166 protein-coding genes, 2 tRNA genes and 2 pseudogenes (1 of these 170 cut by a window edge) are annotated in these 168812 nt (G+C 63.7%); 103 read left to right on the top strand and 67 right to left on the bottom strand.

The features are described 5' to 3' along the window. Positions 1-179: 179 nt before the first annotated feature. Both HUI96_RS13795 and HUI96_RS30065 read left to right on the top strand, forming a co-directional pair. A complete protein-coding gene (locus HUI96_RS13795) occupies positions 180-959 on the top strand; it encodes a hypothetical protein (RefSeq protein ID WP_188255221.1) in 780 nt (259 codons plus the stop codon). Continuing rightward, on the top strand, positions 874-1329 hold the full coding sequence (locus HUI96_RS30065) for a DUF982 domain-containing protein (protein WP_337918322.1): 456 nt from the start codon (positions 874-876) through the stop codon (positions 1327-1329). Before HUI96_RS13795 ends, HUI96_RS30065 begins: the two co-directional genes overlap by 86 nt. Before the next feature lie 534 nt (positions 1330-1863). Here the strand turns inward: HUI96_RS30065 and HUI96_RS13785 are convergent. Together HUI96_RS13785 and HUI96_RS13780 are read right to left on the bottom strand one after the other, a co-directional pair. Further along, on the bottom strand, positions 1864-2235 hold the full coding sequence (locus HUI96_RS13785) for a DUF982 domain-containing protein (protein WP_337918320.1): 372 nt from the start codon (positions 2233-2235) through the stop codon (positions 1864-1866). 9 nt (positions 2236-2244) lie between these two features. Continuing rightward, on the bottom strand, positions 2245-2550 hold the full coding sequence (locus HUI96_RS13780; RefSeq protein ID WP_188255219.1) for a DUF982 domain-containing protein: 306 nt from the start codon (positions 2548-2550) through the stop codon (positions 2245-2247). Between the two features lie 557 nt (positions 2551-3107). Here HUI96_RS13780 and HUI96_RS13775 point away from each other — a divergent pair. The 11 genes from HUI96_RS13775 to HUI96_RS13725 all read left to right on the top strand — a co-directional run bounded on the left by HUI96_RS13775 (position 3108) and on the right by HUI96_RS13725 (position 11218). Beyond that, the gene (locus HUI96_RS13775) at positions 3108-3827 is read left to right on the top strand and encodes a hypothetical protein (RefSeq protein ID WP_188255218.1); all 720 of its coding nucleotides are present in this window, start codon (positions 3108-3110) and stop codon (positions 3825-3827) included. A 504-nt stretch (positions 3828-4331) separates the two neighbouring features. Beyond that, positions 4332-4868: a hypothetical protein gene (locus HUI96_RS13770; protein WP_188255217.1), complete on the top strand. Its 537-nt coding sequence runs from the start codon at positions 4332-4334 to the stop codon at positions 4866-4868. Next, complete coding sequence (locus HUI96_RS13765) at positions 4868-5452, top strand: hypothetical protein (protein ID WP_188255216.1); 585 nt, start codon at positions 4868-4870, stop codon at positions 5450-5452. The genes HUI96_RS13770 and HUI96_RS13765 overlap by 1 nt, the downstream gene beginning before the upstream one ends. Then, complete coding sequence (locus tag HUI96_RS13760) at positions 5445-5639, top strand: hypothetical protein (RefSeq protein ID WP_188255250.1); 195 nt, start codon at positions 5445-5447, stop codon at positions 5637-5639. The genes HUI96_RS13765 and HUI96_RS13760 overlap by 8 nt, the downstream gene beginning before the upstream one ends. After that, entirely contained in the window at positions 5623-6132 is a 510-nt protein-coding gene (locus HUI96_RS13755; protein WP_210320158.1) for an HK97 family phage prohead protease, read from the top strand. Before HUI96_RS13760 ends, HUI96_RS13755 begins: the two co-directional genes overlap by 17 nt. A gap of 234 nt (positions 6133-6366) precedes the next feature. Then, on the top strand, positions 6367-6720 hold the full coding sequence (locus HUI96_RS13750; protein WP_188255214.1) for a hypothetical protein: 354 nt from the start codon (positions 6367-6369) through the stop codon (positions 6718-6720). Beyond that, the gene (locus HUI96_RS13745; RefSeq protein WP_188255249.1) at positions 6720-6992 is read left to right on the top strand and encodes a hypothetical protein; all 273 of its coding nucleotides are present in this window, start codon (positions 6720-6722) and stop codon (positions 6990-6992) included. Before HUI96_RS13750 ends, HUI96_RS13745 begins: the two co-directional genes overlap by 1 nt. Beyond that, the gene (locus HUI96_RS13740) at positions 6970-7233 is read left to right on the top strand and encodes a hypothetical protein (protein WP_237684123.1); all 264 of its coding nucleotides are present in this window, start codon (positions 6970-6972) and stop codon (positions 7231-7233) included. The genes HUI96_RS13745 and HUI96_RS13740 overlap by 23 nt, the downstream gene beginning before the upstream one ends. Positions 7234-7287: 54 nt before the next feature. Beyond that, positions 7288-7494, top strand: coding sequence for a hypothetical protein (locus HUI96_RS13735; protein ID WP_188255213.1), 207 nt, complete (start codon positions 7288-7290; stop codon positions 7492-7494). Then, entirely contained in the window at positions 7484-10462 is a 2979-nt protein-coding gene (locus HUI96_RS13730; RefSeq protein ID WP_188255212.1) for a tape measure protein, read from the top strand. Before HUI96_RS13735 ends, HUI96_RS13730 begins: the two co-directional genes overlap by 11 nt. Positions 10463-10534: 72 nt before the next feature. Next, entirely contained in the window at positions 10535-11218 is a 684-nt protein-coding gene (locus HUI96_RS13725) for a LamG-like jellyroll fold domain-containing protein (protein ID WP_188255211.1), read from the top strand. 45 nt (positions 11219-11263) lie between these two features. Here HUI96_RS13725 and HUI96_RS13720 read toward each other — a convergent pair whose 3' ends face one another. Then, positions 11264-12205, bottom strand: coding sequence for a phosphatase PAP2 family protein (locus tag HUI96_RS13720; RefSeq protein WP_188255210.1), 942 nt, complete (start codon positions 12203-12205; stop codon positions 11264-11266). A 419-nt stretch (positions 12206-12624) separates the two neighbouring features. Here HUI96_RS13720 and HUI96_RS13715 point away from each other — a divergent pair, with 419 nt between their 5' ends. From HUI96_RS13715 to HUI96_RS30275, 4 genes are all read left to right on the top strand, one after another. Further along, positions 12625-12924: a hypothetical protein gene (locus HUI96_RS13715; RefSeq protein WP_188255209.1), complete on the top strand. Its 300-nt coding sequence runs from the start codon at positions 12625-12627 to the stop codon at positions 12922-12924. Positions 12925-13070: 146 nt separating this feature from the next. After that, the gene (locus HUI96_RS13710) at positions 13071-13265 is read left to right on the top strand and encodes a hypothetical protein (RefSeq protein WP_188255208.1); all 195 of its coding nucleotides are present in this window, start codon (positions 13071-13073) and stop codon (positions 13263-13265) included. Positions 13266-13416: 151 nt separating this feature from the next. Continuing rightward, entirely contained in the window at positions 13417-13623 is a 207-nt protein-coding gene (locus HUI96_RS13705) for a hypothetical protein (RefSeq protein WP_188255207.1), read from the top strand. Positions 13624-15092: 1469 nt separating this feature from the next. Next, positions 15093-16082, top strand: a complete 990-nt coding sequence (locus HUI96_RS30275) for a tyrosine-type recombinase/integrase (protein ID WP_188255245.1) — start codon at positions 15093-15095, stop codon at positions 16080-16082. Here the strand turns inward: HUI96_RS30275 and HUI96_RS13695 are convergent. The 3 genes from HUI96_RS13695 to phaC all read right to left on the bottom strand — a co-directional run bounded on the left by HUI96_RS13695 (position 16042) and on the right by phaC (position 19442). After that, positions 16042-16117, bottom strand: a tRNA-Glu gene (locus tag HUI96_RS13695). The two genes, HUI96_RS30275 and HUI96_RS13695, sit on opposite strands and share 41 nt — an antisense overlap. A 102-nt stretch (positions 16118-16219) precedes the next feature. After that, positions 16220-17362 carry a YcbK family protein gene (locus tag HUI96_RS13690; RefSeq protein WP_237684122.1) on the bottom strand — a complete coding sequence of 381 codons (1143 nt, stop codon included), beginning with the start codon at positions 17360-17362 and terminating at the stop codon, positions 16220-16222. 241 nt (positions 17363-17603) lie between these two features. After that, on the bottom strand, positions 17604-19442 hold the full coding sequence (gene phaC, locus HUI96_RS13685) for a class I poly(R)-hydroxyalkanoic acid synthase (RefSeq protein WP_188255206.1): 1839 nt from the start codon (positions 19440-19442) through the stop codon (positions 17604-17606). 224 nt (positions 19443-19666) lie between these two features. Here phaC and HUI96_RS13680 point away from each other — a divergent pair, with 224 nt between their 5' ends. From HUI96_RS13680 to recJ, 4 genes are all read left to right on the top strand, one after another. Then, positions 19667-19915 carry a hypothetical protein gene (locus HUI96_RS13680; RefSeq protein WP_237684121.1) on the top strand — a complete coding sequence of 83 codons (249 nt, stop codon included), beginning with the start codon at positions 19667-19669 and terminating at the stop codon, positions 19913-19915. A gap of 65 nt (positions 19916-19980) precedes the next feature. Further along, positions 19981-21198, top strand: a complete 1218-nt coding sequence (locus HUI96_RS13675) for an LL-diaminopimelate aminotransferase (RefSeq protein WP_188255205.1) — start codon at positions 19981-19983, stop codon at positions 21196-21198. Between the two features lie 43 nt (positions 21199-21241). Next, a complete protein-coding gene (locus tag HUI96_RS13670; protein ID WP_188255204.1) occupies positions 21242-22555 on the top strand; it encodes a homoserine dehydrogenase in 1314 nt (437 codons plus the stop codon). A 227-nt stretch (positions 22556-22782) separates the two neighbouring features. After that, positions 22783-24489 carry a single-stranded-DNA-specific exonuclease RecJ gene (gene recJ, locus HUI96_RS13665; protein WP_188255203.1) on the top strand — a complete coding sequence of 569 codons (1707 nt, stop codon included), beginning with the start codon at positions 22783-22785 and terminating at the stop codon, positions 24487-24489. Here the strand turns inward: recJ and HUI96_RS13660 are convergent. From HUI96_RS13660 to folE, 3 genes are all read right to left on the bottom strand, one after another. After that, positions 24471-25427, bottom strand: coding sequence for a patatin family protein (locus tag HUI96_RS13660; RefSeq protein WP_188255202.1), 957 nt, complete (start codon positions 25425-25427; stop codon positions 24471-24473). The genes recJ and HUI96_RS13660 overlap by 19 nt on opposite strands. A gap of 124 nt (positions 25428-25551) precedes the next feature. Further along, entirely contained in the window at positions 25552-25965 is a 414-nt protein-coding gene (gene hisI / locus HUI96_RS13655) for a phosphoribosyl-AMP cyclohydrolase (RefSeq protein WP_188255201.1), read from the bottom strand. A gap of 26 nt (positions 25966-25991) precedes the next feature. Further along, on the bottom strand, positions 25992-26636 hold the full coding sequence (folE, locus tag HUI96_RS13650) for a GTP cyclohydrolase I FolE (RefSeq protein ID WP_188255200.1): 645 nt from the start codon (positions 26634-26636) through the stop codon (positions 25992-25994). 383 nt (positions 26637-27019) lie between these two features. On the opposite strand from folE, the gene HUI96_RS13645 reads away from it, so the two are divergent. From HUI96_RS13645 to HUI96_RS13620, 6 genes are all read left to right on the top strand, one after another. Next, complete coding sequence (locus tag HUI96_RS13645; RefSeq protein ID WP_188255242.1) at positions 27020-27466, top strand: iron-sulfur cluster assembly scaffold protein; 447 nt, start codon at positions 27020-27022, stop codon at positions 27464-27466. Between the two features lie 13 nt (positions 27467-27479). Then, positions 27480-27770, top strand: coding sequence for a nucleotidyltransferase family protein (locus HUI96_RS13640; RefSeq protein WP_188255199.1), 291 nt, complete (start codon positions 27480-27482; stop codon positions 27768-27770). Then, positions 27754-28119: a HepT-like ribonuclease domain-containing protein gene (locus HUI96_RS13635; RefSeq protein ID WP_273033181.1), complete on the top strand. Its 366-nt coding sequence runs from the start codon at positions 27754-27756 to the stop codon at positions 28117-28119. Before HUI96_RS13640 ends, HUI96_RS13635 begins: the two co-directional genes overlap by 17 nt. Then, positions 28106-28453: a membrane protein insertion efficiency factor YidD gene (gene yidD / locus HUI96_RS13630; RefSeq protein ID WP_188255197.1), complete on the top strand. Its 348-nt coding sequence runs from the start codon at positions 28106-28108 to the stop codon at positions 28451-28453. The genes HUI96_RS13635 and yidD overlap by 14 nt, the downstream gene beginning before the upstream one ends. Before the next feature lie 165 nt (positions 28454-28618). Next, entirely contained in the window at positions 28619-30601 is a 1983-nt protein-coding gene (gene thrS, locus HUI96_RS13625) for a threonine--tRNA ligase (protein WP_188255196.1), read from the top strand. Between the two features lie 67 nt (positions 30602-30668). Continuing rightward, positions 30669-31784, top strand: a complete 1116-nt coding sequence (locus HUI96_RS13620) for a 1-acyl-sn-glycerol-3-phosphate acyltransferase (protein WP_425299218.1) — start codon at positions 30669-30671, stop codon at positions 31782-31784. Here HUI96_RS13620 and HUI96_RS13615 read toward each other — a convergent pair. Beyond that, a complete protein-coding gene (locus HUI96_RS13615; RefSeq protein ID WP_237684120.1) occupies positions 31688-32578 on the bottom strand; it encodes a hypothetical protein in 891 nt (296 codons plus the stop codon). The genes HUI96_RS13620 and HUI96_RS13615 overlap by 97 nt on opposite strands. A 209-nt stretch (positions 32579-32787) precedes the next feature. Between HUI96_RS13615 and HUI96_RS13610 the strand changes: the two genes are divergently transcribed. Beyond that, complete coding sequence (locus HUI96_RS13610) at positions 32788-33384, top strand: nitroreductase family protein (protein ID WP_188255194.1); 597 nt, start codon at positions 32788-32790, stop codon at positions 33382-33384. Positions 33385-33460: 76 nt separating this feature from the next. On the opposite strand, the gene HUI96_RS13605 is transcribed toward HUI96_RS13610, so the two are convergent. From HUI96_RS13605 to HUI96_RS13590, 4 genes are all read right to left on the bottom strand, one after another. Next, the gene (locus tag HUI96_RS13605) at positions 33461-35107 is read right to left on the bottom strand and encodes an ABC transporter ATP-binding protein (RefSeq protein WP_188255193.1); all 1647 of its coding nucleotides are present in this window, start codon (positions 35105-35107) and stop codon (positions 33461-33463) included. After that, positions 35104-35967 (bottom strand): ABC transporter permease, encoded by an 864-nt coding sequence (locus tag HUI96_RS13600; protein ID WP_188255192.1) that lies wholly within the window; start codon positions 35965-35967, stop codon positions 35104-35106. Before HUI96_RS13600 ends, HUI96_RS13605 begins: the two co-directional genes overlap by 4 nt. Beyond that, positions 35967-36911 (bottom strand): ABC transporter permease, encoded by a 945-nt coding sequence (locus HUI96_RS13595; RefSeq protein ID WP_188255191.1) that lies wholly within the window; start codon positions 36909-36911, stop codon positions 35967-35969. Before HUI96_RS13595 ends, HUI96_RS13600 begins: the two co-directional genes overlap by 1 nt. A 268-nt stretch (positions 36912-37179) precedes the next feature. After that, positions 37180-38661: an ABC transporter substrate-binding protein gene (locus HUI96_RS13590; protein WP_188255190.1), complete on the bottom strand. Its 1482-nt coding sequence runs from the start codon at positions 38659-38661 to the stop codon at positions 37180-37182. A gap of 208 nt (positions 38662-38869) precedes the next feature. On the opposite strand from HUI96_RS13590, the gene HUI96_RS13585 reads away from it, so the two are divergent. Continuing rightward, a complete protein-coding gene (locus tag HUI96_RS13585; RefSeq protein WP_188255189.1) occupies positions 38870-39379 on the top strand; it encodes an OsmC family protein in 510 nt (169 codons plus the stop codon). A 2-nt stretch (positions 39380-39381) separates the two neighbouring features. Here HUI96_RS13585 and HUI96_RS13580 read toward each other — a convergent pair whose 3' ends face one another. Continuing rightward, the gene (locus HUI96_RS13580) at positions 39382-40656 is read right to left on the bottom strand and encodes an acetylornithine deacetylase/succinyl-diaminopimelate desuccinylase family protein (RefSeq protein WP_188255188.1); all 1275 of its coding nucleotides are present in this window, start codon (positions 40654-40656) and stop codon (positions 39382-39384) included. Between the two features lie 175 nt (positions 40657-40831). Between HUI96_RS13580 and HUI96_RS13575 the strand changes: the two genes are divergently transcribed. From HUI96_RS13575 to HUI96_RS13550, 6 genes are all read left to right on the top strand, one after another. Beyond that, positions 40832-41263, top strand: a complete 432-nt coding sequence (locus HUI96_RS13575) for a L,D-transpeptidase (protein WP_188255187.1) — start codon at positions 40832-40834, stop codon at positions 41261-41263. Positions 41264-41375: 112 nt separating this feature from the next. Beyond that, the gene (locus HUI96_RS13570) at positions 41376-42134 is read left to right on the top strand and encodes a class II aldolase/adducin family protein (protein WP_337918312.1); all 759 of its coding nucleotides are present in this window, start codon (positions 41376-41378) and stop codon (positions 42132-42134) included. A 143-nt stretch (positions 42135-42277) separates the two neighbouring features. Beyond that, the gene (gene serS / locus HUI96_RS13565; protein ID WP_188255185.1) at positions 42278-43594 is read left to right on the top strand and encodes a serine--tRNA ligase; all 1317 of its coding nucleotides are present in this window, start codon (positions 42278-42280) and stop codon (positions 43592-43594) included. A 2-nt stretch (positions 43595-43596) separates the two neighbouring features. After that, positions 43597-44358: a 5'/3'-nucleotidase SurE gene (gene surE / locus HUI96_RS13560; protein WP_188255184.1), complete on the top strand. Its 762-nt coding sequence runs from the start codon at positions 43597-43599 to the stop codon at positions 44356-44358. Next, positions 44355-45008: a protein-L-isoaspartate(D-aspartate) O-methyltransferase gene (locus tag HUI96_RS13555; protein ID WP_188255183.1), complete on the top strand. Its 654-nt coding sequence runs from the start codon at positions 44355-44357 to the stop codon at positions 45006-45008. Before surE ends, HUI96_RS13555 begins: the two co-directional genes overlap by 4 nt. 106 nt (positions 45009-45114) lie before the next feature. Continuing rightward, complete coding sequence (locus tag HUI96_RS13550) at positions 45115-46617, top strand: peptidoglycan DD-metalloendopeptidase family protein (protein WP_188255182.1); 1503 nt, start codon at positions 45115-45117, stop codon at positions 46615-46617. An 82-nt stretch (positions 46618-46699) separates the two neighbouring features. Here HUI96_RS13550 and HUI96_RS13545 read toward each other — a convergent pair whose 3' ends face one another. Continuing rightward, on the bottom strand, positions 46700-47569 hold the full coding sequence (locus HUI96_RS13545; protein WP_188255181.1) for an ATP-binding protein: 870 nt from the start codon (positions 47567-47569) through the stop codon (positions 46700-46702). Between the two features lie 259 nt (positions 47570-47828). On the opposite strand from HUI96_RS13545, the gene yajC reads away from it, so the two are divergent. From yajC to HUI96_RS13525, 4 genes are read left to right on the top strand one after another with little or no spacing between them, the layout of a single operon-like run. Continuing rightward, positions 47829-48164, top strand: a complete 336-nt coding sequence (yajC, locus tag HUI96_RS13540; protein WP_188255180.1) for a preprotein translocase subunit YajC — start codon at positions 47829-47831, stop codon at positions 48162-48164. A 47-nt stretch (positions 48165-48211) separates the two neighbouring features. After that, positions 48212-50782 (top strand): protein translocase subunit SecDF, encoded by a 2571-nt coding sequence (secDF, locus tag HUI96_RS13535; protein ID WP_188255179.1) that lies wholly within the window; start codon positions 48212-48214, stop codon positions 50780-50782. Next, a complete protein-coding gene (locus HUI96_RS13530) occupies positions 50782-51171 on the top strand; it encodes an Mth938-like domain-containing protein (RefSeq protein WP_188255178.1) in 390 nt (129 codons plus the stop codon). The genes secDF and HUI96_RS13530 overlap by 1 nt, the downstream gene beginning before the upstream one ends. A gap of 1 nt (position 51172) precedes the next feature. Next, a complete protein-coding gene (locus HUI96_RS13525) occupies positions 51173-52015 on the top strand; it encodes a squalene/phytoene synthase family protein (RefSeq protein ID WP_188255177.1) in 843 nt (280 codons plus the stop codon). 10 nt (positions 52016-52025) lie between these two features. Here the strand turns inward: HUI96_RS13525 and trmFO are convergent, their stop codons facing one another. Continuing rightward, positions 52026-53429, bottom strand: coding sequence for a methylenetetrahydrofolate--tRNA-(uracil(54)-C(5))-methyltransferase (FADH(2)-oxidizing) TrmFO (gene trmFO, locus HUI96_RS13520; protein WP_188255241.1), 1404 nt, complete (start codon positions 53427-53429; stop codon positions 52026-52028). Between the two features lie 103 nt (positions 53430-53532). On the opposite strand from trmFO, the gene HUI96_RS13515 reads away from it, so the two are divergent. Further along, positions 53533-54090: a hypothetical protein gene (locus tag HUI96_RS13515; protein ID WP_188255176.1), complete on the top strand. Its 558-nt coding sequence runs from the start codon at positions 53533-53535 to the stop codon at positions 54088-54090. Positions 54091-54099: 9 nt separating this feature from the next. Here the strand turns inward: HUI96_RS13515 and HUI96_RS13510 are convergent, their stop codons facing one another. Both HUI96_RS13510 and HUI96_RS13505 read right to left on the bottom strand, forming a co-directional pair. Further along, entirely contained in the window at positions 54100-55056 is a 957-nt protein-coding gene (locus tag HUI96_RS13510) for an aldo/keto reductase (RefSeq protein ID WP_188255175.1), read from the bottom strand. A 482-nt stretch (positions 55057-55538) separates the two neighbouring features. Then, entirely contained in the window at positions 55539-55679 is a 141-nt protein-coding gene (locus tag HUI96_RS13505) for a DUF1127 domain-containing protein (protein ID WP_188255174.1), read from the bottom strand. 221 nt (positions 55680-55900) lie between these two features. Here HUI96_RS13505 and HUI96_RS13500 point away from each other — a divergent pair, with 221 nt between their 5' ends. From HUI96_RS13500 to HUI96_RS13445, 12 genes are all read left to right on the top strand, one after another. Continuing rightward, entirely contained in the window at positions 55901-56995 is a 1095-nt protein-coding gene (locus tag HUI96_RS13500; protein ID WP_188255173.1) for a DUF2157 domain-containing protein, read from the top strand. Then, the gene (locus tag HUI96_RS13495) at positions 56995-57576 is read left to right on the top strand and encodes a GDYXXLXY domain-containing protein (protein ID WP_188255172.1); all 582 of its coding nucleotides are present in this window, start codon (positions 56995-56997) and stop codon (positions 57574-57576) included. The genes HUI96_RS13500 and HUI96_RS13495 overlap by 1 nt, the downstream gene beginning before the upstream one ends. A gap of 80 nt (positions 57577-57656) precedes the next feature. Next, positions 57657-57741 (top strand) — tRNA-Leu (locus HUI96_RS13490). 295 nt (positions 57742-58036) lie between these two features. Further along, positions 58037-59521: a trigger factor gene (gene tig / locus HUI96_RS13485; protein ID WP_188255171.1), complete on the top strand. Its 1485-nt coding sequence runs from the start codon at positions 58037-58039 to the stop codon at positions 59519-59521. Positions 59522-59708: 187 nt separating this feature from the next. Beyond that, positions 59709-60173: a transcriptional regulator NrdR gene (gene nrdR / locus HUI96_RS13480; protein WP_188255170.1), complete on the top strand. Its 465-nt coding sequence runs from the start codon at positions 59709-59711 to the stop codon at positions 60171-60173. A 3-nt stretch (positions 60174-60176) separates the two neighbouring features. After that, positions 60177-61304 carry a bifunctional diaminohydroxyphosphoribosylaminopyrimidine deaminase/5-amino-6-(5-phosphoribosylamino)uracil reductase RibD gene (gene ribD / locus HUI96_RS13475; protein ID WP_188255169.1) on the top strand — a complete coding sequence of 376 codons (1128 nt, stop codon included), beginning with the start codon at positions 60177-60179 and terminating at the stop codon, positions 61302-61304. Next, on the top strand, positions 61304-61921 hold the full coding sequence (locus HUI96_RS13470) for a riboflavin synthase (RefSeq protein ID WP_188255168.1): 618 nt from the start codon (positions 61304-61306) through the stop codon (positions 61919-61921). The genes ribD and HUI96_RS13470 overlap by 1 nt, the downstream gene beginning before the upstream one ends. Before the next feature lie 98 nt (positions 61922-62019). Next, entirely contained in the window at positions 62020-62511 is a 492-nt protein-coding gene (gene ribH / locus HUI96_RS13465; protein WP_188255167.1) for a 6,7-dimethyl-8-ribityllumazine synthase, read from the top strand. A 2-nt stretch (positions 62512-62513) separates the two neighbouring features. Next, on the top strand, positions 62514-63011 hold the full coding sequence (gene nusB / locus HUI96_RS13460) for a transcription antitermination factor NusB (RefSeq protein ID WP_188255166.1): 498 nt from the start codon (positions 62514-62516) through the stop codon (positions 63009-63011). Continuing rightward, complete coding sequence (locus HUI96_RS13455) at positions 63011-64213, top strand: MFS transporter (protein WP_188255165.1); 1203 nt, start codon at positions 63011-63013, stop codon at positions 64211-64213. The genes nusB and HUI96_RS13455 overlap by 1 nt, the downstream gene beginning before the upstream one ends. A gap of 196 nt (positions 64214-64409) precedes the next feature. After that, positions 64410-66551: a sodium-translocating pyrophosphatase gene (locus tag HUI96_RS13450; RefSeq protein ID WP_188255164.1), complete on the top strand. Its 2142-nt coding sequence runs from the start codon at positions 64410-64412 to the stop codon at positions 66549-66551. Between the two features lie 208 nt (positions 66552-66759). Continuing rightward, positions 66760-67419: a peroxiredoxin gene (locus HUI96_RS13445; protein WP_188255163.1), complete on the top strand. Its 660-nt coding sequence runs from the start codon at positions 66760-66762 to the stop codon at positions 67417-67419. A gap of 169 nt (positions 67420-67588) precedes the next feature. On the opposite strand, the gene HUI96_RS13440 is transcribed toward HUI96_RS13445, so the two are convergent. The 3 genes from HUI96_RS13440 to HUI96_RS13430 all read right to left on the bottom strand — a co-directional run bounded on the left by HUI96_RS13440 (position 67589) and on the right by HUI96_RS13430 (position 69233). Continuing rightward, complete coding sequence (locus tag HUI96_RS13440; protein ID WP_188255162.1) at positions 67589-68263, bottom strand: L,D-transpeptidase; 675 nt, start codon at positions 68261-68263, stop codon at positions 67589-67591. Between the two features lie 99 nt (positions 68264-68362). Further along, positions 68363-68698 carry a hypothetical protein gene (locus tag HUI96_RS13435; RefSeq protein WP_188255161.1) on the bottom strand — a complete coding sequence of 112 codons (336 nt, stop codon included), beginning with the start codon at positions 68696-68698 and terminating at the stop codon, positions 68363-68365. Positions 68699-68750: 52 nt separating this feature from the next. Then, on the bottom strand, positions 68751-69233 hold the full coding sequence (locus HUI96_RS13430) for an outer membrane protein assembly factor BamE (protein ID WP_188255240.1): 483 nt from the start codon (positions 69231-69233) through the stop codon (positions 68751-68753). On the opposite strand from HUI96_RS13430, the gene HUI96_RS13425 reads away from it, so the two are divergent. The 7 genes from HUI96_RS13425 (at position 69154) to HUI96_RS13395 (ending at position 73821) form a co-directional block, all read left to right on the top strand. Next, a complete protein-coding gene (locus HUI96_RS13425) occupies positions 69154-69345 on the top strand; it encodes a hypothetical protein (protein WP_188255248.1) in 192 nt (63 codons plus the stop codon). The two genes, HUI96_RS13430 and HUI96_RS13425, sit on opposite strands and share 80 nt — an antisense overlap. 37 nt (positions 69346-69382) lie before the next feature. Further along, positions 69383-69955, top strand: coding sequence for a ubiquinol-cytochrome C chaperone family protein (locus tag HUI96_RS13420; RefSeq protein ID WP_188255160.1), 573 nt, complete (start codon positions 69383-69385; stop codon positions 69953-69955). After that, positions 69952-70509 carry a YceD family protein gene (locus HUI96_RS13415; protein WP_188255159.1) on the top strand — a complete coding sequence of 186 codons (558 nt, stop codon included), beginning with the start codon at positions 69952-69954 and terminating at the stop codon, positions 70507-70509. The genes HUI96_RS13420 and HUI96_RS13415 overlap by 4 nt, the downstream gene beginning before the upstream one ends. Positions 70510-70618: 109 nt before the next feature. Continuing rightward, complete coding sequence (gene plsX / locus HUI96_RS13410; protein WP_188255158.1) at positions 70619-71683, top strand: phosphate acyltransferase PlsX; 1065 nt, start codon at positions 70619-70621, stop codon at positions 71681-71683. A gap of 11 nt (positions 71684-71694) precedes the next feature. After that, entirely contained in the window at positions 71695-72666 is a 972-nt protein-coding gene (locus HUI96_RS13405; RefSeq protein ID WP_188255157.1) for a beta-ketoacyl-ACP synthase III, read from the top strand. 142 nt (positions 72667-72808) lie between these two features. Next, positions 72809-73156: an integration host factor subunit alpha gene (locus HUI96_RS13400; protein WP_188255156.1), complete on the top strand. Its 348-nt coding sequence runs from the start codon at positions 72809-72811 to the stop codon at positions 73154-73156. Positions 73157-73281: 125 nt separating this feature from the next. Then, the gene (locus HUI96_RS13395; RefSeq protein ID WP_188255155.1) at positions 73282-73821 is read left to right on the top strand and encodes a MerR family transcriptional regulator; all 540 of its coding nucleotides are present in this window, start codon (positions 73282-73284) and stop codon (positions 73819-73821) included. A gap of 49 nt (positions 73822-73870) precedes the next feature. Here the strand turns inward: HUI96_RS13395 and HUI96_RS13390 are convergent, their stop codons facing one another. The 4 genes from HUI96_RS13390 to HUI96_RS13375 all read right to left on the bottom strand — a co-directional run bounded on the left by HUI96_RS13390 (position 73871) and on the right by HUI96_RS13375 (position 75124). Then, positions 73871-74101: a DUF982 domain-containing protein gene (locus HUI96_RS13390; protein WP_188255154.1), complete on the bottom strand. Its 231-nt coding sequence runs from the start codon at positions 74099-74101 to the stop codon at positions 73871-73873. Continuing rightward, positions 74098-74349 carry a DUF2188 domain-containing protein gene (locus HUI96_RS13385; RefSeq protein ID WP_188255239.1) on the bottom strand — a complete coding sequence of 84 codons (252 nt, stop codon included), beginning with the start codon at positions 74347-74349 and terminating at the stop codon, positions 74098-74100. The genes HUI96_RS13390 and HUI96_RS13385 overlap by 4 nt, the downstream gene beginning before the upstream one ends. A gap of 138 nt (positions 74350-74487) precedes the next feature. Continuing rightward, on the bottom strand, positions 74488-74628 hold the full coding sequence (locus HUI96_RS13380) for a hypothetical protein (protein ID WP_188255153.1): 141 nt from the start codon (positions 74626-74628) through the stop codon (positions 74488-74490). A gap of 310 nt (positions 74629-74938) precedes the next feature. Further along, positions 74939-75124: a hypothetical protein gene (locus HUI96_RS13375; protein WP_188255152.1), complete on the bottom strand. Its 186-nt coding sequence runs from the start codon at positions 75122-75124 to the stop codon at positions 74939-74941. A gap of 225 nt (positions 75125-75349) precedes the next feature. On the opposite strand from HUI96_RS13375, the gene HUI96_RS13370 reads away from it, so the two are divergent. Beyond that, positions 75350-76249 (top strand): LysR substrate-binding domain-containing protein, encoded by a 900-nt coding sequence (locus tag HUI96_RS13370; protein ID WP_188255151.1) that lies wholly within the window; start codon positions 75350-75352, stop codon positions 76247-76249. Between the two features lie 30 nt (positions 76250-76279). Here HUI96_RS13370 and HUI96_RS13365 read toward each other — a convergent pair whose 3' ends face one another. The 9 genes from HUI96_RS13365 to HUI96_RS13325 form a co-directional block, all read right to left on the bottom strand. Continuing rightward, entirely contained in the window at positions 76280-76465 is a 186-nt protein-coding gene (locus HUI96_RS13365; protein WP_188255150.1) for a hypothetical protein, read from the bottom strand. Positions 76466-76672: 207 nt separating this feature from the next. Next, positions 76673-78763, bottom strand: coding sequence for an ASKHA domain-containing protein (locus tag HUI96_RS13360; RefSeq protein ID WP_188255149.1), 2091 nt, complete (start codon positions 78761-78763; stop codon positions 76673-76675). Between the two features lie 34 nt (positions 78764-78797). Then, positions 78798-79766 (bottom strand): methyltetrahydrofolate cobalamin methyltransferase, encoded by a 969-nt coding sequence (locus tag HUI96_RS13355; RefSeq protein ID WP_188255148.1) that lies wholly within the window; start codon positions 79764-79766, stop codon positions 78798-78800. A gap of 65 nt (positions 79767-79831) precedes the next feature. Beyond that, the gene (locus HUI96_RS13350; RefSeq protein ID WP_425299217.1) at positions 79832-80932 is read right to left on the bottom strand and encodes a methylenetetrahydrofolate reductase; all 1101 of its coding nucleotides are present in this window, start codon (positions 80930-80932) and stop codon (positions 79832-79834) included. Further along, positions 80929-81579, bottom strand: coding sequence for a methylenetetrahydrofolate reductase C-terminal domain-containing protein (locus HUI96_RS13345; RefSeq protein ID WP_188255147.1), 651 nt, complete (start codon positions 81577-81579; stop codon positions 80929-80931). The genes HUI96_RS13350 and HUI96_RS13345 overlap by 4 nt, the downstream gene beginning before the upstream one ends. Continuing rightward, complete coding sequence (locus tag HUI96_RS13340; protein WP_188255146.1) at positions 81572-81874, bottom strand: virulence factor; 303 nt, start codon at positions 81872-81874, stop codon at positions 81572-81574. Before HUI96_RS13340 ends, HUI96_RS13345 begins: the two co-directional genes overlap by 8 nt. 126 nt (positions 81875-82000) lie before the next feature. Continuing rightward, a complete protein-coding gene (locus HUI96_RS13335) occupies positions 82001-82828 on the bottom strand; it encodes a formyl transferase (protein ID WP_188255145.1) in 828 nt (275 codons plus the stop codon). A gap of 125 nt (positions 82829-82953) precedes the next feature. Further along, complete coding sequence (locus HUI96_RS13330; RefSeq protein ID WP_188255144.1) at positions 82954-83403, bottom strand: hypothetical protein; 450 nt, start codon at positions 83401-83403, stop codon at positions 82954-82956. Positions 83404-83507: 104 nt separating this feature from the next. Then, a complete protein-coding gene (locus HUI96_RS13325) occupies positions 83508-84149 on the bottom strand; it encodes a DUF1638 domain-containing protein (RefSeq protein WP_188255143.1) in 642 nt (213 codons plus the stop codon). Positions 84150-84205: 56 nt separating this feature from the next. Here HUI96_RS13325 and HUI96_RS13320 point away from each other — a divergent pair, with 56 nt between their 5' ends. Then, positions 84206-84343: an EncA/B family entericidin gene (locus HUI96_RS13320; RefSeq protein ID WP_188255142.1), complete on the top strand. Its 138-nt coding sequence runs from the start codon at positions 84206-84208 to the stop codon at positions 84341-84343. A 67-nt stretch (positions 84344-84410) separates the two neighbouring features. On the opposite strand, the gene HUI96_RS13315 is transcribed toward HUI96_RS13320, so the two are convergent. Together HUI96_RS13315 and HUI96_RS13310 are read right to left on the bottom strand one after the other, a co-directional pair. Continuing rightward, positions 84411-85106 (bottom strand): corrinoid protein, encoded by a 696-nt coding sequence (locus HUI96_RS13315; protein ID WP_188255141.1) that lies wholly within the window; start codon positions 85104-85106, stop codon positions 84411-84413. A 197-nt stretch (positions 85107-85303) separates the two neighbouring features. Continuing rightward, on the bottom strand, positions 85304-85726 hold the full coding sequence (locus HUI96_RS13310; RefSeq protein ID WP_188255140.1) for a YciI family protein: 423 nt from the start codon (positions 85724-85726) through the stop codon (positions 85304-85306). A gap of 254 nt (positions 85727-85980) precedes the next feature. Here HUI96_RS13310 and HUI96_RS13305 point away from each other — a divergent pair, with 254 nt between their 5' ends. Continuing rightward, positions 85981-87552 (top strand): trimethylamine methyltransferase family protein, encoded by a 1572-nt coding sequence (locus tag HUI96_RS13305; protein ID WP_188255139.1) that lies wholly within the window; start codon positions 85981-85983, stop codon positions 87550-87552. 101 nt (positions 87553-87653) lie between these two features. Beyond that, positions 87654-88340 carry a hypothetical protein gene (locus HUI96_RS13300; RefSeq protein ID WP_425299216.1) on the top strand — a complete coding sequence of 229 codons (687 nt, stop codon included), beginning with the start codon at positions 87654-87656 and terminating at the stop codon, positions 88338-88340. A 47-nt stretch (positions 88341-88387) separates the two neighbouring features. On the opposite strand, the gene HUI96_RS13295 is transcribed toward HUI96_RS13300, so the two are convergent. Next, positions 88388-89359, bottom strand: a complete 972-nt coding sequence (locus HUI96_RS13295) for an SDR family oxidoreductase (RefSeq protein ID WP_188255137.1) — start codon at positions 89357-89359, stop codon at positions 88388-88390. Positions 89360-89517: 158 nt separating this feature from the next. On the opposite strand from HUI96_RS13295, the gene HUI96_RS13290 reads away from it, so the two are divergent. Both HUI96_RS13290 and HUI96_RS13285 read left to right on the top strand, forming a co-directional pair. Further along, positions 89518-89955 (top strand): DUF1810 domain-containing protein, encoded by a 438-nt coding sequence (locus HUI96_RS13290; protein ID WP_188255136.1) that lies wholly within the window; start codon positions 89518-89520, stop codon positions 89953-89955. A gap of 76 nt (positions 89956-90031) precedes the next feature. Then, on the top strand, positions 90032-90835 hold the full coding sequence (locus HUI96_RS13285; RefSeq protein WP_188255135.1) for a class I SAM-dependent methyltransferase: 804 nt from the start codon (positions 90032-90034) through the stop codon (positions 90833-90835). A 10-nt stretch (positions 90836-90845) separates the two neighbouring features. Here the strand turns inward: HUI96_RS13285 and HUI96_RS13280 are convergent, their stop codons facing one another. Both HUI96_RS13280 and HUI96_RS13275 read right to left on the bottom strand, forming a co-directional pair. Next, positions 90846-91526 carry a DUF3291 domain-containing protein gene (locus tag HUI96_RS13280; RefSeq protein ID WP_337918308.1) on the bottom strand — a complete coding sequence of 227 codons (681 nt, stop codon included), beginning with the start codon at positions 91524-91526 and terminating at the stop codon, positions 90846-90848. 76 nt (positions 91527-91602) lie between these two features. After that, positions 91603-91981, bottom strand: a pseudogene (locus tag HUI96_RS13275) (COG4315 family predicted lipoprotein). Positions 91982-92240: 259 nt separating this feature from the next. Between HUI96_RS13275 and HUI96_RS13270 the strand changes: the two are divergent. Together HUI96_RS13270 and HUI96_RS13265 are read left to right on the top strand one after the other, a co-directional pair. Further along, complete coding sequence (locus tag HUI96_RS13270) at positions 92241-92825, top strand: PadR family transcriptional regulator (RefSeq protein WP_188255134.1); 585 nt, start codon at positions 92241-92243, stop codon at positions 92823-92825. Positions 92826-93061: 236 nt separating this feature from the next. Next, complete coding sequence (locus tag HUI96_RS13265; protein WP_188255133.1) at positions 93062-93514, top strand: hypothetical protein; 453 nt, start codon at positions 93062-93064, stop codon at positions 93512-93514. Positions 93515-93520: 6 nt separating this feature from the next. Here the strand turns inward: HUI96_RS13265 and bmt are convergent, their stop codons facing one another. Together bmt and HUI96_RS13255 are read right to left on the bottom strand one after the other, a co-directional pair. Then, positions 93521-94537, bottom strand: coding sequence for a betaine--homocysteine S-methyltransferase (gene bmt / locus HUI96_RS13260; RefSeq protein ID WP_188255132.1), 1017 nt, complete (start codon positions 94535-94537; stop codon positions 93521-93523). 82 nt (positions 94538-94619) lie between these two features. Beyond that, positions 94620-95462, bottom strand: a complete 843-nt coding sequence (locus HUI96_RS13255) for a helix-turn-helix domain-containing protein (RefSeq protein WP_188255131.1) — start codon at positions 95460-95462, stop codon at positions 94620-94622. A gap of 199 nt (positions 95463-95661) precedes the next feature. Here HUI96_RS13255 and HUI96_RS13250 point away from each other — a divergent pair, with 199 nt between their 5' ends. The 5 genes from HUI96_RS13250 to HUI96_RS13230 all read left to right on the top strand — a co-directional run bounded on the left by HUI96_RS13250 (position 95662) and on the right by HUI96_RS13230 (position 98712). Beyond that, positions 95662-96672, top strand: coding sequence for a fatty acid desaturase (locus HUI96_RS13250; protein WP_188255130.1), 1011 nt, complete (start codon positions 95662-95664; stop codon positions 96670-96672). 45 nt (positions 96673-96717) lie between these two features. Next, positions 96718-97479 (top strand): phosphate/phosphite/phosphonate ABC transporter substrate-binding protein, encoded by a 762-nt coding sequence (locus HUI96_RS13245; RefSeq protein WP_188255129.1) that lies wholly within the window; start codon positions 96718-96720, stop codon positions 97477-97479. 51 nt (positions 97480-97530) lie between these two features. After that, positions 97531-97680 (top strand): hypothetical protein, encoded by a 150-nt coding sequence (locus HUI96_RS13240; protein ID WP_188255128.1) that lies wholly within the window; start codon positions 97531-97533, stop codon positions 97678-97680. Between the two features lie 179 nt (positions 97681-97859). Continuing rightward, positions 97860-98423 carry a hypothetical protein gene (locus HUI96_RS13235; protein WP_188255127.1) on the top strand — a complete coding sequence of 188 codons (564 nt, stop codon included), beginning with the start codon at positions 97860-97862 and terminating at the stop codon, positions 98421-98423. Between the two features lie 151 nt (positions 98424-98574). Next, on the top strand, positions 98575-98712 hold the full coding sequence (locus HUI96_RS13230; RefSeq protein WP_188255126.1) for a hypothetical protein: 138 nt from the start codon (positions 98575-98577) through the stop codon (positions 98710-98712). 63 nt (positions 98713-98775) lie between these two features. On the opposite strand, the gene HUI96_RS13225 is transcribed toward HUI96_RS13230, so the two are convergent. Then, positions 98776-99225 (bottom strand): RrF2 family transcriptional regulator, encoded by a 450-nt coding sequence (locus tag HUI96_RS13225; protein WP_188255125.1) that lies wholly within the window; start codon positions 99223-99225, stop codon positions 98776-98778. 278 nt (positions 99226-99503) lie between these two features. On the opposite strand from HUI96_RS13225, the gene HUI96_RS13220 reads away from it, so the two are divergent. Beyond that, positions 99504-100370: a sulfite oxidase heme-binding subunit YedZ gene (locus HUI96_RS13220; protein WP_210320157.1), complete on the top strand. Its 867-nt coding sequence runs from the start codon at positions 99504-99506 to the stop codon at positions 100368-100370. A 43-nt stretch (positions 100371-100413) separates the two neighbouring features. Here HUI96_RS13220 and HUI96_RS13215 read toward each other — a convergent pair whose 3' ends face one another. Further along, the gene (locus tag HUI96_RS13215) at positions 100414-107931 is read right to left on the bottom strand and encodes a hypothetical protein (protein ID WP_188255124.1); all 7518 of its coding nucleotides are present in this window, start codon (positions 107929-107931) and stop codon (positions 100414-100416) included. A gap of 395 nt (positions 107932-108326) precedes the next feature. Here HUI96_RS13215 and HUI96_RS13210 point away from each other — a divergent pair, with 395 nt between their 5' ends. The 4 genes from HUI96_RS13210 (at position 108327) to HUI96_RS13195 (ending at position 111249) form a co-directional block, all read left to right on the top strand. After that, entirely contained in the window at positions 108327-108593 is a 267-nt protein-coding gene (locus HUI96_RS13210) for an Hpt domain-containing protein (protein WP_337918305.1), read from the top strand. A 104-nt stretch (positions 108594-108697) separates the two neighbouring features. Further along, complete coding sequence (locus HUI96_RS13205) at positions 108698-109018, top strand: 2Fe-2S iron-sulfur cluster-binding protein (RefSeq protein ID WP_188255122.1); 321 nt, start codon at positions 108698-108700, stop codon at positions 109016-109018. Between the two features lie 24 nt (positions 109019-109042). Next, entirely contained in the window at positions 109043-110068 is a 1026-nt protein-coding gene (locus HUI96_RS13200) for an NAD(P)/FAD-dependent oxidoreductase (protein ID WP_188255121.1), read from the top strand. Between the two features lie 176 nt (positions 110069-110244). Beyond that, positions 110245-111249 carry an ABC transporter substrate-binding protein gene (locus HUI96_RS13195; protein WP_188255120.1) on the top strand — a complete coding sequence of 335 codons (1005 nt, stop codon included), beginning with the start codon at positions 110245-110247 and terminating at the stop codon, positions 111247-111249. Positions 111250-111255: 6 nt separating this feature from the next. On the opposite strand, the gene HUI96_RS13190 is transcribed toward HUI96_RS13195, so the two are convergent. The 3 genes from HUI96_RS13190 to HUI96_RS13180 all read right to left on the bottom strand — a co-directional run bounded on the left by HUI96_RS13190 (position 111256) and on the right by HUI96_RS13180 (position 113068). Continuing rightward, positions 111256-111741 carry an ion channel gene (locus HUI96_RS13190; RefSeq protein WP_188255119.1) on the bottom strand — a complete coding sequence of 162 codons (486 nt, stop codon included), beginning with the start codon at positions 111739-111741 and terminating at the stop codon, positions 111256-111258. A gap of 133 nt (positions 111742-111874) precedes the next feature. Continuing rightward, positions 111875-112297 (bottom strand): nucleoside-diphosphate kinase, encoded by a 423-nt coding sequence (gene ndk / locus HUI96_RS13185; protein WP_188255118.1) that lies wholly within the window; start codon positions 112295-112297, stop codon positions 111875-111877. 75 nt (positions 112298-112372) lie between these two features. Next, positions 112373-113068 carry a glutathione S-transferase family protein gene (locus HUI96_RS13180; protein ID WP_188255117.1) on the bottom strand — a complete coding sequence of 232 codons (696 nt, stop codon included), beginning with the start codon at positions 113066-113068 and terminating at the stop codon, positions 112373-112375. Positions 113069-113142: 74 nt separating this feature from the next. Between HUI96_RS13180 and HUI96_RS13175 the strand changes: the two genes are divergently transcribed. The 3 genes from HUI96_RS13175 (at position 113143) to HUI96_RS13165 (ending at position 116597) form a co-directional block, all read left to right on the top strand. Beyond that, positions 113143-113655: a DinB family protein gene (locus tag HUI96_RS13175; protein WP_188255116.1), complete on the top strand. Its 513-nt coding sequence runs from the start codon at positions 113143-113145 to the stop codon at positions 113653-113655. 147 nt (positions 113656-113802) lie between these two features. Beyond that, a complete protein-coding gene (locus tag HUI96_RS13170) occupies positions 113803-114588 on the top strand; it encodes a hypothetical protein (RefSeq protein ID WP_188255115.1) in 786 nt (261 codons plus the stop codon). Between the two features lie 128 nt (positions 114589-114716). Beyond that, a complete protein-coding gene (locus HUI96_RS13165) occupies positions 114717-116597 on the top strand; it encodes an ABC-F family ATP-binding cassette domain-containing protein (RefSeq protein WP_188255114.1) in 1881 nt (626 codons plus the stop codon). Between the two features lie 12 nt (positions 116598-116609). Here HUI96_RS13165 and HUI96_RS13160 read toward each other — a convergent pair whose 3' ends face one another. The 3 genes and pseudogenes from HUI96_RS13160 to HUI96_RS13150 all read right to left on the bottom strand — a co-directional run. After that, positions 116610-117029, bottom strand: coding sequence for a GFA family protein (locus HUI96_RS13160; RefSeq protein WP_188255113.1), 420 nt, complete (start codon positions 117027-117029; stop codon positions 116610-116612). 86 nt (positions 117030-117115) lie between these two features. Next, on the bottom strand, positions 117116-117574 hold the full coding sequence (locus HUI96_RS13155; RefSeq protein ID WP_188255112.1) for an SRPBCC family protein: 459 nt from the start codon (positions 117572-117574) through the stop codon (positions 117116-117118). A 4-nt stretch (positions 117575-117578) separates the two neighbouring features. Continuing rightward, a pseudogene (locus HUI96_RS13150) lies at positions 117579-117899 on the bottom strand (ArsR/SmtB family transcription factor); the annotation flags it as partial. Between the two features lie 34 nt (positions 117900-117933). Between HUI96_RS13150 and HUI96_RS13145 the strand changes: the two are divergent. Beyond that, a complete protein-coding gene (locus HUI96_RS13145; RefSeq protein ID WP_188255111.1) occupies positions 117934-118089 on the top strand; it encodes a hypothetical protein in 156 nt (51 codons plus the stop codon). 55 nt (positions 118090-118144) lie between these two features. Here the strand turns inward: HUI96_RS13145 and HUI96_RS13140 are convergent, their stop codons facing one another. Continuing rightward, entirely contained in the window at positions 118145-121186 is a 3042-nt protein-coding gene (locus HUI96_RS13140) for an NB-ARC domain-containing protein (protein ID WP_188255110.1), read from the bottom strand. Positions 121187-122192: 1006 nt separating this feature from the next. On the opposite strand from HUI96_RS13140, the gene HUI96_RS13135 reads away from it, so the two are divergent. Continuing rightward, a complete protein-coding gene (locus HUI96_RS13135) occupies positions 122193-124316 on the top strand; it encodes a molybdopterin-containing oxidoreductase family protein (protein ID WP_188255109.1) in 2124 nt (707 codons plus the stop codon). A gap of 23 nt (positions 124317-124339) precedes the next feature. On the opposite strand, the gene HUI96_RS13130 is transcribed toward HUI96_RS13135, so the two are convergent. Further along, positions 124340-125173, bottom strand: a complete 834-nt coding sequence (locus tag HUI96_RS13130; RefSeq protein WP_188255108.1) for a flagellar biosynthetic protein FliO — start codon at positions 125171-125173, stop codon at positions 124340-124342. A 272-nt stretch (positions 125174-125445) separates the two neighbouring features. Between HUI96_RS13130 and cckA the strand changes: the two genes are divergently transcribed. From cckA to HUI96_RS13115, 3 genes are read left to right on the top strand one after another with little or no spacing between them, the layout of a single operon-like run. Then, positions 125446-128064 carry a cell cycle histidine kinase CckA gene (gene cckA, locus HUI96_RS13125; RefSeq protein ID WP_188255107.1) on the top strand — a complete coding sequence of 873 codons (2619 nt, stop codon included), beginning with the start codon at positions 125446-125448 and terminating at the stop codon, positions 128062-128064. A 50-nt stretch (positions 128065-128114) separates the two neighbouring features. Continuing rightward, positions 128115-128810, top strand: coding sequence for a purine-nucleoside phosphorylase (locus HUI96_RS13120; protein WP_188255106.1), 696 nt, complete (start codon positions 128115-128117; stop codon positions 128808-128810). Between the two features lie 56 nt (positions 128811-128866). Further along, on the top strand, positions 128867-129115 hold the full coding sequence (locus HUI96_RS13115) for a ParB N-terminal domain-containing protein (RefSeq protein WP_188255105.1): 249 nt from the start codon (positions 128867-128869) through the stop codon (positions 129113-129115). A gap of 22 nt (positions 129116-129137) precedes the next feature. Here HUI96_RS13115 and HUI96_RS13110 read toward each other — a convergent pair whose 3' ends face one another. After that, on the bottom strand, positions 129138-130019 hold the full coding sequence (locus HUI96_RS13110; protein WP_188255104.1) for an HpcH/HpaI aldolase/citrate lyase family protein: 882 nt from the start codon (positions 130017-130019) through the stop codon (positions 129138-129140). Then, a complete protein-coding gene (locus HUI96_RS13105) occupies positions 130019-130471 on the bottom strand; it encodes a MaoC family dehydratase (protein ID WP_188255103.1) in 453 nt (150 codons plus the stop codon). Before HUI96_RS13105 ends, HUI96_RS13110 begins: the two co-directional genes overlap by 1 nt. A 141-nt stretch (positions 130472-130612) precedes the next feature. Here HUI96_RS13105 and HUI96_RS13100 point away from each other — a divergent pair, with 141 nt between their 5' ends. From HUI96_RS13100 to HUI96_RS29890, 5 genes are all read left to right on the top strand, one after another. Next, the gene (locus HUI96_RS13100) at positions 130613-131731 is read left to right on the top strand and encodes a DUF2336 domain-containing protein (RefSeq protein WP_188255102.1); all 1119 of its coding nucleotides are present in this window, start codon (positions 130613-130615) and stop codon (positions 131729-131731) included. Between the two features lie 137 nt (positions 131732-131868). Further along, entirely contained in the window at positions 131869-132723 is an 855-nt protein-coding gene (gene sseA, locus HUI96_RS13095; protein ID WP_188255101.1) for a 3-mercaptopyruvate sulfurtransferase, read from the top strand. Further along, the gene (locus HUI96_RS13090) at positions 132720-133298 is read left to right on the top strand and encodes a GNAT family N-acetyltransferase (RefSeq protein ID WP_237684119.1); all 579 of its coding nucleotides are present in this window, start codon (positions 132720-132722) and stop codon (positions 133296-133298) included. The genes sseA and HUI96_RS13090 overlap by 4 nt, the downstream gene beginning before the upstream one ends. A 109-nt stretch (positions 133299-133407) precedes the next feature. Continuing rightward, positions 133408-133878, top strand: coding sequence for a DUF1203 domain-containing protein (locus HUI96_RS13085; RefSeq protein WP_188255100.1), 471 nt, complete (start codon positions 133408-133410; stop codon positions 133876-133878). Between the two features lie 896 nt (positions 133879-134774). Beyond that, positions 134775-134903 (top strand): hypothetical protein, encoded by a 129-nt coding sequence (locus tag HUI96_RS29890; protein WP_273033180.1) that lies wholly within the window; start codon positions 134775-134777, stop codon positions 134901-134903. Between the two features lie 51 nt (positions 134904-134954). Here HUI96_RS29890 and hppD read toward each other — a convergent pair whose 3' ends face one another. Next, positions 134955-136061 carry a 4-hydroxyphenylpyruvate dioxygenase gene (gene hppD / locus HUI96_RS13080; RefSeq protein WP_188255099.1) on the bottom strand — a complete coding sequence of 369 codons (1107 nt, stop codon included), beginning with the start codon at positions 136059-136061 and terminating at the stop codon, positions 134955-134957. Positions 136062-136183: 122 nt separating this feature from the next. On the opposite strand from hppD, the gene HUI96_RS13075 reads away from it, so the two are divergent. Beyond that, positions 136184-136651 (top strand): Lrp/AsnC family transcriptional regulator, encoded by a 468-nt coding sequence (locus HUI96_RS13075; RefSeq protein WP_188255098.1) that lies wholly within the window; start codon positions 136184-136186, stop codon positions 136649-136651. A gap of 24 nt (positions 136652-136675) precedes the next feature. Here the strand turns inward: HUI96_RS13075 and HUI96_RS13070 are convergent, their stop codons facing one another. The 4 genes from HUI96_RS13070 to aztA form a co-directional block, all read right to left on the bottom strand. Then, positions 136676-137014 (bottom strand): TIGR01244 family sulfur transferase, encoded by a 339-nt coding sequence (locus tag HUI96_RS13070; protein WP_188255097.1) that lies wholly within the window; start codon positions 137012-137014, stop codon positions 136676-136678. A gap of 65 nt (positions 137015-137079) precedes the next feature. After that, positions 137080-138033, bottom strand: coding sequence for a metal ABC transporter solute-binding protein, Zn/Mn family (locus tag HUI96_RS13065; RefSeq protein ID WP_188255096.1), 954 nt, complete (start codon positions 138031-138033; stop codon positions 137080-137082). Positions 138034-138048: 15 nt separating this feature from the next. Beyond that, positions 138049-138918, bottom strand: coding sequence for a zinc ABC transporter permease AztB (gene aztB / locus HUI96_RS13060; RefSeq protein WP_188255095.1), 870 nt, complete (start codon positions 138916-138918; stop codon positions 138049-138051). Positions 138919-138920: 2 nt separating this feature from the next. Beyond that, entirely contained in the window at positions 138921-139763 is an 843-nt protein-coding gene (aztA, locus tag HUI96_RS13055; RefSeq protein ID WP_188255094.1) for a zinc ABC transporter ATP-binding protein AztA, read from the bottom strand. 154 nt (positions 139764-139917) lie between these two features. On the opposite strand from aztA, the gene HUI96_RS13050 reads away from it, so the two are divergent. The 3 genes from HUI96_RS13050 to HUI96_RS13040 all read left to right on the top strand — a co-directional run bounded on the left by HUI96_RS13050 (position 139918) and on the right by HUI96_RS13040 (position 141998). Further along, positions 139918-140346 (top strand): DUF1772 domain-containing protein, encoded by a 429-nt coding sequence (locus HUI96_RS13050; RefSeq protein WP_188255234.1) that lies wholly within the window; start codon positions 139918-139920, stop codon positions 140344-140346. A gap of 158 nt (positions 140347-140504) precedes the next feature. Continuing rightward, positions 140505-141620 carry an NAD(P)/FAD-dependent oxidoreductase gene (locus tag HUI96_RS13045; RefSeq protein ID WP_188255093.1) on the top strand — a complete coding sequence of 372 codons (1116 nt, stop codon included), beginning with the start codon at positions 140505-140507 and terminating at the stop codon, positions 141618-141620. Between the two features lie 33 nt (positions 141621-141653). Then, positions 141654-141998, top strand: coding sequence for a RidA family protein (locus tag HUI96_RS13040; RefSeq protein WP_188255092.1), 345 nt, complete (start codon positions 141654-141656; stop codon positions 141996-141998). Positions 141999-142081: 83 nt separating this feature from the next. Here HUI96_RS13040 and hutC read toward each other — a convergent pair whose 3' ends face one another. Continuing rightward, positions 142082-142834: a histidine utilization repressor gene (hutC, locus tag HUI96_RS13035; RefSeq protein ID WP_188255091.1), complete on the bottom strand. Its 753-nt coding sequence runs from the start codon at positions 142832-142834 to the stop codon at positions 142082-142084. Next, complete coding sequence (locus HUI96_RS13030; protein ID WP_188255090.1) at positions 142834-144198, bottom strand: formimidoylglutamate deiminase; 1365 nt, start codon at positions 144196-144198, stop codon at positions 142834-142836. The genes hutC and HUI96_RS13030 overlap by 1 nt, the downstream gene beginning before the upstream one ends. Positions 144199-144347: 149 nt before the next feature. On the opposite strand from HUI96_RS13030, the gene hutI reads away from it, so the two are divergent. The 7 genes from hutI to HUI96_RS12995 all read left to right on the top strand — a co-directional run bounded on the left by hutI (position 144348) and on the right by HUI96_RS12995 (position 161317). Next, positions 144348-145577 carry an imidazolonepropionase gene (gene hutI / locus HUI96_RS13025; protein WP_188255089.1) on the top strand — a complete coding sequence of 410 codons (1230 nt, stop codon included), beginning with the start codon at positions 144348-144350 and terminating at the stop codon, positions 145575-145577. Continuing rightward, the gene (hutH, locus tag HUI96_RS13020) at positions 145574-147109 is read left to right on the top strand and encodes a histidine ammonia-lyase (protein ID WP_188255088.1); all 1536 of its coding nucleotides are present in this window, start codon (positions 145574-145576) and stop codon (positions 147107-147109) included. Before hutI ends, hutH begins: the two co-directional genes overlap by 4 nt. Next, complete coding sequence (gene hutG, locus HUI96_RS13015; RefSeq protein WP_188255087.1) at positions 147106-147915, top strand: N-formylglutamate deformylase; 810 nt, start codon at positions 147106-147108, stop codon at positions 147913-147915. Before hutH ends, hutG begins: the two co-directional genes overlap by 4 nt. A gap of 12 nt (positions 147916-147927) precedes the next feature. Then, the gene (gene hutU, locus HUI96_RS13010; RefSeq protein WP_188255086.1) at positions 147928-149598 is read left to right on the top strand and encodes a urocanate hydratase; all 1671 of its coding nucleotides are present in this window, start codon (positions 147928-147930) and stop codon (positions 149596-149598) included. Positions 149599-149907: 309 nt separating this feature from the next. Beyond that, positions 149908-158475 carry a GH36-type glycosyl hydrolase domain-containing protein gene (locus HUI96_RS13005; RefSeq protein ID WP_188255085.1) on the top strand — a complete coding sequence of 2856 codons (8568 nt, stop codon included), beginning with the start codon at positions 149908-149910 and terminating at the stop codon, positions 158473-158475. A 219-nt stretch (positions 158476-158694) separates the two neighbouring features. Continuing rightward, entirely contained in the window at positions 158695-160461 is a 1767-nt protein-coding gene (locus HUI96_RS13000; RefSeq protein WP_188255084.1) for a glucan ABC transporter ATP-binding protein/ permease, read from the top strand. 58 nt (positions 160462-160519) lie between these two features. Further along, positions 160520-161317, top strand: coding sequence for a heme ABC transporter permease (locus tag HUI96_RS12995; RefSeq protein ID WP_188255083.1), 798 nt, complete (start codon positions 160520-160522; stop codon positions 161315-161317). Positions 161318-161364: 47 nt separating this feature from the next. Here the strand turns inward: HUI96_RS12995 and HUI96_RS12990 are convergent, their stop codons facing one another. From HUI96_RS12990 to HUI96_RS12980, 3 genes are all read right to left on the bottom strand, one after another. Continuing rightward, the gene (locus HUI96_RS12990; RefSeq protein ID WP_188255082.1) at positions 161365-161601 is read right to left on the bottom strand and encodes an Lrp/AsnC ligand binding domain-containing protein; all 237 of its coding nucleotides are present in this window, start codon (positions 161599-161601) and stop codon (positions 161365-161367) included. Between the two features lie 123 nt (positions 161602-161724). Then, positions 161725-162546 (bottom strand): alpha/beta hydrolase, encoded by an 822-nt coding sequence (locus HUI96_RS12985; RefSeq protein ID WP_237684118.1) that lies wholly within the window; start codon positions 162544-162546, stop codon positions 161725-161727. A gap of 8 nt (positions 162547-162554) precedes the next feature. Next, complete coding sequence (locus HUI96_RS12980; protein WP_188255080.1) at positions 162555-163604, bottom strand: aldo/keto reductase; 1050 nt, start codon at positions 163602-163604, stop codon at positions 162555-162557. A 220-nt stretch (positions 163605-163824) separates the two neighbouring features. Between HUI96_RS12980 and HUI96_RS12975 the strand changes: the two genes are divergently transcribed. Both HUI96_RS12975 and HUI96_RS12970 read left to right on the top strand, forming a co-directional pair. After that, positions 163825-164388: an SIS domain-containing protein gene (locus HUI96_RS12975; RefSeq protein WP_188255079.1), complete on the top strand. Its 564-nt coding sequence runs from the start codon at positions 163825-163827 to the stop codon at positions 164386-164388. Positions 164389-164391: 3 nt separating this feature from the next. Next, the gene (locus tag HUI96_RS12970) at positions 164392-165132 is read left to right on the top strand and encodes a creatininase family protein (protein ID WP_188255078.1); all 741 of its coding nucleotides are present in this window, start codon (positions 164392-164394) and stop codon (positions 165130-165132) included. Between the two features lie 12 nt (positions 165133-165144). Here the strand turns inward: HUI96_RS12970 and HUI96_RS12965 are convergent, their stop codons facing one another. The 3 genes from HUI96_RS12965 to HUI96_RS12955 all read right to left on the bottom strand — a co-directional run. After that, positions 165145-166062 (bottom strand): carbohydrate ABC transporter permease, encoded by a 918-nt coding sequence (locus tag HUI96_RS12965; protein ID WP_188255077.1) that lies wholly within the window; start codon positions 166060-166062, stop codon positions 165145-165147. After that, positions 166059-167162, bottom strand: a complete 1104-nt coding sequence (locus HUI96_RS12960; RefSeq protein ID WP_188255076.1) for a carbohydrate ABC transporter permease — start codon at positions 167160-167162, stop codon at positions 166059-166061. The genes HUI96_RS12965 and HUI96_RS12960 overlap by 4 nt, the downstream gene beginning before the upstream one ends. A 119-nt stretch (positions 167163-167281) precedes the next feature. Beyond that, a protein-coding gene (locus HUI96_RS12955) for an extracellular solute-binding protein (protein WP_188255075.1) crosses the window boundary here: on the bottom strand, positions 167282-168812 show its 3' portion. Its footprint extends 128 nt past the window's final position; only the last 1531 of its 1659 coding nucleotides appear in the window; the start codon falls outside the window, past its right edge; the stop codon is at positions 167282-167284.

The raw sequence follows: 168812 nt of genomic DNA, 5'->3' as shown, positions 1-168812 counted from the left end.
TCGACTGAATGAGGGGGGTCAATTTTGGACGCCGATCCTCCCTGCTAAGGGGTCAAAATTGCACGCCGATTCACAGGGAATCTCCGAACACAAGCAAGGATGAAATTAGCGTTCGGGAATTTTCGAACGCTGATGTTCGGGAAACTCCGAACACTACGATCGATAGCGTTCGGGATTTTATGAACGAAGACCCATCTACCCGGACCCGGGCACAAGACCCGGGGAACGGGAAAGATGGACAAGATTGCGCCGCGCCTACGGCGCCGCTTTCGGCTCCGCTGACGCGGGCCGACGCGGGGACGGCGCAAGATAACTTCGAGGAGCTTTGGTGCGCATATTATCCCCGTCGCGGAAAGAACAAGAAAGAAGCCAGGGCAGCCTATACGACGCTGAACCCCGGTCCCGACCTTCATGGCCGGATGGTGGAGGCGGCGCGCGAGTGGCAAGCATCATGGGCTGCGCAGAACAACCCGGACGCGCCACGACGCACGCTGGCGAAGTGGATTGAGCGGGAAGAGTACGAATGCGACCCGCCGACCGCCTACAAGCCGAAAGAGCGGAAAGCGCCGAAGGTTGAGCCTGCCGTAGCCGCCAATGAAAACGACAACGTTCCTGACTTCATGGTCGGCAGCCCAAAACTTTGGCCAGCCGGGCGATATGTCGGAGAATTCATTGACGGAGATATAGACCGTAAGGGCGGCGACGAAGAGGTGACGTTAGCGTTCCTTGTTAACACGCCGGGAGAGCATGACGGCAAGGTATTCGAACATCGCTTCTACACGCAGGCGTTCATTGAATCTTATCAGCGGGAGGGCCAGGCAACGCTTGAGTCGATCTGTGCCGCTATTGGTTTGAACTCTGTGAGCGATACTGATGACATCCTGTTCAAGCCGCTTCAGGCAATCGCGAACGGAAAAACAGTGTCTTACCTCCCGATCCCTGCTGAGGAAGCCGCATGAGCCTCGCCTCCCACCTCCACGACATCGCCGACCGCCTCGAGCGTTAGGCAGTCGATGGACACTTGCAACTGAGGATAGCTGCCACATCTTCCCTGCGCGTCAATCGTTAAAATGCACAGGTTTTATGGTTAGCAGCTTTTTCGACAGGCCCGTCGTGGTCCAACTCGGCCGTATTGACCGGGATCGTGTTGTCGTTGGAGTGCGAGAGGCCGCGCAGTTTCTCTTGTACGACTGGCCGCAGGACAGTCCCGCCAGGCAAGCGGCAATGAGGGCTTGCCTGGCCGCCATCAAAGGAGAAGTTTCGACTAGCGCGGCCCGTGACGCGTTTGTGGCCGCGGCGCGGGAGGCACGGATTTACCTTGGCGAGTAAGAGCAGCCTATCCTTGACGCTGCATCTCCGAGAGTTGTCGCGCTATCTCGCCCTCCGCAACCGACAGTAGCGTGTCAATCTCGAATATAGCTTTGTTCCCTCTGATATCCGCGAGCAATCGCCGTGCATCACGAAGCTTGCACTGTACTTCAAGAGTGCGCCGCATCAGATCGCTCCGGTTCATATCACGGAACCTTTCTACCATTAACACTCCTCCCAATGGGCCACGGTATTCGAAGGTTCCACAGAAACGGAGCGCAATCGCATGCAACTTCTCGAGCCAGCGACCCGCACCACCTCCGACTCTGCAGTTAGCGAGACTGCACGCCCGTACCGTGGCCGGCGGCTATCGTGGCGGGAGTTCTACCAGTTGCGCCCCGATCGGCGCCCCGCTGCGGCGAACGACAACCAGGACCAGCGGGAGGTGGCATGACTACCCAGGCATAGCCTTCCGGGGTCGGCCACCCAGACGTTCAAGATGCTTCAGGCGAGGGCGGCAGCATGATTCCTACCGCCCTGAAAATCCGACAGCAGTCACAGATGCCTTGGGCTTACCTTGGTCGCCATGGGCGGCATAGTTTCGTCTTCGACGAGAATGTCCTTCTTGCGGGCGAACGCAACCAAAACGCCTCGGGCAGTGTCAGCATCGACCTCGCCAGCAAGGGCAGCTTTGCAGGCACGCATCGCCGCCTTCTGCTCAGGGCTGTTGCCGCACCAGTCCAGGAGGAACTGATAGGCATCAACGACGGTGTTGATCTGGCGAGGAAAGCCAAGTCCGACCCATACACAAACTGGCTTTTCGAAGTGTTTTGCGAGCACAGTGACCTCCTTGGCTCTTGGGCCGGGAATCCGGCACCCATTCAACAAAAGCAAAGAGGCAGCAGCGAGAGTGCTGCCGCCCGTCACTGGTGGCGCCTATGTCGTCACGCCGCCGCCTTGGCCCGGTTTGGGCTCGACCATCCACGGCAAAGGCATCGACACTTCTTCCAGGATGTTCACGGACTTTGCGAAGCCGCGGAACGCCTGCTTAGCAGCGGACAGTGGATAGGTGCTATCAAACGCTCTTTGGCAGGCGCGGAGCGCGGTTTCATAGATCGTTCCGCGCCGCTTCTTTGGCCATCTATAAAGGAAATCGAGGGCGTCCTCCAGGCACGCTATCTCCTCGATGAGGCTTTCCGTGGACTTCACGAAAACGGGGCTGTCGAACATCCGATCGCTCATCAGATCCTCCAAGTCGAACGAATTTTTGAGTTTCGGAACAGGCCAAAGCCGACAGCGGCAGCGGCCCACAATCGATATGTGATCGACCATTTTAGTCTTCAAGATCGGGCGCATGGGGTGATTGCATGAATGCATTTACGCGAGACATCCGCCCTGTGCTCCCTGACGCCATAGAGGCAGAACAGGCGCTGCTCGGGGCCCTGCTGGTCAACGCAAATGCCTATTGGCGCGTGCCTTGGGCTGGCCGCTCGAGGCGGTGAGACGGGAGGGGCGAGTCGATCCTTGGCCTGACAAGGGGCCGGGACCGCTGGGGTCCCCGACCGCGTTCGCAATTACAGTTTTTTCTATGAGCCCATGCCTCCCGCGCGCGCAACGCGCGCGCGCGAGGGGTCGATGCGGAAATAGCACAGTAAAAACACTATATATCTTGGCTGAGCGCCCACCTTGTGTCCGCGGAGGGGAGGGTCGCGATCCAGGGCTAATGGGATCTGGACCGGTCGCGGGGGAAAACTTTCGCATCCGCAAAATCGGAAATCTGGGAAGGAGGAGAGGGCGGCATGAACACCCGCAAGGAAATGCTTAGAGTTGCCGACGAGATCCTGAAGGCGAATCCCGAGCCGAAGCAGCCCGCCGTTCGAATCCGGTATCGCGGCCAGCGTCCGGCCATGAATTGGCTTAGGAAGCATGACCGGAAAGGCGCCGCCTGCCTGTGGTTGATTGCACGCGACCGCCTCCCGCCTGACGCCGCTAACGACAACCAGGCCGATGCGAAGGATTTGGGAGTTGACCGCCGCAAGGATGGCAGGGCGCGTGGTCCGCGCCGAGTACCAACGGACGCCGAGGAGTACTTGGAGCGACCCGCCGCGTTGCCATCACCTCTTGCTGCGGTCAGCGCGGAGCGCGTACCAGTGCGGCCGCTCACAGGCTTTCATGGCTGGTTCGAGTTGAAACCCGGAGTCCGCTCCGTTGTGCACGCCGACTGCTGCTATACGCTGGCCGATGCGGCTGTAGCCGAAGGCGCATTCTTCATTGGCGCGATCGGCGGCCTCGGCCAACCGAAGACGGGTAAAAGCCGAGGTGATATGCGCCGCGTTGCGCAACCGGAGTCCCCGCAGCCTCCCGATGAAGTCGATACGGTGATTGAGGTGATGCTGTCCGGCGGCAATGTCGCTGACGTCGGCAAGGCTCTTGGCGCACGCGGCGGTTACGCTGACCGGCGCGGCGGGGCGGCTCTACTTGCCGCGGCCAGGTGGGCGAAGGTGGCCCTCGCCGCCTAGCGCTGTCAGACGGTGAATAGGAAAAGGGCACCCCGTTACCGGGATGCCCTCCTTCATCAGAACAACCGCGCGAAAGCGATCAGGACCGAAACCAGAGCAAGGGGCGCAGAGCACCCAAGCGCCAGGCGGAACGTCGCACCGCACGGCTGGCTGGTTTCGATAGCAAGAGTAAGGGACATGCCCACACACCTTTCTATCCTGCGCGTGTCTCTTGATGAGCCGAACATCGCGCATAAGACCAGCAGCGGGGGTTTTTCGGTTTTTAATTCAGCCACCGTGGTGCCCCCACACGCTTCGGCTGACTCGAGTTGCTTGCAAGATGGTGACGCCAGCTTCAACTTTCAAGCACGCCAAGTGCCAAATCGTGGCCGCGAAAAGCCAATAGCGTAGCGCTGCGTAGATAGACACTTACCAGCCTGCCGGCGTCCCCTTTCAGCAGCCGCCCTTGAGGCGGCTCTTTTTTACCATCGCATTCGCGACCTTCAAAATTCGGAGAAACTTCCAATGACCACAACCCTCGAGGCTGTGGATGCGCTATGCGCGTTCCTCGGCTTCGCAAAGCCACGCACGCGAGCAGTCGCGCGAGCACTCACGGATGCTGGCGTCTTGCCTGCCGGCGGCCCTGGCCGCTCACCAGAAATCAAGCCGGAGCACCTCGTCAGCCTGCTCATCGGTGTCGCCGTGGACGCGCCACTGCGTGCGGTTGCTGACGCTGTGCGCAATTACCGCGAGCTTGCGCCAGGCGGTGCCAATCTCGACGGAGCGCCTGAATCCATCATTCGGACAGCCGGCGAGGCGATTGACGTACAGGCGCACCTTGCGCTCGGCGGTGATGCCGATCTGTTCCGGCGCGACAAGCTCGAGATCGTGTCAAGCTGGCAGGAAATTGCCCTGCATGATGCGAGCGCCGGGAAGATTGTCCGTTTCGTGCCGGTCGGCGCGGACGCATCCCGCTGGCAGGCCTCGGGCCACCGCCGCTCGACCATCATTAACGGCGCCGCTTTCAATGACGCGGTGCGCTCGCTGTTTGGAGGTAAGTAATGGCCTTCCTGAAAAAATCCGCACCGGCTCAGGCGTTCCGCGTGCCTACCTTGGCCGACGCATCGCCCGAGTACGCCGCGCTAATCGAGAAGCAGGCCGCCATTCAGGCCGAGCAGACAACGCTTGCTGCAGAACGGCGCGAGCTAGAAAAACAAATTGCGGCCGATACCGCTCCGGAAGTCCGCCCAGCCATCGCAGAATTGCTAGGTGACGCGCCAGGCACGAAGGCACTCAACCGTAAGCGTGTCGCTGAAATTGTGGCGCGCGAACGGGATATCGCTGCGGCCCTAGACGTGCTGCGCGGTCGAATTGGAGAAGCCCGCACAAAGGCCAGCCGGCTCGTGTGCGAACAAATAAAACCGGAGTATGCCAGACGCGTCGCGGCTATGTGCAAGGCGATGGAAGGCCTAGATGCGGCGCATCGCGATTACGACAGGCTGCGTCATGATCTCGAAGCTGAAGACGTCGCATGGCTGTCGCTCATTCCTATGGCGCCGCAGTTTCTTGGTGCTTCCCATGAGCCTGGTCGGCGGATCATGACGTACATTGATGAAGCTAGAAAGGCTGGGTACTACAATGCTTGAACGAGCCGACGAAAAACGGCCGAAGGCCAAACGGCGCATCCTGTTGCGCGGCAAACTGCTGCGCGTCGATGATACGGATCCAGCCGTGATCGCCCGATCCTTGTACAAGGACTCGCCGCACGCGAAGCGTGAGGCTCGGCTTGCTGAAGCGGAAAAAAAGGTCGCCCGAGATGACTGGCGAAAGTAAGGTCGTCGCCGGCCATGCCGTCCTTTGGAATGCTGTGACCACGATCGGGCGGGACTTTCGAGAGCGGTTCGCCCCCGGCAGCCTAACCAACTCCCTTCGTAAAGCCGACGTTCGCGCTCTACTTGACCACGATACGGGGCGAGTAGTCGGGCGCGTGTCGGCGGGGACGCTCCGCCTACGCGAGGATGCGACTGGACTGCTGGTCGAGATCGACGCTGATCTCACTACGCCTGATGGTCAGACGCTCGCGGGGACGGTTGGGCGCCGCGATGTCACGGGATTCAGTCCGAGCTTCAGGGTTCTGGAGGAGGACTGGACGACGGGCGGGCCCCTGCCACTACGGACAATTCTTGAGGCGGAACTGATCGAGGTATCGGTCGTGAGTTTTCCGGCCTATCCGCAAACCAACGCCAGCTTGCGAGACGCGATCAGCGCCCACCAGCGCCTCATCGCTAAGATGGAGCGCGACCAGCGATTGCGGGGCTTAGCTTGACGGCGCGGCTGGCCTTCGTGGCCGCGGTGGCAGTCGTGCTTGCGGCCACGCTGCTTTAGCCGTGCCACGCCGCACCGTGCAGTGCACAACGGGCCATGTTGCAGCGCACAACGCTTCATGTTGCAGCGCGGTAAGGGGGAGGGTCGATCCTCCCGTCCCTCGAAAGCCCGGAACGGTGCGGTCCAAGAGCGTGTATCAGCCTCGCCCCGATTCAAATAAAATTTGGAGGAAGCCTTGAGAACCAAGGAAACTACGGCTTTCAAGGTACCAAAACACCTTCGAAAGTCAACGCAAACATGGGTTAAATCGGTCGTTTCCGACTTTGAAATGGAAGAACATCACTTCAAGTTGCTTCTGGCTGCGGCCGAATCCTGGGACCGGGTCTGCGCGGCTCGCGAGGTGATTGACCGAGATGGAATGACTTACACGGACCGTTTCGGGCAACCGAAGGCGCGACCAGAGATCGGCATTGAGCGCGACAACAAGGTTCTGCTGGCCAGGCTGCTCAGGGAGCTAGCCCTCGATGGGGTCGACGCACCAGACGCGCCCCGACCGCCGCGTACCGCTGATTACGGGAGCCGACGCTAATGCCCGTACGCAGGCGGACGGAAAAGCGCAACCGCAGCGGCGATGCGTGGACCGAGATATTTATTCACGGTTTTGACATGCTGAACCGCGGCTACGCGGCCGGCATCGAACTGAACGAGCGGCTTGAACCAAATCTACATGAAGCCCGAGTTGCGTGGTCTCGGCATGGTGTCGAGTTCATGGCCGGCTATCGTGGCAATGACGTGCCATGGGCGCTGGAGGAGTTCGGCGAGCCGGGTGGAGGCGCTGATGCCTATACGCAAGCGCGTTGACCGCCGCCGTGCAGAGGCGTTGCCGGCGTGGCGGATGGTGTTCCAGTCAGGGCACGACTACTTCGAAGACTTGGCTGACATTGGCGTACCGGTGGACGCCTACGGTCGCCCGGATCGCGCCGAGGCGGAAGCAGCCTGGCGACAGTTTGGTGACCTGTTCTTAGCTGAATGCGAGGACGATTTTGAGCCTTGGGCTCTCAGCGAATTCGGCCCACCGAGCGGAAGGCACCGTCGCGCTTGAGTAGCGCTGCGGCTGCTTAGCGCGCCTGTCGGCGCGAAATCATAAGGATTCACAATGGACGACTTTGACCGTGCGGAAGCGCGGGCGCACGCGCTCGCCAGCCGCTTATTGCGTTCAGGTGTTGACGCTGGCGTGGTAGCCGATGCGTTCGCCGCAATAACGCTCTCTCTCTTCGCCGCGCAAACAGGCCTCGACCGCGAGGCCACCGTCCTGCTGGGCGCCTGGCATCAACTGAGGGAGGCTACCGAACATGGCCAGTGACGTCGAACGCTTGATCGTGAGTTTGGAAGCCAAAACCAAGGCGTTTGAGAACTCGCTGAACAAAGCCAACGCTACTGCCCAAAAGCGTCTGCGCGATATTGAGAGGCAGTTTGAGCGCACCAACAAGAAGGCCGTTCTACAGGCCCCTCGCGGCTCTATGATGGCCGGCCTCGGCGGCGTTCGCGGGATGGTCGGCGGCTTCGCTGCCGCCGCGGGCGTTCATACAGTTAGGCAGTACGCAGACGCTTGGACTGAGGCGGGCAACAAGATTGCTGCTGCGTCTCAAGTGTCCGGCAAGCAGGCACGCTCCTTGCGTGAACTTAATGACATTGCCACCGCGACACGTACCGGCATAACCGAGACCACGGACCTTTATGCCAAGCTTCTTCGCTCAACCAAGGATGTAGCAAAGTCCGAGGAGGAGGTGGCGCAGGCTACAGAGATCGTCAACAAGGCTTTCAAGGCGGGTGGTGCCGCGGCGAGTGAACAGGCTGCTGGCATTCTACAGCTTTCACAGGGTCTCGGGTCCGGAATCCTGCAGGGTGACGAACTGCGGTCTGTGCGCGAAAACGCACCGCTTCTTGCGCAGGCGATAGCGGATGAGTTCAAGACGACGATTGCCGGTCTTAAGGAGCTTGGTGCAAACGGCGAGCTTGAAGTCGGTCGTGTCTTCAAGGCCATTCTCAAGGCCAAGCCCAAAATTGATAAGGCGTTCGCGGCGACCACCGCCACTATCGCAGATGGGATCGACCTGCTGCGTAATTCGGCTATCGAGGCTATCGGTCGTATCAACACCGTAACGGGCGCAAGCGGTAAGGCTGGTGAACGCCTGGCGCAGTTCGCCAATATCATTGAGACGGTGGCGGGCGCCATTGAGGGTGTGGCTGGCAGCCCTACTGGGAAGTTCTTAGGCTTCCTTACCGAAATGGTCTCCAAGCTTGAGCCGATCAATCGCGCATTGGATGCCCTGCAAAACGTCGATAAGCTCGGCGAAGGTATTGCTGGTTTTGCTGGTAAGATAGCCGATGCCGAACTCAATGACATCGAGGATGCCACACGGGCTCTGACAGAATTCTTCAAGGCCAGGCGGCAAGGTGCCAAAGAGGGCTTCATCAGCCCAGAGCAACTCAGGCGCTTTGATGAACTCGAGAAGAAGATCAGTTCTGCCGGAATCAGTGCAGGCGAGGCCAAGGAGGAAGTCCGGGCCATTGTCGCGCTGGACGAGGGAACGTCTCCACAAATCGTAGAGCTATTCGACATTATGATCGATAAGCTCGACTTAATCGCCAAGCGAGCCAAGGCGGCCAAGAGTGCTACTCTAGGAATCTTCGATGATGAGCGCGGCGCCATGCTTGCTTCGCGTCGAAAGGACGAGGCATACGCCGGCTTCATTGATGAGCGCACAGCGGATGCCAAGCGTACGGAAATCGAGCGCCAGATAGACACCCGCACGGATGCGATCCTGAAGGCTGCCGAGGACGTTGGCGTGGCCATTACCGAGGCTGCAGCGCGGATCCAGGCCGAGAAGGAGCTTGGGATTGAGGGCGCGGTGAAAAGCCGCGAAGGCTCAATCTCCAAGTATGTCGATCAAGTCGTCAGCGCCGAATCCGGCGGGAATGCAAACGCGAAGAATCCAAGATCTTCGGCGACGGGACTCGGGCAGTTCATCGAGTCCACTTGGCTGACTCTGTTTCGCAAGCATTTCCCGAGGGAAGCGGAGGGCATGTCGCGCTCTGCCATCCTTGCCCTGCGCACGGATGGAGTGAAGTCAAAGGCGCTGATTGAAGCCTATGCGCGTGAGAACGCCGCAGTCCTCCAGCAGGCGGGTGTTTCGGTCAACGAAGTTGCGCTTCACCTTGCCCACTTCCTCGGGCCAGGCGGCGCGGCTGCCGTATTGAAGGCTGCGCCGGGCACTCCTGTGAGCCAGGTGCTCTCTGCGGGCGCCATCAAGGCAAACCCGGAGGTACTTGGCGGCGGCAAGACCGTAGATGACGTTATCGGCTACGGCGAGCGGCGCGCTGGAATGAAAACGACCCGCACACAGACTTTGGATTCGCGGGAATCGTTCCAAGAGAATCTGGACGCATATCGCCAGCAACTCGAGTTCCTGAAGGAAGAGACCGGCCTTCGCCAAAGCCTCAATCCGCTGGTCGACGATTATGGCCGCGGACTGACGACGTTACGCGCTGCGCAGGAACTGCTGTCAATGGCGCAGCAGGAAGGCACTGCGGCGGGCAACGAACTCTCCAGCACGCAGCAACTGCTTTATGGAGACCTTTCCAAACTGTCGCCGGAGGCACGCGCCCAAGCCGAGGCTATGCGAACCTTGGCGCTTGCTTCTGGCGAGGCGGAGGCGGCTAGCAATCAGCTATCTGTTGCGCAGGACAACCTGGCCGACCGCATGGCGGCGGCGTCTTCGTTTGGCAAGGACATTCTTGGTGGTTTCATCAGGGACTTACGCGAAGGCAAGTCGGCATCTGAGGCGCTAGCCAATGCGGTTGGGAAGATTGCCGACAGGCTGCTGGACCTGAGTCTTGATATTCTGTTTGACGGCTTCGGTGGGAAGGCGGGCAGCGGTATCCTCGGCAGCCTCTTTTCGTCCTTCTTTCCCTTCGCCGATGGCGGCATTGCCAAAAACGGCAAGCCGGTTCCGCTGAAGCGCTTTGCTCGAGGTGGCGTGTCCAAGACCGCGGCCATCTTCGGTGAGGCTGGGGCGGAAGCTGCGGTGCCGTTGCCGGACGGACGCAGGATCCCGGTGGATTTGCGGATTCCGCAATTTCCGAAGGTTCAAAGGGTAGCCGCCGCGGCGGCGCCAGCACCGAACGTCGATGCCAGGACAAAGGTCATCAACGCCTTTGATGCCGGAAGCTTTTTGTCCGAGGCGCTGAGCAGCACTGAAGGCGAGAAGGTCATCCTGAACTTCGTAAGGGCGCGACCCGCCGCATTCAAGGCAGCAATGCAGGGCTGAACAGCCCAAACAAAGGAAAGGTGATGCTCTATGCTAGCAATGAATCAGCTTATTGGGTTTGGAGCGAGGGGGATGCAACCGAGCGGCCCCAACCCGCCCTTCGCCAACGTCGTTGCCCTGTTCGGCTTTGAGGGCGCGAATGGCTCCACCGCTATCGTTGACGAAAGCAGTTACGCCCGCCCTGTCACTGTCGTCGGCGGTGCGCAGATTTCCACGGCCAAGACGTTCGTGACCGATGGAGCATCCTCGCTTTTCCTGCCGACGGCGGGATCGTCCTATATCACCATGCCGTTCCCCGCCTTCGCTGCAGGGCCATTCACAATCGAGGGACGGTTCCGGTGGCTGACAGGCAGTGGGCCTTCTCTGTTCGAGATTTACGAAGGCGCAACGCTTGTAATGCGGCTCATGAGAAGCGCAAGCGACGGCAGAGTGTTTCTTACCTTCTCTACCAACGGGACGACAGTTGCGCATACATTGGCACCAGTCGGTTCGCCGACTTATGGCCCAAACACAGATTACCACATTTGTCTTGAGCGCGACGCCAGCGACATAGTTCGCCTCTATCAGAACGGCGTCTATAACCCCAATACCAAGGCAACCATATCCGGCACACTGGTGAGAAATGCATCCACGGTCCCCCGCCTCGGCGCGAACATCAACGGTTATATGGACGAGTGGCGCTTCACAGATGGCGTGGCGCGCAACGGCGTCGACGCCAGCTTCGACCCCGGAACGACCGCATACCCGCGTTCCTGACCGGCCCGTCTCCAAATGAGTATGACAGCGGCGCGAGCGCCTACCTCACGCCCGCACCGCAAGGACCGGATGGGCAATCTTTGACCGCCAAATGCAGTGTGTTGCCACCACGACGGCGACAAGAACGGTGCCACCAATGAGGTCCACGAAATAGTGCCCTCCCAGCAAAGGAGTGGCGGCGAACATAAGAAGGGCATATAGCGCAGCCAACGGAAATGCGATGATCATGCCCCGGCAGGCGTAGGCCATGACTAGGGCCGCAGCCGTATGCAGGGACGGGAAGGTGACGAGGCCGGGAAGTGGGCCCGTCAGTACATGCCCGGTGTCGTTGCGAAGCCCTTCCAAGTACACAAGGTGATAGACGCCGCTCCCGGTCGGAAGTGCCGAAAGCAACTCCTGCTGCGGAGAGTGGAAGGATATGGCTGCCTTGGCCGGGAAACCAGCGCCAATGATGATGGTGGCAAGTGCCGTCGCGAAGAAGATTAAGATGAATTCCTGAGCCCGATTGCCTCGTCCGGCCGCGTACAACCCTAAAAACACCAGCACTGAAAGACTTGTCAGGCTGACATAGACCATCGACAGTACTTTGATGAAGCTGGGTCGAGCCGCAGCCCATTCGAGATACCCGAGCCAGCGAAATCCTAAAGCCTCATCCCAACTCGCCAGCACCTCATCCACTAGGGGGAAGGAAAGGCTCATGGTCAGGTGGTTCAGCACCCGGAGATTCAGCCAGGCGAGCAGGATAAAAGCCAATCCACTCGGGACTTCAAGGAGAGCGCGAGGGAGTTTCAGTCTCCATGCGATGTAGGACAGCAAAAGCCCTACGTACCCGAACACCAAAGGCTGTACGAGTGTCTGCGGATCAATGCTGATCGGTGACAGGATCAGCCATGTCGCATTGATCGCCGCCAATCCGAATATCGCCACCAGCCAAAGTGCACGTCCTGGGAAAATCGGATCTTCGCTAGAGGCTGCCCTTGGTTCCATTGTCCCCTCAATGGTTGAGCGCCAATCATAGCGGGTGCGCTCTGCGGTTGTGAATCTCCTCTTTCGACGTAGCGGCACGCAAGGCTCCCCCGCCCAGGGGAGGCTTCTTGACCATCGCAGGGAATTCGGTGAATGTGTCCGTGGGCTAGCAACCCGGACCAGTGATAGACCGCAGCACACCTTTGCCGAGGTGTCCTTTCCTTGCCGGGAAAGGGCGGTTGAACGTTTCCCAAGGAGGGAAACAGGACGACGGCTTGGCGGCTGTGCGTCAACCGGCATCCTATGCCGGGGCGCGGACGCCATGCAATACCCCCAAAAGGGGAAAAACGTCCGGCTCGTCTCACTGGCGAGTTGCTACGCCCCGGCGCCAGGACGCCCCTGGCATCGGCCTAGCAAGCCAAACCAGTGAGAAGCAAATCATGTTGCACATCGGCGAGGGGAATGGACTTCGTGAGCATGCGCCTGTCGCGCTCGAAGTCCCCGAATTCGAAATCGGCCAATGCGTGGAGGGTCCATTCGGGCCGGGTATTATCGAGGCCACCGGAGTTCTGGACGATGGCACGCGAGTTCACCGGGTGTGGAACGTCTACGATGACGTGGCGGACCATTCCTATCAAGAGGCGAGCCAGCTCACCGCGACCAAGTTAGGCTGTGAGACGTGCCGCGGTTGCTACTTCTGGACCGACCAAGGGTGCGAAGCGCGCGGCAAGCAGCAGTAAGCAACCCGCGCCTCTATCGCCGCACGCGGCCTGTCGCCCATCAGGGCGGCGGGCTTTTCGTTGCCCTGGGCAGGAGCATGATTGGTTCCCCATAGGAACACCATTCGTTCTGCAGTAGGTTACGGTAGCGTCAGGAATGCGTCAGCATGCGCGGCGAGACCGAAATTGAGATGGTGCGACGCCACGTTCGTGAAGGAGAACGTCACGTCGCCATCCAAAAAAGTATCCTCGACGATCTCGCTGCTGCAGGCCGCCCGACTGATTTAGCTAAGAAACTGCTGGCGGAATTCGAGGAGACGCTGGCTCAGCATCGTGCGCACTTGGCTCGGTTGGAGACTTAACTTTCGCAAGACCGTTGCCGTTATTTGCTTCGCGGGCTGGCTAAGGCAGCAGATATGCCGTATAGAGCCATTCGTCGGCAGCCGATTATACGGGCGCTGCCGGTTGAGGGCGGCGATCAAGCCCTAGCCCCGACTAGAAAAGGAGGCCGCTATGACCTCCACCAATCTTACCCCTAAGAAAATCGAACTGATCGACTGGCTGGTTCAGACTGTAAGCCTGCACGGCCCAGCCCCTGACAGTTCTAATCAGATGAAAGCAGCGCACATCGCCGCAATGCGTGTTCAAAGGGGGCCGATAAGCGAGTCAGAGCTGCGCGCGGTCATCTACGACGCGCTGTTCCACGCAGAGCACGCTTAGGTTTTAACCTGGCGCGGCTGGAACATAGGGAGGGCCACCGCGCTCCCGAGGGGAAGCCCGTCACTCGAAAGGGTGGCGGGCTTTTCTATGCGCTAGGCAGGGGCATCATTGGTTCCCGATAGGAACACTATTCGTTCCGATGTAGGTTACGGGAACTGGTGCAACATCAGGCGGAGGTCCTCAGCTATCTCGCCGGTAGGGGGCACCCTACAGCGCTTGCGTCTCAGTTGCTTCACCAACTTGAGGAGGCGCTCGCGGCTCATCGGGCGCATCTGGCGCGACTAGAAGACTCTGACTGCTTCTGATTCATAGACCGTCGCGCTGGAGAGGGCGACGGGTTCTCTTGCGCGCCCCCCCTAATGCAACATGTGCGCCTTGTGAGCAGCTAGTTCGTTGAGCAACTCTATCAGTCGTTTCTCGGTCGGACGGCCCTTTGGCATGTAGCGGTCAATATCCATGAGTGCGGTTCTCAAAGTACGTTCGACGAGAATGTCTGCCGTCTCTACATCAGCGACGAGATCTCGAGCCGCGCGTCTCAGCATGTGAATAGTCGCGACTTGGGATCGGCCGAGCCGAGTGTTTTGAATCATTTCGCTCTCCCTTTAAATAACTCTGACGGGAGCGCGATTGTCTCTCAGTCGCCGACGTCCATTGGCAGTTGCCGACGATGCATCCTAAACGCGGGCGGGCGTGGTTCAGTTGCAAACAGTAAGGAACCAACGCTCCTTTCGTGGCGCCATGCACGCCGACCTCGTCCGCCTCTTTCGATGTGAACGCTGCCGAATGGCAGGCCGGCCTCGGCAGGCGGTCTTCTTCACTTTGGTGCCTGATTATCGCGGGATAGATGCGCGCCGGGTTGGGAGAGGCTAGGGCAGCGCGGTAGCCGGCGGTTTGAATGCAGCGAGATCAAGGGATTTCGAAAAGTCAACTCCGTATGACATTGGGCTTGACTTTTCGATGGTAAAGCGTCGGTATAGGCGCTTCCTGAACTTGCGTGTTCTCAGCCGCTCGCCCAATCTGGCGCGGGCATACTTCTTTGCGCGCTCAAAGGAGATGGGGGTGAAAGCTGCGAATGATAATTGCCGCTCGGCATTCCCGGCGGGTTACCCACCGCGGGGACTAAGGCGGCGCGCCGCCGCTGCCTACCTTGGCATCTCGCCATCGCTCTTTGATCGGGAGCGGGCGGCCGGGAACATCCCAAATCCGCGCCTAATGTTTGGCGTACAGATTTGGGACCGTCTAGACCTCGACTCCTTGTTTGATGGTTCGTCGGAGACAGAGGCCGCAAACGACAATCATTCACAAGCGTGGGACCGGCATTGGCAAAGCACCGCAAGCCAAAATACGTGAACGCGTATGAGGATCGCCACGGCCGGCTCCGAATTTATCTAAGGAAGCCGGGCGGAAAGCAGGTACCTCTTCCTGGCCCGCTCTATAGTGAAGCCTTCTGGGTTGCGTACCACAAGGCAATGGACGGCGCCCCCGTCGCTCAAGCGTTGAATGTAGTTGCTGGAACAGCGTCGGCGGCCATAGCCGGTTTCTATAGATCTGCGGAGTACAAGGCGCTCGCTCGAATAACGCAGGCCACCTACCGGAATACGCTTGAACGTTTCCGAAAGGACTATGGACACCTGCCGCTGGGCGGAATGCGCACCGTCGACGTGAACCGCATTTTAGATAGCGTTTCGCCCGGTTCTGCAGTTCATCTGCGCAAGCGATTGCACCAGCTTTTCGAGTACGCCATCGGCGCGGGCCTGGTGACGGCGAACCCGGTCAAGGATGCCAAGCGCGTCGGCAAGAAGACGAAGGGTTATCGGACGTGGAGCGAATTTGACATCGCAGCGTATCGCGCCCGGTGGGGCGAGGGGACGCGGCAGCGACTCGCCATGGAAATCCTGCTGTATACCGGCTTGCGGCGCGCTGATGCGGTGCGTCTCGGATGGCGGCACATCGCTGGCGACCGCATAGAGATCACCGCGAGCAAAACTGGCGCCGAACTATCCATCCCGATCCATGAGGAGCTTTGGCGCTTCCTTAAAGAACTTCCGCGCACCGATCCCGCATTCATCGTTACCGCCTACGGGAAGCAGCGCTCTGACAAGGCGTTTACTGCGTTCATAGCCGAGGCTGCGGCAAAATCGGAAATCAAAGCGCAGGCATCGCCGCATGGCTTGCGTAAGGCCGCTTGCCGCCGACTTGCCGAGGCTGGCGCAAGCGCGCACGAAATCATGTCGATCACCGGCCATACGAAGATGGAGGAGATTCTCACATACACGCGTGCGGCGGAACAGAAGCGCTTGTCGCAGGCTGCTATGGCGAAAATGGCCGGTGCTTTCGACCTGAAATTGCCTAACCTAGAAGCCGGGTTAGGCAATACTGCCGACAAGGCATTAGAAACGTTGACTGCTGTGATGGATGTGGCACGCCCAACGGGACTCGAACCCGTGTTTCCGCCGTGAAAGGGCGGCGTCCTAGACCGCTAGACGATGGGCGCAGACGGGGCGTCTTATATTGAGCTTCCCACGGATGGGCAACCGCTAAAGCTTGGTCTCCGAGTGTTTTTTCACGGGTAGACCGGTTACGCACCGTAAGGAGGTCACGCCTTGCGGCGGCCGCAGCGCCAGTTCCAGTCGCGCTCCGGGCCGACGTCCACATGGACCGCATTGGTATGGCAGTAGGTGCCGACCCCGCCGCGCCCTGGAAGGCTGCGGACGAACTGCGCGATATCCCATTTGCTGACGCCCGGAACGTGGATGTCGGCCGCTGCGCAGTACATGTGCATCGAGTTCCTGGCGCCATTGACGCGGACGTTATGGGCGCGGCTGCGATAGCCGGAGGTGATGATTAGCTTCCGGCCGAAGCGCTGCTCGATTGCCTTGAGCATCCGCACGAGGTTCGGCTTCAGGCAGGCGGTCTCAACCGTTTCGGTCTGCTTGAGCAGGCCGTTGGGCGCAAGGCGGGCCAGCCCGGCCGAATAGGCGACCTGGATGGGGCCGTATTCGTCTTCCTCGTGAACGTCGATGTCGCTGTCGTCGTCCAAGCCGGACTTGCGCTTGATCTCGAAGAGCGAGGTCTGCCGCACGCCCGGTAGGCCGTTGTCGGAGCCGAGCGAGGCGAGAGCCGCAGGCTTGCGCGCCGGTTGGAGATCGATGATCGGCTTGGCCGCCTTTTTCGCATCCGGTTTCGGTGATGCCTCGGCATCCGAGGCTACGGGACGGTTTTCGATGAAAGTCTGTGCAGGCTTGGCCGAAGCCGCGCTGCTGCTCCTGTCCTGCCGGATGGGGGAGGGGGCGGCCGCGGCGGGACTGGTGCCGAAGAACGATGACAGGAAGTTCTTCTTTTTTGCAGGCATCGCCTCCGCCGGATCGCCGGCGGTCGCGATCACCTGTGCGGGCTTGCCGGTGGTGTCTGCGTCAGCCTGGGGATCGCCCTTGGCCTGCTTGAGAGCATCGCCGTTCTGTTCGTCCGTGCCGGCAGTCCGGGCCGGCATATCCTGTTCGGTTGTGGTCTTCTGGGCTGTCGGGGAGCCTGCGGCCGGCACGTTCACCACTTGATCGGGACGCGCGGCTCCGGCCGGCGCTTCGGACGCGCTCTGCTGGTTGGACTCGGCGGCTGCGGCCACATCGGCCGGCTGGCTTGCAAGTTCCGCCGAATTGTAGCTCGGCAGGTCCAGATCCGCGCTCGGGTCTGACGTGCAGGAGGCGAGGAGGACGGCGAGAGTCGCCCCGAAAAGACACAATAATGGCGGGTTTGCCCGACGCGGGTTCCGTGTTGGCAAAACGCTTCCTTCCCTCTCATCCGGCAGGTGGGAACTGCCGGAACGACGGTAATTAAGAGGCGATGTCACGCCCTCCAGCGTGAAGCGACACCGCGAATCCTTTTACCGTAAAGGTTGAGGAGGTATGGGGCAATTAGGGCGACAACATGGATTGGGATCAAGGAATCGCCGCGATCCGTTCAAGATTGCGCCCCAAAAAGCCTCAGGCGCGCACTTTTACGTAGGTTCCGGGGGCGTCCCCGAGTATCTCTCCACGCTCGCCCGGCCGACGCGCTGGCACTTTGGCTCCGTCCATGTACGCGATCCATGCCTGCCAATGCGGCCACCACGAGCCCGGATGCTCCTTTGCTCCTGCGACCCAGTCATCGAAGGCACCTTCAGGCGGCCCGTCGGTCCAATACTGATACTTGTTCTGGGACGGATGGTTCACCACGCCCGCGATATGCCCCGATCCCGCCATCACGAATTCGACGGGGCCGCCGAAATGCTGGCAGCCGACGAAGACCGAGCGGGCCGGCGCGATGTGGTCCTCCCGCGTCGACAGGTTGTAGACGGGCATCTTGAGGTCGCTGAGCGAGAGCAGCCTGCCCGAGATCTCCATGGCGCCCTTGGTGAGCCTGTTCTCGAGATAGCAGTTGCGCAGGTAGAAGGAGTGGTTTGCGGCCGGCATGCGGGTCGCATCCGCGTTCCAGTAGAGCAGGTCGAAGGGCAGGGGCTCCTTGCCGCGCATGTAGTTGTTGACCACATAGGGCCAGATCAGGTCGCCGGAGCGCAGCAGGTTGAAGGCGGTCGCCATGCGCGTGCCTTCGAGATAGCCCTTCTCGCCCATCGCCCGTTCGAGCGCCTGGATCTGATCCTCGTCGACGTAGACCATCAGGTCGCCGGCATGGGTGAAGTCCACCTGGGTGGCGAAGAAGGTCGCCGATGCGACGCGGTTGTCTCCTTCCTGCGCAAGCAGCGAGAGGCCGGCGGCCAGCAGCGTTCCGCCGACGCAATAGCCGATGGCGTTCACCTCCCTTTCGCCGGTGGTCGCCTCGACGACGTCGAGCGCGTGCTGAAGCCCCTCCCGGATATAGGCGTCCCAGTTCTTCATCCCGTGCCGCTCGTCCGGATTGACCCAGCTGATCACGAACACGGTGTGGCCCTGCTCGACCGCCCAGCGGATGAACGACTTCTTCGGATTGAGGTCGAGGATGTAGTACTTGTTGATCCAGGGCGGACAGATCAGCAGCGGCCGCTTCAGCACCTTGTCGGTCGCAGGCTCGTATTGAAGAATTTCGGCCACCTCGGTGCGGGACACCACCTTGCCCGGCGTGACGGCGATGTTCCTGCCGATCTCGAAGGATGTGTGGTCCGTCTGCCGCAGACGCAGCCGACCCTTGCCGGCGGCGATGTCCTCGGCGAGCAACTTCATGCCGCGGACCAGGTTCTCGCCGTTGGTCTCCACCGTCTCGCGGTAGAGCTCGGGATTGGTCAGCAGGAAGTTCGACGGCGAGATCGCGTTCGCAATCTGCTTCACGTAGAAGGAGGCCTTGTGGCGGGTATGCTCGTCCAACCCTTCCGCCTTCTCGACCAGATCGCTCGCCCAGCGCGAGGTCACCAGATAGGTCTTCTTCAGGAAATCGAAGAAGGCGTTGCGTCCCCACTCCGGGTCCTGGAAACGCTTGTCGCCTCTGTCTGGCTGAATCTCGTTGTCGACCTCCTCGCCCGCGGCGCGCCTCAGCGAATTCGTCCAGACAGTCATGTAGCCCGCGAACAGCCTGGTCTGCGCCTCGAGCGCTCGCGTCGGGTCCGAGAGCCAATATTCGGTGACCTTCGAGAAGGTCTTGACGACGTCGGCCATGGGTTCGGCGACGCTGTCGCGCAGTTCGCCCTTCTCCCGCGGTTCGGCCCAGGCGGCAGCCGCCTTGCCCGCCTGTTCGAGCATCCGCGCGAGATTGATCGCAAACCGCTCGGGGTCCTTAATGAGATAATCCTGGACCGAGGGCGTGTCGGCGGTTGTCTCGTCGACCGTCTTGTTCGAATCGGCGGCTTTATCCATGCTGCTGGCGCCCTCCCGCGCCTTGTCATTGACAGGGTAACATGAGACGTAAGAAACGGTCCAACCACACTCGTCTTCGCGTCTAACGAACTCCTTGAGATAAGATTATGACGATCCGGCGCAAATACTCGATGCGGCCTCGCGTCAGGAGCCTTAGTGTCCTTGGCGCGCTGCTGGCCGGACTGTCGGTCGCCGGTTGCGCCTCAAGTCAGACGGAGGTCGCGATGCCGGTTGCTCCTCAGCGCGGGCCGATCGACACCGGCACCTATCCCAATCTCAACGTGCCGCCCGAGGTGGCGGCGCCGGTCCTGACCGAAGAAGAAAAGGCTGGCCTCGCTGCCCGTGTCGAGTCCGCCAGGGCCCGGCAGTCAGGGTCTGGACGAGGCAGCGCGACGACCGGGAATTCTGCGCGCCTCAAGAAGTTGGCCGAGAGCCATGGTCCCGACACATTGAACGAAATAGAAGCACAATAAAACCGTCTGAGTCCCGAAGCCACCGGGACAGGACGACCATCCCCGCGAACGCGCTGGAAAGCATCATGGAAGAGTTCCACAAGGTCCGCCGCCTTCCTCCCTATGTTTTCGAACAGGTGAACCGGCTGAAGGCCAGCGCGCGAGCCAACGGCGCCGACATAATCGACCTCGGCATGGGCAATCCGGACCTTCCCACGCCGCAGGCGGTTGTCGATAAGCTGTGCGAGGTCGTCCGCGATCCGCGCACGCACCGCTATTCCTCATCGCGCGGCATCCCCGGCCTGCGCCGCGCCCAGGCGAACTATTACGCCCGCCGGTTCGGGGTGAAACTTGATCCCGAAACCGAGGTTGTGGCCACGCTTGGCTCCAAGGAAGGCTTCGCCAACATGGCCCAGGCGATCACGGCGCCCGGCGACGTGATCCTCTGCCCGAATCCGACCTATCCGATCCACGCCTTCGGCTTCATAATGTCGGGCGGCGTGATCCGCTCCATGCAGGTGGAGCCGGACGGCGGCTTCATCCCCGCCCTGGAGCGCGCGGTCCGGCACTCGATCCCGAAGCCGTTGGCGCTGATCCTCAACTATCCGTCGAACCCGACCGCGCTCGTGGCGAGCGTGGATTTCTACAAGGATGTCGTGGCCTTCGCGCGCAAGCACGAGATCATCATCCTCTCGGATCTCGCCTATGCCGAGATCTACTTCGACGGCCCGCCGCCGCCTTCGGTCTTGCAGGTGGCGGGCGCGATGGACGTGACGGTCGAGTTCACGTCGATGTCGAAGACCTTCTCGATGCCTGGCTGGCGCATGGGATTCGCGGTCGGCAACACCCGGCTGATCGCCGCGCTCACTCGCGTGAAATCCTATCTCGACTATGGCGCCTTCACGCCGATCCAGGTTGCGGCGACCGCCGCACTTAATGGTGATGGCTCGGATATCGAGGAGGTCCGCGAGGTCTACCAAAAGCGCCGCGACGTGATGGTCGATACGTTCGGCCGGGCGGGCTGGCACATTCCGGCGCCGGCGGCCTCGATGTTCGCCTGGGCGCCGATACCGGAGCCGTTTCGGCATCTCGGCTCGCTCGAGTTCTCCAAGCTGCTCATCGAGCATGCCGATGTCGCGGTAGCGCCGGGGATCGGCTTCGGCGAACACGGGGACGACTTTGTCCGCATCGCACTGGTGGAGAACGAGCATCGCATTCGCCAGGCTGCCCGTAACATCAAGCGGTTCCTGACATCGGCTGGCAATCAGCCGAACAATGTCGTACCGCTCGCCGCGCGGCGCTGACCGCATCAACCTGTCGAGCTGAATTCCGGAGGCGGAAACCGTCATGGCCGAGCCATTGCGTATTGGAATTGCGGGCCTGGGTACCGTCGGATCCGCCGTGGTGCGGGTAGTGACCGAGAAGCGCACCGAGCTTGCGCGCCAGTGCGGGCGCGAGATCGTGGTGACCGGAGTGTCTGCGCGCGACACCACGCGCAATCGCGGCCTTGACCTCTCCGATGCCGCCTGGTTCGCCGACCCGGTCGACCTGGCTGCGAACGCGGATATCGATGTCTTCGTAGAGCTGATTGGAGGCGACGAGGGCCCGGCTCGGGGGAGCGTAGAGGGCGCGCTGAAAGCGAGCCGGCATGTCGTGACGGCCAATAAGGCGCTGCTTGCCAAGCACGGTCTCGGCTTGGCCGAGTTCGCGGAAAGCCGCGGCGTGCTCCTGAACTACGAAGCGGCGGTGGCAGGCGGCATCCCGGTGATCAAGACGTTGCGCGAGGCGCTGGCCGGCAACACCGTGAACCGCGTCTTCGGTATCCTCAACGGTACCTGCAACTACATCCTCACCCGCATGGAGGCGGAGGGGCTGTCGTTCGAGGCGTGCCTCAAGGACGCGCAGCGGTTGGGCTATGCCGAAGCCGACCCCACCTTCGACATCGAGGGGCACGACACCGCCCACAAGCTCTCGCTCCTGACCAGTCTGGCTTTCGGCACCCGCATTGCGGCTGACGAGGTCTATCTGGAAGGGATCTCCAACATCACCCAGGCCGACATAAGGGCAGCGGCCGAACTGGGATACCGCATCAAGCTTCTCGGCGTCGCGCAGCGCACCGAAAGCGGCATCGAGCAGCGCGTGCACCCGACCATGGTTCCGACCGCCTCCGTCATCGCGCAGGTGCATGGCGTCACAAACGCGGTTGCCATCGAGACCGACATCCTTGGGGAACTCCTGCTTTCCGGCCCCGGTGCTGGCGGCAATGCCACCGCGTCCGCCGTGATCGGCGATATCGCCGACATCGCCAAGAGCCGCCCGGGTTTCCAGCATGGTCCGGTGTTCGGTCGGCCGGTGAAGGAACTCACGCCCTACAAGCGGGCGACCATGCGCTCTCATGAGGGCGGCTACTTCATCCGGCTGTCGGTGCACGACCGCGTCGGCGTCTTCGCTTCGGTGGCGAAGCGCATGGCCGACAACCAGATCTCGCTGGAATCGATCGTGCAGCATGCCTCCGACGGCGATGATGCGACCCGCAAGACCGTGGTGCTGGTCACGCACGAGACCACCGAGGCGGCCGTGCGCAAGGCGGTGGACGGGATCACGAGCGACGGACACCTTACCGACAAGCCGCAGGTGATCCGCATCGAGCGCGCGGGCTGATTTAGTTCGGCGCCTCTGGTGCGTCCTTCGAGGCTCGCGCAAACTCTGACGGGCGAGCCTCGAAGGACGCACCAGCTACTGAGCAAGGCGGGGGAGGGGTATTTGATCGGCAGGGAGACGATTTGAAGCCATTGCCGGGGACAGTGGGGGACAAACGTCTGTTTCTTGGCGTCCGCCGTTCCGCCGGCGGATGTGCCTGGGCGCACCGCCTCAGCGAACGCCAGGAAATGGCCGCGCTCGCCATGGCGCAGGCGCACGGCGTGCCCGAGATCGTGGCGCGCGTGCTGGCGGGACGCAGCGTGGCGGCCGAAACCGTCCAGCGATTTCTTGATCCGACAATCCGCGACCTGCTGCCCGATCCGGCGACACTGACCGACATGGACGCTGCGGCAAACCGGCTTGCGCGTGCGATCGTGAAGGGCGAGAGGGTTGCGATCTTCGGCGACTACGACGTAGACGGCGCCGCCTCTTCCGCACTGCTCAAGCGCTTCCTGGCGCATTTCCGAATCGAATCCGAGATCTACATCCCCGACCGCATCTTCGAGGGATACGGGCCCAATCCCGCCGCGATGCGCGAACTGGTGGAGCGTGGCGCCAGCCTGATCGTCACGGTCGACTGCGGGAGCAATAGCGCCGAGGCGATCGCGGCCGCGCGCAGCGCCTGGGCCGACGTCGTGGTGCTCGATCACCATCAGGTTGGCACGGCGCTCCCCGAAGGCGTGCCGGTCGTCAACCCAAACAGGCAGGACGACATGTCGGGGCAGGGGCATCTCTGCGCTGCCGGTGTCGTCTTTCTGACGCTGGTGCAGACAGCGCGCGTGCTGCGCGCCACCCGGCCGGACCTGCCCCAGCCCGATCTTCTGGAACTGCTCGATCTCGTCGCGCTGGCGACGGTCTGCGATGTGGTGCCGTTGACCGGCGTCAACCGGGCATTCGTTGTCAAGGGGCTGCTCGCCATCCGCCGCCAGCGCAATGTTGGGCTGGCTGCGCTATCGCGCGCCGCGCGCATCGGCGAGCCGTTGAACAGTTTTCATCTCGGTTTCCTGATCGGCCCCCGGATCAATGCCGGTGGGCGCATCGGGGACGCGGCGCTCGGCAGCAAGCTGCTCGCGACGGATGATCCCGTCGAGGCGGAACGCATCGCCGAGGTGCTCGACCGTTTGAACCAGGAACGCCAGGCGATGGAGCAGACGATGCTCGCCGAAGCCCGCGCCGAGGCTGATGCAGAGCTGTTGGGAGGAGCCGGCCCGGCCATCCTCGTCACCGGCAGCGACGGCTGGCATCCTGGCATCGTCGGCCTGCTCGCCTCACGGTTGAAGGATCACGCGCGCCGGCCTGTCTTCGCGATCGCATTCAATGCCAACGGCGTCGGCACCGGGTCGGGCCGCTCGATTTCCGGCTTCGACCTGGGCCGCCTGGTGCGGGGAGCCTATGAGCGCGGGCTGATCGAGAAGGGCGGCGGCCACGCCATGGCGGCCGGCATCACGGTCCAGCGCACCCGGCTGGGCGAGTTGCGCGCCTATTTCGAGGAGATGGCGTCGGACGAGGTAGCCCACCTCAGAGACGAGGAATGCCTGCATGTCGACGCGGCGCTTTCAGCCGAAGGCGCGACCCATAGCCTGCTGGATTCGCTGGAAAGGGCCGGCCCCTTCGGTGCAGGTCATCCCGCGCCGACCTTCGTGCTGCCAAGGCACCAACTGTGCGATCTTCGACCCGTCGGAAGTTCGCATTTCCGAGTGAGCCTTCGCTCCGACATGGGAGGCACGATCCAGGCGATGGCCTTCCGCGCCGCCGGTACGGATTTGGGCAATTTCCTGGAAAGCAGCCGCGGCGCGCGCATCCATGTCGCCGGACAGGTGCAGGCGAACTACTGGAATGGCTCGCGCAGCGTGCAGTTCCGCATCACCGATGCGGCTCAGGCAAGCACACTCTGAAGCCGCTGCAGTTCGGAAAGCCGCTCCATCGTCGCCTCGTAGCCGATGCGGATTGCCTCATCCGCGCGATGGAACTCTGTAAGTCGGATGTGCCCCAGCTTGGGCTGCAGCGAAAGGTCCGGCGGATCGCCGGCAAGGCGAGCCCGCGAGATGCGGTCCTGGATGATGTTGAACGCTTCGACCATCACGCCGGTGATGCCGAGCCGCGACTCGCGACGGGCCTCCGGGCCGGGGCGCCTTCTCCCATCGGCTTCGACGACCAGTTCGCCCGCACTGTGCTTGATGACGGCCGCGCGCCCGAACAGGTCGTAATGCAGGTTCACCGCCAGGACGAGAGGCTGCTCATAGGCACGGCACACCGAGACCGGGACGGGGTTGACCAGCGCGCCATCGACCAGCACGCGTCCGTTGCAGGACACGGGCTCGAACACGCCCGGCAGCGCATAGGAAGCGCGCACTCCGGTGATCAGCGAGCCGCTCGACAGCCATATCTCGTGGCCTGTGCGGATCTCGGCGGCAACGCAGACGAACGGTTTTGACAGGTCCTCGAAGCGGAGCCCGCTCATGTGTTCCTGCATCCGGGCGTCAAGTTTCATGCCGCCAAGCAGTCCGTTGCCGCCGATATGGAAGTCGAGCAGGCCGAAGATGCGTCGCGGGGTGAGGCTGCGTGCGAATTCCTCGAGTTCGTCGAGCTTGCCGGCGAGATAGCAGGCGCCGACCAGGGCACCGATCGAGGTGCCGGCGATCATCTCGATCTCTATGCCGGCTTCCTGCAATGCGCGAATGACGCCGATGTGGGCCCAGCCGCGTGCTGCGCCGCCGCCGAGAGCCAGCGCTATCCCGTTCTTGCCAATCGGCTCCGCCTCGATAGCACGGGAAGAATACCCGTTTGCCTCGCTGACAGCCGGCTTCAGCCCGAAATTTGCCCAGTCCATCATCGCGACCCTTCTCCGGTCACGCGCGTATACGACGCACTCTGTTTCCAAAGCGTGACGTCGCACGGCTAGTGCTGCCGAATAGATGTTACGACCCGGACCTGGTTCCTGACTGGTCCGATAGCAATTAGTTGCCCGCCTTCCTCAGCGTAGGTTGCCCATCTGCTACTTCAACAATCCTATAGAAACACGAACGCCTGCCAGTGTGACAAGTTGCACCGGCTCCATCTACCTCTACTTTGAGCCAAAGCGCATCCTGGTCGCAGTCGACTCTCATCTCCCGGACCATAAGGACGTTGCCCGACGCCTCGCCCTTCTTCCAGAGCGATGCTCGCGATCGCGACCAGAAATGGGCGATACCGGTTTCCAGCGTCAGCGCCAGCGCCTCGGCGTTCATGTGGGCCACCATCAGCAGCATGCCATCCCTGGCATCGGTGACGACAGTCGTGACGAGTCCTTTATCGTCGAATCGAGGCGAAAGGACGCCGCTTTCTTCCAACTGGGCTTTGTCGGAGGAGGGGGGCGGAAATTCGTGCGTCAAATGCGGACTCCCGCCCTCGAACAATACTAGGCCGCTACGCCCGCACCGGCCCGGACCATGGTGAGGAACCGGATCTGCTCTTCGGGGCTGTCCTTGAAGACACCGGTGAAGGTCGAGGTCAAGGTCGTCGATCCCTGCTTGCGGATGCCGCGCATGGCCATGCACATATGCTCCGCCTCGATCATCACGGCGACGCCGCGCGGATTGAGCACCTCCTGGATCACGCCGGCGATCTGGGCCGTCATGGCCTCCTGGGTCTGGAGGCGGTGGGCGAAGATGTCGACCACGCGCGCGATTTTGGACAGGCCGACGACGCGGCCCTCTGGCAGATAGCCCACATGGGCCTTGCCGATGATCGGCACCATGTGGTGCTCGCAATGCGAATGGAATTTTATGTCCCGCACGATGACGAGGTCGTCGTAACCAGCAACCTCCTCAAAGGTGCGCCCGAGTTCCTCGGCCGGGCACTTGTCGTACCCGTTGAACATCTCGAGGTAGGCCTTCGCGACCCGCTTGGGCGTATCCCTCAAGCCCTCGCGATCCGGGTCGTCGCCGGTCCAGCGGAGCAGGGTTAACACTGCGGCCTCGGCTTCCGCCTGGGTGGGACGGTTGGTTGCCGGCTTGTCCATATACTCGGACCGCGGCATGATTTTCTTGACGACGGCGTCCATGAAAGGAGTCTCCCGTAGTCGCTTTCGAAGAAGCGACGAGTTGAACGGACCACTGCCTTTCGCGGGCACCTGACCCTGCGGTGTCCGGGAATGTGGCGTGATATTCCCCGCAGGCAATGAAGCGCCATCGCCGGCAGGCATAGGGATTATATAAGCCCGCCTGCCCCGAATGAAAGTCTTGGACGCGGCACGAAGCGTTCACCCTTTGACATCGGTCAGTACGCCTTTGAGGTCCGTTCAGGTACAGACGCTTTCTCGCGCATACGGAAGCGGTTTCCGCTGGTGGGTCGATCGCCCCCTAAAAAGACATGCAGGTACAGGCGTGAGCCACTATATATGGAGGGCGCACGATGGCGACGCCCATCCCACTGAGGCCGGAGCGAATGATCGACGACGTCTACAACGCAAAAATTCTCGGGTTTGCCGGCAATATCGGCCGTATCGGCCGCCTGCCCAGCCCGGACGCCACCGCGCGCGCGCATTCGAAGCTGTGCGGCTCGACCGTCGTGGTCGATCTCAACATGAGCGACGGCGTCGTCACCGATTTCGCCCATGACGTGAAGGCCTGCGCGCTGGGTCAGGCATCCTCGGCCATCATGGCCGAGAACGTCGTCGGAGCCACGGTCGAGGAGTTGCGCTCCGTCCGCGAGGCTATGCTGAAGATGCTGAAGGAGAACGGACCGCCGCCGGCCGGCCGCTTCGCCGACCTCAAATATCTGGAGCCTGTCCGTGACTACAAGGCGCGGCATGCCTCGACCATGCTGACCTTCGACGCCGTGGTCGACGCGATCGGCCAGATCGAGAGGAAACGTGCCGAAGAGGCGGCTTGAAGGATTTTGAGCGATGCGCCCTTCGGAAGCCCTTGCGAAGAACATCGACACGGTGCGCGAGATCATCGCGCGCTATCCCGTGAGCAATCCCCGGGTGTTCGGGTCGGTCGCGCGGGGGGAAGATGTCGAGGGAAGCGATTTGGATATTCTTATCCATCCTGAGGGTAAGATGAGCTACTTCGATCTCGCAGGCCTGGCCTTGGAGCTTGAAGCGGTGCTCGGCTGTACCGTGGATCTCGGCGAAGACACCAGCGTGAGGGCTCACGCGGCAGAAACCATTTTTGCCGATGCCAAGCCGATCTAGCGCAAGTGAGCGCGAGTTCCGTGCATGGCTCGCGGACATAGTCGCTTGGGGAGAGCGCATCGCCCTCTACACGAACGGGATGAATCAATCGGATTTCATGGCCGACCAGAAGACGCAGGATGCGGTCGTGCGGTGCATCGAGTGTATCGGCGAAGCGTCCAAGCGCATCCTCGAAAGCGGCTCGACGCCCCCCACCGACAGGCTGGAATTCCTGCAGGCCTATTGGACGCGAAACAGGTTGGCGCATGGCTACTACGATGTGAACGCGGAACGCGTCTGGGTCTCCGCCACCGAGTCAGTCCCGAAGCTGGTGGCAAACGTCAAGGCGATGCTCCATGGCCTCGAGTAAAACGACAGGCAAGCCGCACTCGCGATCTCGCAACTTCGCCGGCCACTGGCCGCGCACACCCAGCCGCCTGCTAGGCACCGCGATTGTGCGGCTTTATCAATTGACGCTGTCGGGCTTCGTCGGCAACAACTGCCGACATTTGCCGACCTGCTCGGAGTACGCCTATGAGGCGATCGCGCGGCACGGCCTTTGGGCGGGGGGCTGGATGGGCCTGTTTCGGGTGATGCGCTGCGGCCCGGGCGGCACGCACGGCATCGACAACGTTCCGGAGCAACTGTCGGAGCGGCACCATTGGTTCACCCCCTGGCGCTATCTGTGCCTCGAGAAGCGCTGAGTTCGATGCGAAAACTGAACTAGAGCCGGGACCGTGCGAGGGCTCAGCGCCAAGGGTTCCGCTTCTTTACGCTGTCGGTTTTCATAACTAAAAGAACCGCCGGCCGGCCCCGACCGGCATTCACCACCCGCGCTCGTTTGCGGGACTGGATAACAGGAGCATAATATGTCCCAATTCGTTTCCCTGACATTCCCCGACGGTTCCGTTCGCGACTACGCCGCCGCGACGACCGGTGCCGATCTCGCCGATTCCATCTCCAAGTCGCTGGCCAAGAAGGCGGTCGCCTACGCGCTGGACGGCACCGTGCGCGACCTGAGCGATCCGATCGGCCGGTCCGGCAAGGTCGAGATCGTGACCCGCGAAGACCCGCGCGCGCTGGAACTCATCCGCCACGATGCCGCCCACGTGCTGGCCGAGGCGGTCCAGGAGTTGTGGCCGGGAACGCAGGTGACGATCGGCCCGGTCATCGAGAACGGCTTCTATTACGATTTCGCGCGCAACGAACCCTTCACGCCCGAGGATTTTCCGGTCATCGAGAAGAAGATGCGCGAGATCATCGCGCGCAACCGGCCTTTCACCAAGGAAGTCTGGGACCGCGACCGCGCCAGGCAGGTTTTTCGCGATAAGGGCGAGGCTTACAAGGTCGAACTGATCGACGCGATCCCGGAGGATCAGGATCTCAAGATCTATGCGCAGGGCGACTGGTTCGACCTCTGCCGCGGCCCGCATATGGCCTCCACCGGCCAAGTCGGCAACGCCTTCAAGCTGATGAAGGTGGCAGGCGCCTATTGGCGCGGCGACGCCAACAACCCGATGCTAACGCGCATCTACGGCACGGCCTGGCGCAGCCAGGAGGAACTCGACGCCTATCTCCACATGCTCGAGGAGGCCGAGAAGCGCGACCATCGCCGGCTCGGCCGCGAGATGGACCTGTTCCATTTCCAGGAGGAAGGACCCGGCGTGGTGTTCTGGCACGCCAAGGGCTGGAAGATGTTCCAGACCCTCGTCGCCTATATGCGCCGTCGGCTCGGCGACGACTATCAGGAGGTCAACGCCCCGCAGGTGCTCGACCATTCGCTCTGGGAGACTTCCGGTCACTGGGGCTGGTACAAGGAGAACATGTTTGCGGTGCAGTCGGCCGGCGATGAAGCCGAGGACAAGCGTATCTTCGCGCTCAAGCCGATGAACTGCCCAGGTCACGTCCAGATCTTCAAGCACGGCCTGAAGTCATATCGCGAACTGCCGATCCGCCTTGCCGAATTCGGCGCTGTCCACCGCTACGAGCCGTCCGGCGCGCTGCACGGACTGATGCGCGTGCGCGGCTTCACGCAAGACGACGCCCACATCTTCTGCACCGAGGAGCAACTCGAGGCGGAAATCCTGAAGATCAACGATCTCATGATGTCGGTCTACGAGGATTTCGGCTTCGAGCATGTCGTGGTCAAGCTCGCCACCCGGCCGGAGAAGCGCGTCGGCACGGATGCGATGTGGGACCACGCCGAGGACATCCTCAAGCGGGCGCTGGCGAAGATGGAGGCTGAATCCGGCGGCCGCATCAAGGCCGGCATCAACGAGGGCGAGGGCACCTTCTACGGCCCCAAGTTCGAGTACACGCTGCGAGATGCCATCGGTCGCGAGTGGCAGTGCGGCACGACCCAGGTAGACTTCAACCTGCCGGAGCGTTTCGGGGCCTTCTACATCGACCGCGATTCGGAGAAGAAGCAGCCGGTCATGGTCCACCGCGCCATCGTCGGCTCGCTCGAGCGCTTCCTCGGCATCCTCATCGAGAGCCATGCGGGCCACTTCCCGCTATGGTTCGCACCAGTCCAGGTCGTGGTGGCGACGATCACGTCCGAGGCCGACGACTATGCCCGCGAGGTCGTCAGGAAGCTCAAGGCGGCGGGGCTTTCGGCCGAGATCGATTTGCGCAACGAGAAGATCAACTACAAGGTCCGCGAGCACAGTCTTGCCAAGGTCCCCGCTATCCTCGTCTGCGGCAAGCGCGAGGCGGAAGAGGGCACGGTGAACCTGCGGCGCCTGGGCTCGCGCGACCAGCAGTCGCTCTCGCTCGAAAAGGCCGTGTCAATGCTGGACGAGGAGGCAGTGCCTCCGGATCTGAAGCGTCTCCGCAAGGCCGAAGCAGCCTGATCGGAGGGCGCCCTCCCCGGGGGCGCGCTTCACACGCCTGTCATGGCGCTCGACTACTCCGAGCGCCATGATGATCGGTGCGAAGATTCCGCGTGAGCGCTTTTCCGAGCTCTCCTATTCGAATGACAATCAGCCGCGCCTCAAGCGCTGGCTTATCCGGTTGGTCGAAGGGCTGTCAGGCCGCAGCCGCTATGCGGCGCTCTATGATGCCTGGCGCCAAGAGGTACTGTCGGGCAGCGGGCGCAGCTTCGCCCGTGCGCTGGAATTGATCGGCGTGGACCTTGTCCATAAAGGAACATGGCCGCCCGAGCAGCTTCCCGACACGCCGCTGGTCATGATCGCCAATCATCCCTTCGGCATAGGTGATGGTCTCGCCATCCTGTCTCTCGCCGAGCAGTTGGACCGGCCGTTCCGGGTGATGTTGGCGGCCGACCTGATGAAGGTCCCGGAGATTCTTCCCTATTCGCTGCCGGTCGATTTCACCGAAACCAAGGAGGCGTTGAAGAACAATCTGGCCGTGCGCCACGAGGCCATCCGCCTGCTCAAGGAGGGGGTCACGGTCGTGATCTTCCCCGCCGGGGGCGTGGCGACCGCGCCGAAAGTGCTGGGCAGGGCTCAGGACCTGCCTTGGAAGGTGTTCGTCGCGCGGCTCGTGCAGGATGCGAAGGCGTCGGTGATCCCGATCCACTTCGAGGGCCAGAACGGCCGGCTCTTCCACCTCGTCAGCGTACATGAACCTCGCCGACAGCGAGCACAACCTCGCCCGCTTCGTCGGAAACCTGTCGCTGACGCTGAGGCTCTCGCTGCTCGTGCGCGAGTTCGCCCGGCTCTCCGGAAAACCGGTCCATGCGCGCATCGGGCCGGTGCTGCACTGGTCGACGCTGGAGCCCCTGCGCGATCGAAAACTCCTGCTGGCGCGGCTGCAGGCGGCAGTCCGCGATCTTCGGCCGCCCGAGAAGTCGCGAAAGCGGCTTGTCATGCCCAAGTTGAGGCGACGATCGGCCAGTTCGGCAGCCAGAACCCCAGCGGTCTAGAGGTCAGGAGCGACCATTCGCGGTTTGAGGTCGAGCGGGGATATCGCCCCGCTCAGTCCGCGCCCTCTGTCGCAGTGGGTGCCGTTTCGTCCGCCAGCACCTCGACCTCCTGGCTATGGCCCGCAGCGACCGTAAAATCCTTCTGGTAGATGTGGTCGCGATTCTTGGCGACGATGGTGTAGTCGCCTTCGGCCAGCACCATCGACGCATAGGCGCCGACGCTTTCACGAACGGGATCGCCTGCCGTGGTCAGCACCGACCAGGAGGTGTCGGCGATCGCCTCGCCGCCCGCCTCGCGGACGAGCTTCAGCGTCAACTCGGCAGCGCTGTGCTGAACGGTCGCCTCGGTCAGCTTGCCCGCCTCGACCTTGATGTCGGAGCGGATCACCGCATTGACGTTCCCGTAGGTGGAGACGACGTGGTAGGTGCCGGCGTTGAGGCGCACCACCGTATTGGGACTGACGTCGGGCAGGATCAGCGCCCGCTCACCATTCGCCTTCTCCTGCGCTTCGTAGATGGAGAAGCGCAGCTTGTCGGAGGCGATCCGCTGGCCGCCGGAGTTCTCGGCATCCAGCTTCAGGCCGCCCGCGTCGAGCACGAAGGCCTCACGTTTTGCGTCACTGCCCACCGAGATGCGCTTGGTCGCTCCGGCGCGGCCATACGAGGCGTGGACGAGATATTGCCCCGGCGCCAGATCGAAGGACTGAGTGCCACCCCGCGCAGAGGCGACGAGCCGAAGCTTGCCGTTCGGACCCGGCTCGGTGTCGAACACCCTCCAGACCAGACCCTTCGGGATTTCGGCTCCATCCTTCACGAGTTGACCCGTGAGAGTGATTCGTCCGAGACCCGCGGTGGCCATCGGCGAGGTCGGGGTGGAGGGAGCATATTCGGAGAGTCCGGGCAGCTCGATTCGGGGCAGGCGGTCGCCCAGATCCTGCGACATTGCGGTCCCTGGCTTGATCGCAAGCAAGGCAAGGGCTAGAGCCCCGATCAACAGGTGCGGATTCGAAATGAGCATCAGTTGCTTTGAAGATGAAGCCGGTGGCAATTTCAAGACACCGCGTGGCCACTTGGCATGCTGGTCAACCGCGCTATGACTGCAGGCAGGATACTGCTGTCCCAAACACCCTTCCCGGATACCAGGAAATAAGAATGGCGTCGCCCATCATCGATTTCATGCTCTCGCGCAGTTCGGCGCCGATCCAGGACCTGAAGGCGCCCGGCCCCAGCGACGAGGAGATCGCGCTGATGCTAAAGGCGGCGACCAGGGTGCCCGACCACGGGCGACTGGCGCCGTGGCGCTTCATCCTTTACCGGGGCAAGGCGCGCGAAGAAATCGGCGAAGGATTGGCCGCACTTGCCGAGAAGCTCGAAGGACCCCTGCCGGAAGGCCGCAAGCAGAAGGAGCGCGAACGCTTTTCCCGCGCGCCTCTCGTGATCGGAGTGATCTCGAGCCCGAAGGAGAATCCGAAGATCCCCGAATGGGAGATGCGTCTTTCCGGCGCGGCTGTGGCGATGAACCTGCTGCACGCGGCGGGCGGGCTAGGCTACGGCGCCAACTGGATCACCAACTGGTACGCGGACGTGGAGGAGGGCAGGAGGCTCCTGGGCCTTGCCCCGCATGAGCGCGTCATCGGCTTCGTCCACATCGGCACCTACGAGGGCAAGCCGATGGAGCGGCCGCGGCCGGAGGTGGCGACGCTGGTCAGCGAGTATGCGGGGCCGTGGACGGACGAACCGTCATCCTAGGGTTTTCGCGACGCCGTTCCGCGGCTGCTTGGCCCTAGGATGACGAAGCGGCGGCGGCCAGCGCCCATCATCCCTCCTACTGCAACCGTCGCGCGATTGCCTTCCGTAGGTCCGGCGCTGCGGCGACCAACTCGCGGGCGGCTTGCGATTGCGGATTGTCGAGCACGGCGGCGGTCGGGCCCTGCTCGGCGATCCTGCCTTCATGCATCACCAAAACCTCGTCGGTGATGGCGCGGGCGACGGTGAGGTCGTGGGTGATGAAGAGGTAGGCGATCCCCAGCCGCCGGTTGAGATCGGCGAAGAGGTCGAGGATCTGCGCCCGGATCGACACGTCAAGCGAGGACACCGCCTCGTCGGCGACGACCAGCTTCGGCCGTGTGATGATGGCGCGGGCGATCGACAGGCGCTGCCGCTGCCCACCGGAGAATTCGTGCGGGTACTTGCGCATATCGTCGGGCTTCATGCCGACCTGGTGCAGAGCCTCGGCAACGAGCTCGCGCCGCTTCTCGTGCGAGGGAACAGGATCGAGCAGCGCGAGCGGCTCCGAGACCAGCCGCTCCACCCGGTGGCGTGGGTCGAAGGAGCCGTACGGGTCCTGAAACACGATCTGCATGTTCCGGCGCAGTGGACGAAGCTCGGCTTCCTTTCTGCCGGTGACGGTCTCGCCCATGAAGCGGATGGTCCCGGACGTGGGTGTGTCCAGCGCCAGCACCAGCCGCGCCAGCGTTGACTTTCCGCAGCCTGAGCGGCCCACCAGCCCGAGCGAGCGGCCAGCTTCGAGATTGAAGGACACGTCGTCCAAGGCGCGGAAGGACGACGCCTTGCTGAAGAGCGATGCGCGTTGACCGGGATAGTCGTGGGTCAGGTTCTCGACGGAGAGGAGCGCCGAGGCGACCCCCTCCGCCGCCTCTGGCGGCACCTCCCCCTCAAGGGGGGAGGATAAGCGGCGCCCTTCGGGCACGTACACCGATGCCAGCGCAAGCTGGCGCGTATAGGGATGCCGCTGCTCGGAGAGGACCCGGGCGGGCTCGCCGGTCTCCAAAACCTCGCCGGAGTGCATGACCGCGATGCGGGTCGACATCTCGGTGACCACCGCCAGGTCGTGCGAAATCAGGAGCAGGCCCATGCGGTTCTCGGCCGAAAGCTCGCGCAGCAGATCGAGGATCTGCGCCTGCAGGACGACGTCCAGCGCAGTGGTCGGCTCGTCGGCGATCAGCAGTTTTGGCTTCAGCGCGCAGGCGATCGCGATCACCACGCGCTGGCGCTGGCCGCCGGAGAGCTGGTGCGGGTAGCGGGAGAGGGGGAACCGAGCCGCCGGCAACCCCACCCGGTCGAGCATTTTCCGCGCACGGTCCTCCGCCTCGGAGCGGCCAGCGCCCGTGTGCCAGCGAACACCCTCCGCGACCTGCTCACCGATCGTCTTCACCGGGTTGAGCGCCGTCATCGGCTCCTGGAACACCATGCCGATGTCGTCGCCGCGCAGCCGGCACATCTCGGTCTCGCTGGCGGCGAGAAGCTCCTTGCCTTCGAACAGCACGCTGCCGCTTGCGCGTGCTCCATGCGGCAGGAGCCGCATGATCGACAGCGCGGTCATCGACTTGCCCGAGCCGGATTCCCCAACGAGGCCGACCACCTCTCCAGGCTCGACCGTCAGGTCGACCTTCTTGAGAATGTCGGCCGCACCGATCGATACGCGGAGCCCGTTGATCGAAAGCAGGCTCATCTGCGCCCGGCAAGTTTTGGATCGAGCGCGTCGCTGGCGCCGTCGCCGAGTAGGTTGAGGCCGAGCACGGTGATGACGATCGCCAGTCCGGGAAAGATGGCGAGCGTAGGCATGACCATCATGCGGGTCTGGGCGTCGAACAGCATGCGGCCCCAACTCGGCATCGGCGGCTGTGCGCCGAGGCCCACGTAGGAGAGCCCAGCCTCGGCAAGGATACCGAGGGCGAACTGAATCGTGCCCTGCACCAGCAGCATAGTCGCGATGTTGGGAAGGATGTGCTCGATCGTGATGCTCGCCTTGCCTTTGCCGGCCGCACGGGCAGCGAGGATGAACTCGCGCGGCCAGATCGCCAGCGCGCCGGCGCGGGCGACCCGGGCGAACACCGGGATGTTGAAGATGCCGATGGCGATGATCGCGTTGACCGCGCCGGGCCCGAACACGGCGGTTATCATGATGGCCGAAAGCAGCGCCGGGAAGGCGAAGACCACGTCGTTGAAGCGCATCACCGCTTCGTCCTGCCAGCCGCCGCGCGCCGCGGCGAGGCAGCCGAGCGGCACGCCGACGCCCATACCGATGCCGACCGCCACGAGCGCCACCGCGATCGAGTTCCGCGCTCCCACCATGATCATGGAGAGCACGTCGCGCCCGAACTGGTCGGTGCCGAGGGGATGGACCCAGGAGGGCGGCAGCATGCGATTCTGAACGACCAGCTTCGTCACGTCGTAGGGAGTCCAGAAAAAGGAGACCAACGCCATCAGCGCGATCGCTGCGGTGATGACGAGGCCGAGCACGAACGACCTGCTGGCGAAGGCGCGGGCGAGGAAGTCGGCGAAGCCGTGGGGGGTAGCGGTGTGTGTCATCACCGCGCCCTCAGCCGCGGGTCGACAACCGCATAGGAAAGGTCGACGAGTAGGTTCACGACAATCACGCTCGCCACCAGCAGCATGACGACGCTCTCCACCACGATCAGGTCGCGTTGGGTGATCGCCTGGAAGATGAGGCGCCCCAGCCCAGGCAGGTAGAATACATTCTCGATGATGATGGTGCCGGCGAGCAGGAAGGAGAACTGCAGGCCGACGATGGTCACCACAGGGATAAGCGCGTTGCGCAACGCGTGCCGCCACAGCACCCGGTCGAATGGCAGTCCCTTGGCCCGCGCAGTGCGGATGAAATCCTCCCCGAGTACCTCGACCAGTGAGGATCGGGTTACCCGGGCCAGGATCGCTGCCTGCGGCAGCGCCAGCGCGATGGCGGGAAGAATGAGCGCCTTCAGCGCCGGCCAGACGCCGGCGCTCCACCCGGGAAAGCCGCCGGCGGGAACCAGCCGCAGCCACACCGCGAAGATGTAGATGAGGATCAGCGCGAACCAGAAGTTGGGAACCGCCACCCCGATCTGGGCGGCGCCCATGCTGAGCGTATCGCCTGCGCGCCCACGACGCTGGGCGGCGAAGGCGCCGACGGGAATGGCGATCGCAACCGAGAGCACGAGCGCGATCACGGCGAGTGGCAGCGAAACTGCGACGCGTTCCTTGACCAAATCCAGGACCGGCACCGAATAGGTGTATGACTTGCCTAAGTCGAGGCTCAGCATGCCGCCGATCCAGTCGAGATAGCGCAGCGGCACCGGCTGGTTCAGCCCCATCTGCTCGCGCAGCGCCTCCACCGCGTCCGGGGTCGCGTTCATGCCGAGCATCAGCCGCGCCGGGTCGCCCGGGAGTACCTCCAGTACTGCGAATACGACCAGCGAGGCCACCAGCAGGGTAGCCAGGCCGGTGATGAGGCGGTTAAGAAGGTAGGCGGTCATGGCTGAGCCGACCTTTTCCTCCAGCTAGAGGGTAGAGCAATCGCATATGCGGTTACCCCCACCCCTGGCCCCTCCCCACAAGGGGGCGGGGAGCTCTGCGCGACGGCCGCCCGGCGCCAAGCTTCGACGATTTCGACGTTAGTCGTGGCGAACCCGTCCCGCTCCCCCTTGTGGGGAGGGGTTAGAGTTGGGGGTAGAATTTCGCCCAGGCTCCCCGACGTATCCATATGCGATAGCCATCCCCTCAAGGGGGCGGGGAGCATTGGTGCTAATCCACCCACTTCACCTTCGTCAGGTCGTTAGCCGGGATCGGTGCGTTCTCCCACAGCCCCTCGATCTTCGCATCCCACACGCCGATCTTCGGCAGTTCGAACAGGAAGCCCACCGGGGCGTCCTGTGCCAGAATCTTCTGCGCCTCGCCGTAGAGCTCGCTCCGCTTTGTCTCGTCCGTGGTCAGGTCGAGATCCCTCATGACCTTGTCGAAGGCCGGGCTGTCGTAATTGAAGTAGTAGTCCTTGCGCGCGTAGATGCCGATATCGTTGGGTTCGACGTGGGACACGATGGTAAGGTCGTAGTCCTTGTCGGTAAAAACCTGCTTCAGCCAGTCGGCCCATTCGAGCGGGATGATCTCGGCGTCGATGCCGATCTCGCGCAGTTCGGAGGCGATGACCTGGCCGCCGTCGCGGGCATAGGTCGGGGGCGGCAGCTTCAGCGTGGTCTTGAAGCCATTTTCGAGGCCAGCTTCCTTCAGCAACTCCTTGGCCTTGGCGATGTCGTGCGGATAGGTGCCGGTCAGATCGATATAGTCCTTGTTGGCGGGCGAGAAGTGCGAGCCAATCGGCGTGCCCAGCCCGGTCGATGCACCGTCGATGATCGCCTGGCGGTCGAGCGCGCGCGAAATCGCCTGCCGCACCTTGAGATTGTCGAAGGGCGGCTTCTTGTTGTTCATGGTCAGGATAGTCTCGCCCTCGGTCGAGCCGATCACCACCTTGAAGCGCGGGTCCGCCTGAATCTGCGGGAGGCTGTCGCCGACCGGCATGTTCGGAAACGCCTGCACGTCGCCCGAGAGCAGCGCCGGCAGCGCGGCCGAGGCGTCGGGGATGATGCGGAACTCGGCCTTGTCGAGCTGGACCGGCTCGCCCCAATAGCTGTCGGACTTGGCCAGCTTGATCGAGGAGCCGCGCGCCCAACTGTCGAACTTGAACGGACCGGTACCGATCGGCTTTTCCTTATTGGTGTCGGCCGACTTGGGCGACACGATCACCGCATCGCCCCATCCCATATTGTAGAGGAAGGCGCCCTGCGGGTGCTTCAGCGTCACCTTCACCGTGGTCGGGTCGACGACCTCGACCGTGTCGATCGCTTCGAACAGCCCCTTCTGGGCGTTGGTCGAATCCGCGGCGCGGGCGCGATCGAGGGAGAATTTCACGTCGTCGGCGCCGAAGTCGGAACCGTCGTGGAATTTGACGCCGCTATGCAGCTTGAAGGTGTAGACCTTGCCGTCATCGGAAACGGTCCAGCTTTCGGCTAGCGCCGGCAGCACCTCGCCGCTGGGACCGATGCGGGTGAGACCTTCAAAGACGTTGGCGTAGACCACCTCGCGGATGGCCGCCGCGGCACCGGCCGTCGGGTCGAGATGCGGCGGCTCCAAAACCATGCCGAGCACGAGATCGGTGCGCGCGGCAAAGGCCGTGGTCGAGGCGGCAATCGCCATAGCGGCCGCAGCAACGAACGTCGTCCACCGTTTCATCGGCATTTCCCCTTCGGTCCCGGAAACTCCGCCCGGATACAATCCTGATTTGGGACCGTAGTAAATCGGCAATTGACCTCAGGGAACAGTCATGTGGCCGCACGAGGACGGAGACTAGGCAGGAGAAGACGCTCGATCCCAACATCGGAGAGCGCTGGCCTATCGGTCCAACGAGGGTTAACCTGCGCCGCTTTCGAGGAGGACCAGCATGGATGCCGCAAGCCTGAAAGCGCAGCAGGCGCCTTTGAAGCAAGCCTACCGCGACAACCCGGAGCGGGCGGTGATCACGCTGCGCGCGAAGGGCACGCTGGATGACCAGGCGATCGCCTGCAAGGTCGAAATGGGCCGTGCGATCGCGGTCGCGGGCCTGCATCCGGCCACCGGCGGCAGCGGCTTCGACCTTTGCTCCGGCGACATGCTCCTGGAGGCGCTGGTCGCCTGTGCCGGCGTCACGCTGAAGGCGGTCGCAACGGCGCTTGAATTCCGACTGAACGGAGCCGGCGTGACGGCGGAGGGTGATCTCGACTTCCGCGGCACCTTGGGCGTGGCCAAGGACGCGCCTGTCGGTTTCCGGGCGATTCGCCTAACCTTCGAGATCGACACCGACGAGCCGCAGGAGCGCATCGATTCGCTGCTGAAACTCACCGAGCGCTATTGCGTGGTGTTGCAGACGATCAATCAGCGGCCGGAGTTGAAGGTATCGGCGCGGACCATCTGACGTCAGCCCGTTCCCCGCAGCAGCAGGTCCAAGCCGATCGCCATCACCTGCGCCGATTCCACCATGTCATCGATGCCGACCCACTCGTCGGGTCGGTGCGCAAGGTCGAGGATGCCGGGCCCGTACGCCACGCAATCGTAAAGCTGGCCGATGCGCGCGACGTGCTTCTGGTCGTAGGTCCCGGGCGAGATGACATAGTCGGGCTCGCGGTCGAACACGGCGCGGATGCCGTGGGCAAGCGCGGCGGCAACAGGCGCGTCCGGCTCGGTCATCAGCGGCCGGACTTCCATGATGTCGCGGATCTCGTAGTCGAATCGCGGGCGGGAACGGCGCAGTCCCTCGAGGATGGAAATGACCTCGTCCTTCACCTCGTCCGGATGCTCTTCCAGAAGATAGCGGCGGTCGATCATCAGGCGGCAAGAATCCGGAACGTTGGGCGAGGGCAGCCCCGGCCGGAAATCGTCAGTCTGTCCGCCATGGACCGAGTTGAGATTGAGTGTCGAGCGGCGCGCGCCCTCCGGCACGACCGGCATGCGCGTGCGCTTGGCCTCGAGTAGAGGAAACAACTCGGCCTCGAACGCCGCCACCACCGCGCTCATATGGCGTACCGCGCAATCCCCCAGGAACGGCATCGAGCCATGGGCGATCTCGCCCTTCGTCTCGATTTCGGCCCACCATACGCCACGATGGCCGAGGCAGATGCGGTCCTTGTTGAGCGGCTCGGGTATGATGACGTGGTCCACCCGCGGTTTCGAGAAGTAGCCGCGTGAGGCGAGCCAAGCCACCCCGCCGAATCCGCCCGATTCCTCGTCCACGGTTCCGGAAATCTCGATTGCGCCCGGAAAGCTCGGATTGAGATCGATGTAGGTTTCCGCCGCAATGATCGCCGCGGCCAGGCCGCCCTTCATGTCGCAGGCGCCGCGGCCATAGACCCGGCCGTCGCGTACGACTCCCTTGAACGGGTCAAGGCTCCAGCCCTGGCCGGGCTCGACCACGTCGATGTGCCCGTTGAAGTGCACTGTCGGACCGGCCAACTCACCTTCACGGCGCGCGACGATGTTGGTTCGGGGATAGCGGTCGCTGTCGCCGGGAGCGCCCTCCGCGCGGATGTATTCGATTGCGAAGCCGCCTTCGCCAAGCCGGGCGCCGATGTGCTCGGCGCAGGGCCTGTATGCTTCGCCGGGCGGATTTACCGTCGGAAAACGGATTAGTTCTAGGGTGAGCGAAACGAGGTCTTCGCGACGTTCGGCAATTGCCTCGATGAGACGGTCGTTCATGGCTTGATGAGAGCAGGTGGGGGAGGGGATTGGCAAGGGCCTGTTCGGCCACTGCCTAGCAAGTTCAACTCCCGTCCGGTGATGCAGAACCGCCGCCGAGATGAGGAATATTGATATTTCAGAGAGTTACGCGCGTCCGCCCGTTGCGGCGAGGGTATTTGAGTAAGGGGACATCATGAGAAAAGTTCTGTTCGCGGCGCTCGCCATCTGCGGCCTGTCGTTGCTTGGCGCCGGAACGGCGGCCGCGGCGAGCCTTGTGGCCCAGGTGGATATCAGTAACCAAACGATGACTGTCCTGCGGCACGGCAGGGTGCTGCATGTCTGGAAAGTTTCGACGGCGCGCGACGGTTTCGTGACGCCGCGCGGAAGCTGGCGCCCGACTCGCATCCACAAGATGTGGCGCTCGCGGACGTACGACGATGCGCCGATGCCATATGCCGTGTTTTACCACGGCGGCTACGCGGTCCACGGCACCACCGCAGTGAAGGCGCTTGGCCGTCCCGCCTCGCACGGCTGCGTTCGGCTTGCGACACCGAACGCAGCGGAGTTCTACAGCCTGGTGCAGGAGGTCGGGCCGGGCAACACGCAGATCGTGGTGGTGAATTGAACCCGATCCGACGACGCGCATGTTGCCCGCATCGGTGCTTGCACGTGGCCCATGCGCAGACGGCTCGTTCGGGATAGAACGTTACCGACTTGGCTTTTGGAGGAGAACCCGGGTGCAGAACGCGTCGACTGGAATTGGAACGGATAGTGCCGAGCGCGAACTGCGCGTCGATCTAGCTGCGGCCTTTCGACTGGCCGTCGAGTTCGATTGGCACGAGTCCGTGGGCAACCACTTCAGCGCCGCAGTCTCGGAGGACGGCAGACGCTTCCTGATGAACCCGCGCTGGAAGCATTTCTCCCAGATCTGCGCCAGCGACCTGCTCCTGCTCGATGCCGACGATCCCGAGGTCATGGATGGACCAAATCCGCCGGATCCTTCGGCCTGGTGCATCCACGGCAGCATCCACAGGAGCAGGCCGAGCGCCCGCGTCCTTCTCCACTGCCACCCGCCATATGCCACCGCTCTGGCGGGATTGAAGGACCCGACCATGAAGCCGATCGACCAGAACACGGCGCGGTTCTTCGGCATGGTCGGCGTCGATCTCGGCTTCGGCGGCATCGCCGACGACGCGGCAGAGGGAGCACGCCTCGCGGAGGCGCTGGGAAATCATCCCATTCTGCTCATGGGAAATCACGGCGTGACGGTCACTGCCGAGACGGTGGCCGAGGCTTTCGAGCACCTCTATTTCTTCGAAAGGGCGAGCAAGACGCTGATGCTGGCCTATGCCAGCGGTCAGCCGCTCAACGTCATGTCGGATCGGATTGCCGAGAAGACCGCGCAGGACTGGCTCGAATACAAGGGCATGGCCTTTGCGCATTTCGAAGCGCTCAAGGACATGCTGGACAGCAAGGACCCGTCCTACCGCAACTAGGCTTGAACTGCTTTCCGTTGCCGGTTGTCGAAGCGCAGATGCACGTCGGCAAGCGTAACCCATGAGCTTGATTTGACACGGCCGCACGGGTTCGGCATGAGCGGAGCGCAAACTCCCCATCAACCGGACCGTCCGATTCCGCCATGCTCGACATTAGATGGATTCGCGAGAACCCAAAGGCCCTCGCCGAAGCGCTGATGAAGCGCCAGTGGTCGTCCGAGGAGGCTGCCTCGACGGTGGAGAACCTGCTGGCGCTCGACGAGGCGCGGCGGGCGCATCTGGGCGAACTGCAGGCCAAGCAGGAGCGGCGCAACGCCGCCTCCCGCGAGATCGGCAACGCCATGCGCAACAAGGACATGGAGCTTGCCGAGCGGCTGAAGGAGGAGGTCAACCAGATCAAGGACTTCCTCGCCGGCGGCGAGCAGGTCGAGCGCGAGAACGACCAGAGGCTGGAGGATGCGCTGGCCGTCATCCCCAACATCCCGCTGGACGACGTGCCGGTAGGCAAGGATGAGCACGACAATGTCGAGGTCCGCAAGGTCGGGCGTGTGCCGCAGCGGCATAACTGGACCAGGGAGCATTACCAACTCGGCGAGGCGCTCGGTCAGATGGATTTTGAGCGCGCCGCAAAACTCTCCGGCTCGCGCTTCACAGTGCTGAAAGGACAGTTGGCGCGGCTCGAACGTGCGCTCGGCCAGTTCATGCTCGACCTGCACACGTCCGAGCACGGCTATACGGAAGTGCAGGTGCCGCTGCTGGTCCGCGACGAGGTCCTGTTCGGGACCAACCAGTTGCCGAAATTCGAGGACGATCTCTTTTTCGTCCAGCATGGCGAGGGCAGGCTGGGGCTCATCCCGACTGCGGAGGTCTCTCTCACCAATCTCGTCCGCGAGGAAATCTTAAAGCACGACGACCTGCCGCTACGCTATACCGCGTTGACGCCATGCTTCCGGGCGGAGGCCGGATCCGCCGGGCGCGACACCCGCGGCATGCTGCGCCAGCACCAGTTCTATAAGGTCGAGTTGGTCTCGATCACCGACCAGGAGAACTCGCTGGCCGAGCACGAACGCATGACGCAGTGCGCGGAGGAGGTTCTGAAGCGGCTCGAGCTACCGTTCCGCACCGTCGCGCTGTGCACCGGCGACATGGGTTTTGGCGCGCGCAAGACCTACGACATCGAGGTCTGGCTGCCCGGTCAGAACACCTATCGCGAGATCTCCTCCTGCTCTGTTTGCGGAGAGTTCCAGGCCCGACGCATGGAGGCCCGCTATCGTCCGAAGGATCCCGAGACGGGGCAGGCGAAGGGCACCGCCTATGTGCACACGCTGAACGGGTCGGGGGTCGCCGTCGGGCGCGCGCTGATCGCTGTCATGGAGAATTATCAGAACGAGGACGGCTCGATCAGCATTCCGCAAGCTTTGCGGCCCTATATGGGGGGCATCGAGAAAATCGGGATCTAGTCTTGCGCATTCTCCTGACCAATGACGACGGCATCCATGCCGAGGGCCTGCAACTCCTGGAGCGGATTGCGCGGCGGCTGAGTGACGATGTCTGGGTGGTCGCGCCCGAGACCGACCAGTCGGGCTTCGCCCACTCGCTTTCGCTCTCCCAGCCGCTGCGAATGCGGCAACTCGGCGACAAACACTTCGCGGTGCGCGGCACACCGACCGACTGCGTCATCATGGGGGTGAAGAAGCTCCTGCCCGAACCTCCGGACCTCGTTCTGTCGGGCGTCAACTCCGGCTCGAACGTCGCCGACGACATCACCTATTCGGGCACCGTCGCCGGCGCGATGGAAGGCACCCTTCTCGGCATACGCTCCATCGCTCTCAGTCAAGCCTACCGAGTCCGTGAAGGCATCGGTCGCGAGTTGCCGTGGGAGACGACCGAGGCGCATGCGCCGGCGCTTCTCGACAAGCTTCTCGCCGCCGACCTGCCTGCCGGCATTTTCCTCAACGTGAATTTCCCGAACTGCGCTCCGGACGAGGTCGAGGGCGTCACCGTCGCGCAGCAGGGCAAGCTCTCCTACAATATGTGGATCGACGAGCGGGCCGACGGCCGAGGACTTCCCTACTACTGGCTGCGCTTCGGCAAGGGGACCCACGAGCCGCCGGAGGGTACCGATCTCCACGCTGTGGCCAGACGACAGATCGCCGTCACGCCGCTCAAGCTCGATCTCACCGCGCATGAGTTGCGCGACCGGCTGGCCAGCGTACTTTCATGATGGCAGCCGGGCCCGACCGCGAGGGGTTCGCGGCCTTTCTGCTCAGGATGCGCGGCCGCGGTGCCGTCTCGCGCGATGTCATGGCAGCCTTCGAGGCAACGCCGCGCTCGGCCTTTCTGCCGGTTCATTTTTCAAGCCTGGCTTGGTCGGAAAGGGTGCTGCCGATCGAATGCGGCGAGGCGATCGAGGGCGTCGACCTCCAGGCGCAGGTGATAACCGCGCTTGCTCTCGAGCCCGGCAATCGCGTGCTGGAGATAGGCACCGGCTCAGGATATACGGCGGCGGTCGTCTCGCGGCTTGCCGGCAAGATAACGACGCTCGATCGCTACAAGACGCTCACCGAGCAGGCGCGGCAGCGGTTCGAGCAGTTCGGCATCCAGAACGTGCATGCCCGCCAGGCCGATGGATCGAACGGCTTGGCGGCGGAGGGTCCGTTCGACAGGATCGTGATCTGGGCGGCATGCGACAGCCATCCGCGGACTTTCGTCGACCAACTCTCTTCGGGCGGCACCATGGTCGCCGCTATCGGCCCAGAAGAAGGTCGTCAGGTTCTGGTGCGATTGACCAAGGTCGGCAGCCGATTCGACCGCGAGGAGATCGGCGAGGTGCGCTTCCAACCCCTTCTGAAGGGTGTCGCCGCGGTCCTTTGACGATTTCGCCAAAAAACCCGGCAAACACGATTAAAGGTTTAACCGCCCAGTAACATTAACGCGCTTTAATCATGACGGTTGTTCCGAGTTAGAGCGGGTTATTGCGATGCTGGTGAGTGTGTTGCGGTCAGACAAGCGCAAGCTGTGGCATGGCGCTGCCCTGCTTCTGGTGACGGGAATGGCGGCGGGCTGCAGTTCGCAGGTCACCCGCTTCAATGGGCTCGATGACATCTTCACAGGCTCGACGACGAATCAGCGGCAGATCATCAAGAACGAGGGGCAGCCCTATCCGGGGGGCGACGGTGCTTACGCGGCCGCTCCCGTCGACAGCGTTCCGACCGGCTCGGTCAGCCGCCAGTCCCTGACACCCGCAACCTCCCAGCCCATGACGAGCGAGAGCCTCGCGCGCCCGCAGTCGCCGTCCAATTCGTCCTTCCCCTCGGCTCAGCCGGAGACTCGGTCGTCTGAGACCAGGGTGGCGGCAGCGCCGGCCAGACAGCCGGCTGCCCCGACGCAGGGTTCAAATCCGGCCGGATGGTCGAGCGCCGGCGGTACCCAGGTTGCGGTCAAGTCGGGCGATACGGTCTACAGCCTGTCGAAGCGCTATGGCGTGCCTGCGAACGTGATCGCACAGGTCAACGGTCTTCCCGGCGATAGCAGTCTGCAGGCCGGCCAGAAGATCGTCATCCCAACATACTCGAATAAGGCGCCGGGCTCGACTCCCGACAGCGCTCCGAAGGTCGCCTCTGCGAACACCTCGGCCGGGTCGAGGCAGCCTTCAGAGAAGCTGCCGCTGCCCGGTCAGGCGCCGCAGGGCAATTTGGCGGTCCTGCCGCAGCAGCCGAAAGTGAGGGACGGCTCTGGCGATGCGAATGCAGCGCCGTCCAGCGACGCCAATCCGGTGAAGCCGGCGGCGGTCGCGTCGGCCGGTGCCTACACGGTCCAGGAAGGCGACACGCTGACCCGAATCGCCAAGAAGACCGGCGTCTCGGTATCCGCGCTAAAGGCGGCGAACGGGATGCAGGACGGGATCGTCAGGGTCGGCCAGACGCTGAAGGTCCCGTCGGCGGGCCAGACGGCGGTAGCGCAGGCCGCTCCGAAGGTGGACCCGGTCGCCACCAGCACGGTTCAGCCAGCGAAGGAAGCTGCCAAGGAGGCACAGGTCGCCAGCTATACGCCGCCCAAGAAGGACAAGATCATCGAGCAGGCGGAAATTTCGCAGGAGGCCGCGCCCAACTCGACCGGCATCGGCCGCATGCGCTGGCCGGTACGCGGCAAGGTCATTTCGTCTTATGGCAAGGGCCAGAAGGACGGCATCGACATCGCGGTTCCTCCCGGCACGCCGGTCAAGGCGGCGGAGAACGGCGTCGTCATCTATGCCGGCGACGGGCTCAAGGAATTCGGCAACACGGTGCTGGTGCGTCACGAGAACGGGCTGGTCACTGTCTATGGCCATGCCAGCGAACTGAAGGTGCAGCGCGGCCAGAAGGTCAGGCGCGGCGACGATATCGCGCTCTCGGGCATGAGCGGCAACGCTAATGCGCCGAAGCTGCACTTCGAGGTGCGCAAGAATTCCGCGCCGGTCGATCCGTCGACCTTCCTGGAGTAGGCGGTCGCTATCACCTCTCGGGTGAGGGGAGAGAAGGCGTCGGCCTTCATCTCCCCCGCAATGGCAAGAACAAGCCCTCAGCTCAATCCCTAAGCGGCTGGCCGAGGCGGCCGGCGAGTTCCTGGATGAACTGCCACGCGACGCGGCCGGAGCGGCTGCCGCGCGTGGTTGCCCACTCGAGAGCCTCCGCCCGCAGGACCTCGGGATCGACATCGAGGCCGTGATAGCGCACGTAGCCGTCGACCATGTCGAGATACTCGTCCTGCGAGCATTTGTGGAATCCAAGCCAGAGGCCGAAGCGGTCCGATAGCGAGACCTTCTCTTCAACGGCTTCGGACGGATTGATGGCGGTGGAGCGCTCGTTCTCGATCATGTCGCGCGGCAGCAGGTGGCGGCGGTTCGACGTGGCGTAGAAGATGACGTTGGCCGGCCGCCCCTCCACGCCGCCCTCCAGTGCCGCCTTGAGCGACTTGTAGGAGGTGTCGTCGTGGTCGAACGAGAGGTCGTCGCAGAACAGAACGAAGCGATGCGGCGAGCGCTTCAGGATGCCCATCAGGCTCGGCAGGCTGTCGATGTCCTCGCGGTGGATTTCCACCAGCTTCAGCGGCGAGCCGGTCTCCTGGATGATCGTCGCATGCGCGGCCTTGACCAGCGAGGACTTGCCCATGCCGCGCGCGCCCCAAAGGAGCACGTTGTTGGCCGGCAGCCCCGTCGCAAAGCGCCTGGTGTTGTCAACGAGGATGTCGCGTACGCGGTCGACACTCCGGATCAGCCCGATATCGACCCGGTTCACGCGCCGCACGGGCTCCAGCAGGCCCTGTTCAACTGACCAGACGAAACAATCCGCGCTGTCGACATCCGTTTCCGGCGGCGGTGGCGGCGCGATCCGCGCGACTGCCTCGATCAGCCTTTCGAGCTTTTCCTCGAGGGCCTGGAAGTTCACGTTCGACATCTGCAATTCCCGGTCGCTTGCGTCGCCAGAGCGCATACGACAAACTTTGCGGTGGCCCAAGAGCTTTCCGATGACATGGGCCGGCAGTACCGGGCCGCGCCATGCCGCGTTGGAGGATTGCCGGAGCGTGCCGCGTGATATCGCCTCAGTTGGCCTCCGACTGTTCGCGCCGGTTGCATTGCCGGTCCAAGACACTATATTCCGCGCACCTTTTGAGGGGCCTCCAGCGGCCTGTTTTCCATTTTCAGGAGCAATCTGCATGATCGTGACGCCGGCATATGCACAGGGCGCGGGCGCGACTCCGGACGTATTGGTCAGTATTCTGCCGTTCGTCCTCATCTTCGTGATCATGTATTTCCTGATCATCCGGCCGCAGCGGCAGCAGCTGAAGCGCCGGACGGAGATGCTCTCGGCTATTCGCCGTGGCGATACGGTCGTGACCGGCGGCGGCCTTATCGGCAAGGTCACCAAGGTCACCGACGACAACGAACTCGAAGTCGACCTTGGCGGCATGAAGGTCACGGCGCTACGCTCCACCATCTCCGAAGTGCGGGTGAAGGGCGAGCCGGTAGCCAACCAGAACGCCAAGAAATAACCGCCTGGCGACGCTAGCAGCCCTCCAGGCCGGACAGGCAGACACAGATGCTATACTTCTCACGCTGGAAGACGATCGGGATTTGGGCCGTAGTGCTCATCGGCGTCATTTTCGCGCTTCCCAATCTCCTGTCCGAACAGACGCGCGCAAGCCTGCCCGGCTGGATACCCAGTCGGCCGATGACGCTCGGCCTCGATCTTCAGGGCGGCTCGCACATCCTGCTGGCCGTCGACCGCAATGACATGATCGCCGAGCGACTGCAGGCGGTGCGCGACGACATCCGCACGCTGCTGCGCGATGCGCGCATCGGCTATACGGGACTTGCGGGCACTGGACGCACGGTTCAGGTCCGCATCCGCGACGCCAACGAGGTCGAGAAGGCAAAGCAGGCGCTCAATTCACTGACGCAGCCCGTCACCAGTAGCGTGTTCGGGGCGGGGAACATACACGAACTCACACTGGAAGAGCCTGAACCGGGCCTGTTCCGCTACACGCTCACCGATGAGGGCATCAATTATCGCACGTCCTCGGCGGTGACCCAGTCGATCGAGGTCCTCAGCCGTCGCGTCAACGAGCTTGGCACGACCGAGCCGATCATCCAGCGCCAGGGTTCGGACCGCATCCTGGTCCAGGTGCCGGGCTTGCAGGATCCGCAAAGGCTGAAGGAGATCCTCGGCCAGACGGCCAAGCTGACTTTCCAGATGGTCGATCAGTCGATGCCGGTCCAGGAGGCGATCCAGGGCCGTGCGCCGGCAGGCTCGTCCGTGCTGTACTCCACCGATGATCCGCCTGTGCCCTATCTCATCGAGGATCGCGTCATCGTTTCGGGCGAGAACCTCGTCGATGCGCAGGCGACTTTCGACCAGCGGACCAACGAGCCCGTCGTGTCCTTCCGCTTCGATGGCAAGGGCGCGGCTCGCTTCGGCCAGGCTACCCAGCAGAATGTCGGCCGCCTGTTCGCGATCATCCTCGACAAGGAGGTGATCTCGGCCCCGCAGATCCGGGAGCCGATCCTGGGCGGCACGGGCCAGATCTCCGGAAATTTCACCCCGCAATCGGCGAACGACCTGGCGGTGCTGCTGCGCGCCGGCGCGCTGCCGGCCGACCTCACCATCGTCGAAGAGCGCACCGTCGGCCCGAGCCTCGGCGAGGATTCGATCCAGGCGGGTCAGATGGCGGGAATCGTCGGCTCCGTCCTCGTCGTGTTCTTCATGATCGGAGCCTACGGCTTCCTGGGCTGGATCGCCAACGTGGCGCTCGCCGCCAACGTCATCCTCCTGGTCGCCATCCTTTCAGCGCTCGGCGCCACGCTGACGCTGCCCGGCATCGCCGGTATCGTGCTGACCGTCGGCATGGCCGTCGACTCCAACGTGCTCATCTACGAGCGCATACGAGAAGAGCGGCGAGCGGGGCGCTCGATCATCCAATCGGTGGATACGGGCTTCAAGAAGGCGCTCGCCACGATCCTGGATTCCAACATCACGACCCTGATTGCCGCGGTCGTGCTGTTCTTCCTCGGGTCGGGCCCGGTGCGCGGCTTTGCCGTCACGCTGGCCATTGGCATCCTGACCACGGTCTTCACCGCATTCACCCTGACCCGCTTGCTGGTTGCGGTATGGCTCAAGCGCAGCAAGCCTAAGGAGCTTCCGAAGGGCTATTTCCGGCTGGTGCCGGAGGTCACGCGCATTCCGTTCATGAAGGTGCGTCTGCAAGCCTTTGCCGTGTCCATGGCGCTTTGCCTGGGTTCCATAGTGCTTCTGTTCACGGTGGGACCCAACTTCGGCATCGACTTCACCGGTGGCACCATCATGGAAGTCCGGGCCAAGTCCGGCGCGGCCGACATAGGCGATATCCGCAACCGGCTGGTTGAGAGCGGTATCGGTGAGGTTCAGGTGCAGGGCTTCGGCTCGGACTCCGACGCTCTCATCCGCATCGGCATGGAGCATGGCGAGCAGGAGGGGACCGGAAGCTCTATCGTCGCCAAGGCGAATATGGCGCTGTCCTCGGATTACGAGATCAGGCGCACGGAGCAGGTTGGGCCGGCGGTCTCGGGCGAGCTTGCCTGGACTGCGATCGTCGGCGTCCTTGTGGCGCTAGGCGCGATCCTGGTCTACGTCTGGGTCCGGTTCGAGTGGCAGTTCGCGATCGGCGCCATCGTCTCCACGGTCAACGACATTATCCTGACCCTCGGGTTCCTTGTTGTCACGCAATTACAGTTCGACCTGTCGACGGTCGCTGCGATCCTGACGATCGTGGGCTACTCGCTCAACGATACGGTCGTCATCTACGACCGGGTGCGCGAGAACCTTAGGCGATTCAAGAAGATGCCGCTCGGCCAGCTTCTCGATCTTTCCGACAACGAGATGCTGTCACGCACGACGATGACCTCGGCGACTACCTTCCTGGCCCTGCTGGCGCTCTTCCTGCTCGGCGGCGAGGTGATCCGCTCGTTCGTCGCCTCCATGCTGTTCGGCGTCTTCATCGGCACGTTCTCGTCAATCTTCATCGCGGCGCCGATCTTGATACTTTTCCACATACGGCCGACGGCCTACGCGCCGGGCTCTGAAGAGGCCAAGGAAGCTGCGGCCGAGGCCGCAGGACCGCTGCCCGCGAAGTGATGAGCCCCGGGATCGTCATTCGAGAGGCGCACTTCCCTGGACGTGCGCCGATCGACGCCTACGGCAACGGCGGGTTCCGATTCGCCGACATGTCGCACCGCGGCTCGCTGCTCTGCCTGCCGTCCGGCATTCATGGCTGGGAGCCGTCAGATCCTGACGCTTTGACACGGGACGACTTTCGCCTTGTGTTTGAGCAGGCGGAGGAGATCGAAATCCTTCTGGTCGGCATGGGCAGGGAATTGCGGCTGCTGCCGAAGCCGCTGCGTGAGATGTTCAAGGCTGCCCGCATCTCCACCGACCCGATGTCTACCGGCTCGGCGGTCCGGACCTACAACGTCCTGCTGGCCGAAGACCGCGCCGTGGCTGCGGCCCTGATCGCCGTCGACTGAGGTGGCCGGAACAGGGAATCCGATCGCCGAAGCCGTGCGCGCGGCCGATCACGACCGCTATCTTTCCGCGCTCTATGCGCCTCCCGAAAGACGGGAGGCGCTGCTGGCGCTCTATGCCTTCAATGTCGAGATCGCGGGCGTCAGGGACCGTATTCGCGAACCCCTTGCTGGAGAGATGCGCCTGCAATGGTGGCGCGATACGATCGCCAATCGCCAGCCCGGAACGGCGACGGGACATCCGATCGCCGATGCGCTGAACCGGGCGATTGACCACTACCAGTTGCCGGATGCTGCTTTCGAGAATTATCTCGAGGCACGCATCTTCGATCTCTACGACGACCCGATGCCGTCGCGGACCGATCTCGAGGGCTATTGCGGCGAGACTGACGGTTTGATGCTCCAGCTTTCCGCCATGATCCTCGACCGCGAAGCGGCCCCTAGCGTCGCCGATCTCGCCGGCCACGCCGGCTGCGCACTGGGCATCGCCGGAATCCTCAGGAAACTGCCGCTTTCGCGGTCGCGGGGTCAGAGTTTCATTCCCCACGACGTCCTCGAGGCGGCTGGCGCCACCCCGGAGGCTTTCCAAGGCGAGACAGTTGTCGCGGCCGCAGGTCGGGTCGTAGAGGCGATGGTGGCGCTTGCAAGCGAGCACCTGGAGGCCTGCCGACCGGCCCTCCACGCCCTGCCGCGCAGCCTTCGGCCTGCATTCCTGCCGATCGCGACCGTACCGGCGTGGCTGAAGGCGGCTTCAGGGAAGGGCGCGCGGCTCCTGCGGGAGCCGGCGGAAGTCCCCGCCTGGAAACGGCAGCTGGCGATTTTCAGGGCAGCGGCGACAGGGTGGTAGGGCGGGGGCTCTACTCCGCAGCCTCCGCCACCTCCGGCAGCCCCAGCCACGCCCGGCAGTCGGCCAGCGCGCGAGCGGTGAGCGCCCTCTTCTTGGCGACAGTCTTTTCCTTGCCGCGCAGGCGCTTACCTTCCGTCCTAGGCGCTTCGATAGGCGGGAAAAGCCCAAAATTGACGTTCATCGGCTGGAACGAGCGCTTTCCGGGCTCGTCGTCCGAAACGATGTGGCCGCCGGTGATGTGGCCGAGCAGAGCACCGAAGCCCGTGCTTGGCGGAGGCGCGGCCAAATCCTGGCCGAGCCGCTCAGCGGCCGCAAAGCGGCCGGCGAGCAGTCCCACGGCCGCGCTCTCCACATAGCCTTCGCAGCCGGTGATCTGACCGGCGAAGCGCAGGCCGGGACGGCCCTTCAACTGCAGCGTCGGATCGAGGAGCACCGGCGAGTTGATGTAGGTGTTGCGGTGCAGGCCGCCGAGGCGAGCGAACTCCGCATTCTCCAGGCCCGGGATCGTGCGGAAGATGCGCACCTGCCCGCCGTGCTTCAGCTTCGTCTGGAAGCCGACCATGTTGTAGAGCGTGCCCAGCGCGTTGTCCTGGCGCAGTTGGACGACCGCATACGGCTTGACGGTGGGGTTATGCGCGTTGGTGAGGCCCATCGGCTTCATCGGACCGTGCCGCAGCGTCTCCGGGCCACGCTCGGCCATCACCTCGATCGGCAGGCAACCGTCGAAGTAGGGGGTGCCCTCCCACTCCTTGAACTCGGTCTTCTGGCCGTCGACCAGCGCTTGGACGAAGGCCTCGTATTGGTGACGGTCCATGGGGCAATTGATGTAGTCCTTGCCCGTTCCGCCCGGGCCCACCTTGTCGTAGCGCGACTGGAACCAGCAGACGTTCATGTCGATCGTGTCGAAATGGATGATCGGGGCAATCGCATCGAAGAAGGCGAGCGAATCGGCTCCGGTGCGGTCGGCGATGGCCTGGGCGAGCGACGGCGCGGTCAGAGGCCCGGTCGCGATGACCGCCTGGTCCCACTCCTCCGGCGGAAGGCCGGAAACTTCCTCGCGCACGATCGTGATCAGCGGGTGAGCTTCGAGCTTGGCCGTCACCGCTGAGGAAAAGCCGTCGCGATCCACAGCCAGCGCTCCGCCCGCCGGCACCTGGTTGGCATCTCCGCAGGCCATGATGAGGGAGTTGGCGAGCCGCATCTCGGCATGCAGCAGCCCGACCGCGTTGGTCTCGGCATCGTCCGAGCGGAAGGAGTTCGAGCAGACCAGTTCGGCCAGCCCGTCCGTCTTGTGCGCATCGGTGCCGCGCACCGGGCGCATCTCGTGAAGGACGACCGGAACCCCGGCCTGGGCTGCCTGCCAGGCGGCCTCCGAACCGGCAAGGCCGCCGCCGATGATGTGAATGGGTTTCATGTCCGGGAAATAGGCCTGGCTTCCATGGAACGCAACGCCCTCCCTGCGCGGCTTGCAACCGGAGCCGGCCACGACCATCATGAGAGCCATGGCGAGGGGCAGAATGCTTTCCATCGCGGGCTTGGTCGCGTTGTCGGCGCTAGCCGTCAGCGTGAGTCACGCGGTGGCGCTGACCGTGTGTCACGGATTCTCGTGCACCTTCAAGACGCGGCTTGAATTCGGCTCGGCGGACCTGAAAAGCATCGCAGCGATCATGCGCATCGGAGCCTCTTCGGCCAAGGCTGAGCGCCGCGCCATTTCCAGGGCCGTGCAGTATTATGAGCGCAAGGCGACCCGGGCGATTGGGGTGAAGGACCGACCCAAGGGCGATCTCGGCGGCAGCCATGAACGCGGTCAGATGGATTGTGTCGACGAATCGACCAACACCACCAGCCTGCTCAAACTGCTCGAGACGCGCGGTCTGCTCAAGCATCACACGGTCGAGCGCAAAACGTCCCGCGGTTTCTTCGCGGACGGCCGCTACCCGCACTTCACTGCCGTCGTTGCCGACAGGACCGGCGAGAAATGGGTGGTGGACAGTTGGTTCGAGCCCGCTGGAGGCGCGCCGGACATCATGCCACTGACGCGTTGGCGCACCCGCGGCGTGTGGGGCGAACGCTGATTTGGAAGCCTATGAAGAGGGTGCGCTCGCCTTGTCGAGCATGGCAATATCTTCAGCATCGAGCTTCAGGCTGACCGCGTTGATCAGGCTTTCCATCTGCCCGAGCGAGGTGGCGCTGGCGATCGGAGCGGTCACGCCTTCCTGTGCAATGACCCAGGCAAGCGCCACCTCCGCCGGCTTGCTACTATGCTTGAGCGCGACCGCGTCGAGCGCGTGGAGAATCGCGAAGCCGCGCGAATCGAGATAGCCGGCGACGCCTTGGCCGCGGGGGCTTTTGCCGAGATCGGCTTCGCTGCGGTACTTTCCGGTCAAGAAGCCGCTCGCGAGGCTGTAATAGGTGATGACGCCCAACCCTTCGGCGATGCAGAGGTCTCGCAGCGGCCCGTCGTAGCTGCTGCGGTCGTAGAGATTGTATTCGGGCTGGAGGATCTCGTACCGGGGCAGTCCCTCCTTGCGGGCGACCTCTAGCGACTCGCGAAGCTGGGCCGCGTCGAGATTCGACGCGCCGATCGCCCGCACCTTGCCCGCCTTCAGAAGCTTGTCATAGGCGCCGAGCGTCTCCGCATATGGCGTATCCGGGTCGTGCCAATGCGAGAGATAAACGTCGATGTGGTCGGTCTGCAGCCGGCGGAGCGACGCTTCCACCGCTTCGAAGATCCACTTCGCGGACAGGTCCTTCTTCCCCTGACCCATATCCGAGCCGACCTTTGTGATCACGACTACCTTCTCCCGATTGCCGCGCGACTTCAGCCACTCGCCGATGATGCTCTCCGATTCGCCGCCCGAGTGGCCGGGCACCCAGCGCGAATAGGCATCGGCGGTGTCGATCGCGTTCAGGCCAGCCTCGACGAAGCGATCCAGCAGTTTGAAGGATGTGTCCTTGTCGGCCGTCCACCCGAAAACATTGCCGCCCAGCACAAGGGGGGCAATGGAAATGCCGGTTTGGCCTAGCTCGCGCGTGATCATCTTGAGGCTCCACGTCTTCGCGGTGAACGCGCGCAGACATAGGGCCGCTTGGCGCCATGCGCCAGACACACAACCGTGCGGAAAAGGGGGCCTCAATGTACAACACCCGCCGGGGGAGGAGATCCGGCGGGTGTCGCTTTGGCCGGGCAGTATCGGGAGGAGGTGATACTGCCCGTAGTCGCTGCACCTGGGAGGAGGAGGGGTGCAGCGATGTTCTGCTCGCATATGGTGGCGTGCGAGGCGCCTTTCAACATATTCGAACCGGCTGACCAATGCGTCAAAACGTCCGGATGTCAGCCGCTTCCGAGGTTTGCTTCTGCGCCTTCAAACTTCGGGACTTCACAGAAGTTCCATTTCGGAAACAGCACCCGCCGGGGGAGGAGATCCGGCGGGTGCCGTTAGGAGCGGCCAGTTTTCGGGAGGAGGAGAAAACTGGCCTGATCCGGCGGGACCGGGGAGGAGGTCGGTCCCGACCGAAGCCCTTAGATAGCCTTCCTGGCGACCGAACGGATGTCGGCGCGGGTGATGCCCAGATCGGAAAGCTCGCGGTTGGAGAGGCGGCTCAGCTCGGAGACGGTCTCGCGATAGCGGCGCCAGTTGCGGTAGTTTCGGATCAGGTTCATTGTCAGCCCCGGGTGTTTCTCAATTCGTTGTCGAGGCGGTATCTATGTGCGTTCGCCGTGATCTGAAAGGGCTGATGCCGCATAGCAGCAATGCAAATGGTGCAATGCAACATTAACGATTCCTGAAAGCCTGTGGCCCGTATGCTGCAGTTCGGGGAAGTCGCCTGATGTCAAGAAGTTAGGGTTTTGACCTAATGTCGCGGAGGGCAAGGCAAGGCGCGATGGCGGCATACACGAAGAGACTGAAACAGGACTTGGATCGGTGGGTTACACGCGGGCTTGTCGACCGTTCGACGGCAGACGCGCTGCTGGCCGACGCCGTCTCCCAGGACCGGCGCTCGCTTTCGTTTGGCTTCGTTCTGATGATGATGGCGGCACTGCTGCTCGGTGCGGCGGTTCTGCTGGTGGTCGCATCGAACTGGGAAGCGATCCCGCGCCTCACCCGGGTTGTCCTGCTCTTCTGTTTGATCTTCGTCGGTTATGTCGGCGGGGCCTTGCTCAAGCTGCGCGGCCATGACGCGCTGGCGGAAGGCGCCTGGCTGATCGCGGCCGCCACTTTCGGCGGTGCCATCGCGCTGATCGGGCAGATGTATCATCTGTCGGGCGACGAGGAGGCAGCGCTGCTCACCTGGTTCGGCGGAACCCTGCTGGCGGCGGCGGTGCTCCGCTCCGGCCCGCTGACCATTGGCGCAGGCGGCATCGCCGTCTTTTGGATGGTTGCGAAAGGCTTCGACTTGTGGAGCGGTGGCGACCTGTCGCGGGCCTATCCGATTGTGGCCGCTCTGGTGTGGGCGGTCTCGCTGTGGACCGGCAGTTCCTATGCAAGACATCTCGTTGCCCTGTCGCTGGTGCTCTATGCCGTGGTGCTAGCCTTCCACTACGACGTCACGGCGGTCTCGCTTGTGTTGGCCGGAGTGTCGGCGCTGCTTTTTGCAGTTGCTGTCCTGGATCCGAAACGGACGGAGCAGATCGTGCGATTGGACGGCCGGTTGGACATGCACGCCTTGATCGGCTTCCTGACGGGGGCGGCCATGCTGCAGTTCGACCACATGGAGGAGACGGCCACTCTCGTCCTCGCCGCAGTGATCGTCTTCGCGGCCATCATCGCGGCGCTGCTGCTGGCCGGTCGCGAGAGCCGCGGACTGCGCTGGATCGCCTATCTCGGCTTCACCTTCGAGCTGTGCTTTCTCTATGTGACGACGCTGGGCACTATGCTCGGAACCGCCGGCCTTTTCCTGGCATCGGGCGTGGTGCTTGCCCTGATCGCCCTCCTCATTATCCGGGTAGAGCGGCGCATGAACCTGAGGGCGGCCTGATGCGCAGAAGCAATGGCCTGCTGATTGCCGCGATCGCCGTGGCACTCGTCCAGATTGGGTTTCTCTCCTGGATCGTCATGGCGAGGGCGGCGGTCCTGCGGGACGGCCGCGAGGTCATCCTGAAGGTCGCCCCGGTTGATCCGCGCGATCTCCTGCGCGGCGACTATGTGCGGCTGGGCTACGACATCTCCCGAATCCCAACCAGTCTGCTGGTCGAGCCTCCGCAGGCCAAGTCCACGAAGGGGCATATGGTCTATGTGCGTTTGCGCAAGGGAGCCGACGGCTTCTGGCAGCCTGCAGCCGCCAATCTGGACGCCCCACCATCCGGTGCGCTCGCGCCGGAGGAAGTCGACATTTTGGGCCGCGCCTATGATGGGCAAAGCCTGGAAGGCGATACCGCGATCCGTGTCGAGTACGGTCTCGAGCGCTTCTATCTGCTCGAAGGCGAGGGCAGGGCGATCGAGCGCGACATGAACGTCCGCAACTTCGCGGTCGTCGTGGCGGTCGGCTCCGACGGAACCCCTCAGATCAAGGCGCTGATGGACGGTGACATGCAACTGTACCAGGAGCCGCTTTACTAGTTGGCGCCGGTGCTGTTTGGAGACGTTGCGGGGCAACCGACGTTGACACCGGCTCGCCTTCATGGGAATGCCGAAAAAGTGCGGATGTGGCGGAACTGGTAGACGCGCCGGATTTAGGTTCCGGTGCCGCAAGGCGTGGGGGTTCGAGTCCCTTCATCCGCACCAGAAATCAAGCAAGGATGCGTCGTTCGGCAGCGCTTGAAAAAGCGCCCTTGCTGTGACAAAAGGCGTCACAAATTGACGGGATGTGACTGTCCGCTTTGGGCAAGCGCGGTGCCAAGTAGGAAAAACAAAGGCTTACCGAGCAGTCCTGGAGCGCAGTGAGAACATCTCTCCCTGAATTCGGAACGAAGCAGGGGCTAGGTTTCTCCTTCGCGACAGAGTGCCGCCCCGGCATAGAGGTTTTCAGGGAGGCGACAGGAACAGGTCGCTGCCCGTTCGAGATGACAAAGGTTTGACGATGCAGGTTACCGAGACTCTGAATTCCGGCCTGAAGCGCGAGATCACCGTCAAGGTGCCCGCCGGGGACCTGGAATCGAAGCTGATGGCGCGCCTGGAGAATGCGCGCGGCAAGGTCCGCATCAACGGTTTCCGCCCCGGCAAGGTGCCGATCCAGCACCTGCGCAAGGTCTACGGCAAGTCCTTCATGGCCGAGGTGGTGAACGAGATTCTCTCGGATTCGCCGCGCAGCATCGTCGCCGAGCGCGGCGAGAAGGCTGCCATGCAGCCCGAGGTCACCATGACCGAGGACGAAAAGGAAGCCGAGAAGATCCTCTCCGGCGGCGCCGACTTCGAGTTCAAGTTGGCCTACGAGGTCATTCCGCCGATCGAGATCAAGGACGTTTCGACCATCTCCGTCACCCGCCCGGTCTATGACGTGCCGGAGGAGGAGATCGACGAGCAGGTCAAGCGTGTCGCCGAATCCTCGCGCAGCTATTCGCCGAAGGACGGTGCTGCCGCCGAGGGCGACCGCGTCACGATCGACTATGTCGGCAGGATCGACGGCGAGGCATTTGCTGGCGGTGCCGGTACCGATCAGCCGCTGGTGCTGGGTTCCAAGCAGTTCATCCCCGGCTTCGAGGATCAACTCGTCGGCACCAAGGCGGGCGACGAGAAGGCCATCACCGTGACCTTCCCCGAGGACTACACGGCGCCGCATCTCGCCGGCAAGGAAGCCACCTTCGACGTCACCGTGAAGGAAGTCGCCGCCCCGGGCGAGTTGGAAATCAATGACGAGATGGCGAAGAACCTTGGCCTGGAGTCGCTCGAGCGCCTGCGCGAGATCGTCAAGGGCCAGATCGAGAGCCAGTATGGTTCGATGACCCGACAGAAGGTCAAGCGCCAGCTGCTGGACCAACTCGATTCGGCCTATTCGTTCGAGGCTCCGTCCAAGCTGGTCGAGGCCGAGTTCGAAAACATCTGGGCCCAGGTCAACCGTGACCTCGAGGCGGCCGGCCGTACCTTCGCCGACGAGGACACGACTGAGGAAGCCGCTCGCGCCGATTACCAGAAGCTCGCCGAGCGCCGTGTGCGGCTTGGGCTGGTTCTGGCGGAAATCGGCGAGAAGGCCGGCGTCCAGGTCTCCGACGAGGAAATGCAGCGGGCGCTCTTCGACTTCGTCCGGCGCTTCCCCGGCGACCAGCAGCAGGGCGTCTTCGACTACTATCGCAACAATCCCTCCGCGCTGACCACGCTTCGCGCGCCGATCTTTGAGGAGAAGGTGGTCGACCATTTGCTCGGCGAGATCTCCGTGACTGACAAGAAGGTCAGCAAGGAAGAGCTGATGGCGGAAGACGAGGAAGCCGAAGGCTCCGACAAGCCGGCTGCAAAGGCGAAGGCTGCGAAGAAGTCGGCCCCGGCGGAAGAGGGTGCCGCGGGCGACGAGCCCAAGAAGAAGGCGCCGGCCAAGAAGAAGGCGGCCGCCAAGGAAGCCGAGGCGGAGTAAAGCCAACGCTACTCGGCTGGGCCGGGCACGCAGTAGGCGTGCAAATCGGATCGAAGGCGGGAGTTATCCCGCCTTTGTCGTTTCGGGCGGGCGTTTGAGATTTCTGACGGCCGCGCCTAAGTAGCTGCCGAGGCCAGCGACTCGAGGGGCGTCAGCTTCTTGCACTGGCCGGAATTGAGAGACGCGGATGCGCTGCCCTTATTGCCAGTCCCAGGAAACTCAGGTGAAGGACTCACGTCCCGCCGAGGACGGCGCGGCGATCCGCCGCCGGCGCGTTTGTCCGGACTGTGGCGGCCGCTTCACCACCTTCGAGCGAGTGCAGTTGCGCGAACTCACGGTGATCAAGAAGTCGGGTCGCAGAGTCCCGTTCAGCCGCGACAAGCTGGCGCGATCGATCGAGATTGCCCTGCGCAAGCGGAATGTCGATCCCGACCGGGTGGACCGTGCCGTCTCCGGGATCGTGCGCCAGCTCGAAAGCAGCGGCGAGACGGAGATCCCCTCCGACGACATTGGGCAACTGGTCATGGAGGCGCTGAAGTTGCTCGACGACGTCGCCTATGTACGCTTCGCTTCCGTCTACCGCAATTTCCGCGAGGCCAAGGATTTCCACGAACTGCTTGGCGAACTGAAAGCGGAAGAGGACGCCGACTGAGCCATGTCGGGCGGGCAATCGGCTGAATGGACGGAGACGGACCGGCGCTTCATGGCGGCGGCGATCCGCCTGTCCCTCTGGAATCGCGGCCTCACGGGAGAGAACCCGTCCGTCGGCGCGCTGATCGTGCGCCAGGGCGCGGGCGATCCGGTGATCGTGGGGCGCGGCGTCACCGCGTTCGGCGGCCGCCCCCATGCGGAACTGGTCGCACTCCGTGAGGCAGGCGAGGCAGCGCGCGGCGCGACCGCCTATGTGACGCTGGAGCCCTGTTCGCACATCGGCAAGGCGCCCCCTTGCGCCGATGCGCTTGTCTCATGCGGGGTCTCTCGCGTGGTGATCGCCGCGCTCGACCCCGACAAGCGTGTCGCGGGGCGAGGGGTCTCCATCTTGCGGCAGGCGGGCATCGAAGTGGCGAGCGGCTGCCTCGAAGACGAGGCGCGCCATGCGATGGCGGGGTTCCTGTCGCTGAAGGGCAGGGGGCGGCCCTGGCTGACGCTCAAGATGGCCGTCTCGGCGGACGGCATGATCGGGCGCAGCGGCGCCGGGCAGGTGCCGATCACCGGCGAAACCGCTCGCCGAGCCGTGCAGATGATGCGCGTCGAGCACGAGGCAATTATGGTCGGGGTCGGCACGGCGGTCGCCGACGATCCCCTGCTCAATGTGCGCCTGCCTGGGCTTGAGACGCGCTCTCCGACGCGGGTTATCATCGATCCCTTCTTGCGAACGCCACCAGCCTCGAGGCTCTTCGACGACGCGGCGCCGCCCCGTGTCCTGATGCTGGCGAGTGCGAAGGCCGATCGGCGTCGCCTCGATGCACTCAAGGAACGCGGCGCCGACATTCGAACCATCGGGTCGGATTACAAGGGGCGGTTCGATCCGGTCGAGATTCTTCGCGTCCTAGGCGTCATCGGGCTGAAGAGCGTCCTGCTGGAGGGCGGGGCCGAAACCGCACGCCGTTTCCTGGATGCAGGGCTGGTGGACCGGATCGCACTGTTCACGGGGGACGCGCAGGTTGGTACCGACGGCATTGCCTCCCCGATCAACGAGAACTCGATTCCGCCCGGCTTCGAAGCTGTGCGCACCGCCAGCTATGGCAAGGACCGGCTGATCGAATACGAAAGGACCTCCTGATGTTCACGGGCATTGTCACCGACATTGGCGCCATCGAGGATGTTCGTCCGCTGCCGAAGGGCGTGCGCCTGCGGGTGCGCACAACCTACGATCCGCGCACGATCGCGATGGGAGCTTCGATCGCCACCGGCGGCGTGTGCCTCACTGTCGTAGCCCTGCCGGCCGAAGGCTCAAACGAGCGCTGGTTCGAGGTGGAGGCCTGGGAAGAGGCGCTACGGCTCACGACCGCGTCGGACTGGAAGTCCGGCACTCATGTCAATCTCGAGCGCGCCCTGAAGATCGGCGACGAACTCGGCGGGCACATCGTCTCCGGCCATGTCGACGGGACGGCGGAGATCGTGGCGCGCGAGGAAGAGGGTGAGGCGGTCCGTTTCACTCTGGAGGCTCCCGCAGCTCTGGCGAAGTTCATTGCGCCGAAGGGTTCGGTGGCGCTCGACGGCACGTCCCTGACGGTCAACAAGGTGGAGGGAACGCGTTTCGACGTGCTTCTTATCCAGCACTCGCTCGCGGTGACGACCTGGGGCGAGCGGCAGGTCGGCGACCGCGTCAATCTGGAAATCGATACCATGGCCCGCTATGCGGCCCGGCTGGCGGAGGCGGCGCGGGAGGGGTTGTGAGTCTCGAAGGGCGCTCGAAGGCTTGAACATTCTTCAACCACGAAGCGCTTGCCGTGGGGGGCGGTTCGGCCTAGATGACCGGCGACCCGGAGACCGACATGGCTGGCATTTCTGACCAGGGCAAGGGGTTCCTTCGACCGAAGGAGTCCGCCCACCTGCTTATCATCGAGGCGCGCTTCCACGACGCGCTCGCGGACGCCCTGCTGGAGGGCGCCAAGGCCGCGCTGGACGAGGCAGGCGCCACGTATGACGTGGTGACGGTGCCTGGCGCGTTGGAGATTCCCGCTGTGATCTCGTTCGCTCTCGATGGCGAGGAGGAGGGAGGCACCGTCTATGACGGCTTCGTCGGGCTCGGCGTGGTGATCCGTGGCGATACCTATCACTTCGACATCGTCGCCAACGAATCCTCGCGCGCCCTGATGGATCTTGCGGTCGACGAATCGCTGGCGATAGGCAATGGCATCCTGACCACCGAGAACGAGGAGCAGGCCTGGGCGCGTGCCCGCCGCACGGAAGGCGACAAGGGCGGTTTCGCGGCTCGCGCTGCCTTGACCATGATCGCCATTCGCGACCGGCTCGGAGCGCGCTGATCGTGTCCAAACCTGCAGGTCGTGTCGAGCAGCCTGTACGTCAGGCCAATAAGCGCGGCGTCGCCCGCCTGGCCGCCGTTCAGGCGCTGTACCAGATGGATGTGGCGGGCGTCGGCCTGCTGGAGATCGCCGCCGAATACGAGGCCTTCCGGCTCGGCAAGGAAGTCGACGGGGCGACGTACCGGGAGGCGGATGCGCAATGGTTCCGCGCTATCCTGTCCGGCGTCGTCGAGAATCAGAAGACGATCGACCCGGTGATCCGCCAGGCGCTCACCGAGGACTGGCCGCTCTCCCGACTGGACTCCACGCTGCGCGCCATTCTGCGCGCTGGCGCCTACGAGTTGTTGGAGCGGGCCGACGTTCCCGTTGCGGTGATCGTGTCGGAATATGTCGATATCGCAAAAGCCTTCTACGAAGATGAGGAGCCCAAGCTGGTGAATGCGGTTCTCGACCGCATCGCCCGCCGGCTGCGCAACGAGGGACGCGGAAAGCCGGCCTGATGAGTGCAGAGAGGGAAGCGAGGCGGACGGCGCTCATCCTCGCGTCCGCGCAGGCGATCCTCGGCTCGGCCGGGCCGATCGCCATCTCGATCGGCGCGCTCGCCGGGCATTATCTCCTCGGTCCCGACAAGTCGCTCGCCACCGCGCCGGTCACCGGCTTCAATCTCGGCGTGGCACTGGGCGCGCTTCCGGCGGCGGCGCTGATCAAGGCGGTCGGTCAGAAGAACGGCTTTCAACTCGGCACGCTCATTACCGGGCTTGGCGGAGCGACGGCGACCTTTGCGCTGTTTCAGGGCGGCTTTTGGCTTTTCGCCATCGGCCTTCTCGTCATCGGCGTCGGCGGCGCATTCGTGCAGCAGTTCCGCTTCGCCGCGGCTGACAATGCGCCGCCGCAGTTCAAGCCGAAGGCGATCTCCTTCGTGCTGGCCGGCGGACTCGTCACCGCAATCATCGGTCCGCAGATCGTCATCTTCACGCGCGAACTCCTGGCGCCGGTAATGTTCGCCGGCTCCTTTGCCGCGCTTATCGGAATTGCAATCGTCGGCGCGATCATCCTGTCCTTCTTGAGAGTGCGCGACAGCCGCCATTCCCATGGTGCCGAGGCAGACACGCCGGCTCGGCCCCTTTCCGAGATCGTTCGTCAGCCCCGTTTCATGGTTGGTCTCCTGTGCGGCGTCGGGTCGTACGCGCTGATGAGCTTCGTCATGACGGGCGCGCCGCTCGCCATGGTGGGCTGCGGCTTCTCGCCGGACGAGGCGACGCTCGGCATCTCCTGGCATGTGATGGCGATGTTCGGCCCGAGCTTCATCACCGGCGCACTGATCCAGCGTTTCGGTGTGGAGCGCATCGTCGCCCTCGGGCTCGTCCTGCTGGTCGGATGCGGCATTGTCGCGCTGTCCGGGATTGCGCTCTGGCAGTTCTGGGCGTCGCTGATCCTGCTGGGGCTCGGCTGGAACTTCGGTTTCATCGGCGCCACGGCAATGGTGGCCGAGACCTACACGCCGTCCGAGAAGGGCAAGGTGCAGGGCCTGCATGATCTCATCCTGTTCGGTTCTGTCGCTTTCGGTTCGCTGATGTCAGGCGCGGTCTACAACGCCTGGGGCTGGGAGATGCTGAACTGGATCATCTTCCCGGTGGTGCTTCTATGCCTCGGTGCGCTGGGCCTGCTCGCGCTGACGCGGCGCAAAGCGGTGGTGGCATGATCCTCTGAGCCAACTCATGGCCAAGTAAAACCTAAACCGATTTGGGCAAGACTTGGGCAAAACCTAAACGAAACCTTGACGATAGCGGCTGACTTTCGCATTTTGCGGTGCGATTGGCCGGCACCCTGCCCGGGAATCGGCCCCGCCTCGAAGCCCGGGGGGAGGAGCTTTCCGGGCAATCATCAGGGAATCGGCAATGACAATGCTTTACGTCGTCATAGCCTGCGGTCTGCTTTCCGTTGCCTACGCGGTCTGGGCGACTCAGTCGGTGCTTGCCTCCGACCAGGGAAATGCACGCATGCAGGAAATCGCCGGCGCCATCCGGGAGGGTGCGCAGGCTTATCTGGCCCGCCAATACACCACCATCGCCATCGTCGGCGTGGTCGTCTTTCTGCTTGCATGGTGGCTGCTTTCCGGCACCGCCGCGATCGGCTTCCTGATCGGTGCCGTGCTTTCAGGTGCGGCCGGCTTCATCGGCATGCATGTTTCGGTGCGCGCCAACGTCCGCACCGCCCAGGCCGCCTCCAACAGCTTGGCGGCTGGTCTCGACATTGCCTTCAAGTCCGGCGCGATCACCGGGCTGCTGGTTGCCGGCCTCGCTCTGCTCGGCGTCTCGGTCTACTACTGGATCCTCACCGGCCCGCTGGGCTATGCGCCGGCTGACCGTCAGGTCATCGACGCCCTCGTGGCGCTGGGCTTCGGCGCTTCGCTGATCTCCATCTTCGCGCGTCTCGGCGGCGGCATCTTCACCAAGGGTGCGGACGTCGGCGGTGACCTCGTCGGCAAGGTCGAAGCCGGCATCCCCGAGGACGATCCGCGCAATCCAGCGACGATTGCCGACAATGTCGGCGACAATGTCGGCGACTGCGCCGGCATGGCAGCCGACCTGTTCGAGACCTATGCGGTCACAGTGGTCGCGACCATGGTGCTTGCCGCGATCTTCTTCGGCGGTACCGCCGTGCTCGGCAGCGCGATGCTCTATCCGCTGGCGATCTGCGGTGCTTGCATCATCACCTCCATCGTCGGCACCTTCTTCGTGAAGCTCGGCGCCAACGGCTCGATCATGGGCGCCCTCTACAAGGGCCTGATCGTCACCGGCCTGCTGTCGATCATCGGCCTCGGCGCCGCCACCTCGCTCACCATAGGGTGGGGCGAGATCGGCACGGCGGGCGGCATCGCCGTCACCGGCACAAACCTGTTCATCTGCGGCCTCGTCGGCCTACTGGTGACCGGTTTGATCGTCGTAATCACCGAGTACTACACTGGCACCAACAAGCGGCCAGTGAACTCGATCGCCCAGGCCTCGGTGACCGGCCACGGCACCAACGTCATCCAGGGCCTCGCCGTCTCGCTGGAAGCGACGGCGCTGCCCGCGATCGTCATCGTCGGCGGCATCATCGCCACCTACCAGTTGGCCGGCTTGTTCGGCACGGCGATCGCCGTCACCACCATGCTCGGCCTCGCCGGCATGATCGTGGCGCTCGACGCCTTCGGTCCGGTCACCGACAATGCCGGCGGCATTGCCGAAATGTCCGGCCTGCCCAAGGAGGTCCGGCAATCCACCGACGCGCTCGACGCGGTCGGCAACACCACCAAGGCCGTCACCAAGGGCTACGCAATCGGCTCCGCCGGTCTCGGCGCGCTGGTGCTCTTCGCCGCCTACAGCTACGACCTGCAGTACTTCGCGCAGAACCCGACGCAGTTCCCCTACTTCTCGGATGTCGGAACGGTCTCCTTCGACCTGTCCAACCCCTACGTCGTGGCCGGGCTGCTCTTCGGCGGACTGATCCCCTACCTGTTCGGCGGCATCGCGATGACGGCGGTAGGCCGTGCCGCCGGTTCGATCGTCGAGGAAGTGCGCAAGCAGTTCCGCGAGAACCCCGGCATCATGCAGGGCACGGCCAAGCCGAACTATGCCCGCGCGGTCGACCTGCTCACCAAGGCGGCAATCAAGGAGATGATCGTTCCGTCGCTCCTGCCGGTCCTGGCGCCGCTGGTCGTCTATTTCGGCGTGCTGCTGATCTCCGGATCCAAGGCTTCGGCCTTTGCCGCACTCGGCGCCTCGCTCCTCGGTGTGATCGTCAACGGGCTGTTCGTCGCGATCTCCATGACCTCCGGCGGAGGCGCATGGGACAATGCGAAGAAGAGTTTTGAAGACGGCTTCGTCGACAAGGGCGGCGTCAAGCACGTGAAGGGCTCCGAGGCGCACAAGGCTTCGGTCACCGGCGACACCGTAGGCGATCCCTACAAGGACACCGCCGGACCAGCCGTCAACCCGGCCATCAAGATCACCAACATCGTCGCTCTGCTTCTGCTCGCCGTGCTCGCGCACCACTGAGCAAAGTACAGCGCGAATACCGGACCCGAGGGAGCGATCCCTCGGGTCTTTTTTTCTGCCGACAACGCTCTGAACACGTTGTATTTTGCGCGAAGTAGCTGCGCGCGTGTGGTTCGCCTGCTTGAACCTGATGTCCAGAGGCTCCATCCTGGCGATCTATTCAGCGCGGCCGCGCAAGAGGATTTGACCCCAACAAGGGAGATTTGCCATGAGCCTTCGCATCAACGACACGGCGCCCGATTTCACTGCAGAGACGACCCAGGGCACCATCAATTTCCACGACTGGATCGGTGACGGCTGGGCGGTCCTGTTCAGCCATCCCAAGAATTTCACGCCGGTCTGCACGACCGAACTGGGCGCGATGGCCGGCTTGGAAGACGAGTTCCGCAAGCGCAACGTCAAGATCATCGGCATCTCGGTCGATCCGGTCGAGAGCCATCAGAAGTGGCAGGACGACATCAAGGTCGCGACCGGCCATGTCGTGAAATATCCGCTCATCGGCGACCGGGATCTGAAGGTCGCGAAGCTGTACGGTATGCTGCCGGCAGGGGCAGGCGACACCTCGGAGGGCCGCACGCCGGCCGACAACGCCACGGTCCGCTCGGTGTTCGTCATCGGCCCGGACAAGAAGATCAAGCTGATCCTCAGCTATCCGATGACGACCGGCCGCAACTTCGACGAGATCCTGCGGACGATCGACTCCATCCAACTGACCGCCAAACATCAGGTCGCCACCCCGGCCAATTGGAAGCAGGGCGAGGATGTGATCATCACGGCCGCAGTCTCCAATGAGGACGCGGCGCGGCGGTTCGGCGCCTACGAGACGGTCCTGCCCTATCTGAGGACGACCAAGCAGCCGACCGCCTGAACGGTTGCGGCGGGCGGCCGCGCGGTGTCCGAGATCGGCAACCGCTGGCTCGCTGATCGGGGCCCGCCCTTTTGGGCGGGTAGATCGCATGTGCCGTCTCACCCCGCCGCAGATCCAAGGCCGGGTGAGGGGCATACCATATTGCAAAGCCCACCCGGTGCGCTCAGCGTCAGTGTATGACGTGGATCGGTGACCCGTCTCGTACGCGGTCGTGGAGATCGATCACATCGTGGAAGAGCAGGCGTACGCAGCCGCTCGAGATGGCCTTTCCGATCGTATGCTCCTCCATCGTGCCGTGCAGGCGATAGAGGGTGTCCCTGCCGTCCTGGTGGATATAGAGTGCCCGCGCACCGAGCGGATTGGTCAGGCTAGGCTCCATGCCGTAGCGATACTTTTCCAGGTCCGGCTGGCGTTGGATCATTTCCGCCGGCGGGGTCCAGCGTGGCCACTCGCGCTTGTATGCGATGATGGCGCGACCGCCCCAGGCGAAGCCGTCGCGTCCGATGCCGACGCCGTAGCGCATCGCCTTGCCGCCCGGCATGACCCAGTACAGGAAGCGGCTTTGCGTATCGACCACGACCGTGCCCGGGCGTTCGCCGGTCGGGTCCTCGACAATTTGGCGATAGTATTTTGGATCGATGAGATCCAATCGCGCGGCGCGCACTGGAAAGCGCTCGTGAGGAAGCGGCCCATAGCCCAGAAGCTCGGGGCGGACCTTTTCTTCCTCCGGCTGTTTTGGTGCAGGGACCGGGACGGGGGTGGAGACGCATCCGCCCAGGGCAAGCGCCGCAAGGCTTGTCGCGCCCAGCACACAGTGCCGGCGGGTGATTGCGGTTGACGACATGAAGACCTTCCAGCGGTCAGTGCGACCGCTTTCCATTGAGCTGGCGACTGCTGGGACGCCGGCCGATGGCGCGGCGCTCAGCGCTTCGAATCGCGAAGGTCAGGCTTTGGGAGGTCGGAGTCGGACGTCGGCGTGGCTGCTTTCGAAATGCGAATCGATGGTTGATCCGCAGGCCTCGGCCGGCTTATCGGGCCAGCATGAAACGACGGCTGGGAGGACAGCTAGGCTCTGCGGGCAGGTGATCGCCTGCCCGTTCGCCTCCTTGCCGCATTGCTTGATGCGGTGATTTTCGATCACCGCGACGTGTCCTGCGGGGCGATAACCCCATGCGTCGGTTGGCTGGAGGAATCCGATGTTCGATGCCGTGGCGACTGAAGTCAGGACAGCAGACACGACACTTGCCAATGTCAGCACTGCTGCCAACAGGCGAGACATCAAACGAATCCAGTCACAGGCGTACACGGCTTATGCCATCGATACGCCAGACTTATTGCTGCCCGGGCAGGCTGAGCGGACGGCCCGTCGCGCCGGCGAGGATCTGGCCGATGAAGTTCTGGTCCTTGCCCGCCGTCGGCGTGGTGCGGGAGACGAAGTCGAAGACTTTCCCGTCCTTCATGCCGTAATTGGCGATCTGGGTGACGCGGCCGTCGCCGCCGAAATAGACCGCAAGCACGTGCTGGTCGACGAGCTTGGCATTGGCGAAGGCCACCGGGCGGTGGCGCTTCTGAGAAATGTAGTAGAACACTTCGTTGTCGAAGGTCGCGGTGGTGGATGGGCTGCCGAGCGCGAGAATCACCTGCTCACGGCTTGATCCGACCGGCACCTGATCGATCTGCTGCTGATCGATTACGTAGCCTTGGGTCAGCGTCTCTCCGGGGGAGAGATCACCCATGACCTTCGAGGAATTGCAGGCCGACAGCGCGGCCACCCCTGCCAATGCTGCGGCGATTCCTATAGACCGGGTCATCATCGCCCCCTTGAATTCCCTCGCCCTCAACGACAACTCCCTGGTATCCCTGATCCGGCCGCGCCTTGTGCAACACCGCAAATGCGGTAAACCAGCCCGGTCGACGATGCAATAAGACCAGCCCGCTGCTCTGGGCTGGGGAGTATAAGATCATGTTTCAACGTCTGTTCGGCCGCGAGCGGAACCGCAACCGTCAGATCGTTGACGCGCTGTATGAGCAAATCGTGGCAGCGGCTAGGCGCGAGTTCCTTTATTCGGTCTGGGAAGTGCCCGATACCCCGCTCGGCCGTTTCGAGATGCTGTCGCTCCACATGTTTCTCCTCCAGCACCGGCTCAAAGGGGAGACTGGCATTGCCGCGGAGATCGCTCAGGAACTGATCGACGAGTTCTTCAAGGAGGTCGACCACTCGATTCGCGAGCTCGGGGTGAGCGATGTCGGCGTGCCGAAGCGCATGAAGAAACTCGCGCGCATGTTCTATGGCCGCACCGCGGCCTATGCGGCGGCGCTGGACGCCGGGAATAGACCCGAATTGGCCGCCGCGCTGGCCCGAAACGTGCGGCCGGACGTTCGGGATTGGCCCCAGGCCAGTGCCTTGGCCGATTATGTCGCGGAGCTGAATGCCGGGCTCAAGGCCCAGTCGATCGACGCGATCCTTATGGGCGAGGTCAGCTTCCCGGCCCCGATCGCCCAAGGCGTGCCGAGCGAGGCGGAGGCCCAGCCATGAGAGCACAAGCCCCGGAGAGAAGCCCGATCAGCTACGAGGTCAATGTCGCGCGGCTCCCCAAGACCGGCCTCACCGTCAAGATCGACGCGTCCGAAGCCGAGAAGGCCGAGCTTGCTGCAGTCCATGGTCTGGAGGCGATTGAGCGTCTTCACGCCGAACTCGCGGTGTCGCCCTGGAAGCGCAACGGCGTGAAGATCGAGGGGCGTGTCGAGGCCGATGTCGTGCAGGTCTGCGTTGTCACCCTCGAGCCGGTCACGAACAGGGTCGACGAAGAAATATCGGCAGTGTTCCTGCCCGAGGATTCTCGTCTTGGACGGGAGGGATTCGGCGTCGGCGGCGAGATCATGATCGATCCGGAAGGCCCCGACAGCCCTGAGACATTCTCCGGCGACCGCATCGATGTCGGAGCGCTGACCGAGGAGTTCTTCGCGCTGGGGATCGATCCCTATCCTCGCAAGCTTGGCGCTGCCGTGCCTGACAAGCAGGAGCCTGCGCGCGATGAGGAAGAAAACGAACTGCAGCGGAAGCTGCGTCAGCTCTTTCCAAAGACCTGATTTCGCACGCCGCCTGTTGCGCTCCCGTTGTGCGGCAGCATAAAAGCGCTATCTTCCCACAGCGCCCGTCCCGGCGCGATTTGCGAGACGAGAGCGAGAACGACGGCGCGTGATCAAGATATCCATCGATGCAATGGGCGGCGATCACGGGCCATCGGTGATCATCCCGGCGCTTGCGAAAGTGGCCAAGCGGCGGCCTGACGTCAATTTCCTCATCTTCGGCCGCACCGACGCGGTCCGGCCCGAACTCGACAAGTTCCCGATTTTGGCGCCCATTTCGCAGTTCGTTCACTGCGATGTTTCCGTGCGCATGGACGACAAGCCGAGCCAGGCGCTTCGCCAGGGACGCTGGAAGTCCTCCATGTGGAAGGCCATCGAGGCGGTGAAGAGCGGCGAGGCGGAAGCGTGTGTGTCCGCGGGCAACACCGGTGCGCTGATGGCGATGTCGAAGTTCTGCCTGCGCACCATGGCCAATATCGAGCGGCCGGCGATCGCGGCGATCTGGCCGACGGTGCGCGGCGAGAGCGTCGTCCTCGACGTAGGCGCAACGATCGGCGCGGATTCGCACCAGCTCGTCGACTTTTCCATTCTCGGTGCCGCCATGGCCCGATCAGTGTTCGGCATGGAGCGGCCGACGGTCGGCCTGCTCAATGTCGGTGTGGAGGAGATAAAGGGCCAGGAAGAGGTCAAGGACGCCGGCCGTCTGCTGCGCGACGCCAACCTGTCCTCGATGCAGTATCAGGGCTTCGTTGAAGGCGACGACATCGGCAAGGGCACGGTGGACGTGGTGGTGACGGAGGGATTTGCCGGCAACATTGCGCTCAAGACGGCGGAAGGGACAGCGCGGCAGATCTCGGGCTATCTGCGCAGCGCCATGAGCCGCACGCTGATGGCCAAAATCGGCTATATATTCGCAAAGGGGGCCTTCGACCGGCTGCGGGAGAAGATGGACGTCCGCAAGGCGAATGGAGGCGTGTTCCTCGGCCTGAACGGCGTCGTGGTCAAGAGCCACGGCGGAACCGACGACGAGGGTTTCGCCGCCGCGATCGAACTGGCCTACGACATGGTTCGCAATCGCCTGCTCGACCGCATCGAGGCGGACCTCGACCTGTTTCACGCGCGCCATCCCTGTTCGGCACCTAGAACCGCAGCCTCCGAGCAGGCGGACCAATAGGAAATACTGGAATGATCAGATCTGTCGTGCGGGGAGTCGGCTCCGCCCTCCCGCGCCGAATCATGAAGAATGCCGAATTCGAGGGCATGCTCGACACATCCGACGACTGGATCGTGCAGCGCACCGGGATTCGCCAGCGCCACATCGCTTCCGAGGACGAGACGACGGCTTCGCTCGGAGAGGCAGCAGCACGCGCCGCACTCGAGAATGCGGGTCTCACTCCGGCCGACATCGACCTCATCGTGCTCGCCACTTCGACGCCGAACAACACCTTTCCGGCCACCGCGGTCGAGATCCAGCATAGGCTGGGCATGCGGCACGGCTTCGCCTTCGACATGCAGGCGGTGTGTAGTGGCTTTGTCTACGCGGTCGCGACCGCCGATTCGCATCTCCGCGCCGGTCTCGCCAAGCGTGCCTTGGTGATCGGCTCCGAGACCTTCTCCCGTATATTGGACTGGAGCGACCGAACCACCTGCGTGCTGTTCGGCGACGGCGCGGGGGCGCTGGTCCTGGAGGCTGAGGAAGGGGAGGGCAGCGTCGCGGACCGCGGCGTGCTGGCGGCCAGTCTGCGCTCGGACGGCACGCACAAGGACAAGCTTTACGTCGATGGCGGTCCATCCACCACAGGCACTGTCGGCCATCTGCGCATGGAGGGCAGGGAAGTCTTCAAGCACGCGGCCGGCATGATAACGGACGTCATCGAGGACACCTTCCACCGCGCCGGCATCACGGCCGAGGATCTGACCTGGTTCGTGCCGCACCAGGCGAACAAGCGCATCATCGACGCATCCGCCAAGAAGCTCGGCATAGCCGACGAGAAGGTGGTGATCACAGTCGACCTGCATGGCAACACATCGGCCGCCTCGGTACCGCTCGCACTGGATGTTGCTGTGCGCGATGGACGCATCCGCGAGGGTGATTTGGTCATGCTGGAGGCTATGGGCGGCGGCTTCACCTGGGGCGCGGTTCTCATCCGCTGGTAGCTGTTTTCCATGGGGCCGATGAGGCGCAAGAAATGAGCCGGTCACTTCCGGCTGGGTGCCCGGTTCGGTTCTTGACCTGCGGGACCCGATTTCCTAACGTATTCGGACCCTTATTGGCGCGACGGAGGAGGGCTGGAAAGCCATGGCGGGAAAGACACTGACGCGCGCCGATCTCGCCGAGGCCGTCTATCGCAAGGTAGGGCTTTCGCGCACAGAATCGGCCCAACTGGTCGAGTCGGTCCTGGACGAGATCTGCGAGGCGATCGTCCGCGGCGAGGTGGTGAAGCTTTCGTCATTCGCGACCTTCCAGGTGCGCGACAAGAACGAGCGCATCGGCCGCAACCCGAAGACTGGCGAAGAGGTGCCGATTTTGCCCCGGCGCGTGATGACCTTCAAGGCATCGAACGTCCTCAAGAACCGCATCCTTCGCTCACATCAGCAGAAATCGAAATCCAAGGCGCCGGCCAGCGCGCGCGAACCTGCAACCTGATTGGCCGCGCTTTGATGATTTCGCGGGCTTGAAAACAGCCCGCCAAAGGTCTGGAATAGACGTCGAATCGGAGAGGTCGCGGGCCATGAGGGTGCGCGATATTGTTGGCGCGCGGTGGGAGAGCCATGGACAAGAGTCCCGACGCATTTCGCACCATCTCGGAGGTGGCGGAAGATCTTGATTTGCCGCAGCACGTGCTGCGTTTCTGGGAAACCCGCTTCAATCAGATCAAGCCGCTGAAGCGTGGCGGCGGGCGGCGCTATTACCGGCCTCAGGATGTCGAGCTCATCAAGGGCATCCGGCACATGCTCTACGATCAGGGCTACACGATCAAGGGCGTGCAGAAGCTCTTGCGCGAGAACGGCAATCATTTCCTGATCGCCGTGGGCAATGGCGACAGGAGCGCGATCGAGGCGATCGCCCAGCGCAAGCAGGCCGCGCAGATCCCGCTCACCCCGGCCGCACAGCCTCGCAGCGACGACGAGGTGCTGGTGGGCGAGGCGAAAGCCAAGCCCAGCCGACGCTTCTTCGGGCTCGGCAAGGCCGACGAGGAGGGGCCGGTCCAGTCGGATTCGGGCAAGCTGTCGCGCGACAACCGCGCGCTGCTGCAGGAGGCGCTGTTCGATCTCCTGGAGTGCAAGCGACTGCTGGATCAGGTGCGGTGAGGTTTTAGGACCGCTTCTATGCGGTCCGAGCCTCTCGGCTCCACGTCCTTCAGTTTGCTAGGATGCCCGCCTCGCTGGCTGCATCGCGCAACGCTGTCTCCGCGTCCTGCGTCGAGCGATGGCCGTCGATGACCTTGAGCACTGTCTCGAGAGCGTCGCGGTGACGAGGGCCACGTTCCGCGGGCCAGGATTCTGTCAGGATCTCACGCGCCTGGATGAGGTCGGCTACATCCGCCACACCGCCGTCGACCCGCAGACGTACGGATTGAGCGAACCTCACTGCTTCCCCTCATCCTCCACCTCGGCATCGGGCCGATCGTCGCCGGAGGCGACCTCCTCATGCCATTCGCCCTTGGCGTCCTGATATTCGATGTCCTCCGTACTCCCCGCAACTTCCTGCTCGGAAGCGGCTGCATCCGCGGCTGCGAGAGCCTCCGCATGGCTGCCGAAGGTCTCGGAATAGACATCGCCCACCTTATAGGCCCACCCGCCGTTGTGCTCGACAACCCGATAGACCACCTTGGCCATCATTCGTCTCCTTTTGCGGATGAACGGGGAGGCGAATACATCGGTTCCCAGCCGCCACGCCGAGCGCAAAAGAGAAAGGCCGCGACGGAGGGGATCCGGGCGGCCTTGGGGGTAGGAGGTTTTTGCGGTTTCGCTGTCTTAGCGGACCACAAAGCCGTAGCGGGCGGCGGCGATGGCGCCGGACTGGCCGGGCATCGTGCGTCCAAGCCGCTGACGCTCCAGCGCGGTCGTGATGTTCGTGCCGTTATGACGAACGAAGAGGCGGGAAAAGAATCTCATGACACGTCTCCATGCAGTTCACACGGGGTGCCTTCGCAGATCATTCAGGAGTGGGGCATCTCGGTTGACACAGCCTATGTAGTCATTCCTTTGCTGCAATGCAGCAGAGAAAGCGAAGCGGATTACGTCGATTGCGACATGCCGTAAACCCGACAATGGAGAAAGTATCCAGAGTTATCAAGGTTTTATGGCGTATGCTAGCCGATATGCGGCTTTGTCATATGCGTCATGCCTGCAGTGCATAGCGACAAATCGAGCAAAAGACCCGCCGTCACTTATGTGGTGGCGGGTCAATCGTTGCTGTTGGTCCTCAATGGCGTGGTATCCCGTCTGACGGGCGGGCGTAGCGAGCACGGGGACGCTCGTAGACATCCGGCCAGCCGATATCCTTCTGGATTTCGGCGGGAAGGGCCCGAACCTGGCGTTCGGTCAAGTAGCGGACGCGCGCCTCGCTGTACTCGGCGGCCAATCGGCTGATTGCAGAGAAGATAGACATTTCTTTCTCCTTTCAGTTAGCCGGCCTGGGCAAGAGCCGGCCGTCGACACGCGCCGGTCTTTCCGGCAACGCGATCCGCTGCAGTCTACTTTTCCTAAATTCCCGGGCGGGATTGTCAGGATGACAAGATCGCCGCTTCCGACAGCTTGACTATGGGGCAGTCATCATGTTCAATCAAACGAAATGGAATGATGTCTGCGATTAGTTTTATTGAATAGGTGAGCCATGAACGCACCTCTCAATCATCCGCTGCCTTTGCTCGATCTCGACGTGCTCCGCACCTTCGTCGCGATCTCCGAGACGGGAAGTTTCACGGTCGCGGCAAATGCGGTGTTCCGCACGCCCTCTGCCGTTTCGATGCAGATCAAGAAGCTCGAGGATATTCTCGGCCGCTCGGTGTTCACCCGTGACGCGCGCTCGGTGACGCTCACTACCGACGGCGAGATGCTGCTCGGCTACGCGCGTCGCCTGCTCGCAATCAACCGCGAGGTGGTCTCGAAGTTCATCGTTCCCGATATCGTGGGCGTGGTGCGGCTTGGCTCGCCGGACGACTATGGCGAGCGCGTGCTGCCGCATGTGCTGAAACGCTTCGCCCAGTCGCATCCCTCGATCGCGGTCGACGTGACCATCGATCAGAGTGTCAACCTGCGCCGGCGCATGGACGATCGCGCGCTGGACCTTACGCTGCTCACCCACTCCGCCAGGACCAGCGCCATGGGTGGCGAGGTGCTGCTGACCGAGCCGATCGTCTGGGCGGGGGCCAAGGGAGGCTGCGCGCATCTTCGCGAGCCGCTGCCCGTCTCGCTCTGGGAAGAGGGCTGCGCCTGGCGCGCCGGCGCGCTCGAGGCGCTCGGCCGCGAAGGCCGCAATTACCGCGTCGCCTATATGAGCGCCCATACGGCCGGCCAGCGCGCCGCGATCCTCGCCGATCTGGCGGTGGCGCCGCTGCCGAAGTCGTTTCTCGGCAATGATATGGTCGAGCTTGGTCCGAAGGACGGCATGCCGGAGATCGGCAGCTACAGCCTCGGCATGATAGTCGCTCCCGATGCCAGCGCACCGGTGAAGGCAGTGGCCGACCATATCCGCGCGACGTTCGAGAATTTTAAGGAGACCGGTCGGTTCTGACCGGCACCCCTTCTGCACGTAGTATCTCTCCTAGCGCAGCGACATCCAGTATGCTGACCGGATAGTCGAGACCGACTTGGCGCCCGGATCCGCCGGCCAGCCGATGTCCTTCTGAAGTTCAGGCGGCAGGGCGTTCATCTCCCGGACCGCCAACTGGTTGCGTCGCGCCTTCCGGAGAGAGGCGCCGAGCCGGCCGATATCGTTGAGTATCGACATGTTCATCTCCTCTTGCGAGTTCCGGTTCCGGACCCATTCCGGAAATCCGTCCGCCCATAGGAGATATCGGGCTTCAGTGTTTCGGCGTGATTTCGCCGAAACTCCCCGGAATGTAACAGCGGAAGCCCCGCCTGAAACATTCGTATACAAATGAATTGGAGCGGGCCCCAAAGCAAGACGGGCGCCGAGGCGCCCGTCTGTTCTCTGCTATCGTGGCCGTCTGGCAGCCCGCTCGTCGCGCGAGCGTCGCCGTGGTGGTCCATCGGAGGCGCTTTCCTCCAGCACCTTGCGCGGCGGCAACTTGACCTGCTCGGCGAGGCGAGGGAACGGGTCCACCTTGTTAGGCAGCGCCATCGCATCGATGAAGATCTGCTGGAAATGCGGCTCCAGCGCGGTCTCAATCTTTTCGATGCGATGGACCTCGTCCTCGATCTCGCGTCGATGACCGCGGTTGAGCAGCGCCATGAGTGCACCGGTGCCCGAGGCGTTGCCGACCGCCTTGACTTCGGCGAGGTCGCAATCGGGGATGAGGCCAAGAACCATGGCGTATTTCGGGTCGATGAAGGTCCCGAAGGCGCCCGCGAAGCGGATCATGTCGACATGATCGACCCCCTGCTTTTCCATTAGAAGCTTCACGCCGGCATAAAGGGCTGCCTTGGCGAGCTGGATGGCGCGCACGTCCCTTTGCGTGATGACCAGTCGCGGCTCGCCATCGCGCAGGAGGTATGAGAAGGTACGGCCGTGCTGGAAGATGCGCGGAGAGCGGGCGGCGAGGGTGCCGTCGACCACGCCATCCTCCGAGATGATGCCGGTGAGATACATTTCCGCCACCACCTCGATGATGGCCGAACCGCATATGCCGGTAACGCCGACCTCGCCCGCAGCTTCCTCAAAACCCTCCTCGTCGGACCATTTGTCGACACCGATGACGCGGAATTTCGGCTCCAGCGTCTCGGGGTCGATGCGCACGCGCTCGATGGCACCGGGCGCGGCGCGCTGGCCGCCGGAGATCTCGGCGCCCTCGAAGGCCGGGCCGGTAGGGGAGGAGGCGGCAACGACGCGCGTGCGATTACCCAGGATGATCTCGGCATTGGTGCCGACATCGACCAGCAACATCATCTTGTCTTGCCGGTACGGTCCTTCCGAAAGGGCGGCTCCAGCCGCATCGGCGCCGACATGGCCGGCGATGCAGGGAAGCGTGTAGAGGCGCCCGCCGCCGTTGATGTCGATGTCGATCTCATGCGCCCAATATTGCAGGGCACCTGACGCAGCGAGTGCGAACGGCGCCTGGCCCAGTTCCGTCGGATCGATGCCGAGGAACAGATGGTGCATGATGGGATTGGCGACAAACACGGAGTCGAGGATGTCATGGCGGTCGACGCCGCCTTGATCGCACACCTTGCCGATCAGATTGTTGACCGCCTCGCGGACGGCCTTGGTCATCGCCTCGCGGCCGTCGGGGTTCATCATCACGTAGGAAACGCGGCTCATCAGGTCTTCGCCGAAGCGAATCTGCGGATTGGGCGCGCCCGAGGAAGCGACGATGCGGCCCGACAGCAGCGACACCAGATGCATGGCGATGGTGGTCGAGCCGATATCGCAGGCGATGCCGTAGGCTTCGTTCTTGAGGCCGGGATAGACAGCGGTGATGAAGGGCCGCGACGAATCCGTGTCGCGATGGACCGCGGCGGTCACACCCCATTTGCCCTCGGTCACCTCCGGCTGGTCGGGCAGTTTCGTGCGCAGGATCTTCTGGATCTGCGGGATGAGATGGGGAGCGATTAGGAGGTTCTTCCAGCCCCACTCCTTTTCCAGCGCGACCTTGAGCCGGTCGAGGTCGCCCAGTGGCTTGTGCATGTCGGGCTCATCGACCTCGACATAGCAGAGTTGGATGGCGGGGTTGCGCTCGATGTGGCGGTCGACGGCCGCCTTGCGCACTACCTGCGCGTTGACCACCGTGTCCTGCGGGACGTCGATGACGAGGTCGCCCTGGATTGTTGCCGAGCATGAGAGACGGCGATGCTCGGGCAGGCCGCGCACGCGGTCGTAGCGCTCCTCCTTCGGGCCCCTCGGCGAGATGTGGTCGTTGGAGGAGACGATCTTGTGCTTGGCGAAATTGCCTTCCTGCACCTCGATCTGGCAGCGGCCGCAGGTGGCGCGACCGCCACACACCGATTCCACATAGACACCAAGCTGTCGGGCCGCGTCGAGCACCGGCGTACCGACCGGGAAGTGTCCACGCTTACCCGACGGCATGAACAGGATGAGGGGATCGGTTTGATTTACTGGCGCATTCATATCGTTTCGGCCACGTGGCCCTCCTGGAGGGGCGTCAGCCCTGAGCAGACCGGCGCGCGTCGCGACCGCCGCGGCGGCGGCCGCCGGCAGCAGCTTCACCGGGAGCGTTGACTTGAACCGGCGCAGGCGCGGCGTGCTCGCCCGGCTTGTAGTCCTTGTAGGTCTTGATCCAGGTCATGCAGTCCTTGTCGGTGCCGTTGAGCACGTTGGCGCCGCGCACGGCCTCCATCTCCTGCGGACGGCAGGGATTCATGATCGCCGAGGTCATGCCGGCGCCGATCACCATCGGAATGAAGGCGCCGTTGATGCCGTGGCGGTGCGGCAGGCCGAAGGAGATGTTGGAAAGGCCGCAGGTGGTGTTGACCTTGAGCTCCTCGCGCAGGCGGCGCAGCAGCGCGAACACCTGCTGGCCGGCCGAGCCCAGCGCGCCGATCGGCATCACCAGCGGGTCGACGACGATGTCGTGGGCCGGGATGCCATGGTCGGCGGCGCGCTCGACGATCTTCTTGGCGACCGCGAAGCGCACGTCCGGATCCATCGAGATGCCGGTCTCGTCATTGGAGATCGCGACCACCGGAACGTTGTACTTCTTGATCAGAGGCAGGATGGCTTCGAGCTTCTCCTCCTCGCCGGTAACCGAATTCACGAGCGGACGGCCCTTGGCGACCTTCAGCCCGGCCTCGATCGCTGCGGTGACGGAGGAGTCGATCGAAAGCGGCAGGTCGACGGTGTTCTGGACGATCTCCAGCGTCTTCACCAGCAGGCCCGGCTCGGTGGCGTTCGGGTCCACGGTGGTCACGCCGGCATTGACGTCCAGCATGGTCGCGCCCGCGGCGGCCTGCTCGAGCGCGTCCTTCACCACCGTGTCGAAATTTCCGGCGGCCATCTCGGCCGCGAGTTTCTTGCGGCCGGTCGGGTTGATGCGTTCGCCGATCACGCAGAAGGGCTGGTCGAAGCCGATGACGATTTCCCGGGTCGCGGATGCGACGATAGTGCGGGTCATTAATCTCTCCTCGTGATATAAAGACTTCTTTATATCGTTATTCGTTACGGTTCAAGCCGAGCGCGTCAGTGCGCCGACTTCACCATGTCGGTTTGGGTTTCTGTCACGTCGTCGTTCAGGATATGGCCGAGACGATCCGCGACGAGGTGGTCATCGGGACGCGGCTCGTGTTTCCACGGCCGGCGTCCCTTCAAAACGCCGGACTCGTCGACGATCTCCGCGACGTATTCCTCCTGGCGGTAGGCCATCACATGGACGCCCGCGACGCCGGGGATCTCCTTTACCTCGTTGATGATGTCGATGCAGAGGCGCTTGCCTTCCGCCTTCTGGTCCTGCGCGCCCTCAAGCCGCTTGATTACGGCGTCGGGGATGTGGATGCCTGGGACGTTGGAGCGGATCCACTTGGCCGTCTTGGCCGAGGCGAGCGGGCCGACACCGCACAGGATGAACACCTTTTCGGTGAAGCCGAGGTCGCGCGCCCGTTCCATGAAGCCGCGGAACATCGGCACGTCGAAGCAGTACTGGGTCTGCACGAACTGGGCGCCGGCGGCGATTTTCTTGCCAAGGTGGATGGGGCGGAAATCATAGGGCGGGGCGAAGGGGTTGACGGCGGCGCCCAGGAAAACCTGCGGCGGCGTCGTCAGCTTGCGGCCCGACAGGAATTTTCCGTTGTCGCGCATGATGCGGATCGTCTCGAGCAGCGAGGTCGAGTCGAGATCGAACACCGGCTTTGCGCCGGGCTGGTCGCCGGCCTGCACGCCGTCGCCGGTGAGGCAGAGGATGTTGGCGACGCCCATCGCCGCCGCTCCGAGCACGTCGCCCTGGATGGCGATGCGGTTCTTGTCGCGGCAGGCGATCTGCATGATCGGCGCATAGCCCATGCGGGTGAGCAGGGCGCAGATTCCGACCGAAGACATGTGGCAGTTGGCGCCGGAGGCGTCCACCGCGTTGATGCCGTCGATCCAGCCGTCAAAAATCTTGGCGCGGTTGTAGACGTCTTCCGGATCGGCGCTGTCGGGCGGGTTGAGCTCAGCCGTAACCGCGAACTCGCCGCGCCGCAGCACGCGCTCGAGGCGGCCGCGGGAGGTGTGGCCGGGCAGGGGGTCGAGCGGCAGGTGGACGCCTGCCGGATTCTCGTCGCGCTGGATGGGACGGGCGGGCATCATGCGTTGGCTCCAGCCTTGGACTGTTCGCGCTCCGCGGCGGCCTGCGCGGTAACGCGCAGCCAGGCCGAGGTCTCGCGCAGCGACTGGTCGACCGGCTTCTGGATGTTCAGGATGGCGTCGCCCTTGGCCATGTTGCGGGAGCCTTCCCAGGCCTTCACCCACACGCAGGGCATGTCTGGCTCGACCTCGCAGTTGCCATTGGCACGAACGCCGCCGCAGGGGCCGTTGCGCAGCTGCTTAGGGCAGTTCATCGGGCACGACATGCCGGTGGAGGACAGCACGCACTGGCCGCACATGCGGCAGTCGAACATGAAACCCTTCACGCGCTTCTCGACGAACTTCACCGGCGCTTCGACCCGGGAATAGCCGATGCCCTTCCAAACCGGATGCAGCAGCAGGAACACGTCCGCGAACCGCGCGTAGAACCATTCGAGCAGCCGCGAATTGCGAACCGCCCAGAGCCGCACGGTGTATGTCTTTCGCTGTACGCGGCGCTGCGGGGAGACGTCCGCCGGCTTGTAGTCGCTCTTCGGCGCGCTGCGCTTGACGATCGTTGCCTGGGTCACCCCAGGCGTCGCCGCCGGAGCGGGCACAACGGGAGCGTCGGCCGGGCCCTTCGCCGTTGTCGATGCCGGCCGCTCAGCCATTTTCCTTGCCTCCCGACTTGGCCAGAGCAACCAGACGCTCACGGTCATAGGCGGCGTCGAGTTCAGTCGCGGCCTTCTCCGCCTCGGCTTCGAGGTCGTCGCTCACCGGCACCGGGTCGGCCTTCCGCCATTCCTGCAGATAGGCGTCGGTCTCGGCCGCGCCGGAGCGCATGGCTGCCATGTCGATGGCTTCGGTGAAGCGCAACGGCAGCTCGCGCTTGGCGCTCTGCCGGCCCTTCTTGACGATGACCTGGGCGGGGATGTCGCGCCAGTAGACCACGATGAGGTCGGCCATTTGGAAACTCGCTGATTTGTCGCGGCGAGCATTGCCGCAACGCCGGAAACGCCGCTTCTCATGGCACGACGCCCGGGCCTTCAAAAGCGACGCGTCGAGCCGTCGCAAACAGCAAAGATGCGGGGATTACCAGACCCGGCGCGTGAGGCCCGTCCAAAGGTAGGACCAGAGGGTCGGATGATACCACTGACGGGAGGTGAGCGCCGGCTCGAATGGTGAAAGCTTGTAGGAAATCGCGTCCTCGATCGCCCGGATGCAGATGTCGCGGGAAAGAGCCGCCATCGTCAGCGCATAAGTGGCGATCGTGTCGCCTTTTGCTGGCCGGCCCTGCACCTGATGGAGTACCGCGCCGGTGTCCACGCCCGCATCCACGAGGTGCACCGTCGTGCCGAAATTCGCCGCGTCACCGGTGGCGAGCGCCCAGTAGCCGCCGTTCATGCCCCGGTACTTCGGCGTGATCCCGGCATGGTAGTTGAGGACCGGGCACGGGATCGCGGCAAGCGTTTCGGGCTTGAGCAGGCGGCAGCCGGCAAGCAGCACAACATCCGGGTTGATGCGCCGGATGGCTTTCACGAACTCTGGGCTATTTGCCGAAGGTACCTTTATGATCGTGTCCGCCGGGGGAGGGCTAGTGTCGAAACCGTCATTCTGGGCGAGTTCTGCGAGCCGCCGTGTCATCAGAACCTTGGCGCCTCGGATGATCACCATCGTGCCGAGTTGTCCTGCGGTCGAGATCCAGCCCAGGCGACGGGCGCGCCTTCTCAGGATCACCGACTTCGACTCGGGATTTTCAAGGATAACGGTGGGCCGCCCGAATCGGGCGGCAATGGCGTTGACGATACCCCAGATATGCGGGCCGCCCTCGGTCACGATGACTATTAGCGCCTCTGGGCCGCGCCGGGAGGCGCTGCCTCCAGGCTGTTCTGTACCGAAACTGCCCGTCTCAGCAATCATGCCGCCCCGCCGCCTTCCGCAAGTTCGCACGGAAGGATGCCATTCTGATCACGGCGGGGTTAAGCGTTGGTGAGGGCGCGTTGTTCGAGTGGCCGAGGCTGGAGCGAATGCCTGGCGGCGCACGACTAGGGCGTGACGCTGAACGGCGTGACCATGCCGGCCGCATAGTGGCCTGGCCGATTGCAGATCAGCAGGTAGGAGCCCTGCGGCAGGCTGACTTCCAGCGTTTTCGAGCCGCTTGGTTGAATGTCCTCGGCTTCGCCAAGAACCTTAATCTGCTCTTCCGGCACTCTCGCACGTGCATTGTCATAGGGCAGCGGCGAGTTCGGGCGGTCGACGGAGACAATTACCATTTCATGCACGCTCTTCGACCAGTTGGTGACGTCAAATGTCACCGGCCCTGCCTTCGCGGTCGGCTTGTCCGTTCGAATTGACGCCATGTTTTCTGTCGGCATGGCGCTCGACATATCGAGTAGAGCCACTTTCACCGTGGCGGGCTCATCGGCTGCCCACGCGGTCGTGACAAGGACAGGCGATATCAGCAACGCGCCTGCGCAAGATCGAATTCCGCTCATCTCGACGCCTCCTTCTCATCACCAACAACAGTAACGAAATGAGGCTCTGGATTCTTTCCGAGATGCACCCCGATGAGGTGCTGCTGGGCAAGGATTCGGTCGAGCTAGAGCGCCCGTAGGCTGGTCTCCAGGTCGCCATAGCCGGTGTAGCGCCGCTCATACTGAAGGCCGAGCAGTTTCGCCGCGTCCTCGGCGACCTTGTCCAACTCAGGATCGTTGGTCTGCGCCAGGTAGACCAGCCTCTCGTAGTTGCCGAAGAAATCCTTGATGAGCTCCGGATGCCGGTCGAGCCCGAGCGGCTTCATGAAGAAGCTGTCGAATTGGCGGCAGAGGAAATCGGTCATGTAGAAGGCGAGCATGTCGCGGTCGCCAATCGCCTCGAAGGCTGCGGTGCCCTGGTAGAGGGAGAAGCAGTGCGGTCCGGCGAGCCGTTCAACCCCATGCCGCTCCAGCACCTTGTCAAGCATCCCGCCGGTGCCGCAGTCGGCGTAGCCGGCATAGATGTGCCGGTAGCCTTCGGCCTTGGCGCGCTCGATGGCCTTGTCCATCTCGGGTGCGATCATGTTCGGACGGAAATGGTATTCGGCTGGGAGGCAGGTCAGGTCGAGGTGGTCCAGCCCGGCCTGCGCCTTCACAGCCAGGATTTCCCGCGCGAGCATCCCGCAGGCAATCACCAGCACGCGCTCAGCCGAATGCGCACCCAGCTTTTGCGGATCGTTGACGGAACTACTTTGAAACTTGCCCATTTTCCTCAGGCACCATATTCCGTCTGGCACCATAGCCGAAGAGGGAATCAGCTCCAATGACATCGACCCGCATCGCATCGCTTGCCGTTCTGCTGGCATGCGCGCTGGCCGTTTCGGCCTGTGCGAACACCGTTCGCGGGGCAGGCAAGGATATCAAAGGCACCGTCAGCGCGGTCGCAGAGACGGTTCAATAGGACCTGATCCAAGTCCCCCAAATGCCGAAGCCCCGGTCACCCGGGGCTTCTTCGTTTCTTCGAGGTGTCAGGCTGCCCGGCTGTTGTGCCGGCGCTTGACCAGTTCCTTCGCGGTCTCCACCGCCACCGCCGCGTCGCGGCAGTAGGCGTCGGCGCCGACAGCCTTGCCGAACTCCTCGTTCAGCGGCGCGCCGCCGACCAGCACGATGTAGTCGTCGCGGATGCCCTTCTCCTTCATCGTGTCGATCACGACCTTCATGTAGGGCATGGTGGTGGTGAGCAGCGCCGACATGCCGACGATGTCCGGCTGATGTTCCTCGATGGCGTCGAGATACTTCTCGACCGGATTGTTGATGCCGAGGTCGATCACGTCGAAACCGGCGCCTTCCATCATCATGCCGACGAGGTTCTTGCCGATGTCGTGGATGTCGCCCTTGACGGTGCCGATCACCATCTTGCCCTGCTTCGGCGCGCCGGTGGCGGCCAGCAGCGGGCGCAGGATCGCCATGCCGGCCTTCATCGCGTTCGCCGAAAGAAGCACTTCCGGAACGAACAGGATGCCGTCGCGAAAGTCCTCGCCGACGATGCGCATGCCTTCGACCAGCGCCTCGGTCAGCACATTGTAGGGCACCCAGCCGCGCTCCAGCAGGATGTTGGTGCCTTCCTCGATCTCTTCCTTCAGACCGTCATAGAGGTCGTCGTGCATCTGCTGCACGAGTTCTTCGTCGGAGAGTTCGGACAGGATGATCTCGTCGTCGGCCATCGTCTCAAATTCCATCAATGCGCGGGGTTTAGTGCCGGCGTTCCGGGACGCTGATATCTATCCTGCAGGGACGGGGAAGCCTTAGCTGATTTGCGACGCCCCGCAAAAGGAAAGCGACCGTCGCATTGGCACCCGTAGTGCTGAGGCGCAAGCACCGTCGACTGCTTGCGCCGTGATTGAGCCAATGAGCCGGCGGCTCAGCGATCGGCGAGCCTCTCGCGCATCCTGTCTTCCTGCGCGGCCAGTTCGGGCGTCAGCGCCTCGCCGAAATCGGCCGCCTCGAAGACCGGCCGAATCTCGATCTCGCTCGGCCCCGGCATGGGGTTGGGGCAGCGCTTCACCCACTCCACGGCCTCGGCCATGTCCTTGACCTGCCAGAGCCAGAAACCAGCGACAAGCTCCGACGTATTGGCGAAGGGCCCGTCGATCACAGTACGGTTCGACCCGTCGAAGGCAACCCGCTTTCCTTTGGATGAAGGGTGCAGGCCTTCGCCTGCCAGCAATATGCCGGCATTGATCAACTCCTCGTTGTACTTGCCCATGGCCTCAAACATATCGGTCGTGGGCATGGTGCCCGCTTCGCTGTCAACTGTTGCCTTTACCAGTATCATCACGCGCATTGCCTTCTCCTGTGTTGAGCCTAAGTCCGGCCTCGTCGATGATAGGACGAACGGATCGGCCCGAAACCGACGGCAAACCGAAAATTCATCGCAAGTTTCTTTATTGAGATGTGGTTGCACGTAAGGCGACACGCTTGTCTATTTTGCGACAGGGCTTGGCGCTCCCGGGCCGTTTCGAAAGCGATGCTCGATTACGATCCGGCCATCTTGTCGCGCTGGCCGCGGCGGGACAACTATTTCAGGGAAATCTGACCATGAGCGAGAACCTGACTGCGGATCAGGAAGGCAGCGGCAGGCGAGGGCGCGGCGATCGCGGCGGCGCGGCGGCAAGGCGTGCGGCGCGCACCGGCGGCGGCCCGGGCACCCAACTCACCTACATCAAGCGCAACATTCCGCTCTACGAGGTGCTGAACGAGGAGGGGCTCGCCCTCATCGAGGCCAATGCCGACACGGTGCTCCAGGAGGTTGGTATCGAGTTCCGCGATGACGCCGAGGCGCTAGAACTGTGGAAGCAGGCTGGCGCGGACGTCAAGGGAGAGCGCGTGCGCTTTCCGAAAGGCCTGCCGCGCTCGCTGCTGAAGACCGCTCCGCCGGTCTATACCCAGCATGCGCGCAACCCGGCCCGCTCCGTCGAGATCGGCGGGAAGGCGACGGTGTTCGCACCGGTGTACGGTCCGCCCTTCGTGCGCGACCTCGACGGCAACCGACGCTACGCCACAATCGAGGACTTCCGCAATTTCGTGAAACTCGCCTACATGGCGCCGTCGATCCATCATTCGGGCGGCACGGTGTGCGAGCCGGTCGACGTGCCGGTGAACAAGCGGCACCTCGACATGATCTACAGCCATATCCGCTATTCCGATAAGCCCTTCATGGGCTCGGTGACGGCGCCGGAGCGCGCCGAGGACACGGTAGCGATGGCCAAGATCGTGTTCGGCGACGACTTCGTCCAGAACAACACGGTGCTGACCAGCCTGATCAACGCCAACTCGCCGATGGTCTTCGACGAGACCATGCTCGGGGCGCTCAAGGTCTATGCGCGCAACAACCAAGCCTGCATCGTCACGCCGTTCATTCTTGCCGGCGCGATGAGCCCGGTGACCGTGGCCGGGACGTTGACCCAGGTTCTGGCCGAAGTGCTGGCCGGTGCTTCCTTCACCCAACTCATCCGCCCCGGCGCGCCGGTCATCTTCGGCACCTTTGCCTCATCGATCTCGATGCAGTCGGGTGCGCCGACCTTCGGCACGCCGGAGCCGTCGCTCGTCTCCTACGGCGCTGCGCAGCTTGCTCGCCGCCTCGGCCTGCCGTTCCGCACCGGCGGCTCGCTCTGCGCCTCCAAGATCCCGGATGCACAGGCGGCTTATGAGAGCGCCAACACGCTCAATTCCACACTGCTTGCCGGCACAAATTTCGTGCTGCATGCGGCCGGCTGGCTCGAAGGCGGTCTCGCCTCCTGCTACGAGAAGTTCATGATGGACGTCGACCAACTCGGCATGAGCCAACGCCTCTCCGAAGGCGTCGACCTCTCCGAGAACGGGCAGGCGATGGACGCCATCCGCCAGGTGGGGCCCGGCAGCCATTTCCTGGGCTGCGACCATACCCAGGCGAACTTCCAGACGGCCTTCTATCGTTCCAGCATCGCTGACAACAACTCCTACGAGCAATGGCAGGCAGAGGGGCAGAAGAGCGCCTCGCAGCGCGCCAACGAACTCGCCCGCCGCTGGCTGGAAAACTACGAGGCGCCGTATCTCGACCCTGCAATCGACGAGGCGCTGAACGAGTTCATCACCAAGAAGAAGAACTCGATGCCAGACGCCTTCACTTGAAAAGAGCCCGTTTCAGGCCGGGCTAAAGTGGCCAACATCATCCACAAGGAAGTCTGGCGGAGCGCCTTCTCCGATCCGCCAGTCAAGAAATGATTGCGGGCGTGAGCGGCAGTCCCGGCGTCGATGAAATCGACGCCGCGCTGGCCGTTCATGGTCTCGCGCTGCGCGGCGGCTTCAACTTCTCAGGTGAAGACGCCGCGCCGCCCGGTATGCTGGACGACCCAGCGAGATGTGTTCTGCTGGTCGGCAATGCCGGTGCCGCCCACTGGCCGCATTTCCACCAGTGGCGGTCAAGACAGCGACAAGATATCGAAAATCCGCTCGACACCTGGTGCCGCGAGGTGATCGGCGCCGTCGGAACCCGCTTCGGCGCGCGCGCTGTGTCGCCGTCGGACAAGCCCTATCTGCCCTTCCAGCAATGGGCGATCCGCGCGGAAGGATTGAAGCCTTCGCCGGTTGGCATCCTCATGCATCCGCAATACGGGCTGTGGCACGCCTATCGCGGAGCCCTGCTGTTCGATGTCGTCCTTGAGCTTGCGGAGGCGAGCGCGCCGGTCCATCTGTGCGACGACTGTCCGGACAAACCTTGCCTTAAGGCATGTCCGGTCCGGGCCCACTCGGCAGCAGGGTTTGATTACCAGGGATGCCTTGCCCACGTCAGGTCCAGCGCAGGAGGGGACTGCATGACGGGCGGCTGCCTCGACCGCAACGCCTGCCCGCATGGGGCCGACTATCGCTATCCAGCCGACATGCAGGCGTTCCACATGCGCGCGTTCGCCAGAACCTGATAGCCGGATAGCGGCGGAGCGGTGAATCGGCTCTGCCCCGCCGCTCGTCAGTACCCGCCGACGATCGGCAGGATCTCGCCGGTGATGTAGCTCGAACACTGCGGCGAGGCCAGGAAAACGTAAGCCGGGGCGATCTCCTCCGGCTGGGCGGGACGCTTCATCGGGGTCTTCGCGCCGAACTGCGCGACGTCTTCCGCCTCCTTCTCCGACGGGTTCAGCGGTGTCCACACCGGACCGGGCGCGACGCAATTCACGCGGATGCCCTTGGAGACGAGATTACCGGAAAGAGCGCGCGTGAAGGCGTGTATGCCTCCTTTGGTCATGGAGTAGTCGATCAGTTCCTTGCTGCCCTCGATCCCGGTCACCGAGCCGGTGTTGATGATCGCGGAGCCCGGCTTCATCTGGGGCACGGCCTCCTTGGCCATATGGAAATAGCCATAGAGATTGGTCTTGATCGTGGTGTCGAAGTGCTCCTCGGTGAGGTCCTCGAAGTCGGATGAGTGGATCTGGAAGGCAGCATTGTTCACCAGCACGTCGAGGCCGCCCAGCCGCTTTACGGTCTCGGACACTACCGAACGGCAATAATCTGCGTCGGCGACATTACCGGGGAAGAGGATGCATTTCCTGCCCTCCGCCTCGACCGCCCGCTTGGTCTCCTCTGCGTCCTTGTGCTCGGAAAGGTATGAGATCGCTATGTCGGCGCCTTCGCGGGCGAACAGCACGGCGACGGCACGGCCGATCCCTGAATCGCCGCCGGTGATGAGGGCCACCTTCCCGTCGAGCTTCTTCGATCCGATGTAATAGGGAGCGTCGTACATCGGCGGCGGGTCAATCTTCCACTCCTCACCAGGCTTGGGGTGGTGCTGTTCCGGAAAGGGCGGCTCGGGATATTCCCTCGCGCCGGCCTGCATGGCACCCTGTTCGCCGCCTTCGCCCTTCTTCTGGTCGGTGCTGTCGACCTGCTTCTGGATTTCGCGCTGTTTTTTGGCTTCGCCTTCCGCCTTCACATCGTTCTGCATGGGATGGCCTCCTGTTCGATCCAGCCCAACGCGCAACCGCCACAAAGGTTGAACGGCTGCAGACGATTGCAGGGAGCGGGTTCGCCTTGCGCGATAATCGGACGATGCTAGGCTTTGGACTTCGCCGCGGCGAACGCGGCGCCCCGGATTTTTTTCCAATGAATGACGATCCTTTCGATCTCAGGCGGTTCGTGGAGGCTCAAGGGGGGGTGTACGAGACCGCGCTTGCCGAGCTAGTTGCCGGGCGCAAACGCAGCCACTGGATGTGGTTCATCTTCCCTCAATTCGCCGGCCTCGGCTTCAGCGCGATGTCGCAGCGCTACGCGATCGGCTCGCTGGCCGAAGCGCGGGCCTACCTCGATCATCCGGTGCTTGGCGCTCGCCTCCGGCAGACGGTACGTGCGGTGCTTCAGCATCGCGACCGCAGCGCGCATGAGATCTTCGGCAGCCCGGACGACTTCAAATTCCGCTCCTGCCTGACGCTCTTCGACCAGGTCGCGCCGGGCTATGTATTCGCGGAGGGTCTGGTGGTGTTCTTCACAGGTAAGCCGGACGAGAAGACACTGCAGTTGCTTGCCACTCGCGGCGAGGCCTGAGCGGTGCCATGGCTTGGCAAGTCGATCGGCAGGCAATAATTTAACGCTTCCTTGGTGCTGGTCGGGAGGGTCGCCCATGACGTCCAGTTTCAATGTGAATCATGTCGCAGGCTACGAGCAACTGATGGGACGCTGGAGCAAGCGCCTCGCGCCGCTGCTCATCGAGTTCGGCGGGCTGTCCGACGGCGAGCGGATCATTGATGTCGGCTGCGGGACGGGGAGCCTCACCTTCGCTCTGCCGAAGGCCGCGAACGTCCGCGAGGTGGCCGCGATCGACGTTGAGACCGTATTCGTGCAGGAGGCGCAGCGGCGCAACTCGGATCCGCGCATCACCATTCAGGAAGCCGACGCCTGTGCGCTTCCGTTCGAGGACAAACATTTCGATCGGGCCTTCTCGCAGTTGGTCCTTCATTTCGTCCCGGAGACTGCGAAGGCCATTTCGGAGATGCGCCGCGTCGTGCGCCCGGGCGGGGTCGTGACAGCGGCTGTGTGGGACCACTATGGCGGGCTGCCGAGCTTCCGGATGCTGTGGGATACGCTGGCCGTCAACAGCGAGAATGCCCGCCAAGCTCGCGCCCGCTATTTCGCTCAGCAGATGATGCGGCCGGGCGAACTGAGGCAGGCCTTCATCGACGGCGGGCTGCTCGAGGTCGAGGAGGCGGAGCTTACGATCCGGATGGATTTCGGCTCGTTCGACGACTACTGGGCGCCGATCGCCGCGGGTGAGGGACCGCCGGGAAAATTCATCGCCTCGCTGGCGCCGGAGGAACGCCCGCAGGCGGAAGCTGCTGTACGGACCGCCTATGAAGGCGGCCGCCCTGACGGCCCGCGCTCCTTCGCAGCGACGGCCTGGGCCAGCCGGGGAGGCGTTCCAGCCTGAGTGGAATGGATCAGGTCGCCTGCCTCTGTCGCTCCTCGTTGAGCCGTATGTTTCCTTTGACCGCATCCCGGTCAACTGTCGTGGGACGGCCGTGTTCGTCGAAGGGCGTCTTGAAATCGAAAGCGGAAGGGCTGGGATTGAGATCATGCAGATGCTCATGTCTGGCCACTGCCTCGACCCAAGTGGGAACATGATCGCTCCCGACCCACCAAAGGACATAAGGCGGCCAAACGGGTTTCGTGAACCACTCACGCCCATGCCTCAACGCCTCGGCATGAATTCCTGCATAGGCGAATGCCATCGGCGATTCCAAATTCTTCCACAAAGACAGCGTCGAAGGAGACCAGCCGTCCCCGCGTTCGACATAGAAACGTGGGAAGACCTGCTTGCCCCAGCTTTCCGGTCCAGGCTCTTCATCGTAGCCTGATCGAGCGATGAACCCTTCGCTCCGCTCAACGGCGAGGAGGTTGCGGTCGTTGCGATCGTGAAAACCCTGGTTCGCCGCATCGGTGGCGGGTGCACGAAATATGCCGAAAGTGTAGAGCGCGACCCGTTTCTTCGTCATTGCGATCCCGATGAACAGGTCATCCGCTGTCCGTTCTAGAGAAGCCTGATTTCGTGCCCAGGATGGCCGAAGTTCAAGCGTGTGGCTTGTTTCAGATTCACCAGTAAGAGAGCCGCGCGGGCCCACGGAAACTTACGGGGTTCGCCAGAAATTTCAAACTGAAGTTCAACAAAGCCGGCAAGATCCGGAGCGCCGGCCAGGCCTACTTGGCCTTCAACACGTGCCAGACTCCGCCCTGGCCGTCGCCAGTGACCTGGCCGGCCTTTTTGTCGCCGACGTAGGTGTAGAGGGGTTTGCCCTCATGGGCCCACAATCTTCGAACCGTCGGTACGATTGACGACGGTCCACTCGCCCGAGGCCCGCGCGGATTTGCCGGCCTTCAGCGGGTGCCAGGTCGCCGCGCACTGCTTGTAGCAGTTCGATTTCCCGCCCGCGTCCTTGTCGAAGGTGTAGAGCGTCATGCCTTTCTGATCGGTCCAGATCTTACCGCTCGGGCCTTCTGTGGTCTTGGCTGGTGTGGCCGCTAGCGCTGCGCCGGAGCTCACCAGAAGCATCGCCAATCCGACTGAGATTGTTCTCATGATAATCTCTCCCTATAGAGCCGGGGAGTTGTCCTCAGCTGATCTTTGAACGTTCCGACGGCATCTATTCTTCCAACTGCTTGTGAAGCGCCGTGTTCCTTCGAACCCTCAATGTCCGGTAGGACAGGTGCTTCCCTTTCACCAGCGATAGGCCGGGGCAGATTAGCTGCCTCGCCCAGATAGCTGTCGCCCCTTGCAAACGATATATCGTCCCATAGATATATCGTCGGAACGATGCATCGCTGAATAGGAGGCGAAGATGTTCGGTCGGTTCTATGGCTCTCGGCACGCGTGCGGCGGCTGGGCGATGGCGTCGGGTGAGGGCGGCAGCCGTTTCGGTGGACGCGGCGGCGGTGGCCCTTTCGGCCGCCACCGCGGTGGCCCGTTCGGCGGGCGCGGTCCGCGTATGTTCGACCCAGGCGCTCTGCGCCTCGTGGTGCTCGGACTCATCGCCGAGCAGCCGCGTCACGGCTACGACATCATCAAGGCTCTGGAGACACGCTTCCAGGGCGCCTACAGCCCGAGCCCCGGCGCGATCTATCCGATGCTGCAGATGATGGAGGAGGCCGATCTTGTCGTGTCCCAGGCGGACGGCAACAAGCGCCTCTATTCCATCACCGACCAGGGAAGGACGTATCTCAAGGAAAATGCCGAGGATCTGGCGCGCATCAACGCCCAGATCGACGAGGTCGCGCAGGGCGAAGACATTTCGCTCGGCGAGGAGGTGAGGGAGGTCGCCAAGTCCGTGTACATGCGGCTTCGGCGCGGCCAGTTCACCCGCGAGCAGGCGCGCAAGGCACGCGACATCCTCAAAAGGGCGCGGCGCGACATCGAGGATCTATAGGTGAGTTGTCGCGAGCATGTTCCCCTCTCCGGCTCGCTGCGGTCGGCACCTCTCCCCCTAAATGGGGCGAGGAAGGGGCGCCGAGCGGGCGGGCGTCCTTCCTCGCCACCGCGGAGCGGGGGAGAGCGAGCCCGAAGGGCGAGACGGAGAGGGGGTATTGCACTGGCGAAGCCGCCCACCGTTCATAATCAGTAGGATAACTATAGACTGTTCCAGCGAACGGGCGGGAGATTTCCATGTCGGATGGCGAGATAGACGAATGGGATTTTGCGCACGGCGGCCCGCGCTCGCTGTCGGCTGCGGAGATCAAGCGATTTTGGGACGGGTACATCGCCCGGCGGGACGACGCCCGCATCGAACATGGCAGCCTCTATTCGCGCTGGCGCCGGGTCGCCGACGACCTCGTTCTCTCGCTTTACGTCGCGAACCGCAGCGTCGGCCTGTTCGCGAGAGGACAGCGGGGAGAGAAATGGGCGACGACCGTCAGCCGGCTTTCCGCCTACGAGCCTGATCTGGGCTCCGCGCTCGATGCCTCCCTGCTCGGCTTCAAGGGGTGCTGCTATCTCAGCCGCCTGCCCTTGCCCGTCACCGACGCGTCAAGCTGGCCGCGCGGCTACGAGTGGCTTGAAGAACGCGAGCGGCACTACGTCCGCGTTTTCCAGGACATCGTGGTTCCGGCGTTGACCTGAGCCGGCCTACGCACGGCGGCGACGCTCGCGGCGGCCCTCGCCGGCATCGCCCGATCCGCTCTCGTGCGCGGTCTTGTTGCGCAGCGGGCCGATGCGGGTCGTGATCGTCTCCACCGTCGGCCGGCTCGCGGGCGTGTGTTCGTCGAGCGACTTTCGCATCGCCGCAAGATGCTGGAACGAAGTTCCGCAGCAGCCGCCGATGATCTTTGCGCCGGCGTCGACCGCCAGGCGAACGTAATCGGACATCAGTTCGGGCGTGCCCGAATAGTGGATTTCGGTTCCGCGGAATTCCGGTATGCCGCAATTGCCCTTCACGATGATCGTCGCATCGGGCCTGGCCTCGGTCATGTCGAGGAGCGATGCGAGGATATCGGCTGCGCCGACGCCGCAATTCGCCCCGACAGCCACCGCGGGCTCTGTCAGGCCGTCGGCTACGCCGTGAACGTCCTTCGGTGCCAGGCCCATCATTGAACGTCCAGCTGTGTCGAAGGAGAAGGTATAGGTGTAGGGGAGGCCGGCTTCGATCGCAGCCTGGGCGGCAGCCCGTGCTTCCCCCGGGGCCGACATCGTCTCGATCCAGGCGATCTCGGCGCCGCCCGCCTTCAGTCCCTCGATCTGCTCGCGGAATGCCTCCACGGCCTGATCATAGGTCAGCGCGCCGAGCGGCTCGAGGAGTTCGCCGGTCGGCCCGATGGAGCCGGCAACGATGACCTTGCGTCCTGCCTTGTCAGCGACGGAGTGGGCGATCTCGGCGGCCTTCTTGTTCAACTCGAATACCCGGTCCTGGGCGTGGTGGAGCTTCAGCCGGTGCCGCGTGCCGCCGAAGGAGTTGGTGAGGATGATGTCGGCGCCCGCATCGACGAAATTCTGATGCAGGGCGACGATCTTCTCCGGAGCGGTTTCGTTCCAGAGCTCCGGCGCCTCACCGGAGGCGAGCCCCATGCCGAACAGGTTGGTGCCGGTGGCGCCGTCGGCGAGCAGAATGCCCTTCTCGGCCAGCAGCGCATCGATGGGGTTTGTCATGGGAGTTCTCTCGTCGAAATCGCAGAATAAAGATATAAAGAAGTCTTTATGCGAGGTCAAATCAAATGGGTGGCGTGACGGCCTATTTCAGTTCCTTGCCCAGACTTGCGGCAAAGGCGGCAGACTCGTGAGGGTTCACGACCGCCGCTCGGATGAGGCTGTCAAAGTGCCGGGTTAGCGCCTGGATGGTCGCCGTCGCGTTCAGGACCAGATACATGTCGCCGACATAGATCGCCGCACGATAGGGGCCGAAGATGGTGTAGGGGATCGAATAGCGCTGGCGTCCGTCATAGAGGAAGAGCCGCAAGGCGGGGTAGAGTTCGTCGAGCAGGGCGGCCATGTGGTCGAGTTGCTCGCGCCGCGCCTTTTTCGGGAAGTCGGACCATATTCCCAGCCCCTTTGCGAAGACCTCCAGCGTGTGGCGGGGCATGCAGACTTCCATGTCGGTCTCGGGCCGGCGGTTGTATTCAATGCGGTACTGGGTCTCGCCGGCCTGTGTCTCGCGGCTGCGGCCTCCGATAGAGGCCTCGTAGCTGATCAGCGCCTCGGTACGCAGCAGGTCGGGAATTCCGGCCGGAACGTATCGGACCTTGGTGCCCGCCGCCTCGGCGTGCCACTTGGCCAGCAAAGTCTGGTCGAATCCGCCCGGCGCCTCCTCGATCTCGAGGCTCTCGCGGATCTCGCCGGTCAGTCCTTCGTCCTGCGACAGGCCGAGCAACCAGTCGAGCGACACCTTGTGCTCGGCGGCAATGGCGAGCAGCGTTTCGGCACGGGGGAGGCGAGTCGAGGTCTCCGACAGCATCTGCGACAACGCTGAGCGGTCGATGCCGATCGAGGCGGCGAAGGCCGAGCGATTGGCCTCCGCCCTCTGCAACAGCAGGCGCAGGCGCTCGCGAAAAAGTCCGGAAAGGTCGCGCTTGTCCATTGGCCTGCTCGTTCCGCTGGGATTCAAAGCTTTCCTAGGGTAAACACCGCATTGTTGTGTTCTCACAACAAATGGCGCCCATCGTGCGCAAATACAACCAATTCTACGCTTTGTCGCGTTGAATGAACCGAATTCTCCTGACACCATGTTGTCAGGAATCGCGAGGGTTCCGGCGGCTGGAGGGGCAGTGGTCGGTTTTATGACATCCAAGAGTACCAGGTCTGTGGGCCGTCGGCAGAGCGTCGAGTGGCCCACCTTTTTTCTGATCGTCGCCACTTACGCAGCCTGGGCTCTGCTTGGCGCTGCCGGCTGGGACCACTACCCGATCACGACCACGATCCTGCTCGCCTTCGTCCTCGCCTTGCAGTCCTCGCTCATCCACGAGGTGCTGCACGGACATCCTACTCGCAAGGCATGGGTCAACGAATTGCTGATCGGCCTGCCGATTGGCCTGGTCTATCCGTATCGCCGCTTCAAGGCGCTTCATCTTCGCCATCACGCCGACGACAGCCTGACCGATCCGTTCGACGATCCGGAATCCTATTATCAGGCCTTGTGGAGACATGAGGAACTGCCGGACTTCCTGAAGCTCGTGCTGACGGTCAACAACACCATGGTCGGGCGCATCATACTCGGTCCACTGCTCGGCAGCGCCGGCTTTCTCGCCAGCGAAGTCAAGCTGATGGCGGACGGCGACAAGGCGGTGAGGAGGGCCTGGCTCCACCATGCCGTGGGCATGGTCATCATGCTCGCGATAGCGTTCTCCTTCTTCACGATTCCGGTGTGGGCCTACCTGACCGCCGTATGGCTCGGGCAGTCGCTGATCTCGGTGAGGACATACGCGGAGCATCAATGGTCTGAACGGCCAGATGGGCGCACCATAATCGTTGAGCGTTCGCCGCTGGCGTTCTTCTTCCTGAACAACAATCTTCACCTCGTGCACCACAAGAGCCCGACCACGCCCTGGTACGAACTGCCGGCGCTGTTTCGCGAACGTCGCGAGGAGTGGGTCGCGATGAACCGCGGCTACGTTTTCCCCAACTACCTCGCGCTACTGAAGAGCTTTGCCTTCAAGGCGAAGGAGCCGGTGGTCCATCCCGCGCTCCGGCGTGCCCCGGAGGCTGGACGCGCCTTCAGGCCGAGGGTGCTGCGGCGCTCGCTGAACGGACTCGGCTCGGCGCCGGTGCCGGCAGAGCCGCCGAAGGACTGAGATCCTCGCTTGCATTTTTGCGCTGTGCAGTCCTGAGGTACGGACATGACGAAATTCATCGCAGCGCTACCCATGTATGACTGGCCCGAGAACATGGCCGAGGTGGATGCCGAATGGGAGTCGATGCGGAAGCGGCTGCTCGAGCAGGGGGTTGACGCTCCGCTGCGCCTTGTGCGCCGGAACGCTGACATGCCGCCGGTTCCGGGCGGGATCCGAGACGCGGGCGGCGCAGTGATCGCGCCCGATCCGGCCATTCTTCCACCCGACGAACTGGATCGCGATGCGCTGTGGCGCCACCCAAAACTTCTGTTTTCGCAAGCCTGCTGGGGGCCGCTGGAGCACGGCCTCGGCAAGCATGTCCGGGTCCTGGGACAGCCGGACTACTCTGCCTATGAAGGAGGGGATGGCCAATACTACTCCAGCGCCATCGTGATGCGAGCCGGAGAAGCGCCGCCGGCGCCGGACGATTCGTCACCGATTCCACTCGATCTGCTGCGTGGACGGCGGTTCGCCTACAACAGCGACGACTCCCTCTCCGGCAAGATCGCATTCACGCGCGATCTTGAGGCAATGGGAGAGGACCTCTCCATCTTCCCCGAGCACGTCGAAACTGGCGGGCACCGCAACTCGATCATTGCCGTCGCTGAGGGCAGGGCCGATGTAGCGGCGATCGACTGCCGCAGTTGGGCGTTGGCGCGGCGCTTCGAACCCATGGCCGCGAAGGTCGTGGTGGTCGGCTGGACGAGTCGCCGCAAGGGGCTGCCGTTCATCACCGCGCTGGAGTCGCCGTTAACGAAGCTTCCGTAGCGGAACCTGCGGCTATCCCCGGCGTTCCTCCGACAAACGCAGGAGGACGCCATGTTCGATACGGCCCTGCTGATTGTCCTCATGCTTGCGGCCCCGGCAATCCTGGCGGCGGCCATGATTTATGCGATGATCTCGCATCCGAAACTGGCGCCGGAAGAGCGACGCCAACTGCATGACGCGATAGACGGCTTGTACGATTAGGCGGAAGGCTTTCGAGCGAAAGATAGCTCGACAGTTTCTCGTAAGCTGCTGGCCGCCGAGCCAGTCGGTATTGCTCAGGCGACCTCGCTCGTTTCCCCAGCGCACTCGATAGGGCTCCCGGCACTCCAGGAACATTTATGAGCCGTCGCGGTTGGCGGGAGTGGTAGCGGAGGTACATCATGCCCGACAAGCCGAAATCCCGGCACACTGAAAGCTGGCCGGAAGAATCCCGCGAGGCCGCACAACTGGTCATCGACCAGTACGGCGAACCCGACGAGATCACTGACAGTCAGCTGATTTGGAATAGCCCTGGCCCGTGGAAGCGCATCGTGGCCTCCAAGGCGTTTTACGAGCACAACTTTCCCGCCCCGCACACTGATTCTGTCGAATCGGTCATCGACTATAGGGTTCCCGTGGAGAAGTTTTCTGAGCTTGCGGAATTCGACGGTAGCGTGATCGTGGAGCGCACTGCGGGCGAAGTCTCTGCTCGCTGCCATGACGAGCAGGCGAACCTCCTGGCGCTCAACCTCATGCACGATATCGTGACCGGGGCCAAAACCGTTGATGAAGCCAGGGCCTATTACGCGAAGGAATTCGCCGACTACCGGCGCAAGAAGCCCACCCCCTACATGGAGAAGCTGCACTTCGCCCCGGGTGACCGCAGCGCCGCTGATCCCGATTCTCGCGTGCTGTCGGACGAAGATCTTGAGCAGGCGAAGCGGGAGGGCCGGGAGCGGCAGTGAATTCGAGGGCGATCATGATGTAGCGTCGGCTAGGCGGATCTGGGAACAACGTTACGTCTCTCCCCCTGAGAACAGCCATTACGAGGCTGCGGGAATTTTGTAATCGACAATGTCCAGAAACTTTGTAGACTAAAGGCAGTGAGGAGGCCGCATGGCAAATCATCTGTCGGACGTCCCTCGGCCGGCTCGCGCGTTCCGCGGGCGTTTCGGAGCCGAGCTTGTCGCGAAGCTAACCTTCGCTGCCGCAGTCGGGTTTTCCGCGGCGCTTGTATTCGGCATCATCCACTAAGCAGGATCGCTCAGTCTGTAAGGCCGGATTTGCCAATGGGCCATCAGAGCCCGGAAGAATTGCCTAGGCCGTCCGCGCCAAAAGCATCTCGAGATCGTCATTGGCCGCGTCGCGCATTTGCGCGAGGCTGCGGTTGTCGAGCACCGCTGCGATCGCATGGCGGACCTCGAGCATCATGTGCCTCACCTCGCAGGTCGCCTCGTCGCAGTCCTCGCAGCGCTCATAGCGCGTGAGGCTGGCGCACTGGATCGGAGCCAGCGGCCCGTCCAGCGCACGTACGACGTGCCCGATCTTGATGTCCGCGGCGGGGCGGGCGAGGCGATAGCCGCCTTCCTTGCCTTTGCGGCTCTGCACGAAACCGGCATTCCGCAGTTCCCCGAGAATGGCGTCGAGGAACTTCTTCGGGATGTTGTTCGCTTTCGCGATGTCGCTGACGAAGGCCAACTCGCCTGGTTGCAGCCGGGAAAGGTGAAGGAGCGCCTTGAGCCCGTATTTTCCCTTTCTGGTCAGCATTCGTCGTCGAAACTTTTCTTAATGAGCCCCAGCGTTCGTGCTGGTGGGGCAGAATTCAAGTAGATTCTATAGAATCTATAAACGAGCACAGATTGCTGAATTTTCGACCAATAGGGCAAAGATAGTAAAATTTAAGTGCACAGAGACGTTTTTGGCACAGTATCGCCCTACGACCACGTGGCCGCGGCTCACTAGGAAGTGAGGCTTTGTCAATGGAGTGTGGCTGCAAGCTCCGCTACGGCTGGCATGCAAGCAGGCAATGACGGGGAACACATGTCTTGACCCCTTGGACCGACCGATCCGGCAAGTTCTCGCCGCTGAAAGCCGCTGTTCTATCGGGATTGATGATCACCGGCCTGTGGATTGCGTGGTCGTGGAGCCACGGGCAACTCGGTCCCCGGCCGGTGACGGAAGCGATCCATGAGACCGGAACGTGGGCGATCCGCTTTCTGATGATCTCGCTGGCGATCACCCCGCTGCGCCGCATCGCGGATTTTCCGAAACTGATCATCGTGCGTCGGATGATCGGGCTGGCGGCGCTGTTCTATGCGCTCGCCCACCTGTCCTTGTACATTGTCGATCAGAATCTGGATCTTCAGCGGGTCGCGACCGAGATCGCCCGGCGGGTCTACCTGACGATCGGCTTCATGGCGCTGCTGGCGCTTTGTGTGCTCGGCGCCACCTCGACAGACGCGGCCATCCGTAGGCTGGGGCGCAACTGGAACCGCCTGCACCGCATCGTCTACGCGATCGGCGTCCTGGCCGGGCTGCATTTCTTCATGCAGACCAAGGCGGACGTCTTCGAGGCGACGTTGACCGGCGGGCTGTTCCTGCTTCTCATGACCTACCGTATCCTGCATGGGCGCAGGTTCAGCCTTTCCTCGCCCTTCGTGCTGCTCGGCTGCGCCATTGCGGCGGCGGTCCTGACGGCCGGGATTGAGTTTGCATGGTACGGATTGGCGACGGGCATCCCGCCCTTGCGTGTTCTCGCTGCCAACCTGCACTTCAACTACATGATCCGGCCGGCGTGGTGGGTTCTGCTCGTCGGCGCGACGGTCGCACTGATCCCGATCTTGCGGACCTATGTGGGGACCACCCGGTCGCCGAAGCGCGTGCCACGGGCAGTCAGCACACCAGCGGAGTAGGGCAGGCGGCGTCAAGCGCCGCCTTGCAAGCCTCTGGCCCTGCTTAGCGCAGCCGCCCGGCTGCGTGGGCAAGCAGGGTGTAGACCTTGCCCGTCTCGGAACTGAGATAGGTCAGGGTCAGCCGGTCGTCCCGATCGTTTCGGCCGACGTCCTTGAGCAGCTTCTCGAAGTCCTGGCAGTAGCGGTCGACCGCCGCCTTGAAGTCTCCGTCGGCCTGGTAGCGGCGGCGGATCTCATCGAAGGTCTGCTGCCCCTTCAGCGTATAGAGGCGCCGGCCGAAGACGTTGCGCTCGCCGCGGCGGTAGCGGCCCCACAGCTCGATGGACGCGTCATGGTCGATCGCGCGGGCGATCTCCGACGACAGCGAACTGAGCGGCTCCGCGTTCTTCTGCGCGGCCTTCGGTGCGGGCCGGGGCGCCTGGACGGCGACATCGGCCTCCTCGGCACGGGCAGCGCCGCTGAGCAGGTCCCTGACCCAGCCGCCGCTGCGCGGACGCTGGTCCTCGCGGGCCGGTTCCGGACGCAGCGGCTCGGGTGCCGCCGCGGGCTTGGCTTGCGGCGGGACGAGACGGCGGGAGGCCTGCGACTTGTCCGAGACGTCGATCGTGCGGCCGGATTTCGCGACGATGTCCGAAAGCTCCTTCAGCGCCTTGATCTGGTCGCCGACGGCGCGGCGGATCGCGGTGGTCGACTCCTTCGCCTCCTGCGGCATGTCCAGCATGCCCTTCTTGAGCTCCGCGCGCGTCGATTCGAGATCGCCCTTGATCGAGTTGGCGGTGCGGCGCATCTCCTCGGTTGCATCCGCGAAGCGCTTGGTGGCGGATTCCACCACTTCGTTGATGGCCGAGCGGACCTTGTCGGTCGAGGCGAGCGCGCGGCCTTCCGCCTTCTCCAGGGCGCCGGATACAAGGCCCTCGAAGGACTTCATGACCTTCTCGAGCTCCTCCGACTTCTTCACCAGACCGACCGCAAGATCCTCCAGCGAGGACTGCCGCTCCAGCGTGTGCTCGAGATTGCTCTGGGCCGAGCTCAACAGGTGCGAGGCGCTGGTGAGCAGGCGGCTGTGCTCCTCGAAGCTGGTGGCGATCGAGGCGACCTCGCGCAGCGTGCCCGAGGAGAGGTCGGTCAGGCGGCTGGTGTTGGATTCCACCAGGCGGGCCGAACTGGCGAAGGTGGCAGCGGCCTTGTCTGTGGTCGCGGCGAAGCGATCCGTGGTCTCTGCCAGTTCCGAGTCGACCTTGCCGAGGTTTGCCGCAGCAGCCTCGATGAGCTGGCCGAGCTTGGCGCTCGACGTGGACATCCTGCCGATGAGGTCTTGGACGGTAGTCGCCAGGCTGTCGCGGGCGCCGTCGACTGCAGACAGCGTCTCCGCCGTGCGGTTGGCGAGCGCTTCCGCGAGCGCGGCGTTCTCCGAACGCAGCTTCTCGGCCGCCCTTTCGGAGGCGTCCTCCACCGTCTTCTCAAGTTCGGCGTTGGCCGCACCCAGCTTTTCAGCGAGCGGCTTCGCCGTCTCGTCGAGGACGCGGCTAATCTCGGCCGAGCGCTCCGCCATCAGTTGATTGAGCTCGCGTGCCGTGGCGCCGATCGAGCGGGCAGCGTCGTTCGTGCTCTGGCCGATGTTCTTGCTGACCGACGCGAAGGTGTTCTCGATGACGCCCGCGCGCGAAACGAGGTGCTCCTCGGCGCTCGCGACGTGCTCGTGCACCTTCTGGCCAAGCGTCTCCGCGCCCTGGGCGATGCGGTCTTCCACACCGGAGATCGTGGCGTCCACTCGGGCAGCGGCGGCCTGGGCGCTCTCGGCAAGGCGGCTCTGCGCCTCCGAAAGCCGGGCGTCGACATGTTCCGCGGCAGCCTGTGCCCCGGCCATCACCCGCTGATCGGTGGTGGAGAGAGCTTCTTCGACCGAGCGAGCTCTCGTTTCCAGTTCGCGCGACGACCGCTCCACGCTGGCGAGTACGCGCTGTTCGGCAGAGCTGAAGGCTCCCGTGACTTCCTCTGCCTTTGCGCTCAGCAGGGAGGCGCTTTCGCCGACTCGGGCAGCCAACTGTTCGTCGGCGCCCTTGAAGACCTCGCCCATCTCGACCGCCCGCGCGGCGAGGGCCTCGGATGCGGCATCCGTCCTCGCAACGATGCGTTCTTCGGCGCTCTCGAAGACACGACCGATCTCGACGGCACGTTCCGCCAGGCTGGCAGCGGTCTCGCCGGCGCGCACAGTCAGCCGCTGATCCGCGTCCTCGAAGACCTGAATCAGTTCGTTCGCACGAGTGCCGAAGGCTTCCGCACCGCCCTCGATGCGGGCTGCGAACTTGCGGTCGGCCGTATCGAACAGCGCCCCGATCTCCTCTGTCCGGGCCCCGAGCGCCTCGGCACCTTGTCCGAAGCGGGCTGCGATCTGCTCGTCGATTTTGTCGAATACGCCGCGCAGTTCCGCCGCCCGAGCGCTGAGCGTTTCCGCCGTCTCGCCGATGCGGCGGCCGAACGTCGCGTCCACATTGTCGAAGCGCTGACCGATCTCGGCTGCGCGCGACGCCAGTGTCTCGGCCATGGCGGCGGCGCGGTCCACCAGCTTGCGGTCGGCCTCGTCGAAGGTGAGTGCAACCTCAGCCGCGCGCGAGGAGAGGGCGCTGGCCGTCTCGTCCGTGCGGGCAAGAATACGGCGGTCTGCCTCGGCGAACACCTCTGCAATGTCGCTGGCGCGCGCCAGCAGTTCCGAAGAGGTCTCGGCGGCACGTTCCGCGATGCGGCGGTCGGCGTCGCTGAAGGCGTCTCCGGCCTGCCTGTGCAGATCCGTGGTGATTTCCATCACCTTGTCGCGCAGGCTGGTGGCGATCGAAACTGCGGTACCCTCCAGAGCCGAGCGAACATTCTCCACGCCGGCTTCGAGTGCGCGCCTCATGGTGCCGGTGCGCTCCTCGATCACGCCGGTCTGGCGATCGAAGGCATCTCCGATCTTCTGCACATCGTCCGCCAGCGCCTGCGAGATCAACTCGCGTTTGCCGGCGATCGTGTCGATATGAGAGGCGATCTCGAGATCGATCACACTCCGAGCCTCGGAGAGCTTGCCGAGGTCGCTTTCGAGAGCGCGGGCAAGGATTTCGCGCCCCTCGGCGAGCTTCTGGATATGTCCTGCCACCGAAGCGTCGATGCCTGCCCGGCTGTCGGCGAACTTCTGGAGTTCGGATTCGACAGCCTCCGCAAGCACGCTGCGGCCTTCGGTGATCGCGGACACCTGCGACTGTACAAGTCGGTTGACATCTTCCCTGGCGGTCGAAAGCGTCGCCAGATCCTCGTCCAGCGCACGGACAAGGATCTCGCGCCCTTCGGCAATCTTGCCGACGTGCTGTTCGATCATGCGATCGATGTCGCCGCGGGTTTCGCCCAGGCGGGTTAGATCCACCTCCAGCGCACGCTTCAGGATGTCGCGGCCCTGCGCCAGCTTCTCGACCTGTGCGGCCACCAGTCCGTCGATCGCGCCGCGGCTCTCGGCGAGCTTGGCCAGATCGTCGGCGAGCGTCCGGCTCAGCGCCTCGCGGCCCTCCGAGAACATGCCCGAATGCGTGGCGATTGCCTGCTCGACGGCCTGTAGATCGGCCTGCAGGGCCGCGGTGATTGCGCCACGGGTGTCCGCAAGCCGCTGCGAATGGGTGTCGATCAGTTGGCCGATATTTGACATATCCTGATCGAGCGCCTGCGACAGCACCTCGCGGCTGTCGCCTAGCTTCACGATCTGGCTACGGATGACGTCTTCGAGGCCAGACATGTCGGTCTCGATCGCGCGGGCGAGCATGTCCCGGCCTTCGGCGATGCGCTGCAACTGCTTCTCGACGATCTGGTCGAGCATGCCTCCGCGCTCCTGGACCTTCTCCAGGTCGACCTCGAGAGCCCGCGTAAGCAGCCGGCGTCCTTCGGCGAGCTTGGAAACGTGACTGACGATACCTTCGTCGATGCGGGCGCGCTCTTCGGCGAGCTTGCCGAGATCGGCTTCCAGCACCTGGGTGAGCACGTCCCGACCCTGGGACAGCTTCTCGACCTGCGACTGGACGAGCCCGTCGATCTCGCCGCGGGTCTCGGAAAGCTTGTCGAGGTCGGCCTGCAGCGCCAGGCGCAGCGCGTCGCGGCCCTCGGCCAGCTTGTCGAAATGCGAGTTGACGAGTTGGTCGATTTCGCTGCGCGCTTCGTTCACGCGCGCCAGGTCGGCTTCGAGAGCCCTGGTCAGCACGTTCCGGCCCTCGGCGAACTTCTGCACATGGTCGACCACCAGGGCGTCGACTGTGGCGCGGCCTTCCTGCAGCGTGGTGAGGTCGGCTTCGAGGGCCCGCTTGAGCATCTCGCGGCCTTCTTCCAGCTTTTCGACGTGACCGGCGGCGATGCTGTTGATCTCGGCCCGGCTTTCGAGAAGGCGAGCGAGGTCGGCTTCGAGCGCCTGCTTGAGCACTTCGCGTCCGGCCGCAAGGTGCTCGACATGGCTGGCCGCAATGCCGTCGATCTCCACACGGCTTTCGGACAACTTCGCCAAGTCCGCCTCCAGGGCGCGCCTCAAGATGTCGCGCCCCTCTGCCAGTTTCTCGACCTGTGAGGCGACGAGACCATCGATGCCGGCGCGGCTCTCGGCGAGCTTCTCCATGTCCGCCTCGAGGGCGCGCTTCAGGATGTCGCGTCCCTGCGCCAGCTTCTCGACTTGCGCGGCCACGAGGCCGTCTATTGCGGAACGGCTCTCGTCGAGCTTTGTGAGGTCGTCGGCAAGGCGCTTCGACAGGGCCTCGCGCGCTTCCTCGAAGCGGCGGGCCTGTTCGTCGCCAGCGGCGTGGATGGCGATAATGTCGCCCTCCAGGGCTGACGTCAGCACGCCACGCCCCTCCACCAGCTTGTTGACATGCGTGGCGATCATCTCGTCGATCGCGGTCATGTCGGAGGCGAACGCGCTTGAAAGCGCCTCGCGGGCCTCGGCCACCTTGCCCGACTGCCCGGCGAGCAAGCCTTCGATGTCGCCCATCTCGGTCTCGAGTGCGCGCGAAAGGATGCGGCGGCCCTCGGAGAGCTTGTCGAGGTGGAGCGCGACCATAGAATCGATGCTTTCGATGTCGGCCTCGAGCGCCTTCGACAGGACGTTTCGGCCAAGCTCCACTTTCTCGACCTGGCCCGAAACGAGGCCGTCAATGGTCTGGACGTCGCTCTCAAGTGCCAGGGAGAGCGACTGGCGGCTCTCTGCGATGCGCCCGATCTGCGCGGCAACGACGTTCTCGACCTCGGCGAGATCGCTCTGCAGGGCATCGGTGAAGGCGCGCCGGCCGGCTTCGATCTTCTCCACCTGGGTGGAAACGATTGTATCGACGCTGCCGAGGTCCTGGTCGATGGCCCGGCTGAGCGCGTCGCGCGTGTCGGCGATGCGGGCGGTTTGCAACGTGACCGTCGCGTCCAGACGCTCCAGGTCCTTCTCGAAGGCCTGGGAGAGGGCACTGCGCGCTTCCTCGAAGCGCTGCGCCTGGGACGCAACCATGCCTTCGACGGCCGAGACATCCGCTTCCAGTGCGCGCGAAAGGATGTTGCGCCCCTCGCTCAGCTTGGTGACGTGCGAGACCACCATCTCGTCGATGCTGGCACGGTTCTCGGCCAGCCTCTCGGCATCTTCCTGTAGCGCGCGGCCGAGATTCTCCCGGCTGTCGGCGATCTTCTGCAACTGCTCGGAGAGGGACAGGTCGATCAGGGTGCGCGACTCGTCGAGGCGCCGGAGATCGTCCTCCACGGCCTTGGCCATCGCATCGCGGCCTTCCGCCAGCTTGTGGATCTGCGCCTCGACCGCCTGCTCGATGTCGCCGCGGCTGAGCGCGTGCCGCTCAAGATCGTCGCGCAGGAGGCTCGACATGCGCTCGCCGCTCTCGGTGAGCTTGCTGGCGTGGTCCTGGATGAGAGCGTCGATGTCCTGCCGTGTCGCGGCGAGGCTGCCAAGCTCTGCCTCGAAGCTGCCGGCCGCAGCCTCGCGTGCGGCTTCCAGCCGACCGGCGAAGTCCAGGGCATGGGCCTCCAGTATAGTCGACGTGGAGGTGACGACGTCCGACAGTTCGGCTTCCAGCCTGGACCTGTTGCCGTCGAACAGGTTCACGATCCGCTCTTCGCCGGCCGAGAAGGTGGCCGCGATCTCGCTCGCGCGCTCGACGAGGTTTTCGTTGATCTGTCGTGCGCGGGCTTCGAGTGCCGCGTTCAGCTTCTCCGTCCCGGTGTCGAGAGCCTCGGCGCGGGTCTGGAATTCGCTGATCAGGCTCTGGCCGCGTTCGGCCAGCGTCCGCTCGATCGCCTTGAGATTGTGGTCAAACTCGTCGTTGAGCGTGCGCGCCGCACCGCCCAGCAACGACACCATGCCGGACGTCCGCTCGTCGAGAAGGTCGGACAGGGACCGCGTCGCGTCATCGGTGGTCTGCTTCAGCGTCGCGATGCGGGTATCGAGCAGGCTGGCGAAAGCTTCCCCGGACGTGGTGATGCGCTCGTTCAGGCTGTCGAGCCTGCTGCCGATCGACTCGAACATCGAGTTTCCGCTCTCGTGGAGCCGGCCGATCAGCGAATCGCCGGAACTGGCGATGGTCATGGAGAGGTTCGTGGAGGCGCCGACGATGCTTTCGCGCAGCATGTCGCTGGCGCTGTTCAACTGATCCTTCAACGTGTCGTTGGCGCCCTCGATCGCGGAGCGTACACGCTCGGCATGGCCGACCACGGCTTCGCGCTCGTTGCCGAGACCGTCCACGAGCGCGCGGATCCGCGCCTCGTTGTCGGAATAGGAGCGCTCGAGGTTGTTGACCTCGGAACTGACCAGTGCCTCGAGTTCGGCCGCCCGAGCGAGCGTGCGTTCGATGCCTTCGCCCATTGCCGCGACCTCGCGGCGGACCGCCTGGCCGACGGTCAGGATACGGCCCTGCGCGAGGTTCTCGGGTTCGGCCAGCCGCGCAGCGACCTCGGCCATGCCCTCGGCTGCAAGCCGCATGTCCTGGGCGCGACGGACCATCACCGCGAACGCCCAGAAGAGGACCACTGGAACGAGCGTCAGCATGGTGATCAGGACGGCGGCAGGCTGGTTCAGCGCCTCGGCAAAGGTCAGTTGATCGGAACCGACCAGCGCATAGCCGAGGGCCACCCCGGCCGCGATCCAAACCAGGGAAAGCAGCGCGACGGCCCAATAGACGGTCGATGAGGACTTACGGCTAAGGCTTTGGAGGATCTGGCGCGCGTCGCGCACCGTGTCGTCGTTCGCCGGCGCGAATTGGGGCGTGGCAGCCGGTCCCTCGACGGGCTGCAGGCCCACGGTCGACACCGGCTTGACCTCCTCGGCCGCCGCACGCTTGGGCGCAGCGACAGGTTTCTTGTTGTTTTCGGGCTCGTTAGCAGGCTTCTTGAGCGCGGCGCTTTCGCGTGTAAGCTCCTCGGCCGCCTGCGTTATCTGAGCCTCGAGGTCCTCCATCGAAGCGGCGATATCGAGGTCTCCGCTGCCCCCGAGACCGTTGTTCAGTGCTTCTTCAAGTTCCTTGGCGACATCACCCTCGAGAGTCTTCGATGTCGTCGGTCCCTTAGCCATGCCGCTCTTACCCTGTACCATTGCCGCACCGCCCGGCCGAAAATGGCAGGGAAATCCGCGCGCGCAAAGCTCAATCTGACCCGCCCCACATCCTATCCACCGCGATCATCGAATGGAACTCCGACGCGGCTCGATGCGTACAAGTTTAAATACTTGGTTAATGCCGGCGAACTCTGATGCGCGAGAATGAGCCTTTTTTTAGCCGATCGGGTCATTAACGCGTTCTCCACGACATCGGCGTACGGTCGGCGCGCGGCTTCGGCCGCGTCGAGCAGGGCACAGGGAAGATGCTACACAACAAAGCGAACGCCGTTGCGTTCTCGATGCCAGGGGGCGAAAGCTCAGGTGTAACACGAAGCAGACCGATCGACCTGGCGCACCTTTCGCGGCAGACGATGGGAGACCGCGGCGTCGAGGAGGAGGTGCTTGGCCTGTTTCTTCAGCAGACGCAGCAGGTTCGCGAGCGTATCGCGCAATCGACTCCAGCGGAGCGGCGGCTTCTCGCCCACCAGCTTCTGGGATCGGCGCGCGGCGTCGGTGCCTTTGCCATCGCCGATTGCGCTGCCGAGATCGAGCGCCAGCCCGACAACCTGCAGGCGCAGCGCAGGCTGGAGGTGCTGATCGACGAGGCTCGCGACTTCGTGGCGGGCATGTGCAGATGACCGCGGCGTGCCGGGACGCTTGGTCGCGTCTCCGGCGGCCTTGTTGACATGGCCGCAGCAGTGATTATGTCGGCCTGATCAGGCATTCTGGACCCAATCCAATCATGACAAAGCTGACATTCGTCGCCTTCGACGGCACGCGCTATGAGGTTGAAGCCGAGAACGGCTCGACCGTCATGGAGAACGCGATCCGCAATGCAGTACCCGGCATCGAGGCCGAGTGCGGCGGCGCCTGTGCCTGCGCGACCTGTCACGTCTATGTCGACGAAGCCTGGACGGATATCGTCGGCGAGCCGGAGTCGATGGAAGAGGACATGCTCGACTTCGCCTATGACGTCAGGCCGAATTCGCGCCTGTCGTGCCAGATAAAGGTGCGCGACGAACTCGACGGGCTTGTCGTCAGCGTTCCCGAAAGGCAAGGCTGAGCGCTCCTCCGGAGGAAAACGAGAATGGCAGAGCCGATCCGCACCGACGTCCTCATCATTGGAGCGGGTCCCGTCGGCCTGTTCGCCGTCTTCGAGCTTGGCCTCTTCGACATGAAGTGCCATCTGGTCGACATACTCGACCGGCCGGGCGGCCAGTGCGCCGAACTCTATCCCGAGAAGCCGATCTACGACATCCCGGCGCTGCCCACGGTGACCGCGCAGGAACTAGTCGACAGGCTGATGGAGCAGATCAAGCCGTTCAATCCGTCCTTCACCTTCAATCGCATGGTCACCGGTCTGGAGAAGCTGCCGGACGGCGGCTTCCGGGTGACCACCGACGAGAACGAGGTGTTTGAGGCCAAGGTTGTGGTGATCGCCGCCGGCGGCGGCTCGTTCCAGCCGAAGCGGCCGCCGATCCCCGGCATCGAGGCCTATGAGGGCAAGAGCGTCTTCTATTCCGTGCGCCGCATGGAGGAGTTCCGGGGCGAGGACGTTCTCATCGTCGGCGGCGGTGACTCGGCGCTCGACTGGACCCTGAACCTCCAGCCGGTCGCCCGAAGCATGACGCTGGTGCACCGCCGGCCCGAGTTCCGGGCGGCTCCCGACAGCGTCAACAAGATGTTCGCGCTGCAGGAAACCGGCGGCCTCGAGTTCCGGATCGGCCAGGTGACGGCGCTGAAGGGCGAGGACGGACAACTCCGCTCCGCCACGATCAAGGGGCCCGACGGCGACGTCGAGATCCCGGCGACCCGCATGCTGCCCTTCTTCGGATTGACGATGAAACTCGGGCCGGTCGCGGAGTGGGGCCTGAACCTCCACGAGAACGTCATTCCGGTCGACACGGAGAAGTTCGAGACCTCCGTTCCCGGCATCTTCGCCATCGGCGACATCAACTGGTATCCGGGAAAGCTGAAGCTGATCCTGTCCGGCTTCCACGAGGCGGCCCTGATGGCGCAGGCCGCCAAGCGCATCGTCAGCCCCGGCGAACGCATCGTCTTCCAGTACACGACCTCCTCGACCAGTCTTCAGAAGAAGCTCGGCGTGGCCTGACGGGTCATTCCCGCCGGCTCCAAACGGCTTTGCTTAGCGGGTCACCTAGGTCAATCGTTCGCGGATCTGTTTCAGGCAGTTGGCCTGTTCCGCAGCGGAAAGGCGCTTGATTTTCCTGCTGACAGTGAAAAAGTTGCCCGTGCCAGCTTCGGCAGCGAGAGGTGAGGGTAACGTCGATGATCAGCAGGTTTGCAGCAGTTTCCGCCGTGCTTGCGGTGGTGGCGGGTTCGGTCCTTCCGGCCAGTGCCGCCGAAAAAGTCACCTACATGACCAACTGGCTGGCGCAGGCGGAGCATGGCGGCTACTACCAGGCCGTGGCCGATGGGACCTATGCCGCATGCGGCCTAGAGGTCACCATCCAGCCCGGCGGGCCACAGGTGAGCGGGCGCCCGCTGCTCCTGGCCGGCAAGATTGATTTCTACATGGGCGGCAACATGCTGCAGGCCTTCGACGCCGTGCAGCAGAACATTCCGTTACGCGTCGTCGCCGCGACGTTCCAGAAAGATCCTCAAGTCTTCATGTCGCATCCCGGGCAGGGCCTGGACACATGGGGCGATCTCAAGAACGCCGACCAGTACATCGTCGGCGATGAAGGTTTCCAGAGCTTCTTCCAGTGGATCGTCACCGAGTTCGGCTGGGACATCACCAAGCGCGTACCCTACACCTTCAACCCGGCACCCTTCATCGCCAACAAGAAGTCGGTCCAGCAGGGTTACGTCACCTCCGAGCCGTTCGCCGTGGAGAAGGAAGGCGGCTTCGTCCCCAACCAGTTCCTGCTCGCCGACAACGGGTTCAATGCCTACGCGACGACGATCGAGACCATGCAGGACACGATCGACAAGCGGCCCGAGGTCGTGAAGTGCTTCGTCGATGGCTCCGCCAAGGGCTGGTACAACTATCTCTACGGCGACAACAAAGCCGCCAACGAGATGATCAAGAAGGACAATCCGGACATCACCGACGAGCAGATCGCATTCACGATCGCTCAGCTCAAGAAGTTCGGCATCGTCGACTCGGGCGATGCCGAGAAGATGGGTATCGGCGCGATGGAAGACGCTCGGATGCAGAGCTTCTACGACAAGATGGTGGCCGCCAAGGTGGTGCCGGCTGGGATCGACATCAAGAAGGCCTACACGCTCGACTTCGTGAATAAGGGTGTCGGGCTGGAGCTGAAGAAGTAGGCCGCCTCAGAGCTCGCCGCGCTCTCTCGATCCCTTCTTGGCCCGTACTCTGTCGAGCTTGCCGAATTCGGTCATGATGCTGACCAGGACGCCCACCGTCCAGCCGAATGTGAACAGGCCCGACATCGCTATGATTGGTCCGATCAAACGCCATGGGTCGGGCAGTTTGACGGTACCTTCGCCAAGCGTCGTATAGCTGTCCAGGACGAAGTAGTAGCTGTCCCGTATCGAGGGGATCAATCCCATCAGTGATATGGGGCCTGCCCAAAGAAGAGTTTCAGCGAAATGCAGGGCTGCCAGAGAACCGATCGTGGAAGCAAGCAACAGGTTGGTCCGCCAATGCGGCGTGAAGTCATTCACATGGATCCAGGACTTGCTGAAACGCCGGTGGATCGTGCGAATGCCGACGCCGTGCACGACGATGACGATAATCAGAACTAAGGTGCCGATGACAATTTCAAGAACCGGGTTCGGTGCTGAAAGTTCATCCATCGGTCACGGCTTCCTGGCGTCGCCCTCGCTCGTCACGACCGACCAGTCTAGCACGATCGCGAGGGCCGCGATCAAAACAAGAAAGCCGGCGCGAGGCCGGCTTTCGATAGCTTGAAAACTCGAGAAGTGAGCCTCAGCCCACGATCTCGATGTCCGAGAACCAGTACCGGATCTCCTGCGCCGCGGTCTCGGGCGCGTCCGAGCCGTGCACCGAGTTCTCGCCGATCGAAAGCGCGTGCACCTTGCGGATCGTGCCCTCGTCGGCGTTCGCGGGGTTCGTCGCGCCCATCACCTCGCGGTTCTTGGCGATGGCGTTCTCGCCTTCGAGCACCTGGACGATGGTCGGACCCGAGGACATGAACTCCACGAGCTCGCCGAAGAAGGGGCGATCCTTGTGAACGGCGTAAAAGCCCTCGGCCTCGCGGCGGCTCATCCACACGCGCTTGGAGGCGACGACGCGCAAGCCTGCGTCCTCGAGCATCTTGGTGATCGCGCCGGTGAGGTTGCGACGCGTGGCGTCAGGCTTGATCATCGAGAAGGTGCGTTCGATCGCCATGGAAGATCCTTGTTTGCTGTCCTGTTGGGAGTGGCGGAGCCTATACAGTCGGTCCGCCGCCTTGCCAAGAGCCGCTCACGCCGCAGCAGGCGCGCTTCGCCCGATCCCATCGTAGAGATCGAGACAACGGTCGAACCAATCGAGGACCGGATCGCCCGCCGGGAGATATTGGAAGGGCGACATGACGCGCACCCACTGGAACGCGCCGAACACGATGTAGTCCGCAAAGAGCGGGCTCTCGCCGCCGATGAAGGGCTGGTAGGAGAGTGTGCTGCGCAGCGGCTCCAGCTTTTTCAGGAATTCGGGATGGCGGGCCTCGCGTTCCGAGGCGACGCTTTCCAGCGACCGCCCGTTGTTGCGCTTCTCCCGGCTGTCGCGAAAATATGCTTGGTCGACGGGCGCCAGCCGGTCGTGGATGTCCAGCATCGCCGCCGCCCCGAAGAAGGGATGGATCGTCATCTGCGACCAGCGTTCGACGAACCGGGCCGAGGCCTCGCCGCCGGGCCCGCCGAACAGGCTCGGCCGCTCCGGATAGGTTCTTTCCAGGTAGAGCGCGATGTCGAAGGAGTCGGAGACGAGCCGGTCGCCATCGCGGATGACAGGCACGGTCTTGGCCGCGCCGTTCTCCACCAGAGGAACTTCTGTGAACGGAACCGCGATGCGCTCGAATTCGAGCCCCTTGTGGGCGAGCGACATCACGGTCTTCCAGCAATGCGGGCTGAACGGCCGCGACAGGTCTGATCCGACGAGTTCGTAGACAAGGATGGTCATATGCGCTCCTGGCTCATTGGCGCTTCCCGATCTTGCCGCTAGGAGAGAACTGGATCGCGAAGCACGGGGCGGCAATGAAGCAGCATTTCTCGATGATGGCAGCCTACAATCGTTGGGCCAACCAGAAGGTATACGAAGCGGCTGCGGAGCTCGCCGAGGAAGAGTTCGCGCGTGACATGGGCGCCTTCTTCAGGTCGGTGATGGGAACCCTCAACCACCTGCTGGTCGCCGATCGCATCTGGATGAAGCGCTTCACCGGGCAGGGGGATGCCCCGTCCGGCCTCGACACGATCCTCTTCGCCCACTACGGCTCCCTTTTCGGCGCGCGGCGGGCTGAGGATGCGCGGATCGTGGACTGGATCGAAAGCCTCACCGAAAAACAGGTCGCCGGACGCTTCACCTACATCACCGTCACCGACATGCGCACGGTGTCGCAGCGGCTGGCGCCCGCGTTGGCGCATCTGTTCAACCACCAGACGCATCACAGGGGCCAAGTGCACGCGATGTTGACGGCCCTCGGCAAGCCGAGCATCGCGCTCGACCTCATCTATTTCCAGCGCACCGAAGAGGGCAGGGCGTTCGCGTGAAGCCCGATCGCTAAAATGCGATCGAATCCGGAAACCACCTGAAAACCATGCCCGATGCTCTCGGGCAACCGTCTCATGGCCATCCTCGTCATTCAGGAAGCAGCCGGCTCGGCCGGCTCTGCTGAATGCGGCAAACAGGAGAGTGTCATGACAAAACTGGCCAAGGAACTCGCTGCGTGCGCCGGCGCGGCAGCGATCCTGATTTCGTTAAGCGCGGGCGCAAGCGCCCAGGTGTCCGTGTCGATCGGGGGAAGGGACGGGATCAACGCAGGCGCCGACGCCTCTGTGGGGCGGGACGGCGTCAACGCTGACATCGATGCCTCTATCGGTGGACGAAATGGCGTCAACGCCGACGTCGACGCCTCTGTCGGAGGCCGAAACGGAGTGGATGCCGGCGCGACCGCCTCTGTGGGTGGCCGCAATGGTGTCAATGCAGACGTCGACGCATCGGTCGGCGGCGGCATTGGCGTCAACGCGAATGTCGATGCATCCATCGGCGGCGCTCGGGGGACCACCCCTACTGGCGATGTGTCGATCGGCGGCATCAACGCAGTCAATGGCAATGTCGACGCCTCGGTCGGCGGCCTCGGGACCGACGACGACACCCTGCTCGGCATCCTCCGCAGGGGTTTTGCCGGCACCTCCGCTTCGGTGGATGTCGGAGCGGGCGGCGGCAGCGGTGCTGGTGCAGCCAGGGCCGCTGGCGGCGGAGGCGGTGGCGCAGCCGTAGGCGGCGGCTCCGGTTCCGGCGGACTCGGCTCGGGCGGCGTGTCCTCGCCGGCAACGCAATCCGGCACCTTCTCGATGACCGCCAACGGCGGCGATTCCGCGCAGAAGATGCGCCTGAAGCGGCGCTGCCCCGACATCGTCGCCAACGCCTCGACCTACGACGACGACCTGGTCGCCATGTGCCAGGCGGCCGCGTCGCGGTAGGAGCGCGGCAGCAGCTTCGCACCGAGCAAACCAGCAAGGGTGGGCGCGGCGCGTGCCCGCCCTTCTCGTGTGCGCCTTTCCCGACGCACTTGCGGCTTGCGACCGGCCCGTGCAAAAGCGCGGCTGCCATGCTGACCATCAACGATCTCTCGCTGCGCGTCGCCGGAAGGCTGCTCCTCGACCACGCCTCGCTGTTCCTCCCCGAGGGCACGAAGGCGGGCCTGGTCGGCCGCAACGGCACGGGCAAGACCACGCTGTTCAAGGCGATCACCGGCGAGCTTTCGGCCGAGACCGGCTCGATCTCGCTGCCCCGGAACACCCGCATCGGCCAGGTGGCGCAGGAGGCGCCCGGCACCGAGGAGCCGCTGATCGACATCGTGCTCGCGGCTGACAAGGAGCGCGCCGCGCTCATCGCCGAGGAGAAGACGGCGACCGACCCGGCCCGCATCGCCGAGATCCACATACGGCTGGCCGACATCGACGCCCATTCGGCGGAGGCCCGCGCCGCGACCATCCTCTCCGGCCTCGGCTTCGATTCCGAAGCGCAGAAGCGCCCGGCCTCCTCCTTCTCCGGCGGCTGGCGCATGCGCGTCGCGCTCGCCGCGGTGCTGTTCTCCGAGCCCGACCTGCTGCTTCTCGACGAGCCGACCAACTATCTCGACCTCGAAGGCACGCTCTGGCTGGAGAACTACGTCGCGAAATATCCGCGCACGGTGCTGCTCATCAGCCACGACCGCGACCTGCTCAACCGCGCCGTCAACTCGATCGTCCATCTCGAGCAGAAGAAACTCACCTTCTGGCGCGGCGGCTACGACCAGTTCGACCGCCAGCGCGCCGAGCAGCTCGAACTGCAGGAGAAGAGCCGGGTCAAGCAGGAGGCGCAGCGAAAGCACCTGCAGTCCTTCATCGACCGTTTTCGCGCCAAGGCGTCGAAGGCCCGCCAGGCGCAGTCGCGCATCAAGGCGCTGGAGCGCATGAAGCCGATCGCCGCGGTGGTCGACGACAGCGTAAAACCGTTCAGCTTTCCGGAGCCGGTCAAGACGGTCGCCTCGCCGATCGTCGCGCTGGACAACGTTTCGGTCGGCTACCAGCCGCAAAACCCGATCCTCAAAAAACTGTCGCTGAGGATCGACGCCGACGACCGCATCGCGCTGCTCGGCGCCAACGGCAACGGCAAGTCGACCTTCGCAAAGCTGCTCGCCGCCAGGCTGAAGGCCGAGGCCGGCACGATGACGGTGGCGCCCGGCCTGAAAGTCGCGATCTTCGCCCAGCACCAGCTCGACGACCTCCGGCCAGAGGAGAACGCCTACGAGCATGTGCGCCGGCTGATGCCGGACGCGCCGGAATCGAAGGTGCGCGCGCGCGTCGCCCGCTTCGGCCTGTCGACCGAGAAGATGAACACGCCGGCAAAAGACCTTTCCGGCGGCGAGAAGGCGCGCCTGCTGATGGGGCTTTCCGCCTTCGACGGCCCGAACCTGTTCATCCTCGACGAGCCGACCAACCACCTCGACATTGACAGCCGCGAGGAGCTGATGGTGGCGCTGAACGATTTTCCCGGCGCCGTCATCCTGATCAGCCACGACCGCCACCTGATCGAGGCGACCGCCGACCGGCTGTGGCTGGTCAAGGACGGCGGGGTAGAACCGTTCGACGGCGACATGGCCGACTACCGCCAGATGGTGGTCGGCGTGTCAGCGGGCGACCGGCGCGAGAAACGGGAGGCCGAAAAAGCCTCGAAGGCCGACCGCCGCCGCGAGGCAGCGCAGCGCCGCGCCGCCGCCGAGCCGCTGGCAAAGCAGATCCGCGCGACCGAGGCGCTGATGGACCGCCTGCGCAAGCGCATCGACCTGATCGAGGACGAACTCGCCAACCCGGCGCTCTACGAGAAGGATCCGACGACCGCCACGCAGCTCGCCAAGGAGCGCTCGCAACTGACCGGCCAGCTCAACGACCAGGAGGAGCGCTGGCTGGAGATGAGTTCGGAGTATGAAGAGGCGACGGCGGAGTAGGGGTCCCAGGTCTCAACCGGCCGGCGGCGGCATCCGGGCGAAGGTCTTCAGCGAGGGGTCGATCCGGTCCCAATCCTGTGCGGCGTCCGTCCAGAGCACTGCCTGCGGCCGATAGCGCTCAGGCTCGTCCAGCGTGCCGGCCCTGGCAACGAAAATGTCCGGCATTTGGGGAAACAGCATATAGACCGGGGTTCCGCAGGTCGGACAGAAGGCGCGGCTCTTCACCGTGCCCAGATCGCCGGTGAAGTCGAAGCTTTTCGCCTCGCCGTGCACCTCCACCGCCGCCCGGGGGAAGACGAGGTAGGATGCGTGCCCGGTGCCGCTGTCCTTTTGGCACTGCCGGCACTGGCAATCGTTGGTCATGATCGGTTCGGCGGCCGACTCGTAGCGGATCGCCCCGCAGGCGCAGCCGCCCGTATATGCCCTCGTCATGTCTCTTCTCCTCCAGTTGCAGGCAAAGGTATCCCTCGCCGAAGGCGTCCGCCCCCGGTTGCAAGGCCATCGGCCCTCTTCGTCGCTCAGTTCAAATCGTCAGCGATCGCGCGCAGCCTCGGCACCACCTTCTTCCAGCCGCCCCCCATGTTCTGGAAGGCGATCTCGTTTCGCGGCAGCTCGAACCCGGCATGGGTCAGCGTGACCCGCGTTCCTCCCTCGACAGGCTCGAGTGTCCAGGTCACGGTCGTGTCGAGCCGCGAGCCGTAGCCCTGGTTGCCGTCATGCCCGCCCTTCCACGAATGGGCGAAGCGCCGGTTCGGCACCACCTCCAGCACCTCGCAGTGGATCGCGCCGTCCCATTCGCCGGCGGGCGTCGTCTGGAATGTGAACCGGTTGCCGACCACCGGCTCAAAACCCTTCGGCTCCATCAGCCAGCGGGCGATCAACCCTCCGCTGGTCAGCGCCTTCCAGATCGTTTCCGCTGTATGAGGAAAAATCTCCTCCACCACGATGTCGCGTGTCATGGTCGCGGTCTGGGTCATGGGCCATTTCCTTGAGCAGGGTTCTGAGATCGGCGAAGCGGTCGCGCCAGAACATGCCGTAGTGGTTCATCCAGTCGAACAGCGGCGCCAGCCCCTCGGGTTCCGCGCGATAAAAGACCTTTCGTCCCTCGGGGCGCTCGGCGACCAGGCCGGCCTGCTTCAGCGACTTGAGGTGCTGCGAGATCGCGCCTTGCGTCACGCCGCTGCCCTGCGTCAGCTCCGCCACCGTGATCTCTTGCGCCGCGACGATCCGCTCGAACAGCCCGCGCCGGGTCGGGTCGGCCAAGGCGCGCATGACGCTCGTGACGGGTGCCGTTTCGATCATGAGGTAAAATTAGCGGAGGCTAATGGATTAGTCAATGCTAATTGGTGTGGCCGCGAGGCGGTGCAGTGCTGCCGCCGAGCCGCTGGCGAACAAATCCGCGCCCGAGGCACTGATCGGGCGCGAGCGCATCGCTCTGATCGAGGGCGAGCGCCTCCATCCCAACCCAAAGACGAACTTTGCCATTTCCTGAATGCAGGAATTGCCAGCGACGGAGGTGCGACATCGCGAGTAGCCAGACACGGGCATTATTCCCTCATCCAATTGTTGACAATGCGCGTTGCTTTGGCCTCCGACATAATGAGTGCGTCGCCGGCGCGGACCTTTTCCACTTCCACGTAAAGTTCACGAACCCTAAGTGGGGCTGAACTCCCGAGAGTCCGGATGGCGTCCATAAAGAAGGCCTCCGCCGTTTCCGTGTCGCCGCGATCCGCAAATATCTGTCCGACCCAGAGGCGACCGTACGCTCGATTCGACTTTGTGGACGATGAAGATTCCGCTTCGAGAATTTTGAGGGATTTACGATAACACGCGAGCGCGTCGTCAAATCTCTTCATCAAGTGAAGGCAGCGGCCAACGTTGCCATACATGGGCGCGTTAGCCGGCACGCCGGCTGCACTCGTAATGATATCCGCGACATCGAAATTGTTGCGGAAACATTCAATGGCTAGCGTAGGATGCCCTGCATCACGCTGGGCGAGTGCCAAATTGTATTTGCAATCGAACTGGGTGTCGACGTTCGTTTCCGATTTTAGTGTCACGCCCTTCTGTCCCCATTCAATGGCCTGCTCGAAGTGCCCGCGCATCCAATAAGAATAGGCCCGAACATCGCAGAAATTTATGTAGCGAGCGGTTTTTTGGGGGATGGTGCCCTCATAGCGCGTCAACATGCCGTCGGCCGACTCTGTATCGCCGAGTTGGTCGAGGGCCTCGATCATTGTCCCAATAATCCTATCGAATTGGCTATGCTTCGTCGGAGCGGTTTCCCAATCTATTGCCTCGAACAGGAGGCGACCGACCCGTACAAACTCTTGCACGTGACCGCCGCCGATGAAGGCGTCTTCGATCTTGGTAAGCGTCTCGAAGGCCTCCTCGAAGAGGCCGGCTGCCACCTGAAGCTCTGCCTTTTGCGACCAGCGCTCAAGCATCGCGTACGGCATGTTGATCCCCAGAAGGGCTTCGATTTTGCCGATGATCAGGTCATATTGGTTGATGACCACACGGATGAAGCCACTACGCTCGGCACGCTCAAACTTCGTTCGCACAAACTGCCTGACCAAAGGGTGTAAATCATACAGATCAGGCGCGTCCGCTTCCGGCTTTACAACAATTAGGTTGAGAGCAATGAGCGAGCGCAATGCCTTGCTAAACTTCTGATAGTTCAGCTGGGAAGCGACAAAGCCTTCAATCATATTTGCCGTTTCGGGCCGGACGGCTTCAGCCATGCAGCGCAGCAGTGTCTGCTCTCGAGGCGCTAGCTTATCCCAAAGCGACGATAGAATGTCAGGGCCGTCGTCGCGTCCTCGGCGCATGTCGTTGAGAAGTTTCCGCAACGTAGTGCCTGGAACCTTGGTCACCTGAACAGCTAAAAGATCCAGCCAAAAGGCATGTCCTTTCGTCCGGGTATGGGCTTCGCGGATATCCTCCTCGGGAATAGTCACGGTAGGCACGCGCTTGGCGAAGAGCTCAATCGCCTCTTCAACCGAAATGCCTTTCATCGGGAGAGTGATCACCGATGATGACGGATACTGAACGTCAGGGCGGCAAGTTAATACTATCCGACTGGTGGATTCTGAGGTCGAGATACGCTGCACCAGCGTGTCTAGGATTCCGATGAAGCTACGGTTTTCAAGATCAATGTAGCTGTCAACGTTGTCAAAGACGAGGATGGCCTTGGCATCTCTGGTCTGGTCGATAAGAACCTCGACAAGTTCGCGATCATCAGCGTCAGTGAGATCGTCTGCCGAAACGCGCCCTCCGGAGAAGCGCACGATGATCTCGACAATCTGCGTCCGGATTCGGTCGCTTTGTTCCTTGCAATCCCGCCAGTCCCACATCCGGTAGGCATTTTCCTGCTCATCAAGAGTGCCAATGTAATGAGACGCGAGCACGGATTTTCCCTCGCCGCCCATGCCGCAGATGATTACTACCTTGGCCTTTGAAGTCTCCAAAGCACGCAGCTCATTCTCGCGCCCGACCCAAACCTCAATGTTGGGCGGTCTGTCGCATTCGAGAGGAGCAAGTCGGAAAAGCCGTGCTCGGCCGCGTGGCCCAACTGTGAGACCAACTGTCTCGCCCGCTTCCGGGGCGTCAATTGGCGGGTTCTCTTCCCATAGTGCGAGTAACTCGGGAAAGAACTCGTGGCAGTCGATCCCCTTGTAGAAAGTAACGCGATTGCGAATGATGCCAGGTTGCAGTGTGGTGCGGAGATGCTCGCCTAATGTGGGCTGGTCGGAATGAAAGGCCCAAAGGATTTCAGGAAAGAGGTTGTCGTTGCTGACGATCCCCCCAAGCGCGCCCGTGAAGATGTCTGGCCATCCCCCATAAGCGATGACAACTACGATCTTGTCCTGCAGGAGCGTAAGTAGATCATTCTTGAGCGTCGGACGGTTTTGAAGAAGCTGTCGGGTGGTGTGCAGCGTATCCGATCCATACCAATAACCATGGATGTGAATAACCTGACACCCTTCGGCTTCGCTCTGCCGAATCGATCCATCTACGGACAGCGACGTCCGCCAAGCTGAGCCCCCGTTTCGCCTGACGGAAACCTCAACCAGCGGATCAAAGTTCGATGTGACCAGGATCTTTCCGAAGCGCCCGGGGAACTTCGCGATTAGCATGCCGAGAGCCGAAACGCCTGGGCTTAGCTGCCATATTGCGGAGTCATTGTCCAAGGCCTTGAGGTTGTCGTCGGCAAGTTTTCCGATCGCCCCACACCAATCGTTTGACCCTGAAGGAACCAGCGCTTGGGCTACTGCCTGCTTCACAATGCGGTTGGCAGCATCCTGACCTGCGTTGCCGGAAAGGAAATCGAAAGCCGCTTGATAGGGATTGAGAGATTCCGCCACGGAGGTCTCGAATCTCTCCCGGTGCCTACTGTGCTCCGGAAACTCCGAGCGAATAAGTTCGACGACCGCTTTGACGTCAGCAACGCCTATTTCACCGGCGTGAGGAGCCGTAAGCGGCGCGCCCACGACGAAGACGACTTCCTTATCAGAACGACTGAGTGCCTCATGAAGGCGAAAAAGCAAAGCGTCCTTGTCGAAAAGTTGAAGTTCGTTGTTCAACATGCCGCACTAGCCCTCCCGCCCAATCTATCAATCATAGGAGCGGCTGCAGCTAGTTTCCAATCCCCTCGCGGGCTATAAAATCTTGAACAGATTAACGTCCTCCCGCCTCCAGACCGTCTGCAGAGAATGACTGCGTCCATAATCAAAGGCGGTTGGTCAGCAGACTGCCGGATCTAGACGAAACGTCGGCCACTGCTTAAGGCGGCCTAGAGTGGAGCCGAAGCCGGGGACAGAAATCCCCGCTTCATTGCAATTCGCAAGCGTCGCGGCCCCCGAGCCCTTGTAATCGCGAGTTTCGGCGCCACCCGCACCGCTTCTTTCTACCGATTCTATCCCCTCCCTTTTCTACTTCCTCATAATCCTGCGCAGTCCCTCCTGCGGGAACGCCGATCATGACGGTGGTCTGTGGGGAGGGGCCGGTGTCCGGAAGTAGCGGCTAACGTGGCTGCGAGGGTCGGGCGTCGCTTCGGAGTTCCGCGAAGCCCCGACAAACGGGGACCTGGCACGGTATGCCGTTGTCCGCATAATCGGGATATCGCCGGCACGTCGCCGGAGTTGTGTTAAGATCCCATGCTGGGGAATGAAGCGACAGACAGAGCACCGGACGGGCGGCCGCGAGGTCGCATAAAACTAAAAGATGAGCGACCCTGCGGCCGCCCGTCTTCCCGAGACTAAAAGAATGGCCAGACGCGCAGGCGGGCGTGGCAGCGACGAAGCGCGCCCCCTCTCCGGTCTGCTTCGCAGACCACCTCTCCCCGTGAAGGGGCGAGAAAGGCGCCCTGCGCCACGGCCGGCGTTTCCTTCTCCCCTTGTGGGAGAAGGTGGCCGAGCAACGAGCGATCCCGTAGGGTGAGCGAGGCCGCGAGGTCGGATGAGGGGTGCTTGAAGGACGATCGCGTACCGGCCAACACCCCTCATCCGCCTTCGCTCCGCTCAGGCACCTTCTCCCACAAGGGGAGAAGGGGGGGTGCTACACCGCTCCGCCAAAACGCTGTAGAACCGGCCCATGAACCAGCACGCCAGCATCACGCGAGCAAAGACCCGCATCGGCCATTCGGCCTGTCCGCATGACTGCCCGTCGACCTGCGCGCTCGACGTCGAACTCCTGGACGAGCGCACCATCGGCCGCGTTTATGGCGCAAAAGACAACAGCTACACCGCCGGCGTGATCTGCGCGAAGGTCGCGCGCTATGCCGAGCGCGTCCACCACCCCGACCGGCTGCTCAAGCCGTTGGTCCGCGCTGGAGCGAAAGGCGAGGGGACCTGGAAGGAGGCAAGCTGGGAGGCCGCGCTCGATCTGGTGGCGGAAAAATTCATCGCGGCGGAAGAAAAGTATGGCAGCGAGACGGTCTGGCCGTATTTTTACGCCGGCACCATGGGGCTGGTGCAGCGCGACGGCATCGAGCGGCTGCGCCACGCCAAGAAATACTCCGGCTTCTTCGGCTCGATCTGCACCAATCTCGCCTGGACGGGCTGGATGATGGGCGCCGGCCGGCTGTCGGGCGCCGACCCGCGCGAGATGGCGAAGTCCGACTGTGTGGTCATCTGGGGAACCAACGCCGTCGTCACGCAGGTCAACGTGATGACCCACGCCGTGCGCGCCCGCAAGGAGCGCGGCGCAAAAATCGTCGTCATCGACATCTACGACAACGCGACGATGAAGCAGGCCGACCTGGGCCTGATCCTGAAACCCGGCACCGACGGCGCGCTCGCCTGCGCGGTCATGCACGTGCTGTTCCGCGAGGGTTTTGCCGATTGGGACTATCTAAGAAAGTACACGGACGATCCGGAGGGGCTGCAAAAGCACCTTGCGACGCGGACGCCGGAATGGGCGTCGGTGATCACCGGGCTGTCGGTGGCCGAGATCGAGGCATTCGCCCGCCTGATCGGCACCACCAAGCGCACCTTCTTCCGGCTGGGCTACGGTTTTTCGCGCCAGCGCAACGGCTCGGTGAACATGCACGCGGCGCTGTCGATCGCCGCCGTCACCGGTTGCTGGCAGTATGAGGGCGGCGGCGCGTTCCACTCCAACTCGGGCATCCTGAAGTTCAACACCGAGCTTCTGGAAGGAACGCGGCTACGCGATCCAAAAATCCGGTATCTCGATCATTCGCGGATCGGCCCGGTGCTGACCGGTGCAGCCGATGCGCTCTATGGCGGCCCGCCGGTGACGGCCATGCTCATCCAGAACACCAACCCGGTGAACGTCGCGCCCGAGCAGCGGTTGGTGAGAAAGGGGTTTTTGCGCGACGACCTCTTCACCTGCGTGCACGAGCAGTTCATGACCGACACGGCCCAACTAGCCGATGTCGTGCTGCCGGCGACGATGTTTCTGGAGCACGACGACATCTACAAGGGCGGCGGCAACCAGCATTTTACGCTCGGTCCAAAACTGATCGAGCCGCCCGAAGGCCCGCGCCCCAATCATTTCGTCAACGAGGAACTGGCGAAGCGCCTGGGCGTCGCTGATATGCCCGGCTTCGGCATTACCGAGCGCGAGCACATCGACGTCATGCTATCCAAGAAGGGGCTGGGCACGTTCGACAGCTTTCGCGAACAGCGCTGGGCCGACATGCAGCCGGAGTTCGAGACCGCGCATTTCCTCGACGGCTTTGGCCATCCTGACGGGAAATTCCGTTTCAAGCCGGACTGGACGGGCACGCCCGCGCCCAACAGGCCGCCGAGGAGCATGGGCCCTCAGGGCAATGTGGAAAAACTTCCGGCGTTCCCCGACCACGTCGAACTGATCGAGGTGGCCGACGAGGCGCATCCGTTCCGGCTGGCGACCTCCCCGGCGCGCTCCTTCCTCAACTCGACTTTTACCGAGACCCCGAGCTCGCGCGGCCGCGAAGGCAGGCCGGAGTTGCTGATCCATCCGGAAGATGCTGCAAGCCTGGGCCTGGCTATCGGCGACCGCGTCGAGATCGGCAATGCCCGCGGCGAGGTGGTGCTGCACACTAAGCTCTTCGAGGGAGTCCGCCGCGGCGTGGTGATCGCCGAGGGCATCTGGCCGAACAGCGCCCACGAGCGCGGCGAGGGCATCAACGTGCTCACCGGCTCCGACGCACCGCCGCCCTATGGCGGCGCGGCGTTCCACGACAACCGGGTCTGGGTGCGGCCGGCGAGGTGAGTGAGGGGCGGCGAGCGCGCCGCCTATCTCCGCGGCCTGGACAACTCTCCGAGCAGCCGCGCCATCTCGTCGTCGAGCGATGCCGGGGAGCGCTCCTTGGACTGCCCCGGCGCGGGCTTGGTCTCGTCCTCATCGAGCGAGACCTCCAATTCCTTCAGCAAGTCGTCGTCGAGATCGTCGGCCGGCGGCGGGGGCGGCGCGGCCTGCAGGGGGGGCGCTGGCGGCCCTTGCGGCGCGATCATCGGCTCGCCCAGCGGTGCCGGCTGCGGTGCGGCCGCGAGGGGCGGCGACGCCGGCCGTGGCGGCTCGGGCCGCTGGGCTGGACCCAGGCTTGGCTCCTGGCGCTGTGGTGCCGGCCGTTGCTGAGGGGCGACGCGCGCAGGCTCCACACGCCGCGGCTGAGGCGCGGGTTGGGGCTGAGATGCAGCGGCAATCGGTGAGGGCGGGACGGGAGCCGGCTGCGGCGCAACCGGAGCCGGTGGGGGCGCAATCGGGGCCGGACCTGCCGGCAGGTCGCGGACCAACTCCTGTTGCGCCGGCTGCATCGGCCGGCGAGTCTGCGCGATCCGGATGTCGCGCTCCACGACGATGTCGCTCGACCCGCCGATCAGCAGTAGATGCTCGACGTCGTCACGGCGGATCAGCACCAGCCGCCTGTGGGTGTCGACAGCCGTGGCATCCATCACGGCGAGGCGCGCCTTGCGGTTGCGGCCGCCCGCAACGAAGGTGCCGAAGGTCATGCTGCGGACCAGCTTGATTACGATGAGCAAGACCACTAGCAGCAGAAGGGCCAGCAGGGTCCACAACACTGCCTGCGAGTAGCCGGTGCCTGCCACTGCGTCCAACCAGTCCAGCATCGAATCCTCGTTTTACCCGGGCCGCATACGGACACTAGAGCAAAGGGTGACCGGATGGAACCAGTCCGATCTGGCCCTGCCGCTGCGTTGCGATGGCGCCCGCGTCTGTGGGCGAAGCGGCCCCCAAGCCGAAAACTTTGGCATTTTCGCGTCTTTCCGGGCTAGGTGCGGCTTTCAGATGCTTTCTGCCGGTGGCTCTTTCGGGCTATGGAAATTGTGATTCAGGCGAGTCGTTGAAGGCAGGGCACGAAAATGGCGGGGAACGGGCTCTGATGTCCAAGGAAACGCGCGGCGATTTCTATCCCGTGCCGATCGTCGATCACGGCGCGCGGCCCGGCGCCATTGCGCGCCTGGTGGTCTTCATCGTCGTGCTCACAGCGGCTGCGATCGTATTCGCCATCTTCCGCGAGTATCTAGGCGACCCCTTTCTGCTCGGCATGCTCGGCGTGCTGGCGATGACCGGCGTCGGCTTCCTGTTTGCCGCGGCCATCGGCTTCGTCCAGATCGCATCCCGCTCGACCACCGACGAACTCTCGAAGTCCTTCATCGATTCTCTTGATCACGGCCTGCTGGTCACCGACCCGAAGGGGCGCATCATCTATGCCAACCGCGCCTATGCGGAGATGACCGGCGCCAACAGCGCCTCCGACGTGCGCACGGTGGAGTCGCTGCTGTCGGATGTTCCCGAAGCCGCGGACACGATCTACCGGCTGGCGTCCGGCATCCGCGACGGCCAGGCAGGCGCGGGCGAATTCCGCATGGCGAGATCAATCAGGCCTGGAGCCGAGTCCGGACCGCGCTGGTATCGGGTGCAGGCGCGGACCTTCAAGATCCCGGGCGAGCGCCAGCCGCTGTTTGCCTGGAAGCTTGCTGACATCTCGCGCGAGCGGGCGGAACAGGAACGCTTCTTCCTCGACCTGCAGCAGGCGATCGACCATCTCGACCATGCGCCGGCCGGCTTCTTCGCCGCCGATCCGGAGAACCGCATCACCTATGTGAACTCGACGCTCGCCGAATGGCTGGGCATCGATTTGGCCAGTTTCATGCCGGGCGACCTCACCCTCGGCGAGATCGTCGCCGGCGACGGCATGGCACTGGTGTACTCGATCAAGGCCGATCCGGGCACGACCAAGAATGCGGTAATCGATTTGGATCTGGCGATGGCGAACGGACAGGCGCTGCCGGTCCGGCTCCTGCATCGCGTCAGTGCCAACCGCGACGGATCCAGCGGTTCGACCCGCACGATCGTGCTCAATCGCACGCAGGGGGAGGACTCGTCGGCCGACCTCAGGGCCGCCGAAAACCGGTTCACGCGCTTCTTCAACTCCACGCCGATGGCGATCGCTGGCGTGGACCAGCAAGGGCGGATCGTGCGCACCAACGCGCCTTTCTTCTCGCTCTTCTCCGGCATCGTCGATCGCGACGCGATCGACCGGCACATCCGCTTCGATTCCGTCATCTACGAGCGGGACCGGCCTGCATTCGCGCTGGCGCTGGAGAAGGCGCGGCGCCGACAGGCCGACATCGAGCCGATCGACACGGTTCTGCCCGACAATGAGGAACGGCACCTGCGACTCTACGTCAACGCAGTAGCCGATGCCGGCGATGGCGAGCGGGCCGAGGAGGCAGCGATCGTCTATGCGGTCGATACGACCCAGCAGAAGGCGCTCGAAGGCCAGATGGCGCAGAGCCAGAAGATGCAGGCAGTCGGCCAACTGGCTGGAGGCATCGCGCACGATTTCAACAACGTGCTGACCGCCATCATCATGGCGTCGGACCTGCTGCTCACCAACCACCGCCCATCCGACCCGTCCTTCCCGGACATCATGAATATCAAGCAGAACGCCAACCGGGCAGCCTCGCTCGTCAGGCAACTGCTGGCTTTCTCCAGGAAACAAACGCTCCGTCCAGAGGTCCTCAATCTCACCGACGTGCTGGCCGATCTGCGCATGTTGCTGACGCGCCTGGTGGGCAACGAGGTCAAACTCAAGATCGACCACGGACGCGACCTTTGGCCCGTCAAGGTCGACATCAGCCAGTTCGAGCAGGTGGTCGTGAATCTCGCCGTCAATGCGCGCGACGCGATGCCGTCGGGCGGCACGCTGACCGTGCGAACCAAGAACCTTTCCGCAAGCGAGGGGCAGCACTTCGCCTCTCACCGCGAACTGGTGCAAGCGGACTACGTGCTGGTCGAAGTCGAGGATTCCGGCACCGGCATTCCGCCCGAGGTGCAGAAGAAGATCTTCGAGCCCTTCTTCACCACCAAGGAAGTTGGCAAGGGTACGGGCCTCGGCCTCTCGATGGTCTACGGGATCATCAAGCAGACCGGAGGCTATATCTACTGCGACTCGGAGGTAGGCAAAGGGACGGTGTTCCGCATCTTCCTGCCGCGTTACGTCGCCGGCGCGCCGGCCCAGCCAGCAGCAACGGAGGAGCTACACTCTGCTGCCGATTCTGAGCTGCCGCAGGCGGTCGAGGCTCCTGCCTCTAAGAAGTCGGAAACCGCGCGGGACCTGTCGGGTTCGGCCACCGTGCTCTTGGTTGAGGACGAAGATGCGGTTCGCATGGGCGGCGTCAGGGCTCTGAGTTCGCGGGGCTACACCGTCCACGAGGCATCTTCCGGCGTCGAGGCTCTCGAGCTCTATAACGAACTCAGCGGCAAGGTCGACATCGTGGTGTCCGATGTGGTGATGCCGGAGATGGACGGACCGACGCTGCTCGGGGAACTGCGAAAGGTCGATCCGGACATTAAGTTCATCTTCGTATCGGGTTATGCTGAGGACGCCTTCGCGAAGAACCTGCCTGCGGATGCAAAGTTCGGATTCCTGCCGAAGCCGTTCTCGCTGAAGCAACTCGCGACGGTGGTCAAGGAAATGCTCGAGAAGGACTAAGCCGCCCATCCAGCCCGTCCCTATGCGAGCGAAGACAGTGGATGGGACCCATGACGCCGCACAACGAGGCCTTGCCGGGTGACTATGCCGAGACCGTTCTGGTTCCCGGCGACCCGTTGCGTGCCCAGTGGATCGCGGATATCTTTCTGGAGCGTGCCCGCTGCGTGAACCGGGTGCGCGGTGCACTCGGCTTCACGGGGTTCTATCGGGGAAAGCGGGTGAGCGTGCACGGCACCGGCATGGGCCGTCCGTCCTTCACTATCTACGTGCACGAACTCGTTCGGTTCTATGGCGTTCGCAACGTCATCCGCACCGGCTCCTGCGGAGCGCTCACGCTCGACCTCCCATTGCGCGAGACCTTCGTCGCCGAAAGTGCGGTCATGGACACGGATCTGATTGCCGGCGGGCCGGCGGGACATCCGGACAAACAACTCTTCGACCTTGCGCTGGACCAGGCCAGGCGCGAGGCGCTGCCGGTCCACACCGGCCACATGGTCTCGAGCGACGTGTTTTATCACCCCACGTCGGAAACGCGCTTCGATCTGCCTCGCGCAAGGAGTATCACGGCAGTCGACATGGAGACTGCCAATCTCTTCACGCTATCGTCCTCGCTCGGGTTCCGTGCGCTTTCGATATGCACCATCGTCGACAGTCTGTTGACCGGCGAGGAAGCCCCTCTTTCCGAGCGGCACGAGTTGTTCCGAGGCACCGCGCAACTCGCGCTGGCAGTTGCGGCCGCCCTTTGAGGGCGTATGAATAGACGGGCTTGGCGCCTATATGAACCTTGAGTGGAGAGGCCGTCATGCTGAGAATTGAAAAGATCCCGGTCGACAGCATCTACGTGCCGGCTGCACGCCGGAAGACCCTGCATCCGGAGACGGTCAGGATCCTTGCAGAGGATATTCTGGAGAACGGGATGAAGGTGCCGATCCAGGTCCGGCCCGATGGAGCCCGATATGTGCTGGTCGAGGGGCTGCATCGGCTGGAGGCCGCCAAATGGCTGGGCGAGACCGCGATCGACGCCTATCTGGTGCAGGCGAGGCGGCATTGAGGCTGCCTGGGCTGGCAGGCTGTTAATCTGAACTCAGTGCCTGTCCACTCCGCGCTAGCAGCCGCTCGGCGCGCTTCAGATGCGGACGATCGTACATCCTGCCGCCGATGCCCACCACGCCCGGGTTGCCTGCCGCCGCGAAGGCTTCGACCACGGCGCGGGCCTCAGCAACCGCTTCGGGGGAGGGGGTGAAGGCCTCGTTGATGATCGGGACCTGATCCGGATGGATCGCCATCTTGCCGGTGAACCCGTCCCGCTCCGCCTCCAGACATTCCCGGCGCAGCCCTTCTGGATAGCGGAAGTCGACGAAGACCGTGTCGATCGCCGCGACCTGCGCATCAGTTGCGGCAAGCAGCGTCAGAGATCGAGCCAGCCGGAACACCTCTGTGTAATGGCCCGCCTCGTCACGCGTCGCACGTGCGCCGATCGCGGCGGATAGATCCTCCGCACCCCAGGTCACGCCCGCAAGACGCTCGTGCCCACGCCCGTAGGTGCTCGCGCCAAAAACGCCAGCGGCGGTTTCCGAGATGATCGGCAGGATCCGCACCGAGCCGTCCGGCAGGTCGTGCTCGGCCTCGGCCACGCGCAGTCTTGCCGACAGGCGCTCGACGTCGGTCAAGCCCGCAGTTTTGGGCAGCATGATGCCGTCCGGGCGGGCTGCCGTCACGCTGCGAAGGTCTTCGTCCAACAGGCCTGAGCTAAAATCGTTTACGCGAAAATAGATGAGGGCCTTTGCGGCGGCCCGATGCTCGACGGAGTACTTGGCCGCAGCCACCCGCGCCGCAGCCTTGTTCTGCGGGGCGACGGAGTCCTCCAGATCGATCAGCAGCACGTCGGCTCCCGACGCAAAAGCCTTTTCAAGCTTCCGCTCGGAATCGCCGGGGACGAACAGCAGCGAACGCATCAGGCCGGCCTCTTCAGGACCATTGTCTGGCGCAGGCAACGCGCCACCAGCACGCCGCCCTGGTTGAAGGCCCTGTGCTCCATCTCGACGATCCCCCGGTCCGGCTTCGATCGCGACTCGCGAACCGACACGATCTCCGTCTCCACCCGGATCGTGTCACCGTGGAAGAGCGGATGCGGAAAGGTCGTCTCCGTCATCCCGAGATTGGCGACGATCGTCCCGAGCGTCGTCTCGTGCACCGATATGCCGATCATGAGACCCAGCGTGAGCAGGGAGTTTACCAGCGGCCTGCCCCATTCGCTTTTGGACGCGAAGTCGAAGTCGATGTGCAGCGGCTGCGGGTTCATCGTCATGGTGGAGAACAACACGTTGTCGCTCTCCGTCACCGTTCTGGTGATCGCGTGCCTGATGAGGAGACCCGGTTGGAATTCTTCCAAATAGCGTCCTGCCATGGTCCTCCTCCGCCTAGTGCTGCCTGTGGTAGGCCGCCGGGTTCCGGGCCGCAAGCCGGTTAAGCAACATGGTGAACGCTTCGTAAACCTTTTCTACCTAGGGTGCAGAGGCGATTGGCGCGGGCGACGGGCAAATTTTTCATGGTAGTGTCGCATTTCCTGAAATGGATCAGCACGGCGCGCGTGCCTGAAAGAGCGGCGGCAGCGGCCAGTTTGGCAAGAGCCTTCATCAATCACCAACTTCCCTTCGAGGACCGCTGCGCTGCAGAAGCTGCGCTGACGCTGCTGCTCGATGATCCGTCGTCGAAGGTTCGGCTGGCTCTGGCCGACGCGCTCTCGATGAGCAGGCATGCCCCGCCGCAAGTCATAGCGGCTCTGGCATCCGACCAGCCGGAAGTGGCGAGCATCGTCATTTCGAGATCCCCGCTCATCACCGATGCCGACCTGATCGACCGCGTTGCCTCGGGCTCCGCAGCTACTCAGACGCTGATCGCCCGGCGGCCGTCATTGTCCATGCAGGTTTCCGCCGCGCTGGCGGAGGTTGGAGAGGCCGAGGCCTGCAGCGCCCTTCTCGCCAATTCCGGCGCTGCGATCGCGTCGATCTCCTTCCGCCGGCTGGCCGAGCGCCATGGCGATCTGCCGCGGCTGCGCGAAGCGATGATTGCCGATCCACGGCTGCCGTCCGATTGCCGCCACATGCTGCTCGTCAAGGTCGGGCAGGCGCTCAGCCGCTCGCAACTGGTCTGCGCGCTGATCGGCCCCGCAAGGGCCGAGAAGGTGACGCGGGACGCCTGCATCAAAGCCTCGCTGACGCTGATCGAAGGCACGCGGCCAGACGAGCATGCCGCGCTGATCGAACATCTGCGACTCGGTGGCGATCTCACTGCCTCCTTCCTCATCCGGGTGGTCGCCTACGGAAAGGTCGACTTCTTCGGCTCGGCAATGGTGGCGCTCACCAGCCAGAGCGAGCAGCGCGTCAGGTCGATGCTGTCTTCCGGCAGCGACGGAGCGCTATCCGCGCTGATGCGCGCTGCCGGCCTTGCAGCCTCGACGCACCGGGTCATCGTCCGGGCGCTCAGGGTATGGCGCGAGGTGGCGAAGGGCAGACGCGTAGCGGGTCCGCAGGAAGTCTCCTGGCTGATGCTGGACGAACTCGGACCCGAGCCGCAGGGCGAACTGGCAAGTCTCCTCAAGGTTATCCACCTCGATGTGCTGCGCGAGAACGCCCGGACGCATGCGCTGGCGATTGCGGCAGCCTGAGCGCACTCAGGTCGCGTTTTCTTCCAGGGATTTCTAGCTCTACTTTGCGTTGACGAATGGTGCAGTGCGAACGCGGCTCTTTTGGAAGCCGCCGCGATGTGCCAAAAGCGGTCCGGTCTTGCCTCCGGAGACGCACCATGCCGCAGAAGAGCCCGTTCGTCGTCGATGCAGCATGGCTGCAGGAACGCCTCGGCCAGCCGGGTCTGACGATTGTCGACGCCTCGTGGTACCTGCCCGCGCAGGGGCGCGACGCCAAGGCCGAGTACGAGGCCGGCCACATTCCCGGCGCGAAGTTCTTCGACCTGGATCTGGTCGTCGATCCGGATTCCAATTTGCCGCATATGCTCCCGCAGCCGTTGCTCTTTGCCCAGTATGTGGGGTCCATGGGTGTCGCGGCGGACGACACGATCGTGGTCTATGACGGCCCCGGAATGTTCAGCGCGCCGCGCGTCTGGTGGATGTTCCGGGTGATGGGTGCCAAAAATGTCCTCGTGCTGGATGGCGGCTTCGACAACTGGAAGGCGGAAGGCCGGCCAGTGACCGCCGAGCCGACCAGGATCGCCCCCTGCGTCTTCAATCCAGACTTCGATGAGCAGCGGGTCGCCGGACTGGAAGACGTGCGGCGAGCCGTGGCGACGGGCGAAGGCCAGGTCGCCGATGCACGCCCGGCGGGACGTTTTTCCGCGGTCGATCCGGAACCGCGGCCCGGCTTGCGGGGAGGCCACATGCCGGGGGCGAAGAACCTGCCCGCTTCGGCTCTGTCACAGGGCGGGCGTCTGCTGCCCATCGAGGACCTAAGCCGCAAGCTGGAGGGAGCCGGGCTCGATCTTACGCAGCCGGTCGTTACTTCCTGCGGGTCCGGTGTCACGGCAGCCGTGATCACGCTGGCGCTTGAGAGCGTGGGGCACACGGACAACAGGCTCTATGACGGATCCTGGGCAGAGTGGGGCGGGCGCGGCGACACCCCAGTGGAAACGGGCACAGGCGAATGACGAAACCGATGTCGCAGCATGCGGAATCGCCGGAATTCATCCCGGTGACGGTGACGTTCCTAGAAATGTCCCGGCCGCCGTCGCACTATCCGCCGCTCCCCTATAACCGGCAGATCGCGCTGCTGAGGGCCCGCAACATCCCGCTCCACTACTATCGCTATCTGATCGACCGGGTGGGGCGGAAATGGTACTGGGTAAACGCCCTGCGGCTTTCCGACGAGGAACTGGCGGAGGGCCTGGCGAAGCCGGATCGCGACATCCGGATTCTCTATCTCGACGGCGTGCCGGCGGGCTTCTTCGATCTCAAGGTGCATCTGCCCGACGAAGTCGAACTCGCCTATTTCGGCATGATCGAACATGCGATCGGGCAGGGGCTCGGAAAATGGTTCCTGGGAGCGGCCATAGAGGCTGCGTGGTCCTACAAGCCCTTGAAGGTGTCCGTGCAGACATGCACGCTCGATCATCCGGCCGCGCTGCCGCTTTACCAGAAGCTGGGCTTCTCGCCTGTCGGCCAGACCCACGAGACGGTCCGAACCATGACATTCGAGGAACGCTCGTCGATCGTCATGAGGTGAGCGCTAGGGCTGAGTGGGGGCATCCCGCAGCCAACCCTTCGCTGCGCAGCTTTCGGGTGGAAAGGTAGAGCCGCCGACGGTATCGTCCTCGAAAATCGAGGACAGTGTCATGTTCATCCGTTTCTCAGCACTTCCGACCGAACAGGTCCGCCGTCTGCAGCGCGGCGGACTGGATGCCTACGGGCTTTCGCCGGAGCGCAAGCTTTCCGACGGCGATGGCGTCCCCTGCCGGCACTGCCTGCAGAATCTCCCCGCGGGGAGATCCTATCTCGTCCTCGCCTACCGCCCGTTTCCGGCGCTCCAACCCTATGCGGAGACCGGGCCGATCTTCCTCTGCGCCGAGGAGTGCGAGAGAGCGCCTGATACGGACATGCTGCCGGAGATGTTCCGGTCCAGTCCCGACTACATCCTTCGAGGCTACGGACACGACGACCGGATCGTCTACGGCACGGGCTCTGTGGTGCCGACTGCCTCGATCTCGGCGCGAGCCCACCAACTACTGTCGCGAGACGACGTCGCATACCTGCATACGCGGTCGGCCCGCAACAACTGCTATCAATGCCGGGTCGAGCGGGCCTGACTGACTGCCGACTCAGCGGTGGCTGTGACTACGGCTGCGGATAGCATGATTACCGCCCATGGGACGGATCGTATGGTTGCCGCCTCCAATCGCGCTACCACCGCTCCCCATGGAGGTACTAGGCACTGAACTTGTGCCAGTCGTGGTAGAGTTTCCGGCGCCGACTACCTTCCTGCCGCTGTGCTTGGAAGTTTTCGGCGTCGTGGCCATACCCGTCGTTCCCGCGGTGCCGGCTGCGTTGCTTCCGCTGCCCGTAGACGTGCGGGGGGCAGCACCTACGGAGCGAGGAGTTTGAGGCGTAGCGCCTACGGCGGTGCCACCGCTGCCGGCCGGCGGAGTAGTTGTGGTCGGTGCCGGCGCCCGACTCGGAATCTGAGCCTGCGGACCGGCGGTCCCAAGTCCCGTCACGCCCGGCGCGCCGACCAGGGGATTCGGAAGCAGGCCAGTGGCGAGCGGATCGTTCGGCACCACGACAGGCCCGCCGCTTCCCTGGTTCGTTGCGCTGGGTGTCGTTGGTCCCGCGTTGAAAGTGCCGCTCCGATCGATGGTGGCGCCGGTTATATCAGGAGTGCGGCAGCCGGTTATGCCTGTCTGGCCTACGTCACCCTGCTGGCAGGGCCTCTGCTGCTGGCTGAAGGCGGGTTGACTCAGGATGACCAGCGTCGATGCTGCGAGGATCCACTTCATGGCTGTCTCCTTTCCGGTGCAGGCCCGGATTCCGAGAGACTCGCCTCTTCGTCTGACATCCTGGGCGAAGGGGAGGTTCCGGCCCTGGTTTCGAGACGCCCTGATTATAGGGTTCTTGCACCCCCGCCGCAGATCCGCTCACGGAAGGTTTACGGATGGCCGATATGGTCCGGGAAAAATGCCCCGCAGCCCGGCGCGGGAGGTGACCAATGCGCTATGTGATCGCAGTTATGATCTTGACCGGCCTCATCATCTGGGATGGGGCCTATTACAATGGCCGCTATCTCGCCAAGGCCCTCGGCACGGTGAACTCCCTCGTCCATTCCGTCACTGGGTGAGCCGCAGGCGGCGCAGCGGGCCTTGAGCGTCTATTCCCCTCGCGGCGATATCTACTCCGCCGCCGTCAAAACCCCGCGCCGGATCTGGTCCTCCTCGATCGACTCGAACAGCGCGCGGAAGTTTCCTTCGCCGAACCCTTCGTCACCCTTGCGCTGGATGAATTCGAAGAAGATCGGCCCGATCACTGTCTTGGAGAAGATCTGCAGCAGGATCTTGGTCATGCCGCCGTCGACCACGCCTTCGCCGTCGATCAGGATGCCGTGCGTCTTCATCCGCTCGATCGGCTCGTCATGGCCATGCACCCGCTCGACTGACATCTCGTAATAGGTGTCGGGCGGGCCGGGCATGAACTTCAGACCCTTGTCGGCCAGGCGGTCGGTCGCGCCGTAGATGTCCTCGGTACCGACCGCGATGTGCTGGATGCCTTCGCCCTTGTACTTCTTCAGGAATTCCTCGATCTGGCTGGTGTCGTCCTTCGACTCGTTGAGCGGGATACGGATCTTGCCGCAGGGCGAGGTGATGGCGCGGCTGACCAGCCCTGTGATGCGGCCGTCAATGTCGAAGTAGTGGATCTGCCTGAAGCCGAAGAGGTTTCGGTAGAAGTCCCACCACTTGTCCATGTTGCCGCGGTAGACGTTGTGGGTGAGGTGGTCGAGATAGTAGAACCCGACACCCTCCGGCTTCGGATCGCGCGGACCCAGCCATTCGAACTCGGCGTCATAGACCGAGCCCTTTTCGCCATATTCATCGATGAAATAGAGCAGCGAGCCGCCGATGCCGACGATCGCTGGGGCATCCAGCGTCTTGCCCGCCCCGCGATAGGGCGTGGCGCCCTTAGATACTGCGTGCTCGAACGCATGCTGCGCGTCGACCACCCGCCAGGCTATGGACGGCGCGCAGGGGCCATGCTGTTCCACGAAGTTCATTGCATGGGTGCCAGGCTGGGCATTCAGAACGTAGTTGATGTCGCCCTGCCGCCAGACCGTGATGTTCTTGGTGCGATGGCGCGCGACCGGCGTGTAGCCCATGCGCTCGAAGAGCGTCTCCAACTTCTCGGGTTCGGCATGAGCGAATTCGACGAATTCGAACCCGTCCGTGCCGGCGGGGTTGTCCTTGCTGATGCGGGCAGGCGGTGCATCGTGCGGGAAGGGGCCCATGGCGCATCCTCGTGCTTTGCGAATTGCTCGAGATGATACCGACCAACGCGCGCATGGTGCTTGCGTTCCAGCCCCCGGAAGGTACTTGCTTGCACGGAACGTGCATCAGGGAGCCGCCAAGCATGGGCCTTGAACAGTTGGACAGCTTTGACCGCAAGATCCTGGCGTTGTTGCAGGCGGATGCGCGGCTCACCAACAACGATCTGTCGGAGCGGGTGAACCTGTCGCCGTCACAGTGCTCGCGCCGGCGCCAACGGCTCGAGGAGGAGGGTTACATTGCCGGCTATCGCGCGACGCTGGACCGCGACCGGCTCGGTTTCTCGCTGGTCAGCGTGGTCTTCGTGACGCTGGCGACCCACAACCGCGACAACGCCAAGCGGTTTGCGCAGTTGGTAGCGCGCCTGCCGGAGGTGCAGGAGGCGCATGCGCTAACCGGGGAGATGGACTATTTCCTGAAAGTGGTCACGCCCGACCTGAAGGCGCTGTCGCACTTCGTCAACGACGAGCTTCTGCCGCACGAATCCGTGCAGCACGTGAAGACCGCGATCGTGCTCGATACGTTGAAGGAAACAGGCGCGTTGCCGCTGTGAGGCCCTCTCCCGAAGGCGCTTGGTTCAGCCTTCCCCCTGCTTCGCGGCCATGAAAATGTTCGTCGAGCGTGTTCCCGAGCGGCAATAGCCGAAGACCGGCCCTGGGACCTCGGCAAGGGCTTCCGCCATCTTCTCCACGTCGTCCTGGGTCATCTGCCCGCTGACGACCGGTACATGCCGGAACACCAGACCCGCTGCCTGCGAGGCACGGCCGATCTCGGCGGCGGTAGGCTGTCCGGGCTGCTCGTTGTCTGGCCGATGGGAGATGATGCTCTTGTAGCCGGCCGCCTTGATCGCCGGAATGTCGTCCGGCGCGATCTGGCCCGAGACTGCGTAGTCGTCCGTGATCTGCCGAATGTCCATGTCCGTCGCTCCAGATTTGGTTGGTGCTGTCATGCCACTCGACGCGGACGTCTGCAACCGTCGCCTTATTCGCCGATGATGGCGGCCCTGATCGTGCGGGCATTGTGCATCATCAGGTCGATGTAGGTCGCGGCGGGACCATCGGGCGCCGACAGCGCGTCGGAATAGAGGGTGCCGCCCACAGGCAGGCCCGTTTCGCGCGAAATCTGCTCGACCAGGCGACGATCGGTGATGTTTTCGACAAAGATGGCAGATGCCTTCTCCTCGCGCACCTGCCGAATGAGCGCGGCGACGTCCGATGCGGATGCGTCGGCTTCCGTCGAAGCGCCCGCCGGTGCGCGGAAGACGATCCCATAATCGCGCGAGAAATAGCCGAAGGCGTCGTGAGAGGCGATGACCACCCGCTTGTCCTCGGGGATGGCGGCCATCTCGGCGCGAACGGCTGCGTCCGTCTCGGCGAGTTTCGCATCGTAGAGGGCGGCGTTGGCGCGGTAGGTCTGGCAGCCAGCGGCGTCCGCTGCGCAGAACGCATCGGCGATGTTCTTCACATAGATCCGCGCATTGGCGATCGACTGGAATGCATGCGGATCGACATCTTTCGCCTCATGCGAGTGATCGTGTCGCTCGGAATGCTCCTCCGCCGTGTGGTCGTGCTCGCGGTCTTCGGCCATCTGGAGAGGCTGTATCCCCTTTGACAATTCGACGACCGCAGCCTTGGTCGCGCTGGTTTTCACCAGGCGGGTGAGAAAGCCCTCGAAATGTAGGCCGTTGACGAGAACGACATCGGCATTCGCCATCAGAGCTGCGTCCGCCGGCTTCGGTGCGAACACATGGGCGTCGCCATCCGGTCCGACCAGCGTCGTGAGCTTGATGCGGTCGCCGCCGACATTTCGGGCGAAGTCGCCGATGATCGAGAAGCTTGCGACCACCTTCAGCTTGCCGTCCGCCGCTGCCGGCAGGGAGGAACCGAGGACCAACGCGAGACCGAAAGAGGCGGCAAGGCGCAATTGTGAGATCATCTCGGAAAACTCGGCTCAGGCGGTACGATGGCGATGGGGATGGCTGACGCGCGCGAGCAGTGCGCCCCGCGTGCCCACCAGCGCCGAGACCAGGTAGATGGCTCCGGCGATGAGCACGACGGCCGGTCCAGATGGGAGGGCGGCGTGATAGGAGACAAGCAGCCCCGCCAGGCACGACACGATCCCGATGACCACGGCCAGCGCGGCCATGGTCACGACCCGGCTGGTCCAGAAACGCGCCGCCGCCGCGGGTAGCATCATGAGGCCGACGGATAGCAGCGTTCCCAGCGCCTGGAACCCGCCGACCAGGTTGAGCACCACGAGGCCGAGGAAGAGAAAGTGGACCAGCGGGCCCAGTCGGCTCACGGAGCGCAGGAACAGGGGATCCAGGCACTCTGCCACCAGCGCCCGCCAGAACACGGCGAGGCTGGCGAGCGTAACGACGGCAATGCCGGCGATCAGCCACAGTGCCGCATCGTCCAGCGCCAGCACGGTCCCGAACAGTACGTGCATGAGGTCGACGCTCGAGCCGCGCAGCGACACCATCATCACGCCGAGCGCCAGCGAGATGAGATAGAAGGCCGCCAGCGAAGCATCCTCCTTTTGCAGCGTGAAGCGTGACACCGCACCCGCGCCCACCGCGACTATCGCTCCGGCGACCAGTCCGCCGATCGTCATCGGCACGATCTGCAAACCGTAGAGGAGGAAGCCGGCGGCTGCTCCTGGCAGGATCGCGTGCGACATCGCATCGCCCGTGAGGCTCATCCGCCGCAGCATCAGGAAGACGCCGACAGGGCAGGCCGAGAGCGAAAGCAGGAGCGAGCCGGCCAACGCGCGCTGCATGAAGCCGAACTCGACGAACGGGGCGACAAGGAAATCGTACATGATCAGGCCGCCTGGATCGGGCTTCGCTCGGGCTCGCCTGCGGAGCCCGCTTTGCTATGGTTTAGGCCATGAGCATGATGGCCATGCCCGTGATCAACGTGGCCGCCATGCCCGGCCGGCTCACACCACGGCGCGTCGTCGTGCCAGGCTTCGTCAAAACGGCGAGCCTTCTTGAGGTTCTCGGAACTGAGCGCCTCCGCCGTCGGGCCCCAGGCGACGGGGCGTCGGGCAAGAAGCAGCGTCTCGGGAAAATGGCTGCGTACGAGATCCAGGTCGTGCGCCACCACCATTACAGTCAGTTGCTGGCTGTGCCAGCGCTTGATCACGCCGAGCAGGTCGCCCACCGTGTTCGAGTCGACCGCGTTAAACGGTTCGTCCAGCAGGATGATGTCGGCATTCTGGACGAGGACGCGCGCGAACAGGGCTCGCTGCAACTGCCCGCCGGAAAGCGTGTCGATCGACCGCTTCTCGAACCCGCTAAGCCCGACCGTGCCCAGGGCACTGGCGACCGCATCGCGATCCTCGCCGCGATATCGGCCGAGAAGCCCGCGCTTCGGCCAGAGCCCCATGGAGACGAGGTCGACGACGCGGGCAGGGAAGCTACGATCGAGTTCCGATTGCTGCGGCAGGTAGGCGATGCGAGAATTGCTGGCGACCTGGCAGGTGCCGGCCATCGGCTTGAGCACGCCGACGATGCCCTTGAGCAGCGTCGATTTCCCCGAGCCGTTCTGGCCGACGACCGCTGTCAACGACCCGCGCCGCACCTCCCCGCTGAGATGGTGCACGGCGGGATGGCTGCTGTAGCCGAGCGTAAGGTCGCGGAAGGTGACGGCGGCTTCGGACATGGGCTGACGGGTCGGTGATGCAGCACCGTCGCTATGTTATGTTATTACATTTGTCAATCGGCGGATTGCGACCTTCGGCGACCCTCGGGCGGTTGTCTCACACGGACTGTCACGCTTAAGCTGCGTACTTGCTCGTGCCTAGGTGTCTGAGATGCTGAGCGGACAACTTGCCCTTATAGCCGCCGCCGTGTTCTTCGGCGCGGCCTTGTACATCAATGTCGCCGAGCAGCCTGCCCGTCTTGAACTGGACGACGGCGCCCTACTGACTGAATGGAAGCCGGCCTACAAGCACGGCTTTGCCATGCAGGCGCCACTGGCAGTGGCAGGGTGCCTGCTTGGGCTGGTCGCATGGTGGCAGGACGGTCATGCAGGCTGGCTTCTCGGTGCATCGCTCATGATCGCCAACTGGCCATTCACGCTGCTTGCGATCATGCCGGTCAACAACAATCTCATGACCACCGAACCCACAGCGGCAGGCCCGGAGATCCGTGCGATGATCGAGCGATGGGGCTCTCTCCATGCCGTGCGGACTGGACTTGGCTTCGCGGCGATCCTGAGTTTTCTTGGGGCATCGCTCACCTAACAGCATTCGCTCGTGATCGCGGAGCCAAATTCATGTGACGGGAACCGGCCGGCCCCTTGGCGCCGACCCCCAACGCGTTGGCCGAAGCCGGATCATCGCTCTGGCTGTTGCCTATCGAGGCAACGGGCGCTAGTCGCGGTGCAGTCAAGGGGACGCCAATGGCAGATCGGATCGTTGCAGACGTAGCCGTCATCGGCGCTGGGATTGCCGGGGCCGGCGTGGCCGCGGAGCTTGCCCGGGATTTTCGCGTGGTGATGATTGAGCGCGAGGACCGGCCGGGGCACCACTCCACCGGTCGCTCTGCCGCGCTCTTCATCCCCAACTACGGAAATGGGGTTATCCGGGCGCTCAACCGTGCGAGCGGGCCGCTGTTCCACGGTGCCGCATCGGACCTCTTTCCGCATCCGCTGTTGACCGATCGGGGCCTGCTCTACGTCGCCGATCCGGACGGTGTCGGGGCGCACCGTGAGTTGCTGGCGGAGTCGGAAGGCATACAGGAGATTTCGGTCGACGAGGCGCTTGCGATGGTGCCCATCCTGCGTCGCGACGGGATCGTCGAGGCTTCCTTCGAGGAGGACGCGCATGACATCGACGTCGCTGCCCTCCACCAAGGCTGGCTCAAGGCCGCGAAGCAGGGCGGCGCGGTTCTGTACACGCAATGCGAGGTGATTTCGGGCGAACGTCGGGACGGCCAATGGCTAATCAAGACGAGCCAGGGAGAGGTCTTTGCGAATATCGTCGTCAACGCCGCCGGCGCATGGGGGGACATCGTCGCCAAGGCGTGCGGATTGGAACCCATTGGCCTACAGCCACTGCGCCGTTCAATGGCCGTGCTGCCGGGGCCGGCCGGATACGACATCCGCCGCTGGCCATCGTTCAATGACGCACGGGAGCGCTGGTACGCCAAGCCGGATGGCGGACGGCTGTTCGTGTCGCCGGCCGACGAGGATCCGGTCGACCCGCACGATGCCTATCCGGACGATATGGTGCTTGCCGAGGGGCTGGACCGGTTCCAGCAGTTGGTCAACTACGAGGTGACGCATCTCGAGCGGAGTTGGGCAGGATTGCGGACCTTCGCACCTGATCACACGCCGGTCGCCGGTTTCGACCGCACGGCAGAGGGCTTCTTCTGGCTGGCGGGGCAGGGCGGCTATGGCATCCAGACCTCGCCGGCCTTGTCACTGCTTGCCGGTCAGTTGATAAGGCAAGCAGAACCATCGGCCGAGCTGGGGGCAATCGTCCCGGCTCTTTCACCCAACCGCTTCCGTGCCTAGCGCTCGGATTGTTTTCACAAGCAAGGAGTAGACATGACCATCCGCAGAATCGATGTCGGCCCGCGCATGAGCGACATCGTCATCCACGGCAACACCGTCTATCTGGCCGGCCAGGTCGGGGCGCCGGGCGAAAGCGTCACCTCGCAGACCAAGGCGATCTTGGCGACCATCGACGAAGCGCTCGCGAAGGCCGGAAGCGACAAGACCAAGATCCTGCAGGCGATCATCTGGCTTGCGGACATGTCGACCTTCCAGGAGATGAATGCGGTCTGGGACGCCTGGGTGCCGCAGGGGCACACGCCCGCCCGCGCCACCGGCGAAGCCAAGCTCGCCACGCCGGACTACAAGGTCGAGATCATCATCACCGCCGCGATCTGAGATCGACAATTCGATTGAAAGCGGGGCTCTGCGTTTCGGCGCGGAGCCCCGTTCTTTTGAGAGCGTGCGGGACCGACCCTCCCTCAGGGCGTGAACCGCGCCACCAGCACGTGCCCATCTCCCGGATAAGTGAAACGTGCCTGGGTGACCGGCTGCTCGGCGCTCCAGGTCTGTCGCTCTACCACAAGGCAGGGCGTTCCGGGTCGGATGTCCAATGCCGACGCGAGTGCCGCGTCCGCGGCCGCTGCATGGATCCGATGCTCGGCGACGCTCCAAGGGATTTTTGCGACCAGCCAGGGGCCGGGAGCATTCCCTTCGAAGCCCTCGTTTTCTGCTTCTGGCACAGCGCCCAAATTGATCAGGCGATTCTCGTCGCAGAAGGGCCGTGCTCCCGCGAAATGGAGCGATGCGATCTCCAGGACCCGCGGTGAAGCACCCAGTCCGAGGCGCTCGCGGTCATCAGCATTGGCGCGCCTGACCTGCCGCGCGAGCAATTGGTACCGATATGGCAGGCCAAGCGCCTCGACCTCGGACCTGATGTCGTGGATCTGGAGAACCGCCGCCTGCGAATGTGGCCGGCGTACGAAACTGCCGGAGCGCCGGCGCCGCTCGACCATTCCGGATCGGGCAAGCTGCGCCAGCGCCTTGTTCACGGTCATGCGCGAGCAATCGTATTCGGCTGCAAGTTCGTGCTCGAACGGGATGCGATGGCCGGGCTGCCAACTTCCTGAAACGATCCGCCCAGTGATGTCGGACACGATGCGCTCGTGCAGCGAGTTCGCCTTGCCGCTTTGCGGCGCGGCGGGCTTCGAAGGCGTGGTCTCGGTCGCTTCCATCAACCGGCCAGCACCTTCATCACATTGCGGAAGCGCTTGGCAATGGCGTCCCGCTTCACGTGGCGGCCTCCCTCGACCAGTTTGCGCCCGCCGACCCACACGCAATCGACATCGGCCCGGGCAAAAATCCAGGCGTCGAGGATGGCGTCACCTGTCTTGCCGGCGAGCGTCGGGTGTGAGGGATCGAGCGACACGAAACTTGCCGCGCCCCCGAGAGTGATCCCTGCCGCCTGGCCGCCCAGCGCCTGGCTGCCGCCTGCCAGGGCCGCGTCGAACATGGTGCGGCCGTTCGATTGCCCGGGGCTGGCGAGTACGTTGCGCTGATTATGCTTCAGGCGCTGCGAGTATTCGAGTTGCCTGAGTTCGTCACCCACGCCGATCAGCACGTTGGAATCGGAGCCGACCCCGAACTGGCCGCCTGCCGCCAGGAAGCTGCGACCCTGAAAGGTCCCGTCGCCGAGACTTCCCTCGGTCACCGGGCAGAGCCCCGCGACGGCGCCGCTTCTTGCGAGCGCAGCGGTCTCCTCGTCGGTCATGTGGGTCGCGTGGATCAGGCACCAGTTCGCACCTACGGGCGCGTTGGCGAGGAGCCATTCGACCGGCCGGCTGCCCAGACTTGCCAGGCAGTCGTCGACCTCGCGAAGCTGCTCGGCCGCGTGGATGTGGATCGGCCCCGACCCGCCCATTTCGACCACGGCGGCGAGTTCGTCCGGCGTCACCGCGCGAAGGCTGTGTGGCGCGACACCCACGACCGCGTCGGACAGGCCTGCCTTACGGATGCTGTCGCGGCTCGCGTCCAGGAGCCGCTCGAACGTGTCGAGGCCAGTGATGAAGCGGCGCTGGCCCGGATTGGGTTCAACTCCGCCGAATGTGGAATGGGCATAGAAGACCGGCAGCAGGGTGAGGGCGATTCCCGTCTCGGCCGCCGCCGCAGCGATCCGGTCCGCCATCTCCGCCAGATTGTCATAATGGCTGCCGTCGCGATCGTGGTGCAGGTAGTGGAACTCGCCGATACGGCCAAAACCCGCCTCCAGCATCTCCATATAGAGCTGCGCGGCGACGGCCTCGGCCTGTTCCGGGGTCATCATCAGCGCGAACCGGTACATGATCTCGCGCCAACTCCAGAACGTGTCCTCGCCGGGTCCGCGCGTCTCGGCAAGGCCGGCCATGCCGCGCTGGAAGGCGTGGCTATGGACGTTCGGCATGGAGGGCAGCAGGATCGCTGCGCGCTCGTCGCCTGGGGCGGCCGGCTTTCCCGGCTCAACCACCGTGATCGCGCCGCCTGCCATGGTGATTCGCACGTCCGAGGCCCAGCCATCGCGAAGCAGGGCGGTCTCGGCATGGATTGTCGTAGTTCCAGACACCTCTTCGCACCTCAGAAAGATTGCCGCGACTGCCTTCCCGCTTCCTGTGAAGAAGCTAGTTAGGCGACATCAGAGGTCGCCGCTCCGCTTGCGGCGACCTGCAATATGTCTATACATAATCGCGTCGATCGCAAACGGAGAAAAAGGCGATGGCGTCATCCAATTCCGAGGTGAAGCTCCGCCTGTGGCGCAACGCCCGGCTCGCCACCATGGCGCCCTCGCTGCCGGGTCTGGGCGTGTTCGAGCGCGGCGCCGTCGCGGTGCGTGGAGAATCGATCGTCTTTGCCGGCGCGGAGGCCGAACTTTCGTCTGAGCTATCGTCAGAGGCCGAAGTCATTGATTGCGAAGGACGCTGGATCACTCCGGGCCTGATCGACTGCCATACCCACCTCGTGCACGCAGGAAACCGCGCCAACGAATTCGAGATGCGGCTGGCCGGCGCCACCTATGAGGAAGTCGCGCGGGCCGGCGGCGGCATCGTCTCCTCGGTCCGGGCGCTGCGCGCTGCAAGCGAGGACGATCTGGTGCGCGAGACCTTGCCGCGTCTGGACGCCCTGATTGCCGAAGGGGTGACGACGGTCGAGGTTAAATCCGGCTACGGGCTCGACCTCGAGAACGAACGCAAGTCGCTGCGCGCGGCGCGCAGGTTGGGCGCAGAACGGTTCGTGCAGGTGGTCACGACCTTCCTGGGCGCCCACGCCCTGCCGGTCGAGGCGGCTGACGACAAGGATAGATACATCTCGAAGGTTGCAGATGAGATGCTGCCCGCGATCGCCGCGGAAGGCTTGGCCGACACGGTGGACGGCTTCTGCGAGGGCATCGCCTTCTCGCCCGAGCAGATCGCGCGGGTGTTCGATGCAGCTCAACGACTGAGGCTGCCGGTGAAGCTCCATGCCGACCAGCTTTCCGATCTCGGCGGCGCGGTGCTGGCGGCAAGATACCATGCACTTTCGGCCGACCACCTCGAATACATCGACGAGGCGGGGGCGCTCGCCATGTCTCGTGCCGGCACGGTAGCGGTGATGCTGCCGGGCGCCTTCTATTTCATCCGCGAAACCCGTAAGCCGCCGGTGGCGCTGTTTCGACGCCACGGCGTCGCGATGGCGGTTGCGACCGACAGCAATCCCGGCACCTCACCGATGACCTCGCTGCTGCTGGCGATGAACATGGCGGCGACGCTCTTCGGCATGACGGTCGAGGAGTGTCTTCTCGGTGTGACGCGTAATGCCGCTGCGGCGCTCGGCATGCGCGGGACCATCGGCACGCTCGAGGCCGGTAAGAAGGCGGACCTCGCCATCTGGAACATCGAGAGCCCGGCGGAACTCGTTTACCGCATGGGCTTCAATCCGCTTCACGCCCGCATCTGGAGGGGTGCATGAACAGGATAGTCTTGAGACCCGGCTCCATTCGGCTTTCGGAGCTGGCGGCGATCTACGAAGGAGCGACGCCGTCGCTCGATCCCGCGTGCGCCGAGAGGGTGGCGGCCGCGGCCGCCGCGGTGGAGCGGATCGTCACGAAGGGCGATCCGGTCTACGGCATCAACACCGGGTTTGGAAAGCTCGCCAGCGTCCGCATTCCGGCAGAGGATGTCGAGACCCTGCAGCGCAACCTCATCCTGTCGCATTGCTGCGGGGTTGGCGATCCGCTGCCCCGCGAGATCGTCCGGCTGATCATGGCGTTGAAACTCGCCTCGCTCGGGCGAGGTGCCTCAGGCGTTCGGCCGCAAACGGTCGCTCTGATCGAGGCCATGCTGGCGAATGATGTCCTGCCGGTCATTCCGGAAAAGGGCTCCGTCGGTGCCTCGGGGGATCTGGCGCCGCTCGCGCACATGACCGCCGCCATGATCGGTGTCGGGGATGTCGTCTACACGGGTGTCCGTATGCCGGCCGGGGAGGCACTGGCGAAGGCCGGGTTGAAGCCGGTCGTGCTGGCCGCCAAGGAGGGCTTGGCGCTGATCAACGGCACGCAGGTGTCGACGGCGCTGGCGCTCGCGGGCCTGTTCCGCGCTCATAGGGTGGCGCGGGCGGCGCTGATCACCGGCGCGCTGTCGACCGATGCCGCGATGGGCTCTTCGGCGCCGTTCCATCCCGAAATCCACGAGCTTCGCGGCCATCGTGGCCAGATCGACTCTGCGGCGGCGCTGCGGGCGCTGCTGAAGGGGTCCGAAATCCGCGACAGCCATCTCGACGGCGACGAGCGCGTGCAGGATCCATACTGCATCCGTTGCCAGCCGCAGGTGGGCGGCGCCTGTCTCGATCTCCTGCGCATGGCGGGTCGCACGCTGGAGACGGAGGCGAATGCCGTCACCGACAACCCGCTGGTTCTGGCGGACGGCTCAATCGTGTCCGGCGGCAATTTCCACGCCGAGCCGGTGGCCTTTGCGGCCGACCAGATCGCCCTCGCCATCTGCGAGATCGGCGCGATCGCGCAGCGGCGGATCTCGCTTCTTGTCGATCCGGCGCTCTCCTTCGGCCTGCCCGCCTTCCTGGCGAAGATGCCGGGCCTGAATTCCGGTCTGATGATCGCGGAGGTCACGTCCGCGGCGCTGATGTCTGAGAACAAGCAAATGGCCCACCCAGCCTCCGTCGACTCCACCCCGACCTCCGCCAACCAGGAGGACCACGTTTCGATGGCCTGCCACGGCGCTCGGCGGCTGCTGCCGATGACCGCCAACCTCGCCGGCATCATCGGCATCGAGGCGATCACGGCGGTGCAGGGCGTGGATCTCAGAGCGCCGCTGAAGACCGGGACGGAACTCCTGAGGGCCCACGCAGTGATCCGTTCGGCCGTGCCTGCTCTTGAGGTTGACCGCTATCTGGCGGACGACCTTGCCGCCGGGACGGAACTGGTCATGTCCGGCGCGCTGGAGGCGAGCGTCAGCGAAGGTATTTTGCCGGAGCTTTCGGCATGACCCCCGTCGAAGTCCGCCGCGGGGCGTCTCCCGTCATCCTCGCCTTCCCGCATGTCGGTACTTTCGTGCCTTCGGAGATCGCCGCGCGCCTCAACGAGGAGGGACAAAAGCTTCGCGACACCGACTGGCACGTCGACCGCCTGTACGAAGGCCTGCTTCCGGACGCGACCACCGTTCGCGCCACCTTCCATCGCTACGTGGTCGACGCCAATCGTGATCCGTCGGGCAAAAGCCTCTATCCCGGCCAGAACACCACCGGGCTTGTTCCGCTGACCGATTTTGACAATCAGGCCATCTGGATCCCGGGGCAGGAGCCCTCGGACGCCGACATCGAGGAACGAGTCGCGCGCTTTCACGCCCCTTATCATGCGGCGCTGGCCGCCGAGATCGAGCGGGTCAAAGACGAGAACGGGGTGGCCATCCTCTACGACTGCCATTCCATTCGCTCCGTCTGTCCGTTCCTGTTCGAGGGCGTCCTGCCGGACTTCAACATCGGCACGAATGACGGAACGTCCTGCGATCCCGCGATCGAGACCGTGGTCAGAGAAGTGTGCGCCAGCGCGACCAGTTACACGCATGTTCTGAACGGACGCTTCAAGGGCGGCTGGACTACGCGCCACTATGGCCGGCCCCACGAAGGCGTTCACGCGATCCAGATGGAACTGGCGCAGATCACGCACCTGGTCACCGAAGCGCTGCCCTTCCAGTACGACGACGATAAGGCTGCACAACTGCGGCGGCATCTGCGTGCGGCGCTGGAGGAGCTTGAGCTCGTTGCAACCAGGCTGGCTGCCGCGCGAAACTGACAGGATACCGTAATGACGAACCCGCGCCACAACATCCGCGAAGTCCGCGCGCCCCGAGGTGCTCAGCTTAATGCCAAGTCCTGGACGACCGAGGCGCCGCTCAGGATGCTCATGAACAATCTCGACCCGGATGTGGCCGAGAACCCGAACGAACTCGTCGTCTATGGCGGCATTGGCCGAGCGGCGCGCACCTGGCAGGATTTCGATCGCATCGTCGCCTCGCTGAAGGGGCTCGAGGAGGACGAGACGCTGCTGGTGCAGTCCGGCAAGCCGGTCGGCATCTTCCGCACCCATCCCGACGCGCCGCGCGTTCTCATCGCCAACTCGAACCTTGTGCCGCACTGGGCGAATTGGGAGAAGTTCAACGAACTCGATAAGAAGGGGCTCATGATGTACGGCCAGATGACGGCCGGCTCATGGATCTACATCGGCACGCAAGGCATCGTTCAGGGCACCTACGAGACCTTCGTTGAGGCCGGCCGCCAGCATTACGGCGGTGACCTCAAGGGCAGGTGGATCCTGACGGCGGGTCTCGGCGGAATGGGCGGCGCGCAGCCGCTCGCCGCAGTGATGGCCGGCGCCTCCTGTCTGGCAATCGAGTGCGACGAGACCCGCATCGATTTCCGCCTGCGCACCCGCTACCTTGACGAGAAGGCGACGACCCTCGACGAGGCGCTGGCGATGATCGATCGCTGGACCAGGGCCGGCGAGGCGAAGTCGGTCGGCCTTCTCGGCAACGCGGCCGAGATCGTGCCGGAACTGTTCCGCCGTGGCGTGCGCCCCGACCTCCTCACCGACCAGACCTCGGCGCACGATCCGCTCAACGGCTATCTGCCGAAAGGCTGGACGATCGCGGAGTGGAAGGCCAAGCGCGAGAGCGATCCGGCGGCCGTCGAGAAGGCGGCCCGGGCCTCGATGCGAGAGCATGTCGAGGCGATGGTCGCCTTCTGGAACGCCGGCGTACCGACGCTCGACTATGGCAACAACATCCGCCAGGTGGCGAAGGACGAAGGCTTCGAGAACGCCTTTGCCTTTCCCGGCTTCGTGCCAGCCTATATCCGTCCGCTGTTCTGCCGCGGCATCGGTCCGTTCCGCTGGGCGGCGCTTTCCGGCAATCCGGAGGATATCTACCGCACCGACGCCAAGGTGAAGGAACTCACCCCGGGTAACACCCACCTGCACAACTGGCTCGACATGGCGCGGGAGCGCATTTCGTTCCAGGGCCTTCCCGCTCGCATCTGCTGGGTGGGCTTGGGCGACCGACACCGCTTGGGCCTCGCCTTCAACGAGATGGTGGCCAAGGGCGAGTTGAAGGCGCCCGTCGTGATCGGCCGCGACCATCTCGATTCTGGCTCCGTCGCCTCGCCCAACCGGGAGACCGAATCGATGAAGGACGGGTCGGATGCCGTGTCCGACTGGCCACTGCTGAATGCGCTTCTGAATACGGCCTCCGGCGCGACCTGGGTTTCGCTGCACCACGGCGGCGGGGTCGGCATGGGCTTCTCGCAGCATGCGGGCATGGTGATCGTGGCGGACGGAACGCCCGCTGCCGCCAGGAGGCTGGAGCGGGTGCTCTGGAACGACCCCGCCAGCGGAGTGATGCGCCATGCGGATGCCGGCTACGAGACTGCCCTGGCATGCGCACGCGAGTATCAATTGAGGCTACCCGGCATCCTGGACTGAAGCCGAAAAAGACTGGTGCCAGCCTTTTGCTGGCAGCCGCCCGGGTTCCTCCTGGACCCCGGGCGGCGGAGCATTCAAGATATTACCACGAAAAAGCCAAATTTGCGCCCCTCTGCATCCCCCATGGAGTGAAATGCAGCGGGGCCGGCTATAAGCTGGAACGATGACGTCTCAACGTGTCGACTGAACTTCCCCAGGAACCGGGAACGGGCTCGTGTTGCAGCGCAACTTTTCTACGATAAATCGGTTTAAGGGCTTTGTTCGGCCGTGCGATGGGCGGACAATTTTGCGATTGGAAAATTTCCGAGAATGAATGTTCAGGTTCGGCCAGAGGCTGTGAGCGCCGTCAGCCCGATCTTCCCCGCTGCTGCGGATCAGCCTATCCGCTCGACTTTTCTCCAGGAGGATCGGCTGCGCGCCCTTGGCGCCAGCCTGGCCCGGGGCGAACTCGACGCGCTGTACGGGCTGCATGAGTTCGACTTCCAGGCGCGGCATCGTGAGAACGCTGCCACGATTCTGGAAGCGTACCGATCGACCAATGCCGCCCAGGCGCGGAGCGAGACGATCACGCCGGCAGCGCAATGGCTGCTCGACAACAATTATCTCGTCGAAGAGTCCATCTATCAGATCAAGCGCGACCTGCCGCCGCGCTTCTATCGGCAGTTGCCGACGATGCAGTTGCCCGGCGGCGGGAGCGTGCCGCGCGTCCTGGCCATTGCCTGGGTCTACGTCGCCCATTCGGACAGCGCGGTTTCCTCACCGATGCTCAAGGCGCTTGTCGACGGCTATCAGAGCGTCGAACCGCTGAAGATCGGTGAAGTCTGGGCGCTGCCCTCGCTGTTGCGATTCGTCCTGGTCGAAAACATGCGCCGCATCGCAGTGCGCGTGCAGCGCGCACGGGAGATGCGCCGTATCGCCAACGAGGTCGCCGACCGTGTGCTCGGCGCCGACCACGGAGAGCAGCGCCGCAACATCCTGTCGGGCTACTCGGAACATGCCCGCGACACGACCTTCGCCACGCAACTCCTCTATCGTCTGCGCGATGGTTCGGAGAATGCGGGCGAGGCCCTGATCTGGCTCGAGGAGGAACTGGAAAGATCCGGCTCCGATGCCGAGGAGATCACGCTGGCCGAGCACCGGGTGCTTTCCAGCGGAAACATGACCGCCGGCAACATCGTTCGCGGGCTGCGGCTCGTCAACGACGTCAACTGGCAGGACTGGTTCGAAGCGGTCAGCCGGATCGACGAACTGCTACGGCAGCGCAGCGACTACGCCGCACTCGATTTCGAGTCGCGCAACCAATACCGCGCCGAGATCGAGGATCTGGCGCAGCGGTCCAACCTGTCCGAGTTCGAAGTTGCCCAGCGCGCCATTGAACTCGCCGAAGCCGCGGCTCGCAACAGCGGTGCTTCCGACCAGGGCGTGGCCGGTGGCCGCTTCGACGTGGGTTTCTTCCTCGTCGGAGAGCGGCGTCCGGAGCTTGAGCAGGCGATCGGCTACACACCGGGCTTCGGGCTGCGGTTCGTCCGCGCGTTCCGGTCGGCAGGCTGGATCGGGATTGCCGTTCCCGTGATCATCCTGACCGTGCTCTTGATGGCGGCAGCAGGCGAGGCGCTTGCAGGCATCGGCCTATCCGGCTCCGCCATTGCGCTCATGCTCGTCCTCTTTGCGGTGCCCGCCAGCGAAGCTGCGCAGTCGATCTTCAACAAGGTCGTCCTGCTCTTCCTCGAGCCGTCGCGGCTGCCCGGCTACGAGTACAAGGAAGGAATTCCGCCAGAGGCGCGGACCCTGGTCGTCGTGCCTTCGCTCATCCATTCGCGTGACGACGTTGAGGAAAGTGTCCGAACCCTCGAGGTCCATCATCTCTCCAACATGAAGGGCGCGCTGCACTTCGCCCTTCTGTCGGACTGGCCCGATGCCTACGAGGAGCAGACTGCCGCGGATCTGGAGATCCTGGATTATGCGCGCGCCGAGATCGAGCGGCTTAATGCGAAATATCCGAGCGAGGGTGCGCCGAAATTCTACATCCTGCACCGCCGCCGACTCTACAACGGGTCCGAAGGCGTATGGATGGGATGGGAGCGCAAGCGAGGCAAGCTCCACGAGTTGAACCTGCTCTTGCGCGGCGATGCCGACACTACCTTCCTGCCACCGGAACAGCCGCTGCCCGGCGATGTAGTCTATGTGCTCACGCTTGATGCCGACACGCGCATGACCCGCGGTGTCGTCAACAAGCTGGTGGGCAAGCTCAGCCATCCGCTGAACCGGCCGGAGTACAATCCCGAGACCGGCAAGGTCACCCATGGCTATTCGATCCTTCAACCCAGGGTGACAGCGTCCCTGACGACGGGCGACGAGGCATCGTTCTTCCAGCGGGTGTTTTCCGCCAACCGCGGATTGGACCCCTACGTCTTCACCGTCTCCGACCTCTATCAGGACGTGTTCGGCGAGGGGACTTTTACCGGGAAGGGCCTTTATCACGTCGACGCGATGGAATCCGCGCTCGAGGGCCGGATACCGGAGAATGCCGTTCTTAGCCACGATCTGCTCGAAGGCGCCTATAGCCACGCAGCGCTCGTGACCGACGTCGAGGTGGTCGAGGACTATCCGACCCGCTACTCGGTCGATGCTTCTCGCCAGCACCGCTGGGCGCGTGGCGACTGGCAACTCCTGCCGTTCATCCTCAATCCGCTGTCCGGGATCCCTGCAATCTCGCGCTGGAAGATGGTGGACAATCTCCGGCGCTCGATCACGCCGATCTTCTGGGTGATGTCGGCGATCGCCGGCTGGACTCTCCTGCCGTTCACCCAAGCCGCCCAGTGGCAGGCGCTTCTCATCCTGTCCTTATTTATGGCGCCAACCTTCGATATCGTCGATGCGCTGCTGCCGAAGAGCAGAGACGCCACTGCGCGGGGGCATTTCAGTGCGCTGTGGCGTGACGTTGCGTTCGGGACGGCGATGGTGGCACTGAAGATCGTACTCATCGCGCATAATGCGTGGATGATGGCCGACGCCATCGTCCGCACCCTCTATCGCCTGTTCGTCAGCCGCAAGCACCTCCTGGAATGGCGCACCGCCTCGCACGCGAACCGCTTCGGCGACCATTCCCTAAGCGGCCATTACCGGATGATGTACGGCGCCCTGGTCATTGCCTTCGTCGGGCTTGCCATACCGGTCGCCGCCGATTCCACCGGCGCCTTCATTGCCTTCTTCTTCGCGGTTTTCTGGGCAGGTTCTCCCGCCTTCGCCTGGCTGACCAGCCGTTCGGCCGAGACCGAGGATCACCTCAGGGTCAGCAAGGCCGATCGCAAGATGCTGCGCGTGGTGGCGCGCCGGACCTGGGCCTATTTCGAGAGCTTTGTCACGGCGGAGCACAACATGCTTCCGCCCGACAACTTCCAGGAAACCCCCACGCCCGTCGTGGCGCCGCGGACCTCGCCCACCAATATCGGCGTCTATCTGCTCTCGGTCGTTTCCGCTCGGGATTTCGGCTGGATCAGCCTTTCCGAGGCGGTGAGCCGCATCGATCATACGATGGCTACGATCGAGCGGATGGAGCGGCACCGCGGCCACCTCTACAACTGGTACGACACCAAGACGCTGCAGCCGCTTCTGCCGACCTATGTGTCGAGCGTGGACAGCGGCAATCTTGCCGGACACCTGATTGCCGTCGCCGCTGCCTGCAACCATTGGGCGGAGGCGCCGTCGGTCCATCTCCAGGGCGAATTCGACGGATTGTTGGATGTCGTTGCGATCCTCGACCAAAGCCTCGACGAGCTTCCGGACGATCGCCGGCAGCTCCGACCCCTGCGCCAGCGTCTGCGCGACCGTATCGAAGGCGTTCGCAGGGCAGTAGAGACCATAAAGGCGCAGCCGGAAATGGCGTCCATCCGGACGATCAATCTCTCCGTCCTGGCCGGAGAGATCCGCAAGCTCGCCACCGCGATACATAGCGAGGTCAACTCCGGGCGCAGCGAGATACTCGCCGACTGGGCGGCGAAGCTGCAGGCGACCTGCGAAGCGCACGTGGCGGACGCACACAGCGACGACCGTGCGGTCGAGCTGTTGCGCCTGAAGCTGCTCGAATTGCGGGAGCGCACGCGCAAGTTCGCCTTCGAGATGGATTTCTCATTCCTGCTCAGGCGCGACCGCAAGCTGCTGTCGATCGGCTACCGCGTCGAGCAGCACCAACTCGACGAAGCCTGCTACGACCTGCTCGCCTCGGAGGCTCGCCTCACCAGCCTCTTCGCGATCGCGAAGGGCGATATCGAGACGGAGCACTGGTTCCGGCTCGGCCGCCCCATCGTGGAGATCGGTTTCAAGGGCGCGCTGATCTCCTGGTCGGGCTCGATGTTCGAGTACCTGATGCCGCCTTTGGTTATGAAGGAGCCTCAGGGCGGTATCCTGAACCAGACGGACAAGTTGATCGTGCAGCGCCAGATCCAGTATGGTCGCGGCAAGCGAATCCCGTGGGGCATCTCCGAGGCGGCGTACAACGCCCGCGACCGCGAGATGACGTATCAGTACACCAACTTCGGCGTGCCGGGCCTCGGCCTCAAGCGCGGCTTGGGGCAGAACACGGTTATCGCACCCTATGCCACTGTGCTCGCGGCACAGATCATGCCGCATGAGGCTGTGCGAAATCTCGAACGGCTGGAAGAGATGGGAGCAAGGGGCCGCTACGGCTACTACGACGCCGTCGATTTCACGCCTCAGCGCCTGCCGGAGGGCGCCGAGTACGCCGTGGTCCAAAACTACATGGCCCATCACCAGGGCATGTCGATCGTCGCGGTTGCCAACGTCATCTTCGAGGGCCGCATCCGCGAGCGCTTCCACAGCGACCCGGTGATCGAGGCTGCGGAACTGCTCTTGCAGGAGAAGGCGCCGCGCGAAATCCCCGTGTCGACGGTCCGCACCGAGGCCGACGAGGCCGTGAGCGTCGAGAAGGAGGACAACGCGGCCGACAGCCGCCTCGTCCTCGATCCTGCGCGGGCGCTGCGCTCGACCCAGTTGATGTCAAACGGCCGCTATTCCGTCATGGTCACGGCCACTGGCACCGGCTACAGCCGCTTCAACGACCTCTCCGTGACGCGCTGGCGGGCCGACCCCAGCGAGGATCGGGACGGCACCTTCATCTTCCTGCGCGACGTGGCGAGCAATGACTGGTGGTCGGCCACCGTACAGCCGCGCCGTGCCGACGGGGAGGAGGGCTACGTCCACTTCACCGACGACAAGGCGACCTTCGTGAAAATGGTGGGTACGCTGCGCTCGGAACTCGAGTGCATCGTCACCTCCGAGGCGAACGGCGAAGGCCGCCGGCTCACCATCTACAACGAAGGCGATACCGACCGGCACATCGAGGTCACCTCGTTCGCCGAAATCGCGCTTGCGTCCGAGGCGGACGACAGTGCCCATCCCGCCTTCTCGAAGATGTTCGTCGAGACCCAGATCTCGGGCGCCGGAAATGCGATCTTCGCACGTCGGCAGAAGCGCTCGCCGGGAGATCCGGACATCGAAGCGGCACATATCGTGACGGATTCGTCCGGTATCGGCAGGGACACCGAGGCGGAGACGGATCGCCGTGCCTTCATCGGGCGCGGCCGGACCATCGCCAACCCTGCCGCGCTCGATCCGGGCGCCTCGCTTGGCGGCAGCGCCGGCTTCGTACTCGATCCCATCATGGCGCTGCGCCGACGTGTGCGTGTCCCGGCCAAGAAGAAGGTGCAACTGGTCTTCTGGACGGTCGTGGGGACAAGCCGCAGCGAGATCGAATCGGCGGTGGCGCTGCTCGACCATCCAGAGAGCTTTGCAAGACAGTCGATGCTGGCCTGGACGCGCTCGCAGGTGCAGACCCGCCACATGGGCCTGAGCCTCGCCGACGCCGCCAATGTCCAGCGGCTTGCGCGTTACCTCATCTACCCCGATCCTTATCTGCGCCCGGCCCCCGAAACGATAGCCGCGGGCCTCGGCAGGCAGTCTTCGCTCTGGCCGATGGCGATTTCCGGCGATTTTCCGATCTTCGTGGTGAGGATCGGCGATGTCGCCGACCTCGAGATCGTCGCACAGGCGCTTCGCTGCCAGGAATACATGCGGGCTAGGGGACTCCTGGCCGACATCGTGATCCTGAACGAACAGGCCTCGTCCTATGTGCAGGACCTCCAGCACGCCATCGAGTATCTCTGCGAGAACAGCCGGGTGCGCGGGTCTGAACTCGGTCCGCGCCAGCACATCTTCGCGGTGCGGCGTGATCTCATCGAGGAGGATAGCTATCGAACGCTACTCGGCGCGGCTCGCGTCGTAATCCATACCCGCAACGGGACCGTGCTCGATCAGGTCGAGCGGGCGGAGGCAATGGAACTGCAGGCGCGTCCTGCGCCGGAGCATCGCCCTGCAGCACTGCGGACGGCTGTCGCGGAATTCACGCCGCAGGAAGAGCCGCGCGACCTGGGCTCCCAGCCCACTCAGCTCGACTTCTGGAATGGCTTCGGCGGTTTTGCCGAGGATGGCCGTGACTATGTCGTCCGGCTGTCTGGAACCAAGTCGACGCCGCATCCCTGGATCAACGTGATCGCCAACGGCGGATTCGGCTTCCACACCTCCGCCGAGGGCGCGTCCTTCACCTGGAGCCGCAACAGCCGCGACTTCCAGATCACCCCATGGTCGAACGACCCGGTCTCGAACCGGCCGGGTGAGGCGATCTATGTGTTCGATCATGCCGAGGGGACGGCGTTTGCGCCCTTCGCGGCCGTGGCTCGCGACCCCGAGGTCGTGTATGAGGCGCGGCATGGTCAGGGAGTCAGCACGTTCAGTGCCACACGTGGAAACCTGGCGCTGGAGCTCACCCAGATCGTGGATGCGCGCGATCCCGTAAAGGTGCAGCAGTTGAAAATCCGGAACACGGGTTCGCAGCGGGCGAAGCTCACGGTTTATGCCTATGTCGAATGGGTGCTCGGCAACAATCGGCCGCGTTCGGCTCCCTTCGTCGTGTCGTCCCTGGACGCCGAAACCGGCGCGCTGCTGGCGCAGAATCCCTACAGCACGGACTTCTTCGACAGGGTCGCCTTCCTAGCCGGCGACGCGCCGGCGGACTCGGTCACGAGCGACCGCGCCGAGTTCCTCGGCCGTGACGGTAGTGTCGCCTGGCCTGATGCCGTGGTTCGTGGCGCGGCTCTCTCGGGGCGGGTGGAGGCGGGTGTCGATCCTTGCGCCGCAATGGCGCGTGAGGTCGAAATCGAGCCCGGTGGTGAGCTCTCGATGCTCTGGCTGCTCGGTGACGCCGGGTCGCCGGAAGAGGCAAGCGCACTGGTCAGCCGCCATCGCGCCAGGAACTTCGCGGAGCGCCTGGTCGAGAACGAAGCGAATTGGCGGGGTTTCCTCGACACGCTTCAGGTCGCGACGCCGGACAAGAGTTTTGATGCGATCGTCAACCACTGGCTGCCCTATCAGGCCCTTGCCTGCCGCATTCGTGCGCGCTCGGCCTTCTATCAGGCGAGCGGCGCCTTCGGGTTCCGCGACCAACTCCAGGACACGCTGGCCTTCCTGATCCACGATCCGAGCCTTGCCCGGGAGCAGATCCTGAATGCGGCGAGCCGCCAGTTTGTGGAGGGCGACGTCCAACATTGGTGGCTACCGCGCACGGGAGCGGGCGTGCGGACCATGATCTCCGACGACGTGGTCTGGCTCGCGCACGGGACAGCCCATTACGTCGAGGTCACCGGCGATCACAGCATCCTCGACCGGAAGGTGCCCTTTATCACCGGGCCGCAGCTTCAGCCTGGCGAGCACGATTCCTTCTTCACGCCCGAGCCGACACGCGAGACGGATACCCTCTACGAGCACTGCGCGCTCGCACTGCAACTCGCGATTAAGCGATCGTCGGCGAACGGCTTGCCGCTCATCCTGGGCGGCGACTGGAACGACGGCATGAACCGCGTCGGCGAGGAGGGGCAGGGCGAAAGTGTCTGGCTCGGCTGGTTCCTGCTGAAGACGCTTGGCGACTTTATTCCAATTGCCCGGTCGCGAGGCGATTCGCGCGCCGACAAATGGGAAGCGCATGCGAAGAAACTGAAGAAAGCGTTGGAAAGCACCGCTTGGGACGGCGAGTGGTACCGGCGCGGCAGCTATGACGACGGCTCGCCGCTCGGCTCCCATCTCTCTGAGGAATGCCAGATCGATTCGATAGCGCAGTCCTGGAGCGTGCTGGCCGGCGGCGATCCCGGCAAGTCGCGGAAAGCGATGGAGTCCGCGGTTGCGAGACTGGTCGACGACGAACTGGAAATCGTGAAGCTGTTCACGCCGCCGTTCTCGCAGACCGAGAAAGATCCGGGCTACATCAAGAGCTATCCGCCGGGGGTCAGGGAAAACGGCGGCCAGTACACGCACGCCGCCACCTGGTTCGTCATCGCGCTCGCCAGGATGGGACGGGCGGATGAGGCATGGCGCTGCTTTCAGATGCTCAATCCGGTGCGCCACGCAACCGATGAGATCTCGGCGGAGCGCTATCGCGTGGAGCCCTATGTGGTTGCCGCGGACGTCTATTCCGGCCCGGACAAGGGAGGGCGAGGGGGTTGGACCTGGTATACCGGGTCCGCGGGTTGGCTCTACCGATCGGCAGTCGAGGCGATTCTCGGCATCCGCAGAAAGGGTGACGAGATCATCGTCGATCCTGCGCTGCCGCCCGAATGGCCAGGTTATGCCGCAGTTCTTAAGCTCGATGGGCAGGAATACCGCATTGAGGTTTCACGCAGCCATGAAAGCGGGAAAAATTTCGTGTCGGTCAATGGGAACAAGCTGGAAGAACATACGTTTGGTCTGGTGGCCGGCGAAGCTGTGCCATCCGCAAGCAACGTCATTCGCATGAGAGGTGCCGGAACATAGGTCAACGCACAGGGGTCGATCGCCATGATTCCGCCGCAAGACCGCCTATTTTCTCTTTATTCTCAACCCGTTACCGAATCACGGCAGATGTCCGTCCGTAGCGATGTTTTGTTCAAGTAACAGGAACTGCGTGGTCGGGGGGGGCATTGAAGTCCCGCGCCGCAGCCGCTACCTCTCCGGCACTATTTGCAGCGCACCAAATGTTAACGGGGTACAGGCGTGTCATTGCTTGAAGTATACTGGCGGGCGTTGCGCTATCTTGCGGCCGAAAAGCACAAGGTCGCCCTTATCTGCTTGGCCAACATCGCGCTTGGCTGCGTTTCGATCGCCGAACCCATTCTGTTCGGCAAGATCATCGACGCCATCTCCGCAAGCGACGACCTGCTGGATCCCCTGGCGCTCTGGGCCGGACTTGGCATCTTCAATATCATCGCGTTCGTGCTGGTCGCACGGGGGGCCGACCGGCTCGCCCATGCCAGGCGCGTGGGTGTCCTGTGCGAGTCCTTCGAGCATGTGATCTCGATGCCGCTCTCCTGGCATCAGAAGCGCGGGACCTCCAATGCGCTCCATACGCTCCTGCGCGCGGTTGAAACCCTTTTCAGCCTTTGGCTGGAGTTCATGCGCACGCATCTCTCGACGGCGGTCGCGCTGCTGCTGCTCGTTCCCACCGCGATTGCGATGGACTGGCGCCTGTCTGCGGTGCTGTTCGTTCTCGGCGCGCTCTATGTCGCCATCGGCCGCGTCGTCATGCGCAAGACCAAGGACGGCCAGCGGAAGGTGGAGGGGCACTATCACGAGGTTTTCTCCCACGTGACCGACACGGTCAGCAACGTCACGGTCCTGCAGAGCTACAATCGCGTCGCCCAGGAGACCGAGGCCCTGCGTGCCTATACCCGCAGGCTCCTCGACGCACAGTTCCCGGTCCTCGACTGGTGGGCGCTGGCCAGCGCACTCAACCGGCTCGCCTCCACGATCTCGATGATGGTGGTGCTCCTGATCGGCGCGCTCCTAGTCTCGACGGGCGAGTTGCGGATCGGCGACGTCGTCGCATTCACCGGATTCGCCACGCTCCTGATCAGCCGCCTCGATCAGATCTCGAACTTCGTGAACCAGATCTTCGAGGGGCGCGCCAAGCTCGAGGCCTTCTATGAGTTGGAAGATGCTTCCGTGCAGATCATCGAGCCGGAGGGCATGGAGAGCCTGGGCAACGTCGCCGGCCACGTCCGCTTCGAGAATGTGAATTTCGCCTTCCCCGACACGGGGGAAGGGCTGGAAGACATCACCTTCTCCGTCAAGGCCGGGCAGACGGTGGCGATCGTCGGGCCGACGGGCGCGGGCAAGACCACCATCATCAACCTCCTCCAGCGCGTGCACACGCCTACGCACGGCCGTATCCTGATCGACGGGGCCGACGTCCGTTGCGTCACCAAGCAGTCGTTGAGGCAGTCGATCGCCGCCGTGTTCCAGGATGCAGGATTGTTCGACCGCTCGATCGAGGAGAACATCCGGATCGGACGCCACGACGCCCGCAACACCGAGATCCACGCGGCGGCTGCGGCCGCCGCCGCTCAGGACTTCATCCTGTCGAAGAGCGAAGGCTACGACACGCGGGTGGGAGAGCGGGGAAGCCAGCTTTCCGGCGGCGAGCGCCAGCGCGTCGCGATCGCTCGCGCCATCCTCAAGAACGCGCCGATCCTTGTCCTGGACGAGGCGACGAGCGCTCTCGACGTGGAGACCGAGGCCCGGGTCAAGGAAGCCATCGACAGTCTCCGCAAGGGGCGCACGACCTTCATCATCGCCCACCGGCTGACCACGGTCCGCGATGCCGACCTAGTCATCTTCATGGACAGGGGCCGGATCGTCGAGATGGGCGGCTTCGAAGAGCTATCCTCGAGGAACGGCAGGTTCGCCGCGCTGCTGAGGGCAGGCGGACTTCTGGCGGAAGATAGTGCGCGGCAGCAAAGCCGCATTCCCGAGGCGGCCTGATCGTCCCGGCTACATGGTCGCGTTGCGGCATGGCGCGCGGGCGTCTATGTGAACGCACATGAGCGAGACGACGACCCGCACCGAGACTGCGCCCCGAGCCGCACGATGGTTCGACATCGCCAACCCGACCCGGTTCCTGGCACTGGCCGGCCGGCTAGTGCCTTGGCTCGCGGCCGCGTCCTTCGTCGTTCTCGCCTTCGGCCTTTATCTCTCCTTCGCGGCGCCCGAGGATTACCAGCAGGGCATCACTGTACGGATCATGTACATCCACGTGCCGTTCGCCTGGCTCGCGATGATGTGCTACTCGCTGATGGCGGCCTCGGCTCTCGGAACGCTGGTTTGGCGCCACCCGCTGGCTGACGTGGCGCTGCGGTCCGCGGCACCCATCGGCGCCGTCTTTACCGCGCTGTCGCTGGTCACCGGCTCGATCTGGGGCAAGCCGATGTGGGGCACGTGGTGGGTCTGGGACGCGCGGCTGACGTCGGTCTTCGTGCTGTTCCTCATGTACCTCGGTATCATTTCGCTGACCCGGGCGATCGAGGACCCCGGGCGCTCCGCCCGCGCCGCTGCGATCATGACGCTGGTTGGCTTCGTCAACATTCCGATCATCAAGTTCTCGGTGGACTGGTGGAACACGCTCCATCAGCCGGCGTCGGTAATCCGTATGGGCGGCCCCACCGTCCACCCGAGCCTGCTCTGGCCGCTGCTGGCCATGGCTCTCGGCTTTACGCTGATGTTTTTTACTCTGCACCTGATGGCGATGCGCAACGAGATCCTGCGCCGGCGGGTGGCCGCCTTGCGGCAGGTGGCAGCCCGCCGCGCGGACCGCCGGCCGGTCGTTGAAGTGTCAGGATAGCCACCCGCCACGGGCGGCAGGAAGTTGAGAAGGTCTCGCCGGGCGGCTCAGAACGCCCGGAACGTCAGCGTGGTCAGCGAGCGTACGATGCCCGGCACGTTGGCGATGCTCTCGTTGATGAACTTGCCGACATCGACGTCGTCCTCGAGGTAGACCTTCATCAGGAGGTCGTATTCGCCGCTGGTCGAATACAACTCCGACACGACCTCGCGTTCGTACAGTGCATCCGCGACCTCATAGGTCCTGCCCGGGGCACACTGAAGCTGGACGAAGACGGCCCGCATGGAACCTCCTTTATTTCCGCGGCCCTTGTCTTAGACCGTTATACGCCGCGCTGCACGACGCGCCGTGTCCGCCTCCGATCAAAAAGCGACCACTTCCGCGAAGTCGATTACTCCGCTCCGCCCTTACAGTACAAGCAGGGCGCGGACCAGTGGGTGATCGGGATCGGTGAGGCCGTCGATGACATTGAAATGGTGCCGCTTGGGCTCGACGACCGTATTCACCTTCGCTCCGGCGCCCCAAGCGTCCTCCATCAAGGCAGTCTGGCGCAGGAACTCGGGCCGTTCCTCGGCGCCCACCCAGAAGGTGATCTCCATTCCTTCGGCAGGCTGCAGGAGAGCGGGGCTTTCCCGTCCCGCTTCGGTTTCGTCGATTCTCAATGTCTGGTTCATGCTGGTCTTCATCAGCGGCCGCAGGTCATGAACGCCGGAGATCGAGACAGTCCTGCGGATGCGGCTAAGCACGTCCGGCGGGAGCGGTGACGCCGATGACACCATTCGAGAGACTAGGTGCCCGCCCGCCGAGTGGCCGGAGAGGTGAATCGGCCCCTCGATCAGCGAGGCCGCGTGTGTGACTGCCTCGCCGATCTGCCGGGTGATGTCGCCGATCCTCGCTTCCGGGCAGAGCACGTAGGACGGCATCGCGACCGCGTATCCGGCGGCCACCGGTCCGGCTGCGGTGAAGGAGAAGCTCTCCTTGTCGAACAACATCCAGTAGCCGCCGTGGACGAAGACGACGAGCCCCTTAGGCCTGCCTTCGGGCAGGAACAGGTCGAGCCGGTTGCGGACATGAGGTCCATAGGCGATGTCTGCCTGGAGGCGACCGGCTCGCCCGAGTTGGTCGCGAAAAGCCTTCGATCGAACGGGCCAATCTTCCGCAATGGCGTCTGCGCCCGGAATGTAGGCCCGGTTGGAGTAGGCGTCGTCCCAGTCGATGATGTGATCCATGCTTTCTTTCATCCGCTGCGTGCGTCTAATGACGCCTCAGGCGTCGGTGCGGCAGGGTGTAGCAGGCCCTCGGCCTTGAGGTCCTGCCAGAATGCGGCCGGGTTGTCAGCTTTCATCAGTTCTAGGTTGCTGACCACCTCGGACACCCTTTGCCCGCCCGGGATCACGGACACGACGGAATAATGCGCGAAGGGGAAGCGCAGGGCGGCTTCGATGAGCCGCACGCCGTGGCGGGCGCACATTGCTTCGATGCGCTCGACACGCTTCAGGATCTCGGGCGGCGCCTCGGAGTAGTTGTACATGGCGCCGGGCTTCGCGCCGGTCGCAAGGATGCCGGAGTTGTAAGGGCCGCCGAGTACGATACCGATGCCGCGCTGTTCGCAGAGCGGCAGAAAACTGTTCAGCGCCTCCTGTTCGAGAAGCGTGTAGCGTCCGGCGAGCAGGAAAATGTCGAAGTCGCCGCGTTCGGCCAGCGCCTGGGCCATCTCCCACTCGTTGATCCCCGCGCCGAACGCCTTGATCACGCCCTGGTCGCGCAGCGAGACCAGCGCATCGTAGCCGGAGGCCATGAACTCCTCGATCCGCGCGTCCGCCGTTTCCTTGCTGCCGTGGGTGAAGATATCGAGATCGTGGGCGAAGAGGATGTCGACGCGGTCGACGCCCAACCGCTCGAGCGAAGCCTCGAACGAGCGCAACACGCCGTCGCGGCTGTAATCGTAGACCTCGCGGCGCGAGGGCGTGTCGAAGAACTTACCGATGCCCGTGCGCTCCTCGGGAGCGCAGACCTGCAGCAACCGGCCGATCTTGGTCGAGAGCACATAGTCGTCCCGGCGCTTGCCGCGCAGGAAGCGGTTCAGCCGTGTTTCGGACAGGCCGAGGCCATAGAGCGGCGCCGTGTCGTAGTAGCGGATACCGCCGTCCCACGCGGCCTCGAGCACCGCCTGTGCCTCGTCCTCGGAGATCGGCCGATAGAGGTTGCCCAGTGGTGCTGAGCCGAAGCCGAGTTCGGTGAAATCCAGCCCCCCATTGCCCAGCCGATCGAAATGCCGAACCCTCATGGAACCTCCTCCTCCAACTGGACCGGGAGACTAGCACAGACTGGTTCGGTCAAAAGTGGCCGGGAACATTGGACAGAGTTTTTCCCCGTTGCTAGCTACCGAAACATAACCATTGAGGACAAAGTGGCAGAGAAATTCAGAAGCAAGTTCTGCGCCGATCCTTCTGCCGCATCTTCAAGGAGCTCTACCGGCGCAACAAGGATCTCATGGCGGAACTCTCATGAGTAAGTTTCAACGCCAAATGAAGGCCGCGCTTTCCGAACTCGGCGGTGCACTGACCGGAGTGGACGAAAGCGCGATCGAGGCGGGCTGCGAGACACTGGCGCGGGCTCGGCACATCGGGGTCGCGGGCTGCGGGCGCGAACTCTTGCAGATGAAGGGCTTTGCGATGCGGCTCTTCCACCTGGGCTTGCCGGTTTCGATTGTGGGCGACGTGACGATGCCGCCGCTCGGGAAAGGCGACGTTTTCCTCGTTGCTGCCGGCCCCGGCGAACTTGCCACAATGACCGCCCTGATGAACGTCGCCAAGAATGCCGGCGCTTACAACCTTCTGATAACCGCCCAGCCGGAGAGCAGCGCCGGGCGCCTTGCAGATTCCATGATCGTCATCCCGGCCCAGACCATGGCGAGCGACCAGGGCGAGGCGAAAACTTCCGTCCTGCCGATGGGCTCGGTCTTCGAGGGCGCCCTGTTCGTTCTGTTCGAAGTGATGGTGCTGAGGCTGAAGACGCTGCTCGGCGTGTCGCCTGAGGCCATGCGCGCCCGCCACACCAATATGGAGTGAACAATGCGCTACGAACTGATGCTGCCGCACCAACTCCGCACGGCGATCGCCGAGAACTGGCCGGTCGTGCTGCCGCTTGGCGTGCTCGAATACCACGGCGAGCACATGGCGGTCGGAATGGACACGCTGGCGGTCATCAAGATGCTCGATCTCGTCGAGCGCGAGATGCCGATCGTGATACTGCCGCCTTTCTATTATGGCGCCGCGAGCTATGCGGTGGCGCCGCCGGAAGGCAGCGGCTCGGTACATGTCGAGAGCAGGAGCCTGGCACCGTTCGCAGAAGATCTCTTCTTCTCGCTGCTGAGGATCGGCTTCCGCAACATCCACGCCATCATCCATCACCAGACCGAGAACTTCGTCGCGGGCATGCCGACCGACCTCGCTTTCAAGACGGCCGGAAGGCAGGCGATCTTCCGCTTCCTGGAAAAGGAGCACGGCGAGGGCTGGTGGGGCGACGAGGCTTCAGCCAATTACTATGCCGATCACGCAGCGGGCGCCAATCCGTTCAACTGGGTGCAAGTGCACCCGCTGATGTCGCCGGATATCTTGGCAAACTATCCGTTCGACCATGCCGGCGAGGGCGAGACGTCGCTGATGCTGGCGCTTTGTCCCGAGGCCGTCGAGATGGAACGCGTGGACGAGAACCAGGGCTGGTACACGGCGAGTGCGAAGGATGCGAGCAGCGAGATTGGCGAGCGTGGCCGCGACATGATCCTACAGCGGCTGCGTAAACTGCTCGGCTGACACGCCAGCCGCCTACTTCACCGCGCCCGCGGTCATGCCCTTGATCAGATAGCGCTCCAGCAGCACCCCGATGACGATCAGCGGCAGGATGGCGGCGAAGGAGAGCGCCGCCATCGCCCACCAGTTGATGCCCTGGCTGCCCGTCTGCGAGGCGACCATGACCGGCAGCGTGTTGGCATGAGTGGACGTTAGCAGTGCGGCGAAGAAGTACTCGTTCCAGGTGAGTACGAGGCTGAGGATGAAGGCCGCGACCATGCCGGGGAGTGCGATCGGCAGGATGACGCTGAAGAAGGCGCCCCAGATCGAGAGGCCGTCGACGAGAGCCGCTTCCTCGAGTTCTGTCGGGATCGACTCGAACTGGTCGCGCATGATCCAGATGACGATCGGCAGCACCGTCAGCGTGTAGAGAAGGATGAGGCCGATCTGCGTGTCGAGCAGCGCCAGTTCCTTGTAGAGCACGAGGAATGGCAGGGCGAGCACCACCGGCGGAAGGATCAGTTGCGACAGGAAGAAGAACGAGATGTCGGCATTCTTCATGAAGGTGAAGCGATAGGAGAACCGCGACAGGCCATAGGCCGCGAGCGAGCCCAGGATCACCGCGATCGTCGATGACGCCACGGCCGCGATCGCCGAATTGAAGAAGCGCTTCAGGAATTCGCTGCGGACCGTGCTCTCCGCGCCGATCGTATCGGGCGACAGGCCGAGCGAGCGCCAGCCGAGCCAGGCCGGCTGGTAGTCGACCCACGGGATCAGCGCGCCCTTCATCACGTTGGGCGCGATCTTGAAGCTGGTCGTCACCGTCCAGTAGATCGGGAAGAGGCACACGATCGCCCAGGCGATCAGCAGCAGGTATATGACCGTCCTGCCGGCCAGCCGCCTCGCCCTAAAGGACGCATCGCCGTCGCTGTCGCGAAAAATCTGCTCTTTCATGTCCGGGGCCTCGCGAGGCGTTCGGCGAGCTTCATCAGGATCGTCATCACGATGATGATGATCACCAGATACACCATGGCGAGCAGCGTCCCGTAGCCCACATTGGAGCGATCGCGATATTCGCGGAAGATGAAGGACGTCACCGTGTCGGTCGCGCCGCCGGGGCCGCCCGCGGTCAGGTTGATGACGATGTCGGCCAGCTTCAGCTTGAAGATGATGCGGATGAGGATGGCGGTGATCGACACCGGCAGCATCAGCGGGAAGGTGATCTCCCAGAACGTCTTCCATGGGCCTGCGCCGTCGACCTTGGCTGCCTCGGTCAGTTCCTTCGGGATCGCCTGCAGCCCGGCCAGGATCATGATCATCATGAACGGAATGAACGTCCAGGCGTCCAGGACCATGATGGTCAGCCGGGCGATCTCGGGCGATCCGAAGAAGGACGGGTTGTCCCAGCCAAGGAAGCGGGCGAAGCCCGCAATCGGACCGAAGCGCAGTTCCAGCATCGACTTCCCGATCATCCAACTGACGGCGACCGGCGACAGCATCAGCGGCAGCAGGAAGGCCACGCGGAAGAATTTTCGCGCACGGATTTCGGCGTTGAGAAGCAGGGCGAGGCCGAAGGCGATGGCGTACTCGACCAGGATCGCCAGCGAGTACCAGACCATGTTGCGAAGCGCGTTCCAGTAGAACGGGTCGTTCCACATCTGGCGCACATTGTCCAAGCCGTTGAACTGGCGCCCGACCGGCGAGGACAGGTTCCAGTTCGAGAACGCGATGACCAGGCCGAACAGCAGCGGGAAGACCGTCAGAGATACGACGAAGAGCGCCGCCGGAAGTACGAAGAGCGTGCGCTTGCCGTGCTCGCCGCGGATCAGCACCTGGCTCCAGCACAGGCAGATCGCCCAGAGGATGTAGGCATGGAGTGTCGGCCGCCAGGTCTCGAAGCCGAGATCGGCATAGCCGAGGCGCTGCGCCGTCTGCGCTATCGCCACCGCTGCCAACAGGGCGGCCGAGCCCCATACGATGCCACGGCCGAATCGCTGCCGTCCCTCGGAAATATCGTCCGCGGTCACGACGTGAAGGAGATCGCCCTGGCTCATGTCTTAAATGGTCGGCTGGCGGGTTGCATGATGTCGTTTCCAGGGTCCGGCGCGGAAATCCGCGTCAACCCGCCGGAAGGGCAGGGTGCGCGCTTGGCGCACGCACCCCATTTCTCAACTCACAGGCCCAGAGAGGCCTTGTAGAGCTTGATCTGGTTCTCGCGGCCGATTTGGTCGGTGATCTTCTCCCAGGCTGCGGCGATTGCGTCCGCCGTCTCCTGCGCCGACTTGTACTGGCCGGCAAACCCCTTCGCCAGTTCGTCCTCGGCGACCGAGTAGTACTGGAAGATGCCGGGGATACGGGGTTCGATCGCCGCATTCGGGTGGTTGTAGCTGTCGAGGTTCGAGCCGAGATAGTCCTCGATGAACGCGCGGTCGTAGCCCGCCTTCTCCCACTCGTCGTACTGGAAGTGTGACTGGCGATAGGGTTGGAACCCGGACGGATAGGCCGAAGTCCAGAGGCTCAGTTCCTTGCCGCCGAGATGGGCCGCCGCCGACCATGCCGCCTTGCGCTTCTTCTCGTCGCCGGAGACGCGGTTGGTCACGTAGATGCCCCAGCCGATATAGGCCATGTTCGGGGCGAAGTTGCCGCCTGCCGGCGTTTCCCATTCGCCCTTCTTGGCGTTGTAGACCCTGTCCGATCCGGGCAGGATCGAGAAGCCGACGACATCGCCGACGACGGAGGTGTCGGAGGTGCGGGCATTGGAGCCGACGTCGCCCCACCAGGTCAGCGCCGCGCCGGTGCCGGCGAGGAACTGCTGGAATGCCGTGGTGCCCGGGTCGGCATTGATCTGGTCCGGCGGATAGGCGCCGGCGGCGATCAGGTCCATCACGTCCTGGATGGCCTGCACCCAGCCCGGGTTGTTGACGAGCGGCTTCATGGTGTCCGGGTCGAACAGCCAGGCCTTCTCGTCCGGGTGCTTGACGTAGGCGGTCGCGCGGTCTTCGAGGAAGTAGAAGCCGAAGCCGCCCCAGCCCTTCATCGGGTCGAGGAAGCCGTAGGCATCCATCCCGGTCAACGGATCCTTCTGGCCCTTCACCTTCTTGGAGAACTCGTTGACCTGCTGCCAGGTGGTCGGCATTTCGGTCAGGCCGGTCGCCGCGGTGATCGCCGGGTCGGTGAAGTAGTCCTTGCGGTAGGCGAAGGTGTGGCAGTCGCCGTCGATGGTGACGCGGTAGGTCTTGCCGTCCCAGGTGCCGACCGGCGGCTTCAGGTAGCCGACGAGGTCGTCCGCCTCGATCTGCGTCTTAACCCAGTCGGGCATCTCGTCGAGCAGGCCCTTGCCCGCGGTGTCGCCCTCGAAAGGCGCGCCCATCTCAAGGACGTCGAAATCGACGGTGCCGGTGGCGATCGACTGCTGCAGGCGGGCGTTGTAGTCGGCCTGGGCGAGGTCGATCCAGTTGATCTTGGCGCCGGTATAAGCCTCCCACGGCTTCAGGAAGCCGCGGAACAGGAAGTTGTGCAGGTTCTGGTTGTTGAGGCCCATGAAGGTGAGTTCGACGCCGGCGAATTCGCCCTCCTTCACACTGGCCTTCGTGGCGGCGAGACAGAGTTCGCCGACCTTCTGCCAGTCTGCGTCCGTCGGCGAGCCTTTGCCTACGCCCGGGATCTGCAGGATCTGGGCACGCAGGTCGTCCTGCGCCGCAGCG

This window comes from Pseudaminobacter soli (ex Zhang et al. 2022) (assembly GCF_014595955.1).
GTDB lineage: Bacteria > Pseudomonadota > Alphaproteobacteria > Rhizobiales > Rhizobiaceae > Kumtagia > Kumtagia pseudosoli.
Note: the sequence above shows the minus strand (reverse complement) of the source record. Positions and strands in the feature narration are given on the sequence as shown.

What these genes read in the sequence shown, in the direction of transcription:
- hutH (WP_188255088.1), top strand. Translation starts at nt 145,574, where the DNA reads ATGAACAGGATAGTCTTGAGACCCGGCTCCATTCGGCTTTCGGAGCTG.
- HUI96_RS13330 (WP_188255144.1), bottom strand. Translation starts at nt 83,403, where the DNA reads ATGAGCGGAATTCGATCTTGCGCAGGCGCGTTGCTGATATCGCCTGTC.
- HUI96_RS13290 (WP_188255136.1), top strand. Translation starts at nt 89,518, where the DNA reads ATGAATGACGATCCTTTCGATCTCAGGCGGTTCGTGGAGGCTCAAGGG.
- HUI96_RS13670 (WP_188255204.1), top strand. Translation starts at nt 21,242, where the DNA reads ATGGCCGAGCCATTGCGTATTGGAATTGCGGGCCTGGGTACCGTCGGA.
- HUI96_RS13530 (WP_188255178.1), top strand. Translation starts at nt 50,782, where the DNA reads ATGAGCCCCGGGATCGTCATTCGAGAGGCGCACTTCCCTGGACGTGCG.
- HUI96_RS12990 (WP_188255082.1), bottom strand. Translation starts at nt 161,601, where the DNA reads ATGCGGGCCGTCTTCGTCCAGCTTCAGTGTGCCCCGGGCAGGACCTAT.
- hutC (WP_188255091.1), bottom strand. Translation starts at nt 142,834, where the DNA reads ATGGAAGCGACCGAGACCACGCCTTCGAAGCCCGCCGCGCCGCAAAGC.
- HUI96_RS13645 (WP_188255242.1), top strand. Translation starts at nt 27,020, where the DNA reads ATGATCGACGACGTCTACAACGCAAAAATTCTCGGGTTTGCCGGCAAT.
- HUI96_RS13425 (WP_188255248.1), top strand. Translation starts at nt 69,154, where the DNA reads ATGACCTTCGAGGAATTGCAGGCCGACAGCGCGGCCACCCCTGCCAAT.
- HUI96_RS30065 (WP_337918322.1), top strand. Translation starts at nt 874, where the DNA reads ATGACATCCTGTTCAAGCCGCTTCAGGCAATCGCGAACGGAAAAACAG.
- HUI96_RS13005 (WP_188255085.1), top strand. Translation starts at nt 149,908, where the DNA reads ATGAATGTTCAGGTTCGGCCAGAGGCTGTGAGCGCCGTCAGCCCGATC.
- HUI96_RS13375 (WP_188255152.1), bottom strand. Translation starts at nt 75,124, where the DNA reads ATGTCTATCTTCTCTGCAATCAGCCGATTGGCCGCCGAGTACAGCGAG.
- HUI96_RS13340 (WP_188255146.1), bottom strand. Translation starts at nt 81,874, where the DNA reads ATGGCCGACCTCATCGTGGTCTACTGGCGCGACATCCCCGCCCAGGTC.
- HUI96_RS13250 (WP_188255130.1), top strand. Translation starts at nt 95,662, where the DNA reads ATGACATCCAAGAGTACCAGGTCTGTGGGCCGTCGGCAGAGCGTCGAG.
- HUI96_RS13075 (WP_188255098.1), top strand. Translation starts at nt 136,184, where the DNA reads ATGGGCCTTGAACAGTTGGACAGCTTTGACCGCAAGATCCTGGCGTTG.
- HUI96_RS13325 (WP_188255143.1), bottom strand. Translation starts at nt 84,149, where the DNA reads ATGGGCAAGTTTCAAAGTAGTTCCGTCAACGATCCGCAAAAGCTGGGT.
- HUI96_RS13620 (WP_425299218.1), top strand. Translation starts at nt 30,669, where the DNA reads ATGATGATCGGTGCGAAGATTCCGCGTGAGCGCTTTTCCGAGCTCTCC.
- HUI96_RS13090 (WP_237684119.1), top strand. Translation starts at nt 132,720, where the DNA reads ATGACGAAACCGATGTCGCAGCATGCGGAATCGCCGGAATTCATCCCG.
- HUI96_RS13155 (WP_188255112.1), bottom strand. Translation starts at nt 117,574, where the DNA reads ATGACCCAGACCGCGACCATGACACGCGACATCGTGGTGGAGGAGATT.
- HUI96_RS13240 (WP_188255128.1), top strand. Translation starts at nt 97,531, where the DNA reads ATGTTCGATACGGCCCTGCTGATTGTCCTCATGCTTGCGGCCCCGGCA.
- hppD (WP_188255099.1), bottom strand. Translation starts at nt 136,061, where the DNA reads ATGGGCCCCTTCCCGCACGATGCACCGCCTGCCCGCATCAGCAAGGAC.
- HUI96_RS13370 (WP_188255151.1), top strand. Translation starts at nt 75,350, where the DNA reads ATGAACGCACCTCTCAATCATCCGCTGCCTTTGCTCGATCTCGACGTG.
- HUI96_RS13715 (WP_188255209.1), top strand. Translation starts at nt 12,625, where the DNA reads ATGTTGCACATCGGCGAGGGGAATGGACTTCGTGAGCATGCGCCTGTC.
- HUI96_RS13140 (WP_188255110.1), bottom strand. Translation starts at nt 121,186, where the DNA reads ATGTTGAACAACGAACTTCAACTTTTCGACAAGGACGCTTTGCTTTTT.
- HUI96_RS13355 (WP_188255148.1), bottom strand. Translation starts at nt 79,766, where the DNA reads ATGACCCGCACTATCGTCGCATCCGCGACCCGGGAAATCGTCATCGGC.
- HUI96_RS13710 (WP_188255208.1), top strand. Translation starts at nt 13,071, where the DNA reads ATGCGCGGCGAGACCGAAATTGAGATGGTGCGACGCCACGTTCGTGAA.
- HUI96_RS13230 (WP_188255126.1), top strand. Translation starts at nt 98,575, where the DNA reads ATGGCAAATCATCTGTCGGACGTCCCTCGGCCGGCTCGCGCGTTCCGC.
- aztB (WP_188255095.1), bottom strand. Translation starts at nt 138,918, where the DNA reads ATGTACGATTTCCTTGTCGCCCCGTTCGTCGAGTTCGGCTTCATGCAG.
- HUI96_RS13115 (WP_188255105.1), top strand. Translation starts at nt 128,867, where the DNA reads ATGCTGAGAATTGAAAAGATCCCGGTCGACAGCATCTACGTGCCGGCT.
- HUI96_RS13380 (WP_188255153.1), bottom strand. Translation starts at nt 74,628, where the DNA reads ATGAGATTCTTTTCCCGCCTCTTCGTTCGTCATAACGGCACGAACATC.
- HUI96_RS12985 (WP_237684118.1), bottom strand. Translation starts at nt 162,546, where the DNA reads ATGGATCACATCATCGACTGGGACGACGCCTACTCCAACCGGGCCTAC.
- HUI96_RS13680 (WP_237684121.1), top strand. Translation starts at nt 19,667, where the DNA reads ATGCCGGTTGCTCCTCAGCGCGGGCCGATCGACACCGGCACCTATCCC.
- HUI96_RS13130 (WP_188255108.1), bottom strand. Translation starts at nt 125,173, where the DNA reads ATGCTGGACTGGTTGGACGCAGTGGCAGGCACCGGCTACTCGCAGGCA.
- HUI96_RS13770 (WP_188255217.1), top strand. Translation starts at nt 4,332, where the DNA reads ATGACCACAACCCTCGAGGCTGTGGATGCGCTATGCGCGTTCCTCGGC.
- HUI96_RS13735 (WP_188255213.1), top strand. Translation starts at nt 7,288, where the DNA reads ATGGACGACTTTGACCGTGCGGAAGCGCGGGCGCACGCGCTCGCCAGC.
- HUI96_RS12960 (WP_188255076.1), bottom strand. Translation starts at nt 167,162, where the DNA reads ATGAGCCAGGGCGATCTCCTTCACGTCGTGACCGCGGACGATATTTCC.
- HUI96_RS13175 (WP_188255116.1), top strand. Translation starts at nt 113,143, where the DNA reads ATGAAGCAGCATTTCTCGATGATGGCAGCCTACAATCGTTGGGCCAAC.
- HUI96_RS13345 (WP_188255147.1), bottom strand. Translation starts at nt 81,579, where the DNA reads ATGGCTGAGCGGCCGGCATCGACAACGGCGAAGGGCCCGGCCGACGCT.
- HUI96_RS13755 (WP_210320158.1), top strand. Translation starts at nt 5,623, where the DNA reads ATGACTGGCGAAAGTAAGGTCGTCGCCGGCCATGCCGTCCTTTGGAAT.
- HUI96_RS13205 (WP_188255122.1), top strand. Translation starts at nt 108,698, where the DNA reads ATGACAAAGCTGACATTCGTCGCCTTCGACGGCACGCGCTATGAGGTT.
- HUI96_RS13195 (WP_188255120.1), top strand. Translation starts at nt 110,245, where the DNA reads ATGATCAGCAGGTTTGCAGCAGTTTCCGCCGTGCTTGCGGTGGTGGCG.
- HUI96_RS12975 (WP_188255079.1), top strand. Translation starts at nt 163,825, where the DNA reads ATGAGTAAGTTTCAACGCCAAATGAAGGCCGCGCTTTCCGAACTCGGC.
- hutI (WP_188255089.1), top strand. Translation starts at nt 144,348, where the DNA reads ATGGCGTCATCCAATTCCGAGGTGAAGCTCCGCCTGTGGCGCAACGCC.
- HUI96_RS13435 (WP_188255161.1), bottom strand. Translation starts at nt 68,698, where the DNA reads ATGTCTCGCCTGTTGGCAGCAGTGCTGACATTGGCAAGTGTCGTGTCT.
- recJ (WP_188255203.1), top strand. Translation starts at nt 22,783, where the DNA reads ATGGCCGCGCTCGCCATGGCGCAGGCGCACGGCGTGCCCGAGATCGTG.
- HUI96_RS13605 (WP_188255193.1), bottom strand. Translation starts at nt 35,107, where the DNA reads ATGAGCCTGCTTTCGATCAACGGGCTCCGCGTATCGATCGGTGCGGCC.
- HUI96_RS13590 (WP_188255190.1), bottom strand. Translation starts at nt 38,661, where the DNA reads ATGAAACGGTGGACGACGTTCGTTGCTGCGGCCGCTATGGCGATTGCC.
- HUI96_RS13255 (WP_188255131.1), bottom strand. Translation starts at nt 95,462, where the DNA reads ATGGACAAGCGCGACCTTTCCGGACTTTTTCGCGAGCGCCTGCGCCTG.
- HUI96_RS13305 (WP_188255139.1), top strand. Translation starts at nt 85,981, where the DNA reads ATGAGCGAGAACCTGACTGCGGATCAGGAAGGCAGCGGCAGGCGAGGG.
- HUI96_RS13455 (WP_188255165.1), top strand. Translation starts at nt 63,011, where the DNA reads ATGAGTGCAGAGAGGGAAGCGAGGCGGACGGCGCTCATCCTCGCGTCC.
- HUI96_RS13270 (WP_188255134.1), top strand. Translation starts at nt 92,241, where the DNA reads ATGTTCGGTCGGTTCTATGGCTCTCGGCACGCGTGCGGCGGCTGGGCG.
- HUI96_RS13160 (WP_188255113.1), bottom strand. Translation starts at nt 117,029, where the DNA reads ATGACGAGGGCATATACGGGCGGCTGCGCCTGCGGGGCGATCCGCTAC.
- trmFO (WP_188255241.1), bottom strand. Translation starts at nt 53,429, where the DNA reads ATGAAACCCATTCACATCATCGGCGGCGGCCTTGCCGGTTCGGAGGCC.
- HUI96_RS13385 (WP_188255239.1), bottom strand. Translation starts at nt 74,349, where the DNA reads ATGGCCAAGGTGGTCTATCGGGTTGTCGAGCACAACGGCGGGTGGGCC.
- HUI96_RS29890 (WP_273033180.1), top strand. Translation starts at nt 134,775, where the DNA reads ATGCGCTATGTGATCGCAGTTATGATCTTGACCGGCCTCATCATCTGG.
- HUI96_RS13610 (WP_188255194.1), top strand. Translation starts at nt 32,788, where the DNA reads ATGGCGTCGCCCATCATCGATTTCATGCTCTCGCGCAGTTCGGCGCCG.
- thrS (WP_188255196.1), top strand. Translation starts at nt 28,619, where the DNA reads ATGTCCCAATTCGTTTCCCTGACATTCCCCGACGGTTCCGTTCGCGAC.
- ribH (WP_188255167.1), top strand. Translation starts at nt 62,020, where the DNA reads ATGGCTGGCATTTCTGACCAGGGCAAGGGGTTCCTTCGACCGAAGGAG.
- HUI96_RS13225 (WP_188255125.1), bottom strand. Translation starts at nt 99,225, where the DNA reads ATGCTGACCAGAAAGGGAAAATACGGGCTCAAGGCGCTCCTTCACCTT.
- HUI96_RS13335 (WP_188255145.1), bottom strand. Translation starts at nt 82,828, where the DNA reads ATGATTGCTGAGACGGGCAGTTTCGGTACAGAACAGCCTGGAGGCAGC.
- yidD (WP_188255197.1), top strand. Translation starts at nt 28,106, where the DNA reads ATGGCCTCGAGTAAAACGACAGGCAAGCCGCACTCGCGATCTCGCAAC.
- HUI96_RS13515 (WP_188255176.1), top strand. Translation starts at nt 53,533, where the DNA reads ATGCTTTCCATCGCGGGCTTGGTCGCGTTGTCGGCGCTAGCCGTCAGC.
- HUI96_RS13235 (WP_188255127.1), top strand. Translation starts at nt 97,860, where the DNA reads ATGCCCGACAAGCCGAAATCCCGGCACACTGAAAGCTGGCCGGAAGAA.
- serS (WP_188255185.1), top strand. Translation starts at nt 42,278, where the DNA reads ATGCTCGACATTAGATGGATTCGCGAGAACCCAAAGGCCCTCGCCGAA.
- HUI96_RS13780 (WP_188255219.1), bottom strand. Translation starts at nt 2,550, where the DNA reads ATGAGCGATCGGATGTTCGACAGCCCCGTTTTCGTGAAGTCCACGGAA.
- HUI96_RS13510 (WP_188255175.1), bottom strand. Translation starts at nt 55,056, where the DNA reads ATGATCACGCGCGAGCTAGGCCAAACCGGCATTTCCATTGCCCCCCTT.
- HUI96_RS13495 (WP_188255172.1), top strand. Translation starts at nt 56,995, where the DNA reads ATGCGCAGAAGCAATGGCCTGCTGATTGCCGCGATCGCCGTGGCACTC.
- HUI96_RS13745 (WP_188255249.1), top strand. Translation starts at nt 6,720, where the DNA reads ATGCCCGTACGCAGGCGGACGGAAAAGCGCAACCGCAGCGGCGATGCG.
- HUI96_RS13110 (WP_188255104.1), bottom strand. Translation starts at nt 130,019, where the DNA reads ATGCGTTCGCTGCTGTTCGTCCCCGGCGATTCCGAGCGGAAGCTTGAA.
- HUI96_RS13450 (WP_188255164.1), top strand. Translation starts at nt 64,410, where the DNA reads ATGACAATGCTTTACGTCGTCATAGCCTGCGGTCTGCTTTCCGTTGCC.
- HUI96_RS13365 (WP_188255150.1), bottom strand. Translation starts at nt 76,465, where the DNA reads ATGTCGATACTCAACGATATCGGCCGGCTCGGCGCCTCTCTCCGGAAG.
- HUI96_RS13660 (WP_188255202.1), bottom strand. Translation starts at nt 25,427, where the DNA reads ATGATGGACTGGGCAAATTTCGGGCTGAAGCCGGCTGTCAGCGAGGCA.
- HUI96_RS13200 (WP_188255121.1), top strand. Translation starts at nt 109,043, where the DNA reads ATGGCAGAGCCGATCCGCACCGACGTCCTCATCATTGGAGCGGGTCCC.
- HUI96_RS13505 (WP_188255174.1), bottom strand. Translation starts at nt 55,679, where the DNA reads ATGAACCTGATCCGAAACTACCGCAACTGGCGCCGCTATCGCGAGACC.
- nrdR (WP_188255170.1), top strand. Translation starts at nt 59,709, where the DNA reads ATGCGCTGCCCTTATTGCCAGTCCCAGGAAACTCAGGTGAAGGACTCA.
- sseA (WP_188255101.1), top strand. Translation starts at nt 131,869, where the DNA reads ATGCCGCAGAAGAGCCCGTTCGTCGTCGATGCAGCATGGCTGCAGGAA.
- HUI96_RS13500 (WP_188255173.1), top strand. Translation starts at nt 55,901, where the DNA reads ATGGCGGCATACACGAAGAGACTGAAACAGGACTTGGATCGGTGGGTT.
- HUI96_RS13760 (WP_188255250.1), top strand. Translation starts at nt 5,445, where the DNA reads ATGCTTGAACGAGCCGACGAAAAACGGCCGAAGGCCAAACGGCGCATC.
- HUI96_RS13725 (WP_188255211.1), top strand. Translation starts at nt 10,535, where the DNA reads ATGCAACCGAGCGGCCCCAACCCGCCCTTCGCCAACGTCGTTGCCCTG.
- HUI96_RS12995 (WP_188255083.1), top strand. Translation starts at nt 160,520, where the DNA reads ATGAGCGAGACGACGACCCGCACCGAGACTGCGCCCCGAGCCGCACGA.
- HUI96_RS13550 (WP_188255182.1), top strand. Translation starts at nt 45,115, where the DNA reads ATGCTGGTGAGTGTGTTGCGGTCAGACAAGCGCAAGCTGTGGCATGGC.
- HUI96_RS30275 (WP_188255245.1), top strand. Translation starts at nt 15,093, where the DNA reads ATGGACGGCGCCCCCGTCGCTCAAGCGTTGAATGTAGTTGCTGGAACA.
- HUI96_RS13360 (WP_188255149.1), bottom strand. Translation starts at nt 78,763, where the DNA reads ATGAATGCGCCAGTAAATCAAACCGATCCCCTCATCCTGTTCATGCCG.
- HUI96_RS13705 (WP_188255207.1), top strand. Translation starts at nt 13,417, where the DNA reads ATGACCTCCACCAATCTTACCCCTAAGAAAATCGAACTGATCGACTGG.
- HUI96_RS13415 (WP_188255159.1), top strand. Translation starts at nt 69,952, where the DNA reads ATGAGAGCACAAGCCCCGGAGAGAAGCCCGATCAGCTACGAGGTCAAT.
- HUI96_RS13320 (WP_188255142.1), top strand. Translation starts at nt 84,206, where the DNA reads ATGACATCGACCCGCATCGCATCGCTTGCCGTTCTGCTGGCATGCGCG.
- HUI96_RS13400 (WP_188255156.1), top strand. Translation starts at nt 72,809, where the DNA reads ATGGCGGGAAAGACACTGACGCGCGCCGATCTCGCCGAGGCCGTCTAT.
- secDF (WP_188255179.1), top strand. Translation starts at nt 48,212, where the DNA reads ATGCTATACTTCTCACGCTGGAAGACGATCGGGATTTGGGCCGTAGTG.
- HUI96_RS13190 (WP_188255119.1), bottom strand. Translation starts at nt 111,741, where the DNA reads ATGGATGAACTTTCAGCACCGAACCCGGTTCTTGAAATTGTCATCGGC.
- HUI96_RS13265 (WP_188255133.1), top strand. Translation starts at nt 93,062, where the DNA reads ATGTCGGATGGCGAGATAGACGAATGGGATTTTGCGCACGGCGGCCCG.
- HUI96_RS13170 (WP_188255115.1), top strand. Translation starts at nt 113,803, where the DNA reads ATGACAAAACTGGCCAAGGAACTCGCTGCGTGCGCCGGCGCGGCAGCG.
- HUI96_RS13765 (WP_188255216.1), top strand. Translation starts at nt 4,868, where the DNA reads ATGGCCTTCCTGAAAAAATCCGCACCGGCTCAGGCGTTCCGCGTGCCT.
- HUI96_RS13285 (WP_188255135.1), top strand. Translation starts at nt 90,032, where the DNA reads ATGACGTCCAGTTTCAATGTGAATCATGTCGCAGGCTACGAGCAACTG.
- HUI96_RS13180 (WP_188255117.1), bottom strand. Translation starts at nt 113,068, where the DNA reads ATGACCATCCTTGTCTACGAACTCGTCGGATCAGACCTGTCGCGGCCG.
- folE (WP_188255200.1), bottom strand. Translation starts at nt 26,636, where the DNA reads ATGGACGCCGTCGTCAAGAAAATCATGCCGCGGTCCGAGTATATGGAC.
- HUI96_RS13100 (WP_188255102.1), top strand. Translation starts at nt 130,613, where the DNA reads ATGGTAGTGTCGCATTTCCTGAAATGGATCAGCACGGCGCGCGTGCCT.
- tig (WP_188255171.1), top strand. Translation starts at nt 58,037, where the DNA reads ATGCAGGTTACCGAGACTCTGAATTCCGGCCTGAAGCGCGAGATCACC.
- HUI96_RS13575 (WP_188255187.1), top strand. Translation starts at nt 40,832, where the DNA reads ATGAGAAAAGTTCTGTTCGCGGCGCTCGCCATCTGCGGCCTGTCGTTG.
- HUI96_RS13635 (WP_273033181.1), top strand. Translation starts at nt 27,754, where the DNA reads ATGCCAAGCCGATCTAGCGCAAGTGAGCGCGAGTTCCGTGCATGGCTC.
- bmt (WP_188255132.1), bottom strand. Translation starts at nt 94,537, where the DNA reads ATGACAAACCCCATCGATGCGCTGCTGGCCGAGAAGGGCATTCTGCTC.
- HUI96_RS13295 (WP_188255137.1), bottom strand. Translation starts at nt 89,359, where the DNA reads ATGCAGAACGATGTGAAGGCGGAAGGCGAAGCCAAAAAACAGCGCGAA.
- HUI96_RS13145 (WP_188255111.1), top strand. Translation starts at nt 117,934, where the DNA reads ATGCTAATTGGTGTGGCCGCGAGGCGGTGCAGTGCTGCCGCCGAGCCG.
- ribD (WP_188255169.1), top strand. Translation starts at nt 60,177, where the DNA reads ATGTCGGGCGGGCAATCGGCTGAATGGACGGAGACGGACCGGCGCTTC.
- aztA (WP_188255094.1), bottom strand. Translation starts at nt 139,763, where the DNA reads ATGTCCGAAGCCGCCGTCACCTTCCGCGACCTTACGCTCGGCTACAGC.
- HUI96_RS13135 (WP_188255109.1), top strand. Translation starts at nt 122,193, where the DNA reads ATGAACCAGCACGCCAGCATCACGCGAGCAAAGACCCGCATCGGCCAT.
- HUI96_RS13795 (WP_188255221.1), top strand. Translation starts at nt 180, where the DNA reads ATGAACGAAGACCCATCTACCCGGACCCGGGCACAAGACCCGGGGAAC.
- HUI96_RS13070 (WP_188255097.1), bottom strand. Translation starts at nt 137,014, where the DNA reads ATGGACATTCGGCAGATCACGGACGACTACGCAGTCTCGGGCCAGATC.
- HUI96_RS13545 (WP_188255181.1), bottom strand. Translation starts at nt 47,569, where the DNA reads ATGTCGAACGTGAACTTCCAGGCCCTCGAGGAAAAGCTCGAAAGGCTG.
- HUI96_RS13350 (WP_425299217.1), bottom strand. Translation starts at nt 80,932, where the DNA reads ATGATGCCCGCCCGTCCCATCCAGCGCGACGAGAATCCGGCAGGCGTC.
- HUI96_RS13675 (WP_188255205.1), top strand. Translation starts at nt 19,981, where the DNA reads ATGGAAGAGTTCCACAAGGTCCGCCGCCTTCCTCCCTATGTTTTCGAA.
- HUI96_RS13065 (WP_188255096.1), bottom strand. Translation starts at nt 138,033, where the DNA reads ATGATCTCACAATTGCGCCTTGCCGCCTCTTTCGGTCTCGCGTTGGTC.
- HUI96_RS13580 (WP_188255188.1), bottom strand. Translation starts at nt 40,656, where the DNA reads ATGAACGACCGTCTCATCGAGGCAATTGCCGAACGTCGCGAAGACCTC.
- cckA (WP_188255107.1), top strand. Translation starts at nt 125,446, where the DNA reads ATGTCCAAGGAAACGCGCGGCGATTTCTATCCCGTGCCGATCGTCGAT.
- HUI96_RS13585 (WP_188255189.1), top strand. Translation starts at nt 38,870, where the DNA reads ATGGATGCCGCAAGCCTGAAAGCGCAGCAGGCGCCTTTGAAGCAAGCC.
- HUI96_RS12965 (WP_188255077.1), bottom strand. Translation starts at nt 166,062, where the DNA reads ATGAAAGAGCAGATTTTTCGCGACAGCGACGGCGATGCGTCCTTTAGG.
- HUI96_RS13615 (WP_237684120.1), bottom strand. Translation starts at nt 32,578, where the DNA reads ATGTCGCAGGATCTGGGCGACCGCCTGCCCCGAATCGAGCTGCCCGGA.
- HUI96_RS13245 (WP_188255129.1), top strand. Translation starts at nt 96,718, where the DNA reads ATGACGAAATTCATCGCAGCGCTACCCATGTATGACTGGCCCGAGAAC.
- HUI96_RS13120 (WP_188255106.1), top strand. Translation starts at nt 128,115, where the DNA reads ATGACGCCGCACAACGAGGCCTTGCCGGGTGACTATGCCGAGACCGTT.
- HUI96_RS13315 (WP_188255141.1), bottom strand. Translation starts at nt 85,106, where the DNA reads ATGGCCGACGACGAGATCATCCTGTCCGAACTCTCCGACGAAGAACTC.
- HUI96_RS13105 (WP_188255103.1), bottom strand. Translation starts at nt 130,471, where the DNA reads ATGGCAGGACGCTATTTGGAAGAATTCCAACCGGGTCTCCTCATCAGG.
- HUI96_RS13440 (WP_188255162.1), bottom strand. Translation starts at nt 68,263, where the DNA reads ATGTCGTCAACCGCAATCACCCGCCGGCACTGTGTGCTGGGCGCGACA.
- HUI96_RS13555 (WP_188255183.1), top strand. Translation starts at nt 44,355, where the DNA reads ATGATGGCAGCCGGGCCCGACCGCGAGGGGTTCGCGGCCTTTCTGCTC.
- phaC (WP_188255206.1), bottom strand. Translation starts at nt 19,442, where the DNA reads ATGGATAAAGCCGCCGATTCGAACAAGACGGTCGACGAGACAACCGCC.
- HUI96_RS13640 (WP_188255199.1), top strand. Translation starts at nt 27,480, where the DNA reads ATGCGCCCTTCGGAAGCCCTTGCGAAGAACATCGACACGGTGCGCGAG.
- HUI96_RS13040 (WP_188255092.1), top strand. Translation starts at nt 141,654, where the DNA reads ATGACCATCCGCAGAATCGATGTCGGCCCGCGCATGAGCGACATCGTC.
- HUI96_RS13045 (WP_188255093.1), top strand. Translation starts at nt 140,505, where the DNA reads ATGGCAGATCGGATCGTTGCAGACGTAGCCGTCATCGGCGCTGGGATT.
- HUI96_RS12980 (WP_188255080.1), bottom strand. Translation starts at nt 163,604, where the DNA reads ATGAGGGTTCGGCATTTCGATCGGCTGGGCAATGGGGGGCTGGATTTC.
- HUI96_RS13595 (WP_188255191.1), bottom strand. Translation starts at nt 36,911, where the DNA reads ATGACCGCCTACCTTCTTAACCGCCTCATCACCGGCCTGGCTACCCTG.
- HUI96_RS13730 (WP_188255212.1), top strand. Translation starts at nt 7,484, where the DNA reads ATGGCCAGTGACGTCGAACGCTTGATCGTGAGTTTGGAAGCCAAAACC.
- HUI96_RS13215 (WP_188255124.1), bottom strand. Translation starts at nt 107,931, where the DNA reads ATGGCTAAGGGACCGACGACATCGAAGACTCTCGAGGGTGATGTCGCC.
- HUI96_RS13775 (WP_188255218.1), top strand. Translation starts at nt 3,108, where the DNA reads ATGAACACCCGCAAGGAAATGCTTAGAGTTGCCGACGAGATCCTGAAG.
- HUI96_RS13165 (WP_188255114.1), top strand. Translation starts at nt 114,717, where the DNA reads ATGCTGACCATCAACGATCTCTCGCTGCGCGTCGCCGGAAGGCTGCTC.
- HUI96_RS13470 (WP_188255168.1), top strand. Translation starts at nt 61,304, where the DNA reads ATGTTCACGGGCATTGTCACCGACATTGGCGCCATCGAGGATGTTCGT.
- ndk (WP_188255118.1), bottom strand. Translation starts at nt 112,297, where the DNA reads ATGGCGATCGAACGCACCTTCTCGATGATCAAGCCTGACGCCACGCGT.
- HUI96_RS12970 (WP_188255078.1), top strand. Translation starts at nt 164,392, where the DNA reads ATGCGCTACGAACTGATGCTGCCGCACCAACTCCGCACGGCGATCGCC.
- HUI96_RS13085 (WP_188255100.1), top strand. Translation starts at nt 133,408, where the DNA reads ATGTTCATCCGTTTCTCAGCACTTCCGACCGAACAGGTCCGCCGTCTG.
- HUI96_RS13720 (WP_188255210.1), bottom strand. Translation starts at nt 12,205, where the DNA reads ATGGAACCAAGGGCAGCCTCTAGCGAAGATCCGATTTTCCCAGGACGT.
- hutU (WP_188255086.1), top strand. Translation starts at nt 147,928, where the DNA reads ATGACGAACCCGCGCCACAACATCCGCGAAGTCCGCGCGCCCCGAGGT.
- HUI96_RS13420 (WP_188255160.1), top strand. Translation starts at nt 69,383, where the DNA reads ATGTTTCAACGTCTGTTCGGCCGCGAGCGGAACCGCAACCGTCAGATC.
- HUI96_RS13430 (WP_188255240.1), bottom strand. Translation starts at nt 69,233, where the DNA reads ATGATGACCCGGTCTATAGGAATCGCCGCAGCATTGGCAGGGGTGGCC.
- HUI96_RS13600 (WP_188255192.1), bottom strand. Translation starts at nt 35,967, where the DNA reads ATGACACACACCGCTACCCCCCACGGCTTCGCCGACTTCCTCGCCCGC.
- yajC (WP_188255180.1), top strand. Translation starts at nt 47,829, where the DNA reads ATGATCGTGACGCCGGCATATGCACAGGGCGCGGGCGCGACTCCGGAC.
- HUI96_RS13405 (WP_188255157.1), top strand. Translation starts at nt 71,695, where the DNA reads ATGATCAGATCTGTCGTGCGGGGAGTCGGCTCCGCCCTCCCGCGCCGA.
- HUI96_RS13740 (WP_237684123.1), top strand. Translation starts at nt 6,970, where the DNA reads ATGCCTATACGCAAGCGCGTTGACCGCCGCCGTGCAGAGGCGTTGCCG.
- HUI96_RS13445 (WP_188255163.1), top strand. Translation starts at nt 66,760, where the DNA reads ATGAGCCTTCGCATCAACGACACGGCGCCCGATTTCACTGCAGAGACG.
- HUI96_RS13395 (WP_188255155.1), top strand. Translation starts at nt 73,282, where the DNA reads ATGGACAAGAGTCCCGACGCATTTCGCACCATCTCGGAGGTGGCGGAA.
- HUI96_RS13210 (WP_337918305.1), top strand. Translation starts at nt 108,327, where the DNA reads ATGGGAGACCGCGGCGTCGAGGAGGAGGTGCTTGGCCTGTTTCTTCAG.
- HUI96_RS13310 (WP_188255140.1), bottom strand. Translation starts at nt 85,726, where the DNA reads ATGCGCGTGATGATACTGGTAAAGGCAACAGTTGACAGCGAAGCGGGC.
- hutG (WP_188255087.1), top strand. Translation starts at nt 147,106, where the DNA reads ATGACCCCCGTCGAAGTCCGCCGCGGGGCGTCTCCCGTCATCCTCGCC.